At 38.6% G+C, this 230,686-nt stretch carries 233 protein-coding genes, 2 tRNA genes, 1 other RNA gene and 3 pseudogenes (1 of these 239 only partly in view); 199 read left to right on the forward strand and 40 right to left on the reverse strand.

From position 1 onward, the window contains the following. Positions 1 to 154: the 3' portion of a recombination regulator RecX gene (gene recX / locus OZX58_RS02330; RefSeq protein ID WP_277141307.1), read on the forward strand. 662 nt of this gene lie to the left of the window's left edge; only the last 154 of its 816 coding nucleotides appear in the window; the start codon falls outside the window, past its left edge; it ends in the stop codon at positions 152 to 154. Positions 155 to 164: 10 nt separating this feature from the next. Next, positions 165 to 644: a hypothetical protein gene (locus tag OZX58_RS02335; RefSeq protein ID WP_277131170.1), complete on the forward strand. Its 480-nt coding sequence runs from the start codon at positions 165 to 167 to the stop codon at positions 642 to 644. Here the strand turns inward: OZX58_RS02335 and OZX58_RS02340 are convergent, their stop codons facing one another. Next, positions 645 to 1,106 (reverse strand): hypothetical protein, encoded by a 462-nt coding sequence (locus OZX58_RS02340; RefSeq protein WP_277141308.1) that lies wholly within the window; start codon positions 1,104 to 1,106, stop codon positions 645 to 647. Positions 1,107 to 1,207: 101 nt separating this feature from the next. Between OZX58_RS02340 and OZX58_RS02345 the strand changes: the two genes are divergently transcribed. Beyond that, the gene (locus OZX58_RS02345; RefSeq protein ID WP_277141309.1) at positions 1,208 to 2,077 is read left to right on the forward strand and encodes a hemolysin family protein; all 870 of its coding nucleotides are present in this window, start codon (positions 1,208 to 1,210) and stop codon (positions 2,075 to 2,077) included. Next, positions 2,077 to 3,648, forward strand: a complete 1,572-nt coding sequence (locus tag OZX58_RS02350) for a peptide chain release factor 3 (protein ID WP_277141310.1) — start codon at positions 2,077 to 2,079, stop codon at positions 3,646 to 3,648. The genes OZX58_RS02345 and OZX58_RS02350 overlap by 1 nt, the downstream gene beginning before the upstream one ends. Positions 3,649 to 3,714: 66 nt before the next feature. Here the strand turns inward: OZX58_RS02350 and OZX58_RS02355 are convergent, their stop codons facing one another. The 4 genes from OZX58_RS02355 to OZX58_RS02370 all read right to left on the reverse strand — a co-directional run bounded on the left by OZX58_RS02355 (position 3,715) and on the right by OZX58_RS02370 (position 7,766). Further along, positions 3,715 to 4,542, reverse strand: a complete 828-nt coding sequence (locus OZX58_RS02355) for a helix-turn-helix transcriptional regulator (RefSeq protein WP_277141311.1) — start codon at positions 4,540 to 4,542, stop codon at positions 3,715 to 3,717. 206 nt (positions 4,543 to 4,748) lie between these two features. Beyond that, on the reverse strand, positions 4,749 to 5,012 hold the full coding sequence (locus OZX58_RS02360) for a hypothetical protein (RefSeq protein WP_277141312.1): 264 nt from the start codon (positions 5,010 to 5,012) through the stop codon (positions 4,749 to 4,751). 156 nt (positions 5,013 to 5,168) lie between these two features. Next, positions 5,169 to 5,450 (reverse strand): DUF1827 family protein, encoded by a 282-nt coding sequence (locus tag OZX58_RS02365; protein ID WP_277131179.1) that lies wholly within the window; start codon positions 5,448 to 5,450, stop codon positions 5,169 to 5,171. A 123-nt stretch (positions 5,451 to 5,573) separates the two neighbouring features. Next, entirely contained in the window at positions 5,574 to 7,766 is a 2,193-nt protein-coding gene (locus tag OZX58_RS02370) for an ATP-dependent Clp protease ATP-binding subunit (RefSeq protein WP_277141313.1), read from the reverse strand. Between the two features lie 153 nt (positions 7,767 to 7,919). Between OZX58_RS02370 and OZX58_RS02375 the strand changes: the two genes are divergently transcribed. The 6 genes from OZX58_RS02375 (at position 7,920) to OZX58_RS02400 (ending at position 12,557) form a co-directional block, all read left to right on the forward strand. Beyond that, positions 7,920 to 8,102, forward strand: coding sequence for a hypothetical protein (locus OZX58_RS02375; protein WP_277131184.1), 183 nt, complete (start codon positions 7,920 to 7,922; stop codon positions 8,100 to 8,102). A gap of 113 nt (positions 8,103 to 8,215) precedes the next feature. Beyond that, positions 8,216 to 8,482 carry a phosphocarrier protein HPr gene (locus OZX58_RS02380; protein WP_277131186.1) on the forward strand — a complete coding sequence of 89 codons (267 nt, stop codon included), beginning with the start codon at positions 8,216 to 8,218 and terminating at the stop codon, positions 8,480 to 8,482. Then, the gene (gene ptsP / locus OZX58_RS02385; protein WP_277131188.1) at positions 8,482 to 10,215 is read left to right on the forward strand and encodes a phosphoenolpyruvate--protein phosphotransferase; all 1,734 of its coding nucleotides are present in this window, start codon (positions 8,482 to 8,484) and stop codon (positions 10,213 to 10,215) included. The genes OZX58_RS02380 and ptsP overlap by 1 nt, the downstream gene beginning before the upstream one ends. Before the next feature lie 208 nt (positions 10,216 to 10,423). Beyond that, entirely contained in the window at positions 10,424 to 10,822 is a 399-nt protein-coding gene (gene spxA, locus OZX58_RS02390) for a transcriptional regulator SpxA (RefSeq protein WP_277131190.1), read from the forward strand. 107 nt (positions 10,823 to 10,929) lie between these two features. After that, complete coding sequence (locus OZX58_RS02395) at positions 10,930 to 11,673, forward strand: adaptor protein MecA (protein ID WP_277141314.1); 744 nt, start codon at positions 10,930 to 10,932, stop codon at positions 11,671 to 11,673. Between the two features lie 47 nt (positions 11,674 to 11,720). After that, complete coding sequence (locus OZX58_RS02400; RefSeq protein WP_348635850.1) at positions 11,721 to 12,557, forward strand: competence protein CoiA family protein; 837 nt, start codon at positions 11,721 to 11,723, stop codon at positions 12,555 to 12,557. On the opposite strand, the gene OZX58_RS02405 is transcribed toward OZX58_RS02400, so the two are convergent. Both OZX58_RS02405 and OZX58_RS02410 read right to left on the reverse strand, forming a co-directional pair. Further along, a complete protein-coding gene (locus OZX58_RS02405) occupies positions 12,549 to 13,187 on the reverse strand; it encodes a DsbA family protein (RefSeq protein WP_277131194.1) in 639 nt (212 codons plus the stop codon). The genes OZX58_RS02400 and OZX58_RS02405 overlap by 9 nt on opposite strands. Before the next feature lie 81 nt (positions 13,188 to 13,268). After that, entirely contained in the window at positions 13,269 to 13,892 is a 624-nt protein-coding gene (locus OZX58_RS02410) for a CYTH domain-containing protein (protein ID WP_277141316.1), read from the reverse strand. Between the two features lie 73 nt (positions 13,893 to 13,965). On the opposite strand from OZX58_RS02410, the gene OZX58_RS02415 reads away from it, so the two are divergent. The 8 genes from OZX58_RS02415 to OZX58_RS02450 all read left to right on the forward strand — a co-directional run bounded on the left by OZX58_RS02415 (position 13,966) and on the right by OZX58_RS02450 (position 20,585). Further along, positions 13,966 to 14,598 (forward strand): GTP pyrophosphokinase family protein, encoded by a 633-nt coding sequence (locus OZX58_RS02415; RefSeq protein ID WP_277131197.1) that lies wholly within the window; start codon positions 13,966 to 13,968, stop codon positions 14,596 to 14,598. Further along, on the forward strand, positions 14,595 to 15,401 hold the full coding sequence (locus OZX58_RS02420) for an NAD kinase (protein WP_277141317.1): 807 nt from the start codon (positions 14,595 to 14,597) through the stop codon (positions 15,399 to 15,401). Before OZX58_RS02415 ends, OZX58_RS02420 begins: the two co-directional genes overlap by 4 nt. After that, positions 15,388 to 16,278 carry an RluA family pseudouridine synthase gene (locus tag OZX58_RS02425; protein WP_277141318.1) on the forward strand — a complete coding sequence of 297 codons (891 nt, stop codon included), beginning with the start codon at positions 15,388 to 15,390 and terminating at the stop codon, positions 16,276 to 16,278. The genes OZX58_RS02420 and OZX58_RS02425 overlap by 14 nt, the downstream gene beginning before the upstream one ends. Before the next feature lie 88 nt (positions 16,279 to 16,366). Then, positions 16,367 to 17,080, forward strand: coding sequence for a lantibiotic protection ABC transporter ATP-binding protein (locus OZX58_RS02430; protein ID WP_277141319.1), 714 nt, complete (start codon positions 16,367 to 16,369; stop codon positions 17,078 to 17,080). Continuing rightward, a complete protein-coding gene (locus tag OZX58_RS02435; RefSeq protein ID WP_277141320.1) occupies positions 17,073 to 17,810 on the forward strand; it encodes a lantibiotic immunity ABC transporter MutE/EpiE family permease subunit in 738 nt (245 codons plus the stop codon). Before OZX58_RS02430 ends, OZX58_RS02435 begins: the two co-directional genes overlap by 8 nt. Next, complete coding sequence (locus OZX58_RS02440) at positions 17,807 to 18,553, forward strand: lantibiotic immunity ABC transporter MutG family permease subunit (protein ID WP_277141321.1); 747 nt, start codon at positions 17,807 to 17,809, stop codon at positions 18,551 to 18,553. Before OZX58_RS02435 ends, OZX58_RS02440 begins: the two co-directional genes overlap by 4 nt. A gap of 23 nt (positions 18,554 to 18,576) precedes the next feature. After that, positions 18,577 to 19,260 carry a response regulator transcription factor gene (locus OZX58_RS02445; protein WP_277141322.1) on the forward strand — a complete coding sequence of 228 codons (684 nt, stop codon included), beginning with the start codon at positions 18,577 to 18,579 and terminating at the stop codon, positions 19,258 to 19,260. Beyond that, complete coding sequence (locus tag OZX58_RS02450; protein WP_277141323.1) at positions 19,227 to 20,585, forward strand: HAMP domain-containing sensor histidine kinase; 1,359 nt, start codon at positions 19,227 to 19,229, stop codon at positions 20,583 to 20,585. Before OZX58_RS02445 ends, OZX58_RS02450 begins: the two co-directional genes overlap by 34 nt. A 50-nt stretch (positions 20,586 to 20,635) precedes the next feature. Here OZX58_RS02450 and OZX58_RS02455 read toward each other — a convergent pair whose 3' ends face one another. Next, the gene (locus tag OZX58_RS02455; protein WP_277141324.1) at positions 20,636 to 21,661 is read right to left on the reverse strand and encodes a lactonase family protein; all 1,026 of its coding nucleotides are present in this window, start codon (positions 21,659 to 21,661) and stop codon (positions 20,636 to 20,638) included. Between the two features lie 126 nt (positions 21,662 to 21,787). Between OZX58_RS02455 and OZX58_RS02460 the strand changes: the two genes are divergently transcribed. From OZX58_RS02460 to OZX58_RS02515, 12 genes are all read left to right on the forward strand, one after another. Next, entirely contained in the window at positions 21,788 to 24,553 is a 2,766-nt protein-coding gene (locus OZX58_RS02460; RefSeq protein WP_277141325.1) for a cation-transporting P-type ATPase, read from the forward strand. 75 nt (positions 24,554 to 24,628) lie between these two features. Continuing rightward, complete coding sequence (locus OZX58_RS02465) at positions 24,629 to 25,009, forward strand: PTS glucitol/sorbitol transporter subunit IIA (protein WP_277141326.1); 381 nt, start codon at positions 24,629 to 24,631, stop codon at positions 25,007 to 25,009. Positions 25,010 to 25,022: 13 nt separating this feature from the next. Further along, positions 25,023 to 26,225, forward strand: coding sequence for an AI-2E family transporter (locus OZX58_RS02470; protein ID WP_277141327.1), 1,203 nt, complete (start codon positions 25,023 to 25,025; stop codon positions 26,223 to 26,225). A gap of 45 nt (positions 26,226 to 26,270) precedes the next feature. After that, positions 26,271 to 26,828 (forward strand): tRNA (uridine(34)/cytosine(34)/5-carboxymethylaminomethyluridine(34)-2'-O)-methyltransferase TrmL, encoded by a 558-nt coding sequence (trmL, locus tag OZX58_RS02475; RefSeq protein ID WP_277141328.1) that lies wholly within the window; start codon positions 26,271 to 26,273, stop codon positions 26,826 to 26,828. Further along, entirely contained in the window at positions 26,828 to 27,220 is a 393-nt protein-coding gene (locus OZX58_RS02480; protein WP_277141329.1) for a DUF1149 family protein, read from the forward strand. Before trmL ends, OZX58_RS02480 begins: the two co-directional genes overlap by 1 nt. A gap of 19 nt (positions 27,221 to 27,239) precedes the next feature. After that, positions 27,240 to 29,723 (forward strand): DNA translocase FtsK, encoded by a 2,484-nt coding sequence (locus OZX58_RS02485; protein ID WP_277141330.1) that lies wholly within the window; start codon positions 27,240 to 27,242, stop codon positions 29,721 to 29,723. Between the two features lie 173 nt (positions 29,724 to 29,896). Further along, the gene (locus OZX58_RS02490) at positions 29,897 to 30,625 is read left to right on the forward strand and encodes an SDR family NAD(P)-dependent oxidoreductase (protein WP_277141331.1); all 729 of its coding nucleotides are present in this window, start codon (positions 29,897 to 29,899) and stop codon (positions 30,623 to 30,625) included. Positions 30,626 to 30,692: 67 nt separating this feature from the next. After that, the gene (locus tag OZX58_RS02495; RefSeq protein ID WP_277141332.1) at positions 30,693 to 31,766 is read left to right on the forward strand and encodes a RodZ family helix-turn-helix domain-containing protein; all 1,074 of its coding nucleotides are present in this window, start codon (positions 30,693 to 30,695) and stop codon (positions 31,764 to 31,766) included. A 28-nt stretch (positions 31,767 to 31,794) separates the two neighbouring features. Beyond that, on the forward strand, positions 31,795 to 32,355 hold the full coding sequence (gene pgsA / locus OZX58_RS02500; RefSeq protein ID WP_277141333.1) for a CDP-diacylglycerol--glycerol-3-phosphate 3-phosphatidyltransferase: 561 nt from the start codon (positions 31,795 to 31,797) through the stop codon (positions 32,353 to 32,355). A gap of 274 nt (positions 32,356 to 32,629) precedes the next feature. Then, positions 32,630 to 33,736, forward strand: a complete 1,107-nt coding sequence (gene recA / locus OZX58_RS02505) for a recombinase RecA (RefSeq protein WP_277131213.1) — start codon at positions 32,630 to 32,632, stop codon at positions 33,734 to 33,736. Between the two features lie 131 nt (positions 33,737 to 33,867). Beyond that, positions 33,868 to 35,499: a ribonuclease Y gene (rny, locus tag OZX58_RS02510; protein WP_277141334.1), complete on the forward strand. Its 1,632-nt coding sequence runs from the start codon at positions 33,868 to 33,870 to the stop codon at positions 35,497 to 35,499. 114 nt (positions 35,500 to 35,613) lie between these two features. Beyond that, positions 35,614 to 36,774, forward strand: a complete 1,161-nt coding sequence (locus OZX58_RS02515; RefSeq protein WP_277141335.1) for an MraY family glycosyltransferase — start codon at positions 35,614 to 35,616, stop codon at positions 36,772 to 36,774. An 18-nt stretch (positions 36,775 to 36,792) separates the two neighbouring features. Here OZX58_RS02515 and OZX58_RS02520 read toward each other — a convergent pair whose 3' ends face one another. After that, positions 36,793 to 37,452, reverse strand: coding sequence for a YigZ family protein (locus tag OZX58_RS02520; protein ID WP_277141336.1), 660 nt, complete (start codon positions 37,450 to 37,452; stop codon positions 36,793 to 36,795). Between the two features lie 45 nt (positions 37,453 to 37,497). On the opposite strand from OZX58_RS02520, the gene OZX58_RS02525 reads away from it, so the two are divergent. The 17 genes from OZX58_RS02525 (at position 37,498) to whiA (ending at position 58,320) form a co-directional block, all read left to right on the forward strand. Beyond that, a complete protein-coding gene (locus tag OZX58_RS02525; protein WP_277141337.1) occupies positions 37,498 to 38,781 on the forward strand; it encodes a helicase-related protein in 1,284 nt (427 codons plus the stop codon). Next, positions 38,778 to 39,467 carry a ComF family protein gene (locus OZX58_RS02530; RefSeq protein ID WP_277141338.1) on the forward strand — a complete coding sequence of 230 codons (690 nt, stop codon included), beginning with the start codon at positions 38,778 to 38,780 and terminating at the stop codon, positions 39,465 to 39,467. The genes OZX58_RS02525 and OZX58_RS02530 overlap by 4 nt, the downstream gene beginning before the upstream one ends. Positions 39,468 to 39,551: 84 nt before the next feature. Beyond that, a complete protein-coding gene (gene raiA / locus OZX58_RS02535; protein WP_277141339.1) occupies positions 39,552 to 40,100 on the forward strand; it encodes a ribosome-associated translation inhibitor RaiA in 549 nt (182 codons plus the stop codon). A 131-nt stretch (positions 40,101 to 40,231) separates the two neighbouring features. Next, positions 40,232 to 42,631 (forward strand): preprotein translocase subunit SecA, encoded by a 2,400-nt coding sequence (secA, locus tag OZX58_RS02540; RefSeq protein WP_277141340.1) that lies wholly within the window; start codon positions 40,232 to 40,234, stop codon positions 42,629 to 42,631. 69 nt (positions 42,632 to 42,700) lie between these two features. Continuing rightward, a protein-coding gene (gene prfB / locus OZX58_RS02545; RefSeq protein ID WP_277141341.1) for a peptide chain release factor 2 occupies positions 42,701 to 43,817 on the forward strand; the annotation gives its coding sequence in 2 pieces (ribosomal slippage) (positions 42,701 to 42,772 and positions 42,774 to 43,817; 1,116 coding nt in all). Between the two features lie 8 nt (positions 43,818 to 43,825). Beyond that, a complete protein-coding gene (locus OZX58_RS02550; protein WP_277141342.1) occupies positions 43,826 to 44,095 on the forward strand; it encodes a hypothetical protein in 270 nt (89 codons plus the stop codon). 18 nt (positions 44,096 to 44,113) lie between these two features. After that, positions 44,114 to 45,076: an HPr(Ser) kinase/phosphatase gene (hprK, locus tag OZX58_RS02555; protein ID WP_277141343.1), complete on the forward strand. Its 963-nt coding sequence runs from the start codon at positions 44,114 to 44,116 to the stop codon at positions 45,074 to 45,076. Further along, on the forward strand, positions 45,073 to 45,909 hold the full coding sequence (gene lgt, locus OZX58_RS02560) for a prolipoprotein diacylglyceryl transferase (protein ID WP_277141344.1): 837 nt from the start codon (positions 45,073 to 45,075) through the stop codon (positions 45,907 to 45,909). The genes hprK and lgt overlap by 4 nt, the downstream gene beginning before the upstream one ends. A gap of 31 nt (positions 45,910 to 45,940) precedes the next feature. After that, positions 45,941 to 46,960 (forward strand): NAD(P)H-dependent glycerol-3-phosphate dehydrogenase, encoded by a 1,020-nt coding sequence (locus OZX58_RS02565; RefSeq protein WP_277141345.1) that lies wholly within the window; start codon positions 45,941 to 45,943, stop codon positions 46,958 to 46,960. A gap of 57 nt (positions 46,961 to 47,017) precedes the next feature. Then, on the forward strand, positions 47,018 to 47,944 hold the full coding sequence (gene trxB, locus OZX58_RS02570; RefSeq protein ID WP_277141346.1) for a thioredoxin-disulfide reductase: 927 nt from the start codon (positions 47,018 to 47,020) through the stop codon (positions 47,942 to 47,944). Between the two features lie 112 nt (positions 47,945 to 48,056). Beyond that, positions 48,057 to 49,781: a phospho-sugar mutase gene (locus OZX58_RS02575; protein ID WP_277141725.1), complete on the forward strand. Its 1,725-nt coding sequence runs from the start codon at positions 48,057 to 48,059 to the stop codon at positions 49,779 to 49,781. 96 nt (positions 49,782 to 49,877) lie between these two features. Then, the gene (gene uvrB, locus OZX58_RS02580) at positions 49,878 to 51,920 is read left to right on the forward strand and encodes an excinuclease ABC subunit UvrB (protein WP_277141347.1); all 2,043 of its coding nucleotides are present in this window, start codon (positions 49,878 to 49,880) and stop codon (positions 51,918 to 51,920) included. Then, positions 51,910 to 54,762 (forward strand): excinuclease ABC subunit UvrA, encoded by a 2,853-nt coding sequence (uvrA, locus tag OZX58_RS02585; protein ID WP_277141348.1) that lies wholly within the window; start codon positions 51,910 to 51,912, stop codon positions 54,760 to 54,762. Before uvrB ends, uvrA begins: the two co-directional genes overlap by 11 nt. 51 nt (positions 54,763 to 54,813) lie before the next feature. After that, positions 54,814 to 55,356: a DUF308 domain-containing protein gene (locus OZX58_RS02590; protein WP_277131238.1), complete on the forward strand. Its 543-nt coding sequence runs from the start codon at positions 54,814 to 54,816 to the stop codon at positions 55,354 to 55,356. A gap of 103 nt (positions 55,357 to 55,459) precedes the next feature. After that, entirely contained in the window at positions 55,460 to 56,338 is an 879-nt protein-coding gene (rapZ, locus tag OZX58_RS02595; protein ID WP_277141349.1) for an RNase adapter RapZ, read from the forward strand. 9 nt (positions 56,339 to 56,347) lie between these two features. After that, entirely contained in the window at positions 56,348 to 57,385 is a 1,038-nt protein-coding gene (gene yvcK, locus OZX58_RS02600) for a uridine diphosphate-N-acetylglucosamine-binding protein YvcK (RefSeq protein WP_277141350.1), read from the forward strand. Beyond that, the gene (gene whiA, locus OZX58_RS02605; RefSeq protein ID WP_277141351.1) at positions 57,385 to 58,320 is read left to right on the forward strand and encodes a DNA-binding protein WhiA; all 936 of its coding nucleotides are present in this window, start codon (positions 57,385 to 57,387) and stop codon (positions 58,318 to 58,320) included. Before yvcK ends, whiA begins: the two co-directional genes overlap by 1 nt. A 44-nt stretch (positions 58,321 to 58,364) precedes the next feature. On the opposite strand, the gene clpP is transcribed toward whiA, so the two are convergent. Continuing rightward, positions 58,365 to 58,949, reverse strand: coding sequence for an ATP-dependent Clp endopeptidase proteolytic subunit ClpP (clpP, locus tag OZX58_RS02610; protein ID WP_277131243.1), 585 nt, complete (start codon positions 58,947 to 58,949; stop codon positions 58,365 to 58,367). Between the two features lie 171 nt (positions 58,950 to 59,120). Between clpP and OZX58_RS02615 the strand changes: the two genes are divergently transcribed. Beyond that, positions 59,121 to 60,854, forward strand: coding sequence for an SH3-like domain-containing protein (locus tag OZX58_RS02615; RefSeq protein ID WP_277141352.1), 1,734 nt, complete (start codon positions 59,121 to 59,123; stop codon positions 60,852 to 60,854). Between the two features lie 129 nt (positions 60,855 to 60,983). Here OZX58_RS02615 and OZX58_RS02620 read toward each other — a convergent pair whose 3' ends face one another. Further along, positions 60,984 to 61,184: a hypothetical protein gene (locus OZX58_RS02620; RefSeq protein WP_277141353.1), complete on the reverse strand. Its 201-nt coding sequence runs from the start codon at positions 61,182 to 61,184 to the stop codon at positions 60,984 to 60,986. Positions 61,185 to 62,079: 895 nt separating this feature from the next. Further along, positions 62,080 to 63,519, reverse strand: a complete 1,440-nt coding sequence (locus OZX58_RS02625; RefSeq protein ID WP_277141354.1) for an amino acid permease — start codon at positions 63,517 to 63,519, stop codon at positions 62,080 to 62,082. Positions 63,520 to 63,718: 199 nt separating this feature from the next. On the opposite strand from OZX58_RS02625, the gene OZX58_RS02630 reads away from it, so the two are divergent. The 5 genes from OZX58_RS02630 to tpiA all read left to right on the forward strand — a co-directional run bounded on the left by OZX58_RS02630 (position 63,719) and on the right by tpiA (position 69,839). Continuing rightward, on the forward strand, positions 63,719 to 65,272 hold the full coding sequence (locus OZX58_RS02630) for an SH3-like domain-containing protein (protein WP_277141355.1): 1,554 nt from the start codon (positions 63,719 to 63,721) through the stop codon (positions 65,270 to 65,272). Positions 65,273 to 65,635: 363 nt separating this feature from the next. Then, on the forward strand, positions 65,636 to 66,667 hold the full coding sequence (locus OZX58_RS02635; RefSeq protein ID WP_277141356.1) for a sugar-binding domain-containing protein: 1,032 nt from the start codon (positions 65,636 to 65,638) through the stop codon (positions 66,665 to 66,667). Positions 66,668 to 66,730: 63 nt separating this feature from the next. Continuing rightward, the gene (gap, locus tag OZX58_RS02640; RefSeq protein ID WP_277131251.1) at positions 66,731 to 67,747 is read left to right on the forward strand and encodes a type I glyceraldehyde-3-phosphate dehydrogenase; all 1,017 of its coding nucleotides are present in this window, start codon (positions 66,731 to 66,733) and stop codon (positions 67,745 to 67,747) included. A gap of 104 nt (positions 67,748 to 67,851) precedes the next feature. Next, the gene (locus OZX58_RS02645) at positions 67,852 to 69,063 is read left to right on the forward strand and encodes a phosphoglycerate kinase (RefSeq protein ID WP_277141357.1); all 1,212 of its coding nucleotides are present in this window, start codon (positions 67,852 to 67,854) and stop codon (positions 69,061 to 69,063) included. 20 nt (positions 69,064 to 69,083) lie between these two features. Next, positions 69,084 to 69,839, forward strand: coding sequence for a triose-phosphate isomerase (gene tpiA, locus OZX58_RS02650; protein ID WP_277131253.1), 756 nt, complete (start codon positions 69,084 to 69,086; stop codon positions 69,837 to 69,839). Positions 69,840 to 69,896: 57 nt separating this feature from the next. Here the strand turns inward: tpiA and OZX58_RS02655 are convergent, their stop codons facing one another. Further along, on the reverse strand, positions 69,897 to 70,730 hold the full coding sequence (locus OZX58_RS02655) for an Rgg/GadR/MutR family transcriptional regulator (RefSeq protein ID WP_277141358.1): 834 nt from the start codon (positions 70,728 to 70,730) through the stop codon (positions 69,897 to 69,899). Between the two features lie 236 nt (positions 70,731 to 70,966). On the opposite strand from OZX58_RS02655, the gene OZX58_RS02660 reads away from it, so the two are divergent. From OZX58_RS02660 to OZX58_RS02680, 5 genes are all read left to right on the forward strand, one after another. Then, positions 70,967 to 71,719 (forward strand): hypothetical protein, encoded by a 753-nt coding sequence (locus tag OZX58_RS02660; RefSeq protein ID WP_277131257.1) that lies wholly within the window; start codon positions 70,967 to 70,969, stop codon positions 71,717 to 71,719. Between the two features lie 2 nt (positions 71,720 to 71,721). Then, positions 71,722 to 72,360, forward strand: a complete 639-nt coding sequence (locus tag OZX58_RS02665) for an ABC transporter ATP-binding protein (protein ID WP_277141359.1) — start codon at positions 71,722 to 71,724, stop codon at positions 72,358 to 72,360. Beyond that, positions 72,353 to 73,063, forward strand: coding sequence for a hypothetical protein (locus OZX58_RS02670; protein WP_277141360.1), 711 nt, complete (start codon positions 72,353 to 72,355; stop codon positions 73,061 to 73,063). Before OZX58_RS02665 ends, OZX58_RS02670 begins: the two co-directional genes overlap by 8 nt. Further along, positions 73,056 to 73,520 (forward strand): hypothetical protein, encoded by a 465-nt coding sequence (locus OZX58_RS02675; RefSeq protein WP_277141361.1) that lies wholly within the window; start codon positions 73,056 to 73,058, stop codon positions 73,518 to 73,520. Before OZX58_RS02670 ends, OZX58_RS02675 begins: the two co-directional genes overlap by 8 nt. Before the next feature lie 87 nt (positions 73,521 to 73,607). Next, positions 73,608 to 73,946, forward strand: coding sequence for a YxeA family protein (locus OZX58_RS02680; RefSeq protein ID WP_277141362.1), 339 nt, complete (start codon positions 73,608 to 73,610; stop codon positions 73,944 to 73,946). Between the two features lie 40 nt (positions 73,947 to 73,986). Here the strand turns inward: OZX58_RS02680 and OZX58_RS02685 are convergent, their stop codons facing one another. Both OZX58_RS02685 and OZX58_RS02690 read right to left on the reverse strand, forming a co-directional pair. Beyond that, a complete protein-coding gene (locus OZX58_RS02685) occupies positions 73,987 to 74,508 on the reverse strand; it encodes a hypothetical protein (protein WP_277131262.1) in 522 nt (173 codons plus the stop codon). Between the two features lie 11 nt (positions 74,509 to 74,519). After that, positions 74,520 to 75,395, reverse strand: a complete 876-nt coding sequence (locus OZX58_RS02690) for a Cof-type HAD-IIB family hydrolase (protein ID WP_277141363.1) — start codon at positions 75,393 to 75,395, stop codon at positions 74,520 to 74,522. Between the two features lie 188 nt (positions 75,396 to 75,583). On the opposite strand from OZX58_RS02690, the gene OZX58_RS02695 reads away from it, so the two are divergent. The 7 genes from OZX58_RS02695 (at position 75,584) to OZX58_RS02725 (ending at position 81,077) form a co-directional block, all read left to right on the forward strand. Continuing rightward, a complete protein-coding gene (locus OZX58_RS02695; RefSeq protein WP_277141727.1) occupies positions 75,584 to 76,282 on the forward strand; it encodes a uracil-DNA glycosylase in 699 nt (232 codons plus the stop codon). A gap of 9 nt (positions 76,283 to 76,291) precedes the next feature. Continuing rightward, positions 76,292 to 77,284 (forward strand): phosphate acetyltransferase, encoded by a 993-nt coding sequence (pta, locus tag OZX58_RS02700; protein ID WP_277141364.1) that lies wholly within the window; start codon positions 76,292 to 76,294, stop codon positions 77,282 to 77,284. Then, a complete protein-coding gene (gene tsaE / locus OZX58_RS02705; protein ID WP_277131305.1) occupies positions 77,281 to 77,757 on the forward strand; it encodes a tRNA (adenosine(37)-N6)-threonylcarbamoyltransferase complex ATPase subunit type 1 TsaE in 477 nt (158 codons plus the stop codon). Before pta ends, tsaE begins: the two co-directional genes overlap by 4 nt. 291 nt (positions 77,758 to 78,048) lie before the next feature. Next, positions 78,049 to 78,774, forward strand: a complete 726-nt coding sequence (locus OZX58_RS02710; protein WP_277141365.1) for a hypothetical protein — start codon at positions 78,049 to 78,051, stop codon at positions 78,772 to 78,774. An 11-nt stretch (positions 78,775 to 78,785) separates the two neighbouring features. Next, positions 78,786 to 79,562 carry a hypothetical protein gene (locus tag OZX58_RS02715; RefSeq protein WP_277141366.1) on the forward strand — a complete coding sequence of 259 codons (777 nt, stop codon included), beginning with the start codon at positions 78,786 to 78,788 and terminating at the stop codon, positions 79,560 to 79,562. An 11-nt stretch (positions 79,563 to 79,573) separates the two neighbouring features. Further along, positions 79,574 to 80,299, forward strand: coding sequence for a hypothetical protein (locus OZX58_RS02720; protein WP_277141367.1), 726 nt, complete (start codon positions 79,574 to 79,576; stop codon positions 80,297 to 80,299). Positions 80,300 to 80,315: 16 nt separating this feature from the next. Then, complete coding sequence (locus OZX58_RS02725) at positions 80,316 to 81,077, forward strand: hypothetical protein (protein WP_277141368.1); 762 nt, start codon at positions 80,316 to 80,318, stop codon at positions 81,075 to 81,077. Between the two features lie 39 nt (positions 81,078 to 81,116). Here OZX58_RS02725 and OZX58_RS02730 read toward each other — a convergent pair whose 3' ends face one another. Further along, a complete protein-coding gene (locus OZX58_RS02730; RefSeq protein WP_277141369.1) occupies positions 81,117 to 81,650 on the reverse strand; it encodes a 3'-5' exonuclease in 534 nt (177 codons plus the stop codon). Positions 81,651 to 81,749: 99 nt separating this feature from the next. Between OZX58_RS02730 and murB the strand changes: the two genes are divergently transcribed. From murB to OZX58_RS02875, 29 genes are all read left to right on the forward strand, one after another. After that, positions 81,750 to 82,649 carry a UDP-N-acetylmuramate dehydrogenase gene (murB, locus tag OZX58_RS02735; protein ID WP_277141370.1) on the forward strand — a complete coding sequence of 300 codons (900 nt, stop codon included), beginning with the start codon at positions 81,750 to 81,752 and terminating at the stop codon, positions 82,647 to 82,649. 26 nt (positions 82,650 to 82,675) lie between these two features. Further along, positions 82,676 to 83,521, forward strand: coding sequence for a diadenylate cyclase CdaA (gene cdaA, locus OZX58_RS02740; RefSeq protein WP_277131271.1), 846 nt, complete (start codon positions 82,676 to 82,678; stop codon positions 83,519 to 83,521). Beyond that, entirely contained in the window at positions 83,518 to 84,483 is a 966-nt protein-coding gene (locus tag OZX58_RS02745) for a CdaR family protein (RefSeq protein ID WP_277141371.1), read from the forward strand. Before cdaA ends, OZX58_RS02745 begins: the two co-directional genes overlap by 4 nt. 30 nt (positions 84,484 to 84,513) lie before the next feature. Next, the gene (gene glmM / locus OZX58_RS02750; RefSeq protein WP_277141372.1) at positions 84,514 to 85,866 is read left to right on the forward strand and encodes a phosphoglucosamine mutase; all 1,353 of its coding nucleotides are present in this window, start codon (positions 84,514 to 84,516) and stop codon (positions 85,864 to 85,866) included. A 201-nt stretch (positions 85,867 to 86,067) separates the two neighbouring features. Continuing rightward, a complete protein-coding gene (gene glmS, locus OZX58_RS02755; RefSeq protein ID WP_277141373.1) occupies positions 86,068 to 87,879 on the forward strand; it encodes a glutamine--fructose-6-phosphate transaminase (isomerizing) in 1,812 nt (603 codons plus the stop codon). 75 nt (positions 87,880 to 87,954) lie between these two features. After that, the gene (locus OZX58_RS02760; protein WP_277141374.1) at positions 87,955 to 88,770 is read left to right on the forward strand and encodes a Cof-type HAD-IIB family hydrolase; all 816 of its coding nucleotides are present in this window, start codon (positions 87,955 to 87,957) and stop codon (positions 88,768 to 88,770) included. A gap of 17 nt (positions 88,771 to 88,787) precedes the next feature. Next, a complete protein-coding gene (locus OZX58_RS02765; protein ID WP_277141375.1) occupies positions 88,788 to 89,225 on the forward strand; it encodes a CopY/TcrY family copper transport repressor in 438 nt (145 codons plus the stop codon). A 20-nt stretch (positions 89,226 to 89,245) separates the two neighbouring features. Further along, positions 89,246 to 89,956, forward strand: a complete 711-nt coding sequence (locus tag OZX58_RS02770) for a hypothetical protein (protein ID WP_277141376.1) — start codon at positions 89,246 to 89,248, stop codon at positions 89,954 to 89,956. 254 nt (positions 89,957 to 90,210) lie between these two features. After that, a complete protein-coding gene (locus tag OZX58_RS02775) occupies positions 90,211 to 90,918 on the forward strand; it encodes a hypothetical protein (protein WP_277141377.1) in 708 nt (235 codons plus the stop codon). 10 nt (positions 90,919 to 90,928) lie between these two features. Further along, on the forward strand, positions 90,929 to 91,693 hold the full coding sequence (locus OZX58_RS02780) for a hypothetical protein (RefSeq protein WP_277131279.1): 765 nt from the start codon (positions 90,929 to 90,931) through the stop codon (positions 91,691 to 91,693). After that, positions 91,690 to 92,475 carry an accessory Sec system protein Asp3 gene (locus tag OZX58_RS02785; RefSeq protein WP_277141378.1) on the forward strand — a complete coding sequence of 262 codons (786 nt, stop codon included), beginning with the start codon at positions 91,690 to 91,692 and terminating at the stop codon, positions 92,473 to 92,475. The genes OZX58_RS02780 and OZX58_RS02785 overlap by 4 nt, the downstream gene beginning before the upstream one ends. 11 nt (positions 92,476 to 92,486) lie before the next feature. Next, a complete protein-coding gene (locus tag OZX58_RS02790; RefSeq protein WP_277131283.1) occupies positions 92,487 to 93,941 on the forward strand; it encodes a glycosyltransferase in 1,455 nt (484 codons plus the stop codon). Then, positions 93,922 to 94,773 (forward strand): hypothetical protein, encoded by an 852-nt coding sequence (locus OZX58_RS02795; protein WP_277131284.1) that lies wholly within the window; start codon positions 93,922 to 93,924, stop codon positions 94,771 to 94,773. Before OZX58_RS02790 ends, OZX58_RS02795 begins: the two co-directional genes overlap by 20 nt. Before the next feature lie 20 nt (positions 94,774 to 94,793). Continuing rightward, the gene (locus OZX58_RS02800; RefSeq protein WP_277131285.1) at positions 94,794 to 94,970 is read left to right on the forward strand and encodes a hypothetical protein; all 177 of its coding nucleotides are present in this window, start codon (positions 94,794 to 94,796) and stop codon (positions 94,968 to 94,970) included. Further along, positions 94,970 to 97,339, forward strand: coding sequence for a preprotein translocase subunit SecA (gene secA, locus OZX58_RS02805; RefSeq protein WP_277141379.1), 2,370 nt, complete (start codon positions 94,970 to 94,972; stop codon positions 97,337 to 97,339). The genes OZX58_RS02800 and secA (OZX58_RS02805) overlap by 1 nt, the downstream gene beginning before the upstream one ends. Before the next feature lie 20 nt (positions 97,340 to 97,359). Then, entirely contained in the window at positions 97,360 to 98,574 is a 1,215-nt protein-coding gene (locus OZX58_RS02810) for a hypothetical protein (RefSeq protein ID WP_277131287.1), read from the forward strand. A gap of 4 nt (positions 98,575 to 98,578) precedes the next feature. Then, the gene (asp1, locus tag OZX58_RS02815) at positions 98,579 to 100,087 is read left to right on the forward strand and encodes an accessory Sec system glycosyltransferase Asp1 (RefSeq protein ID WP_277141380.1); all 1,509 of its coding nucleotides are present in this window, start codon (positions 98,579 to 98,581) and stop codon (positions 100,085 to 100,087) included. Further along, positions 100,084 to 101,637 (forward strand): accessory Sec system protein Asp2, encoded by a 1,554-nt coding sequence (gene asp2, locus OZX58_RS02820; RefSeq protein WP_277141381.1) that lies wholly within the window; start codon positions 100,084 to 100,086, stop codon positions 101,635 to 101,637. The genes asp1 and asp2 overlap by 4 nt, the downstream gene beginning before the upstream one ends. 283 nt (positions 101,638 to 101,920) lie before the next feature. Further along, positions 101,921 to 105,616, forward strand: a complete 3,696-nt coding sequence (locus OZX58_RS02825; protein ID WP_277141382.1) for a pectate lyase-like adhesive domain-containing protein — start codon at positions 101,921 to 101,923, stop codon at positions 105,614 to 105,616. A gap of 670 nt (positions 105,617 to 106,286) precedes the next feature. Next, positions 106,287 to 116,915 carry an SLAP domain-containing protein gene (locus tag OZX58_RS02830; RefSeq protein WP_277141383.1) on the forward strand — a complete coding sequence of 3,543 codons (10,629 nt, stop codon included), beginning with the start codon at positions 106,287 to 106,289 and terminating at the stop codon, positions 116,913 to 116,915. A 379-nt stretch (positions 116,916 to 117,294) separates the two neighbouring features. Then, complete coding sequence (locus OZX58_RS02835; protein WP_277141384.1) at positions 117,295 to 119,058, forward strand: oligopeptide ABC transporter substrate-binding protein; 1,764 nt, start codon at positions 117,295 to 117,297, stop codon at positions 119,056 to 119,058. A 50-nt stretch (positions 119,059 to 119,108) separates the two neighbouring features. Next, the gene (locus OZX58_RS02840; protein ID WP_277141385.1) at positions 119,109 to 120,293 is read left to right on the forward strand and encodes an amidohydrolase family protein; all 1,185 of its coding nucleotides are present in this window, start codon (positions 119,109 to 119,111) and stop codon (positions 120,291 to 120,293) included. A 187-nt stretch (positions 120,294 to 120,480) separates the two neighbouring features. Beyond that, on the forward strand, positions 120,481 to 121,890 hold the full coding sequence (locus tag OZX58_RS02845) for a DHA2 family efflux MFS transporter permease subunit (protein ID WP_277141386.1): 1,410 nt from the start codon (positions 120,481 to 120,483) through the stop codon (positions 121,888 to 121,890). A gap of 3 nt (positions 121,891 to 121,893) precedes the next feature. Beyond that, on the forward strand, positions 121,894 to 122,313 hold the full coding sequence (locus OZX58_RS02850) for a MarR family winged helix-turn-helix transcriptional regulator (protein WP_277131530.1): 420 nt from the start codon (positions 121,894 to 121,896) through the stop codon (positions 122,311 to 122,313). A 190-nt stretch (positions 122,314 to 122,503) separates the two neighbouring features. Then, positions 122,504 to 123,730, forward strand: a complete 1,227-nt coding sequence (locus OZX58_RS02855) for an ArgE/DapE family deacylase (RefSeq protein ID WP_277141387.1) — start codon at positions 122,504 to 122,506, stop codon at positions 123,728 to 123,730. 132 nt (positions 123,731 to 123,862) lie between these two features. Further along, positions 123,863 to 124,606 (forward strand): threonine/serine exporter family protein, encoded by a 744-nt coding sequence (locus tag OZX58_RS02860; RefSeq protein WP_277131526.1) that lies wholly within the window; start codon positions 123,863 to 123,865, stop codon positions 124,604 to 124,606. Between the two features lie 18 nt (positions 124,607 to 124,624). Next, entirely contained in the window at positions 124,625 to 125,062 is a 438-nt protein-coding gene (locus OZX58_RS02865; protein ID WP_277131524.1) for a threonine/serine exporter family protein, read from the forward strand. A gap of 331 nt (positions 125,063 to 125,393) precedes the next feature. After that, a complete protein-coding gene (locus OZX58_RS02870; RefSeq protein ID WP_277141388.1) occupies positions 125,394 to 133,028 on the forward strand; it encodes a Rib/alpha-like domain-containing protein in 7,635 nt (2,544 codons plus the stop codon). A 103-nt stretch (positions 133,029 to 133,131) separates the two neighbouring features. Then, positions 133,132 to 133,710, forward strand: coding sequence for a VanZ family protein (locus OZX58_RS02875; protein WP_277129944.1), 579 nt, complete (start codon positions 133,132 to 133,134; stop codon positions 133,708 to 133,710). 137 nt (positions 133,711 to 133,847) lie between these two features. Here the strand turns inward: OZX58_RS02875 and OZX58_RS02880 are convergent, their stop codons facing one another. Next, a complete protein-coding gene (locus tag OZX58_RS02880) occupies positions 133,848 to 134,501 on the reverse strand; it encodes an NAD(P)H-binding protein (protein ID WP_277141389.1) in 654 nt (217 codons plus the stop codon). A gap of 306 nt (positions 134,502 to 134,807) precedes the next feature. On the opposite strand from OZX58_RS02880, the gene OZX58_RS02885 reads away from it, so the two are divergent. From OZX58_RS02885 to OZX58_RS02895, 3 genes are all read left to right on the forward strand, one after another. Beyond that, positions 134,808 to 135,044, forward strand: a complete 237-nt coding sequence (locus OZX58_RS02885) for a hypothetical protein (protein ID WP_277129941.1) — start codon at positions 134,808 to 134,810, stop codon at positions 135,042 to 135,044. Between the two features lie 131 nt (positions 135,045 to 135,175). Then, the gene (locus tag OZX58_RS02890) at positions 135,176 to 135,547 is read left to right on the forward strand and encodes a cupredoxin domain-containing protein (protein ID WP_277141390.1); all 372 of its coding nucleotides are present in this window, start codon (positions 135,176 to 135,178) and stop codon (positions 135,545 to 135,547) included. A 10-nt stretch (positions 135,548 to 135,557) separates the two neighbouring features. Further along, positions 135,558 to 137,459, forward strand: a complete 1,902-nt coding sequence (locus tag OZX58_RS02895) for a copper-translocating P-type ATPase (RefSeq protein ID WP_277141391.1) — start codon at positions 135,558 to 135,560, stop codon at positions 137,457 to 137,459. A 44-nt stretch (positions 137,460 to 137,503) separates the two neighbouring features. On the opposite strand, the gene OZX58_RS02900 is transcribed toward OZX58_RS02895, so the two are convergent. From OZX58_RS02900 to OZX58_RS02925, 6 genes are all read right to left on the reverse strand, one after another. Beyond that, the gene (locus tag OZX58_RS02900) at positions 137,504 to 137,935 is read right to left on the reverse strand and encodes a GNAT family N-acetyltransferase (protein WP_277141392.1); all 432 of its coding nucleotides are present in this window, start codon (positions 137,933 to 137,935) and stop codon (positions 137,504 to 137,506) included. Between the two features lie 2 nt (positions 137,936 to 137,937). After that, positions 137,938 to 138,657, reverse strand: a complete 720-nt coding sequence (locus tag OZX58_RS02905; RefSeq protein WP_277141393.1) for an antibiotic transporter permease — start codon at positions 138,655 to 138,657, stop codon at positions 137,938 to 137,940. Then, a complete protein-coding gene (locus OZX58_RS02910; protein ID WP_277141394.1) occupies positions 138,657 to 139,388 on the reverse strand; it encodes an ABC transporter permease in 732 nt (243 codons plus the stop codon). The genes OZX58_RS02905 and OZX58_RS02910 overlap by 1 nt, the downstream gene beginning before the upstream one ends. Before the next feature lies 1 nt (position 139,389). After that, positions 139,390 to 140,154: an ABC transporter ATP-binding protein gene (locus OZX58_RS02915; RefSeq protein ID WP_277141395.1), complete on the reverse strand. Its 765-nt coding sequence runs from the start codon at positions 140,152 to 140,154 to the stop codon at positions 139,390 to 139,392. 434 nt (positions 140,155 to 140,588) lie between these two features. Beyond that, positions 140,589 to 141,401: a Cof-type HAD-IIB family hydrolase gene (locus tag OZX58_RS02920; RefSeq protein WP_277141396.1), complete on the reverse strand. Its 813-nt coding sequence runs from the start codon at positions 141,399 to 141,401 to the stop codon at positions 140,589 to 140,591. Between the two features lie 129 nt (positions 141,402 to 141,530). Continuing rightward, complete coding sequence (locus OZX58_RS02925) at positions 141,531 to 143,180, reverse strand: amino acid permease (RefSeq protein WP_277141397.1); 1,650 nt, start codon at positions 143,178 to 143,180, stop codon at positions 141,531 to 141,533. A 227-nt stretch (positions 143,181 to 143,407) separates the two neighbouring features. Here OZX58_RS02925 and OZX58_RS02930 point away from each other — a divergent pair, with 227 nt between their 5' ends. The 13 genes and pseudogenes from OZX58_RS02930 (at position 143,408) to OZX58_RS02990 (ending at position 151,190) form a co-directional block, all read left to right on the forward strand. After that, the gene (locus OZX58_RS02930) at positions 143,408 to 144,136 is read left to right on the forward strand and encodes a YebC/PmpR family DNA-binding transcriptional regulator (RefSeq protein WP_277129920.1); all 729 of its coding nucleotides are present in this window, start codon (positions 143,408 to 143,410) and stop codon (positions 144,134 to 144,136) included. 115 nt (positions 144,137 to 144,251) lie between these two features. Further along, positions 144,252 to 145,226, forward strand: coding sequence for a competence type IV pilus ATPase ComGA (comGA, locus tag OZX58_RS02935; protein ID WP_277141398.1), 975 nt, complete (start codon positions 144,252 to 144,254; stop codon positions 145,224 to 145,226). Then, the gene (locus OZX58_RS02940; protein ID WP_277141399.1) at positions 145,204 to 146,196 is read left to right on the forward strand and encodes a type II secretion system F family protein; all 993 of its coding nucleotides are present in this window, start codon (positions 145,204 to 145,206) and stop codon (positions 146,194 to 146,196) included. The genes comGA and OZX58_RS02940 overlap by 23 nt, the downstream gene beginning before the upstream one ends. A gap of 14 nt (positions 146,197 to 146,210) precedes the next feature. Continuing rightward, positions 146,211 to 146,558 (forward strand): competence type IV pilus major pilin ComGC, encoded by a 348-nt coding sequence (gene comGC / locus OZX58_RS02945; RefSeq protein ID WP_277141400.1) that lies wholly within the window; start codon positions 146,211 to 146,213, stop codon positions 146,556 to 146,558. Further along, positions 146,542 to 146,970: a hypothetical protein gene (locus tag OZX58_RS02950; protein WP_277141401.1), complete on the forward strand. Its 429-nt coding sequence runs from the start codon at positions 146,542 to 146,544 to the stop codon at positions 146,968 to 146,970. The genes comGC and OZX58_RS02950 overlap by 17 nt, the downstream gene beginning before the upstream one ends. Further along, positions 146,963 to 147,238: a type II secretion system protein gene (locus tag OZX58_RS02955; protein WP_277141402.1), complete on the forward strand. Its 276-nt coding sequence runs from the start codon at positions 146,963 to 146,965 to the stop codon at positions 147,236 to 147,238. The genes OZX58_RS02950 and OZX58_RS02955 overlap by 8 nt, the downstream gene beginning before the upstream one ends. Further along, entirely contained in the window at positions 147,222 to 147,719 is a 498-nt protein-coding gene (locus OZX58_RS02960) for a ComGF family competence protein (protein WP_277141403.1), read from the forward strand. The genes OZX58_RS02955 and OZX58_RS02960 overlap by 17 nt, the downstream gene beginning before the upstream one ends. Beyond that, the gene (locus OZX58_RS02965) at positions 147,691 to 147,849 is read left to right on the forward strand and encodes a hypothetical protein (protein WP_277141404.1); all 159 of its coding nucleotides are present in this window, start codon (positions 147,691 to 147,693) and stop codon (positions 147,847 to 147,849) included. Before OZX58_RS02960 ends, OZX58_RS02965 begins: the two co-directional genes overlap by 29 nt. A gap of 59 nt (positions 147,850 to 147,908) precedes the next feature. Beyond that, positions 147,909 to 148,913 (forward strand): class I SAM-dependent methyltransferase, encoded by a 1,005-nt coding sequence (locus OZX58_RS02970; protein WP_277141405.1) that lies wholly within the window; start codon positions 147,909 to 147,911, stop codon positions 148,911 to 148,913. A 44-nt stretch (positions 148,914 to 148,957) separates the two neighbouring features. Further along, the gene (locus tag OZX58_RS02975) at positions 148,958 to 150,142 is read left to right on the forward strand and encodes an acetate kinase (protein WP_277141406.1); all 1,185 of its coding nucleotides are present in this window, start codon (positions 148,958 to 148,960) and stop codon (positions 150,140 to 150,142) included. Positions 150,143 to 150,202: 60 nt separating this feature from the next. Next, positions 150,203 to 150,570, forward strand: a transfer-messenger RNA (tmRNA) gene (gene ssrA, locus OZX58_RS02980). 89 nt (positions 150,571 to 150,659) lie between these two features. Beyond that, positions 150,660 to 150,904, forward strand: a pseudogene (locus tag OZX58_RS02985) (type II toxin-antitoxin system RelE/ParE family toxin); the annotation flags it as partial. Between the two features lies 1 nt (position 150,905). Beyond that, the gene (locus OZX58_RS02990; protein ID WP_277141407.1) at positions 150,906 to 151,190 is read left to right on the forward strand and encodes a helix-turn-helix transcriptional regulator; all 285 of its coding nucleotides are present in this window, start codon (positions 150,906 to 150,908) and stop codon (positions 151,188 to 151,190) included. 58 nt (positions 151,191 to 151,248) lie between these two features. Here OZX58_RS02990 and OZX58_RS02995 read toward each other — a convergent pair whose 3' ends face one another. Genes OZX58_RS02995 through OZX58_RS03005 form a run of 3 tightly spaced genes read right to left on the reverse strand, consistent with a single transcriptional unit; the run spans position 151,249 to position 153,074 of the window. Then, positions 151,249 to 151,845 carry an SLAP domain-containing protein gene (locus OZX58_RS02995; RefSeq protein ID WP_277141408.1) on the reverse strand — a complete coding sequence of 199 codons (597 nt, stop codon included), beginning with the start codon at positions 151,843 to 151,845 and terminating at the stop codon, positions 151,249 to 151,251. 58 nt (positions 151,846 to 151,903) lie between these two features. Beyond that, positions 151,904 to 152,689: a hypothetical protein gene (locus tag OZX58_RS03000; RefSeq protein ID WP_277141409.1), complete on the reverse strand. Its 786-nt coding sequence runs from the start codon at positions 152,687 to 152,689 to the stop codon at positions 151,904 to 151,906. A gap of 25 nt (positions 152,690 to 152,714) precedes the next feature. After that, positions 152,715 to 153,074 carry a hypothetical protein gene (locus tag OZX58_RS03005; protein WP_277141410.1) on the reverse strand — a complete coding sequence of 120 codons (360 nt, stop codon included), beginning with the start codon at positions 153,072 to 153,074 and terminating at the stop codon, positions 152,715 to 152,717. Positions 153,075 to 153,346: 272 nt separating this feature from the next. Between OZX58_RS03005 and manA the strand changes: the two genes are divergently transcribed. From manA to OZX58_RS03025, 4 genes are read left to right on the forward strand one after another with little or no spacing between them, the layout of a single operon-like run. Further along, the gene (gene manA, locus OZX58_RS03010) at positions 153,347 to 154,315 is read left to right on the forward strand and encodes a mannose-6-phosphate isomerase, class I (protein ID WP_277141411.1); all 969 of its coding nucleotides are present in this window, start codon (positions 153,347 to 153,349) and stop codon (positions 154,313 to 154,315) included. Positions 154,316 to 154,342: 27 nt separating this feature from the next. Further along, positions 154,343 to 154,738 carry a hypothetical protein gene (locus tag OZX58_RS03015; protein WP_277141412.1) on the forward strand — a complete coding sequence of 132 codons (396 nt, stop codon included), beginning with the start codon at positions 154,343 to 154,345 and terminating at the stop codon, positions 154,736 to 154,738. Next, complete coding sequence (locus OZX58_RS03020) at positions 154,735 to 155,466, forward strand: response regulator transcription factor (protein ID WP_277141413.1); 732 nt, start codon at positions 154,735 to 154,737, stop codon at positions 155,464 to 155,466. The genes OZX58_RS03015 and OZX58_RS03020 overlap by 4 nt, the downstream gene beginning before the upstream one ends. Next, complete coding sequence (locus tag OZX58_RS03025) at positions 155,463 to 156,914, forward strand: HAMP domain-containing sensor histidine kinase (protein ID WP_277141414.1); 1,452 nt, start codon at positions 155,463 to 155,465, stop codon at positions 156,912 to 156,914. The genes OZX58_RS03020 and OZX58_RS03025 overlap by 4 nt, the downstream gene beginning before the upstream one ends. A 51-nt stretch (positions 156,915 to 156,965) precedes the next feature. Here OZX58_RS03025 and OZX58_RS03030 read toward each other — a convergent pair whose 3' ends face one another. Both OZX58_RS03030 and OZX58_RS03035 read right to left on the reverse strand, forming a co-directional pair. Next, positions 156,966 to 157,826, reverse strand: a complete 861-nt coding sequence (locus OZX58_RS03030; protein ID WP_277129804.1) for an SPFH domain-containing protein — start codon at positions 157,824 to 157,826, stop codon at positions 156,966 to 156,968. 34 nt (positions 157,827 to 157,860) lie between these two features. Then, positions 157,861 to 160,056 (reverse strand): LTA synthase family protein, encoded by a 2,196-nt coding sequence (locus tag OZX58_RS03035; RefSeq protein ID WP_277141415.1) that lies wholly within the window; start codon positions 160,054 to 160,056, stop codon positions 157,861 to 157,863. Positions 160,057 to 160,198: 142 nt separating this feature from the next. Here OZX58_RS03035 and OZX58_RS03040 point away from each other — a divergent pair, with 142 nt between their 5' ends. The 5 genes from OZX58_RS03040 to OZX58_RS03060 all read left to right on the forward strand — a co-directional run bounded on the left by OZX58_RS03040 (position 160,199) and on the right by OZX58_RS03060 (position 164,759). Beyond that, entirely contained in the window at positions 160,199 to 160,822 is a 624-nt protein-coding gene (locus OZX58_RS03040) for a VanZ family protein (protein ID WP_277141416.1), read from the forward strand. A gap of 82 nt (positions 160,823 to 160,904) precedes the next feature. Continuing rightward, positions 160,905 to 162,248 (forward strand): glucose-6-phosphate isomerase, encoded by a 1,344-nt coding sequence (locus tag OZX58_RS03045; RefSeq protein WP_277129800.1) that lies wholly within the window; start codon positions 160,905 to 160,907, stop codon positions 162,246 to 162,248. A gap of 112 nt (positions 162,249 to 162,360) precedes the next feature. Next, entirely contained in the window at positions 162,361 to 162,891 is a 531-nt protein-coding gene (locus OZX58_RS03050; RefSeq protein WP_277141417.1) for an ECF transporter S component, read from the forward strand. A 66-nt stretch (positions 162,892 to 162,957) separates the two neighbouring features. Next, a complete protein-coding gene (locus OZX58_RS03055; protein ID WP_277141418.1) occupies positions 162,958 to 164,349 on the forward strand; it encodes an MFS transporter in 1,392 nt (463 codons plus the stop codon). 224 nt (positions 164,350 to 164,573) lie between these two features. Next, positions 164,574 to 164,759: a hypothetical protein gene (locus OZX58_RS03060; protein WP_277129796.1), complete on the forward strand. Its 186-nt coding sequence runs from the start codon at positions 164,574 to 164,576 to the stop codon at positions 164,757 to 164,759. Positions 164,760 to 164,815: 56 nt separating this feature from the next. Here OZX58_RS03060 and OZX58_RS03065 read toward each other — a convergent pair whose 3' ends face one another. Next, positions 164,816 to 165,826 carry a serine hydrolase domain-containing protein gene (locus tag OZX58_RS03065; RefSeq protein ID WP_277141419.1) on the reverse strand — a complete coding sequence of 337 codons (1,011 nt, stop codon included), beginning with the start codon at positions 165,824 to 165,826 and terminating at the stop codon, positions 164,816 to 164,818. A 99-nt stretch (positions 165,827 to 165,925) separates the two neighbouring features. Here OZX58_RS03065 and OZX58_RS03070 point away from each other — a divergent pair. Continuing rightward, positions 165,926 to 165,997 (forward strand) — tRNA-Glu (locus OZX58_RS03070). A 9-nt stretch (positions 165,998 to 166,006) separates the two neighbouring features. Continuing rightward, positions 166,007 to 166,078, forward strand: a tRNA-Gln gene (locus tag OZX58_RS03075). Between the two features lie 88 nt (positions 166,079 to 166,166). On the opposite strand, the gene OZX58_RS03080 is transcribed toward OZX58_RS03075, so the two are convergent. From OZX58_RS03080 to OZX58_RS03090, 3 genes are all read right to left on the reverse strand, one after another. Then, complete coding sequence (locus tag OZX58_RS03080; protein WP_277141420.1) at positions 166,167 to 167,261, reverse strand: site-specific integrase; 1,095 nt, start codon at positions 167,259 to 167,261, stop codon at positions 166,167 to 166,169. Between the two features lie 288 nt (positions 167,262 to 167,549). Further along, a complete protein-coding gene (locus OZX58_RS03085; RefSeq protein WP_277141421.1) occupies positions 167,550 to 168,884 on the reverse strand; it encodes a hypothetical protein in 1,335 nt (444 codons plus the stop codon). Positions 168,885 to 169,289: 405 nt separating this feature from the next. Next, positions 169,290 to 169,487, reverse strand: coding sequence for an LITAF-like zinc ribbon domain-containing protein (locus OZX58_RS03090; RefSeq protein ID WP_277141729.1), 198 nt, complete (start codon positions 169,485 to 169,487; stop codon positions 169,290 to 169,292). Between the two features lie 239 nt (positions 169,488 to 169,726). On the opposite strand from OZX58_RS03090, the gene OZX58_RS03095 reads away from it, so the two are divergent. Further along, the gene (locus OZX58_RS03095; RefSeq protein ID WP_277141422.1) at positions 169,727 to 170,497 is read left to right on the forward strand and encodes an FxLYD domain-containing protein; all 771 of its coding nucleotides are present in this window, start codon (positions 169,727 to 169,729) and stop codon (positions 170,495 to 170,497) included. A 77-nt stretch (positions 170,498 to 170,574) separates the two neighbouring features. Here the strand turns inward: OZX58_RS03095 and OZX58_RS03100 are convergent, their stop codons facing one another. The 4 genes from OZX58_RS03100 to OZX58_RS03115 form a co-directional block, all read right to left on the reverse strand. After that, positions 170,575 to 170,982, reverse strand: a complete 408-nt coding sequence (locus tag OZX58_RS03100; RefSeq protein ID WP_277141423.1) for a M48 family metalloprotease — start codon at positions 170,980 to 170,982, stop codon at positions 170,575 to 170,577. Between the two features lie 138 nt (positions 170,983 to 171,120). Further along, positions 171,121 to 171,984 carry a type II toxin-antitoxin system PemK/MazF family toxin gene (locus tag OZX58_RS03105; RefSeq protein WP_277141424.1) on the reverse strand — a complete coding sequence of 288 codons (864 nt, stop codon included), beginning with the start codon at positions 171,982 to 171,984 and terminating at the stop codon, positions 171,121 to 171,123. A gap of 5 nt (positions 171,985 to 171,989) precedes the next feature. Beyond that, a complete protein-coding gene (locus OZX58_RS03110) occupies positions 171,990 to 172,331 on the reverse strand; it encodes a helix-turn-helix transcriptional regulator (RefSeq protein ID WP_277141425.1) in 342 nt (113 codons plus the stop codon). Positions 172,332 to 172,709: 378 nt separating this feature from the next. Further along, the gene (locus OZX58_RS03115; RefSeq protein WP_277141426.1) at positions 172,710 to 172,997 is read right to left on the reverse strand and encodes a hypothetical protein; all 288 of its coding nucleotides are present in this window, start codon (positions 172,995 to 172,997) and stop codon (positions 172,710 to 172,712) included. Between the two features lie 79 nt (positions 172,998 to 173,076). Here OZX58_RS03115 and OZX58_RS03120 point away from each other — a divergent pair, with 79 nt between their 5' ends. From OZX58_RS03120 to OZX58_RS03400, 57 genes and pseudogenes are all read left to right on the forward strand, one after another. Beyond that, on the forward strand, positions 173,077 to 173,289 hold the full coding sequence (locus tag OZX58_RS03120) for a transcriptional regulator (RefSeq protein ID WP_277141427.1): 213 nt from the start codon (positions 173,077 to 173,079) through the stop codon (positions 173,287 to 173,289). A gap of 1 nt (position 173,290) precedes the next feature. Further along, positions 173,291 to 174,051: pseudogene (locus tag OZX58_RS03125) on the forward strand (antA/AntB antirepressor family protein). A 17-nt stretch (positions 174,052 to 174,068) separates the two neighbouring features. Further along, positions 174,069 to 174,362, forward strand: coding sequence for a hypothetical protein (locus tag OZX58_RS03130; RefSeq protein WP_277141428.1), 294 nt, complete (start codon positions 174,069 to 174,071; stop codon positions 174,360 to 174,362). After that, positions 174,298 to 174,558, forward strand: a complete 261-nt coding sequence (locus OZX58_RS03135; protein WP_277141429.1) for a hypothetical protein — start codon at positions 174,298 to 174,300, stop codon at positions 174,556 to 174,558. Before OZX58_RS03130 ends, OZX58_RS03135 begins: the two co-directional genes overlap by 65 nt. Positions 174,559 to 174,564: 6 nt before the next feature. Next, positions 174,565 to 174,864 carry a hypothetical protein gene (locus tag OZX58_RS03140; protein ID WP_277141430.1) on the forward strand — a complete coding sequence of 100 codons (300 nt, stop codon included), beginning with the start codon at positions 174,565 to 174,567 and terminating at the stop codon, positions 174,862 to 174,864. 16 nt (positions 174,865 to 174,880) lie between these two features. Beyond that, positions 174,881 to 175,108, forward strand: a complete 228-nt coding sequence (locus OZX58_RS03145) for a hypothetical protein (protein WP_277141431.1) — start codon at positions 174,881 to 174,883, stop codon at positions 175,106 to 175,108. A gap of 134 nt (positions 175,109 to 175,242) precedes the next feature. Beyond that, positions 175,243 to 175,596, forward strand: coding sequence for a hypothetical protein (locus tag OZX58_RS03150; RefSeq protein ID WP_277141432.1), 354 nt, complete (start codon positions 175,243 to 175,245; stop codon positions 175,594 to 175,596). 1 nt (position 175,597) lies between these two features. After that, positions 175,598 to 175,828 (forward strand): hypothetical protein, encoded by a 231-nt coding sequence (locus OZX58_RS03155; RefSeq protein ID WP_277141433.1) that lies wholly within the window; start codon positions 175,598 to 175,600, stop codon positions 175,826 to 175,828. Continuing rightward, positions 175,821 to 176,093 (forward strand): hypothetical protein, encoded by a 273-nt coding sequence (locus OZX58_RS03160; protein ID WP_277141434.1) that lies wholly within the window; start codon positions 175,821 to 175,823, stop codon positions 176,091 to 176,093. The genes OZX58_RS03155 and OZX58_RS03160 overlap by 8 nt, the downstream gene beginning before the upstream one ends. Then, positions 176,080 to 176,742: an AAA family ATPase gene (locus tag OZX58_RS03165; RefSeq protein ID WP_277141435.1), complete on the forward strand. Its 663-nt coding sequence runs from the start codon at positions 176,080 to 176,082 to the stop codon at positions 176,740 to 176,742. The genes OZX58_RS03160 and OZX58_RS03165 overlap by 14 nt, the downstream gene beginning before the upstream one ends. After that, positions 176,735 to 178,081, forward strand: a complete 1,347-nt coding sequence (locus OZX58_RS03170) for a DEAD/DEAH box helicase family protein (protein WP_277141436.1) — start codon at positions 176,735 to 176,737, stop codon at positions 178,079 to 178,081. The genes OZX58_RS03165 and OZX58_RS03170 overlap by 8 nt, the downstream gene beginning before the upstream one ends. Further along, the gene (locus OZX58_RS03175; RefSeq protein WP_277141437.1) at positions 178,078 to 178,263 is read left to right on the forward strand and encodes a hypothetical protein; all 186 of its coding nucleotides are present in this window, start codon (positions 178,078 to 178,080) and stop codon (positions 178,261 to 178,263) included. Before OZX58_RS03170 ends, OZX58_RS03175 begins: the two co-directional genes overlap by 4 nt. Further along, positions 178,263 to 178,799 (forward strand): DUF669 domain-containing protein, encoded by a 537-nt coding sequence (locus OZX58_RS03180; RefSeq protein WP_277141438.1) that lies wholly within the window; start codon positions 178,263 to 178,265, stop codon positions 178,797 to 178,799. The genes OZX58_RS03175 and OZX58_RS03180 overlap by 1 nt, the downstream gene beginning before the upstream one ends. A gap of 18 nt (positions 178,800 to 178,817) precedes the next feature. Further along, the gene (locus tag OZX58_RS03185; RefSeq protein WP_277141439.1) at positions 178,818 to 179,009 is read left to right on the forward strand and encodes a hypothetical protein; all 192 of its coding nucleotides are present in this window, start codon (positions 178,818 to 178,820) and stop codon (positions 179,007 to 179,009) included. 13 nt (positions 179,010 to 179,022) lie between these two features. Beyond that, on the forward strand, positions 179,023 to 181,386 hold the full coding sequence (locus OZX58_RS03190) for a phage/plasmid primase, P4 family (RefSeq protein ID WP_277141440.1): 2,364 nt from the start codon (positions 179,023 to 179,025) through the stop codon (positions 181,384 to 181,386). 281 nt (positions 181,387 to 181,667) lie between these two features. Next, entirely contained in the window at positions 181,668 to 181,859 is a 192-nt protein-coding gene (locus OZX58_RS03195) for a hypothetical protein (protein WP_277141441.1), read from the forward strand. A 2-nt stretch (positions 181,860 to 181,861) separates the two neighbouring features. Next, on the forward strand, positions 181,862 to 182,107 hold the full coding sequence (locus tag OZX58_RS03200) for a hypothetical protein (RefSeq protein ID WP_277141442.1): 246 nt from the start codon (positions 181,862 to 181,864) through the stop codon (positions 182,105 to 182,107). A gap of 16 nt (positions 182,108 to 182,123) precedes the next feature. Beyond that, positions 182,124 to 182,345: a hypothetical protein gene (locus OZX58_RS03205; RefSeq protein ID WP_277141443.1), complete on the forward strand. Its 222-nt coding sequence runs from the start codon at positions 182,124 to 182,126 to the stop codon at positions 182,343 to 182,345. Continuing rightward, entirely contained in the window at positions 182,338 to 182,514 is a 177-nt protein-coding gene (locus OZX58_RS03210) for a hypothetical protein (protein WP_277141444.1), read from the forward strand. The genes OZX58_RS03205 and OZX58_RS03210 overlap by 8 nt, the downstream gene beginning before the upstream one ends. Positions 182,515 to 182,516: 2 nt before the next feature. After that, positions 182,517 to 182,684 carry a hypothetical protein gene (locus OZX58_RS03215; protein WP_277141445.1) on the forward strand — a complete coding sequence of 56 codons (168 nt, stop codon included), beginning with the start codon at positions 182,517 to 182,519 and terminating at the stop codon, positions 182,682 to 182,684. 16 nt (positions 182,685 to 182,700) lie between these two features. Next, positions 182,701 to 183,135 carry a hypothetical protein gene (locus OZX58_RS03220; RefSeq protein WP_277141446.1) on the forward strand — a complete coding sequence of 145 codons (435 nt, stop codon included), beginning with the start codon at positions 182,701 to 182,703 and terminating at the stop codon, positions 183,133 to 183,135. Then, positions 183,128 to 183,508, forward strand: coding sequence for a VRR-NUC domain-containing protein (locus tag OZX58_RS03225; RefSeq protein ID WP_277141447.1), 381 nt, complete (start codon positions 183,128 to 183,130; stop codon positions 183,506 to 183,508). Before OZX58_RS03220 ends, OZX58_RS03225 begins: the two co-directional genes overlap by 8 nt. 170 nt (positions 183,509 to 183,678) lie before the next feature. Beyond that, entirely contained in the window at positions 183,679 to 184,173 is a 495-nt protein-coding gene (locus tag OZX58_RS03230; protein WP_277141448.1) for a hypothetical protein, read from the forward strand. Positions 184,174 to 184,189: 16 nt separating this feature from the next. Next, the gene (locus tag OZX58_RS03235; protein WP_277141449.1) at positions 184,190 to 184,687 is read left to right on the forward strand and encodes an ArpU family phage packaging/lysis transcriptional regulator; all 498 of its coding nucleotides are present in this window, start codon (positions 184,190 to 184,192) and stop codon (positions 184,685 to 184,687) included. 236 nt (positions 184,688 to 184,923) lie between these two features. Further along, positions 184,924 to 185,484, forward strand: coding sequence for a DUF4145 domain-containing protein (locus OZX58_RS03240; RefSeq protein ID WP_277141450.1), 561 nt, complete (start codon positions 184,924 to 184,926; stop codon positions 185,482 to 185,484). Between the two features lie 58 nt (positions 185,485 to 185,542). Next, positions 185,543 to 185,851 carry a hypothetical protein gene (locus OZX58_RS03245; protein WP_277141451.1) on the forward strand — a complete coding sequence of 103 codons (309 nt, stop codon included), beginning with the start codon at positions 185,543 to 185,545 and terminating at the stop codon, positions 185,849 to 185,851. 56 nt (positions 185,852 to 185,907) lie between these two features. Next, entirely contained in the window at positions 185,908 to 186,351 is a 444-nt protein-coding gene (locus OZX58_RS03250) for a terminase small subunit (RefSeq protein WP_277141452.1), read from the forward strand. Next, positions 186,341 to 187,591, forward strand: a complete 1,251-nt coding sequence (locus OZX58_RS03255) for a PBSX family phage terminase large subunit (RefSeq protein ID WP_277141453.1) — start codon at positions 186,341 to 186,343, stop codon at positions 187,589 to 187,591. Before OZX58_RS03250 ends, OZX58_RS03255 begins: the two co-directional genes overlap by 11 nt. Beyond that, on the forward strand, positions 187,582 to 189,015 hold the full coding sequence (locus OZX58_RS03260; protein ID WP_277141454.1) for a phage portal protein: 1,434 nt from the start codon (positions 187,582 to 187,584) through the stop codon (positions 189,013 to 189,015). The genes OZX58_RS03255 and OZX58_RS03260 overlap by 10 nt, the downstream gene beginning before the upstream one ends. Beyond that, positions 188,996 to 190,045 carry a minor capsid protein gene (locus OZX58_RS03265; protein ID WP_277141455.1) on the forward strand — a complete coding sequence of 350 codons (1,050 nt, stop codon included), beginning with the start codon at positions 188,996 to 188,998 and terminating at the stop codon, positions 190,043 to 190,045. The genes OZX58_RS03260 and OZX58_RS03265 overlap by 20 nt, the downstream gene beginning before the upstream one ends. Before the next feature lie 15 nt (positions 190,046 to 190,060). Beyond that, positions 190,061 to 190,405 (forward strand): polymorphic toxin type 50 domain-containing protein, encoded by a 345-nt coding sequence (locus OZX58_RS03270; protein WP_277141456.1) that lies wholly within the window; start codon positions 190,061 to 190,063, stop codon positions 190,403 to 190,405. A 12-nt stretch (positions 190,406 to 190,417) separates the two neighbouring features. Continuing rightward, positions 190,418 to 190,630: a hypothetical protein gene (locus tag OZX58_RS03275; RefSeq protein WP_277141457.1), complete on the forward strand. Its 213-nt coding sequence runs from the start codon at positions 190,418 to 190,420 to the stop codon at positions 190,628 to 190,630. 8 nt (positions 190,631 to 190,638) lie between these two features. Beyond that, on the forward strand, positions 190,639 to 190,968 hold the full coding sequence (locus OZX58_RS03280) for a YjcQ family protein (protein WP_277141458.1): 330 nt from the start codon (positions 190,639 to 190,641) through the stop codon (positions 190,966 to 190,968). A 112-nt stretch (positions 190,969 to 191,080) separates the two neighbouring features. Continuing rightward, positions 191,081 to 191,647 (forward strand): phage scaffolding protein, encoded by a 567-nt coding sequence (locus tag OZX58_RS03285; protein WP_277141459.1) that lies wholly within the window; start codon positions 191,081 to 191,083, stop codon positions 191,645 to 191,647. Next, positions 191,634 to 192,638, forward strand: coding sequence for a capsid protein (locus OZX58_RS03290; RefSeq protein WP_277141460.1), 1,005 nt, complete (start codon positions 191,634 to 191,636; stop codon positions 192,636 to 192,638). Before OZX58_RS03285 ends, OZX58_RS03290 begins: the two co-directional genes overlap by 14 nt. Before the next feature lie 3 nt (positions 192,639 to 192,641). Continuing rightward, entirely contained in the window at positions 192,642 to 193,037 is a 396-nt protein-coding gene (locus OZX58_RS03295; protein ID WP_277141461.1) for a hypothetical protein, read from the forward strand. Beyond that, positions 193,034 to 193,396: a hypothetical protein gene (locus tag OZX58_RS03300; RefSeq protein WP_277141463.1), complete on the forward strand. Its 363-nt coding sequence runs from the start codon at positions 193,034 to 193,036 to the stop codon at positions 193,394 to 193,396. Before OZX58_RS03295 ends, OZX58_RS03300 begins: the two co-directional genes overlap by 4 nt. After that, a complete protein-coding gene (locus OZX58_RS03305) occupies positions 193,393 to 193,794 on the forward strand; it encodes an HK97 gp10 family phage protein (RefSeq protein WP_277141465.1) in 402 nt (133 codons plus the stop codon). The genes OZX58_RS03300 and OZX58_RS03305 overlap by 4 nt, the downstream gene beginning before the upstream one ends. Continuing rightward, complete coding sequence (locus tag OZX58_RS03310; protein WP_277141468.1) at positions 193,791 to 194,201, forward strand: DUF6838 family protein; 411 nt, start codon at positions 193,791 to 193,793, stop codon at positions 194,199 to 194,201. Before OZX58_RS03305 ends, OZX58_RS03310 begins: the two co-directional genes overlap by 4 nt. Next, the gene (locus OZX58_RS03315; RefSeq protein ID WP_277141470.1) at positions 194,182 to 194,391 is read left to right on the forward strand and encodes a hypothetical protein; all 210 of its coding nucleotides are present in this window, start codon (positions 194,182 to 194,184) and stop codon (positions 194,389 to 194,391) included. The genes OZX58_RS03310 and OZX58_RS03315 overlap by 20 nt, the downstream gene beginning before the upstream one ends. Then, a complete protein-coding gene (locus tag OZX58_RS03320; protein WP_277141472.1) occupies positions 194,392 to 195,756 on the forward strand; it encodes a phage tail sheath family protein in 1,365 nt (454 codons plus the stop codon). Between the two features lie 10 nt (positions 195,757 to 195,766). Continuing rightward, positions 195,767 to 196,243, forward strand: coding sequence for a phage tail tube protein (locus OZX58_RS03325; RefSeq protein ID WP_277141474.1), 477 nt, complete (start codon positions 195,767 to 195,769; stop codon positions 196,241 to 196,243). Positions 196,244 to 196,255: 12 nt separating this feature from the next. Beyond that, a complete protein-coding gene (locus tag OZX58_RS03330) occupies positions 196,256 to 196,669 on the forward strand; it encodes a hypothetical protein (protein ID WP_277129857.1) in 414 nt (137 codons plus the stop codon). A gap of 224 nt (positions 196,670 to 196,893) precedes the next feature. Beyond that, the gene (locus OZX58_RS03335; protein WP_277141476.1) at positions 196,894 to 200,031 is read left to right on the forward strand and encodes a tape measure protein; all 3,138 of its coding nucleotides are present in this window, start codon (positions 196,894 to 196,896) and stop codon (positions 200,029 to 200,031) included. Beyond that, positions 200,031 to 200,723 (forward strand): hypothetical protein, encoded by a 693-nt coding sequence (locus tag OZX58_RS03340; RefSeq protein ID WP_277129854.1) that lies wholly within the window; start codon positions 200,031 to 200,033, stop codon positions 200,721 to 200,723. Before OZX58_RS03335 ends, OZX58_RS03340 begins: the two co-directional genes overlap by 1 nt. Continuing rightward, positions 200,720 to 201,748 carry a late control protein D gene (locus tag OZX58_RS03345; RefSeq protein WP_277141478.1) on the forward strand — a complete coding sequence of 343 codons (1,029 nt, stop codon included), beginning with the start codon at positions 200,720 to 200,722 and terminating at the stop codon, positions 201,746 to 201,748. The genes OZX58_RS03340 and OZX58_RS03345 overlap by 4 nt, the downstream gene beginning before the upstream one ends. Further along, positions 201,721 to 202,101, forward strand: coding sequence for a DUF2577 domain-containing protein (locus OZX58_RS03350; RefSeq protein ID WP_277141480.1), 381 nt, complete (start codon positions 201,721 to 201,723; stop codon positions 202,099 to 202,101). Before OZX58_RS03345 ends, OZX58_RS03350 begins: the two co-directional genes overlap by 28 nt. Positions 202,102 to 202,595: 494 nt before the next feature. After that, positions 202,596 to 202,945 (forward strand): annotated as a pseudogene (locus OZX58_RS03355) (DUF2634 domain-containing protein). Then, positions 202,932 to 204,080, forward strand: a complete 1,149-nt coding sequence (locus OZX58_RS03360; protein ID WP_277141482.1) for a baseplate J/gp47 family protein — start codon at positions 202,932 to 202,934, stop codon at positions 204,078 to 204,080. Before OZX58_RS03355 ends, OZX58_RS03360 begins: the two are co-directional and overlap by 14 nt. After that, positions 204,073 to 204,627 (forward strand): putative phage tail protein, encoded by a 555-nt coding sequence (locus tag OZX58_RS03365; RefSeq protein WP_277141484.1) that lies wholly within the window; start codon positions 204,073 to 204,075, stop codon positions 204,625 to 204,627. Before OZX58_RS03360 ends, OZX58_RS03365 begins: the two co-directional genes overlap by 8 nt. Positions 204,628 to 204,641: 14 nt before the next feature. Continuing rightward, positions 204,642 to 207,041 carry a hypothetical protein gene (locus OZX58_RS03370; RefSeq protein ID WP_277141486.1) on the forward strand — a complete coding sequence of 800 codons (2,400 nt, stop codon included), beginning with the start codon at positions 204,642 to 204,644 and terminating at the stop codon, positions 207,039 to 207,041. A 14-nt stretch (positions 207,042 to 207,055) separates the two neighbouring features. Next, positions 207,056 to 207,430 carry a hypothetical protein gene (locus tag OZX58_RS03375; protein ID WP_277141488.1) on the forward strand — a complete coding sequence of 125 codons (375 nt, stop codon included), beginning with the start codon at positions 207,056 to 207,058 and terminating at the stop codon, positions 207,428 to 207,430. Further along, positions 207,424 to 207,759, forward strand: coding sequence for a hypothetical protein (locus OZX58_RS03380; RefSeq protein WP_277141490.1), 336 nt, complete (start codon positions 207,424 to 207,426; stop codon positions 207,757 to 207,759). Before OZX58_RS03375 ends, OZX58_RS03380 begins: the two co-directional genes overlap by 7 nt. 44 nt (positions 207,760 to 207,803) lie before the next feature. Then, complete coding sequence (locus tag OZX58_RS03385) at positions 207,804 to 208,367, forward strand: XkdX family protein (protein ID WP_277141492.1); 564 nt, start codon at positions 207,804 to 207,806, stop codon at positions 208,365 to 208,367. Positions 208,368 to 208,378: 11 nt separating this feature from the next. After that, complete coding sequence (locus OZX58_RS03390) at positions 208,379 to 208,756, forward strand: hypothetical protein (RefSeq protein ID WP_277134357.1); 378 nt, start codon at positions 208,379 to 208,381, stop codon at positions 208,754 to 208,756. After that, positions 208,753 to 209,160, forward strand: a complete 408-nt coding sequence (locus OZX58_RS03395) for a phage holin, LLH family (protein WP_277141494.1) — start codon at positions 208,753 to 208,755, stop codon at positions 209,158 to 209,160. The genes OZX58_RS03390 and OZX58_RS03395 overlap by 4 nt, the downstream gene beginning before the upstream one ends. After that, complete coding sequence (locus OZX58_RS03400; RefSeq protein WP_277141496.1) at positions 209,153 to 210,205, forward strand: GH25 family lysozyme; 1,053 nt, start codon at positions 209,153 to 209,155, stop codon at positions 210,203 to 210,205. The genes OZX58_RS03395 and OZX58_RS03400 overlap by 8 nt, the downstream gene beginning before the upstream one ends. 119 nt (positions 210,206 to 210,324) lie before the next feature. Here OZX58_RS03400 and OZX58_RS03405 read toward each other — a convergent pair whose 3' ends face one another. Then, on the reverse strand, positions 210,325 to 210,993 hold the full coding sequence (locus OZX58_RS03405) for a hypothetical protein (RefSeq protein WP_277141498.1): 669 nt from the start codon (positions 210,991 to 210,993) through the stop codon (positions 210,325 to 210,327). 1,189 nt (positions 210,994 to 212,182) lie between these two features. Next, positions 212,183 to 212,617 (reverse strand): MerR family transcriptional regulator, encoded by a 435-nt coding sequence (locus OZX58_RS03410; protein WP_277141501.1) that lies wholly within the window; start codon positions 212,615 to 212,617, stop codon positions 212,183 to 212,185. Positions 212,618 to 212,719: 102 nt separating this feature from the next. On the opposite strand from OZX58_RS03410, the gene OZX58_RS03415 reads away from it, so the two are divergent. Both OZX58_RS03415 and OZX58_RS03420 read left to right on the forward strand, forming a co-directional pair. Next, on the forward strand, positions 212,720 to 213,454 hold the full coding sequence (locus OZX58_RS03415; protein WP_277141503.1) for a carboxymuconolactone decarboxylase family protein: 735 nt from the start codon (positions 212,720 to 212,722) through the stop codon (positions 213,452 to 213,454). An 85-nt stretch (positions 213,455 to 213,539) separates the two neighbouring features. After that, a complete protein-coding gene (locus OZX58_RS03420) occupies positions 213,540 to 214,403 on the forward strand; it encodes an aldo/keto reductase (protein ID WP_277141505.1) in 864 nt (287 codons plus the stop codon). Between the two features lie 55 nt (positions 214,404 to 214,458). Here the strand turns inward: OZX58_RS03420 and OZX58_RS03425 are convergent, their stop codons facing one another. Further along, entirely contained in the window at positions 214,459 to 215,811 is a 1,353-nt protein-coding gene (locus OZX58_RS03425) for a Mur ligase family protein (RefSeq protein ID WP_277141507.1), read from the reverse strand. A 145-nt stretch (positions 215,812 to 215,956) separates the two neighbouring features. Here OZX58_RS03425 and OZX58_RS03430 point away from each other — a divergent pair, with 145 nt between their 5' ends. From OZX58_RS03430 to OZX58_RS03515, 18 genes are all read left to right on the forward strand, one after another. Next, a complete protein-coding gene (locus tag OZX58_RS03430; RefSeq protein WP_277141509.1) occupies positions 215,957 to 216,568 on the forward strand; it encodes a thymidine kinase in 612 nt (203 codons plus the stop codon). 6 nt (positions 216,569 to 216,574) lie between these two features. Continuing rightward, a complete protein-coding gene (gene prfA, locus OZX58_RS03435; RefSeq protein ID WP_277129788.1) occupies positions 216,575 to 217,663 on the forward strand; it encodes a peptide chain release factor 1 in 1,089 nt (362 codons plus the stop codon). Next, positions 217,656 to 218,504, forward strand: coding sequence for a peptide chain release factor N(5)-glutamine methyltransferase (prmC, locus tag OZX58_RS03440; RefSeq protein ID WP_277141511.1), 849 nt, complete (start codon positions 217,656 to 217,658; stop codon positions 218,502 to 218,504). Before prfA ends, prmC begins: the two co-directional genes overlap by 8 nt. Further along, entirely contained in the window at positions 218,505 to 219,509 is a 1,005-nt protein-coding gene (locus tag OZX58_RS03445) for an L-threonylcarbamoyladenylate synthase (RefSeq protein ID WP_277141514.1), read from the forward strand. 84 nt (positions 219,510 to 219,593) lie between these two features. Further along, on the forward strand, positions 219,594 to 220,223 hold the full coding sequence (gene upp, locus OZX58_RS03450) for a uracil phosphoribosyltransferase (protein ID WP_277129785.1): 630 nt from the start codon (positions 219,594 to 219,596) through the stop codon (positions 220,221 to 220,223). 118 nt (positions 220,224 to 220,341) lie between these two features. Continuing rightward, the gene (gene atpB, locus OZX58_RS03455) at positions 220,342 to 221,055 is read left to right on the forward strand and encodes a F0F1 ATP synthase subunit A (RefSeq protein ID WP_277129784.1); all 714 of its coding nucleotides are present in this window, start codon (positions 220,342 to 220,344) and stop codon (positions 221,053 to 221,055) included. A gap of 18 nt (positions 221,056 to 221,073) precedes the next feature. Then, a complete protein-coding gene (atpE, locus tag OZX58_RS03460; protein WP_277129782.1) occupies positions 221,074 to 221,298 on the forward strand; it encodes a F0F1 ATP synthase subunit C in 225 nt (74 codons plus the stop codon). 45 nt (positions 221,299 to 221,343) lie between these two features. Beyond that, positions 221,344 to 221,853, forward strand: a complete 510-nt coding sequence (gene atpF, locus OZX58_RS03465) for a F0F1 ATP synthase subunit B (protein ID WP_277129781.1) — start codon at positions 221,344 to 221,346, stop codon at positions 221,851 to 221,853. Continuing rightward, entirely contained in the window at positions 221,853 to 222,401 is a 549-nt protein-coding gene (locus OZX58_RS03470) for a F0F1 ATP synthase subunit delta (RefSeq protein ID WP_277129780.1), read from the forward strand. Before atpF ends, OZX58_RS03470 begins: the two co-directional genes overlap by 1 nt. A 14-nt stretch (positions 222,402 to 222,415) precedes the next feature. After that, positions 222,416 to 223,927, forward strand: a complete 1,512-nt coding sequence (gene atpA / locus OZX58_RS03475; protein WP_277129779.1) for a F0F1 ATP synthase subunit alpha — start codon at positions 222,416 to 222,418, stop codon at positions 223,925 to 223,927. Between the two features lie 10 nt (positions 223,928 to 223,937). After that, a complete protein-coding gene (locus tag OZX58_RS03480; protein WP_277141516.1) occupies positions 223,938 to 224,900 on the forward strand; it encodes a F0F1 ATP synthase subunit gamma in 963 nt (320 codons plus the stop codon). A 23-nt stretch (positions 224,901 to 224,923) separates the two neighbouring features. Next, entirely contained in the window at positions 224,924 to 226,363 is a 1,440-nt protein-coding gene (gene atpD / locus OZX58_RS03485) for a F0F1 ATP synthase subunit beta (protein ID WP_277129777.1), read from the forward strand. 11 nt (positions 226,364 to 226,374) lie between these two features. Beyond that, positions 226,375 to 226,812, forward strand: coding sequence for a F0F1 ATP synthase subunit epsilon (locus OZX58_RS03490; protein WP_277129776.1), 438 nt, complete (start codon positions 226,375 to 226,377; stop codon positions 226,810 to 226,812). A gap of 70 nt (positions 226,813 to 226,882) precedes the next feature. Beyond that, positions 226,883 to 227,113: a DUF1146 family protein gene (locus tag OZX58_RS03495; RefSeq protein ID WP_277141518.1), complete on the forward strand. Its 231-nt coding sequence runs from the start codon at positions 226,883 to 226,885 to the stop codon at positions 227,111 to 227,113. Between the two features lie 82 nt (positions 227,114 to 227,195). Then, the gene (locus tag OZX58_RS03500; RefSeq protein WP_277129774.1) at positions 227,196 to 228,185 is read left to right on the forward strand and encodes a rod shape-determining protein; all 990 of its coding nucleotides are present in this window, start codon (positions 227,196 to 227,198) and stop codon (positions 228,183 to 228,185) included. Between the two features lie 18 nt (positions 228,186 to 228,203). Beyond that, on the forward strand, positions 228,204 to 228,497 hold the full coding sequence (gene yidD / locus OZX58_RS03505; RefSeq protein WP_277141520.1) for a membrane protein insertion efficiency factor YidD: 294 nt from the start codon (positions 228,204 to 228,206) through the stop codon (positions 228,495 to 228,497). An 8-nt stretch (positions 228,498 to 228,505) separates the two neighbouring features. Next, entirely contained in the window at positions 228,506 to 228,733 is a 228-nt protein-coding gene (locus tag OZX58_RS03510; protein WP_277129772.1) for a DUF2969 domain-containing protein, read from the forward strand. Between the two features lie 12 nt (positions 228,734 to 228,745). Further along, positions 228,746 to 229,939 carry an FtsW/RodA/SpoVE family cell cycle protein gene (locus OZX58_RS03515; protein WP_277141522.1) on the forward strand — a complete coding sequence of 398 codons (1,194 nt, stop codon included), beginning with the start codon at positions 228,746 to 228,748 and terminating at the stop codon, positions 229,937 to 229,939. A gap of 53 nt (positions 229,940 to 229,992) precedes the next feature. Here OZX58_RS03515 and OZX58_RS03520 read toward each other — a convergent pair whose 3' ends face one another. Then, positions 229,993 to 230,454, reverse strand: a complete 462-nt coding sequence (locus tag OZX58_RS03520; RefSeq protein WP_277141524.1) for a universal stress protein — start codon at positions 230,452 to 230,454, stop codon at positions 229,993 to 229,995. Between the last annotated feature and the right edge of the window lie 232 nt (positions 230,455 to 230,686).

The following is a 230,686-nucleotide window of genomic DNA, read 5'->3' on the forward strand; positions in this document are numbered from 1 at the left end:
CGTCAAAGCATATAAACGTTTTCGCAGGCTGCCAGAAAGTGAACGTGACCGCAAAATTCGCAATTATCTGTTTACTCACGGCTTTGCCAGTAATGAAATTGATGCATTTTTAGCTGGTGAAATTATTCCACTGGCTGAATTAGCTGAATATTAGGAGAAGAATAATGAAACAAGCACAAGAAGAATTAACTTTTGTTGGAAGACCATTTCCTGACGCAATGATGGATCAGGAAAAATCGTTCTCTGGCTGTAACTTAAAAATGGAAAATGATCCTGTTTTTCGCAAGTTTTTGAAGGCTAACCATTTAAGCAATAAGCGCAGCAGCTTAGTCGTGTTTGGCCCAGAAAACTTTATGTATTGGTACGGTGTAATTGTTCCTGAGGGAGTTGAAGTCCCAGCCACCTTAATGAAGTTTGTCCTGCCGCAAACTCAGGTTGCCCGAGTTGAATTGCCTAAGCAAAGTCTAGCCTTTTTCAATCAGCCGCTTAACTTTGTCTTGCCGAAATTAATTCAGGAAGTAACAGAAGAAGGGATTCAGGTTTATGAGAATATGGGCGACAGTACCACGCCGTATATTTTGCAAAGCCTGGATTTAGACACAAAAAAACTGTCCCAAGACTTGTATCTTGAGGACAGTATCTAATTAATGCTGCTTGGGGTCGATGGATAAGTTATCGTATTCGACGTATGCGCCAAGACAGGTTGACAAAAGCATAACCAAAAAGACGATGCCGACAGATTTGCCAACAATCTGGTCAAGCGTGAGGCAATTGCGGACTAAAAACGTTGCCGCAAAGCAGAGAATAAAGTCAAGAACCATGTTGGCAAACAGTAGCAAGTAGCGCCGTCTAATACTGAAAAAACGCAGTAATTGTTTGAAGAAGCCGTCATCAACGGCTACTGCTAATAAGTCAACAGGCCGCTGGATTGTTGCCTTGATGGCAAACATGATAATTGCGCCAACTAGTGCGCCGATAGTTGTTCTGAATAAGTCAGCAGAATGCAGAACTAGCGCATCGTAGCCGATACCGATAATTAAAAGACTGCATAGATAGGGAATTAACAGTAAAAACGTAAAAACAAGTAGAACATGACTTTTTTTCATTAAATTAACCTCGTTTCTTACGTGCTATTCTAACATATCACGAGCGTACATGATATAATGTTATTATTTATATTGATGTTTTAAGAAAGAGAGCAAAAATTATGACTAGCGACCCTGCCAAGGGGAATTTATTTAAGCGATTTAAGAATAAATTTTCCCCTGCAAGTGATGAAGAAACCAAAGAACATTTAGCTAAGGAAGTTACGACACTGCTTGAGCATCAGCAAATCAGTGAGACGGAATCTTCCATGTTAAACAATGTTTTGGATTTTCAAGGGCGGATGGTCCGTGAGGTAATGGTCCCGCGGATTGACGCGTATATGGTGGATTGCTGTGATAGCTTTCAGGATAATCTTGATGACATTTTGCGTGAGCCTTATTCGCGCATTCCTGTGTATCAGCAGGACAAGGATAAAATTATCGGTGTAATCCATATTCGGACGGTGTTGCGCAAGGCAAGAGAGAAGGGCTTTGACAATATTGATTATGATGATGTGATGAACCCGCCGCTGTTTGCACCGGAAACAACGGATCTGAGTGAACTACTAGTTGAAATGCAGCAGACGCAGCAGCAACTAGCTATTTTGACGGACGAATACGGTGGTGTGGTTGGGATTGCCACGATTGAAGATTTGATTGAAGAAATTGTCGGTAATATTGATGATGAGGTCGATCACGCCGAAGTCTTGTTTAACCAGCTTGGCCCCAATAAGTACGTCATTTATGGGAAAATGCCGCTGGTTGATTTTAATGAACAATTCGGCACTGACCTTGAGATGGAGGATGTTGATACTGTTGCCGGCTTTATGATTACCAAGTTAGGGATTATCCCGGCTAAGGGTGAAAAGTTATCGGTTAAACTCGATAATGGCATGGTATTAACAACTAGGAGAATGATGCGGTCACGGCTATTGACGGTATTATTGACAATTCCAAATGAAAAACAAAAGGAAGAAGAGCAAAGTAATTAATGAGTGAAGGACTTTTAGATAAAGTAAAAAGAAGAAGAACATTTGCGATTATTTCGCACCCCGATGCCGGGAAGACGACGATTACGGAACAAATGCTTCTTTTTGGTGGGGTAATCCGCAATGCCGGAACGGTTAAGGCACGTAAGACTGGTCATTATGCCACCAGTGACTGGATGGAAATTGAAAAGCAACGTGGGATTTCCGTTACTAGTTCCGTGATGCAGTTTGAATATCAGGGCAAACGAATTAATATTCTCGATACCCCCGGACACCAAGACTTCTCAGAAGATACATACCGGACATTAATGGCTGTCGATTCAGCCGTAATGGTTATCGACTCTGCAAAAGGTATCGAACCGCAGACTAAAAAGCTGTTCAAGGTTGTTAAGCAGCGCGGGATTCCGATCTTTACCTTTATGAACAAGCTTGACCGTGATGGTCGCCCGCCGTTAGACCTAATTGCGGAGTTAGAAGACTTACTTGGTATTGAAGGGGTCGCAATGAACTGGCCGATTGGTTCAGGACAAACTCTGCAAGGACTATACGATATTGCCAATAATCAGGTTGAATTGTACCGTAAAGATGGCGAAGACCGCTTTTTGTCATTAGATAAGGATGGAAAACTGCCAGCAAGTGAACCATTTAGTCAAAATTCACAATTCCAAGATACTTTGGATGAGATTGACTTGATTAAGGAAGCCGGCAACACCTTTGACCTTGATAAAGTTATTAAGGGTGACCAGACACCGGTTTTCTTTGGTTCAGCTCTAACTAATTTTGGTGTGGAAACCTTCCTAAAGAGTTTTGTGCAATTAGCTCCGGCTCCTGAAAGTCATTTGGTTAATGGGGATGAAGAATTAAGTCCTGATGATTCAGAATTTTCTGGTTTTGTCTTTAAAATCCAAGCTAACATGAATCCCCATCACCGTGACCGGATTGCCTTTGTCAGAGTAGGTAGCGGCGAGTTTAAGAAGGGACTTGATGTTACTTTAGCACGGACAGACAAGCCAATTCGGCTGAATAACGCTACGGAATTTATGTCTAGTGAACGTGTTCAAGTTACTGATGCCGTTGCTGGTGATATCGTTGGGTTATACGATACCGGTAATTTTCAAATTGGCGACAGTATCTATGCGGGTAAGCGCAAGGTTGTCTATCCTTCATTGCCGGAATTTACGCCGGAATTGTTTGTGCGGGTAACTGCCAAAAACGTGATGAAGCAGAAGTCGTTCCATAAGGGGATGACGCAATTGGTTCAAGAAGGCGCCATTCAGCTTTACCGCAATTACCAGACCGATGAATATATCTTAGGTGCTGTTGGTCAGCTGCAATTTGAAGTATTTAAGTTCAGAATGAAGAATGAGTACAATTCAGATGTTGAAATGACCAGTATTGGTCATCGGGTAGCTCGCTGGATTGATCCAGACCAGCTTGATCCGGCAATGTCGAACAGCCGTAATCTACTGGTTAAGGATCGCTACGATCAGCCGCTCTTCTTATTTGAAAATCAATTTGCGGAACGCTTCTTTGAGGACAAGTATCCGGATGTTAAATTAACTGAAAAACTTTAAAACAAAATGGTTGGCAATTAATGTCAACCGTTTTTCTTATGCTCTAATTTCTTCTGTTTATGGCGGTTAATTTAAGAAAAGTAGCACTTCTTTCTTTAAACTAGTGCTTAAGTCGGTAGCGCCCAGTTCATGAAGTATGTTTATATAATGTAATGCTAGGTCCTTATCGTTATTGCAAATAGCTATTCTAGTTTGGGCAATTAATAATTTGTCGTATTGTCTGTTTTTTTGACAAATTTGGCAGGTACTTTTTAAAGCTTGAATTGCTTGTGTTATGTTGCCTGAGCGCATTAAGAGAATACCCCGATTTAAAAGAAAACTAGCTTTAAGTGATTTTAAAAAAGGATATTTGGTATTAATTACAGTAATAGCCTGCTTTGAAATTTGATTCATGGTTTCTGTATCGAATATAAAGAATATCATATTGAGGATGTGTAAATCTAAAATAGTCCAGGTATCGTATTTAGAAAATTGGTCATTCCAAAGAGGGATAAGCATTTTTTTGGCTAGAGTAAGCCCTAGCTGGTCTTTATCATTTTTGAAGGCAGTTAATATGATTTTTATATGTGTAATGTCAGGATCATCAGCTAAATAAGAACATTTTTTAAGTAGCTCATTAATGGTGGCAGTTTCAGTATTGTAAGTAATATTTAGAAAAGAATAAATGATATCTTCTTTTGGAGTAAAAGAATAGTTGTTTCTAATATATTCAAATTCCGTTTGAGAAACACCTAATTTTTCTAAAATTACTTTAGCATTTTCATATAATAAATCCTGATTGGAATGTTCAATTTTAGAGATAGCACTTCTAGTATATAGAGTTTTAGCTAGATCCGTTTGCGTGATTTTACGTGCTATGCGAAGATCTTTAATGTTTTCTCCTACCGACTTCATAGTTCACCTCTAGTGTTCTAATTAAGAAACTTTTGTCTAACTATTTTCAATAGATAGTAGAATTAAAAATAATTGAATGCTATTAACTGCTTTTGGACAAAGGAGAAAAATTATGGATGATATGCCTCTTTTAGCTGGTAGAAGATTATAAATTATTGTAGGTTAATCAAGATAACTAAAAGGAATTAGTATTAATACTAATTCCTTTATTTTTTATGTTTTTCTTGTTTACGGCGGTTAATTCTATCTTTAATGTCTAATATGGCGCAGATTGAAAAATAAATACCTAAAACAACAAAAGTAACGGAAATCGCTTTGGCAAAAACGCCGAAGTTAGTCATGACTGTCCAGATTAAGAAGCAGACATAACATGACGAAATAACACCAACAATTCTGCTGATCTTGCGTTCAAGGTTAATCAAGTGGAAAAATCTACCTTCACTTAAATTTTTGATTTCTTTCTTTTTCATTTGTCGTTACCTATAGTTAAATTTATTTATTTAAAAATTAAAACAATATTAGCATTATTTATTGTAATTGTTAATTGAATTTTGCGATAAGTTAGAATAAATAAAAACAGCACTTTAAGAATCATCTTAAAGTGCTGTTTACTAGCAATAACTATCTTATTTATCAACGTGAATTTCGACCACGCGTTGATCTTTATCAAAGGTTAGCAAATATGAAGGATCGTTCTCTTTAATCAAGCGTTTGATAATGAACTCGACCTCATCCTTACGGACGCGGCGGTCATGGTTCTCGATCGCAATCCCGATTGCCTTATCACTCTCAGTATAAATAACAGAAGTATTACCTAAAGAATAAACTTTGACATAGTTCACATCAGTTGAGTTAAGCTGACTGTGAACTAAATCCCGATAGCTATTGGTTACATCTATTAAATGCATGGATTTCACCCGTTTCTTGTAGTAGTTTTATTAACTCTAGTATAACGCTAAATTATCATTTTTTCCCAACATAAAAGCATGATTATCGTAATTTACAGTAATCATGCTTTCTTCATATTTTAATTAAAGTTCAGTGTCTGCATCAGTTGTTTCAATAGTGGCAGGTTGCTCATTAATTACAATCTGGTCGCCAGCAACACTGGCAGTTAAATTCTTGGCATCTGGATGGTCAAGCTTGAAGTCAGCTACCCGATCTTCAATTTCTTCTTGGATAATTCTGCGTAAAGGCCGCGCACCCATTGCTGGATTGTAACCTTCCTCGATTAACTTCTTCTTGGCATCATCAGTTACCGTAATTTGCAAGCCTTGGTTCTTAACCATGTTGTTGGTTTCATCAAGCATCAAGTTAACAATCTTAACTAAGTCTTCCTTTGATAACTCGTTGAATTCAATGACATCATCAAGCCGATTTAAAAATTCAGGCTTGAAGAATTGACTCATTGAGCTTCTTGCAGAATCTTTTTCTTCATCTGTATTTTCAGCCGCAAAGCCAACGCTGGTGTTCTTAATACCTTGACCGGCATTAGAAGTCATGATGATAATCGTATCTTTAAAGGAAACTGTCCGACCTTGTGAGTCAGTCAAGCGACCATCGTCTAATATTTGTAAGAATAAGTTCATTACTGATGGGTCAGCCTTTTCGATTTCATCAAGCAAAATTAGACTGTAAGGGTGACGGCGAACTTGTTCGGTTAATTGACCTGCTTCTTCATAGCCAACATAGCCGGGAGCAGAACCGATTAATTTGGAAACAGAGTAGGATTCCATAAATTCTGACATATCAAAACGAATCATGGCATTTTCTGAACCAAACATTTGCTTAGCTAATTGCTTAGCTAGTTCTGTCTTACCAACCCCAGTTGGACCAACAAAGAGGAAGGAGCCAATTGGACGACCGGACTTGTTAAAGCCAATTCGGTTGCGGCGAATTGCGCGGGCAACCTTATCAACGGCCTGGTCTTGACCAATGACGTGAGCCTTTAAAGTAGGGGCCAAAGTTTGTAATTGATTTTCTTCTTGCTTTTGCAGGTCGCCAACAGGAATACCAGTCTTTTCTTCAACAATCTTGTTCATGATTTTGCTGGTGATAACTGGTGACTTATCGGGATCAATCTTTTGGTCTTTTACCTTGTTGTACTTCTCAATCTGGTCACGGTAATATGCGGCCTTTTCGTAGTCCTCATTTTTTAATGATTCCTGCTTTAATTCTTGAGCAGCAGTGATGCGTTCCTTGAGCTTGTCCTTGTCAACATAAGGAATGGTTAAGTTCATTCTTGAACCAGCCTCGTCAAGCAGGTCAATGGCCTTGTCAGGCAAGAAGCGATCTTGGATATAGCGTTCTGATAATTCGGCTGCCGACTTGATTGCATCATCAGTATAGTGAACGTGGTGGTAATCTTCGTAACGTTTTTGAATTCCTTTTAAGATGCGAATAGTTTCCGCAACTGATGGTTCTTTAACGTCAACAGGTTGGAATCGCCGAGCAAGCGCGGAATCTTTTTCGATTTCACGGTATTCTTTTAAGGTTGTTGCACCGACCAGTTGTAAGTCGCCGCGGGCTAGGGCAGGCTTAATAATATTACCTGCATCCATGCCGCCTTCAGCGTTACCAGCACCGACAATTTCGTGAATTTCATCAATAAATAAGATAATATCGTCGTGCTGTTGCAATTCTTTAATTAATTGCTGCATGCGCTGTTCGAATTGACCACGGATGCCAGTTCCTTGAACAAGTGAAACGACGTTTAGTGAAATAATGCGCTTGTCCTGTAATTTAGCAGGTACTGAACCATCGACAATTTGTTGCGCCAGTCCTTCGACAACCGCTGTTTTACCAACACCGGCTTCACCAATTAATACTGGATTATTTTTAGTTCTTCTATTTAATATCTCAATTACGCGCGCAATTTCCTTATCTCGACCAATAACTGGGTCGATTTTGCCCTTTTTAGCTAGTGCTGTTAAGTCAGTACCATATTGGTCAAGTAGTGAACGGCCACCGCCGGCACCATTATTTGGCCGTTGCGGTTGTTCATGATTAGCATTATTAAATGCAGCATTATTTGCGTTCATACTATTAAATAAGTCATCAAAGTCTCCAAAGAAACCGTTGTTGTCATTATTCATATTAATATTTCCTTGTTGTTTAAGTTGTTGATAACATTGTCCACATAAATTAATTTCGCGACTTTGACCATTGACCTTGGCGTAAAGGTGAATGGAAGCAGGCCGCTTTTGACAGTTTTGACAAAGCAATTATACTTACCGCCTTTCATTTCAAGTTTACTAAATTATATAATTAGCACTCTCAATAATCAAGTGCTAAAACTTATTTTTTGTAAGCTCAATAAATATGTTAAAATAACAGTGGTCATTAAATAAAAAAGATGAAAAAGACGGTGATATTTAGTGGATTATCAAAAAATTCTTGAACAGTTGGCAGAAGGGGAACTTGACCAATATGAAGTTGCTCCCCAGGATGCCTTTGATTTTCAAGCGGCCTTGCGCGCGTTCGGCAAACGGCAAAATATTACCGGCCGCGCTTTACGTGGTGGAAAAATAGTTTATTCACAGTCAAAGTCTGAAAATTAATGATGTAAACTGTTACATTTATGTTGTCTAATTCACAAAAAAATGATAGTCTAATACTCGAGTAGGTATTTACTACCGTTTTGATTTTTCAATTTTAAAAGGAGATAATTATAATGGAAAAATGCGATTTTCATGTTGTTGCAGAAACAGGTATTCATGCTCGTCCAGCTACACTTTTAGTACAAGCTGCTTCGAAGTTTGGTTCAGATATTAATTTGGAGTATAACGGCAAGTCAGTTAACTTGAAGTCAATCATGGGTGTTATGTCACTTGGTGTTGGCAAGGGTGCCGATGTTACAATTACTGCTGACGGTGATGATGAAAAAGACGCTATTGCTGCTATTTCAGAAACAATGAAAAAAGAGGGTTTAGCTGAATAATGACCAAGACTTTAAAAGGAATTGCTGCAAGTGATGGTATCGCTGTAGCACCCGCTTATCTCTTGGTAGAACCAGATCTTTCATTTACGAAGACCACTGTTTCCGATGCTGCTAGTGAATTAGACCGCTTTAAAGATGCGATCGCTGCTTCGACTTCTGAAGTTGAAGCAATTCGTGACAGTGCTAAAGAGAGTTTAGGCGAGGACGAAGCTCAAGTATTTGAAGCCCATTTGATGATTTTAAATGATCCTGAATTTACAGGAGCAATTGAAACTGAAATCAAAGACCAAAAAATTAATAGTGAAGCCGCACTTGATGAAACTGCACAAAAGTTTATTGCAATTTTTGAAGGAATGACCGACAACGCTTATATGCAACAACGTGCTGCTGATGTACGTGATGTTTCTAAGCGGATCATGGCCCACCTTTTAAACAAAGAATTGCCTAATCCAGCTGCAATTGACCATGAAGTTATTGTGGTTGCGCACGACTTGACCCCTAGTGACACTGCCCAATTAAACAAGCAATTTGTTAAGGGCTTTGTGACTGATATTGGTGGTCGGACTGCGCACTCAGCAATTATGGCTCGTTCACTTGAATTGCCAGCTGTTGTTGGTACCGAGTCAATTACTACTGATGTTGAGAATGGTCAACTTTTAGTAGTCGACGGCTTAAATGGCGATGCTGTTATTGAGCCAAGCGACGCTCAAGTAGCTGATTACAAGCAAAAGAGCGAAGCATTCTTGGCACAAAAGGCTGAATGGGAAAAGTTGAAGAACGAACCTTCAGTTACTGCTGATGGTAAGAAATTCACAATCGCAGCTAATATTGGTACACCAAACGACATGCAAGGTGTTAATGACAATGGTGCCGAAGCGATTGGTTTATACCGGACCGAATTCTTGTACATGGATTCTAAGGACTTCCCAACAGAAGACCAACAATTCGAAGCTTATAAAGAAGTTATCGAAGGAATGCATGGCAAGCAAGTAATCATTCGGACAATGGATATCGGTGGCGATAAGCACCTTGATTATTGGGACTTACCAGACGAAATGAACCCATTCTTGGGTATTCGTGCCATCAGACTGTCATTGAAGAATGAAGACATTTTCCGGACACAATTACGGGCATTGCTTAGAGCGTCTGCTTATGGTAAGTTGGGCATTATGTTCCCAATGATTGGTACCTTGAATGAATTACGCAAGGCAAAGGCAATCTTAGCTGAAGAAAAGACTAAGTTAACTAATGATGGTGTCAAAGTTGGCGATAACTTAGAAGTCGGGATGATGATTGAAGTTCCGGCTGCTGCAGTTTTGGCCGACCAATTCGCCAAAGAAGTTGATTTCTTTTCAATTGGAACTAATGACTTGATCCAATATACAATGGCTGCCGACCGTGGCAACGACAATGTTTCTTATCTGTATCAACCCGCTAACCCATCAGTATTGCGGTTAATTAAGCATACAATTGATGCAGCTCATGAAAATGGTATTTGGTGTGGTATGTGTGGTGAAGCCGCTGGTGACAGCACCATGTTCCCAATCTTATTGTCAATGGGTCTTGATGAATACTCAATGAGTGCAACTTCCATTTTGCGGATTAGAAGCTTAATGAAGAAGCTTAACACTGAGGATCTCAAGGAATTGGCAAATAAGGCATGTTATATTTCCGAAACTGCTGAAGAAAATGAACAATTAGTTGCTGACTTGATGAATCAAGTTGACAAGTAATAGAATAAAAAAATAGTGCATTATCATAGGTGATGTACTATTTTTTATTTACCTTTAATCTTTCTTGATAAAAAAGTCATAATTTATTCACTTTTTATTTGTAAGATAAAAATATAGATAATTACAAAATACTACTTACAAAAAAGAAGTAATATGCTATAATAGATTATAGATAGAAGTAGTATTTGTTCAAAGGAGCGTGAAATATATGGTTAATTTATATATATCTCCAAGTTGTACCTCATGTCGTAAAGCTAAGGCTTGGTTAAAGAAACATGACATTGCTTTCAAAGAAAGAAATATTTTTTCTGAACCTCTTACTAAGGACGAGCTTATTCAAATCTTGCGGATGACAGAAAATGGTACCGAAGAAATTATTTCAACGCGTTCAAGAGCTTTTCAACAGTTAAAAGTTAACCTTGATGATTTATCAATCGACCAACTGCTTAATTTGGTTGAGAAGAATCCAAGTTTGTTAAGACGGCCAATCATTATGGATGATCGGCGCCTGCAAGTTGGCTACAATGAAGATGAAATTCGTCGGTTCTTGCCGCGGAAAGTTCGTCGGCTTGAGCTAGAGGAAATGCAAAAGATTGCAGACTTATAATCAGGCTATATTTTTAATAAAAAGCGTTAGTTTTTTAGACTAACGCTTTTATTTTATCTGCAAAGTACGCTACAATGGATAAAAGAATCCAATGGAGGTGAAAACTCGTGCAAGTTGATCATATTAATGAAAATACTATTCGTGTCCGAATAGATAAAAATGAGTTAGCTAGTCGCGGCTTAAAAGTTTTAGATTTATTGGGTGATCGGGATAAAATTCAGCATTTCTTTTATTCGATTTTGGATGAAGTTGATACCGATCATTCCTTTAGTCAGGATGCGCCAGTAACCTTCCAGGTAATGCCGAATAATGGCGGCTTAGATTTGTTGATTAGTAAGGTAACAAACAAGGACCGTGATAATTTGACACAAATGTTTGGCGGCGAAGCTGAAGACGAGGAAGAAACGGAGGATTCGCGCAAAACGTTTATTGATTTGGATTCTGATGAGGAACTGGATGAATCAGATGACCCTGAAGCTGAAGAAGAGACCGTCAGCAGTTCTCAAGATGATTCACAGCCGCAGGTTAAGAAGCCATTTTGGAAGTTTCAAAAGAAGCAGGCATACAGCTTTAAGGATCTTGATCCGTTAACTGAATTAGCCGATAATTTACGAGCTAGTGATCTGTCTTCAAGTCTTTACTTTGAACGGGGAGAATTCTTCTTAGAGTTAACATTCAATAATGAAAATTATGCAGAAATTAAACCCGCAGATGCTTGGGCAATTGCCAATGAATATGGTATTAAAGTTAAAATCAGTGAAATGGCGCGGGTGCGTACAACGGGTAAATGTCTAATTGCCTGTGATGCACTAGGACAACTGCGTAAGTATTTTGATAAAAATAATCGTTAATTAAAAAGGCAAGTAGGTTACTTGCCTTTTTGCGTATGTAAATTTAGGTGATAAATTTGTACGCAGCATTATTGAATAATCGGTTAGTATTGGCAACAGTTGAAGTAGCGCGAAAAAGTAAATTAGCAAAAAGATATTTGTGTCCGCGATGTCATGAGAGTGTGCAGCTCATTAGTAAGGCAGATGGCGCGTATTTTAAGCATATAGCTAAATCATCCAATATGATGGGAGAAAGGGCAGAACATGCACAGAGCAAGTTACTGCTTAAAGAAGCATTGAGGTCGGTCGGTTTTGATGCACAGGTTGAAATTCCACTGGCGCAAGGGCAGTTGCGAGCAGATGTTCTGGCAAGTCCGCGATTATCTTTTGAGGTACAGTGCGCACCATTAAGTTTGGCAGAACTTAACCACCGGCATCACTTATATTCTGAAATTGGGATTGTTGATGTCTGGGTCGTGGGGCAGAGACATTATTTACGCCGGCAAATAAAAAAGTCACAGCTGCTATTTTTCCGTAAAAATAAACTGTGGCGTGATTATTATTTAGAAATTGATCCTGCAAAGCAGCAATTAATTCTCAAGTATAATGTCTTACTTGAGCCGGTTACTACGCGGGTTCATTATCAAAAGATGACGTTTGCGATAAACGCCCAAGGATTGAGGCAGTTGTGGCACTTTCAGCCGCAAATTCAAAAATATCAGATTAATCCGATAGGCCAACGTGAATATTTGGCCCGGCAGTTAATGCAACAAACAAAAACAGGCCAGTCAATTGCGACTGCCCTGTATAATAGGCAAATTACTGTTAATGATCTGCCTGATGAGATTTTTAGTAAAATGCGCCATGTAGGTCAACCAAATAATGTTTTGACCTATTTAAATTAAGCGCAAATGATTAGTCTTGCGTAAGTTGCAATTCTTGGTTTCCTCTTCAAAGTTTTCGATAAAGCAGGAATCATGCTTTAAAACATTGATTAATTTGTCGTGAGCAACAGTACCTTCTAGTAAAATACCGTTGTAATTGCCGCTTTCGTTATAAATGATTGTTGTTGGTGTGTTGCGAACATTCATCTTATCAGCAAGGTCCATGTCTTGCTTAATAGATTTATCAATATACTTATCGGCTTTAGGATTATTGATTTTTTTGAAATCTAAATTCAATTTTTTGGCAATTTTTTGTTGTAAATTTTCAGAGTAGAGATTAAAGTTAACGTTCAATGCCTGTTGCAGCTCAACTATATAAGCACGGGCTTTTTTGTTGCCATATTCGAGCTTAATTGCGTGATAGATCCGCAATGTCTGGAAAGAAGCCATTGAATATTTTGAAATATCAGTTAGCTTTTGACCATCTTTGCGGCGGCGGACAATGTCCGCTGAAATTACTTTTGTGTTAGTAATTGGAATGTAATTAAAACAAGTATCAATATTAAGTTCGTTAGTGGCTTGTTTGATTAAAAGTTCTGTATCATAACAGTAGATGCCAATCGGATTGACAAAGAGGAAAATCTCAAACATCTTTAATCCTTCCTTCAAATTACCAATTAAATACTACTGTACCAAATAACTGATATATAGGCAAAGAATACGCTCACATAATTATCTTCTAACACGATGAGCGTATGCACGAGCGATTTTAGGCTGGTTAGTATTAGTTTTAGTTTGCTTAAAATTGTAGCTGTTTTCAAGGGAAAAAAGGACCTTTTTGATTAAAGCAGGATTAGAATTTTCGATTTCTAATTCGTAATCGACATAAGAATCTGGATAGGTGGTTGCGTCAAATGTCAATTCGCAATTTTCGGGGCCAACAGCTAAAATGCGGCGCGTTTTGCTAAAAGTTTGGAGGTACAGCTCAAGTTGTGTACCAAAGTTAGTCTTCAAGTATTGTTCAACATTACCATTAAATATGGCAACTGTACCCTTTTCTGCCTGCTGGACAAACTTTTGCGCGGCAGCTAGTTCTAAATCGTCGTTAATTTCAACTGCTTCATGAAAGTTATGCTGGATAAGTTGTGAATGGGGGACTTTGAGCGTTTGCTCGGCGTGATCTTTGAATATCCGCACGCGGCAGCTGATTTGGTGCTGCTTTAATAAGCCATCATGCGTATCAAAATAATAATTAGCCTGCAAAAAGTCACTTTTAACAGGGAAGGCAGCACATAATTGTTGATAAGTTGCCTCAGTTAACAATGTTTTAGCTTCAATTTCAGTATTTTTAGTCATTATCATTACTCCAATCTGTTTACTCTTATTATATGGTAAAATGAAGTTGCTGTTTGAGAAAGGAATTATTTCAATGGAAATAGATTGGGACAACTTTTTATGGCCGTATACAGAGGCCGTTAATGAATTAAAAGTAAAATTTCGGGCCCTTAGACAGAGTTTTTTAACTAAGGGAGAACACTCGCCAATTGAATTTGTCGTTGGCCGAGTAAAAACAGTTGATTCGATTAAAGAAAAAATGACCCGGCGGGTAATCAGTCCCGACGTGATTGAGACCGACATGCAGGATATTGCTGGCATTCGAATCGTGTGTCAGTTTGTTGACGACATTTATAAGGTAGTGGACTTGATCCATGAGCGGCAAGATATGGAGGTCTTGGAAGAGCGCGATTATGTGCAAAACGCCAAGCCATCAGGTTACCGTTCTTACCACATGGTGATTTCCTATACTGTTTATTTGCCAGAAGGTGCTAAAAAATTGCTGGCCGAAATTCAGGTGCGGACGTTAGCAATGAACTTTTGGGCAACAGTTGAGCATACTCTAAATTATAAGTATCAAGGTTCTTATCCAGATGATATTTCCAAGCGTCTAAAGTCAACAGCGGAAACAGCATACAAGTTAGACGAGGAAATGTCTTTAATTAAGGATGAAGTTCAGGAAGCGCAGAAGATTTTTACCAAGAATAAGGGCAAGGAAAAATCATGAAAATAACGATTGCTCATAATACTAATGAGGAAACGTTGCGGGTTGTCGCGCATTTAAAAAAATTATTGCAGCAAAAAGATGATGTTGTCTTTGATGCCAAGTATCCGGATGTAGTAATTACAGTGGGCGGCGATGGTACATTAATTAATGCTTTTCATCGTTATGAAACCCAGATTAGCTCAATCAGGTTTATTGGAATTCATACGGGACATTTGGGCTTTTATACTGATTGGCGCAGTGACGATGTTGATAAGATGGTGGATGCACTCTTTTTGCGGCAGCCGGAGTCGACCAACTATCCGTTATTGGAAGTTGAACTTGAGACTGAAGCAGGAGAAAAGCGACATTTTTTGGCTCTGAATGAATCGGCAGTCAAACGGGTTTCACATACCTTGGAAGCTAATGTTTATATTGAAGGACAATTATTTGAAAACTTTCGCGGCGATGGCCTGTGTGTCTCAACGCCAACTGGCTCAACTGCCTACAACAAGTCACTTGGCGGTGCGGTAATTCATCCGCGGTTAAAGGCGTTGCAAATGGCTGAGATTGCTTCGATTAATAATCGCGTGTTTCGCACTCTCTCTTCGCCAATTGTTATTGCCCCTGACCAGTGGATTACAATTGTGCCAGACGCTAATCATTTGGTAATGACAGTTGATGGTCAGCACATTGACGTCTACAATGCCAAAAAGATTACTTACCGGATTTCGCAAAAGGTAATTCAGTTTGACCGCTTTGGCCACACGCGATTTTGGTCGCGAGTTCAGAGTGCCTTCATTGGTGATAAAAATGACACTATTTAAGTTGAAGTTTACAAGTAACAGCCCCCAGAAGTTAGGGGCTTTTTTAATGAAGCATGGTTTTTCAAAGCAAGCGGTCAATAACGCTAAAAATCATGATGGCTTAATTCTGGTTAATCATAAGCGCCGCTACACTAGCTACCAACTGCATAAAGGTGATGAAATTATTTTTGTACCGGGTCAAGAAAAGGCCAATCCGTGGCTGCGACCTTCTGATAAGCCGCTAGTGCGGGTCAAGGAAACAGCTAACTATTTGGTGGTGAACAAGCCAGCTGGCGTCTTGTCAATTCCCTCACGTTATGAAGATGATGATGCGCTTGTTAATCGCGCTTTAGGATACTTTACTAAGAGCAAGCAGGAGGAGGTTAAGCCGCACGTAATTACCCGCCTTGACCGTGATACTTCAGGGTTAGTGTTAATTGGTAAGAATCCGATTGCCCACGCCCGCTTTGCTAAGTTAAGTAAGGATGACTTTGTAAAAAAATATCATGCTGTGGTTCACGGTAATTTTGCGTCAGATGAGCTAACTGGAATGATTAAGGCGCCAATTGCGCAAAAAGAAGGAACCGTCGTCCGCCAAATTGATCCTGCTGGTCAATCAGCAGCAACAGAATATCGTGTTTTGAACCAAGTCGCAGGTGCAAGTTTAGTCGAATTACGCTTGTTTACTGGCCGTACGCACCAAATTCGCGTTCATCTACAGTCGATTGGACACCCATTATTTGGCGATCCGTTGTATGGCGTAGCGGATAATTTTACAAGACAAGCCTTGAATTGCTATTATTTGGCTTTTCCGGATCCCTTCTTGGATCAGCAAGTAGAAATTAAAATTCCGGAGCCGCTTGATATGCAAGAATTATGGCAGAATTTACAAGGATAAAAGTATGGAGAATCCATACTTTTATTTTTTTACTTTATAATTTCCTGATAACTGGTTGCTAAACTTATTAAAAAAGGGAGGTTAAACAGTGGATGATAATGAATTATTGGTAACAACAAAAAATTTGACTAAAAAATATGGTCAAACTGAAGTAATCAAGAATTTATCGTTAACAATTCCTAAAAATACAGTTTACGGCCTATTAGGAGCAAATGGTGCGGGAAAATCGACAACGCTTAAAATGATTACCGGAATTGTCCACCCAACTCAGGGGTGTATTTATTATAAAGGTAAACCATGGCAAAGACAGGACTTGAATGAAATTGGTGCGCTAATTGAAACGCCGCCGTTATATAACAACTTAACTGCGTTTGAAAATTTGCTGGTTAGGACAACTTCTTTAGGTTTACCAAAAGAGAGAATTAGTGAGGTATTGGCAATAGTTGACCTAACGAATACAGGTAAGAAAAAGGTTAAGCAGTTTTCTTTGGGGATGAAGCAACGTTTAGGAATTGCTTTGGCATTGATTAATAAACCAAGCTTACTTATTTTGGATGAGCCAACTAATGGCCTTGATCCTTTGGGAATTGAATCTTTACGTAAGTTAATTCGTTCTCTGCCCAAAAAGGGAGTCACGGTTATTTTTTCGAGTCATATTTTAGCTGAAGTTGAGAATGTAGCTGATGAAATTGGAATTATTGCTGCTGGCAAGTTGGGCTATCAAGGGAAAATACCAGATAATACTGAGGAACTAGAAAAATTGTTTATGACGGTAGTAAGAAAAGGAGCAGTAGATGAGTAGAATACAAAATTTAATTAACGCTGAAACGATTAAAAATCGCCACTCTTTTATTGTTCTTAGTTTATGGCTATTGCCCTTAGTAACGACAGTTTTAGCAAGCTTTTTACTAGCTGGAAAACAAGTACAGCAAGCAATCTTTAATTGGTGGTATATGGTTATGTTGCCGATAGAAGTTGCCCTAATTAGTAGTTGTCTGCTTGAAAACGATAAGAAACAAAATTATTTTAATCTTAAATTGACACCGGTTCCAGCCCTTAAAATTTGTCTTGCCAAAATTATAACGGGCTGTTGCTATCTTTTATTTACTAATATAATTATGATGCTTTTGGTTTTGGGAGTAGGAAGTTTGTTTGGCAAGCAGTTATTCCCAGAACAAGTATTGCAGGCAACTATCTTGCTGACGGTATGCTTTGCTTGGCAAATTCCACTTGGGCTGCTATTAGAACTCAAATTACCAGCAATCCTTACACTAATTATGATGTTTATTGCAAATGTATTTTTTGCTAGTCAAACTTTTGCTGGCAGCAAGACATTGTGGCTGATTCCTTTTGCAATTCCGGCCAGACTAATGGCAGCCATTTTGGGTATTAATCCCAATGGTGTTTTGTTAGCCAAAAATAGTTTTCTACATGCAAGGAATGTTATTTTACCAGGTGTTTTACTTACCATTGCACTATTTGGAATTTTGCTGGTTATACTTGGCCATTACTTTAAAGAAGATAAACTATGAATTTAATAAATTTGTTTCAAGCTGAGTTTTTAAAATTGCGCCACACAAATTATTTTGTGATTCATGTTGGACTGACTTTACTAGGAGGAATATTAGGTGCCAGCTATTTCTTGATGACTAAGTATCGTTTCACTACTTTTCTAATCAATTATTTCCTAGTAATTGCGCTTAGTTATCCATTTGCCTGTAGTTATGCTTGCTACAGTATTTTTGAACCTGAAATAAAGAATGGCTGCTTTAATCTCTTGAGTGTAACTAAGCGTTGGCAAATTCTGCTAGTTAAATTGTGTTATCTGTTAATTAGTAGCTTAATTTCTTGCTTTTTAGCGATTTTTACATTTACTTGTATGGTCAAAATAATGCGCGCTAAAATAATAATTAATGTAAGTTATTTGTTAGGAATGTGTTTATTGCTTTGGGGCAGTAACTGCTTAGCATATCTTGCCCATAGCTTTTTGGAATTAAAGTTTGGTCATAATGTTAGTTTGATTTGTGCTGCTTTAGAATTTTTGTTAGCAGCATTGTTATTAACGAATTTAGGTAATCTGATTTGGCCATTTTTTCCTAGTAGTTGGGGTGGACATCTCGTGCGAATTTATACAATGGCATTCTTTAATTTTAGAGTAGTCTCACTTATTCCAGTAGATTTGGCCGTGTCAATAATTATTTGTCTGACGTCAGCAATGTTAATTTTTATTTTTTGTTGGTTTAATCAGTGGGAAGGACGCAGAAATGAAGGTTGATGATTTATCAAGAGGAGAAGATTATGGCTAAAATTCTTGCCGTTGATGACGATCAAGACCTGCTAGTATTAGTTAAAAGAGCGTTAACTCGTGAAGGCTATACTGTTGATACTAGGTGCTCAACTAAAGAATTAACTGCTGAAAGTTGTCGCTTTTATCAGTTGATATTAGTTGATGTCATGATGCCTGATGAAGATGGTTTTGATTTTTGTCAACGAATAAGACCAGTATATGATGGACCGATTATTTTTCTGACAGCTAAGACTGATGATGCGGCTCTAGTGCGGGGATTAGGACTTGGCGGTGATGATTATATTAAAAAGCCGTTTAGCTTGGCTGAGCTACGGGCCCGCGTCAATGCTCATTTGCGTCGCGAAAAGCGGCAGCCACTTCATGCGTATGAACGCTCGGGTGTACTTTTTAATTTGTCAGAAAGAAAAGCGTATGTTCATGGCGAGAGTGTTCCTTTTACTAAAGGAGAATTTCAATTGGCAGCTCAGTTAGCAGAACATCCGGGTCAGGTATATACCAAAGAGCAGTTATATGAAACAGTTTTTGGTTTTAATACCGTTAGTGACAATGCGGCAATTGCTGAACATATCAAAAATATTCGTGCTAAATTAAAAATGTTTTCGTTAGCGCCGATTGTAACTGTCTGGGGAGTGGGCTATAAATGGCAAGAAGAAGGAGTATCTCCTACTTATTAATTGAATTTTTATTAGTTAATGGGCTAATGATTATTTTCTTAACTTGTATCTGGTTTTTTAGCGCTCAGTATTTTGGGAATAATGGTGTTATCTACCCAGCTAATTATGATGAGCAGAAGGTTCAGCAATTTGTTAAAAACCAGCGTCATGAGCGAGTGTTTAATGCTGACGAAGTACCTGACAATGTAAGTTATGCTTTATTCAATCAGCAACATCATATCTTGAAGACTAACGCAACGCAAACTGACCAGCAAAAAATGCGGCAGTACTTACATTATCCTGAACAGTCCAATTATGGTTACCAACTAGTACGTTATCCAGATAAATCAGTTGTAGTACTCCATTATAATTATCTAACTCGGTATGTTAATCCAGTTTTGCAAAAGATTTTGCCGCCGTATGAATATTTTTCTTTGGGAATATTATTGTTCTTAATTTTGTTTTGCTTGGTTGCGACGACTATTTTATTAAGAAATAAGATAGTTAAGTCAGTTAATCTATTTCATCAAGTTGGCGAAGAGATTGCGCAGCGCAATTTGGATTTTGAAATACCACAATCTAATATTAAAGAATTTGAACATGCTTTGAATGCAATGGCCAAAATGCAATCAGCTTTAAAAGAGTCATTGACAAGCAAATGGGCACAGGAACAAAGTCAGCAGCAGGAAATTTCGGCTCTTAGTCATGATTTAAAAACCCCACTCACCATTATTCATGGTAATAGTGAATTGTTGCTCGAAGATGACAACTTGACTCAGCAGCAGCGAGAAGATTTGCAAAGTATCATGCGTAATACTATTCAGGCTGACGAATATTTGGATTCACTCAGAGCAGCAACTAATGGCGATGTTGAGCAGGCAAAAAATATTAATCTTAATATTTTGCAGAGTGTGATTATTCAGCGTGCGCAAGAATTAGTCCATCCTAAAAAAATCAAGTTGATAATGACTGGTACAATGACAGGGAACGCTTATTTACAAAAAAATCATGTTATTAGAGCAATAATTAATGTCATTGAAAATGCAGTTACCTTTACGCCCGCAAAAGGAAAAATTAAGTTAACTTTTAAAAACCAGCCAAAGCAGGTACAAATTGGTATTTATGACCAAGGCCCAGGTTTTTCTAAAAGTGCTTTGATGAATGCAACTAAGCGTTTTTGGAAGGAAGATCAAGCACGTAAAATGAATGGTCACAGTGGCTTGGGACTGTGGTTTGCCAATGATGTTGTTAGTAGAAATACGGGACAATTAATTATCAAAAATGGTCCTAGTGGTGGCATTGTTTTACTAAATTTAGCAAAAATTACCAATAAAGATGAAAATTAAAAGGAGTTCATGTCAGTCTGATATGAACTCCTTTTGCTTATTAAGATTAATTATTCAAATAAGACACAAGTACCTTCTGGTACGGCAATGTCTTTTTGAATTGGGGTTAGACAACCGTTCTCAGCGTCACGAGTATAGAGTGTCGCATTATCCGTATTTTGGTTGGCGACCACCACGTATTGTTCATTTTCGTCCCAGTTAAAGTCACGTGGGAACTCACCGAACGTGGAAACTCGTTGGGTCAATTGCAAAGTATGGTCAGGCTTAATACCAAAGACAGTAATTGAATTATGACCACGGTTAGAAACATAAAGATACTTGCCATCATTGCTCATTCGAATTGCTGCTGCACCGTTATGTTCAGTGTAGTCTTCAGGAATGGTCGAATAAGTTGCAATATTTTCAAACGTCCAGTTATCTTCGTCGAACTTCACAACATTAACTTTGCTGGATAATTCACCGGCAACGTAGAAGTACTTGCCATCGGGACTGAAAACAATGTGGCGACTGCCAAATCCCGGTTCATTTTGGTAACTTGCTAGGTGTGCTAATTTTTGGTTGTTAAAACTGTAAAAGTCAATACAATCATTACCTAAGTCACAACTAACTAAATTGCCATTAGGCGTTTCGTCAAAGAAGTGGGGGTGCGGGCCGTCGACTTGTTCAGGTTGTGGTCCCAATGTGTCAGCCGTATGGGTGACTGAATCCAGCAAGGTTAATTTGCCGTCTGCAGTATAAGAAAAGACTGCCAATTGAGTTGTGTGATAATTGGCTGTATAGAGCAGTTTTTGCTCTTTATTGATGCCAATATAGGCAGGAGATGAGCCAGCTATTAAATAAGAATCAGTTTCTTGGTATGCACCATTAATTAATTTGTAGGCACTAATTCCGCCTTTGTCACCTGCATTGTTAATCGTAAAAATCAGGTCATGATCTTGGACAAAATAAGTTGGTCCACCAACTTTAATGATTTCCTTTGCCTGACCTATTTTAGCTGTAGAATCCGTGATTTCAAGCGGTAATTCGTAAATTCCGGTGGCTGTGTTTTTAGTGTAGCCGCCAATTAATAGCCTCATTTTTTAACCTCCAGTTAAATTTTGTAATATAATTACTCTTAATAAGTATAGCACGAAGTGTTATATTTAAATTTGAGTAGTTAGCTTTATTAAAAGCAGAAAATTTTAGTTAAGAAGGTACCGTTAATGGACGAAAATAAAATTCGTGAACTTTATGCAAAAAATGACGTTGCAGAAGTTTTTACCAATTTAAATTCTTCATCTGATGGTCTAAGTTCACAAGAAGCTGCCAAAAGACTGCAAAAATATGGTCCTAATGAGATTAAAAAATCCCAAGAAGAATCACAATGGAAAGTATTTTTTAAAAACTTTATCAGTATGATGGCAATTTTGTTGTGGATTTCAGGTGCAATTGCAATGTTCAGCGGCACACTTGAGCTGGGAATTGCAATTTGGATGGTGAATATTATCAACGGCTTGTTTAGTTACTGGCAAGAACGTGCGGCTAAACGGGCAACAGATGCGTTAAATAATATGCTGCCGACTTATGTGCAGGTCATTCGTGATGGCAAAAAGGTGCAGATCGATTCTAAGGAATTAGTTCCAGGTGATGTGTTTGTTCTGCAGGCTGGAAATGCCATTCCTGCTGATGCGCGGCTAATCTCGGCTAGTTCAATGCAGGTCGATCAGAGTGCCTTAAATGGTGAGTCAGTGCCAGAATCAAAGACAACGAAGTATGATCCTGGTGAAGGCAGTTATGCCGAAACTAACTTGGTTTATTCTGGGACGACAGTCGGTGCCGGAACAGCACGGGCAATTGCCTTTGCGACGGGGATGAATACCGAGTTCGGTCGGATTGCGCAATTGACGCAAAAGCAGGATGAGGTTGATAGTCCGTTAACGCAGGAACTTAACCGCTTGACTAAGCAATTATCAATTATTGCGGTTTCAATTGGGGTCTTGTTCTTAATTGCCGCGATTTTCTTTGTTAAGTATCCGTTTGCCAAGGCCTTTATCTTTGCGCTAGGGATGATTGTTGCCTTTATCCCAGAAGGGTTATTGCCAACAGTTACCTTGAGTTTGGCGCAAGGTGTTCGCCGAATGGCGAAAAAGCACGCCTTGGTCAAAGAACTAAACTCAGTTGAAACCTTGGGTGAGACGACCGTTATTTGTTCGGATAAGACGGGAACGTTAACGCAGAACCAAATGACAATTCACTACATTTGGACTTTGAAAAATGAATACAAAGTTACGGGTAATGGGTATGTTAACAATGGTCAAGTTGAATTAAACGGTAAGCAATTGTGGTATGAAGAAAATCCGGACTTACACAAGTTAATCCAGATTGCTTCTCTTGATAACGATACCGCGGTGCAGCCAAGCAAGGTTAAGGGCGGCAAGCCGAAGATTTTAGGTACGCCAACTGAAGCTTCATTAATCATTATGGCGCAGAAAGCGGGCTTTGACCGGCAAAAAGTGCTGGTGAAATACCCAAGAATGCGGGAATTACCGTTTGATTCTGATAGAAAACGGATGTCGACTATTCACCGCTGGAACGATCAGCAATATATAATTTTCACTAAAGGTTCCTTTAGTGATGTGATTAAGCAGTGTGACCAAGTTCAAGTTGATGGTCAAGTAAGGTCAATAACCCAAGATGATATTGATCGGGCTAATAAGAATAATGCCCAATATGCCGCTCAAGGATTACGAAGCATGGCGATGGCTTACCGGATTGTTGACCGTGATGATACCGATATTTCTAAGTTGACTATCGCTGACGCTGAAACGCATTTGGTCTTTGTTGGACTGACAACAATGAGTGATCCGCCACGGCCAGAGATTTATAATGCTGTTAAACGGTGCCACGAAGCTAAGATTAAGATTATCATGGTTACTGGTGACTCCAAGTTAACGGCTAAGTCGGTGGCAGTTCAGATTGGACTAACTTCTGATAAGGCGCGCGTTATTTCTGGAACAGAACTTGAAGAAATGAGCGATAACGACTTACGTGAAGCTTTGAAGGGTGAAGTTATTTTTGCCCGGGTTGCTCCTGAACAAAAGTACAAGGTTGTTAAGACTTTGCAAGAAAATGGCGAAATTGTCGCCTCAACTGGTGACGGTGTTAATGATGCGCCAGCTTTGAAGCAAGCTGATATCGGGATTGCAATGGGGATGACCGGTACGGACGTTGCTAAAGACGCCGCTAATATCATCTTGACCGATGACAACTTCGCTTCAATTGTTGCTGCAATTGAAGAAGGGCGTGCCGTTTACAGTAATATTCGGAAGTTCTTAACATATATTTTGACTTCTAATGTTCCTGAAGCCTTTCCGTCAATTTTGTTCCTGTTCTCTGGTGGTCTGATACCATTGCCAATGACAGTTATGCAGATTTTAACGGTTGACTTAGGTACGGATATGCTGCCGGCATTAGGGCTTGGCGGCGAAGCTGTTGACCCAGACGTGATGAAGCAGGCACCAAGAAAGCGTAGTGAACACTTGCTTAACCGCAGCGTTATCCTTCATGCGTTCTTATGGTATGGTCTGATTTCAAGTATTATTTCGATTGGTGCCTACTTCTTTGTCAATGCGCAAAATGGCTGGCCGCAGGCTGCCTTAGCTTCCAGTGGTTCTGTTTATATGCGGGCAACGACAATGGTATTAGGTGCTATTGTCTTTACTCAGGTTGCTAATGTTTTGAACTGTCGGACCAACAAGGTTTCGATTTTCAAGAAAGGCCTGTTCAGCAACCACAACATTTGGTATGGGATTATCTTTGAAATCCTGCTCTTCCTTGTGTTGACAGTAACTCCAGGACTACAACAATTATTCAACACAACGAGATTATTGCCAACAGATTGGTTATTCCTCTTCTGTCTGCCAATTCCGCTGGTATTGATTGATGAATTACGAAAATGGCTCTTTTTCCACAAAAAAGTCAAAGAGTAAAAACAAAAAACCGCTTATATATTAGGTAAGCGGCTTTTTATTATGCTAAAATTAGTCATTAGGGAGCATTAAAAAATGAAATGGATATCTACAATAACGCAAATTGGTCAGCAGGCAATTAAGCCTGAAGATATGATGGTTATTTTATTTGGTGAAAATGTTACTAAAGGCTTAGTAGATGTATCGGTTCTGCAAAAGTTTAGTTCACAGACACCTGCTAGCACGTTTGTTTTTAAAAAAGGTGATACAATCACAATTGATGGTCAAACCTATGTTGCCGCTTTTGTCGGGAGTATGGTTGAAAGTAATATGCGGGTTTTGGGACATGCAACTTTATTTTTTGACCAGAAGAAACTTCAAAATCCGCTAGCCAATGGTATTTATCTTGAATTGGGCACTAAGCAAACGCTGCCGGAATTCAGGGTAGATGATGACATTGTTTATGAACACAGATAATTAGGATGGTTTAATGGAAAATCAACGAAAACATTCGAGGCGCAGTATTTTTGAAAAATGGTTTTTGAATAATCGTTTTAGTATTGTACTGCTTAATATCTTATTGTTCTTCCTTGTGATTTGGTTGTTCAATAAGATTTCTTTTGTTTTAAATCCAGCGCGGTTATTTTTTAGTGCTATTTTGCCGCCGCTTTTGTTGGCAGTGATCCAATTTTACATTATGAATCCGCTGGTAGACACGCTTGAGCGTAAGTTTAAAGTGCCGCGGGTTGTTACAATTGCTGGGCTGTTTATTATAGTAGCCTTACTACTTGTCTGGATTATCAATACGCTTTTGCCGATTGTTCAAACCCAGATTAATTCACTAATTAAGCATTGGCCGCGCATTTGGCGTGAAGCAAGCGTTGCGGTGCAGGATAAGTTAAGCGACCCACAATTTCATAGTGTTAAAAATAATATTAATGATGCGATTAATCGTGCACAAAGCATGTTATTTAAGTCTAGTCAAACGGCAATTAACGCGGCTCTAGACAACATCTCATCAGCAATTAGTATCATTACGATTATTTTTATGACGGTCGTTACTGCGCCGTTCATCTTGTTCTTCATGCTTAAAGACGGACACCAATTGCGGCCATATATTACAGAATTCGCGCCTAAACGCTGGCAAAAAAGTTTTAGTAAATTATTATATGAAATTAATGCTGCCTTAGCTTCATATATTCGTGGTCAGATTACCGTTGCTTTTTGGGTGGGCATTATGTTTGCAATTGGCTACACTATTATTGGGCAGCCGTATGCCATTGCTCTGGCGGTTTTAAGTGGTGTGTTAAACTTGATTCCGTATTTTGGAACGTTTATCGCCTTTATACCTGCTGTAGTGATTGCGGTGATGACTTCGGTACCAATGCTAGTCAAGGTGCTCATTGTGTTTGCGGTTGAGCAGACAATTGAATCACGGGTAATTAGCCCACTTGTATTGGGCAACAAGATGGCAATGCATCCAGTTACCACGATTTTGCTCTTAATCGGTGCCAGTTCTGTTTGGGGCCTTTGGGGCGTGATTTTTGGGATTCCAATCTATGCAATCTTGAAAATTATTATCATGCGCGTGTACAATTATTACCGTAAGGTTTCGCAGGTTTTTGCGGAGGATAAGAATGCTGCTTTAACCACAGAAGCTGCACCTAAGAAAGAAAAAATAACAAAAGAATAGAAGAAGTGTGGTTATAGGCCGCACTTTTTTGTTAAGGAGAAAATAATGACAAACCATGTTGTATTGTATGAACCACTGATGCCAGCTAATACTGGTAATATTGCTCGGACTTGTGCCGGAACGAATACAGTGCTAGATTTGATTGAACCGCTAGGCTTTCAAATTGATGACAAGAAGATGAAGCGTGCCGGACTTGATTATTGGGATAAAGTAGACGTTCGTCGTCATGACGACCTTGAGGCATTTTTGAAAACACTGGGTCCACAGGATGAAATGTACTTAATTTCGAAGTTTTCAGCGAAAAATTATGCCGAAGTTGATTACACCGATGAGGATAAAGATTACTATTTTGTTTTCGGAAAAGAAACAACAGGTTTGCCGGAAACTTTTATGCGTGAATACTATGACCGTAATTTGCGGATTCCAATGTCTGACAACATTCGCTGCTACAATCTCTCAAACTCTGTAGCGATGGTTTTGCTTGAGGCATTGCGCCAACAAGGCTTTCCAAATATGGAAACGGCGCATCATTATGAAAATGACAAGTTAAAGGATGATTATAATCGCCCTGAACGTTATGAAAGAAATTTAGGAGAAGAATAATGGATTTTGTTAAAGAAACACCAGTCATGGTTAAAAATTTTCACTATGACATTAATGAAGAACCAGAAACAAAAGATCAAGTTAATTTTGGCTTGAAAAAAGTTGAAAAACAAAACGATGATGGTACAACTGATGCCGGTCAAGATGGCAGCTACTTTGATGTCACGGTAATTTTTGATGTTGCGCCGGCTCCTGGGGAATTTTCTGTTAGCGGGATGATTAGCCAAATTGTGCAAATCAAGGATTACTTTGGTGACGGCAGCGATCTTGATAAGACTGACTATAAATTACTCAGCCGGCCATTAGTTGAATATATTGAGACCTTAACTTATGAAGTTACGCAAATTACCTTGGATCAACCAGTTAATTTGAACTTCCAAGCTAATTTTTAGCTCCTAATTAGGTGCAATTATGCCTAAGAAAAAGAGAAAGACAACTAAAAAACGTAAGAAGGCGCAGAATACTGGGATAACTTGGGCGGTTATTGGTCTGATTCAACTTATTATTGCTGTTTGGGCATTTGTGAAATTTGGTATCTTGGGCAGACAGATTGCCAACTGTTTTCGTTTGTTTTTTGGCGATTCTTATTTACTGGCAGCGGGGTTGTTCGGCCTGTTTGGTCTGGTAATGCTAATTTATAACAAGCCGATGCACTTTAAGTTTAAGCGCAGTTGCGGCTTGTTTTTGGCAATTTTAGGGGTATTAGTAATTCAGAGCAGTATTTATTTTGAGCATGAGCTGGTTAATAATGCTTTTATGAATGCCTTTTGGCATGAAATGGCTGCTGAATTTGCTCGTGCGGCAGTAACTCTGCCGGTTGGCGGCGGGATTATTGGTGCTATCTGCTATCAATTGTTTTACCAACTGCTTGGCCATATTGGTTTGCGCGTGATCGCAGTTTTGTTGATACCAATTGGCCTGTTAATGTTTTTTGATGTTAAATTTAGAACAATTATTGAAAAGTTTCAGTCCTTTAGTCAGCTGTTTATTGTCAAAAATCAGGCAGCAGGAACCAAAATCAAAGATAAATATGAAGTTCTGCGCGAGAAACAATTACAGAAAATAGCGGAGCAGCAGGCACGTGATCTGAATGATCCGTTAAATTCGACATCGCCGATTTTTCCTAATGTTAATGATTTTGCGGTTAAAAAAGATGCTGCTGAAGAAGAGACAACTTCACAAGAAAATCTTCCTGAAACAGAAGCAGAGTTTGAAGCGCCAGTTGAGGATGAGCAGAATGACGAGCCGCAAATTCAAATTGCTAGTCAAGAAGAGCCTAAATCAAGTGAGCCGGAAGCAGAGTTTGACCAACAGGCAGAACCAGAAGATGACGAAAAAGAAGAAGAAACGGCGTTGCCAAAGTCACATTCTTTTGCCGATCAGGATAAGAAAATGCTGCAGGAATTGGCAGATGTGGATCACGGCGAACTAGAAACCAAGCAGAAACAAGAACCTAATCCTAAATATCGGAAGCCGCCGCTTTCGCTGCTTGATACAGTTAAGAATGCGGATCAGAGTTCGGATAAAACATTAATCCGGCAGAATACTCAAACCTTGCAGACAACTTTTAAGAGTTTTGGCGTTAATGTCATTATTAAGAAGGCAATTTTGGGGCCAACGATTACTCGGTATGAAGTTCAGCCTGCAGTTGGGGTTAAAGTCAGCCGCATTGTCAATTTGGCTGATGACTTGGCCTTAGCGCTAGCTGCTAAAGATATTAGAATTGAAGCGCCAATTCCCGGTAAGCCATTTATTGGGATTGAGGTGCCTAACCGAACAACGTCTGTTGTTGCGTTTAAGGATGTAATGCAGAACCAAGATGCCAAGGCGCAACAGGAACCAATGGTCGTGCCTCTTGGTAAAGATGTTACGGGTCAGACAATTTCGGCTAATTTGGCTAAGATGCCGCACTTGTTGATTGCTGGTTCGACTGGTTCTGGGAAGTCCGTGGCAATTAACACGATCCTAACCAGTATTTTGATGAAGGCAATGCCGGACCAAGTTAAATTGATTTTAATTGACCCGAAGATGGTTGAATTATCCGTTTATAATGGGGTTCCGCATTTGCTGATTCCAGTTGTAACGGATGCTAAACTAGCCGCTAACGCGTTAAGCAAGGCCGTTAAAGAAATGGAGCGGCGTTATAAATTATTTGCGGCTAGTGGTGCGCGCAACATGGCAGAATTTAACGAAAAGGTTCGGCTGAACAATCAAGATAAAACTAAGCCGGCAATGAAGCCGCTACCTTATATTTTGGTTGTCGTTGATGAATTGAGTGACCTAATGATGGTTGGCGGCCATGATGTCGAAGGTGCAATTGTCCGCTTAGGGCAAATGGCGCGTGCTGCCGGAATCCACATGATTTTGGCAACGCAAAGACCGAGTGTTGACGTAATTACCGGTCTGATTAAGGCGAATGTGCCGTCGCGGATTTCTTTTGCCGTATCTAGTGGTGTCGATTCGCGCACAATTCTGGACCAAACGGGAGCGGAAAAATTATTGGGTCGCGGCGACATGCTGTATATGCCAGTTGGTGCTTCAAAGCCGGAACGAATTCAAGGAGCTTATGTTGCTTCTAGTGAAGTGGAACGAGTTATCTCCTGGGTTAAGGACCAGCAGAAGCCAGTATATGATGAAGAAATGATTCCGCAAAAGAGTAGTGATAATGCGACAGATGACGATGAACCGGAAGATGAATTTTATTCTCAGGCAGTTGATCTGGTTAGACGTCAGCAGACAGCCAGTGTGTCAATGTTGCAACGCCGTTTTAGAATTGGTTATAATCGAGCTGCTAGAATTGTGGATGACATGGAAGCTAAAGGTGTTGTTGGGCCTTCTGAAGGTTCCAAGCCGCGGCAGGTTTTGTTGCCGCCAGAAGATACATCTGAGAAGTAATTTTTAAGAAAGTTTAGCATGTGGCAATTTTAGCTAATTTTACGGTTGAATAATGTTAAAATTAACTCGAACATTGTGATTGTAAAAGTGTAGAATTGGACAAGTAATTGTTATATAATTTGTAATGCTGTACAAATTAATGGCTCAGAATTGGGCAGAAAAGGAATGTTAGAATGCAGCGAGCAATTGTGTTTGGCGCTACTGGTGGAATTGGACAAGCTATTTGTGCGGATTTGGCACAAGATGGCTGGTCGCTTTATATTCATTGCAGTCAAAATTGGCAAGCGGCTTGCGAGTTAAGCGAAAACTTGACTAAGCAGTATCCCCAGCAAGATTTTATTCCAATTAAACTTAGTTTTTTGGTTGATGACCGGGAGTTACAAACTTTTGTAAAAGGATTACTGCCAATTAATGCGGTTGTTTTTGCCCAAGGCATTACCGATTATAACTTTGTCAGTGGGCAAGACTTACATAAGATTGACCAAATTATGCGTGTAAATCTAACAGTGCCAATTAAGTTGACTAGCTTGCTTGAGCCGCTTTTGATTAAAAATGATTTTAGCCGTATTGTCTATATCGGCTCGGTTTATGGCGGTCAAGGCAGTGCAATGGAGTCTGTTTACAGCAGTTCAAAGGCTGGCTTAACACGCTTTGCTCAAAGCTACGCGCGTGAAGTGGCATCAGCTAATTTGACAGTTAATGTAATTGCTCCCGGCGCGGTTAATACACCGATGAATGCAATGTTTGCACCGGAAACAATGGAGGAAGTCAAAGGTGAAATTCCTGCTGGCAGACTAGCTGAAGGCAGTGATATTTCATTTTGGGTCAAGACTTTACTCAGTCTTCGTTCTGGCTATTTAACAGGTCAGACGATTTATGTCAGCGGTGGCTGGCTGTTATAAGTGTGAAAAAAAGTAGTAGTATATGTTATACTCTAGTTGTTAGTGGAGAATTTTTAAAGAGGTAACTATGGCAGATATCGGAGATAAATTACGCAGTGCCAGAGAGGCAAAGGGACTTTCAATTGCAGATATTGAAAAAGCAACCAAAATTCAAGGTAGATATCTGACGGCAATTGAACAGAATGATTTTGATAAACTCCCTGGTGATTTTTATGTGCGGGCCTTTATTAGACAATATGCACAGATTGTCGGCTTGGATGGTAAACAGTTATTAAGCGAATACCATCAAGAAGTTCCTGCAGCCCAACCAGACGAATACGTTGAAGATTCGATTGATAATAAGAGCGAAGAAGTTCGTAAGACAACCAGCAACAAAAAGAAATTGTGGAAGAATTATTTGCCACGGATTATTGTTGGTCTGGGAGTAATTGTTGTGATTTTGGTTTGTTATGTGGTGTACGCCCATTTTTCAGCAAGTCATAATCAAACTACTAACCCAGATAATGGGGTTTCGATTTCTTCAGAAAATACCAATAAAGCTAAGAAAAAGAAGCCAGTTGCAGTTAATCCAGTCAAGATTAAGGAATTAGCTGCCAACCAATTCCAAGTTACTGGCTTGAAGAATAATCGTAATTTAGTTGTGCGTGCTGGTGACCAAAGTATTACAGTCACGATTTCTGTTAATGGTGTTAGACAAGCATCTCAAACTTTAGCAGCTGGACAAAAGCAAACAATTGCCATTCCTACTGATGCCCAAAATGTTGGCGTTACGCTGAGCAATGCGTCAGGAACTAAGGTAACTGTTGGCGGTAAGAAAGTACCATATGATGCCCAAAATGGCAGTTTGAGTTTGACCTTATTGATTGGCGAACAACGTAGTCAAACTACAAGTCAATCAAATTCAACTCAAAGTAACCGGACAAGTACCAATAGCGGTACAACTGGTTCAAGTTCTAATTCTAGTCAATCTACTAATAGTTCAAACAATCAGACTACACATAGTACGACTACTAATAATACTGCAGAGCATAATCAAACTACCCAAAATAATGGTCAGAGCAATAACCAGACTAATACCACTAATAATGGCAGTCAGTCTGATAGTTCAACTCACTCTTCAACCACTAACAATGGCAGATAATTATCGAATATAGGAGAAGTAGTAGAGAATGAATTTACCCAATAAATTAACTGTTTTTAGAATATTTTTAATCCCAGTCTTCGTGTTAATCGTCATGTTTGGCGGTGATGCAAGTGTCCAAGTTGCTGGCAGTACAGTCTATTGGCGGTTAGTAATCGCCGCAGTTGTGTTTGCTGTAGCTTCTGCAACTGATTGGTTTGATGGTCACATTGCCCGTTCGCGTAATATGGTAACCAACTTTGGTAAGTTTGCCGATCCGTTAGCCGACAAAATGTTAACAATGACCGCCTTTATTATGCTGGTTGAATTAAAATTAGCACCAGCTTGGGTGGTAGTTATTATTGTTTGTCGTGAGCTTGCAGTTACTGGTTTACGGTTGATTTTGGCAGAAAACAAGGGTCAGGTAATGGCTGCGGCAATGCCTGGTAAGATCAAAACAACTTGCCAAATGCTGTCAGTTATTTTCTTACTGATTGGTGATTTTTACCACATTGGAACGATTCTGCTCTACTTGGCATTAATCTTTACAATCTATTCAGGTTGGGATTACTTCCATAGTTCATGGGGCGTTTTTAAGGGCTCAATGTAATTATAAATAAATTTAAAAGACGCTGACTTGGTTAGCGTCTTTTTGTATACTTTTAAAATCGCCTAAGGATGCAACATTTTTGCTTAATTAATTCTTACTTGTTAGCATTAAATTAATAGAATTGGTAAAAATGGCAACTTTTTTCGCAAAAAAAGATAATTTTGGCGTATTTAATAATGCGGGATAAAAGAATAAACATTTGTTCGGTTTTCCTTGCAAATAAACAAGAAATCAAAGTATAATTAATGGGTATTAATTAGAGGAGGAAAATCGCTTGGCCAAAGACGAAAAACAAAAAGCACTGGAAAGTGCATTGAAAAAAATTGAAAAGAATTTTGGTAAAGGCGCCGTAATGCGGATGGGCGACAAGGCTGATACTGAAATTTCGACGGTTCCGTCCGGTTCGCTGGCACTTGATGCGGCTTTAGGTGTTGGCGGTTACCCACGAGGAAGAATTATTGAAATTTATGGACCTGAATCTTCTGGTAAGACGACGGTTGCTTTGCATGCTGTTGCCGAAGTGCAAAAACGCGGCGGCACGGCTGCTTATATTGATGCTGAAAACGCAATGGACCCAGCTTACGCCCAAGCTTTAGGTGTTGACGTTGACGCGCTTATTTTGTCACAGCCAAATACTGGTGAAGAAGGCTTGCAGATTGCGGATACTTTAATTGCTAGTGGGGCAATTGATATTTTAATTGTCGATTCTGTTGCTGCATTGGTACCACAAGCTGAAATTGATGGTGACATTGGGGACAGTCACGTGGGCTTGCAGGCACGATTAATGAGTCAGGCATTGCGAAAGCTTTCCGGTAATATTAATAAGACCAAGACCATTGCGATTTTTATTAATCAAATTCGGGAAAAAGTTGGTATTATGTTCGGTAATCCTGAAACTACACCTGGTGGTCGCGCCTTGAAGTTTTATTCAACCATTCGTTTGGAAATTAGACGAGCTGAAAAGATTAAACAGACTGGCGGCGATATTACTGGTAACCGGGTAAAAATTAAGGTGGTTAAGAATAAGGTTGCGCCGCCATTTAAAGTTGCTGAAGTCGACATGATGTATGGTCAAGGGATTTCTCAAAGTGGGGAATTACTTGATATGGCAGCTGATAAGGATATTATCGCTAAGGCGGGTTCGTGGTATTCATACAATAATGAGCGGATCGGCCAAGGTCGCGAAAATGCCAAAAAATATCTTGAAGAACACCAAGATATTTATGATGATATTCAACATCAGGTTCGAGAAGCTTATGGTATTGATGAAAAATCAATCGCTGATCGTGAGGATCCAGAAAAAGTTAAGGCTAACAAGCCGAAAGATGAAACTGCAACTAAGGATTCTTCCCAAAAAGAAGCCGATAACAAAAGCGAATAGAGTTGAAGAAATTGACCTTGACCTCGGAATTTGAGGCAAGGTTTTTTTCTTGTTCATTGACATGTGTGCCGTGGTTCTTTATCATTAATATTGTGTGAATAATCTAAAAAATAAAAAAGGCGATAGTAATCATGACAAATATAATTTTGATTCCCGTCGCGGTTGCTATTATTTCAATTATAATTGGGTTAGGAATTGGTTACGCAATTCGTAAGAACATTTGGGAGAAAAATGCCCAAAATGCGCAAAATGATGCCGACCATATTTTAACCGATGCAAAAGCACAGGTTGCTGCTGCAAGGACTGAAGTTAATGCCCAAAAGCAAGCAACAGAAGCCTTAAAGCAGAGTGCTGAAAACTCTAAAAAAGAGAAAATTCTCGAAGCTCAAGAAAAAATTCAGGATTATCGGCAAAAAGTAGAAGACGAATTAAATGTTAAGCGTGATGAGATTGCGCGTGACAATAATCGTTTGAAACAACGAGAAGATACCCTCGATCACCGAAATTCTTTACTTAAAGAGCAAGAGGATGGACTCAATCAAAAAAAGGATCAATTACAGAAGCAGCAGGAAGAACTTGATATTAAAGTTAAGGCTGCTGCTGAATTAGTCGATCAAAGACAACAGAAATTGTATGAAGTCGCGCACCTAGACAAGCAGCAGGCTAAGAAGTTGGTTTTGGACCAATTAGCCGATCAGCTAGTCAAGGAGCGGGCAACAATGATTAAGACCAGTAATGAAGAGGTGGCTGCTAAAGCTGACCATTATGCTCGTCAAATAATCATTGATGCGATTCAGAGTAGTTCGGCGGATACAGTTGCCGAGACTACTGTATCTGTGGTTGATTTGCCTAATGAGGAGATGAAGGGACGAATTATCGGACGTGAAGGTCGGAATATTCGTTCATTTGAAGCGCTAACAGGAATTGATTTAATTATTGATGATACACCAAAGGTTGTTACTCTTAGTGGGTTTGACGCGATTAGACGTGAGATTGCTAAACGGGCAATGGAACGGCTGGTTAAAGACGGTCGGATTCACCCTGCTCGCATTGAGGAAACAGTCGACAAGGCGCGTAAAGAAGTCAATGATGATATTTATGAGGCTGGTGAAAGCGCATTAATGGAACTTGGGATTCACAGAATGAATCCTGAATTGGTTAAGACGCTCGGACGCTTGAAGTATCGTACTTCATACGGACAAAATGTACTGGGTCACTCAATTGAGGTAGCTAAGCTTGCCGGCACAATGGCAGCAGAATTGGGATTAAATGAAAAATTAGCGGTACGCGCGGGATTATTACACGATATTGGAAAAGCCATCGATCATGATATTGAAGGTTCACACGTTGAAATTGGTGTGGAATTAGCACGGAAGTATCATGAATCAGATGTTGTTGTTAACGCAATTGCAGCCCACCACGGGGATGTGCCGAAGTTGTCGTTTATTGCTGAACTAGTTGTTGCAGCAGATACGCTTTCTTCGGCAAGACCAGGTGCTAGAAGCGAAAGTTTGGAGAACTATATTAGACGGTTGACCGAACTTGAGCAGATTGCTAAGCGGTACGATGGAGTCAAGCAGGCTTATGCCATTCAGGCTGGACGTGAAGTTCGGGTTATGGTAGAGCCAGAGAAGATTTCAGATGATCGAATTACCGTTTTGGCACGTGATATTCGGAATCAAGTTGAAAAAGAACTTGATTACCCTGGTAATATTAAAATTACTGTGATCCGTGAAAAACGGGTTGTAGCAGTTGCAAAATAAAGTTAAAAGCTAGGTTTGTAAGAACCTAGCTTTTTTCGTTGAATAGCCTAATTTGTGCATTTTTGCCCAAGCCTGTATAATTAAAAGCAACTAAATTATGAAAGTAGCCAAATTATGTTTAAAATTATTGTTGAATTATTCTTTTTGGTAATCATTCAGGCAGCCATTACGCCGTTCATCAGAAGATTGGCCTTTGTGCTTGGTGCGGTTGATAATCCTAATGCCAGACGCGTAAATAAGACTCCAATGCCAACTTTAGGCGGGCTCGGGATTTTTGTAACCTTTAATATTGGGGTTTTCGTGCTATTGCGGGAACAATTTCCCACTCATGAGTCATTCAGCATTTTGCTGGCATCAAGTGTGGTTGTATTGACTGGGATGATTGATGATATTTTAGAATTAAAACCCCGGCAAAAAATGTTTGGTATTTTTGTTGGCGCACTAGTAATTTACTTTTTGGGCGGCATTAAGATGAATGTCCTTAACGTTCCGTTTATCAATAAGCAAATTAATTTGGGCTGGTGGAGCCTGCCGATTACTATTTTTTGGATTTTGGCTTTGACTAATGCCGTCAATTTGATTGATGGCTTAGATGGTCTAGCTGATGGGGTTTCAATGATCTCCTTGTTCACAATGGGAATTGTTGGCTATTTTTTCTTGCATACACGACAATTGTATATTCCAATTGCGTGCTTTATGCTTGCGGCGTGTTTATTAGGCTTTTTACCGTATAATTTTTATCCGGCAAAAATGTTCTTGGGTGATACAGGCGCGCTGTACATTGGCTTCATGATTGCAGTTTTGTCACTTAAAGGATTAAAAAATGTCACCTTTATTTCTTTGCTGGTGCCAATTATTATTTTAGGAGTGCCAATTACTGACACAATTTATGCAATGATCCGGCGCAAATTAAATAAGCGGCCAGTTTCTCAGGCTGATAAGCACCATTTGCACCACCAGTTAATGCGGATGGGGCTGACGCACAGGCAAACAGTGTTAACAATTTATGCTTTGTCGCTGATTTTTTCCTTTATTTCGCTGCTGTTTCTTCTGTCACCGAGTTGGGGAACGTGGCTGCTAATTATTGGCCTACTGCTTGCCCTAGAATTGTTTGTGGAATCAATTGGGCTATTGGGTGAGAAGTATAAACCGTTCTTGCATTTGACGCAAAAGATAATTAGTGCACGCAGTACTAAGGATCCAACAGTCGAGGTTTGGCATCTGGGACAGGATAAGCCGGAACAATTAAAACATCAAAACGACAAAAAAGACTAGAATTGAATCTAGTCTTTTTTATTTTTCATGATAATTATGTGCATTAATTAGTAGTTCGTTGTAACGTTTTTCGCCATTACTAAAGGTTACTTTGCCAGCAAGCAAATTAGTTAATGCTTTTTCTAAGTCAGCTTGGTCGTGTTCATCGATAAAAAGATGAATGGCAATGTCAACACCATAGTCGATTTTAGCAACATAAACCTCTTTTTGTTTCAAAAAATGGTCTACTTCATCAAAACGGTTGTAGGTAACATGAAAAATCACTTCTTGCTGGCGAACGCGTTTCACAACCCCGATTGCTTGGGCACCTTCACTGACACTGTTGGAATAAGCTCTGATTAAGCCGCCGGCGCCAAGCTTGATACCACCAAAATAACGGGTGACAACAACGGTGACGTTTTTTAAGTTCATTAGCTGCAGCGCCTTTAATTCAGGCACTCCGGCAGTTCCAGACGGCTCGCCATTGTCGCTGGCTTTGACGTGGTCATCATTTAGACCGATTGTGTAAGCAAAGGTATTGTGGGTGGCATCATGGTATTTTTTGCTGGTTGCTGCAATGAATTCTTCGGCTTCATCAATAGACGTAGTTCTTGCCAAACTGGCAATAAAACGGCTTTTTTTGATAATAATTTCATGGTCGCCGTTTTCTTTAATTGTTAAATAATTTTCGTTAGTCAAAAAATTTTACCTTCTTTTTGCGTAATTATTAATGGAGGCAGCGAAATGGAAGATTTAACGAACCTCGCGGGTCGCCAATGGGTTGGCGGTCAAGAGGATTTTAGCACAAATACAGCATTGACGAAAATTGCGGCAATCACAGCTGGTCGGTGTAATCGCTGCGGGGCAAAGGTCAAGGCGCGATTGCCCAACGGTAAAAAATACTGCCGTGCGTGCTTAAATATTGGGCGAATTGTTGAAGGCGATTATTTGTGGCGTAACCAGATGAAAGTGGATTTTCCTGTTTCCCAAGACGGCGGCTTAACTTGGACTGGCGAGTTGACTAGTCTGCAGGCACAAATTTCACAGCAGTTAGTTAGTAATTTTAATAGGCGTCAAAGCACCTTAGTTCACGCTGTAACAGGTGCGGGCAAGACGGAAATGTTATTTGCACTGCTGGCTGAATGTTTGAAGTTGGGTCAGCGGGCGTGTATTGCTACGCCGCGGATTGATGTTGTAACTGAGTTGTATCCCAGATTGCAGGCGGCATTTGCCCAAGTCGAAATCGGTGTGTACCATGGCCGCAAGTATCAAGAACCGGGACTAGAGCAGTTGACGATTTGTACGACGCACCAATTGCTAAAATTTTATCAAGCCTTCGATTTGTTAGTGATTGATGAAGTTGATTCCTTTCCTTATGCTGGTAATGACCAGCTTCATTTTGGTGCGCAAAAGGCGGTAAAAGAAAGTGGCGTGCGGGTTTATTTGACCGCAACGCCAACTGCAGATTTATTAACACAAGTAAAGTTAGGACAGCTGCAAATTTTAAAATTAAACCAGCGTTTTCACGGTGGAAAACTTCCAGTCCCAAAAGAAAAATTGTTTTTGCGGTCATTTTTAAATCGGGGTAAGCTGCATCCTAAATTGTTGGCAGCGATTTTGGCAGCAATTGAAGAAGGACATCCTTTGCTATTATTTGTTCCCAGAATTGAGCAAATTTCCTTGTATCTAGCGGCAATTAGGCGGGAAACAGAGTTAGCTGATGTTGCAGTGGCGGGGGTTTATGCTGCCGATAAAAAACGGCTAGAAAAGGTAGAGCAATTTCGCCAGCAGCAACTGCAGATTTTGGTAACTACAACGATTTTGGAGCGCGGGGTAACATTTAAACATGTTTGGGTAATTATTCTTGCCGCAGATGACCAAATTTACACTCCAGCTAGTCTTGTGCAAATAGATGGTCGTGTTGGGCGAGCGCAAGATGATACTGATGGCTTAGTGCTATTTTGTTATCACAAATATACGGCAAGTTTGCGCAGTGCAATGAAACAGATTAAGGAAATGAATCGATGAACAGCTGCTTATTATGCGGACAACAATTTGCCCCAGCTGTATCTTTACGGCAGTTTTTTTCATGGCGAAAAGTGCACGTGCAGCGCATCTGCATACAGTGCCGCGCTAAATTTCAAGCTTTAACAGATCACAGGTGCCAGGTTTGTACTGGTGAATTAGCGCAAAATGACGTATGCCTAAATTGCCGTACTTGGCGAAAAATTTATGGCTCCAGCTTGCTGCACCACCATGCTGCTTTACGCTATAACGGTGCTGCTCATGACCTGATGGTTAATTATAAGCGCTATGGCGATTATGTTTTAAGAGCTGTACTTCAGGAATTGTGCTATCAAGAACTAAGGCAAATTAAAGCAGATTATTATGTTCCGATTCCGACTTCTGCCGCACATCTTGCAAAGCGCCAGTTTGATACAATTAGCGCTATTTATGATGATATAGTTCCATTAACGCCAGCTTTACTTAAAGTTAGTGATTGTGGTGCTCAAGGGTCCAAAAATCGAACAGAGCGTTTAAGAAGCGAGCAAACTTTTGGAGTTAACCATGATTTGGCATTTGATTTTAAGCAGCGCAAAATTTTACTTTTGGATGATATTTATACTACCGGGAGAACCTTGTATCATGCGCGGGATGCACTGTCGGCTGTTTTTCCGGCAGCTAGGATTGAAAGTTTTTCAATTTACCGGTAGGTTATTTCTTGTTTAGCGCTTTCAAGTTTTGTTATAATATAAATAACGAAAGGCTGCTAAGCAGCTCGAAAGGAGAATCTCATTATGTTAAAGTATAATGTTCGTGGTGAAAATATCGAGGTAACTGACGCTTTAAGAAGTTACGTGGAAAAGCGGCTAAAGAAATTAGAAAAATATTTTGAATTAAATCAAGACATGGTCGCTCATGTTAATCTAAAAGTTTATCGCGACCATACGGCTAAAGTTGAAGTTACTATTCCACTGCCATACTTAGTATTGAGAGCTGAAGATACAACCGATGATATGTATCGCAGTATCGACTTTGTTTCCGAAAAATTGGAGCGGCAAATTAGAAAATACAAGACACGGGTAAACCGTAAAGGCCGTGAAAAGGGAATTAATGATTTCTTTGTCGAAACTCCAGAGGAAGAGCAGAAAGAAAAGCCTGTCAGCGAGTTTGATATTGTCCGTAATAAGCAAATTGGCTTAAAACCAATGAGTCCTGAAGAAGCAATTTTGCAAATGAACATGTTGGAACATGACTTCTTTGTCTTTCAGGATGCCGAAACTAACGGTACAAGTGTTGTTTACCGCAGAAATGATGGCCGATATGGCTTAATTGAAACTAAATAAAAATAATAATTTGTTGGCGAGGGCCCCACATTTAATGTGAGGTCTTTGTTTTGTTTATTTTTCATTTTGCGTTAATCATGGTAAAATTATCATGTGTTTTTATACTTAAGTACAATTTAAGGATCGATTTAATGGTAAACATTTTAAAGAAACTATATAACAATGATAAACGAGAACTAAAAAAGTTCGAAAAGATAGCAAGCCAAGTTGAAAGTCACGCCGATGAATACGACAAACTTTCTGATGAGCAATTAAAGGCTAAGACGCCAGAATTTCAAGAACGGCTGAAGAAGGGCGAAGACCTAGATGCAATTTTGCCAGAAGCCTTTGCAGTTGCCAGAGAAGGTGCTAAGAGAGTTTTGGGCTTATATCCATTCCACGTTCAAATTTTGGGTGGGATTGCCTTACATTTTGGTAATATTTCCGAGATGATGACTGGTGAAGGTAAGACTTTAACTGCCACCATGCCAGTTTACTTGAATGCCTTGACTGGTAAGGGAGTTCACGTAGTTACGGTTAACGAATACTTGTCAAGCCGTGACGAAGAAGAAATGGGTCAATTATACAAGTGGTTGGGTTTGACAGTAGGCTTGAATCTGAACTCAATGGCGCCAGATGAAAAGCGGGCTGCTTATAATTGTGATGTTACTTATTCAACTAACTCTGAATTAGGCTTTGATTACTTGCGTGACAACATGGTTGTTTACAAGGAACAGATGGTTCAAAGACCGCTTAATTACGCAATTATTGATGAGGTCGACTCAATTTTAATTGATGAAGCCAGAACACCGCTGATTATTTCCGGCGAAGCTGAACAAGCTAATGGTGATTACATTCGTGCCGACAGGTTTGTTAAGACGCTTCAAGAAGATAAAAGTGATGACGACGCTGATGATGACAAAGATTACGGCGATTACAAGATTGATTGGCCAACCAAGACAATTTCACTGACACGGACAGGAATTGAAAAGGCTTGTGAGCATTTCGGCTTGAAGAACTTGTATGATGTCGAAAACCAAAAATTGGTTCACCATCTTGACCAAGCATTACGGGCTAACTACATCATGCTCAAGGATATTGACTATGTTGTTCAAGAAGGCGAAGTTTTGATCGTTGACTCATTTACTGGTCGGGTAATGCAAGGTCGGCGTTATTCTGATGGTCTGCACCAAGCAATCGAAGCCAAGGAAGGTGTTAAGATTCAAGAAGAATCAAAGACACAGGCAACGATTACTTACCAGAACTTTTTCAGAATGTACAAAAAACTGTCAGGAATGACTGGTACTGCTAAGACCGAAGAAGAAGAATTCCGTGAAATTTACAACATGCAGGTAATCACGATTCCAACCAACCGGCCAATTGCCAGAATTGATAAGTCAGATATTTTGTATCCAACTTTAGATTCAAAATTCAGCGCCGTTGTTACTGATATTCAACAGCGTCATGAAAAGGGTCAGCCTGTTTTGGTTGGTACGGTAGCTGTTGAAAGTTCGGAACGGTTGAGTAATCTTCTGAATCGCGCTGGTATTCCGCATGCAGTGTTGAATGCGAAAAACCACGCTAAAGAAGCTCAAATTATCATGAATGCTGGTCAACGTGGTGCCGTAACCATTGCGACGAACATGGCCGGTCGTGGTACTGATATTAAATTAGGGCCTGGCGTTAAAGAATTAGGTGGTCTGGCTGTTATCGGAACTGAACGGCATGAATCACGAAGAATTGATAACCAGCTTCGTGGTCGTTCAGGCCGTCAAGGTGATCCTGGTGTAACGAGATTTTACCTATCACTTGAAGATGACTTAATGAAGCGCTTTGGTGGCGACCGAGTTAAGGACTTTTTGGACCGCTTGTCAGATAATGATGACGAGAAGGTAATTGAAAGCCGTCTGATTACACGGCAAGTTGAGTCTGCGCAAAAGCGGGTTGAAGGTAACAACTACGATACGCGTAAGCAAACTCTGCAATATGATGACGTCATGCGGATTCAGCGTGAAATTATTTACGGTGAACGGATGCAGGTAATTGGTGAAGAAAAATCCCTGAAGGATGTTTTGGTGCCAATGATTAAGCGGACAATTAACAGTCAAGTTGATATGTTCACGCAGGGTGACCGTAAGAAGTGGCGTCTGGATTCATTACGTGACTTTATCGTTTCTAGCATCACCAGTGAAGAAGCGGCTGATAAGTTTAACTTTAAGACTGTGACAGTGCCGGAATTGAAGCAAAAACTCTATGATATTGTTGAAGCCAACTTTGAAGAAAAGGAACAGGCTTTAGCTGATCCATCAGAAATGCTTGAATTTGAAAAGGTTGTTATTCTGCGAGTGGTTGATGACCGCTGGACTGACCACATTGATGCCATGGATCAATTACGGCAATCAATTAGTTTGCGTGGTTATGGTCAACTTAATCCGTTAGTTGAATATCAAGATTCAGGTTACAACATGTTTGAAGAAATGATTTCAAATATTGAATTTGACGTAACTCGGTTGTTCCTGAAAGCTGAAATTAGACAAAATCTTAGCCGGTAATAACGGGTTTAAGGGAAAGCAAGAGTGCTTTCTCTTTTTTGCTGGTAAACAAAAGAAAAGGACTAGACAATGGAAATTAGCGAAATTCAAAGTGCGCTAGACGAATTAAAAAAGCGGCTAGATCACTTTAGGGGGTCTCTTTGACCTTGAATCAATTGATGAAAGTATTGCCGTAAATGAAAGCAAGATGCAGGAGCCGGGTTTTTGGGATAATCAAGAAAAGGCCCAGCAATTAATTGCTGAGAATAATCTGCTCAAGGAAAAACGTGACTCCTTTATTCATTTGCAAGAAAATTACCAAAATGAAGTAACTGCTCTGGAATTATTGCGGCTTGAGCCCGATCAGGATTTGCAAGAAGAAGTTGAAACTGACTTAGTTAAACTGCAGGATGAGTTTCATGATTATGAAATGGATCTGCTCTTATCGGGTAAATATGACAATCACAATGCTTTACTGGAAATTCATCCGGGTGCGGGTGGTACGGAAGCAATGGATTGGGCGGCAATGCTGCTTAGAATGTATCAGCGGTATGCTGATACACGTGATTTTAAATTTGAAATCAATAATTATGAACCAGGTGAAGAAGCTGGTGTCAAAAGCGTCAGTGTTCGAATAACAGGGAAGAATGCCTACGGGCTATTGAAGTCTGAAAATGGTGTTCATCGCTTAGTGCGGATTTCCCCGTTTGACTCTGCTAAGCGCCGGCATACGTCGTTTGCTTCAGTTGAAGTTATTCCTGAAATTGATGACAGTATCAAAATCGACATTAATCCTAAAGATTTGCGAATTGATGTTTACCGTTCAAGTGGTGCTGGTGGTCAGCACATCAATAAGACTTCTAGTGCGGTCCGGATTACCCACCTGCCTACGGGCTTTGTGACAACTTCACAGGCACAGCGTTCACAGCTGCAAAACCGCGAAACGGCAATGAACGAATTACGTGCCAAGCTTTTTCACCTAGAAGAAGAAAAGAAGCGTCAGCACAAGCAGGAGCTTAAGGGCGACCAAAAAGAAATTGGTTGGGGCTCACAAATTCGTTCTTACGTTTTTCATCCTTATAATTTAGTTAAGGATTTGCGTACTGGCTATGAAACTGCCGATACTAGTGGTGTAATGGATGGAAAGCTGCAGCCATTTGTCTATGCATATTTGCAGTGGCTGCTTAGTCAAGACAATCCAGAATAGGTGAAAAAATGAGTTTTTGGGGAATAGTTGGTTTAGTATTAGGTGCAGCAATCATCCTGATTCTGCTATTTGCATTCTTTCATATTTTATTTATGCTCCTGCCAGCAATTATTGTAATTGCTTTGATTATTTGGCTGATTAATCATTTTACTAAAAACGATGATAATGAAAATAAGCCAAGTGGCACTAGCAGTAATTGGACAGGCTGGCGTGATAATCAGAACCAGACTAAACGAAAAAAAGCGCGCAATGTCAAGACCAAGGATGTTGATAAATAAACTATCGAGGCAGTTAAAATGGTAAATGCTGTTAAATTAGAAAAGTTAATTCGAGATAACAAGATTATTCATGTTGCTCATGGTAAGCAGTATGTTGCGAATACAGAAATTACTGTGTCGGATATTTACCGGCCAGGGTTAGAGTTAACAGGTTATTTTGACTTTTATCCTAAGCAGCGAATTCAGCTGTTAGGGCGAACAGAGATTTCTTATTCAGCAAGGCTGGATCATGAGAGCCTTGTGCGAGTTTTTAATAAAATGTGTACACCGCAAACGCCCTGCTTTTTCATTTCGCGGTCGCTGCGAATTCCGCGAGAACTTGTTGAAGCTGCTGATAAGGCACAAATTCCCATCTTAACGTCGCCGGAATCAACGACATACGTTTCGAGTATTTTGACTGAATATCTGCGTGAGCGGTTAGCTGTGCGTGATACAATTCATGGCGTTTTGGTTGAAGTTAAGGGCTTAGGTGTATTATTGACCGGCGATTCTGGCGTTGGTAAGTCAGAAACTGCCTTAGGTTTAATTCATCGCGGGCACCGGCTAATTGCTGATGACCGGGTTGATGTTTACCAAAAAGACGTTGAAACCGTAGTGGGCGAGGCACCAAAGATTTTGAAGCATTTAATGGAAATCCGCGGTATCGGTATTATTGACGTTATGGATCTGTTCGGTGTCGGCGCGGTAAAACGGCGTGCCAGCATTAGCTTGGTAATTAAGCTGGTTAATTGGGACAATAACGAGAATTATGATCGTCTTGGCTTTGAGGAGAGCAAGCGCGAGATTTGTAATGTCGAAATCCCCCAAATTACCATTCCAGTTAAAGTTGGCCGGAACATGGAAGATATTATTGAAATTGCAACCATGAATTTCCGTGCTAAAAAGTGGGGTTATGATGCCACGCAAACTTTTGATAATAATTTAACAGCCCTAATTGCCGAGAATTCCCAAAAAAATATGTCAGGAGATAAAGATAAATGACATTAGCAATTAATCCAGTTGCCCTTCAATTGGGTGGGATTAGTATTAAGTGGTATGGCGTTATCATGGCAGTTGCAATTGTGCTTGCAGCTTCAATGGCGATAATTGAAGGCAAGCGTCGGCAAATTGCAAGTGATGACTTTATTGACCTGCTGCTATGGGGCGTACCGCTGGGGTATGTTGGTGCCCGCATTTACTATGTGATTTTTGAATGGGGCTATTATTCGCAGCATCCGGATCAGATTATTGCCATTTGGAACGGCGGGATTGCCATCTATGGTGGCTTAATTGCTGGGGCAGTTGTTCTGTTGATTTTTTGCCATAAGCGAAATTTGCCACCATTTTTGATGCTTGACGTAATTACTCCGGGAGTTCTTGCAGCTCAAATATTGGGTCGGTGGGGAAACTTCATGAACCAAGAAGCTCATGGCGGACCAACAACCTTGTCCTTTTTACAAAGTCTTCATTTGCCGCAATTTATCATTACGCAAATGAAAATTAATGGGGTGTATTACCAGCCAACCTTTTTGTATGAATCATTTTTCAACTTAGTTGGTCTGGTAATCCTTTTAAGTTTGCGTCATCGCAAGCACCTCTTTAAACAGGGCGAAGTTTTCATGTTTTATCTTGGCTGGTATGCAATTGTCCGCTTTTTTGTTGAGGGACTGCGCACTGATAGTCTGTATTTAGCAGGCGGTATTCGCGTTTCGCAACTATTAAGTTTGGTGCTATTTTTAGTGGTGGTGGCATTATTTATTTATCGCCGAGTAAAAGTTAAGCCCAAATGGTACCTTGACGGCAGCGGCCTTAAGTATCCATATTCACGAGATTAAAAGTTATTATTAAAGAAAGTTAGGAATAAAAATGACAAAAGTTGCAGTTTTAGGAGCAGGTTCATGGGGAACCGTTTTGGGTTCAATGCTTGCTGATAATGGAAATGAAGTTGTCCTATTCGGCAATAACGAACAGGTCATTCACGAAATTAATGAGCAGCACACTAACTTGCATTACATGAAGAATTGGCAAGTTAATGAAACAGCTACGGCAACTGGTGATCTTGAAGCGGCTTTGGCTGGCGCTGAAGTTGTTTTGTTTGTTTTGCCAACTAGTGCAATCCGCAGTGTTGCCAAGAACGTCCACCAAGTTTTGACGGCAACTGGCAATAAACCATTATTAGTTACTGCAACTAAGGGAATTGAACCAGGAACCAAAAAATTGATTTCGGAGATTTTGACTGAAGAAGTTTATCCAGATGATACCGATAAAATTGTTGCGATTTCTGGTCCTAGTCATGCCGAAAGTGTTGCGCAGAAGGACCTAACGGCAATTTCTTGTGCTTCAACCAGCATGGAAAATGCCCAAAAAGTGCAAAAGATGATGTCTAATGATTACGTCCGCTTTTACACCAATGATGATTTAGTTGGTGTTGAAGTTGCCGGTGCCGTTAAGAACGTTATTGCGATTGCTGCCGGAATTTTGGTCGGTAAGCATTATGGTGATGATGCTAAGGCAGCCCTAATGACAAGAGGTTTAGCAGAAATTACACGGCTTGGCGTTAATTATTTTGGCGCTAAGCCGCTAACCTTTAGCGGCCTGGCTGGTATTGGCGACCTGATTGTTACTTGTACTTCTGTCAATTCTCGTAACTGGCGCTGTGGTAAGCAAATTGGTGAGGGTAAGAGCTTAGACTACGTTCTTGAAAATATGGGACAAGTGGTTGAAGGTGCTACAACAGTTAAAGCAGTCCACGAATTATGTGCAGAAAAGCAAATTGACATGCCAATTAGTGAGGCAATCTACCGGGTTTTATATGAAAATACCAACGTGGATGATGAAATTACCAAGATGATGGGTCGAAGTCCAAAGCAGGAAATTAGACTTTAAGCGGTTTCCGTTGTATAATTTACTTACTAAAAATAAGAAACTACTTGAGGTGAAATCATGGCAAAGAATTATGATGTAATTATTATTGGTGCTGGCCCCGGCGGGATGACTGCCGCTCTTTATGCTTCACGTGCCAACTTGTCAGTGTTGTTACTTGACCGCGGACTTTATGGCGGTCAAATGAACAATACTGATGCGATTGATAACTATCCTGGCTTCAGTGACGTTAAGGGTCCTGAACTAGGCGAAAAGATGTACAATTCAATCATGCGTTTTGGTACTGAATTTGAATATGGTGATGTGCAGTCAGTTGAACTTGATGGCAATACCAAGATTGTTAAAACTGATGCTGGCGAATATACTACTCAGGCCTTAATTATTGCAACTGGTGCGGATCACCGTCACTTAGGTGTCCCGGGTGAAGAAGAATATTCGGGTAAGGGTGTTTCTTATTGTGCCGTTTGTGATGCCGCATTCTTCAAAGATGAAGATATTGCAGTCATTGGTGGGGGTGACTCCGCAATCGAAGAGGGTATTTACCTTGCGCAGTCTGCAAAGTCAGTGACAGTTATTCACCGCCGCGACCAATTGCGGGCACAAGCGACTTTACAAAAACGTGCTTTTGCTAACGATAAGATGCATTTTATTTGGAATGCTGATACTGAGTCAATTGTTGGTGACGGACAAAAGGTCACTGGTGTAACTTATAAGGACAAGGAAACTGGTGAACAAAAGGAGCTAGCTACCCGCGGCGTATTTATTTATGTCGGGATGCTGCCGCAAACTGCCGCATTTAAAGACTTAGGTGTTTTAGACGATAAGGGTTGGATCCCAACCGATGAACACATGCAGACTAAGGTTCCTGGGGTATTTGCTTTAGGTGATGTTCGGGCAAAGGACCTGCGCCAGATTGCTAATGCAGTTGGTGAAGGCAGTGTAGCTGGACAAGAAGCATACAACTACTTACAAAATTTAAATGATTAATCTTAAGAATTCATCGGAAGATGAATTCTTTTTATTTACCAATGGTAATAAATGCTAAAATAGATTAGATGAAAACGAATTTATTGTGTGGAAATTGAGGTACATGACAGTAATGAATGCAGAGCAGACTTTTAAGGATTGGCAACAAGTTCAGAATATGCCGGATTATTTAAAACAGCAGCTGGCGACCTTGGGTCAGGATCCGAAATGGGTTGAAGATGCTTTTGGTCAAGAGATTAATTTTGGTACCGCGGGGATGCGGGGGAGACTGGAGCCAGGGACAAACCGGATAAATCTGTTCACAATTGAGCGGGTTACTGAGGGCTTGGCGCGATTAATTGATGAAAATGGTCTTGATGCGCAAAAACGCGGCGTAGTTATTTCATTTGATTCCCGGTACCATTCGCGGGAGTTTGCGGAAATTGCTGCACGTGTTCTAGGTGCACACGGTATTCAGGTTTACTTGTTTGATGACTTGCGGCCGACACCAGAACTCTCATTTGCGGTACGCTATCTGCACACTTTTGCTGGGATTAATATCACGGCTTCCCACAATGCCAAGCAGTATAACGGCTACAAGGTCTATGGTGCTGATGGTGCCCAAATGGGTCCAGAGAATGCGGCGCGAGTATTTGCCCATGCACAGCAGGTTAACGATATGTTCACGATTAAGGCAGCACCAGTAGCGCAATTGCGTGAACAAGGATTATTAAAGTTAATTGGTGAAGACCTTGATGAAGCCTACTTGGCTGAATTAAAAAACGTTAATGTTAATCCGCAGATGATTAAGGAAAATGCCGCTAAGTTAACCATTATCTACTCACCGCTTCATGGTACCGGAAAAATGATTTACGACCGGGCATTTCGTCAGGGCGGGTTTACCAATATTATTCCCGTTCCCAGTCAGTCGATTATTGATCCGGAGTTCCCAACTACTAAGAAGCCTAATCCAGAATATCGTGATGTGTTTGATCCCGGTGTGGCTTTGGCTAACCAGAAACAGGCCGATTTGATTATTGCAACCGATCCTGATGCTGACCGAATGGGAGCATGTGTGCGTGATGAAAATGGCAATTTTCAAGTTTTGACAGGTAACCAAATTGCGACGTTAATGGCGTATTATTTGCTGGTTAATTTGAAAAACAGCGGCAAGTTGACTAGTGATTATGAATTGATTACCTCAATTGTTTCCAGTCAAATGCCGTTGAAGATTGCCCGAGATTTTGGCATTAAAACCAAATCAGTTTTGACTGGTTTTAAGTTTATTGGTGAAGAAGTTGACCGGATGAACAAAGAGCATGACGGACAGTTCCTGATGGGCTTTGAAGAGAGCTATGGTTACCTGTTTAAGCCGTTTGCTCGTGATAAGGATGCCATGCAGGGCGCGTTAATGTTTGCGGAAGTTGCATCATATTATGCTTCACGCGGGATGACGGTTTTAGACGGCTTAAAAGAAATTTGGCAAAAGTACGGTACGTCTTATGAAATTACGCGTGCAATTGAAATGCCGGGAATTGGCGGCCAAAAGAAGATGGCATCGTTAATGAGTAAGCTGCGTGACGAGCACTTGACTGCAATTAATGGGATGTCAGTAATTAAAACGCAGGACTTTTTATTGCAGGAAGAAACGGTCAATGGGCAAACGCAGTCGATGACGGACTTGCCGAAATCCAACGTCTTAAAATACTTCTTGGCTGACGAGACTTGGCTTGCTTTGAGACCATCTGGTACTGAACCGGTTATTAAAGCCTATGTTGGTGTGAACAAGCCTGATATTAAGACTGCTGAAAGTGCCGCAGAAGATTATCAAACGGCTTTAGCAGAACTGTTAAAATAAGTTAAATAGCGTGCGAAAATATGTTCGCTGTAGTAAAATGGAATACATTAATAAAAGTTGGGCTTTTTGTCCAACTTTTTTACGAGGAGTCTTTTTATGATTAAGCGACAAGAAAAGCGTAAATTTGAACTTGTATCTAAATTTCAGCCTGCTGGTGACCAAGAACAGGCGATCCAGGAGCTAACTAAAGGCTTTAAAGCTGGCAATAAGGAACAAATTCTTGAAGGGGCAACTGGTACGGGGAAGACCTTTACCATGGCCAACATTATTGCTAATTTAAATAAACCCACCTTAGTTATTTCTCACAATAAAACATTGGTGGGTCAGCTTTATGGCGAATTTAAAGAATTTTTCCCGCATAATGCCGTTGACTACTTCGTGTCCTACTATGATTACTACCAGCCTGAAGCCTACGTGCCGCAGTCTGATACTTATATTGAAAAGGATTCAGCGATTAATGATGAGATTGATCAGTTGCGTCACCAAGCAACCAGCGACTTGATGGAACGCAATGATGTGATTGTCGTGGCCTCGGTTTCCTGTATCTATGGGTTAGGTGACCCGCATGAGTACGCGGCCAGTGTGATTACCGTGCATGAAGGTGAAGAATACGACCGCAATACTTTACTGCGTGACCTAGTTAATATTCAGTATGACCGCAATGATATTGACTTTCAGCGTGGGCGTTTTCGTGTGCGCGGCGATAGTGTAGAAGTTTTTCCAGCGGGGAACTCCAACCACGCTTATCGAATTGAATTTTTTGGTGATGAAATTGATCGGATTGTGGAAGTTGATTCGCTGACTGGCGAGGTAATTGGTGAGCGTGAGAGTATTTCACTGTTTCCTGCCACCCACTTTATGACCAATGATGAGCAGATGCGGCGAGCACTGAAATTAATTTCTCAAGAAATGAAATTACAGGTCAAGGAATTTGAAGGTGAAGGCAAATTACTGGAGGCTGAACGGATTAAGCAGCGGACGACCTATGACATGGAAATGATGGGTGAGGTTGGCTACACTAACGGAATTGAAAACTATTCGCGTCACATGGAAGGGCGCAAGGAAGGTGAACCACCTTATACGCTGCTTGATTTCTTCCCCGATGATTTTTTAATTCTGATTGATGAGTCACATGCCACAATGCCGGAAATCCGAGCAATGTACAATGGTGACCGTAATCGGAAGAAGACGCTGATTGACTATGGTTTTCGTCTGCCATCAGCCTTAGATAACCGACCGTTAAAATTGCAGGAATTTGAAAAACACGTTAACCAAATTTTATATGTGTCAGCTACTCCTGGTGATTATGAGTTGGAACGAACAGATCATAAGGTTGAGCAAATTATCAGGCCGACCGGTCTGCTGGACCCCAAGATTGACGTTCGACCAATTGAAGGTCAGATTGATGATTTGGTCGCAGAAATTAACAAGCGCATTGACCAGAATGAACGAGTTTTTGTGACCACGCTAACCAAAAAGATGGCGGAAGACTTAACGGATTACCTCAAGGATCTGGGAATTAAAGTCCAATACTTGCATTCAGATGTTAAAACGCTGGAACGAATGCAAATTTTACGGGATTTACGCTTAGGCAAGTATGATGTATTGATTGGTATTAACCTCTTGCGTGAAGGAATTGATGTGCCTGAAGTTTCTTTGGTGGCAATTCTGGATGCGGACAAGGAAGGCTTTTTGCGAGCATACCGACCGCTAGTGCAGACGATGGGTCGGGCTTCACGTAATCAAAATGGTGAGGTTATTATGTATGCGGATTCGATTACCGATTCAATGCGGGAAGCAATCGAAGCAACGCAGCGTAGACGTAAATTGCAGATTGCCTTTAATGAGGAACACGGGATAACGCCAACAACAATTGTCAAACCGATTCGGGATACAATTTCGGCAACAAAAACAGCAGACGATGAACCTGACAGTGATAGTTTTGCCGACCTTAACTTTGATGAGCTGACTGCTAAGCAGAAGAAGACCATGATTTCTGATTTGCGTGAGCAGATGCAGGATGCTGCTAAGAAGCTGGACTTCGAGGGGGCAGCTACCTTACGGGATGCAATTATGGAATTAGAAAATTCAACGAGAAAACCGATTAAGAAAAAGGGAAAAACATTAAATGGCAAATGATAAAATCGTTATTCGGGGGGCGCGTGAGCACAACCTCAAGGATATTAATTTAACAATTCCAAAAGATAAAATGGTGGTCATTACTGGCCTATCAGGTTCTGGCAAGAGTTCACTAGCCTTTGATACCCTCTATGCCGAGGGACGCAGACGTTATGTGCAGTCATTGTCTAGTTATGCCCGGCAATTTTTGGGACAAATGGATAAACCTGATGTTGATTCGATTGATGGTCTAAATCCAGCAATTTCGATTGACCAAAAGACGACGTCGCATAATCCGCGCTCAACTGTCGGAACAGTTACGGAAATTAATGATTATTTGCGTTTGTTGTGGGCGCGTGTTGGTCACCCAATCTGTCCTAATGATGGAACGTTGATTGAGCGCCAATCAGCACAGCAGATGGTTGACCGTATTTTGGCATTACCTGAGCGGACCAAAATTCAATTATTGGCGCCGGTTATCAGGGCAAAGCGTGGTGAACACAAAGAAGTGTTCAAGCGTGTCCAACGAGCTGGCTATGTGCGGGTGATTGTTGACGGTGAGATGCACGAAATTAGTGAGAACTTCAAGTTAGCTAAGAATAAGCGCCACACGATTGATATTGTGGTCGACCGGTTAATTGTCAAAGAGGGCATTCGCTCACGACTGTTTGATTCTGTTGAGGCAGCTCTCAGATTATCAGACGGCTATATGAACGTTGATGTTATTGGGGACAAGATGTTAAACTTTTCAGAATATTACGCTTGTCCTAAGTGTGGTTTTACGGTTGGCGAAATGGAACCGCGACTCTTTTCTTTTAACGCGCCGTTTGGTGCCTGTCCTGATTGTGATGGTTTAGGAATGAAGCTGTCAGTTGATGAGGATTTGGTTATTCCCGATAAGAGCAAAACCTTGGCCGAAGGTGCAGTTGCACCGTGGAAAAATTCTAAATATTACGGTGAGATGCTGGCGCAAGCCTGTGCAGTATTAAAAATTCCGTTAGACAAGCCATTTGCTAAATTAACTAAAAAGCAGCAAGAAACGATTTTACATGGTTCAACGAAAGAAATTAAATTTCACGTTACCGGTGATTTTGGCGTTAATGATACTACTGCTCCATTTGAAGGTGCAATGGAAAACGTTGAACGGCGCTATCAGCACCCAATGTCAAAATTTATGCGCGATGTGATGGGTAAGTACATGACCGAACTGACCTGCTCAACTTGTCATGGTAAACGGCTTAACGAAAAGGCACTGGCTGTTAAGGTAATGGGCAAGGACATTGCTGAGGCCTCGGAACTGGCAATCAATAAGGCCTTAGACTTCTTTAATGGGGTTAAGCTGGATGAACAAGAAACAATAATTGCCAAACCTATCTTAAAAGAAGTCCGTGATCGCTTGAATTTCTTGAATAGTGTTGGTTTAGATTATTTAACTTTATCGCGATCGGCTAATACTTTATCCGGTGGGGAAGCGCAGCGAATTAGGCTGGCTACCCAAATTGGCTCAAACTTGTCGGGTGTTATGTATGTCTTAGATGAACCGTCGATTGGCTTGCACCAGCGTGACAATGACCGCTTAATTGCCGCCTTAAAACGGATGCGCGATTTAGGCAATTCATTAATTGTGGTTGAGCACGATGATGAAACGATGCGGCAGGCAGATTATCTGATTGACATGGGGCCTGGAGCTGGTACTTATGGCGGCGAGGTAATGGCTGCTGGTACGCCAAAAGAGGTTGAGGCTAATCCCAAATCGCTGACGGGTCAATATTTAACTGGTAAAAAGTTTGTTCCGGTTCCGCTAGAGCGGCGCAAGGGCAATGGTAAAAAAATTACGATTACGGGAGCTAGTGAAAATAACCTTAAAAATATTAAGGTTGATTTTCCTTTGGGCAAGTTTATCGTGGTTAGCGGCGTATCAGGCTCTGGTAAATCTACTCTAATCAATATGATTTTGAAACGGGTACTGGCACAAAAACTAAATCGCAATCAAACGAAACCGGGCAAGTATAAGAGTATTAGCGGTTATCAAAATATTGAAAAAGTGATTGATATTGACCAAAGCCCAATTGGACGCACACCGCGCAGTAATCCGGCAACTTATACCAGTGTCTTTGATGATATTCGGACGCTTTTTGCCCAAACAAATGAAGCAAAATTGCGCGGCTATACTAAAGCGCGCTTCTCGTTTAATGTTAAAGGCGGCCGCTGTGAAGCCTGTCATGGTGACGGAATTATTAAGATTGAAATGAACTTTTTGCCGGATGTTTATGTTCCGTGTGAAGTTTGTCATGGCAGTCGTTATAATTCGGAAACTTTGGAAGTTACTTACCGCAAGAAGAATATCGCCCAAGTATTAGATATGACGATTAGCGAAGCCTGTGACTTTTTCAAGAATATCCCTAAGATTGCCCGCAAATTACAGACAATTGTTGATGTGGGCTTAGGCTATGTTAAATTAGGGCAATCAGCAACAACCTTGTCAGGTGGTGAAGCCCAAAGAATGAAGCTGGCAGCTGAATTACAGAAATTGTCGACAGGCAAGAACTTCTATATTCTTGATGAGCCGACAACGGGCCTGCATACGGATGACATTAAGCGGCTGCTTGAAGTGTTACAGCGGTTAGTTGATGAAGGCAACACTGTTCTGATTATTGAGCACAACCTTGATGTAATTAAAAATGCCGACTGGCTGATTGATCTTGGCCCTGAAGGCGGCGAAGGCGGCGGCAATATTGTTGCCACGGGTACTCCTGAACAGGTTGCTGAAGTTGCAGCTAGCTATACTGGGCAATATCTCAAGCCAGTCTTGGTTCGCGATACAGAATTGACAAAATTAGCGGTTAAAAAGAAAGCTAAATAACATTTAATTATTTGTTCAGAAGTGTACAATAAAGCACAAGGAGGACTGAAAATGGATAATTTTTCTAGTTACAGAGAACATCGCGGCTTTGATTGGGCTGCATTTCTTGCAGGCGTTTTAATGATTATAGCGGGGTTATTCCTGCTGCGTCATCCGGGTAGGGCTTTGCATGCCTTTGTTTTATTGTTTGCCATTTTGTCGATTGTCCAAGGATTTGTGTGGCTGGCTTTTTATAGTCATTTTCATTATTATATTTCCATTAGTTGGATGTCGATTGTTTCTGGGGTGCTAGATATCTTAGTCGGTATTTTATTCCTGTATTCATACGATGCTGGTGGACTGACGCTTGCTTATCTATTTGCGATTTGGTTTTTATTTGATTCCATTTCGGGAATTATTGTTTCGTGGCATATGCGCCGTCTATCGAGCTTCTATTTCTGGTTTACTATAATTTTAAATATTTTTGGCTTACTGATTGCGGTGAGTCTAATGTTTAACCCAGCTTTATCAGCGCTGACTTTAATTTGGCTGATTTCATTGTGGCTGCTTATTTTTGGAATTAACGAAATTGTGGCGGCATTTGCACGCAGATAATTAATAATGATTAAAGAAGGTCCGTTAAGGGCTTTTTTTATTACTAAAAAGGGTTATGAAACACCCGGTATGTTATAATTTAGATGATAGGAGGCTGGCAAAAATGGCTGACAAGAAAAAGCAATTGTTAATTGTCACGGGGATGAGTGGCGCTGGTAAAACAGTGACGGCACATGCCCTAGAGGATATGGGCTATTTTGTGGTCGATAATTTGCCGCCAACACTTCTGGGGAGTTTTTGGGATTTGATTGTGAGTTCCGATGATTTTACAAAAGTCGCGGTTGTGATTGATTTGCGGGTGAAAAATTTTTACCGGGACCTACTTGATGAGGTTAATTCGCTGGAAGATAACGGTACGGTGCAGACAACGATTGTCTTTTTGGATGCATCAAACGATACCTTGGTGGCTCGGTATAAAGAAACACGTAGATTGCCGCCACTTGCCAGCAGCGGCCGGTTGCTTGACGGAATTGAGGAAGAGCGCCAGATCTTGACAGGCATCCGCAATCGGGCAAACTATATTATTGATACTTCTGAATTAACGACCAAACAGTTGAAACAAAAGCTGCTTGAAGAATTTAGCGACCGGCAAAAGCAGCCGTTTTCGATTGAAGTGATGTCATTCGGCTTTAAGTATGGGATGCCGATTGATGCCGATATTGTGATGGATGTGCGGTTTTTACCGAATCCATTTTATCTGCCGGAATTGCGGCCGTTTACGGGTTTGGACAAGCGGGTGTTTGATTACGTGATGGATAAGAAAGAAACGCAGACTTTTTATGCCAAATTACTTGATCTATTAAAGATTGCCTTGCCTGGTTATATCAAAGAGGGTAAAGAAAAACTGACAATTGCGATTGGCTGCACGGGTGGACAACATCGTAGTGTGGCAATTGCCCAGCAGTTAGCTCGTGATTTAGCTAAAAATGATTATCGAGTAGATATTACACATCGTGAAATCAGCCGCTACACTAGAAAATAGGTGAATTGAATGGCGTATGGAGAAGGAAAGATTATTCGGGTAATTAAAAATAGACGTCCCAAGGTCGTCGTTATCGGCGGTGGGACTGGCTTACCCGTTATTTTAAACGCATTAAAAGACCAAAATGCGGAAATTACTGCAATTGTGACCGTTTCAGATGATGGTGGGTCATCCGGCTCAATTCGTAACTTTATTAATGTTGTGCCGCCTGGTGATATTCGCAATGTATTGGTGGCCTTAAGTGACATTCCGCAAGAGGAGAAGAATATTTTTCAATATCGGTTTGATTCGTCAGACTCATTCTTTTCCGGACACGCAATTGGCAATTTGATTATTGCGGCTTTAAACGAAATGCACGGCAATATCTTTGATGCCGTGCAGTCTTTATCCAAAATGATGCACGTTGACGGGCATGTTTTTCCTGCATCTAACGAACCGCTAACTTTAAATGCGGAGTTTATTGATGGGACAACGCAAGCTGGCGAAAAGGAAATTACCGATAAGGACAAGCAGATTAAGCGCATTTGGGTGACAGATACCAATTCAGATGATGAACCAGAAGCCGTGCTGCCGGTTTTGGCTGCTGTGATGCAGGCTGATGCGGTAGTGCTGGGCCCTGGCAGCTTGTTTACTTCGATTTTGCCTAATTTAATGATTCCAAATCTTGGTCAAGCAGTGCGCGAAACTAGCGCGGAAGTAATTTATATTTGTAATATCATGACCCAATTGGGAGAGACTGACCACTTCTCTGATAGTGAGCACGTTGAAGTGATTAATAATCATTTGGGCGGCCACTATATTGATACGACGCTAGTTAATGGTGCCAAGATTGATATGAGCAAGTTTAATCCAGCGGATTATGATGCTTATTTGGAGCCTGTTAGAAATGACTTTGCTGGACTACGGGCTCAAGGCAGTCGCGTAATTACCGACGATTTTATCGATCAGCGCAGCGGCTTAGTCTTTCATGATGGTAAAAAGGTGGCGCGCGAGATTATCAGTTTAGCGTATGAAGCGATGTCCCGCAGAAAGAGGACTAATAAGTAATGGCGAGTTATGCTAGTAATGTTAAAAAAGAACTGACGGCATTACCAATTCATCCGGAACATGCTAAGGCGGAACTGGCGGCATTCTTGCGGATGAATGGTGTGCTGAACTTTCACGATCACCAATTTAGTTTGGATATTACAACGGAAAATCCGGCGATTGCGCGACGGATTTTTTCCTTGATTAAGACTGCTTATCGAGTTGAGCCGCTGCTTATTGTGTCGCGTAAGATGAAATTGAAGAAGAACAACCAATACCTTGTTCGCCTGCAAAACCATGTGCGTGAAATTTTGACTAACTTAGAGATTTTATCATCAGAATCCGGCTTAATCACGCGCATTCCCAAGCGAATTATTACCTCTAAAGAAGGGGCAATGTCTTATTTACGTGGTGCCTTTTTGGCTAGCGGCAGTGTCAATAATCCCGAGACCAGCCGTTATCATTTGGAGATTTATTCAGCCTATGAGGATCATAATGATGATTTATTGGAACTAATGAACCATTATTTTTTCCTAAATGCCAAAACAACTAAACGGCGGCGCGGATTTATTGTTTATCTAAAAGAAGCAGAAAAAATCGGCGATTTTCTTCATATTGTTGGCGCCTTGAACGCGATGCTCGCCTTTGAAGACTTACGGATTATGCGGGACATGCGCAATTCGGTTAACCGGTTAGTCAATTGTGATACAGCCAATTTGAAAAAAACAGCGACGGCAGCTGCTAAGCAGGTTGACGATATCGAATTAATTAAGCAAAAAAAGGGCTTGGATTCTTTACCGGAAAAGTTGCGGGACTTAGCGCAACTGCGGTTGACTAATCCGGAGTTATCGCTAAAAGAGTTAGCGGAGCAAGTACCCGACGGTCCGATTTCTAAATCCGGTGTTAATCATCGACTTAAAAAATTACATGAATTAGCAGAAAAATTAAGACAATAAAAAAGAGTTCATTTTGAAATGAACTCTTTTTTAGTAGTAACTAACTACTTCTTCTTGTTGACCATGATTTCGTCAATCAAGCCGTAATCCTTAGCTTCTTGCGCGGTCATGTAGTTATCGCGTTCGGTATCCTTAAGGATCTTGTCTAATGGTTGACCAGTAGTCTCGTGAATAATGTTGTTAATCTTTTCGCGGCTCTTCAAAATTTCAGTAGCAGCGATTTGAATATCGGTTTGCTGACCTTGAGCACCACCTAAAGGTTGGTGGATCAAGACTGTTGAGTTTGGCAATGCAAAACGTTTACCCTTGGCACCACTAGTAAGCAAAATAGAAGCCATTGATGCAGCCATTCCGATAGCGATTGTGGAAACATCGGACTTGATAAAGTTCATTGTGTCCATAATTGCCAAGCCAGAAGTGATTACACCACCAGGTGAGTTGATGTAAAGCGAAATATCTTTGGTGTTGTCTTGAGCATCAAGGAAAAGTAATTGCGCAATAATAGTATTTGCCATATCGTCGTTAATTTCGCCGCTTAACATGATAATTCGGTCTTTTAATAAACGAGAATAAATGTCGTATGCACGTTCACCACGAGCAGTTTGTTCAATAACTGTAGGTACAAGCATGTTTCTGCCTCCTAAATTTAAGTTCTAATTATTAGCACTCTAATAAGTACAGTGCTAATTAAATCACTTACATGGGATGCTGTCAATGAAAGTGTATCAATTTTGTATTTTTTGTAATGCCCAACTTATATTACAATATAAGGAGTATATTAAATTTTGGAGGAAAGATTTTTGAAGCATTTTACTAAAATAGCAACAATTATGACGACATTAATGCTGGGCGTTTCAGTCGTAACCAGCTCGTCCGCGGCAGTAGTTGCGGCCGCTACTACCGATTCTGATGCACCTGCTTCAGATACTACCAATTCAGCGACTAAGCCTGACGATACGCAAAATACAAATACCGCTACAACTGATGATAATCAGACAGATAATCCTGCTAAGCCTGATAATACACAGGATACGGCCAATGCTGATAAGGACAAGAAGCCGAAGGCTAAGCCAAAGCAAAAGGTTACCGGTTATTCAATGATGACCAAGGTTGCCGGCAATAAGAATTACAAGGTTTGGAAGACAGTAACTAATGGCAAGGTTCATACTAAGGTTGCTGATGGTAAAATCTATCAATACAACCACATTCAGTCAGATCAATTAATTGAAACTAAAAAGGCTCGTTACTGGAGAATTTATGTTGACGGCCGTGAAGTTGGCTATGTTAACGAAAATTATTTTGCTAAGAATCAAATTTCAGTACCCAAGACAATTTCTTTAGTACGTAATGATAATTATGATTTCTTCTCATCTGATGCAATTTCCTATGTAACTAACGATATGGGAACAGTAATTGACAATGACAGTGTCAAAATTTCTAAGCCAGACATTTCTTGCAGCAAGGCCAAGACTTATAACGTAAAGTACAGTTATGGTTCGGCCAAGGCGACAGTTAAGATAACGGTGAGAAAGAGTACCAGTGAAGGGGTCGTTGATCCAAATGACTTTTCTGCTGTAACTGGCGAGCCTGGTACTAATGATTATCAGACTTGGAAAAAGCATTACGGTTCATCAGTTAACTATATTAGTCCAACTGAATACACGCCTGAAACTGAATCCCATACGTTAACTAGTGGTGATTTGACATTGAAGACCAAGTTTTATCAACCTGTACTCTTGAGTGTTAAAGATCCGTCAGATGATAATATTAACCGTGTCGGCCATATTCCAGAAGGGATGACGGTTTCTAATGGCTGGGCTTACACAAGTTTGTTGAGCCATACTAACTTAATGTCTGGTCATATTGTTGGTTATGATTTAAACAAGTTAAAGGATCCGTATAACGCACAGCACTTGCTTGATATGTCGCAAATAGATTTTAATAATTACGTAAAGCATATTAAGGTTAGTCAATACATCCCAATTGGTCATGGCCAAGCAATGGGTGCAAGCAAGAAGTATATTTACGTGATTAATAACGATCATACGCAAAAGAAGAGTACCGATTCAGTTGAATTGATGCAAATCCGTAAGAGCGATATGCAAATTAACAAGATTTGGACTTTTAAGACTTGGATTGGTGATGATACCCAAACACGTTATTTCCAAAATGGTGTTGTAATGTCAGATTATGATATGTACACGGTTTATCACGATACCAAGAATAATTGTTATGAATACTGGGAATTACAGCGTAAGGGCGACAATTGGTACCCAACGCTTGTAGGTAAGACCAATGGCAACTTTGTTAATAATGGTGCCCCTGTTCAGGGCTTTGCCTATGATCCTACTAATCAGAAGTTTTACTTGGGCTTTAACGATTTGATTTTTAAGATGAGCCGCAACGGTGCAATTGAAGAGGCTTATAAGTTTGATACTGGTCGCGAGATTGAAGGGATGTCAGTCAGCGATAATCAATTATACGTTAACTTGGCCCAACGCGCGGAATTGTTGGTCAGTCTGAAGATTAATTAAAAGAAAAAATAAGAGCTAACAGCTCTTATTTTTTTGTTTTTACATGTTATAATACTTGTATAAATAAAAAGTCCTGTTGGTATCAGGACTTCTTACATGAGTTTCCGCATAAAAGCGGTGACTTAACTATTAGTTAATAATAACCGTTAGTGTGTCAAGACTAGAGCGGTTATTTTTTACTTTAAAATTCTTTAAAGCAGCTCTTAGTTCATTAAGTGCGCTAATTAATTTGGTGGCATTATCAGTTAATTTAATTAAACTACTGATAATTTCTGCTAGTACCCAAATAGTTGCGGCAAATGATAAACCGAAAGCAATAACAATATCCAAGGTGGATACCTGACTAATCCTTTCTGCAAAATTCTAAGCGTTACAGTTGTTACACCATAAATACCACTTTATCAGTTTAGAAATTAGCTTTTTGTCTAATTATCTTGAAATATAGTGAATTCGAATTATATTGGGTTAGTATTATAGAATATTTTATATAGGAGATAATAATTTTATGCAAACTTAAATTATAAATATAATATAAATCAGCCTGTAAAATGGGATATGGATAAGGCGTCAGGATTTAGTATTGGATTTAATATAATTTTACCTATTTTCATTATGATGATAGCTCTTTATGTTTTCATTGATAATAGTAAGAATATTATTAACCAAGCTTTTATATTAATTGTGTTACCGATTTCACTTTTGTGGCTAGTTGCTTCGCTAACATATTTTAGCAGAACTATTTTTTATGTATTGAAGTATGAAATTAAAAGTACTTGGAGAAAATGGGTGTTTAGCTTAGTTGCAATACTTATAATAATAAGCTTTTGCGCAGCTGAATTAAGCAAATATGAAATGTTATTAATAATACCATTGATTCTAGGAACGGTAGATATTATTATTTTTTATTGGGATGATCTCAAACTATACTTTAGCAAAAAATGATATTATTGTTTTTTATAATCAATGTGACTAGAAAATTTGCTTTCAAATAGTATATTAATGTAATTTATTATTTAAAAAATTATAGCAAAGTATATGTGATTATTTCTAAATGATTAACACTTAGAATCTTTATACTTATGGTTCAAATCAAAATAAAAAACGGCAGTAATCATGGACTAAAGAAACGTGATGCTGTCGCTTTTTTATTTTATAGTATCATTTCAGCTTATAAGTAGCTTGAGTACAAAAAATCGCCCTTTTAAGGGGCGATTAAATAATTTGATTAATTCATTTTAGCTTCTTGATGATGCTTAATAGCCGGTAAGATTAAACCGAGAAGGAATAAAACAATTGGCGTTGCAACATTAAGTGCTAATGTAAATGGATCAGGTGAGTACATTCCCATGACACAGCAAGCAGCAGTGACGACAAAGCACCAGATACCAGCTGTAAAGGCTAGACCTTGATGAGTTGTCATTTGATAAGTGTTGTCGGTAACGAATTTCTTATATTGCTTACGCAATGCAATGTAAGCAGCGAAAACCCAGAAGTAACGGATTGGCATAACAATTGAGTTTAATTTAACCAGTTGAGCCATAACAGCTTGAGCGTTTGGCATAACTGCTTGAAGAAGAATTAAACCACCGGATAAGGCAACAATCAGCCAAATACCGTTGATGTACGCACCGTGCTTATTTAATTTGAGCAATTTCTTAGGGATGAAGTCTTTGGCTTCCTTGCTGCCCAAGAGCATTCTTAGTGGCGCATCAATACTGATAACTAAAGTTGAGAACTGACCGATAACGTTGCACCAAGAATAAATATACATGAACAAACCACCAACGTGGTAGTATTGACCTAATTTATTGAAGGCCATGTAAGGGCCGTTTGAAATATATTCATTCAGGTTGCTGCTGACAACTTTAGGATCAAACATCATTGCCATTGCAATGGTACCTAAAATTGCTGAAACCATAACCATTACGGCTAGACCAATCATTGCTTTCGGGAAGTTCTTGGTTGGGTCCTTTAACTTGTTAACGTACGGTGAAATCTTTTCAGCCCCGCCGACAGCGAAGACTAGAATTGACAATGAAGTGAAATACTTCATATTAAATGTCGGCATGAAGTTCTTCCAGTTCCAGCTAATATTGAAGTAGCTGGCATGTGGGTTAATCAAAGGTGCTGCAAACATCATGATGATGAATAAAATTGACATCACAAACATTGAAGTACCAGCGATTGTTGATAAGGTCTTGATAACCTGAACACCGCGGCTGGCAACCCAGCAGAAGAAGAGGAAGACTACAAGCGTGGCAAGCTGTGTCCAAGCAGTTGGCACGCTGTCGTACCAGTTGGTATTACCAAAGATACCCCAGGCCATACCTCTTAGACCACCTGTTCCTTTACTAGAAATATAAACGATATGGACAGCCCAGAAGGTCCAACCAGCGTAATAGGCCCATTTTGGTCCCATTGTTGCGTTGACCCAAGAGGCAACCCCACCTTCGGAATCTTTGAAGACGGAACCGAGCTCACCAACCATTAAGGCGTAAGGGATAAAGAATAGCAGGAAGATCATAATCCAGCTAAAGATAACGTGAGTTCCATCAAAATAAACAAACCCGTTAACAACGTTACCAAAGCTCCAAACGATGGAGAAGGCCATTGTTGCTAGGGTTGTCCACAACATTTTCTTAGAATTGTCGTGTGTTTCAATCATGAAATAATATTCTCCTTTCAAATAATAATTAATATTGTACACTAGGATGAATTAAAAATCTCTTGTTTTTCGCAAGTTGTTAGCCGTATAGGAATTCTTTCTGAGAAAATTATGAATTATATAACACTGGTTACCATTGAATGCAGCTTATAATTGTGCAAAACTGTAATTATGCTGTTAATTAGAGAGTAGGAGAATTATGAAGAAGATCCAGATTGGGAAACGTCTACTAGTTGGTGCAATCGCTGCAACTAGCTTATTTGTGTATGGTAATTATCGCGTGGTTAATGCCAAGAGTTACAGTAAGGCTGTGACAAAAGTGGCAGGAGACGGCAATTATACGATATATCATCATGCTTCAACTAAGGGACCAACTGGTGCATTTACGTCATCCAAGTATTTTAAGCATGCTAATCTGCAGTCGAAGCAGTCTGTGACAACTAAAAAGGGGAAGTTTTGGCAAATTATTGTTGATGGGCGAACTGTTGGTTGGGTCAACCAGAACTTTTTTGCTAAGAACAAAATTGTAGTGGCCAAAAAGGTTAGTCTAGTTGAAAATAGCAGTTATGATTTTCCAACGCGGGATGCCATTAGCGTTGCTGCAGATAGTCAAGGAACGGCAATTAATCCGAGCGATATTAAGGCTTCGCCAGCTAAAATTAACACAAGTAAGCCGGGAACGACTACTGTTAATTTTCAATACGGCAGTGCCAAGGCAAGCGTTGAAGTGACTGTGCGTGACAATCAAAATGAAGGAATTGCCCGAGCTGACCAAATGCCAAAGAGTGGTCCGACGCCGGTTTCTACTTGGAAGGGTAGTTCCAAATCGTCGTCACGCAATTGGAATGCCAAACATCATTATGGTTTTGAAACTAAGTCTAATACATTTAAAGCTGGTGATTTAACACTGAAAACCAAGCTTTATCAACCGCGATTTGTTAGCTTGGACTACAATAAAGCCGCTGATAAGATGGGCCAAGTTGGTGTAATCCCAGAAGGAATTACGGTAAACGGCAATAATTTTACAGTTGCGGTTTTCAATAATAGTAGTGATGACAAAGGGCACCTGGTATCTTATGACTTAGCCCATATTAATAAGTATCGCGCCCAAAATTTACCGGGATTAAGTTGGTCAACATTTAAAAAATATGCTTCTCATATTAAGGTGAGTCCTTACATTAAATTAGGCCATGGCCAGTCGCTCGGTTCTTCCAGTAAATATCTTTATGTGATGGCTAATAACAATAAGCTTCATAATTCCAGTGCTTCTGAAGAAATCTTACAAATTCGCAAGTCTGACATGCAGATTAATCAGATTTGGTCGTTTAGAATTGCAAACGGCAATTCAGCGCGCTACATCCATAATGCAACATTTAGTGGTGACAACACGATGTACTGCTTATTCCATAATGGCAGCAATGGTCGCTATGAATATTGGAAGGTGACTAGAGATGGTGATATGTGGACGCCAATTGAAGTTGGTGCTACGCAAAGCAACTTTATTGGCAATGGTTCGCCAGTCCAAGGTTTTACCTATGATGCAAGTCACAATCAATTTTATATTGGCTTTAACGATTATCTGTTCCGCGTTGGTCAAGACGGCACTTATAAAGGAAAAAATAAGTTGCACGTCAAAAGAGAAATTGAAGGTTTGGCAGTTTCTGGGAGTAAACTTTACGTTGAATTTGCCCAACGTGGTGAGTTAACGGCAGGAAAAACAAAAAAGCAGCTTCATAAGAAGCTGCTTTTTTAATATGGGTCCCCTGAGAGTCGAACTCAGATTTTAAGAACCGGAATCTTACGTGCGATCCATTACACTAAGGACCCAATTAAGCACATCAACAAGTATACCAGAAAGGAGGCAAAAATAAAAACTTTTTTGCAAAAATTCGCTAAAAAGTTCTCTTGTCACTAAAAATGCTTATATTTTATGCCATTTTAATAATTAATATTTCACTTGAATTATTTGCAAAGCATTGTTATACTGTAAGTGTCGATGGAGGAATAGAAGATTTTAGTATAACAAGTCTATATTTCTCTTATATTTTTAGACAATCTGGGACATTAAGTGACACGCTGCGGGTCATAATTGTCCCAGCAGGGAGGAGAAAAGATTATGTACTCGGAATTCCCCGTGCTAGAAGCTCTCGTTCCTGATATCTTAAAAGTGTTTCGACAGAGGTATCTTGTTCTTGAGCAGATTTCACTTAATGCGCCAATTGGTCGCAGAAGTGTAGCGCAGGCTTTGGGACTTTCTGAAAGAAATGTGCGAACGGAGACGGAATATCTTCGTGATCTCGGCTTGATTGAGATTAAGAGTTTTGGCATGTTTATGACAGAAAAGGGTAAGAAAACCTTGCAGGACGTGGCTCCTTTGATTGACCGGCACTACAATGCTCGGCAAACAGAGGTTGAATTGGCTCAGAAGCTAGGGATTGACCGGACAATTATTGTTCCGGGTGATAGCGACTTGCAAGAACGAGTTTATGAGCGAATGGGTGAAGAACTAAGTTCGGCTTTGAATTTGTTTTTGCCGCTTGGTAAGTCAATTATTACCGTTTTAGGTGGTGTTGCCCTTGCTAAATCTGCAAAGTATTTGTCCAAGAACTTGAGTGATAACCGGCAGTTAGAATTTGTACCGGGACGCGGTGCACTGGGCGAGAATGTTGCAATTCAAAGTAACACTATTGTTCAAGAAATGGCCGCAAAAACCGGCGGAAAATATAAGACTTTATATTTACCTGAACAAATTTCAACGCAAACGTATAAGTCTCTCATTAGAGAATCGACTTTTGCGGATGTTTTGGAAGATATCGCCAAAAGTGATGTTGTTATCCATGGCATTGGTTTAGCTCATGATATGGCTCGGCGCAGAGGGTATGATTCAATTCGCTTATCCGAATTGCGCGAAAAGAAAGTGGTCACCGAATGTTTCGGGTGTTTCTTCGATGACCGAGGAAAGATTGTCGACCGCGTGCAACAGGTTGGCTTGCAGTTCGAAAATCTAAACAAAATCCCGCACATATTTGCCTTTGCTTGCGGCAGCCGTAAGGCTCAAGCAATTAAAGCTTATATGCCTAATGCTCCTCATCAAACCTGGTTAATTACTGATGAAGGAGCCTCAAATAAGATTTTAAAGGGGATATAAGTCTCATTTAAAATAAATTGGTGTTTACAATTCTTACATAGTTCTTAAGGAGGACTTTAGAATATGACAGTTAAAATTGGTATTAACGGCTTTGGCCGTATTGGTCGTTTAGCATTCCGTCGGATCATGGATTTGGGCGAAAAGTCAAAGGATATTGAAGTTGTTGCTATTAACGACTTGACCACCCCTGCACTTTTGGCACACTTATTGAAGTATGACTCAACTCATGGTACTTTCAACCATGAAGTTTCAGCAACTGAAGACTCAATCGTTGTTGACGGTAAGAAATATCGCGTATACGCTGAACCACAAGCACAAAACATTCCTTGGGTTAAGAACGACGGTGTTGACTTCGTTCTTGAATGTACTGGTTTCTACACTAGCAAGGCTAAGTCACAAGCTCACCTTGACGCTGGTGCTAAGAGAGTCTTGATTTCAGCTCCTGCTGGCAACGACTTGAAGACTATTGTTTACTCAGTAAACGATGACACTTTAGATGCAAACGACAAGATCGTTTCAGCTGGTTCATGTACTACTAACTCATTGGCTCCAATGGTTGATGCTTTGCAAAAAGAATTTGGCATCAAGGTAGCTACTATGACTACTATCCACGCTTACACTTCAACCCAAATGATTTTGGATGGACCTGTTCGTGGTGGTAACATGCGTGCTGCTCGTGCTGCCGCAGCTAACATTATTCCTCACTCAACTGGTGCTGCTAAGGCTATTGGTCTTGTTGTTCCAGAATTGAACGGTAAAGTTAACGGTCACGCACAACGTGTTCCAGTTGTTGATGGTTCATTGACTGAATTAGTTTCAATCCTTGACAAGAAAGTTACTGCTGACGAAGTTAACGCTGCAGTTAAGAAGTACGAAAGTCCTTCATTTGCTTACAACGATGACGAAATCGTTTCAAGCGACGTTATCGGTATGACTGCTGGTGCCATTTATGACCCAACTCAAACTATGGTAACTACTGCTGGTGACAACCAATTAGTTAAGACTGTTTCATGGTATGACAATGAATACTCATTCACTTGCCAAATGATTCGTACTTTGTTGAAATTTGCTACTCTTTAATCATTAATTTTTGATTACTGCTGATAGTAAAAGAGAAGGCGGAGGGAAATTCTTCCTTCCGCCTTTTTTTGAAAGAAAAATAATTGAGTTATCGGAGGATATAGATGGCTAAATTAATTGTTTCAGATTTAGATGTCAAAGATAAGAAAGTTTTAGTTCGGGTTGACTTTAATGTCCCGATTAAAGATGGCGTAATTGGCGATGATAATAGAATTGTTGCCGCATTGCCAACAATTAAATACATTATTGAAAACGGCGGCAAGGCAATTTTGCTTAGTCACTTGGGTCGGGTTAAGTCAGACGACGATAAAAAAGAATTGTCACTTAAGCCAGTTGCTGAACGTTTAAGTGAACTCTTGAAGAAGCCTGTAACTTTTGTACCTGCAAACGAAGGTCAAGAAGTTGAAGATGCTATCAACAAGATGCAAGATGGCGATGTTATTGTTCTTGAAAATACTCGTTTCCAAGATATCGACAACAACTTTGGTAAGCGTGAATCTAAGAACGATCCTAAGCTTGGTGAATACTGGGCAAGTCTAGGCGACATGTACGTTAATGATGCCTTTGGTACCGCGCACAGAAGCCATGCTTCTAATGTGGGAATTGCTGAAGCAATGAAGAAGGCTGATAAGCCTGCAGCAGCTGGCTACTTGATGGAAAAGGAAATCAAGTTCTTGGGTGACGCTGTTGCTAACCCAGTTCACCCATTTGTTACCATTTTGGGTGGTGCTAAAGTTTCTGACAAGATTGATGTTATTACCAACTTGATTCCTAAGTCAGACCACATTTTAATTGGTGGTGGAATGGCTTATACATTCTTAGCTGCTCAAGGACACAACATTGGTAAGTCATTGTTTGAACCTGACAAGGTTGACCTTGCTAAGCAATTGCTCAAAGAAGCTGATGGTAAGATTGTTTTGCCAGTAGATAACTTAGCAGCAACTGAATTTTCAAATGATGCTTCTCGTGAAGTTGTTGGTGACGATATTCCTGACAACATGATGGGCTTAGATATTGGTCCTAAGACTGTTGAGAAGTTTAAGAAAATCTTGAAAGATGCTAAGACAGTTGTTTGGAATGGCCCAATGGGTGCCTTTGAAATGTCCAACTTTGCTAACGGTACTTTAGAAGTTGGTAAAGCTTTGGCAGAACTTAAAGATGCCACAACTATTATTGGTGGTGGTGACTCAACTGCCGCTGCTAAGCAATTAGGAATTGCACCTAAGATTACTCACATCTCAACTGGTGGTGGTGCTAGTTTGCAATACCTTGAAGGTAAGGAATTACCAGGAATTGCCTGCATTTCAGACAAGTAAATTAAGGAGGGAACGTTATTATGCGTACACCAATTATTGCTGGTAACTGGAAATTGCACATGAATCCAGAACAAACAACTGAATTTGTTGATGCAGTTAAGGGTAAGTTGCCAGAATCTACTAAAGTTGAAGCCTTAATCTGTGCTCCAGCTGTTGACCTTGATGCTTTAAGAAAAGCTGCTAAGGGTTCAGAATTAAAAGTCGGTGCAGAAAATGCCTACTTTGAAGATGAAGGTGCCTTTACTGGTGAAACTTCACCTAAAGTTTTAAAAGAAATGGGTATGGATTACTGCATTATCGGTCACTCAGAACGGCGTGGTTACTTCCACGAAACTGACGAAGACATTAACAAGAAGGCTAAGGCTTTGCTGGCTAATGGTATTACACCAATCATCTGCTGTGGTGAATCACTACAAAGACGTGAAGCTAACCAGCAAGAAGAATGGGTAGTTGGTCAAATTGAGGAAGCTTTAAAAGGCTTATCAGCTGAACAAGTTGCTAGTTTAGTAATTGCTTATGAACCAATCTGGGCAATTGGTACTGGTAAGACTGCTAGTTCAGACCAAGCCGAAGAAATGTGTAAGACAATTCGCGACACAGTTAAGAACCTTTATAATGAAGAAACTGCCGCAAATGTTCGCATTCAATATGGTGGTTCCGTTAACCCTGACAATGTTAAGGAATTAATGGCTAAACCTGATATTGATGGTGGTTTAGTCGGTGGTGCTAGCCTCAAGCCAGATTCATTCTTGGCTTTGGTTAATTACCAAGACTAATAATATTTAAAAACCAGCTACTGCAATAAGCAGTGGCTGGTTTTTAGTTTGGAATATTTAATTGTGTAATTTTTGTTTATTGTTAATCTCGTCTTTAAGTGGCTGAGCAACAGTGGTGGCACCAATTTTATCAAGTAAGTCGGCATAATATAAAGCTTGTTCATAGTCTTGACCGCAGAGAGCAATTTCAGAATGACAAAGAAGTGACTTATCATATTGACCAACTTCTTGTGCTAATTTATCAGCCTGAGTTAAAGTATCTTTTGCTTTTTGATAATTTTCTTTATCAATGTGTAAATTACTTAGATTAATTAAAACATTTAGTTTGAGTATTTTAAGAAAAGGATAATAGTTATCGATTGTGTATAAAATCTTACTAATGATTTGCTTGTTAGTTTCATAGTCAAAAGCATAGGCAATCATGTTTAACAAGCAAATATCAGTAATTGTTAGAATTTTAATCTTGCTTAAATAGTCGTTCCAGATAGGTTGAACTAATTTTTTAGCTGGTTCCAAACCATCTTTTTCATTTAGTAATAGAAATGCTTTTAATACTAAAGAGATTCGCTTGAGATCGCTATCATTAGAAGCAGAACAATCTGCAATGATTTTTTTAATTTTGTCAATTTCAGTACTAAATTCTAAATTAAGTAGTTTGTACAGAATTTTATTCTTTTTTGTAGGTAAATAATCTCGTTGAACATATTCAAATTCGTTTAGGCCTAAGCTAAGTCGAGAAATCATTTCGTTAGCATTCTCCCGTGAAGGGTATACTTTGTCTGATTCAATCTTAGATAAGGTACTGCGATCAAATAATCCTTCAGCTAACTCCTCCTGACTGATTGAGCGTGATAAACGTAATTGTCGGATAGTTTCACCAAATGTATTCATAAATATATATCATCCTTTTTGTTATTAATATATAATAATTATACTAAACTGTTTTATGATTTTAAATGTGTGCAAATTTTGCACACATTTTTAAAAAAGGTTGGGATATGATGAATAAGTGATATAGAAAAACGTTTTAGAAATTACTACAGGTCATTTAGAATGGCGTCCTTGATGCAGGTTTAACGGTTCTCATCAGAGAATCGTTGTTTTTTTAAGAATGAAGGAGCTCAGTTATGAGCAAAATTAATCAATATCGTGGTGTAAATAAGATTAGTTGGCTGATTTTTACAACTGCCATCATTATTTATGCCGCACTTGTTTTGATTGTGAATAATAAGATTGCGGTTGGTTATCCATTATATTATCGGGCAATAGAAGGGAATTTTTCTCCAATCTACTTTGAATATAACTTTATTCCCGTGATAATTATCTTTCTTGGTTATCAAATAGCAACGCCATATTGGTTTACTAGTTTTAGAGAATGGTCATTGTTGCGCAGCAAACATAATATTATTTTTGAGCAAATAAAAAATAGCTTTGTAATTACTGTTAGCTTTGTATTTGTGAGTTGGTTAGTATCATATATTTTGCTTCTAATTTTCAATGGCAGTAATCCAATTCTACCTATTAAAACCGGATTAATTGGTTTCAGCGGAAGTTTTTTGGGGACCGTTGGTCTGCTACTGGTAACAGTGGTAGTAGATTTTGGCATAATTCTTTTACCACTAATTTGCAATTTGTTTTTGAAGAAAAAGTGGCAGGTATTTGCGTTAGCAATATTACTTAATTTCTTTTTGCCGATTTTTTTATTTATGCTAAAAATTCTGCCTGAAGCTGATATGCCAATTAATCTGTTAAATATATTTACTACTGCTACAAAGCCAAATCAATTGTTACAACCGATTATTTTAATAATTGTGACGGTTATTTGTGAAATTGTAATTATTTATGGATTGAATAAATTTCATGAAAGGACAGAGTATTAATAATGAATGTAGTTACTCTTGAAAATGTTGAAGTACAATTTCGCAAAAATGTTCTTTTAACTAATGTCAATTTGACCGTTAATGCTGGTGATTTGATTTTATTAAACGGTGATAATGGTACAGGTAAGTCTACTTTGTTAAAAGTGATTTGTGGGTTACTGCGACCTAATAATGGGAAAGTAAGTGTTTTTAATCAGGAACTATCAAAGGGCAAGTTTGCTTCTGATACTGCAGTAATGATTAATGCACCACAATTCATCGGAAATTATAGTGGCTTAGAGAATTTGTGTGCATTAGCTAGAATAAAGCATAAGATTGACGCGTCGACTGTTAAACAATATATGAAGTTAGTCGGCTTAGACCCAGAAAATAAAACAAAAGTTAAAAAATATTCTTTAGGAATGAATCAAAAATTAGGTCTTGCTCAAGCATTGATGGAAGATGAAAAGCTTATTTTGCTTGATGAACCACTTAACGGTCTTGATAAGACTTCGAAAATAAAACTTATTAACTTAATAACTAAAATTCATCATGAAAAGCCTGATAAAACATGGATTATTGTTTCTCATGATGATAGTTTTAATGAAATTTGTAATCGAAAATGGCAAATCAAAGATAAAGAGTTGAGTGTGAGTGAATAAATTTATTATTCAAACAAGTTACAGAAATTTGTTAAAGCTGGCATTAGCAACGATTTTGCTGGCAGCGTTTGTTTACTCGTTTTTAAATAATTGTAGCCTCCATGCAAAAATGAACATGATAATGATTTTTTGTAATACAGCGGTTAGTCCTGAGTTATCTTTATTTGTCCTTCCAGTGACGACATTATTTGTTGGCTTTGATATTACTAGAGTTATTGGTACGGGATTTGGTGATGTATTACAAATAAGACTAGGCAACAAAAAATCTTTGCTTGTTGGTTATCTTTTTGGTGAATTTATTTTTGCTTTAATTTTGGAGTTGGATTTTTTCTTAGCATCGGTTTTTGCAGCAATTTTTTTAGGAATCAAGCTAACTTTTGTAATTACAATCAAGGATTTAATGCTTATATGGCTGCAAGTCTTAGATATTTATTCTTGGCTAGTACTATTCACATTACTTCAATTATATTTCAAGAAATTGATGATTACATTTATAGGTGGATTGATTTTTTGTTGTTGCCTATTTGCAATTCTGAAGGTAAACTTACCATTTCTTCAGCATTTTGCTTTTTTACCAGGAACAGAATTATTCTTAAATTCTAATTCTTTAATTTCATTACTTAATAACTATATTAGTGTGATATGGCTTCTTGTTGAATTTTTAATTGTCCATGTACTACTGTTGCGAGGGGATTATGATTAAGAAAATTTGCAAGAATCTATTATTAATTTTAGTTGTAACGGTTATTTGGGGCTTCACTGTACGAGAAGTAGGTAATACTGGTCAACCGCTAGTATCAGCAACTAAGACAATTGGTGTATTTGCGACTAATTTATTTTATTGGTTTTCAATTTTGCTCGTGTATGACCAAATATCTGATAATTTTTTAGAGCAAAGTTTTGTTCGGATCAGATTCAAAAGTCTGGGACAATTATGTTGTGCCATTGGAATCAAAATAGTCATTTTTACTGTTGTAGCTGTTAGCTTTTTATCTGTGACAACACTTGTTTTGCTAGGAAAATATTGTTCGGTAAGTACATTGTTGTTCATTGCTTTATTTATAATGGTGATGCTGGTGATGAATGAACTATGGCACTTTTACCAATTAAATCAAAAATCATTATTAATTGTAATTTTTGTTTTGCTTGTATTATTTTAATAAATATTGACAGTATATTATAGAGATGTTATTGTATATTCAACACTGTATTATTTATCCATAACACCAAAAATAACGGAGACGAAAATGAAGCATATTGAAAAGTTTTTCTTAAATAGTGCGATTGTCATCGTAGCTCTAGTTGCATTTATCATGATAAGTCATATACCAATTGTGGATGAAGTCATCGATTACTTTAATCCGTTTATCTCAATGAGAATTGATTACGCTGAAGTGCCTAAGGGTACGCAAGATTACCGTAATATTCAGGCAGTTGATAAAGACGGCCATAAGTTACGGTATAAGCTTGAAAGCTTTGGTGGTTATGATGCCACTCAAAAATATGTTGTCATTAAGCATAAGGGGCAATTTGTAAAGCATATTGACTATATCCCAAAAAGTAAAATGCCAGTTACCGAAGACTAAAAAATAAGCTAGAACTTAATAGTTCTAGCTTATTTTTTGGTTAATTCAAATTAACGTTTACCTTGCGCCCAATTGGCGGGAAGGTTGGCAATTTTAACGGTGTTGTGTGCCACTGAGTAAAGAGTGTCGCACTTAATAAAATAAAGGGGACATCTTCTGGACGTGTAATATCACAAGTTAGGATGACGCCAGGTTTACCGACTTTAGTTTTGACGGTTGCTACTTTTTTGATGCCGAATAGAAATTTGTAGCTGCCGTTTTTAATGCTACCAGTGACAAGGTAATTGAGCCGCGTCAGGTAAAACAAGTTGGTCATGCGGCTGTTGAGGCGCTTAACTTTAACTAGCGAATGGTTGACGACATCAATAGTAAATGAAGAAATAAGGCCATTGCCGTCAGCGTATAATCGACCGATTTCTTCATGATTGCGCGTCTTTAAATATAAGGTGTGATTAGGATTATCTAAATTTCCCTGAATAATATACTGAATTTGTCCGTTTTCGTCAGCAACAGGGATCTGTCCGTATTCGGATTCTTGACTTAACTCTAATAAGTAGCGCATCTATAATACCTCTATTCTTTAGCATTATCTTTGATAAACTTCCTTAAAATATAGCCGACACCGTCTTCGTTATTAGTTTTGGTTTCGATTTGTGCAAGTTCTTTGATTTGGGGAACAGCATTCCCCATTGCCACGCCGATACCGGCATCACGAATCATGCTTTCATCATTTAAATTATCGCCGATTGCAGCAACTTCGTCACGTTTAAAGCCCTTTTTCTTGGCATATTCAAGTAAGGCAGTTCCTTTTTGAGCATGAATGTCATTGATTTCAATGTTGATGTCAGAACTAGAGGTAATTGCAAGATCGTCAATAAGTGCCAGTTCCTGCTTAATTTTGGTTAATAAAGCGGGTCCGCGACTGTCGAAGCCAATTATTTTCATAACTTCAATCTTCGGATCAAGCAAAAGCTCCTCAAAATTATCAACTAAAGTCATACTTAACATTGCATTACTGCCACCGGAAATTGCAACTGCATTTTTAAAAGATAATCCGGGATTAAGGGCAATTAATGAGTGAGCCAAATTGAAGACACGTTTGCTAATATCCTCGGAATAAATATGGTCGGCAGTTACGATTTCAAAATAAATATCGTTTTTACGCAGAATGTTAGCAGCAGCAATTACTTTTTGCTTGGGTAGAACATGCTTAACTTGCAGAGTATTATTTGTATCGTAAACTAAGGCACCGTTAATGTTGATGAAGCCAGTTTGCAGCCCGTAATTGCGAATAACTGCCTGTGATTGCTTGGGTGCCCGACCTGTTGCAACTAAAAACTCAATGCCATTGTCTTGAGCAGCACGAATGGCGGCAACATTTTCGTCAGAAATGGTTACTTTGCTGTTAAATAGCGTGCCATCAAGGTCGCAGGCTACTAATTTAATCAAAGTGAAATTCAATCCTCCCTTAATTAATAACTAATTACTTCTTTAAATCAATATTAACATATCGTAAAAACATTAACCGTACTTTTTAAGTAGAATGGGATGAAGATTATTGCCAATTTAACGAATTTTGTTGCCATCAGCGCGTAGTTTCATGATAACATTGAAGTTAATGGAAGAGAGGCTACATAATAATGAAACGGTTTATTGGTAATGATTGGGATGAGGTTTTAGCACCGGTATTTGCCAGTGATGGCTATCATCAACTGCATGAATTTTTAAAGAAGGAATACGCGACTAAGCAAATCTTTCCCGATATGTATCATATTTTTACGGCGTTTAAGTTAACCTCGTATAAGCAGACTAAGGTAGTTATTTTGGGGCAAGACCCATATCATAATCCCAGTCAGGCAACGGGGATGAGCTTTGCGGTGATGCCGGGAATTAATCTGCCGCCGTCATTACAAAATATCTATCGTGAATTATACGACGATGTGGGCTGTCAACCGGTTAATCATGGTTACTTAAAAAAGTGGGCAGACCAAGGTGTATTGTTACTAAATGCTGTTTTGACAGTTCCTTATGGTCATGCTAATGGTCATCAAGGCAAGGGCTGGGAGCAAGTAACAGATGCAGCGATTAAGGCTTTGAGTGATCGGGGTCAGGTTGTTTTTATTCTTTGGGGTAGATTTGCACAAAATAAAATCCCATTAATTGACCAAGAGAAGAATTTTGTGATTAAATCAGCTCATCCAAGTCCATTTTCAGCTGATCGTGGCTTTTTCGGGTCACGGCCATTTTCACGGTGTAATACCGCATTGAAAAAGTTTGGTGAAACGCCGATAGATTGGCAATTGCCGCAGACAGTTGCTCAAGCAGATTTAGCATAGGTGAAGATAATGAGTGTTTTTGAATTATTAAAAAATAAGGTACAGGCAAGTCAGAAAAGTTACCGGATTGTTTTTCCAGAAGGAACCGATAAGCGGGTGATTGCAGCGGCTAGCAGGTTAGCGCAGGAAAAAATAATTGAACCGATTTTGTTGGGTAATCAGCAAGAAATTGCCCAAATTGCTCAAGATGCCGAAATCGACCTTGGCGCAGTAACTGTAGTCGATATTACGGCTTACACACACCAAGATGAGATGGCAGCAGCATTCCTTGCTGCTCGCGGTAAAACCTTTACAAAGCAAGAAGTTGCCCAGCAGCTGCAAGACCCTAATTATTTTGGCACGATGCTTGTAAAAATGGGTGCGGCTGACGGAATGGTATCAGGTGCGGCACATTCAACAGCCGATACTGTTCGTCCAGCTCTGCAATTAATTCATGCAGCTGACGGAATGCACCGAGTTTCTGGAAGTTTCATTATGGAGCGCGGCAGCGAAAAGTACGTTTTTGCCGATTGTGCAATTAATATTGAGCCTGACAGCAGCACTTTGGCCGAAATTGCTTACCAATCTGTGCAAACAGCGCGGTTAATTGATATTGATCCTAAGGTAGCATTCTTGAGCTTTTCAACTAAAGGTTCTGCCAAGGGCGAAATGGTTGATAAGATGCAAGAAGCTAACGCGTTGTTCCATCAGCAGCACCCTGAGATTATTTCCGATGGTGAATTGCAGTTTGACGCGGCTTATGTACCAGAAGTTGCAGCAACAAAAGCCCCAGACTCGGCACTCAAGGGGCAAGCAAATATTTTTATCTTTCCAGAATTGCAGTCAGGGAATTTAGCTTACAAAATTACCCAGCGCCTAGGTAACTTTACGGCAATTGGTCCAATTTTGCAGGGACTTGCCGCGCCGGTCAATGACTTATCGCGTGGTGCCAGCAGCCAAGACATTTATAATATGGCAATTTTGACTGCTGCCCAGGCGCTTTTGGGGGATGAGCAAAAATAATGAAATTAGAAGTTAATTCCGCTGCTGAAATGCAGCAAATCGGAACAGCAATTGCCCAAACGGCGCAGCCACACGACTTACTGCTATTGAATGGTGACCTAGGAGCGGGGAAAACGACGTTAACGCAGGGTATTGGCCGTGCATTAGGCGTTAAGCGGCCGGTGAAGAGCCCAACTTTTACCATTGTGCGTGAGTATCGCGAAGCAAAATTACCGTTGTTTCATATGGATTTTTATCGTTTAGAAAATGATGACTTGTCCTCGATTGATTTAAATAGTTATTTGGCAGAACCTGGATTAGTCGTGATTGAGTGGCCACAGGTAATTAAGTCTGATCTGCCTAGTGAATATCTGCAGCTAGTAATTAGTCGCGTGGATGATAGTTGGAATTCAACTAAGCGGCTAATTGAATTTAAACCGCAAGGTGAGCGCAATCAAACTTGGGTTAATGAAATATTAGCCAAAATTAAATAATATACCAAAGGCAGAGCTGATTAATTTTAGCTCTGCTTTTAAGTTGCTCTCATAGATATTACTAAATAAAGAAATTTGTATTGCAAGTCGTTATTTTGGTGGTTTATAATATACACTATCATGCATAAGTAATTATAAATTTTCTATAATAATATAGTAAACATATCGTGATTAAGATAATTAAAGAAATATTTATAATTTAATATTAATCTTTGAAGGCTGTCTTAATCGGCAAGTTGAAATTATAGATATTAAGAGTATTAGGATGACTAATTACAATAGGAGTCACAAATGGGGAAAAATGTTGTTATTACACAATTTCTAACCAAGATACCAGATGAAAAAACAGATCAAGATCTTGAAGAAGTTGATATCATTGAAAAGACTCATGATTTGTATGAGTCGACAGCAAAGTTTGGCATAGAATTACATACATTAGTTAATTCTTCAAATAAGATAACGCCACCGTCCCTAGAAAAAATAATTCAGGTAGAGCCGTTTGCTAATTATATAAGTAATAAAGGGCGTTTTTTGCGTTGGGAAGTTACCTTTGAATATTTATTACAGCATCCTGAAATTGAAAAAGCTGCCATAGTTGATGCTAGTGATGTAGAAATGCTGAATTACCCCTTTGAGCAAGTAAAAAGTGGCATGTTGTATGTCGGTGATGAGGATAATGATCTTACAGGCACAACTATTACTAACGACGCTAAGCCGGGATATTTATCAGAATTTATTAGCAAAAATCGGCATTTACAATTACTGAATACAGGTGTTCTTGTCGGTACAAGGGAAATGCTGCTTGAGTTCTTGGCCGTGATGGTTAAATTGACTGCTGAAGATGCTGTGAATGAAAAATTCTTCCCGGAACAAGCTCATCTAGGAGATTTTGAGATGGGCATTGCCTGCTATATTCTTTATAAATTTTTCCCAGAACATGTGTGTCACGGCCGCTTGGTTACTACACACTATAAATATTATGAGCGCAATAGTAAGGCATGGTTTAAGTATAAGTAGGGGTAATTAAAATGAACGAACAAGAATTTTTGCAGCGCTTTGAACATAAGACATTTAATTACCAAGTAAAACTGGATAATGGTAATTGGGTCATGGTACGAATGTATCCAGGTGGGTATTTGGCAGTTACTTTTGCGTGCGATCATACAATAAAGTTTTCAGCACCAGTTGGTTTTTATCCTGAGGAACGCTATTGGGAATTTGACGAACAAGAGCAAGCAATCATTTTAAAAAATTTGGAGCAAACACGCGTTGTTGCTAAATACTTGTTGCCCAATAAACAGGATGATTATTGCTTTGTCTTAGAGAATGCGGCTGATCCGACCAAAGAATACGTTACCCACTTAAACTATGATTTTGATGAGCAGGATAGTTCACCCAGTGTTTTAAATAGTCAACGAGTTATTTTTTTGAAGGATGACTTAGAAGATGATGAAACTAGGACTAATATTGAGCAATATTCAGTTGATGAGTGTTGTGAGATTAAATATCTTTATGCTAAAGATGAGTGGGACTTCGTTAATGAGGTTTGGACAGCAATAACAGATGATTTTGCACTCAAAAATATTTGCGTATATTTTAGTGGCTATCCAGATACTAAACAGGTTTTGACGGATAAGTTAACTCTTAGCTATCGAGAAGATAATGCTAAATTTGTTTCGGGTACAAAGGGTGATGTTACTGTGGTTTTGTCGCAATTGTTAATTAAACATTATCATGAACAATTAACGGGCGCTCAAGAGTTGCACACCCCAGTTGAATTGTTAGATCAAGTAATTATTAGCTAGGAGTATTTGTCGTGGGGAAAAATGTGGTAATCGCACAGTTTTTTACTAAAATGTACAATGCTCAAAGTAATGAAATTATAGATAACATTGACATCATTAAGAAGACACAAAAATTGTATGCATCAGTTAGCCGTTTTGGCCTAGAATTACATACATTAATTAATTTTGAAAATGAGAATGCTGTACCGTCATTGCAAAAAATCATTAATGTGGAGCCCTTTTCCCATTATCCCAGTGATAAGTTTTATTTTTTGCGGTGGGAAGTTACGTTTGAATATTTACTAAGGCATCCAGAAATTGAGAAAGCTGCCTTAGTTGATGCCGGCGATGTTCAGATGATGAATTATCCGTTTGCTGATGTTCAAGAGGACACCTTATATATTGGCGATGAAGGCGTCGATTTACAGACAGAAATTATTAAAAATGATTCAAAGCCGCGCTATTTAGCACAATTTATCCAGCAAAATTGTCACTTACAATTATTAAATGCCGGAGTATTAGTGGGAACGCGGCAGGTTTTACTGGAATTTTTAGGAATTTTAACTGAATTATATGTTCAGGATGCATACGAGCAGACAGTTCATCCAGATGAGGCGCATTTGGGTAATTATGAGATGTCATTAGTAAATTATGTTGCTTACCAGTGTTTTACAGATCGTTTACGTCATGGCCGGCAAGTGGTGACACGTTTTCAATATTTTGAACGAGCTTCATCTGCTTGGTTTAAGCACAAATGATAAGTGAGGTACTAGTGTGAATGAACATGAATTTTTGCAGTTGGTTAGTGATCGGGTTTTTAGCTTTCAGTCCAAACTAGATAATGGCAACTGGTCAGTTGTATTGATGTCAGAAGAGGCAGCGTATTTAACAGTAATTTTTGCTCAAGATCATAGGCTGCTGTTTCCTTCCAAAATAGGTTTTTATCCAGAAGAACGCTATTGGGAGTTTGATGAACGAGAGCAACTAATTATTTTGAAAAACTGGGATCAAACCCGGATTGTTGCTAAATATTTATTGCCCACCGAACCTAATGACCACTATTTTATTTTAGAAAACGCGGCCGATCCTAATAAACGTTATATTTTATATCAAAATTTTACTTTTACTAATCAAATTGAACAAAAGCCTGTTTTAGCAAATCAACGGGTTATTTTTATGGTCAATAATTCGAATAAAGCGGCAGTTGAGGATTATGCCCTGAATAATAATTGCATTGTGCATTGGTTAGATGACGTGCCGGATAATTCTTGGGCTTTAATTAAGCGGGCTTGGCAAGAAATTTATGCTGATGAGCGGATAAAGCAAGTGGGCATTGTTTTAATGGGAATGACGATGCTTGGTCAAGAGCTATTAACTAAAAAATTAGCCGTCAATTCACAGTTAATCTCAGGAACTAGGCAGGAAGTTGTAATTGTCTTGGCTCAGCTGTTAATTAAGCATTATCATCAATTACTGGCAAAAAGGCCCGCGCTGTTACCCGCGCAATTATTAACTAATGTTGCTAGAATTTGTTAAATCAAAAAAACTTGATAGTGAAAACTATCAAGGTTTTTTTTATATTTGATAAACCAAATTTTTAATTGCTTCGTCACCAAACTGTTGATCTTGAGCGATTAGGATTCCGGCGCAAGCTTCGCTGTCGCTGAGGGCGTTATGGTGGTGCCACAATTCGACATCTAGCGCATTGGCGACCGTATCTAGTTTGTGGTCCTTGAGCTCAGGTTCAAATAATTTACTGGTCTGCAGGGTATCAATGACAAAATAATGCGGTTCTTGAATATCATAACGGGCTAGGCTTTGGCGCATAACGTTGGTATCAAAGCGGGCGTTATGAGCGGCAACCAGCATACCAGGTTGATATAAAGCCTTAATTTGCGGCCAGACCTCAGCCATTGTTGGCGCATCTTCAACATCAGCCGCCGTAATATCATGTATCTGAATATTGCGCGCATCAAACGGCATCTGCGGATTAATTACAGTATAAAACCGGTCGACAATTTGATTATCCCGCACCATCACCAATGCTAGTGAACAGGCGCTTTCGGGATGACGATTGGCAGTTTCAAAGTCCATTGCGATAAAGTTCATTTTTTCTCCTTAAAAATTTAATTTTAGTATAACATAGGATGAAGCTGGCAGATTAATGCGGTAGAATATAACAAGATGTAATTGAAGGGACGTTTAGCTTTGGAATTATTGAATTTAAAAAAGTACGGAATTGACATTAAAGAGCAAGTTCCACTTAGTAAATATACATTTACTAAAACCGGTGGTCCCGCGCAATATCTTGCTTTTCCCAAGAATGAAACAGAATTAACGCAGCTGGTAACGGCCGCGCAGCAAACAAAGCTTCCCTTAACTGTAATTGGCAACGCCTCAAACCTGATTATTCGTGATGGTGGAATTGCTGGCTTAGTGCTTATTTTAACGCAGATGAAGCAGATTACAGTGACAGCAGAACAAGTAACAGCACAAGCTGGTGCACGAATTGTTGATACTGCATTTACCGCCGCTAATGCCGGCTTAAGTGGGTTAGAGTTTGCGGCTGGGATCCCTGGAAGTGTTGGTGGTGCTGCCTTCATGAATGCCGGTGCTTATGGCGGTGAAACCTGTGAGGCTGTGAAGTCGGTTCGAGTTTTAACACGTGCTGGCGAATTAAGAACTTACAATAAGGATGAAATGCAGTTTTCTTACCGGCACTCGCTAATACAAGAAACTGGCGACATTGTAATAGCAGCTACTTTTGAATTGACACCAGCTCCCAAGGCACCAATCTTGGCGAACATGCATTATTTAAATGCCTTACGGCGTTACAAACAACCATTGGAATATCCGTCTTGCGGCAGTGTCTTTAAGAGACCCGAGGGTCATTATGTTGGGCCAATGATTATTCAGGCTGGCTTGCAAGGGCGCCAAATTGGTGGTGCTCAGGATTCAACCAAACACGCTGGCTTTATTGTTAATAAGGGCGGCGCAACAGCAACAGATTACCTAGATTTGATTCATCTGATTCAGAAAGTTATCAAAGAAAAGTTCGCCATCGATTTACAAACTGAGGTTAGAATTATTGGTCAGAAAGCTGATTAAGAATATCCTATCAGAAAGGAGTATTTATGCATTTTAATCTAACAAATATCTTTACGTGGAGTAACTTTTCTTTGGTGCTTGACGTTTTGATTATTTGGTTTTTGGTTTATCACCTAATTATTTTAATTAGGGGAACCAAGGCAGTGCAACTGGCTAAAGGAATTGTGCTGATTTTTATTGTTCGGATTATTGCCGGTGTCCTGCAGCTGCACACAACCACGTGGCTGATCGACCAGATTGTGTCGTGGTCGGTTGTTGGAATTATCGTGATTTTTCAGCCAGAAATTCGGCGTGGCCTTGAACATTTAGGTAGGCTGCCGATATTTGGCGGTCGTGAAGAAAGTGCGCGGGATGAGTCGATTAAGTTCATTAAGGAATTGGACAAGGCCATTCAATATATGTCAAAACGGCGAATTGGTGCTTTAATTACAATTCAACAGGAAACCGGACTTGATGATTATATTGAAACTGGTATTAAGCTGAATGCTGACGTTACCGGTGAATTATTAATTAACATTTTTATTCCGAATACACCGCTGCATGATGGGGCGGTAATCATTAATCAAGACCACCAAATTGCCGTGGCAGCCGCATATTTACCACTATCAGATAGTACGATGATCCCGAAACGGTTAGGGACTAGGCACCGTGCAGCTGTCGGAATTTCCGAAGTAACGGATGCCATTACCATTGTAGTATCAGAAGAAACCGGCGGTGTAACGATCACCCGCAATGGTCGCTTCTTACTTGATTTGAGCCGCGATGAATACTTGAAATACCTTAAAGCAGAGCTTGTACCCAAAAAAGAAAAAAATACCAAGTGGTACCAAAAAATATTGGGTAAAATCTGGAAGTGGGGTGCTGATCGATGAAGAATTTTTGGCATAAGTCATGGGTTATTCGTCTTGTCTCGTTACTAATTGCGGTCTTGTTAGTCATTTATGTTAATTATACCCAAGAGGGTTTCATGACTCAGGGGCAGTCAGATCGTACCAAACAGACAGCTACTCAAACTCGAACCGTCAAGGTGCCGCTGCAGGTTTCAGTTGATACTGATAATTACTATGTTGTGGGTTATCCGGCTAAGGTTAGTGTTACATTAGAGGGATCTAACGCTTTGGTTACTTCAACGATTAATACCCAAAACTTCCGTGCCTACATTGATTTAACGAATAAAAGTATTGGTGAACACGATGTTCGCGTGCATGTTAGTGGGTTAAACAAACAATTGGCATATACAATCAGTCCAAAAACCGTGCATGTAAATATTCAACGACGAAAATCGACGACAATGCCTGTTCAAATAGAGTATAATAAGACTGCTGTGGCACACGGTTATAAGTTGGGCAAGGCAACTGTTACCCCGCAACAAGTTGAAGTAACAGGGGCGCGCAGTGAGGTTGATCAGATTGACCAAATTGTTGCTAAAGCCGTTTTGCCGAATGGCATTAATCATCCGTTTGAACGTCAGGTTAATCTGATTGCCGAAGACCGTAAGGGACAGCAACTCAATGTGATTATTGAACCGGCAACGGCCAGGGTAGTGTTACCAATTTCAATTGCCAAAAAAGAGGTCAAGTTAGAATTGGTACCTAAGCATGAAAATACTAATAAGGTCTACTCATTAACAGCTAAAAATTATTACGTGACCATTTATGGCAATCAATCAACATTGAGTAAGATTAAAGAATTAACAGTTCCTGTTGATTTGAGTGGTGTTAATGCCTCAACTACCAAGATGGTAACATTAAAGTTGCCAAAAGATGTCATTAAGGCAAGTAGCTCGCAGGTGAGCGTACAAATTAAAGTTGCAAATACAAATGATTCTAAATAATCGAAAGCTAGAAAAGGAAGGTTGTTTTTAATGTTAAAATATTTTGGTACCGATGGTGTACGTGGAGTCGCAAATCAAGATTTATCTCCAGAATTAGCGTTTAAGTTGGGTCGTGATGGCGGCTATGTTTTGACAAAAAATAAGGCTAAGGACCAACAAGCTAAGGTTTTGGTTTCTCGCGATACTCGAATGTCAGGACAGATGCTTGAATATGCACTGATTTCAGGCTTATTATCAGTTGGTATTGAAGTTTTGGAAGTTGGTGTTATTACTACACCGGGCTTGTCCTACTTAGTACGCGCTCAAGGTGCCGATGCTGGTGTGCAGATTTCGGCATCACACAATCCAGTTCAAGATAATGGTATTAAGTTCTTTGGTAGTGATGGTTTGAAGTTGTCTGACGAAATGGAAGGCGAAATCGAAAAATTAATCGATGCTAAGGAAGATACTTTGCCGCGGCCATCAGCTGAAGGCTTAGGTACAGTAACCGACTTTCATGAGGGCAGTTCTAAGTACCTGCAATTTATTGAAAACACAATTCCAGAAGACCTTGACGGAATTAAAGTCGTGATTGATGGTGCTAATGGTGCCGCAAGTAGATTAATTTCGCGGTTGTTTGCGGATTGCGGTGTTGATTTTACCACGATTGCTACCCATCCAAACGGAATGAACATTAACGACGGCGTTGGTGCAACTCATACTGAAAAATTACAAGAAGAAGTTGTTAAACAAGGCGCTCAATTGGGCTTAGCCTTTGACGGGGATGCTGATCGCTGTATTGCTGTTGATGAAAACGGTAATGAAGTTGATGGCGACCATATTATGTATGTTTTGGGTACTTATATGGCTGATGGCGGCCGCCTCAAGAACGACACAATCGTGACTACTGTGATGAGTAATCTTGGCTTTACCAAGGCACTTGAAAGAAAGGGCATTAAAAATGTCCGCACTCAAGTTGGTGACCGCTATGTTTCTGAAGAAATGCGCGCTAACGGTTATAACCTTGGTGGTGAACAATCAGGTCATGTTATCATGAGTGATTATCACAACACTGGTGATGGAATGCTGACAGGTTTGCACTTGATGCTAGTTATGAAGAGAACTGGTAAGTCATTGACCGAGCTATTAGCTGACTTTAAGGAATACCCACAATGCTTGGTTAATGTTCCTGTTGATGACAAGAAGAGCTGGCGTGAGCACCAACCAATCCTTGATGTAATCAAGGAAGTTGAAGCTGATATGGATGGTGAAGGTCGCGTTCTGGTTCGGCCATCTGGTACGCAATCACTCTTGCGGGTGATGGCTGAAGGCCCAACTCAAGAAGAAACTGATGCTTATGTTAAACGCATTACCGATGTTGTTGAACAAGAAATGGGTATCTAAAATTTGAAATTAAAAAGAAGCAGAGAAAAATATTTTTCTCTGCTTCTTTTTTGCTATGATAGACTATCTCTGACTTAGTCTATACCAATTATCAAATTTCATACTTGACCAATCTCTATAAATAGACTAATATTCCTTCTGTAGCTATAAATTTGAATTTAATCAATCTTAAAAAATCGAACTAGACCAAAGGAGAAAAACATGTGTGGAATTGTTGGAATTGTTGGTAAATCAGCCAGAGAAATTGTTCTTAGCGGCCTAACTAACTTAGAATACCGTGGCTATGATTCAGCTGGAATTTATCTTAATGACCTTCAAGGCAACGAATATCTGACTAAGACAGTTGGCCGGATTCAGAATTTGAAGGATGAAATGACTCCAGATGAACAGGGACAAGTTGGTATTGGTCATACTCGGTGGGCAACACACGGTAAGCCAACTACAGCTAATGCTCACCCACAATTTGATGAAATTAACCGCTTTTACATGGTTCACAATGGTGTCATTGAAAACTATCAGGAACTTAAAGATAACTACTTACAAGGAGTAGACCTCAAGTCAGACACAGATACTGAGGTTGTAGTTCAATTAATTAGTAAAATTGCCCGCGATGAGCAACTTGATGCCTTTACTGCTTTGAAAAAGGCACTGCAACTTATTAGGGGTTCTTACGCAATCTTGCTGGTTGACAATACTAACCCTAGTCACATTTATGTTGCTAAAAACAAGTCACCAATGATGTTGGGATTAGGTGATGGCTTTAACGTTATTGCCTCAGATGCTTTGTCAGTTTTGGATCAAACCAAGACTTTTGTTGACTTGCATGATGGCGAAGTTGCTGACATTACCAAAGATGGCTATGAATTAGAAACCATTGCTGGTGAAAAGGTAACGCGGACCCCGCATCACTTAGATATTGATCCTGATGCTGCTTCAAAAGGTACTTATGAGTTTTACATGTTAAAAGAAATTTCTGAGCAGCCAAGTGTGTTGCGCCACTTAGTGCAATATTATCTTGATGAAAATGGTGAGCCTAAAGTTGACTCACAAATCGTTGATGCCTTGTCTCAAGCCGAGAAGTTTTATATTTTTGCGGCAGGAACAAGTTACCATGCCGGTTTAGTCGGTAAGGCTTTATTAGAAAAGTACACGGGAATTCCAACCGAAGTTGGCTTTGCTTCTGAAGCTGGTTACCACTTCCCAATGATGCCTAAGAATTCATTCTTGATTTTCTTGTCACAATCTGGCGAGACCGCTGATTCACGTGTTGTTTTGCAGGCCGCAATTAAGCGTAACTTACCAAGTTTGACACTGACAAATGTGCCTGGTTCAACTTTGGCACGGGAAGCAACATATTCAATGTCACTAGAAGCCGGTCCAGAAATTGCTGTTGCTTCAACTAAGGCTTATATTGCTCAAGTTGCTACCCAAGCAGTTTTAGCTAAGGCAATTGGTGAAAAGCGCCAAATTGCTGCTGCCCGAAACTTAGATTTAACTCATGATTTGAGTCTTGCTGCTGAGGGAATTGAGCAAATTCTAACTGACCAAAAGCATATTAAGCAATTGACGGATAAATATATCGTCCCTTCACGCAATGCGTTTTACATTGGACGGGGAATTGATTATCCGGTAGCTCTTGAAGCAGCTCTGAAGCTGAAGGAAGTTTCTTATATTCAAACAGAAGGCTTTGCAGCTGCAGAATTAAAGCACGGAACGATTTCATTAATTGAAAAGGACACACCGGTTGTTGCCTTAATTAATGATCCAGTAACTGCAGACCTAATGCGCGGCAATATCCAAGAAGTAATTGCCAGAGGAGCCAGCGTAATTACTGTTGCCACTAAGGAATTGGCAAAACCAGATGATGATGTTGTCTTACCTAAACTAAATTATTACCTTTCACCACTAATTACAGTGGTAGTCGCACAACTGATTGCCTATTATGCCTCTAAGGATAAGGGCCTTGACGTTGATAAACCTCGCAATCTTGCTAAGAGCGTTACAGTAGAATAATTATTGAAAAAAGTCGTAAGTAATTACGACTTTTTGTATAATAAAGGGAATGAATTAAACTGTGGGAGGTAAATTATGGCGATTAAATTAGTGGCAGTTGATCTTGATGGCACGCTGCTGACGACTAGTAAGCAAATCCTGCCGGAAACCGAAAGGGTCTTGAAGCAAATAAGCGGTCAAGGAATTAAGGTCGTATTAGCAACGGGTCGACCATTGTCTGGAGTTATGCCGTACAATCGGCAGCTCGGACTATCTGGTAGCGACCAATATAATATTGTATTTAACGGTGCGGTTATTCAAAACTTAGCAGGTAAGGTAATGATGGACATGAAGATGGACTATCGTGACTTTGCTAATATGTTGCGTTTGCAGCGGCTGGCACATATCAACTTACACTTTGAAACGCCAGATTGCTTCTGGACATGTGATCGCGACCTCGCACACCACTTAACAATGAATGCGTCTGTCAATTTGACTACGATTAAGGTGCGTAAGGCTGAAGAAATTCCCCAAGACTTTACTTTTAACAAGGTTGGTTTTAGTATGACTGAGAGTGAAGCTGAAGTTGATAAATTATGGAACAACATTCCTGATTGGGTCTTTGCCAAATACGATGTTGTGCGCAGCTTTCCAAGTATGGTAGAGCTTAATGTGGTCGGTGCGTCTAAGGGCAATGCTTTAATGGAGCTCGCTGATCGGCTTAAGATTGACCAAAGGCAGGTAATGGTTTTTGGCGATCAAGGTAATGACATTTCAATGTTTAGTAATCCTAATTTCTGTAAGGTAGCAATGGGTAATGCCACTGGTCAGATAAAGGACGCCGCTGATTACGTTACTGATGATAATGACCATGACGGAATTGCTAAAGCACTTAAAAAGCTAGTGCTGTAGTAGAATGAGTTAACAAGATGACAGAAAAAATTAAAGAACATAATATTTCTGAAGCTGAATGGGAAGTTATGCGGATTGTATGGACGCTGGGAGCAAGTCATACTGGCGATATCATTAAGCAGCTGCAGGCTAAAAAGAATTGGTCCGAATCGACGATTAAGACGTTGATGGGGCGTTTGGTGAAAAAGGGCTTGCTAAAGACGCGCAAGGATGGTCGCCGCTTTGTCTATAATGCGACAGTAACTGAAAACCAGATGATGGTTCAAGTAACAACTGAGATGATGAGTCACATGTGCGACATGCACAAGGGCCAAATGTTAATCGAAATCTTGAAGGGGATGCCCTTGTCCAAGGCAGATATCGCAACTATTGAGCAAGAATTGAATGAAAAGGCTGCTACGGCGCCAGACATGGTTGATTGTAATTGTTTGGCTGCAGGTGCCCATGATTGTTAAGAGAGTGAGAGAATACTTTGATGAAAAAAGTTGTGCGAATGCTGCTGCGAGCAGTATTTATTGTCGTTATCTTTGTTTGTGGCTACTTGACGCTTAAAAGTCCAGTTACGGTTAACGTAACTAATGTTCATGAATTAGCCCGTACTGTGATTAATCAAAATGCGACAGCGTCAGGCAGCACAACTCTCAAAGATGCATTGAAATTAGCCCAAAGTGCGGGGCTGGAAGATAAGGTTTTAGATCAATTACCTAAGCAGTATCATCATGATTTGTCCTATATGGGCTTGTATAATCTTAGTGTGACTTACGAAGCTAATGGCGAAGTGACAGCTCGGAATTTGTCGCTGCCACAGAATAATCAGACAGAAAAGGCAGTTAATCATATCATCTTGCAGAATATTAATCACGAATTAGCTGCCAACAATAAGCAGGTAGAGCAAGTTATTAATATTTTTCACTATGTAATCCTAGTAATTATCCTAGGCTTTGTATTAGCAATCTTGTTGGTGCTCTTTGGTAAATATGGTGCCTCAATAGCTCTATTATTAACAACGCTTGGTTCATTTGGTATTCTGCAATACTCAACGGGCCAATTGGTCATGAGTTTACGCGATGCTGTTTATCGTGGAATTGATTTTACTACCTCGACAATGCTATGGACAGGGTTAGGGCTTGGAGTGATTGCTGCAATCTTGTGGCCGATCTGTTTAAAAGTAACAAAGAAAAATTAATTTAAAATAAAGCGAATTTCTTCGCTTTATTTTTTTGCGCAAAATATTTTTAGACTAGTAATTCTTTAGTTAAGTAAGCTAAATTATAGTAATGAAGATGTCTAACATTATGGTAAGTATATGTATTGTGTGAAGATAATTATAACTATTAATCTGTTTTGGCATAAAATTTAATAAAAAATAAGTTAATTTAGTGATAAAATAAGTCTATAATATTATCTTAACTAGATTAAGAGATTGGAAAAAATAATTTTATGAAAAATGTAGTTATTGGTGAATATCTAACCAATGAACCTGAAAAAGCAGTTGATCTTGCTGAAATTTCGCGGCAATTAACAACCTCAGTAAGTAAATTTGGTGTTGAAACAGACATTCTAATCAACTTTAAAAATGACCAAGAACTACCGCAATTAGTGAAGGCAGTTGAATGTCAGCCGTTTGCTCATTATCCTTATCAAGGAGTAAAATTTTATTTTTCACGTTGGGAATTTGCTTATAAATATTTACTAAAGCATATTGAAATAGATCAGGCAGCTTTGGTGGACGTCGCTGATGTTGAAATGATGAACTACCCTTTCAATGATATTGAAGATAATGTATTATATATTGGTGATGAATATAATGACCTAAACACGTATATTATTGAGGACGATGGGAAGCCAGATTATTTAGCTGATTTTACTCATAAAAATAAGTATCTGCAGTTATTAAATGCAGGTATTCTTGTAGGTACCCGGAAAACTTTACTTGAATTTTTGGGTATTTTCATGAAGCTTTATACTGATGATACTGTTCAAGAATATTTAGGTCAGGGCAATACTCATTTTGGTATTTTTGAAATGGCAATTGTAAATTATATTGCCTATACTTTTTTTGAAGGACGTATTTGTCACGGTCGTAAAGTAGCATCACGTTTTATGTATGCTGATCGGAATGGTGAATCCTGGTTTAAACATAAGTAGGGGGTGAATAATGACTGAAGATGAAGTAATCGCGCTTTGTTCGGGACATGATTTTGTTTTCAAAACAGGCAAGCCCGAGATAACTATTTACATGGGCAGAAATAATGCCATTTTAATGATTAGGTTGAATCCAGATCATACTGTAGGCCTGCCGACGCACGTTAGCTTTGGCCCCGATGAGCACTATTGGCATTGGGATCAAGAAAAGCAATGTGTAATTTTCACAGATGAAAATGATAAATTCATTGTATCTAAGTATTCAGCACCAGTTGTTGAAGAAGGCAGATATATTGAAATGACTTGCTTAACTGAACCTGATACGCGTTATGTAGCGTATTTAACACTTGATATGGAATCAAAAGTAATAACGGATACTGTTTGGAGTAAACAATTTTTACTTTTGGCTAGTCAGAATTATTCCCAAGATGAGCAAGCACGGATTAATGACTGTGTAACTGCTAAACAAGCTGAAGTTAAATGGTTAGCTAACCAAAATGATTGGCAGCTAGTTAATTCAGCTTGGGAGACAGTGGTCAGTGACAGTCGTTTACGCTATGTCTGCTTATTATTTTCAGGGGAATTATCTGCAAGTGATGACTTTTTCCCGAGTAAATTGCAACTGCCGCAAGATGATAGTAAACAGTTTCTTGCTGGACCACGCAGAGATGTTCTGCAAGTCCTGTCTCAGCTATTAATTTGGCATAATGAACAAATTATGGCTGACTCTGAGCAAGTTTCTCCAATTGTGATGATGAAGGAAGTTGTTACACAATGACTGAAAAAAAGCTGCTGACGGCACATTTCTTTTTTAGACCGCAGAATATGGCGTATATCTATCTATATGGTGCAAAAGTTAGTTTTAGAGATGAAGACCTTTTTTATCAAAATGCGATTGTTTCTCCTGGCAAAGCGATTGTTACCTGGGAGGAGCGGCATATTGAGACGGCCGACTTTGTCCCTAATATAACGATGCCGAGATTGGCAATCGGTACTAAGTACCAATATCAAATTGAAAGTGAAGAACAACCGGTTGATTCGATTGCATTGGCTTTAACTACCTATGACAGTAGCCTAGAGCAAAGAGATTATCGAATTTTTACTTCTAAAGAGGGCGAGTTCAGTTTAGAACCCGAAGAAGAAAAATATCGCTTTGATTTGGCCAGTATGGGCAACCAAAAGTTGTATTTTCAGCATTTGTTACTTGCTGAGGTGCCGGTTCTTGATGAATATACTTTTACAGTAAAAGATGTTGGCAATATACGCACAATTTGGACGCATTATAATAGAAGATCAGATTTTATGCCGGTATTAAATGTATGTGTACGAACGCATACGTCAACGGTTCAAACGATTAGTTTTAAACCGCAGCAAGATAATTTGTTTATCTTTATTCCTGTGCAAATTAATGGTCAGGGACAATTTAGTGATGAGCAAATAGATGCGATTGTGGAGTATATTGATGAAATTAGGGCTCAAGGCTATGTATTGCAAATTGAGAATAACCAATCAACTACTTCACTAGTTAAAGCAATACAGCAAAATATTAATAATGATTGATAGGAGATAATATGGATTTTTTCGTTAACCAAGCAATGGGGATGGGTAATTCAGGAATTGAACATTCCGAGTTTTATCGTGCCAAACGATTTGAAGAAGCAGGAATTCCTTACCGCTTTTTATTTTTAGCAGAAGTACCAGAATTGCATAAGGCAATGGATAAGTGGCGTTTGAAGAATGAAAACGTCATTAACATGTGGGAATACTTCGTTTTAGGTGATGATTATTTGAAGAATGGTCTGACTGAGACTTTTCCTGCTAAAAAGGCACGTGTCTTGTCAGATGCAACTAATACAATGCGGATGAATGAATTTTATACTGATTCCGGATTACACATTGTGCATCACTTTGTTAAGGAACAGAATAAACAAAAGCCTGAAAGTAAGATCTTGATGGTACGCGTTTATCAAACACAAATTTTTAGTACCAAAACCGGTGAGCTAAAGGTTTCTTACGAAACGCTTAATAATGCTCATGAAGAAGGACGTTTGCAGAATATTCACCTATATACAGAACATGGTGAGCATCTGTATTTTGCTAATATTGTTCGCTTATATCGGTATTTCTTTGAACAATTAGACCGCTTCTTCGGTGGTAAGAGCAACTTTTACATTGACCGTGGAGATTGGGCTGATGAAGCATTAATGCATGATCCAATTCCAGAAGCCAAGATTATTTATCTAATTCATGCCGATCACTTGGCTGACCGTGTTGATCCAGCAAAACCATTCTGGAATAATTATTACGAATATCTACTGGACCACATTAAAAAGGTTGATCGTGTTGTCGTATCAACTGAGCAGCAACGGCAAGATTTGCTTGTTAACTTCCCTGATGAAGCAGATAAGATTTGGGCAATTCCAGTTGGTGGGATTAGTGATAAGCCAAAGAAGATTAAGGATCGGACACCTAACGGTTTGAAACTGATTACAGCTTCACGTTTAGCTAAAGAAAAGCATGTTGATATTGCTGAAAAAGCGGTTATTGAACTGCATAATGAAGGTAAGAATATCAGCTTTGACATTTATGGTGCCGGCGAAGAAAAGAAGCATCTTGAAGAAATCGTCAAGGAAAACCATGCTGAAAAATACGTTCATGTTCGTGGTTTGTCACAACATTTAGAGTTGGTCTACCCGAAGCACGATGCATTTGTTTCAACTTCATTTTCAGAAGGTTTTGGTTTAACTTATATCGAAGCCCTCAACGCTGCATTACCTGTTGTTACGTTTAATGCCCGTTTTGGTGCTACCCAGTTAATTCGGGATGGTGAAAATGGCTTTATTGAAGACTTTAAACGTGATGATGAAGCCTATGATGTTGCTCAAATTAAGAAGGGTATCACACGTTTGTTAGATGCAGATTACTTAAAACTGCGTCGTAATACTCAAGTTGGAATTGATGAATACCGTAATAGTGCAATTAGTAAAAAATGGAGGAAGTTAGTCGATGGATTACGAGCTAATTAATGAAGTTAACAGTTTAAGTGGCAATGTTTTAAATGAAATTAAAACAAGACTGAAAAAGAGTAATGGTCAACTTTTATGTCTAACTTCAATGCCCAACATGCGTAATTTTTTGCAAGCTAATGGGATTCAAGGAACAACTCTGATTGATTCTATTACTGGTCGGACGTATGATCCTACGTCTTATCGTTACTTTAATGAAGTTAATATTCCAAGTATGGATTATGTTCAAATGCAAAAAGACAGCAGCATCTTTGTCGATGACCAAGGGATTTTTATTGCGCGGGAATACTTATTCCCTAATACGCGCCGTGCAACGCAGGACATTCGTTATTTAAATCCTGATGGCAGTTATGACTATATTGAAGAATATGCTTCTGATGGTAAAGTCTATAGTCACCTTTATTATGCAAATGGCAAGTTAGAAGAAATTGAATTTGTTGACATGCAAGGTCAACCAGTAATTCGGTACTTTTACTATGAGGGTAACCTTAACTTTATTACAGTTGAAGATCCAAAAGAACATGAAGTAATTGCACGTTACAATAATTTACTTGACTTTTATATCGATCAATTAAGCAAATTAATGACTAAGGATGATACAGTCAACATTAATTTCTTGGGAATTGAATTAACAGCATTGCAAAATACGAAGTCACATAATCAATTCTATTTATCAGAAGATCCAGTTGATAATAATGGTGAAGTCCGTGGCAATTTGGCAAGTATTTTAAAAGATACAATTCCATACATTAATACGGTAAAAATGAATAAAACAGCATATAAGAAGTTACGTCATGCAACAGTTCCGTTAAAGAAAGCTGAAATTGTCTAATAGTTTTTTGAGGTGTACTAATGAAGAACTCATTGTCCAAAAAAATTGAGGAAGACTTTGCGTACGAAAAGAAGGAATTGCCTTCAATGAAAGATCGACGCAAAACTAAATCAGAATTGGTGCTAGCTTTGTTAAATATTTTAATTGGAGCTGGTATTTTGGCGGGGATGTTATTACCCCTACTTAGTTTGAAATAATGATGCATATTAGAAATCACCAATACTGGCGAAAAACAAACCAGATTATTACATTAAAAACAGAATATGAGCAATTAAGTGATGAAGCCTTGCAGGCTAAAACTGTTGAGTTTCGTAATCGTCTTAAAGCTGGTGAGTCGCTCAATTCTTTACTTGTTGAGGCCTATGCAGTAGTTTGTGAAGCTGATAAACGTGTTTTAGGATTGTCACCTTATAAAGTTCAGATTTTTGGCGCAGTTGCCATGCAGTTTCATAATGTTATTGAAATGAAAACTGGAGAAGGAAAGACCTTGACTGCCACAATGCCGATGTATTTGCATGGCTTAGCAGGCAATGGCAATTTCCTAATCACTGCCAACAGTTATTTGGCTAAACGTGATGCCCTTAATATGGGACGCGTTTATCGGTGGCTTGGTCTAAGTGTCGGCTACAATGCTGATCTTCATGAAGAAGAAAATAAAGATGAAGATAAAGATGTAGACCAAATAAAGTATAAAAAAGAAGTTTATGCTAACGATATTGTCTACACTGACGGCGGGACATTTGGCTTCGATTATTTAACTAATAATTTGGTTAGTTCGGCTGACCAGCAGTATATGCCAGCATTTGAATTTGCGTTAATTGATGAAATTGACGCAGTTTTGCTTGATTTAGCAACTACGCCGTTAGTAATTTCTGGTCGACCGAAAGGAAAGTCGAATTATCCAGGTTTAGCTGATAAATTTATCAAAATCTGTGAAAAAGACATTGACTATGCCTTAAGTCCAGACCAGAAAAATGTTTGGTTCTTGGCTTCAGGTATTAGAAAAGCCGAAAAATTCTTTAAAATAGAAAATATTTTAACAGAAGAATATTCAAATTTATACTGCCACTTAATCTTTGCTCTGCAGGCAAATAAAATTCATCTTCGCAATCGCGATTATATTGTTGAAGATGACAAAGTAATTTTACTGGATAAAAACAGTGGTCGGAAGATGGTCGGTATGCAAATGCAGGCCGGAATACAACAAGCTATTGAAACTAAAGAAGGACTAGAGAACAGTCCGCAAGAGCAAGTTATTGCCACCATTACTTATCAAAATTTATTTCGTTTGTTCCCGCAGTTAGCAGGAATGACAGGAACAGCTAAGGGCGATAAACAGGAGTTAATGCAAGTTTATCGCTTAAATGTTGTTGAAGTACCAACTAATAAGCCAAGTATTCGTAAAGACGAACCTGATAAGGTCTTTTATACTGCTAAAGCCAAGTTGATGGCGTCACTTGACTTGGTTAAGAAGAATTATAACTTAGGGCGTCCAGTCTTGATTGAGACAGGGTCATTGACATTATCAAATTTATATTCGGAAATGCTGTTACAAGCACATATTCCGCATAGTTTGCTCAATGCATGGTCAGTTTCGCAAGAAGCAACAATGATTGAAATTGCTGGACAAGCAGGCATGATTACAGTGTCAACTTCTCTTGCCGGACGTGGGACAGATATTGTTCTTTCTCCTGAAGCTAAAAAAGCTGGCGGCTTGCTCGTGATTGGTACAGAAAAGATGCCCCTTAAGCGAATTGACGATCAATTACGTGGACGTTCTGGTCGTCAAGGACAAGCGGGAACGACGGTCTTTTACACTTCGCTGCAAGATCAATTGGTTGGTCGTTATCCTTCTAAAAAAATTGCTCGCAAAGTTACCCGTCACGAAAATGACAAGCAACAAGAGATACCGCACAGTAATCGTTATCGGCATTTCTTTAGTCGCTTACAAAAAAGTGTTAAGTATGAGGAGCAATCTTCACGCTTCATGGTTTTGGAGTATGGTGAAATTGCGCGTTTGCAGCGTGAAGCTGTTTATCAGGCTCGCGGGCAAATCATCAAGATGAATCAGGAACTAGATCAAGTTGTGATTCATAGTATGCAAAAGGCCATCAAAAATTTCCTGAATAATGAAGATTTGACTTTGGCTGAAATTAACGATTTTGTTTGTGATAATATGACCTCTGAATTTAAAAATGAATCAGAATTGGCGTCAGCTTCTTATAATGAGCGTGAGCGCTTTTTGAATAAGACAGCGTTGCAAGCATTAAAGGCTAAAAAGCATACATTAGCTAATGAAGATGCTTGGCAATATTATTTGCAGCTAGCGATTGTAAAGGCAATAGATGATGCTTGGGTTGATGAAGTAGATAATCTTGAAGCCTTGCGTTCAGTAACAGCCCAAAGAACGACAGGTCAATCTAATCCATTATTTGAATATCAAAAAGAGGCATTGGCAAGTTTTAATCGAATGAAAGAAGATATTATGCGTAATATCATGCGTAATGTACTTTGTTCTGAGGTTAATGGCAGTAACATTAAAGGAATGCGAATTTATTTTGCTTAGAATTAAGAAAGGAATTGGCGATGTTAAATAAAAAAGTTTTACATAAGCGAATTCTTTGGACATTATCGTTAGTAACAGTTTATATCTTAGGTCAGTTCATCATTATTCCGTTCGTTAAGCAAAGTGCCGCAGCTGGTTATCTAAAAGCTAATACGTTAATTGGTATTTTGGGAATGTATACTGGATCTCAAACTTCTAGGCCGTCATTGTTGATGCTCGGTATCGGGCCATACATGACGACTAATATTATGGTTCAGGCGGTTACTTCACTTGACCTAAAAAGATTAAGGCAAATTTCTCAGCACACATGGGGAATTATTACAAACTTTATCAGTTTGATAGTGGCAATTTTGCAGGCATTTCTTTATGTAAATAATTTTAAGAAGGCTTTATTGCCTGTTTATGTCAATCATCATAATATCAGTTTTTACCTGGCAATTATTATTTTGGTAACTGGTGGGATGATTTCAGTTTACCTAGCCAATGTTATTTCTGAACGAGGAATTGGTAACTCTGCAATTTTAATGGTGCCGCAGTTAGTATTGTCATTGCCGTCATTGTTGATTCGTGGTTGGGGAACCAGTCACTTTAACTTTTCAGTTATTAATACCATTATTGTTATTTTGACGACTTTAGTAGTTGTATTCTATGGCTTGGCATTAATTCGTGCCGAGGAACGGGTACCATATCGTGAACCGCAATTAATGAGTGAATTTGCTAAGTCATATTTTCCAATTAAGTTATTGACTGCGGGTGCGATGCCATTTATGTTCTCGACATCGCTGTTCATGTTGTTGCCAATGCTTGTTAAAAATTCGCCGTTAAAGGTTAGAGAATTTGTTTTTAGTATTGTTTCGATTAATAAACCAATTGGGATAGTTTTTTATGCAATTGTTATTATTTTACTGAATTTTGTTTTTGGCTTGATTACGCTGCAGCCTAGTGTTAAAGCACGTAATTTCAAAGAAAATGGTAGTTATTTTTATAAAATTGTGCCGGGAATTCAGACGGAAAAATTTATTATGCATAAGTTTACAAGATTAACTTGGGCAAGCAGCTTTATTTTGATTTGCTTAAGTATTTGGCCATTATTACTTGGTCTTTGGCTGCCGCAAATGGCCAATTTAACGCCATTTATTGGTAACTTGTTTATTTTGATTATGATTTTGGATATGATCGAGCAAGAATTTCAGACTTTAAACAGTGAAAAAGAATACGTAATTGATTTGAAATAGGTTGATGATAGAAATGTTGACACTGATTCCTGATTTACATACTAAAAACAAATTTTATCAAGAAAATACTTTGATAAGCTTATCTGCACGTTTACAAGAAGAAAATGTCGATAATCAATTGTTGCTTCTTGATGATGAAACGGATCAATTTTTGGCGAATTTTATGGGCACTAAGCCTAAGGTAATTTATTTGTTTGATGAAATTCGTGGAATTGAAACTGATGGCTCACCATTAACATTAAAGGACCTTAATATTCCAGATAACTATAAGTTAGAGACGCTGATTTATTTATCAGGAACGCAGGTAGAAGTGTTTGATGAACAAACAAGGGTCATGGAAGTTGTTATGGGTGGCAGTGGCGAACTGAAGCTGGTGACTTATTATGAAGAAGCTGGTCAAATAGTTGATCGTTATGATTTGCGCGGCTTTCGCAGTAGTCGGAGCTATTTTAATGAACAAGGTCAGTTGATTAGTAAAGAATGGTTTAATGCGACAAGTGATCTGGTAATGACGCAGAATGAGGATTTAACGATAACAATTCCAACTCGTCAGCAATCACGTTTTCAAAAATCACAATATACCAATTTAGCAGAAATTGAATGTGAATTTGCATTACCATATTTGACAGGTAAACAAAAATTATTAATTGAGCCAAGCCAAGAAAGCTTGGCGTTTCGTCATTTTTTGTTGCAAGCTCAAGTTTATTATTATTTTACTGAGTACAATCAGGTTGCTAATCTGGATTATCACATTGTCGTGCAGCAGGACCAATATTTATTTGAAAATGAAACTTTAGCTCATCTTTTTTTCGATAAACTTAAGCAGAATGACATTGATTTTGTTCCCATATGGCACATTATTCCGCCATACTTTAATGACTTTTCTCTAGGTACTAGTATGGAACAGGAGGAGCAGGTCATTTATTGGCATGTTGGTCAGATTGGTAATGATGAATTATTGAAATGCTTTTGTGAATTAATTGATTTGCTAAAAGAGAATGAAAATTTAAGAATCATGGCTGATGCTGATTTACAGTATGCGTCATTCTTTAAAGCTGTTTCAGCTGATTGGGTTGCTAGATTTAAGGATAAACTTAGCGAGATAGATGATGTTGACTCACTTGATGAAGTTGATACAACTAATTTAGATGTTGACCAAATTGAAGCTCTTGACCGTTTTGCTTGTCCAGAAAATGCAACTTATGAGCAAAAATTACCAATTTTAAGACAGGCGCATATTTTTATTGATACTGATCCAGTGACTAATTATGAATTACAACTTGAAGCAGTAAAAACAGGGATCCCTCAAATTGTTTATCAAAGTAATAATTTAATCAAAGAAGGTAAGAATGGCTTTTTGATTAAGCAAAAAGGTGAAATCAAAAAACCGGTTGAAGTCTTTTTGACTAATCTTGATAAATGGAATGTAGCTGTAGTTGAAAATGTGCGATTAATTCAACGAATGTCGCTTAGAATGGTTATTAATCAATGGAAGCGGGTGCTGCAAGGATGAGTAAAAAAAAGACATATTTGTTTCATAGTGGGGCTCAACCATTAGAAAATTTTGAAGATGCCTTAACAGACTGCTCATATATGTGGGCTGATCCGGTTAATCTTAACAAGCACAAGCTGTCACCAGTTTTTAAAAATAATGTGTTTAATCATGATTATTTATTTGCGTATTTCTTTCTTGATAAAACTTCACCATGGCTTAAAGATGTAAAGCTGCTAATGCAATTGCCAGCACATAGAATTCTTTATAGTGATGATGCGGAAATACCAGTAAATATTTCACAGGCCTTACAATTACGGGGCGCATATAAAATTAATCTGGCAAATTTGGCAGATGATGTTAATCATTATTTTTTTAATGTTGATGTTGGTTATCGGGTAAGCATCGATCAGCTTGAGCTCAATTCAGATTTGCAAAATAGGATTACTTATTATGGCGATAGCTATTTTGATGTTGAAGCAAATTTTGGCAGTCAATGGCAATATTTAGGTCAATTGTCATATAGTGTATCTGTTGTTGAACGTTATGCGACAACTCTTAAAGTTGAAATGCAGACAACAGGTTCTGCAGAATTAATGGTTGAAGTTAAGTGCTTTAATTCAGATAGGCAGTTAATTAAGACGATTTCTAAAAGTGGTGAGCAACTGCTAGACGACAATGGTGAAATTGAAATTACTGGGATTGAAACCAAATTTTTCTATAGTATTTATTATTATGTGCGTGGAAAAGGAAATGTGAGAATCGGTACATTGCATCAACGCAGATCTCGGGGTAAATATGGCTTCTTGGATCTTGGCGGTAACAAGATTATTGATCGAAATGCACTTAATGGTGAAATTGCCTATTTGTTTAATCCGGGAAATATGCAGCCGCCGCTGACAGTTTATTTTGCTGGGTATCACTCTGCTGAAACCTTTGAAGCTCGGGGAATGTTGCATTCTAAAGGGATTCCTTATTTATTAATTTCTGATTTACGGGTTGAAGGTGGTACTTTTTATCTGGGAGATGAAGAAGTTGAAAATAAACTTCTTACAGTAATTAAGGACTGTCTAGCCAAGCTGCACTTTGAGACTAAAGATCTTGTGTTATCTGGGATTTCAATGGGCACTTATGCATCGATGTATTATGGAGCTTTGCTTAGTCCGGGAGATATTGTAATTGCTAAGCCATTAATGGATTTAGGGACAATCGCTGAAAATTTGCGAATTAATCGGCCGGATGAATTTCACTGTTCAACTGATATGGTTTTGATGCTTGAAGGTAATAATGACCATGAAGCTTGTCAAAAAGTAGATGATATTATGTGGCAGCGAATTAAAGAGGGAGACTTTAGCAAGACGGATTTTGTTTTAGGTTATATGCGCAATGATGATTATGATCGTTTTGCATATAATAAATTACAGGATTTTTTGCAACAGTATTATCCTGATCGTCATGTTATTTCTAAGGGCTATTATGGTCGGCATAATGATGATAGTGCTTCAATTGCTGCTTGGTTTGAGCAACAGTTGTATCACATTCTTAGAAGTAAATATGGTCAAAAATTTTAATTTCAACTATAAAGCGTATGCTATACGCTTTATTTTTTTATAAAAATATCAAATTACTATGAATACGCTATTAATAAATATTTTGTTATCCGTTATTTCCCATAATATTAGGATTCTTAACAAATATTATAACATTTGTTACACTAAAAATATCAAATTTGTTATTTTTATAAAGCGATTTAATATATAAAAATATATTTACATATTAAACAGAATGATTTAGAATATATCAATACAAAAGTGTGAAGTATTTTGCTATGTGCATTATACGGAAAGGAAAAATATGGTAGGGAAAAATAATTTTGATGCGAAAAGTAGAAAAGCTGAATCGCAATCAAAACATGAGCGTTTTTCAATTAGAAAATTAAGCATGGGTGCAACATCTGTTTTATTGGGTGTAACATTTATGGGTCTTGGTAGTCAGACTACTAAAGCTGATACAATTGTGACACCTGCACAAACAGATGAGGCTACTACTAATCAAAATACGGTCGATTCAGCTGATAAAGCAGTTAAAAAGGCCGATCTTACTAGTTATAAAGGCTTAACGTCTTATTTGAATAACAAGTCAGATAATAAAAAAGCTGCTAAAACTGCTACTGCAAGTCAAGAACAAGTAACAGTAAAAGAACAGGCAGCTGATGTTAAGCAAGACGAATCAACTGCTACTACTGCAACTAAATCAACTGCTGTTTCAGCACAAGATGATTCTAAGGCTGCTAAGACAACAAAAGCTTCAACAGATTCTGATTCTAATGTAGACATTGCTGCACCAGCAGCCACAGATTCTGCAGCTACTGCAGCAGTTGCTAAGCCAGCTGAAGCAACAGATACAGCTGCATCAAAAACTGATGTTACTGATCAAGCTAACGTTCCTGTAACTAAGGCAGCTGATCCAACTGTTGGTCCCCAAGCGATTGGTTCTGTAAGACAAGTAACTACGTGGCAAGAATTTGTAACTGCACTTCAAGATGCAACGGTTGGCGAAATCGATCTTGAAAATGATATTGCTTCTAACAATTCTAGTGGTAAAGCAGATGTCAACTTCCCAGAGCGTAAGATTTTGATTCAATCAGATCCAGCTAAGAATAAACGCTTTATTCTTGATTTGCACTATTCAGGTCCTAGACCTAATGATGGCTCAACAGATGCTGCTAATCGGGGTACAACTGATTTAACTTATCGTAACTTGAGTATTTATACTCAAAGTTACTACGGACTTGATAATACCGTTGATGGTACTATAACACCATGTAAGTTAACGCTTGATAATATTGACTTCGTTGGTTCACAGGTTACTTATAGTGGCCGGAATTGTGATATTTATATTAAGAATACGGTTACTGCTGATGCCGTACAATCATATGTTGGACCACTTGATGGTAAGACATATACTTGTGATGGCGGTGGACAACAGTTATTTGAACTTTACCAACCAGGGCAAAACTTGATTTTCACTAAGGATTGTAAGTTTGTTGGTTCTTCAAGTGATGGTAACGTGCTTGAACTGGATCAGGGTAGTGCTACTACTGATGCTAATGGTAGATCACAGACAAATAATATCTTAATTGATAGTGGTGCAGATGTAACTCTGAATCCTCGTAAAGATCCTGGTACTAACGCTGATATTGCTCAAAATACTGTTAAAGCCAGTGGAATTTTCGTTAATAATGGTGAAGGTTCTGTTACTGTTAATAAGCGGGCAAAATTAACTATTAATGTTGGTACGCCTGATTATACTGGTGGTTTAGATATGCACCGGTCAGCTGCGATTATGTTAACCAGTAAAACTGGTAATAATGCGAAGTTGATCGATAATGGTACGATTGACATTAATACTAATGGTGATATTTCAAACAGTACTGGTGGGGCTACTAGAGCAGGAAGTTTGATTTTCGATCAAGGTAGTTTATTAGTTGGTCCTGGTGCATCTCTTAATATATATGGTAAGAACATGCAAGACTATACCGGTACATTGGTTTACATTACTGGTAAAGCAGACCTGAATAACGGATCATTGCATATTGAATTGCAAGATGATCCTAAGCATCCGGGAGATAATGCATATGGTGCCGGTACCAAGCCGATTACTTTACTTGATGTTTCCAGCTCAGCTGCCTTAACTGTTAACAACCCAAATGAACTAGTCTTAAATGCTTCTAAGAATACGGCTGCAGGTACAAGTATCATTGGTGATAGTGCGATTAACATTAAAAATGTTCGTCAGGTATTTGACTTTAGTTCACTTTATCCAGGAATGAAGCCAGTTACTTTACCACCATTCCACGTTTTGAATGTTCAAAAGAAGACTGTTGGCGGTAAACAAACAATTGGTGTTAATAAGATTTCAGTTTTAAATGGCAAGCAAACAATTTCTACTCAGACGCTGCAAACTCTTCAAACTGATCTTGCTAAGCCAGAAAATGCATCTTTAGTAGCATTATTCCAAAAAGTATTTGGTCAAAATTATATGGCTGTATTGCAAAATTATGCTACTAGCAAAACACCATATGACCAAATCTTTAGTGATATAATTTCTTCAGCGTTCTCTGATCCAACTAACCCAGGCTATAACAATATTAGAATGGTATCACCTAATGAGGGTGGATTCTTGGATATTGAAGATGATAATGGCGTACCAGGTCAAGCCTCATATCATCAAAATCCTAATGGCTCAATTACAATTTCTGGGAAAGTAGATAACTTTAACTATGCTACAGATGGTCCAGTACAATCTGATAATTTGTTTAGTAAGTTAATGAACTGTGGTACAGATGCTTATGTTAAAGCGCAAATTAGAGGACAATCAGGAATTATTTCTGATCCTGCTAATCCAGTAGCTGACCCATATGCTAATACTAATGATGTCTTGTCAGATTTAAATCATGTTTATAGTGCTAAGACTAGTCCAGATGGTACGTTTAGTATCACAATTCCAGCAGGGACAACTGGATTATTCAGTGGTGCAGCAATTGACTTAACTCCAGAAGCTAACTTCATTGGTTATGACCCTGAAATCCCAGACAAGATGGCAACTGTTTACCTTGGTAATATCATGGACTTGAAGCAGATGAAGGCTGCTACTGAAAAAGACCTTGATGCTGGTTTGGATAGTGCAACAGCTCGTGTAAAGGGTTCTGGATTAAGTGTAGCTGATCAAACACCGCACTTAGACAAGATTCAAAAGGCTCATGATGATGCTATTTACTACATTGATAATGCAACTGACTTTGAGACGATTAACTATCAATATACAAAAGCATTAGATGTTTATAACCATGAAGCTGCTAAGTCTGAACTTGAAGCTTATGCTAATAATTGCATTACAGTATTGAATATTACGGATACAAGTGTTCGTCAACAGATTGCTGATGAAGTTAAAGCTGGTGATGGCTATATTGACAGCCAACATGGTAGTACAAGAACAGAAGCTAAGACAGATTACTCAGCAATTAATCAAGCTCGTGATACATATACCAATCAAGTACTTAATATATGTAAGTCATGGTTAAATGGCTTACTTAAAGAGCAAGGTACTAATGCTAAAGCAGAATTGGATAAGCATCCGGAAATAACCAATGCTAGTGATTTAAAAGGCTTGATTGATGATACTATTAGTATAGCTAGTCAAAGCATTACTATGGCTACTAGTGCTGATAAACTTAATACAATATATCAAGATAGTAAGAGTAAAATTGCAAGTTTTTCTTCGGCTAAGTTAAATGCTCAGCTTAAGCGAGAAGCAACGACTAATATTAAGAATAAATGGGTTACTGCCAGAACTAGTTTAATGAAACTCACTAAATTAACAGTTTCCCATAAAGCTACGTATCAGTCACAGTTAACTAGTGCCTTAACAGCAGGTATTTCAGCGGTTAATGCGGCAACAACGGATACGGAGATAACTACTGCTTATAATGATTTTTCGGCTAAAGTAGACGCAATTATTGCTGCTGCCACTGCAGAAAATAATCAATAGTAATATTTCGTTCTAGAAAATGTAAAAAGCATTCTAAAACTATGATTTAGAATGCTTTTTTGCTTGAATTTAAATTTAAACAGAGTATGTATAATAAATTATAGGTAATTTTAGATAAGCGGTTTCTTTTTAATGTAATACATATATATTTTACGAATATATTTAATTTTGCATTATATTAACTTTAATTAGGTAAGCGGTTTTTCTATTTAAAATTTAATATTTAGTAAAAGTATATAAAAATAAATTATTTTTTTTATTAATTATTTCAAGCCATAATTATTATAATTTATAAATGTGTTATTTAATTTATGCAGTAAAAATAAAGACTTTTATTAAATATTATAAAAAATTATAGCATTTATATACGATTATTATTTAATAAACATGTTATTGTTATAAAAAGTAATTGTGTACAAATAGGCATTGAATTTATTGAATTAATTATTATAATAGTTACAGTTAGGTCATTAATATGTGGCTTATAAAAAGTGTGTAATAAAAGTGATTGTTATCAAAAAGATAACAGATAATGTGGTTTTATGATTATTGTTAGAGATAATAGTAAAACCACCTCTTCAGGTCTAACTAGGATTAATGTAAGTTAGTGCTAAAGAACGGGTAACCGTCATGAAATCCAAGTTAACTATTATTAAGTTAGGTGTGTAAGATGGTAGATTCAGATCAAAAGAAAAAGTTAGAGAAGGAAATAGTAGAGAAAGAGAAAATTGATAAAGCAAGAGCACTCAGACGTAATTTATTAGCTGCGAGTACTGCCGGAATTGGTGGTATTTTAGGTGGAATATTGAGTTCACCGCAAGTTGCCCATGCGGCAACTACAGTGCCTAAGGTCAAGACAAGTAGTTTTGAACATTTATTGGTTAATGCCAACTCGGCAGAAATTCCGGCTTCGCAAAGTGCAACCCAATTAAGCACAACGAAGACTAAGGAAACAATTAATTCCAATAGTAATGCGGAAGCAGTCAGCCAAAAACAAACTAGGGCTGCTCAAAGTCAGGTAGTAAAGACAACTGCCGAAACAAAAGCGCAGAGTTCAGCTGCTAAAACTAAGACAACAGGTGCTAGTTCACAGGCAGTCAAGACAGAATCAGCTTCAACGAGTGCAACTAGTCAAGCAAGCCGGGCGCAAGAAATTGTGCAGTCGCAAGCAGCTAAAGAAACTAAGGAAACTGTAAGTTCACAGGTTAATGTGCAGGATGAGTATGACATTAATTCAGAGGCTAATTCAATTGCCAATGATTTTACTAATACTAGTGCCAACCATTCATCACTGACGGATTATGTATCTAATTCACAGTCGAAGAGTTTTGCCAATAATACCAGTGATACTTCCGCATCCAGGAGCTTAACGGATAAGAGTTCATTAGCAGCTTCTTTGGCTAATTCATTAGCCAGCAGTATGGATGCCAGTCAAACATCACAAATTAATGCCGATGGTAATGATATTGTTGATAGTATAACAATTGCGGGAAACTCAGAAGATGCTTCTAATAACTCGCAAGCTGATTCAGGCTTTATTTCAGGAGCGGATTTTGGTAGCAGTTCATTCCAAAACTGGGTAAGCGATAGTTACTCACATTCGGCAAGTTTAGCTAGTGATGCCGCGCAAAGTTTTGCCAACAGTTTGTCTAGATCAAACACGATTAGTAAGCTGAATAGTCAAAGCATTAGTTTGTCAGTTTATAAGAATAAGAGTTTTGCCGATTCAGATTCGCAAAGTGCTGGAATTAGTCAAGCTGAAAGTCTTAGTGCCTCAGATGCTAGTGCGAGCAGCGTTACTGATTCAAAGCTTGTTTCAAACAGTAAATCATTGAGTGCATGGTATTTGTCTACTAGTCAAAAAGTAACGGAAGAAAGTATGAATGCTTCCTCATTGAGTCTAGAGGATAGTCAGAATGTTTCGACGGTTGCTTCACAGTCATATTCATTCTCAATCCATACATCACTGAGAAAATCGACTGACATGAGCTTCTCAAACTCAGCCGCAACCTCAGCAATTACTAGTATGAAGGCCGAAGTCTTCAAACTGAGTCAGTCAATTAGTATTAGTAATTCGCTTAAGGATTCGCAATTGACTAGTTTGAGTAATGTTTCGCTGGCAGCTTCAGAGAGTATTTCTAATAGTATTAATGCCAGTTTAAGTGCTTCCGAAGTAACAAGTAAGAACTATGCTTCAACAGTTTCACGTTATCTGGAGTTGAGCAACAGTAACTCTTCAATGCACGCTGTTGTTTCGAACAAGAATTCGAAATACGCCGCAAGTGCTTCAGCTGCAAGTGCCGCTTCAATTAGTGCCAGCTTGGCTGAATCGCAGAGTAAGATCGCGGTAATTTCTAAGTCAAATTCCGCAAGCTTAGTAGCTAGCTCCCAAGCATCAAACGCAGCTTCACTTGCCTTAAGTAAGAACATAGCTGATTATAATTCAGCTTCAGCTTCAGCTGGCAGCTATATTAATTCGGCTAGTCTGTCGGCAAGCAAGAACAGCACGAGCATGAATGAGAGCATGACTTCAGAGACTAGTCGGCTGCATGCGTCATTGACTTCACGAGGACAACAATTGTCTGCCAGCATGCAAAACTCCTTGTCAGAAGCTGGTAGTTTATCAGATGCCGCAACGCACTCCGAAATTGAAAGCTTGTTAATCGACAACTCTCAAATGAGTCAGAGCGAAAGCCAATCGATGGTTAACAGTGCCAATAATAGTGGTTCAATCAGTGACAGCAACAGTAAGGTCATTGCCGACAGCCAAAGTCAAAGCTATAGTAAATCGCTTAGTGACAGTAACTCAGTTGCAAGTAGTGCTAGCGAAAGTTATAGTGCTTCATTGAGTAAGAGTAACTCGACAGCCGTCAGCCAAAGCAACAGTATCTCCAAGAGTTTGCAGGATTCATTTGCCTCAGCCATTAACGCCTCAGGCAATTCGAATGCCGAGGAAAGCTTGAGCAATAGTAAATCATTGAGTCAAAGCAATTCCAAAGTTGCAAGTGCCAGCGAAAGCTTTAGTACTTCCATTAGTGATAGTAACAGTTTAGCTAGTCAAAGTACTTCGAAGAGTCAAAAGGACAGCAAGTCATTGGCTGATAGTCAAAGTCAAAGTTACAGCACTTCATTAAGTCAAAGTAATTCAGCAGCGGTTAGCCAAAGCAATAGTATTTCGAAGAGTCTGCAGGATTCATTTACCTCAGCCATCAATGCTTCAGGTAACTCGAATGCTTCAGAGAGTCAAAGTACTAGTTACTCATTGAGCCAAAGTAATTCGAAGGTTGTAAGTGCTAGCGAAAGCTTTAGTACTTCAATTAGTGACAGTAACAGTGTTGCCAGTCAGAGTACTTCGAAGAGTCAAAGTACCAGCAAGTCAACAGCTGATAGTGCTAGTGAAAGCTATAGTACCTCAATCAGCGACAGTAACAGTGTTGCCAGTCGCAGTACTTCCATCAGCCAAAGCAATAGTAAATCATTGGCTGATAGCCAAAGTCAAAGCTACAGCACTTCACTGAGTCAGAGTAATTCAACGGCAATTAGTCAAAGTAATAGTATTTCAAAGAGTTTGCAAGATTCATTTACTTCAGCAATCAATGCTTCAGGTAACTCAAATGCTTCAGAAAGTCAAAGTACTAGTTACTCACTGAGTCAAAGCAATTCGAAGGTTGTAAGTGCTAGCGAAAGCTTCAGTACTTCAATCAGCGATAGTAACAGTGTTGCCAGTCGCAGTACTTCCATCAGCCAAAGTAACAGTAAGTCATTGGCTGATAGCCAAAGCCAAAGTTACAGTGCTTCATTAAGTAATAGCGATCAACTTGCAAGTACAAGTCGTTCAGCAAGTGAAAGCCAAAGTAAATCTAAGGTAGATAGTGCTAGTGAAAGCTATAGTGATTCTGTCAATAACAGTTCATATTCAGCAAGTAGAAGTACTTCACTTAGCCAGAGAGATAGTAAGTTTATTGTCGATAGTCAAAGTGATAGCTTCAGTACTTCAATTAGTGATAGTAACTATTCAGCTAGTCAAAGTACTTCAATTAGTCAAAGAGACAGTAAGTCATTAGCTGATAGTCAAAGTCAAAGCTACAGCACTTCATTAAGTCAAAGTAATTCAACAGCAGTCAGCCAAAGCAACAGTATTTCGAAGAGTCTGCAGGATTCATTTACCTCAGCCATCAATGCTTCAGGTAACTCGAATGCTTCAGAAAGCCAAAGTGCTAGTCATTCACTGAGTCAAAGCAATTCGAAAGTTGCTAGTGCTAGCGAAAGCTTCAGTACTTCAATCAGCGACAGTAACAGTGCTGCAAGTCAAAGCACTTCCAAGAGTCAAAAGGACAGCAAATCAGCAGCTGACAGTGCAAGTCAAAGTTACAGTACATCATTAAGTGATAGTAATTCCGTAGCAAACAGCAAGAGCCAAAGCTATAGTAATTCAGTTAATGACAGTAATACTTCAGCTAGTCAAAGTACTTCCAAGAGTCAAAAGGATAGCAAGTCAACAGCTGATAGCCAAAGTGAAAGTTATAGTACTTCAATTAGTGATAGTAATTCGAAGATTGCTAGTGAGAGTAAGAGCTACAGTACATCATTAAGTAACAGTAATTCAACTGCAGTTAGCCAAAGTAATAGTATTTCTAAGAGTTTGCAGGATTCATTTAATTCAGCAATGAACGCTTCAGGTAATTCAAATGCTTCAGCTAGTGAAAGTAACAGCACTTCATTAAGTGACAGCAATTCAAAAGTTAATAGTACTAGTCAAAGCTATAGTACCTCAATTAGTGACAGTAACTCGACTGCAATTAGCCAGAGTAACAGCACTTCAAAGAGTACTCAAGATTCACTTACATCTGCAAGCTTAAGCAATAGTACCAGCAACTCTAAAGCAGCTAGTCAAAGTGAAAGCTTCAGTACATCAGTAAGTAACAGTGATTACCTTGCAAGTACAAGTCGCTCAGCTAGTGAAAGTCAAAGTAGATCTAAGGCTGACAGTGCTAGCCAAAGCTACAGTGATTCTGTCAACAACAGTTCATACTCAGCAAGCAAGAGTACTTCAATTAGTCAAAGAGACAGTCAATCATTAGTAGATAGTCAAAGCCAAAGCTATAGCCTTTCATTGAGTAACAGTAACTCAACAGCAATTAGCCAAAGCAACAGTATTTCTAAGAGTTTACAAGATTCATTTGCATCTGCAATGAACGCTTCAGGGAATGCTAATGCTTCAACTAGTGAGAGCACCAGTCAATCACTAAGTGATAGCAATTCTAAGGTTGCTAGTGCAAGCCAAAGTTACAGCACATCAATTAGTGACAGTAACTCAGTTGCTGCAAGTCAAAGCAACAGCACTTCAAAGAGTATGCAAGATTCACTTACCTCAGCAAGTTTGAGTAATAGCGTAAGCAACTCTAAAGCAGTTAGTCAAAGTGAGAGTTTTAGTACTTCAATTAGTAATAGTGATTACCTTGCAAGTACAAGTCGCTCAGCTAGTGAAAGCAACAGTAAGTCAAAGGCAGATAGTGCTAGTGAGAGCTACAGTGATTCTGTCAACAACAGTTCATACTCAGCAAGCAAGAGTACTTCAATTAGTCAAAGAGACAGTCAATCATTGACAGATAGCCAAAGTGATAGTACTAGCATCTCATTGAATAATAGTAATGTTTCTGCAAGTCAGAGTTACAGTACTTCAATTAATGACAGCAACGCTTCAGCAAGTCTAAGTACTTCAAAGAGTCAAAAGGATAGTAAGTCATTAGCAGATAGTCAAAGCCAAAGTTACAGTACCTCAATTAGCGATAGTAATTCGTTAGTTGACAGCAGAAGTCAAAGTTACAGTGCTTCATTGAGCAACAGTAATTCAACTGCAATTAGTGACAGTAACAGTATCTCGAAGAGCTTACAAGATTCATTCACATCAGCAATGAATGCTTCAGGCAATGCCAACGCTTCAACTAGTGAGAGTACCAGTCAATCAATGAGTGACAGTAATTCGAAGGTTGCTAGTGCAAGTCAAAGTTACAGTACCTCAATTAGTGATAGTAACTCAACTGCAGTAAGTCAAAGTAACAGCACTTCAAAGAGTATGCAAGATTCACTTACCTCAGCAAGTTTGAGCAATAGCGTAAGTAATTCTAAAGTTGTTAGTCAAAGCGAAAGTTTCAGTACTTCAGTAAGTAATAGTGACTATGCTGCAAGTACAAGTCGTTCAGCTAGTGAAAGTAACAGTAAGTCTAAAGCTGACAGTGCTAGCCAAAGCTACAGTGATTCTGTCAACAATAGTTCATATTCAGCAAGCAGAAGTACTTCGATTAGTCAAAAAGACAGTCAATCATTGGCAGATAGCCAAAGTGATAGTACTAGCATCTCATTGAATAACAGTAATGTTTCTGCCAGCCAAAGCTACAGTACTTCAATTAGTAATAGTAATTCATTAGTTGATAGTAGAAGTCAAAGTTACAGCCTTTCATTAAGTAACAGTAACTCAACTGCAGTAAGTGAAAGCAACAGTATCTCGAAGAGCTTACAAGATTCATTTGCATCAGCAATGAATGCTTCAGGCAATGCCAACGCTTCAGCTAGTGAGAGCACCAGTAAGTCACTGAGTGATAGTAATTCGAAGGTTGCTAGCGCAAGTCAAAGTTACAGCACTTCAATTAGTGACAGTAATTCGGCTGCGGCAAGTCAAAGCAATAGTACTTCAAAGAGTATGCAAGATTCACTTATCTCAGCAAGTTTGAGTAATAGCGTAAGCAACTCTAAGACAGTCAGCCAAAGCGAAAGCTTCAGTACTTCAGTAAGTAATAGCGATTATGCTGCAAGTACAAGTCGTTCAGCTAGTGAAAGTAACAGTAAGTCTAAAGCTGACAGTGCAAGTCAAAGCTACAGTGATTCTGTCAACAACAGTTCATACTCAGCAAGCAAGAGCACTTCAATTAGCCAAAGGGATAGTCAATCGTTAGCTAATAGCCAAAGTGATAGCACCAGCATCTCATTGAGTAACAGTAATGCTTCTGCAAGTCAGAGTTACAGTACTTCAATTAGTAATAGCAATTCATTAGTTGATAGCAGAAGCCAAAGCTACAGCCTTTCATTAAGCAATAGTAACTCAACAGCAATTAGTGACAGCAATAGTATTTCTAAGAGCTTACAAGATTCGTTCACTTCAGCAATGAACGCTTCAGGTAACGCTAATACAGAAATGAGTAAGAGCTACAGCAATTCACTCAGTCTTAGTGAATCAAAGGCAATGGTTGCAAGTTTGAGTGCAAGCAAGTCACTTAGTGAAAGTAATTCAGTAGTTGTTAGCCAAAGTGAAAGCTTCAGTACTTCAATTAGTAATAGTAACTACCTTGCAAGTACAAGTCGTTCAGCTAGCGAAAGTCAAAGTAAGTCATTAGCTGACAGTACAAGTGAAAGCTACAGTGCATCTGTCAACAACAGTTCGTACTCAGCAAGTTTGAGTATCTCTGCAAGTCAAAGAGACAGTCAATCGTTAGCTAATAGTCAAAGTGAAAGCAATAGTATATCATTGAATAATAGTAATATTTCAGCAAGCAAGAGTACTGCAACTAGCGAAAGTCAAAGTCAATCAGCTGCAAATAGTACTAGTCAAAGTTACAGCACATCAGTTAATGACAGTAGTACTTCAGCAAGTCTAAGTACTTCAAAGAGTCAAAAAGACAGTAAGTCATTAGCAGATAGCCAAAGCCAAAGCTATAGCACATCGATTAGTGATAGTAATTCATTAATGGTCAGTGCAAGTCAAAGTTACAGTATTTCATTGAGCAACAGTAACTCAACAGCAATTAGTGACAGCAACAGTATCTCTAAGAGTTTACAAGATTCATTCGCATCAGCAATGGATGCTTCAGGTAGTGCCAACACAGAAGCAAGCAAGAGTTACAGCAATTCACTTAGTCTTAGTGAATCAAAGGCAATGGTTGCAAGCTTGAGTGCAAGCAAGTCATTGAGTCAAAGCAACTCAGTAGTCGTTAGCCAAAGTGAAAGCTTCAGTACTTCAATTAGTAATAGTAACTACCTTGCAAGTACAAGTCGTTCAGCTAGCGAAAGTCAAAGTAAATCATTAGCTGACAGTACAAGTGAAAGTTACAGTGCATCTGTCAACAACAGTTCATACTCAGCTAGCTTGAGTATCTCTGCAAGTCAAAGAGACAGTCAATCGTTAGCTAATAGCAATAGCGAAAGCTACAGTAACTCAATTAACAACAGCAATTCATTAGCAAGTCAAAGTACTTCAACTAGTCAAAAAGACAGTAAGTCATTGGCAGCTAGTGAAAGCATGAGTTACAGTGCTTCATTAAGTGACAGTAATGCTTCTGCAAGTCAAAGCATGTCAACTAGTCAAAGCAACAGTAAGTCAACTGCAACAAGTCTTAGCGATAGTTACAGTAAGTCATTGAGTGATAGTAACTTGTCAGCAGCTGGTAATAGTGAAAGCTATAGCAAGTCACTGAGTGATAGTGCTTCAGTAGCAGTTACAGCTAGTCTGAGTGCAAGCAAGTCATTGAGCGAAAGTAACTCAGTAGTTGTTAGCCAAAGTGAAAGCTACAGCACTTCGATTAGTAACAGTAATTACTTAGCAAGTATCAGTCGTTCAACTAGCGAAAGCCAAAGCAAGTCATTAGCTGATAGTATTAGCACCAGTTACAGTACTTCAATTAGTGCTAGTGATTACCTTGCAAGTACAAGTCGTTCAACTAGTGAAAGCAATAGTAAGTCATTAGCTGACAGTACAAGTGAAAGCTACAGCATTTCTGTCAACAACAGTTCATACTCAGCAAGTTTGAGTATCTCTGCAAGTCAAAGAGACAGTCAATCGTTAGCTAACAGCAATAGCGAAAGCTACAGCAACTCAATTAATGACAGTAACTCATTAGCAAGTCAAACCACTTCAACTAGTCAAAGCAACAGTAAGTCAACTGCAACAAGTCTTAGCGATAGTTACAGTAAATCACTGAGTGATAGTACTTCAGTAGCAGTTGCTGCAAGCTTGAGTGCAAGCAAGTCATTGAGCGAAAGCAACTCAGTAGTTGTCAGTCAAAGTGAAAGCTTCAGTACTTCAATTAGTAACAGTAACTACCTTGCAAGTAACAGCCGCTCAGCTAGCGAAAGCCAAAGCAAGTCATTAGCTGACAGCACAAGTGAAAGCTACAGCATTTCTGTCAACAACAGTTCATACTCAGCAAGCTTGAGTATCTCTGCAAGTCAAAGAGATAGTCAATCAATTGCTAATAGTCAAAGCGAAAGCTACAGCAACTCATTAAGTGCAAGTAACTCAGCAGTCGCTAGTGCAAGCTTGAGTGCTAGTCAATCAGAAAGTGAAAGTACTTCAACTATTCTTAGTCAAATCGCAAGCTTCAGTACTTCGATTAGTACAAGCAACTATGTTGCAAGTAACAGCCGTTCAACTAGCGAAAGCCAAAGCAAGTCATTAGCTGACAGCACAAGTGAAAGCTACAGCATTTCTGTCAACAACAGTTCATACTCAGCAAGCTTGAGTGTTTCAGCAAGTCAAAGAGATAGTTTGTCACTTGCTAACAGCAATAGTGAAAGCTACAGCAACTCAATTAATGATAGTAATTCATCAGCAAGTCTAAGTCGTTCAACTAGTCAAAGTGACAGCAAGTCATTGGCAGATAGTGAAAGCATCAGCTACAGTACTTCAATTAGTAACAGTGATTCAACAACAGTTAGTGCAAACTACAGTAACAGTAAATCACTGAGCGAAAGCAATTCAATAGCTATCAGTCAGAGCGAAAGCTTCAGTACTTCAATTAGTGAAAGTAACCAATCTGCTTCTATGAGTACTTCAGATAGTCAATCAAATAGTAAGTCAGATGCTGATAGCAATAGTCACAGTTACAGTACTTCAATCAGCGACAGCAACTCAGTAGGTGCTAGCGAAAGCAACAGCTTCAGTGATTCAATTAGTACTAGTGATTACTTCGCAAGCATGAGTCGCTCAACTAGCGAAAGTCAAAGTAAGTCATTAGCTGATAGTACTAGTGAAAGCTACAGTGCATCTGTCAACAATAGTTCATACTCAGCAAGCTTGAGTCTCTCTACTAGTGAAAGAGACAGTAAGTTTACAGCAGATAGAGCTAGTGAGAGTTACAGTACATCACTTAGCCTCAGCAACTCAATCGTTGTTAGTCAAAGTGAAAGCTTCAGCGTATCAATTAGTACTAGTGATTACCTCGCAAGCATGAGTCGTTCAACTAGTGAGAGTCAAAGTAAGTCAATTGCTGATAGTACAAGCGATAGCTTCAGTGTATCAATTAGTACTAGTGACTACCTTGCAAGCATGAGCCGTTCAACTAGTGACAGCCAAAGCAAGTCAATTGCTGACAGCACAAGTGAAAGCTACAGTACTTCAATTAGTGATAGCAACAGTTCAGCTAGCGCAAGTATGAGTCGCAGCAATTCAATTGTAAGTAGTGCCAGCGAAAGCTTAAGTACTTCGATCAGTGACAGTAATAGTTCTGCCAGTGCAAGTACTTCAGTAAGTGATAGTAACAGTACCTCAATCGTAGAAAGCACCAGTGTCAGTCAAAGTACTTCAACTAGTGTAAGTATGAGTGATAGTATTTCAACATCAACTGTTGTCAGTCAAAGTACAAGTACTTCAATTAGTAACAGTAATTCTGTAGCTAGTGACTGGAACGGTGGTGGCAACTATGTACCATCTTCAACTACACCTACATCAACTTCTGCATCTACTTCAACTTCATTGGCTGCAGACAATGTGGTAATTAAGAAGTTGCGTCACAATGCCTATGTTTACGATAAGAATGGTAACCGGGTTAGTGATCTAGTTATGTCAATTGGCACAGCGGTTAAGACATATGGTGATAAGAAGTTAATTAACGGACGTTACTACTACTACATTGGTGACGATCATTACGTTGTTGCAAAGAACTTCGATGGTTTTGAAGAAGATTTGCACCACAATGCTTATATATATAACTCTAAAGGTCAACGTGTTGGCAAGACTGTTCTGAAGAAGGGCAAGAAGGTCAAGGCCTTTGAAACGATCAATGCTAAGGGACGTAAGTTCTACAGTATCTTACACGGTAAATATGTTGCAGCAGGTAACTTCAAGGGTAAGGAATTACGCTTAAAGCATAATGCCTATGTTTACAACGAAAAAGGTCACCGTGTAAGTGACAAGATATTAGCCAAAGGTAAAAAGATGAAGATCTATGGTGTTAAAGTAATTAATGGTAAGAAGTATTACCATTGTCGCTATGGTCAATACATCTTGGCTGGTAATTTTAAGAAATAATGTAACGCATCATTGTAAATAAACTAAGAAAGCATCCTCATTATGAGGGTGCTTTTTTTGGTGTAAATATTGAAATATAGGTTGACTACACGTTAAAATGTTGTTAATATATTAAATATAAATTAGATAAAAAGGAGATGGCTCTAATGGAAAACGCAAATATTATTAAGCAAATTGCTATTAGAGCTATTTCTGCACTAAAATCATTAGCCTTGTTGTTGAACGTAAAGGACTTGACCTAGATAATTACTAAAAATTAGTAATTGATTGTAGTTAAGCCCTTATTCGCGTTCTAATGAATGGGGCTGAACTACAAAGATGAAAACCTCATTCATTAAGTTGAATGAGGCTTTTTTTATTGGTAATGAGAGGTACAAGAATGAATTTTCAATTCAAGAAGTTAATGCAGTCAGCCGCAGTGATTGGTACAGCAGCGGTTGGGTTAACTGCTTGCGGCGGTAATAACAATAGCACGAAGGTTAGCGAAAAGTTTCCAATTAAGACACCGGTTAAAAAAGTAAAGCAAGGTGGAACGCTTAAAATTGCGGAGGAAACAGATACACCATTTACCGGGATTTTTTCTAACGAAATTAAAAATACCGCCGTTGACAATGATATTGCCAGTCCTGGTAATGAAAGCTTGTTTGATACTGACAATCATTACAAGTTTAATGATAAAGGGCCAGCCACGATTCGCTTAGATAGAAAAAATAATACGGCAATAATTAATATTAAGAAGGGCGTTAAGTGGTCTGATGGCAAGCAGGTGGTAGCTAAGGATATTGAGTACGCATACGAAATTCTAGCTAACAAGGGTACGCAATCGCAGAATTATTCCAATTCCTTTGAAAATATTAAAGGAATGAAAGCCTATCATGAAGGTCGGGCTAAGACCATTACGGGCATTGAAATGCCTAACGGTGATAATGGCCGTCAGGTAATAATTCATTTTGACGAATTGAAGCCGGGAATGGAATATTCAGGCAACAACTTTTTCTGGGAAACAGCTGAACCATACCATTATTTAAAGGATGTGCCGTTTGATAAATTACAGTCATCTGACAAGATTAGAAAATCCCCATTGTATTTTGGACCGTTTAAGTTAAAGAAAATTGTTCGTGGTCAGTCAGTTACTTGGGTGCCGAATAAATATTATTGGCGGGGTAGACCAAAACTGGACAAAATTGAAATTTCAGTTTTAGCTACTAATTCTGCTTCTCAAGCTATTAAGAGCAAGGTTTATGATGTTGCGCAGGTAATTAATTCACAATGGGAACAGGTTAAAAACACTAAGGGTGTCAATTTCGTTGCTAAAGTTCCCCTAGGCTACAATTTTATCGGATTTAAGGTTGGTAAATGGGATGCACAAAAGAATAAAAACATTATGGATCCCCATGCCAAAATGAATAATAAGGCTTTAAGACAGGCAATTGGCTACGCAATGAATACTGATGAAGTCTACCAGCATTATACTCATGGCTTAAGCTTTAGAGTTCCGACATTAATTCCCGCACAGTTTGGCGATGTGTTTGATAAAAACGCGCGCGGTTATTCCTATAATTTGAAAAAAGCTAACGAACTGCTGGATAAGGCTGGCTATAAAAAGAAGGGTAAGTGGCGGGTCCAACCTAATGGCAAGTCGCTAACAATTCGCTATATGGCAAGGCAAACTGACCCAACTCAGGAGCCAATCCAGCAGAATTATCTGCAGCAGTGGCATAAGATTGGCTTAAACGTTAAATTAATCGGGAATCGCCTGACAGAATTTAATTCCTATGTAACTAAGCTTGAGGGCGACAGCCATGACTTTGATATGTGTGAGATTGGCTGGCATCTGGACAGTGAGGCATCACCAAGCAGTCTTTATTCTGATAATTCTCCTAAGAATTACACCCGTTTTGTTACCAAAAAGAATAATGAGCTGCTGGCAGCAATTGATTCACAGAAGGCATTTAACCATAAATATCGGGTACAAAAGTTCCATGAATGGCAAGAATATATGAATGATGAGGCTTATGCAATCCCAGAGTTTAATTCGTATTCCGTTTTCGCCGTTAATGATAAGGTGACCGGATATTCGCTTAAGCCGTCGGAGAATAACAATGACCACCAATTATGGTACAAGGTCGGCTTCGTAAAATAAGGACATGATGATTTTTAACAATCAGAAAAGTAAAAAGGAGAAAATTTAAAATGACACAAACTGGATATCAAAACATGAACCTTTATGATGGTGAAGAAGAAAAAGTTACAAGCAATAGTTACTTCGTTGTCGATGACGAAACAGGTAAGATTACGGCAATGGGAACTGGCGCTGCACCTGCTAGTGACAGGGTAGTGGACTTAGAAGGCAAGTTCGTGATGCCAGGGTTAATTAATTGTCATACGCACATTAACAATAGTTCAACTGCATATGATGGTGATCCAACTGCCAATGTTGTCGAAACAACTGTCCGTGCAGTGCAGCACCTACATGATTTTCTTAAGTCTGGCGTAACTTATATTCGTGAATGTGGGTCTACTTATGATATTGATATTACATTGGCGCGAATGATTGAGGAAGGTAAGATTACTAAGACACCAGAGATTATGCCGTCAGGGATGGCTTATTCGATGACAGGTGGTCACGGCGACTCACCGCATTTTGCTCATCTGGTAGACTCTCCTGATGAAATGCGCAAGGCTGTACGTCAAGGCTTGAAGAAAGGTGCTAAGAATATTAAAGTAATGGCCACGGGCGGTGTAATGACCAAGAACGACTTTATGGATGATCCACAATTAAGTGTTGCCGAAATGCGTGCGGCAGTTGAGGAAGCTCACCATAAGGGCTTGATTGTTGCGGCTCATGCAGAGGGCAATGCTGGGATTGGCAATGCAATTAAGTCTGGGGTAGATTCCATTGAACACGGCTTTTATGTTGATGATGACCAAATTGACATGATGCTCAAGCAAGGGACATATTTGACAGCCACTGTGGTTGCCGATTGGGCCTTTCCTACTTATGCGGTAGGAATAATGCCGGATTGGGAAGTAAAGAAGGCTAGTGATGCCCTAGACGACTTGCGTAAGAATATTACGCACGCTAAAAATCGCGGCGTTAAGATTACTTTGGGTACTGACGCGGGAACACCATTTAATGATTACTTCCAAACGCCAACCGAATTGCAATTATTGGCAGAACAAGGCTTCACTAATTATGAAGCCTTACAAACCAGTGTTCATTCTGCTCAATTGATGAAAATTGATGATGAGTATGGCACTTTGGCAATCGGCAAGTACGCTGACTTTCTGGTTTTGGATGAAAATCCGTTGGCTGATGTTAAGGCTGTGGCGCAAAGGGATAAGGCAGTCTACAAGAAGGGTCAGCGAGCATATTAATTATTAAAATTTTAGGCAGCAACAAGTTTAGAAGCTTGTTGCTGCTTTTGATTTACTTGCCAAAGTTTGCTTATAAAAATTGGAAACGATTACTTACATATAACCCTTTGCAATTTGTGGCAAAATGTTATAACATAGCTATTTGTAATAGTTAGCAAGCTAACTATTTTTGGTTAGGAGGAATTAGATGCAAAGGAAATTAGACGCAAAATTAATTTTATCAATTCTTGCGGCAGGTCTGATGTCATTCTCAGGCGTGTTAATTGAAACAGCAGGTAACATTACGTTCCCTGTTTTAATGAAGGAATTTAACGTAAATATGGCAACGGTGCAGTGGATGACGACCGGCTATCTTTTGATTGCTGCAATCATCATGCCCTTGTCTGCATACTTAAAGAAGAATTTTAGTTCTAAAAAATTGTTTGTGACAGCCGCAATTTTATTTATTGTTGGTTTGTTGATTGACTCATTTACAACAAGGTCAATGGGCTTTGTCTTTTTAGTTATTGGTCGAATTGTTCAAGGTGCCGGTGCTGGGATTGCTCTGCCATTAATGTTTAATATTATTTTGGAAAGAACACCACTTGATAAAGTCGGCTTGTTAATGGGTATCGGGACAATGATTACCGCGGTAGCTCCAGCTTTGGGGCCAACGTTTGGTGGTTTAGTTGTCAATACTCTTAGCTGGCGCTATATTTTCATCTTGATTATTCCGGTAATGGTTATTTCCTTTATCATGGGTGTAACGTGCATCACTGAGGATCCATACCCATTGAGCCATACCAAGCTTGATTGGACTGGATTTATTGAAATTGCCTTGACTTTTGTTGGCCTAATTCTGGCTTTCAGTAACTTGTCAGGAATTTTAATTAGACCGTTGGAATTTGTAGTGCCATTGGTAATCGGCTTGGTTGCCTTAGCCTTGTTTATCAAGCATTCACTTAATGTAAAAGAACCACTGTTAAACATTCGCTTGCTCAAGAACAGCAAGTTTACTGCTGGTATTATTGCTTACTTCATTTTCCAAGTTAATACGGTTGGCTTGTCATTCATCTTGCCCAACTACCTGCAAATCGTAAATGGTGCAACTGCCATGGTAGCAGGATTACTGCTTCTGCCGGGTGGTGCCATTGGTGCCATTGCTTCACCAGTTAGTGGCCGGATGCTCGATAATTACGGTCCAAGAAAACCAATTATGACTGGTGCCTGCTTTGAACTTGTTGGTATTATCATGTTCTGCTTGTTTGCCCAACATTTTACGGGTGTTAACGTATTGATCTCTTACCTGATTATTATGACTGGTACTGGCTTAATCATGGGTGACACAATGACTTCATCTTTGAACCTGCTTACTAAGGAAGAAAATGCGGACGGTAACGGCTTGTTCAACATGGTACAGCAATTTTCAGGAGCTGTCGGAACGTCGATTGTTTCTGCAATTATGCAATTTGTGCAACAGGTTAGTTCTAAGCCGACAACGGCTGGCAAGCTAGTTGATGGTTCTCAAGTTGGGTTAATTTTCTTATTAATTTTGGTTGTGATTGGCGTATACTTATTACATAAAGCAACTAAAAAGGATAGTTTAAGCGAGAATTAAATCATGAAAAAAAATTTTGGTTTAGCTTTGCAGCGAGCACAAAATACCTTTAATCGTAATGTTGATCGTTATGCACGGACAATTGGGTTAACTGGTACGCAAATGGTGATTATTCAATTTTTGAGTGCTGTACCCAAAGAAAAGAAGATTTATCAAAAGGATATTGAGCATGAATTCAATATTCGAAAATCAACGGCAACTAATATTTTGAAATTGCTGGAACATAAGGATCTCATTACTAAAAAGGTTGATGAGCGCGACAGTCGTTTGAAGGAAATTACTTTAACGCCCAAGGCAGAGGTTATTGAGCGGGATGCGGCTGCTTATGTTAAGCGTTCAGAAGCAAGTGTTGAACGGATTTTGGGTAAAGAACTGCGTGATGAGGTAACACAGGCTCTGCTTAAGCTAGATCAAGAATTATAGTTATGTAAAAAGTCGTACATTTTGGTGTGCGGCTTTTTAATATTTAGTTTATTAATAAGTTGAAGAATAAATATAGTTAAAACAATATTACTTTTTTAACAGACACGTACATGCTTGTAAAATCAATAAAAGGTGTTTTAATAGAAAAGTAGACTATAATTAAACGATAAACTTACAGGAGGAACCTTTCATGGAACAAGAACAAAAATTACAAATTTTAGAAGATTTGATTGCCTTGCATTCAGTTAATGGCGATGAATTGCCAGTAGCTGAGTATTTGAAGAAATTGCTTGACGGTGCAGGCATTGAGAACAAGATTTTACCACTTGAAGGTGAAGCTAATCGTGCTAACTTAGTTGCCGAACTTGGTTCAGGTAAGCCGGTGTTAGTAATTTCTGGACACATGGACACAGTTGACATTAACAAGGACAATTGGAAGACTGATCCATTTAAGATTACTAAAGAAGGCGACAAGTTATACGGCCGCGGCACGACTGATATGAAGGCGGGGCTAGCTGCAATCGTGATTGCCATGATTGAGTTAAAAGAAAGTGGCGCTGAAATTCCAGGCACAATTCGTTTATTGGCAACTGCTGGTGAAGAAGTTGGTCAACCAGGAGCTGAAGCTTTGCAAGCACAAGGTTACATTGATGATGCCGATGCTCTATTAATTGGTGAACCATCAGGCTTCTTTAGAACAGTGTTTGCTAATAAGGGTGAGCTCGACCTAACAATTTCTTCAGAAGGAAAGACCGCGCACAGTTCGATGCCATTTTTGGGTAATAATGCAGTTGAACATCTACTTAACGTTTTGGATAACATTAAGAAGTGTATTAAGGAATTAACTAATGGCGTTAAGAATGATGTCTTAGGTGAAACTGTCTTTAACATTGATACAATTAAGGGTGGTAACCAAGTTAATGCAATTCCTAATTATGCGCAAGCTGAATTGAACCTGCGGACAATTCCAGAATTGGCTAATCCTAAGATTCTGCAAGCATTCCAAGAAGTAATTGACGAGTATAACAATTCAACGAATGGTCATATTAAAATGTCAGTTGACATGGATATTATCCCAATTATTGGTGACCGTGATTCCAAACTACTTAAAGTTGTTCAAGGTGCCGCTCAGCCATATGTTGCTAAGCAAAAGGTACCAGCTGACCAACTTGCCTTGATGCAAAAAGAGGCACAAATGGCTAATACTGAATACCACGAAGGTGGCTTCTTAGTCGAAGGTGTTTCTGGCGGTACTGATGGTTCGAAATTCCTGATTAATCATCCTAACGGCTTTGCTTATCTGGTCTATGGCCCAGGTAGTAACACCCCGCACCAAGATAATGAATACGTTTCTGAACAAATGTATTTAGACTTTATTGATATTTATAAAGGTATCTTTACTAATTTTGGTAAATAATTAATTAAATTAAGGCAGCACGTAATCGTTAGTGCTGCCTTTTTTGTGGTCAAGTAGTAAAATTTGCTTATTTGATTAATCTTGGGCTGTAAAAGGATACAAGGTCTGTTAAACTTGGTAAAGGTGATGAAAATGGAAAACAAGGCAATTGATGTTGGCGTATTAGCCGCTAAAATTTTAATCGAGTCTGGTTCGGAAATGTGGCGTGTTGAGGACACAACTAAGCGGATTATTGACCATGCTGCTAGCAGTAAGGCAGAAGCCTTTACCAGTTTGACAGGGGTGATGGTTAGCTTAAAAAATGCGTCTTACACACGTTTTATTCAAATTGAAAAACGGGGAATTAATATGGCGCGGATTAATGGTGTTAATCGGTTATCGCGTCAGTATACTGCCGATAAGATTACTCTTGACGAGTTTGAAGATGGTCTGAATAAGGTTCAAACTGCCAAACCGCAATTTCCAATCTGGGTACAAACAATTGCGGCCGGCTTTGAAGGTGCTTTTTTTATGTTTATCTTCACGCAAACTTATGACTGGCGCGATTTTCCGCTAGCGTTTGTTGCAGGAGCATTAGGCTACTATGTGACATCGTTCTTGTCATCACGTGTGCGCATTCGTTTTATCAGTGAATTTTTTGGTGCGCTGGCAATTGGTCTATGTACTGTTATTGGGGTTCATTTTCATTTAGGATTTAATGTTCAAAATATTATTATCGGGGCAATTATGCCGCCAGTACCCGGAATACCAATGATTATTTCCGTGCGTGATATTTTCGAAGGTAATCTGCTGTCGGGACTAGAACGCATGATGGAATGCTTGATTACGCTCAGTGCCTTGGCCTTTGGGATTGGCGTTGTGCTGCACTACATGTAGCGGAAAGGAAGAAATGGGATGACTTTTTATCATTTTATAATTCAGGTTCTTTTCAGTTACTTGGGAACAATAATGTTTGACCTTTTTATCAATTTGCCAAAGAATGCCCTCAATACATCGGGCAGTATTGCTTGTGTTGGCTGGCTGGTTTACTGGTTTATGTTTGAGTTTGGCTTGGGTGCAATTTTAGCTAACTTTGTGGCGGCATTTGTCGTTGGCAGCCTCGGGATAATTTTCGCTGTTAAAAAGAAAATGCCGAGTACAATGTTTGTCAGCGGTTTGGTGCCACTAGTGCCAGGAGCCAGCGGCTACCAGGCTTTGTCAGCGATGATTAACCACTCGCCGATGATTGCCGTACAAAAGACAATTCACGTGGCCATGGTGGCTGGGGCGATTGCTTTGGGTTACGTTTTTTCACAGGTAGTTGTTGAATTAATGCACCAGAAAAAGCGTTAAATTATATAAGATTTACAAATTAACTTGCTGTATATTATTATAATATTAACTGTAAATAAATTAATTTTTAAAAGCAATATTTATCTATCAGAAAGAAGCACTACTCTATTTTAAGTAGTGCTTCTTTTATTTATATCTTAAAATTTAAATGATTTTTCTAATGTTATTTAATTATTTATGTAAATATATACTTGCTAGTAACCATAGTAAATTTGAATATAGTCTATTTTGTTATATATAAGCATAGTGTTTGTGCAAAGCAGTTTTAGGGTCTACCATATATTATGTAAGCACTATCAAAAAATATTTTTTAATATAAGAAGGTAGAAATATGCTAGGAAGAAATAATTTTAAGGAAAGATTAAGAAAGACAGAGATGCAGTCCAAAAAGGATCGCTTCTCAATTAGAAAATTATCTGTAGGTGCAGCCTCTGTTTTGCTGGGCTTTAGCTTTATGGCAATGAACGGGCAAACTGCTAAGGCAGATACCATTTCTTCATCTAAACCTGATATAGAAGTTCAGACAAGCAAAAATAATACTACCGTTAGCGAAGATAAGCAGGAGCCTACAAGTGACAAGACTAAAGCGAATTTGACAACTTATTCGGGCTTGAGCACGTTTTTAAAGAGTGCTGATACTGACGCTAAGGACAGTTCAACTGATAATGAGCAGGGGAAGCCAGAGGAACCTGCTAGTGATACTAATAGTAGTGAAACTGCTAAACCAGCTGAAGAACCGGGTACAACAGATGCTAATGAAGTTGTTGCAGGTACTGCTACAGAGCCAAATAATATAACAAATGCTAGTAAACAATTACCAACTGCGCAAGCAAGTGAAATAGATGTTAGCACTTGGGACGAATTTAAAGACGCGTTAAATAGTGAAACTGTTGAAACGATTAATGTCACTGATGACATTGCGGCAACTGACAGTAATCAGACTTACACAATCCCGATTAGCAAGACAATTAATGGTAATAATCATACTTTGAACATTGGTTCTAATATTATTCAAGATGATATCTATGAATACGGGATTACGTTCAATGATATTAAATTAATGGGGATGAAGCCAAATGACGATCCAACCCTGTTTAATTTCTATGGTTACGATAACGATAAGGCTGTTACGTTGAACCATGTTGAAAGCGATAATGTTAGTTATGATGCGCTAATTAAATTCGAAAATGATGTTCAGCTTAACTACAACACTGATGGCAATATCTTCAGCGACTATGCCGAGCCAACAGCAACGACAGGCTCTACTGTGACAATCGATTTTGCGCCAACTGTCGGCACTTCAACTAGTTTTATCTGTGATATTTTCTTGATTGAAGATGATGCTCATGTAACAGCCCATATTGCAAACACGATGAGTGCTCTGCGTGGTACGGGAACAATTGATAACGCCAGAATTGAAGTAGGAGAGAATTCAACCTTTGATCTGACGATTGATCCTACAGTTAACTTTTTATACCGCGTTGATCCTGGAATTGATCCATTAAAACTGGAATTATTTGAAGGTTCCTCAACTCATATTCAAAATAATGCTTCCGACACAGGAGTTAATCCGGGTGAGGACAACCAACTTATCTTAGTTGCTGACACGCCGAAAATTTTTGAATTAAAGAGTGGTACAGGGGATGTTAACAACTTTAACTTCCCAGAAACCGATATTTCGGGTGCTAAGATGGGGTTGATTGTTGACCAATACAAGTGGATTATTCAAGATTCTGACAATGCCAATATTATTAATCCGAATTTGACTGATGCACAAATGCAAATTTTGGCTAATCCAACTTTGCCGGCAAGTATCTTAACTGATGGTAAGGCTAACAAGAACTTCCAAGATTTGAATACCAAGGAAGATTTTCAAACAGTTATCCAAAGTGCTGGTGGCTTTAATGGTTCTGCCGGCTTTGCTTTAGGAACTGACTTGTATGATGGCTGGAAGAAGACCGATGCTGGTCGATATAATATTTCTTCAACTGGTTTGACGATTAATGCTGGCCAAATTAGTGGTATCGGAGCTGCTCAAAATCGACTGAATGCAGTTGATAGTCATGATGATTCTGCACAAACAATTGCTCATTTATTGCAGCTTGATGATAGTATCGATCCAAGCAATAAGACCATTACTGGTATTGCTTGGCTGCCAAATCAAGCAATGGCTGCTGATGGTGAATTGATTGCTGGTGGTTTAGTCAAAGATGAAGACGGTAATTTAATTAATGATGTTGGCTCGCAAGTTGGAACAGAAAGCACTAACTTAGGGAATGCCGTCATTCGGGTAACTTATGGTGATGGTACGACTGATGATATTCCGGTAACATTAACGCTAGTTAAGGCCAAATCATCTGGGGATGTTCAAACAGTCGATCATGGACAAATGCCAACATTGGCTCAAGCCCAAGATGCTGTTGCCTTTGATGGTGATGCCAGCAGCTTTAATCCAACCTATGAATGGTACAAAGCCGATGGCTCAGGCCCATTGACCGCGGCAGATTTGCAATCCGGTCAGACTAATGATATTAAAGTTTTAGTAACTTATTATCGTGATGGTCAACCGGACGGGACACAGCTGGTTCCAGCCCAAGTCTTTATGGGTGAAGATCAGGCAACAACTTCCGGAATTACAGCTGGTGCAGGTCCAGTGGCTGTTCATGCGGTTACTATTCCAAGCAAGAATGACCCATTGGTACCAGAATTTAGTGATTCTAGTAAATGGGGAATTTACTTAGATGGTGATTTGACCAACGTAACAAGTGTCGATTGGGATGATGATACTAATGTTAACGATATTATTAATGGTACAACTGGTGAAAAGACAGCTAAATTACGGGTAACTTTTAGCGACGGTTCGACTAAAGAAATTGATGATGTTAAGGTCAACGTCCTTGGCGGTGAAAAAGCAGACAATCAGTCAACTACAACACCTAATGGGGTATTGCCAACAGTCGATCAGGCTAAAGAAGCGCTTAAAGATGAGCCGGCACTAACTAGTGATCTAAGTGATGCGGGCTATGATGTTGATTATTCATGGGCTAAGGATAACCAAGGAACGGCGATGGATAATAGCTACGTCACTTATAGTGAACAACAGCCAACTAAGACAGTTCCGGGCTATGTTGTTTTAACCTACTATAAGAAAGGTGCTGCTCATACACCGGATAACATTGATGGTCAGCAGATTGTACCAGTTGATGTGACGATTAACAAACAAGAAAATGGTTTGTATCATGGTCAATTAGCTGGTTCTGGTCAAAATTCTAGAGGAGTATCTGTTGCCAAAGGAACACCAATGGATGATGCAGCTGCTAAGGATGCACTTTATAAGCCAGCTGCATTCCCAGCAGATGCAACCTTTGCATGGGAAAGCCCAGTTGATACTTCAACAACTGGTGACAAACCATCATGGGTTGATGTGACTTATGCCGACGGTTCAACTGATCGTATTCCAGTTTTAATTAATGTTTACGATACGGCTTCAAAAGAAATGCCAGAAGGTATCACTCAGACAGCTGCTCTAAATGGGACAATACCTGATGCTCAGACTTCAATTGCTAATAATACTAATTTGCCAAATGGTACTACTTATGCGTGGCTTAATGCTCCTGACTTGTCGCATGAAGGTTCGGCGGTTGGAACAGTTCAAGTAACTTATCCAGACGGTTCAGCTGATTATGTTGCTGTGCCAGTGATTGTAGGCAATGCTAACCCGACACAAGCTAATGACCCATTGGGGCAAAGAACGGATATTCATTATGCAGCTGGATCAGCAGCAACTAATGACCAAGCCAAGGCTGCAATTTCTAACGCTGACAGTCTACCAGAAGGTACAACTTTTGCATGGCAGACAGCACCAGTTGTTAATGATTTAAACAGATTGGGCGTCCAAGCCGCTGTTGTTCAAGTAACTTATCCAGACGGCACAACTAATAATGTCCCAGTAGTTGTTGATGTTATTAGTGATGCTCATTCAGCTTCACGTTCAAGAGCTAGAAATGTTTGCGTCAACGTTGGCGATCCAATTCCGGATGCAAAAGATGCCGTGATTAACAGTGCTGACTTAACTAACGCAACTAGTTTTGAATATGAAACTGTACCGTCTAGTAGTACCGCTGGTGTAACTTTAAACAAGATTAAGATTACCTATGCAGATGGCTCAACCGATGAAGTACCAACACAAGTTATTGTTAATCAGGTGCCAACAGCCACATCAACTCAAGCGCAGAAGAATAATCCGCATGTGAAGACGGTTAGAGTTAATATCAACAGTAAGGTTAATGCGCCTAGTGTAATTGATAACTTTACTGAACTTACTGGCAATCCAACTGCTGAATGGGTCGATCCTAATGTTGCTCTGCAAATAACTAAGACAGTAGGCTTAAAGCAGTCGCAAGTTAAGTTAACCTTTAATGACGGCTCAGTTAAGATTGTGACCGGTTATGTCAGAGTAATTTCTGATGGTGAAAAGCATGCTGATTCAGTTACTGGTAAGACGATTACTAAGCAGCCAGGAGCAACAGTTACCGCTGCCGAGATGGTGAATGACCTGCCAAGTGATGCAGTAGCTGCATTTGTCACACCAGTTAACATTACAAATGGTAAGGTAGATAATCCGGGAACTTATATTGAAACTATTCATATTAAGTTCCGCGATGGTACTGAAAAAGATGTTGCATCAGTTTTAACAGTGCCAAGACAAAGTTCACAATTAGATTATAGCCAGAGTAAAGATGTTGTCTTACACGTAGTTAACGTGGGCAATAATCCGGCACAAACGCCAGCTGATTTTAGCGATCCAAGCTCATTTTTGAATAATACGGAAGATGCTAATATTGCTAGTGTTGGTTGGGCAACAGATGGTCAACCAAGTGTTGCTAGTGCAATTGACCAAATTACAGGTAAAATTAAGATTACCTTTAATGATGGTACATCAGTTACTAGAGACATTAATGTTAAGGTAATTGGCAATAAGAAGTCAGATACACCAACTACAATTACTGTAAGCAATGATAGTAGTAAGTTGAATGAGGCACGGGCAAAGGCAGCTTTGGATCGTGACGATTTGCTGGCTACTGATGCTAAATATCCAAATGCGACATATTCGTGGGCCGCAAATAGTGATGGTACCGGTACAGTTGATATTAGTCATAGTGGTTCGCAGCAACCATATGTCATTATTGATTACAGTGATGGTACCAAGGAAGCTGTTCAAGTGGACCTAACAGTTAATGAAGAACCAACTTCTGGAGCTACTTATCATCCAGAAACAAATGGTGGGTCGGTTACAACACATATGTCAACTAACGGTGTTGTGATGCCGCCGGAATTCACTGATCCATCAAAAATGGGTGCTTTCATGCAAATTCCAGGTGTTGCTGACCTTAGTAGCGTAGTTGATAATTTGACTTGGTCTAATGATGCCCCAACAACTGTCGGTGATAACCAGCAATTTGATGTAATTGCTCATTATAAAGATAATTCAGTCAGTGATGCTTTCTCAATTAACGTTAATGTGCTGAGTGCTAAGAAGACAGACACACCAACAGTTATTGCAGCAGGTGACAACCTGTCAGCTAATGATGCTGAGGCAGCTCTTGATCCAACTGAGAATGCCAAGATTATAGCTAAGTATCCAAACGCTAAGTTTAGTTGGGCAGCTAATGCTGACGGTACAGGAACAATTAATACAAATACTGTTGGCGACTCACAGCCTTACGTTGTTGTTGATTATGGTGACGGTACGACTCAGATTGTTCAAGTTGACTTGAGTATTAAGTCACAGGCTGATACCAATGAAGGTAACCTTGATGTAACACAGGCAGTGCCAATCACGACGCATATTGCTGATGGTTTGCATAATGAAGTTAATGTTCCTGAATTTACTAATCCAGCTTGGATTAAAGAGAACATCAAGATCACAGGTGATAACGATTCAACTGTCAAGATCGATCATTTAAGCTGGGCTGGAGCACAGCCAGATACGATTGGTGATGGTCAACAAATTGAAGTAGTTGCTCATTATAAGGATGGATCAACCAGTGCACCATTTAAGTTAACGGTTAATGTACTTGGCGCTGAAAAGTCAGCCGGTCTAACAACTGTTGAAGTAGATAGTACACCAACGGAAGCTGAGGCTAGAAAAGCCTTAGAGATAGCCGGTGTAGTTAAGCTAGATGGTCAGTATCCAAACATTAAGTATTCATGGGCTAAGAATAGTGATGGTACTGGTACAATTGATACAAGTATTAAAGGTACTCAAACTGCTTATGTTGTAGTGGATTATGGTGATGGTACTAAGCAGATTGTTGAAGTTAGCCTGAATGTTGATGAGACAAATGCCAAGGAGAACCATCCGGTTGCTGCAGCTGTAAACGCAACGAACCCAATATTGACACACCTTGTTCATGATTCTGCAACGGGTAACCCGGTGGCCAAGACACCAGCATACTTTAAGAATGACAAGGAAAAGATGAAACAGGTCATTACTGGTGTTAACTGGGATCAAGTAGATTTCTTAACTTGGGCTGCTGCGGGATCAAGTGTGCCTGGTGAGCAAAATGTACAAGTTATTGTTCATTATATGGACGGTTCAATTAGTGATCCAGTAACCGTGAAAGCAAATATTATTGGTGTTCAACATCTTGATGTTGCCGGTGTGACAACTAATACAGAAGTGACACCTGGCACGCAACCGACGTCAGAGCAAGCTAAAGCTGCATTAGGGCAAGAATTGAATGTTGCAGACTTACTGCGAGAATATCCGAATGCAACCTTTACTTGGGCAAGCAGATCAGATGGCACAGGTACAATTGATACAAGTAACTTAGGTTCTAAAGATGCTTACGTTGTAGTTAACTACGGTGATGGTACAAAGCAAGTAGTTAAAGTACCGTTGAACGTTACTAACGACGCTGGTAATCCTGGTGGTTCAGGCAATTCCCAAACGCCAAGTGATAATTCACAGCCAATTGGTGGTAGTGTCACAATTCCGCAAGGAACAGACTTAGGTCAAGATAATAAATATGCTGAACAAGCAATTGGGAATTCGGCAAGCTTACCAACTGGTACTACTTATAAGTGGCATCAAGCTCCAGATACATCAGTTGCTGGTAAGACTGTTTCAGCTTCAGTACTAGTAACTTTACCTAATGGCACTAGTGTTGTAGTTCCAGTTTCGGTAATAATTGGTGCTAAGCAAGGTGAAAGTGTAACTTTGCACCACAATGCCTACCTTTATGATGAAACAGGTCAACGAATTAATGAAGTGGTCTTTAAGACGGGTTCTGTAGTTCCTGTATATGGCATCAAGACAATTGCCGGTAGAGACTTCTATATCTTGGATGATAATTATTACTTGGCAACTGGAAATGTTCTAAGTAATAAGCAAAAGTTGATCCACAATGCCTATCTGTATAACAAATATGGCAAGCGGATTACGAAGAAGGTCTTTAAGCGTGGTAAGACCGTTAAGACTTATGGTGAGCCAATTAATATTCGAGGTAAGAAGTTCTATAAGACCGATAAGGGTTACTTCTTAAGAGCTACTAACTTTAAGAAGCCAAGTCGCGATCTGACACCTGTCCAAGAAATTGCAGTTGATATAACTAAGGATCGAGTAATGCACAATTCTTATCTGTATGATGAAAACGGCAAGCGGGCTAATGGCATTATCCTGAATGCTGGCACGCGGGTTAAGATTGACCAGACGGTACACAGTATTGCTGGTAGAAACTTCTATAAGACGAATAGAGGCTACATTGCGGTTGAAAATATTACTGGTACTAAGATTAATCTGAAGCATAATGCATATGTTTATAACAGATATGGTACTCGTGCTAACCAAAAGACTTTGAAGCAAGGCAAGGCAGTTACCGTTTATGGTGATCCCGTCACACTTCATGGTACGTCATACTATATTGTTGGCGATAAGACTTATGTTAAAACGGCTAATTTTTAGATAAATTAGGGTAAGCAAAAACTGTTTGATGAAAATCAAGCAGTTTTTTGCTGTATATTGGGTTATAATTTGTATCATTATCTGAAAGCGAAGAAGGAGAATAATGGTTTATATTTCAGGAAAATGGTACGCAGCTCCAATAGAAATAAATGGAACGATATTATTGCCGATATTTTTGATTATTTTTATCATAATTGCAATTCGACAATTTAAAAGTCAAAAACGTAATTGGAAAAGAATATTACTAAGTGGATTGTTTTTAATTTATTTATGGGTATTACTAGATGTTACAATTTTCCCAATACCTTTGTTTTTGGATAACTCGTTACCAGCTAAGTTAAAGTTTGGTAAACAGCTATTTATCAATTTAAGGTTCAACTTATTAGAAAATTATTTGCCATTACAGTTAATAGGTAATATTGTACTGCTTGCGCCATTGTCGTTTTTTGCAGCTGTATTTAAAGATAAATATTCTAGATTATGGCATAATCTTTGGCTAATGCTTTTAAGCTCATTACTAATTGAAAGTGTGCAATTAATTCTAAGCTTTTTCTATCTTGGAAATAGAATTTTTGATGTTAATGACTTATTACTTAATACTTTGGGAGCTCTAATAGGGTTTGTCTTTTTCAAATTAATAAATTTATTTTTCAAGCAGCAAGTTGAAGATGTACGTTTATAAAAATTAATTAATGCACGATTTCAATATTTTATTAGAGTCGTGTATTTTTTAGTGCCTTTAAATCAAATATTAAATTATACAAAAAATGCTCCTGACTGTTAGTTTGATCTCTAACAATATGGAGCATTTTTTATATTTTAGCCATTAGCAACAGTAAATCGTTCTTGATGGTGCTTAGGTGTTAAAAGCTCTTGAACTAAAGCAGTGGCCATAGTTCCGGCAGTAGTAACTGATTCACCTTGCTCGTTATATAGCAATTCGTCCTTGCCATAAAGAATGTTAGCAGCCTTTTCACCCGGAACGAGTAAGTTAGCTGGCGAAACACCGAACCAATCAACATTATCGACATTTTGCAAGAATTGGTACTCAAAGTATTGGTTCTTTGGGGTGTTGCGCCATGGTTTAGTTGATTCATCTTGCTCAATATCCTGTAAGACGCGGTGGTGGTCAGCTCCAGTAATTAAGCTGCCAGCACCAAGAATGAATGCCAATCGCGGACTAGTAGTTTCTCTGAACAAATAGATCAAGTGAGCTGCTAGGTCAGTGTGACGGTATGCTTGAGCCGGATCCGTTGAAAAGGCATCAACAATTGCATCACAGTCAGCGAAATCGTCTTTAGTTAAAGTAAAGGCATCTTGCGCTAAAGTCTGAATACTTGGAACTTCAGATTTTAACTTAGCTAACTTGTCTTCTGAACGACCATTAGCAATAACTTCAAGACCATTTTTAGCTGCTTCTTTGACAAAAGCAGAACCAGCCATACCGGTTGCGCCGATTACAAATATTTTCATATTAATTCTCCTTGAATAATTTTAATTAACTATTACTAGTTTAGTCTAGATAGGATGGCGCTTCAATTTTGAAGTTTGGCAAAATATACATCATCCTCCTTAAAAAATTAAGAAAGATGGACAACCAAGGAGGCAGGTTACTGATGACCGCGTACGGTCACGTCCGGACTACCAGCCGAACTGTGTTTTTACTTTCTAATATTAATATAGCATAAACTGTTCTGTAAAACGCAAAAACCTTGCAATAACAACATGTTTTGCTTAAAATGTTTTTTTGCAGTCGAAACTTGGAGGGAAAAGATTAGCATGGAAGAAATCAAAATGAATGAGCAATTAATTTCAGTAAATATGGATAATAGCGCACTCACTAATGCCCAATTGAAAATTGATAAACTGGGCTTGTCGCTTGCTGAATATTTGAACTTGGTGTTGACCAATGTACCCAACAGTCGTACCCAGCTCAAGCACATCTTGGCTGAAATTGGCAGTCAACCAGCTGACAAGTCACTTGCAATGTGGCTTAACCGCGTTGATGCAGACTAAGGGTGTAACTCGCTAATTAAGTTTAGCGAGTATTTTTTTGGCAAAAAAGCATTAATGTTTACAAATGTAAATTTAAAATATATACTAGCCATAGTTTACAAATGTAGACAATGATTAATGAGGTAAAAAATATGACTAAAATTATTATTTTTCTAGTAGGTATTGTACTAATCGGTTTTATTGCATGGTGGTTCTTTGGTAAGCATCAGGTTCAGGCAGAACAAGCTGCAGTTAATCATGACCACCAGAGTGTGGACATTGAAGTTAAGGGTGGTTATTCGCCTGAACGAGTTGTCCTTAAAAAAGGCGTGCCAGCAACGTTGAAGTTTAAGCGTACAGATGCATCAACTTGTCTTGACCATGTTGTTTTTTCTGATTTAGGAATCGATCAAAAACTACCTCAAGGTCAAGTTGAAGAAGTCAAGATTGACACGTCTAAGTCTGGTGTTTATGACTGGGCGTGCAGTATGAATATGTTCCACGGTCAAGTGATTGTTAAGTAGGGGCTATTAAATGAAAATTACGACGCGCTTTTGGACGGCGTTAGTTCTGTCTTTGCCAATGCTAGTCGAGATGGTACTTCAACCGTTAACTGGTTGGATGCTTCCTGGTGACAAATGGACCATGTTAGTTTTGACAACATTAATCATGTTGATTTCTGCAGGGCCATTCATTAGCAGTGCCTGGGCATCATTTAAAAAGCATCACGCTAATATGGACACTCTGGTTGCGTTAGGAACATTGACCGCATATCTTTATAGCATCTATGCCATGTTTAAGCAGCAGCCAGTTTTCTTTGAAAGTGCGGCCTTTGTGATTACCTTTGTGCTGCTCGGGCAAGTATTGGAAGCAAAAATGCGCAGTAACGCTTCGGACGCGATTGGCAAGTTGGCTAATTTGCAAGCAAAGGACGCGCTTGTTAAACGGGATGGTCAATTTGTGCAAGTGCCAATCGCTGAAGTCATTGCGGGTGATGTAATCCAAGTTAAACCGGGGCAAAAGATACCAGTTGATGGTGTCGTTGTATCCGGCATGTCCAATGTTGATGAGTCAATGGTCACGGGTGAAAGCATGCCAACCAGCAAAAAACCAGGCGATCAAGTGGTTGGTGCGACAATCAACCAGAATGGTACCTTTGAATTTAAGGCACAAAAGGTTGGTCGTGATACAATGCTCGCGCAAATTGTGGCAATTGTGAAAAAGGCGCAGAATAGTCACGCACCCATTCAAAATTTAACTGACCGTGTTGCCGATATTTTTGTGCCCGCAGTTTTAATAATTGCCATTGCCACCTTTTTAATCTGGTATCTGTTACTTGGCAAAAGCGTCGGCACAGCCTTAGTTTTTGCCGTTTCAGTCCTAGTTATTGCCTGTCCATGTGCTCTTGGTTTGGCTACACCAACAGCATTAATGGTGGGCACGGGTTTAGGTGCCAAAAAGGGCATTTTAATTAAAAATGGTGAGGTACTGGAAGCTGCCAATAATCTAACGACAATTGTATTTGACAAAACTGGCACAATTACCGCCGGTCAACCGCAAGTAACTGATATTATTGGCGATAAGCAGGTTTTGGAAGTTGCCGCTAGTTTGGAAAAATTGTCGGAACACCCGCTAGCTGCGTCCGTTTTACAAGCTGCTAAAAAGGCCAAGGTTCAATTACAGTTAGTAGATAACTTTCGTGCAATCGAGGGTAAAGGTGTGACTGGCACAATTGCTGGTAAAGAGGCTATGGTTGGCAGTCAGGCAATGATGTCCGCTATAATGTCGCCTAATATTGCGGCACAAATTATGACTTTTGAACAAGAAGCGAAGACGGTCATTGTAGTTGCCTTAGCTGATAAAATTATTGGTCTGATTGCTATTCAAGATGTACCTAAGAAAAACAGTAGTCAGGCAATTACCCAGCTTAAAGCAGCAGGGCTAAAAACCATCATGTTGACTGGCGATAATTCTCAAGTAGCGCATGCAATTGCCCAGCAGGTAGGGATTGATGAAGTTATTGCCGGTGTTTTACCAACTGAAAAGGCAGCAGCGATTCAAAAACTGCAGGAAACAGACAGAGTTGCCTTTGTTGGTGACGGCATTAATGATGCCCCTGCATTAACACAGGCCGATGTTGGGATTGCAATGGGCTCTGGCACTGATGTCGCGATTGATGCTGGTGGTATTGTCTTAGTGAAAAATGACCTAATGGATGTTGTACGAGCATTAAAGTTGAGCCGCAAAACTTTTAACCGCATTAAACTCAATCTGTTTTGGGCATTTATCTATAATGTATTGGGAATACCAATTGCGGCTGGGTTATTTGCCGGCGTTGGCCTAATACTCAGTCCGGAATTAGCTGGACTGGCAATGGCTTTTAGTTCATTATCGGTAGTTATTAGTTCAGTCTTGTTAGGAAAAGCAAAAATTTAGTCATGTAAAAGACACTTAGCATAATTGCCAAGTGTCTTTTTTGCTTATAACTTTTTTGAAAAGCGTTTTTGGGTTTTGTCAAATGAATAGCCGATTTTAGCATAAAACTGATGTGCTTCGGTTCGGCTAGTACTGGAATTTAAACGGATAGCTGTTATCTTGTGCTGTTGGGCATATTTTTCAACTGCGGTCATTAATTCAGTACCAATGCCGCGATTTTGGGCATCTTTGGCTACAGCTAAAGCCATGATATTGAGCATGGGATCAAAGTAAGTTTCTTGATAAAGCTCCGCGTGAATGTAACCTGTGATTTTACCTGTGTGAGCGTCTTCTGCCACTAAAATTAAGTGGTGGTGGTCAGCGAGTAATCGCTTGATGTTGGCTTGGGTCTTAATCAAGGGATAATCATATCCCAACTGCGCGCAATTTATTTTCTGAATGGCAGCACTGTCTGTTATTTTTGCATGTCTAATCATTTTTAGTACCAATGTCCTTTGGTTTGACGAATCTGTTTAAGCTGAATTATATAGCTGATTAGGCCAATTAGCAACCAAATGATAATTATTAAATAACCAGCTGCGAGATTACCATGTCCAGTTTTAATTAAGTTAACTGGGCCATAAAATGGAAATAGTAAGGCGATTTTGGCTAACCAAGTTGGATAGGCTGTGATGATTACCAAAATACCAGAAACAAGTTCAATCAATGAGCTGAACAGGTTTTGTGCAAAGTAAGGATCATTCATCTGCCATGAAATAGTCCAAGCAGTAAAGCCTAAGATAATGCCATCAATGCACAGTATCGGTAACATTACTAAGGCGCGAATAATAATTGCCATTGGCGCTCCTAAGCAAAAGGCTAGAAAAAAGTTGATTATTGCAAGTAGACTGCCAACAAGTAGCGCAACTAATGCTTTACTGAGCCAATAACGTGGACTGAATGGTCTTTTAGTAACCATTTCAACATCAATGCGCAAATTTGCATCCTTGACTAGTAATTCGTTCATGGTTTGCAATGATAATCGTGCGGCGTCAATCGCAATTGAGGCAATACCAACAGTCCAATTAAATTTACCAGTGTATTGCGTGGTAATTAGGACTAACAATAGCATATCGATTAGAGGCGTCAGGAAAAAATAAACTAGTTTCGTGCGCCAATTATGTAAGAAAGATAGTGAAGAAAATTGGGTAGCAATCATTAGATAATCTTCAGAGCTCCTTTCTTTCTAGCCAAGAAGTTGACTCTTCGGACAATAATACCGATTAACAACAGCCATAGACCGAGGCTAAAGCAGTATGCCAACCAATTAAAATCAGCTTGTCTAGTTAACGTTGCAATTGGTGCAGTAATTGGGATTAGCCACTGTGAAAAATTAGTTATTGGTTTCAGAATTTTGGCGCTGCCAAATAAGCCAGCTAACAGGATAATGGGTGTTCCGATTAAAGTTTCGTAGACCATTGCGTCTGTTGTTAAGGTTAAAAATGAGGCAATCAAGATGCCCATTGTAGCCGCGCCGAGCCATAATAGAACAATGGTAAGGATTAATTGCAAACTAACGCTGCCGGTAGCAATGCCAAGGATTTTTGCTAATAAAAAGCTGAGTGGGAAGGCGAACAAGCCGTAGGCAGAAGCTGGTAATAGCAGTGTGATTAGGGATGCACGTTCATCATACTGGTTGTTTAATAAATAAGGTAATGTTCCCTTATATTTTTCAAAGCTGATACAGCCAGCGACGGTTGTACAAGATGACCACATTCCAAAAATGCCGCTTTGGAGCCACAACATGGGATTATTTAGGTTGTGATGAGCATAGGCAATTGTGTATTGCATTAGAAATATCGCAGTTGTGCTGGTAATTGTCAACCAAATAAAATATTGGTCAGACAGATAGTCCTTAACGTGAAAGAGGAATAAACGAAGAAAACGCATGTTAGTTCCTCCTTAACTGTGGTGCTAAGGCAAGATATGATTCTTCTAGCGTTGCCGGCCGATCAATGTGGTCGACCTTTGACAAGTTAACAATGTCGTCAACACTACCTGTAGCAAAGACTTTGCCACTACCAAGTAGAACGATGCGGTCAGCTAAGGCCTCAACTTCAGTCATTGTGTGGCTGGTTAGTAAGATGCTAATGCCATTACTTGCTAGATATTTAATTGTGTCCCGAATGCTTTTGGCAATTTCAACATCAAGACCACTTGTTGGTTCATCAAGCAGTAATAAATCAGGCTGCCCTAAGAGTGCGCGAGCAATGTGCAGTCTTTGGGTCATACCTTTTGAAAATGTACCAATTTTTTTGTTAGCGACATTTTTTAAAGCGACAATTTCTAAAACGCGTTCAATTTCAGCTTTTTGCTGACGATAGGGAATTTTGGCTAAGTCGGCAAAGAATGCTAAGTTTTGTTTAGCAGTAGCATTACGATAAAAGCCTAATTCACCACCAAAGGAAACGCCCATTCGGGGTCGTCTTTTTGCAGTAGTGACTTCTTGACCGTTGACAAAGACTTGTCCAGAAGTAGGGATCAAGTAGCCGCCAATAATTGATACGGTAGTGGTTTTGCCAGCACCGTTTGGTCCTAAGAGCGAGACAATTTCACCCTTAGCAATTGTAAAAGAAACGTCAACAAGAGCATTAAATGTTTGTTGGCCGTTTTCATAAGTCTTTTTTAAGTGTTTAACTGATAATATATTTTCCAAAAAAATTATTCTCCATTAATTAAGTTGTAATACGATCAATCACTAAAAAGGAAGGTGTGATTACCGATCAGAAGATTACAGGTTAATTTGAAGAACCAGTTGATATAACATTAAGTCTATGAAAAAATTATAGCATAGTTTTAATTTTATACTAGATATTTTTTGGTAAATATTGACCAAATAGCAAAGAAGCGCATAATTTACTTGCTTTTCGCGATTGGCTGCGTAACAATCTAGTTGATCGATTAAAGTATCAGCGAACCAAACAAGAACTGGCGCAAAAATCTTGGGCAACTGTTCAAGAATATGCCGATGTTAAGGGTCCTGTAATAGTAGAAATTAAACGTCATATTGACCAAGCTCAATAAAAAAGAAGGATCTCTTAAATTAAGAAATCCTTCTTTTTGAATAAGTGGAGTGCAGTCAAATAAAATTTATTTTAAATATTCCTCTAGAACCTGCAACACACCCATGTCGTTATTGCTTGGAGCCTCATACTTGGCAATTTCTTTTAGCTTAGGGTTGCCGTTCTTCATGGCGTAGCTAAAGCCGGCGAGTTCAATCATTTCCTTGTCGTTCATGCCGTCGCCAAAGGCAATTAGCTCTTCTGGCTTGACGTTGAAATAGCGCAAGAAATATTTAATCCCTTGACCCTTATTAACGCGATTGGGCATTACGTCAATATTATCAAATCCGCTTGTCGTGCAGTGGATGCGTTCACTGCTATTTTGATTAAACTTTAGTTCGAGTTCGCTGGCTAACTGGGCATCACAATTAAGGGTAAGTTTAGTTAAATTGTCACTAGTCGGCAGCTTGGTTAAGTCGTTAATCTCAATAACATTGGGATAGAAAAAATGCATGGCATTTTTAAATTTTACGCTAGCACGTTTATTAATGTAAGAACGGTCAAGACCACTGGCGGCAATTTCAGTTGCTGGATAATTATCTTGGATAAAGCTGATTAGTTTAATTCCTGTCTGATAAGTGAAAACATGCCGCAAAATAATATGATTGTCCTGCGTTAAGATTGAGCCATTATCGGCAACAATATCAATTCGGTCCAAAAAGCCGTGAAAATCTTTTTGCAGGCGTGATAATGGGCGACCGCTAGACGCAATGAAGTGGATATGATGCTTGCGTAATTCAGTTAGAATCTTGTCAAAACGTTGCCGATCAAACGTCTTTTCGTCATTTTCAAAGGTACCATCCATATCGACGGCAACTGCTTTAAATGGAATTTTTGTCATGTTCTGCTCCTTAATTGTATCCTAAAGTCATTATATAGTACTTGGGATAATATTTTAATTAATATCGACAATTATTTTGCAAATAAAAACAGCTCCACATTGCTGTGAGGCTGCTCTAAAAATATTTAATTAATTTCTTGCGTTACTTGGCTTTCTTCTGCCAACTAACCAACAAATTAAAATTGCTAAGATGGCTTCAATAACAATCACGACGATGTTTAATCCTAATTTGAATTGACCAAAGTCTATCTTGCTGAGGTTCTGACCACCAAGATAGAGGTCAAGGACAATTGAACCAATAATTAGAACGAACATGGTAATCCATTGGTCGCGGCTGAAGGCAATTCCATACTCTTCCTCGCGACGTCTAATACTTGGCAAAATCACGCCTAGTCCAATGAGGACAACAATTGCGACGATATTAATAATTAATTCGTACCACCAATAACTACTGAATTCTTTAACATCCAATGGGGCGATTCCCAAAATGGTTGCGACAGCAGTAACTACTAGTAAGAATAGTCCTGCTAGATAGGCCAACTTATCGTTTTTGATAAAGACATAGTCAGACGAGAATTTCTTGGAATTCTTTCTAATTCGCATGAAGGAATAGAAGATCCAGCAGGTAACACCTGGTGAAATAATCCCGTTTAAGTTTAATAACCAATTGAAAATATCATTCATGTTAGGTAAGAAAATGCCAAGAAGCATAATGAATGCTGATAAGGCAACAGTTAGAATGTAACCATTGATTGGCAGACCATTCTTATTCTTTTTGCGTAAGAACTTCGGCATGTACTTGTCGCCGGTATCAGAAATCAACATTCTTGTCATGGCGTCTAATAAAACAGCTAACAGAGCAGCGTTGTAAAAGACAGAAGTCCAAGACCATAAGTAAAGCAGACTCTTGCCTAAACCATATTGTCTACCAACCATGTCAAAGACGTAGTACTCACCGTTCATCTTCAAGTCATTTGGAATATGGTTGGCATTGAAGTAAATGCCAAGTGCAAATGAACCGAAGACAGTTAAGAAGATGGTCATAATTGCCAAAGCAATCATGGCTTTTGGAAAGTCAGACTTAGGCTTCTTCATCTTGGTAACGTATGGTGCCACTAATTCACAACCATTAAGAGCATAGATTAACATGGCGATTGTAGTCCAGTAATGCATGTCAAATTTAGGAATAAGTGAGTGCCAAGTGAAGTTGGTAGTTGCCATGTGACCGCCGGATTTACTTAGACCAACGAATGCCAAGAAGACAAACATGAAGGTCATAATCAGCATCATGCCGCCGCCGATTGTTGACAAAACTTCCATTGAACGTGAGAAGTAATGCTCAATAATAATGAAGATAATAAACATGGCAAAGGTCATGAGCGCAAAGTTTTTGTTAGAAATTTGGTCCTGAAATTTGCCAGAGCCGGTAACAGCCCAGCCAATATCGACAATAATTGTGTTAGCTGAATCAACTGCATAAGGAATTGAGGCTGCCCAGTATGTCCAGGCAGTAAAGTAGCCTAAAAATTCACCATCTGTCCCGCGGACCCATGATGACAGACCACCACCTTCCTTATTGAAGACTGATCCTAATTGACCAACCATTAAAGAATATGGAATCACGTAAAAAATACACATGATAATCCATGAAGTGACAACGGGCATTCCCTGATTTTGAAAATTGTACATAATATCGTCCAAGCCGATAACAGTACAAAAGGCCATCAGAGTTAACACCGGCCACGAAATATATTTCTTGTTTGAACCTATTTCATCCACTGAGATTATCTCCTTTAAAAATAATTAACGTTTTCTATTTTACTCATTATTGCATTATCTGACTAGACCCAAATCAAGATATTTGGCTAGAATAATGTTAAAATAATCTATTTTGAAGATAATTTTAGTAAAAAATCAGCTGAAATTGCTGCTAGTATTGAATTTTGTGCTGCTGTGAGTTAAGATTATTATCGTTAATAACTACAAATAAAGAAAGAAGGATTCTTATGTCAGGACATTCAAAATGGCACAATATTCAAGGCCGCAAGAATGCGCAAGACGCTAAGAGAGGTAAAATTTTCCAAAAACTATCTCGTGAGATATATATGGCTGCAAAGAATGGTGGTCCTGACCCCTCAGGGAATCCTAACTTGCGGATGGTAATGGATAAAGCTCATGCTAACAACATGCCTAAGGCTAACATTGACCGCGCAATCAAGAAGGCTGACGGTAATTCAGATGAGCATTACGATGAGATTACTTATGAAGGTTACGCACCAGGTGGTGTTGCTGTCTTTGTTGAAGCTTTGACTGATAACAAGAACCGGACTGCTTCTTCAGTTCGTGTTGCTTTTACGCGTAATGGCGGTTCACTTGGTGCTACTGGTTCAGTTGCTTACATGTTCAACCGTAAAGGTTATATTGCAATTGACCGGACAACTACCGATGCTGATGAAGATCAAATGTTACTTGATGTCATGGATGCTGGTGGCGATGATTTGCAAACAAGCGATGAAGCTTACGAGATTTATACTGATCCTAAGCAATTGGCACAAGTTCGTGATGCCTTGGAAAAGGCAGGCTACAAGCTTGCTAACGCTGAGTTAACGATGATTCCTGAGAATACTACACCAGTCCCAGAAGACAAAAAAGAACAATTTGCTAACCTTGTTGACGCCTTAGAAGACGATGACGATGTACAAAATGTTTATACTGCCGCTGCTGATGAAGACTAGTACAGCTATAGAATAATAATTAATCACTCAATTTTTTGAGTGATTTTTTGTTTACAAAAAAATTTCAAACTCTTTTGCGTATGTAGATTTAGAGCACACGCAAAGGAGGTTTTTTATGCGGATTAAAGAAACAGTTACCTGTTTGATTGAAGAAGCAATTGCTAATCATGCCAGTGACATGTTCTTTTTGGTACGTGGTCAAGAAATGCTGGTTAATTCGCGGACAATAACAGGCATTAATGAGCAGGCAAAATTTACTCTGAATGAAGGCAAGGAGATTATTAACTACCTCAAATACGGTGCGCAAATGGATATTGCGGAACACCGTCGACCACAAGTTGGCGCATTAACGTATGATTATCAGGACGAAAAATATTATTTGCGTTTATCGAGTGTTGGCGACTTTGCTGGTTGTGAATCTTTGGTATTGCGAATTATTTATCAGGTACAGGCAGGACAGTATTTTTTGCCTGAGCAAATCGAACAATTAAAAAGCTTAACAAAAAGGCGCGGATTGGTTGTTACTAGTGGACCAACTGGTTCTGGTAAGACGACTACGATGTATAAATTGGCGCAAGCTGTTGGTCAAAAGCAAATGGTGATGACAATTGAAGATCCTGTTGAAATTCACCAACCAGCCTTTTTGCAGACGCAGGTTAATGATGAAGCGGAGATTAGTTATGCTCGTTTATTGGAGGCAGCCTTACGCCACCGGCCCGATATTCTAATTATTGGGGAAATTCGTAATGCCCAAACAGCACGACTAGCAGTTGATGCTGCATTGAGTGGGCACCTAGTTTTTGCAACTGTTCATGCTAAGAGTACATTGCAGACAATTTCCCGATTAGAAAGCCTGCAGATTAATCAAAATGAGTTGAGTAACTGCCTAACTGCCGTTTCTTATCAGCGGTTGCTCCCGACCAAAACCGGTTTTTCATGCTTACTTGATATTGCCAGCGGACAAGTTCTGCAAGACAGTATCCGTCAAAGGCAGCGTGGTAATTTTGTAAGTTGGGCAGATAATTTAATGAAATTAAAGCAGCGAGGTGAAATTAGTACGCCGATATATGAACAATTTCAAGAAGGATAAGCTGACGGGACAAGAACAACTGGCGTTTCTTGATTATTTACAAAATAGTCTTGCTAATGGTTTTGCTCTTAATACAAGTTTGGAATTAATGCCAATTTTATGGCCCAAACGCCGGAAAGTATTAGCTAGCTTGAACCAAAGAATGACTTTAGGCGCTGATTTGGGTCAGGAAATGTGGCATTTAGGTTTTAGCAAAACAATTGCGGCGCAAGTTGACCTGGCAATGGAGCAAGGAAATTTGCCTGATTGCTTATCACAGCTGGCTACCTTAAATCGTTTAAAAAATGAACAAATTAAAAAGTTAAAAACAGAAATGTCCTACCCAATCGTGCTAGCTGTAATGATGATAAGTCTGCTTGTCTTTATGCAGACTTTTGTCTCAAACCAGTTTGCGTCTTCTAATGAGCATACGGGAGATGTGATGCTGGTTGGTTTATTAGGCCTAGGTCTATTGTTTTTATATTATTTTACGCAGGTTTTAACACTTTTGCGCAAACAAGATTATCATTCGCTAAAAAGATTAGTACATTACCCCATTATTGGCTCGGCGGTCAAATTATACGTCAATTATTTACTGGTTTATGATATTGGCTTGCTGGTTGCCAGTGGCTTTTCACTGCAAAAGATGTGTCAGTATGCGGCTAATCAGGAACCAGGGTCACTGCAACAATTTATTGGGGTTAAGGTAAACCGGCAATTGGCTAAGGGCAAGAACTTATCGCAAATTATTAAGCAGGAGATATTTTTACCGAACGAATTAGTAATCTTACTTGAGACAGGATCAACTAAGGGCGATTTGGGCAAGAGTTGCCTGCTGCTTGGGCAAACCTTGTTTACTGACTTAACTAGTAAAATCGAAAAGTTAATTGTTAATGTTCAGCCAGTCTGCTTTATTTTGATTGGATTGTGCATTATCGGGATGTATCTAAAATTGCTGCTGCCTATGTATGCGATGATGCAGCAGATTTAAGGAGGTTATTAATAATGAAGAAAAAGTTTAAACAATATTTATTGAATATTCTAGCCAAATCACGTAAGATGCAGGGCTTCACGTTAATTGAAATGGTCGTGGTTATTGCCATTATTGTGCTGCTGCTTTTAATTATCGCGCCTAATTTGACTAGGCAAAAACAGAGTGCCGCTGAGCGAACCGAAGATGCTTTTAAAACAACACTGCAAACGCAAGCTGACCTTTATGAAGAAGATAAGGACAGGAAGGGCAAAGATATTACTTTCCAGAATATGTTTGAAGATGGTTATTTGACCAAAAATCAGCTGGACAAGTCTAAAAATTATACGGTAACTGATGGTGTGGTTGAAAAGGGCAATTAAAGTAAAATTAGGTAGCTTTACCTTAGTTGAAATGATTGTGTGCTTAGCAATTGCGTTAAGCTTGGTGATGCTTGGAACTGTTGAAATTACTTCATATCGTGAACAACTAATTCTGAATAACACTGCCAAGGAAGTTAAGAGTTCTATCGAGCAAGCAGCACGGTTTAGTATAATTAAGCATGAGGCAGTTACAATGATGTATGAACCGCAAACAAAGAAAATTGTCTTTATTGGTGGTGGCTTTTCACAACAGATACAAATTGCACCAACAATTACCGTCTTTGGTTTACATGGCAGAACTGTGATTACGGCTAATGGGACGCTGGCCCCACAAACGATTACTATTAATGATGGCCATCATTCACAAAAAATAAAGATACAAATGCAGTGGGGACGGGCAATTGATGAATAAATTTCGCTTAAAAGGCTTTTTACTGGCAGAAAGTATGGTGGCACTTGTTTTGGCGATAATGGGTGTGTCAATGATTGCACTAATTGTGGGTGCCAGCCGAGTAACTGAACGTCAAATCGAGTTAAAGACTGATCGTGCTTATGCTTGGCACGCATTGAAAGAAAATGATTTAAGTAAAATCATGGTCCACAATCGAATTTATCAACCAGCAGGAGCAACAAGCGTCTATGATACAACGGATAAAAAGACTTATGAAGTTAAAAAATAGGGGCTTTATGCTAGCTGAAGCGATGTTTGCCGTTTTGATAACATTATTAGTTGTCTTGATGCTGCAAAATTTGTTAAAAAACATGACTTTGGCCAATAAGGCGGAGCACCGTACTGATGATGTAGTCTTTTCTTATGTCCAATTTAATCGCTTTTTACATGATCGCCATACTAAATTGGCCTATGTTGATGTGGCAAATTCCACTTCAAAAAAGGCACAAATTGTAAAAGTAGACCAAGATAATAACGAAACGATTTATTTGTTAACTTTTTATAAGAATATGATTCGGGCAACAACTCCAGAAGGTGGACATATGCCGCTGTTATTGAATGTTAGTCAGTCTAACTTTGTTACCCGTTCAGGACAGCTTAGGATCAACGTGACAGAAGATGATGGTCGCAAATCGGAATTATATTTTAAATTGGCCAAGCAGCCGGAAAAGAAAGCAAAAAATGAACAAACTAAAAAAGCAAAAAGTTAAGGCTAGTGCATTACTTAGCAGTGTCTTGGTATTGACTACTTGTCTATTATTTTTGCAATTTTATCAAGAAGTTTATCGAGTAAGTATGAAAAATGACTTGTTATTAATTGAATATCTAGTCAACAATTGATTTGCTTGCACGAATAACCTTGTTTCTATTAAAATGGAAGTAGATAAGGGGAATTAAGCATGGATAAAATTGAAGAACTTTTTAATAAATTTTTGGACTGTGTTAACTGTTTACAGGATGCCTTAAATGTTTCTTTTGGTGAGGCCTTAACTGAAACCTTCGATAATCTTGAAACAGGTAAGATTAAGGTGGAGATGGGAGCTCCTGACAAGGAGACTGTTGCCAAGTTAAGCCAAAAATATGCGGCATTGGATTACGAGCATTTGTCCCAAAAAGATAAGGTACAAATCTTTACCTATTTGGTATTGAAAGCAATTAATGAGGATGAGCTGGATGTTAATCAGATGCCTACACCTCCAGCAATTGCGACAATTATTGCAATGCTAATGAAAAAATTACTGCCGACAGATAAGGAATTGACGGTTGTTGATCCAGCTGTTGGTACTGGTAGTTTACTTTATGAAGTCATTAATCAGTTAAGAATGGCTAACCATTCTAAGCTAAATTATGAATTAGTTGGCATTGATAATGATGAAGAAGTGCTAAACTTCGCGGATGTTGGCGCCCATTTGAATGGCATTAAGATTGACTTGTATTGCCAAGATGCTCTTAGTCCGTGGCTAATTGAGAATCCAGAAGCAGTAGTCAGCGATTTGCCAATTGGTTATTATCCAATTGATGATAATGCCGCTAATTTTGCGACAAAGGCTGAAAAGGGTCACTCTTTTGCGCATCTTTTGTTTATTGAGCAAATTATTAAAAATCTGCAGCCTGGTGGTTATGCCTTTTTAGTTGTGCCGAAATCAATTCTTTCTGGCAAGGTAGGGGCTGATTTTATGCCGTGGCTTGCCGAAAAGGTTTTTTTGCGGGCAATTGTAGAGCTGCCTGACAAGATGTTTCAGAATAAGTTTAACCAAAAGTCAATCTTGGTATTTCAAAATCATGGTACAGGAATTAGCAGCAGCGAGGTCTTGCTCACAAAGTTAGACTCAATTAAGGAGCAAGAAGAGCTAATTAAGCTTAATGTCAAGCTAAATGAGTGGTATACTAATAACATTCATTAATTTGTGAAAAATTACAAAGTTACATGTATGGAGGAATTTTATTTATGAAAAAAGTTTTAGCAATTAACTCAGGTAGTTCTTCTTTTAAGTATAAGTTGTTTGCTTTACCAGAAGAAAACGTATTAGCAGAAGGTCTTGCTGATCGTGTAGGGATTGATGGTTCATCATTTGAAATCAAATTAGCTAATGGTGAAAAGCATAAGGAAGAAGTAGCTATTCCAGATCAAGAAACTGCTGTCAACTTACTGCTTAAAGCATTGGAAGAATACAAAGTAATTGACGACTTAAGCGAAATTGTTGGTGTTGGTCACCGTGTTGTTGCTGGTGGGGAAGCATTCTCTGACTCAGTTATTGTTGACAAGGATAAATTACAAACTATTTATGACTTGAAAGAATATGCACCATTACACAACCCAGCTGAAGGTAAGGGAATTGAAGCATTCATGAAATTGCTCCCAGAAGTACCAGAAGTTGCTGTTTTTGATACCTCATTCCACCAAACTTTGGATCCAGTACACTACATGTACTCAATTCCTTATAAATATTACCAAGAATATGGCGTTCGTAAGTACGGTGCTCACGGTACTTCAGTTCGTTACATTGTTGGTCGTGCCGCTGAAATGCTTGGTAAAGACGCCAAAGATTTGAAGATGGTTGTTTGTCACTTAGGTTCAGGTGCTTCAGTTACTGCAGTTAAGAACGGTAAGTCTTATGATACTTCAATGGGCTTCACACCAATCGCAGGTATCACAATGGGTACACGTTCAGGTGATGTTGATCCTTCAGTTTTGCAATACATTATGAACAAAGACAACATTGATATTAACCAAATGATTAGCATTTTGAATGACAAGTCAGGTTTACTTGGTATTTCTGAAATCTCTTCAGATATGCGTGATTTGGAAAATAATGCTGATAAGAAGGCTGGCCTAGCTCGTGAAATCTTTATTGATCGTGTAGTTCAATATGTTGGTTCTTACGTTGCTGAAATGGGCGGCGTTGATGCAATTGTCTTCACTGCCGGTGTTGGTGAACATGATAGCAGTGTTCGTGAAAATGTAATGAAGGCCTTTGAATTTATCGGTTTGGACCCTGACTTTGAAGCTAACAAGTCTAATGGTGAGAAGTTCATCTCTAAAGACGGCTCAAAGGTTAAGGCAATGATTATCCCGACTGACGAAGAATTGATGATTGAACGTGATGTTGTTCGTTTAGCTCACTTGAACTAATTAATTGAACTTTTTTAATCGTATATCGATGTGAATTATGCTATAATTAGAGAGTCTCAGGGGGATGTTTTGGGATTCGACAGGCGTAGATTCGCATTGACTGCGGTTTGTAGGTCACGTCTACATTAAAACGTCACAGAACTTTAACTGCAAATAAAGAAAATTCTTACGCATTAGCTGCTTAATTTAGCGCTTATGCCTTGCCTAGTACTGGATTACTCACGTCTAGTAATAGGTATCAAATTAGTGAGTTACGTTTAACTACCTCATCTGAATAGTTAAAAAGAGTCCTAAGCAGGTTAGCTAGTTCATCCTAGCCCTGTTATATGGCGTTTTGGACTAGCGAAGTTCAAGTAATATAACTATGATCGTAGAGGTCAGTGACGGAATGCGTTTGGACAGGGGTTCAATTCCCCTCATCTCCATTAGTGAAGCTATAAAGCCTATTAAATCAATATTTGATAGGCTTTTTGCTTGCCCTTGATACAATAAACAGGAAAAAACACAAATTGATAAAATTCAAAGTCATGGCTTAGAAATTGCTATTCGGTTAGAATGGGTTAAAAAGTTAGACCAGAATTTGTATGAAATTCGTTCTAAAGTTAGTTCTAATATTCAGAGAGCAGTGTATTTTCATGTTGAGGATAATCAATATATGATACTCATGGGTTTACTAAGAAAACTCAGAAGACACCTAAACGTGAAATTGAACATGCCAAGGTAATCAGAGCTGAGTATTGGCATGAAAAGGAGGGTAAGTAATATGAGAAAAGACGCTGTTACAGATGTAGATGACATTTTTGCTAAGTATGAAAAAAATCCTGAATTTAAAAAGGCTTATGAAGCTGAATCCAATAAATTAGAAAGTGCGATTGTTGTTCGTCAAGAACGTGATAAGTTTGGTTGGACACAGCAAGAACTGGCTGACAAAGCAGGAGTACCGCAATCAACTATTGCTAGAATCGAAAATGGCGCTAACACCAGTATTGATACCATGTCAAAGATTGGTAGCGCCTTTGGCAAAATGGTTAAAATTAGTTTTGCTTAGTTAATAAAATATTGAATATAAAAAGCGATCTTAATAAGGTCGCTTTTTGTTTAGTGAATTAATTAAATTGTATTGGGGCACCACCGTGCTCAATATTATCTTGCATTTGCTGACGTTCTTTAATTTGTGCAACTATAGCATTATGAAATTGGTTCATCATTGCTTGCATATTATGGCTATTATTGTTAGCTCTTAGTTGTTTAACGTAACTCATGTTGAGTTCAGCTGCGATTTCATTTTCAGCTTCTTGTCTTTGATCGCCTGTCATTTCTTCAGCTTTATACATCTGTTCAGTTAATGACCAGCCTTTATCATCAACTAAATGCTGAGACGTCCACGGAATAAAATTAGGGTCGTCATCTATAGACTTGGGGATAGCAGCACATTTAGTCTTAATATATTTGTTTTTGCCGATTCTATAGTATTCCTTTCCTTTAATGTATTTGGTGCTTGTTACTTCGATAGGTGCTCCTTTTTCAAGAGCATTGTTTTTAGTCTTTTTACCATGTTTGTTATAAATATATGCCTTCTTGGTAACGCTTATATATAATGCGGCTTGCACGCTTGTAGCGGCTTCACTGGCAGCGATTGGTGCTGCTACACTTAAAAGTGAAACAGCAGCAATTCCTGTAAATAAAATTTTCCTAGTTTTCATAAACTTTTCTCCTAAAATCGCCTTAGGTTTGTAGTCACTGGCTTGGTGGACATAAAGCCTATTTTAATTTAAAGCTCAAGACTTTATTATCGATCTGCAAACCTAGATTTGAGCTCTCAGAAATAATTATATTTGTATCATATATATTATCTTCACTTTGAGTGCCAGTTAATCTAATTTCGATATTTTTGCCAGGTTTTATCTGATTATCAGGATATGAATTAAAGGATATTGCTTGTTTTGTATAAGAAAGCTCAGCTTGAAGATATTTGTTAACTATATCAGAAGCTTTAACAGGCATATTAGATTTATTAGTAAAGGAACTATAAATATCAATCATATTAGTTCGTCTTGCAACTGATTCAATATTAAGTGTAGCGACATTCTTTATATAAAATTTCTTGTTTACTAAAGCAACATCAAATTTCTTTAATTTTGTTTGTGCGGTTTGTTCTTGCTTCTTTTTACGTTGACTTCTTTGATAGTCAATAAGTGGGACAAACCAATTAGCTTTTTTGTGAGGGTAAACCCAATTTCCATATTTACCAAAGAATGCCCAGTAATAATTCCATTGAGGATCAGCTAATATTTTTATATGAGTTCCTTTTTTTAAAACTTTGCTCTTACTTAAATAATGATTAATGCTATTTGGATACCAGGCTACTTTACGAATTGTAATTGGCTTGGTTGAAACAACCTTCATAGGCTTACCATCCCAATTATTCATGTTGAACCAAAATGAGTAGGAATAGTATTTTGATGCATTGACTTTTTGAATAGGAATAGTTATGAACGAAACTCCTAAAAGTGTAATAACAGTTAGTGACAACCATCTTTTTTTCATTTTTATACCTTCCTAATATGAAAATCTATTTAACTAATTTATACCAATACTTAGGATAATTGCCTGCTACCCAGAAATATTTGTGACCATCAGTTTTAAAATAGCCGTTAGCCAATCCTTTTTTCTGAACAATCCATATGTAACTGGCTGCATGTTGAATTTTAAGTTGTGTGCCTTTCTTAAGCACTTTGTGTCCCACACAGTGTGATTTATATAATGGCACGCCTTTTTTTATTTCGCTAATTTGTACGGGCTTAACCACTTCAACTTTACGTGGTCTGCTCCACCATGCAAAACTGTGTGCTGATACATCAGTATTTGTTATACCAACTCCTATGGCAATTGCTAAAAATCCAGCCAATACTATTAGTTTTTCTCTTTTCATTTTATTCTCCTTATTCAACCAGTCTTAACTTAATAGTTATCTAAATTTCTATTTTAAAACTAATATATCTATAAGCCTATATACTGATTAGGCTAGAAAACTATAATAGAGCCTACAAATTCTAGTCATTAATTAATATCGGACAGTAAAAAATCATAAATTAATTCTGATTTATGCTAAAAAGTCTTTATAATAAGGCATAAGATAAAGATTCACTAAAAATATTCCTTTTTTATCAGATAAAAGTTTAAACTAAACATGAGGTGATTAGAGTGGAACCAATATTTTTAACGCCGTATTTCAGACCTAAAATTTGGGGTGGGCGTAAGTTACAAACAATTTTTAATTACGATATTCCTGCTGGCAAAGTTGGTGAGGCGTGGATTATTTCTGGTTATAAAGATGATGCATCACTGGTTAGTCAAGGTCAATTAAAGGGTCAGACTTTGCAGCAGGCATATCACGAACATCCGGAACTTTTTGGTAATCCCAAAGAAAAAGAATTTCCACTATTAGTCAAGTTTTTAGACGCCAATGATAACTTGTCGGTGCAGGTACACCCAGATGATGAATACGCCAAAAGAGTCGAGCATGATAGCGGAAAAACCGAGAGCTGGTACGTCTTGCAAGCCGATCCTGGTTCATATTTAATCTATGGTCACACTGCTAAGACACGTCAAGAACTAGCGGATATGATACATCAAGGTCAGTGGGATAAGCTGCTGCGTAAAGTACCAGTTAAAACTGGCGACTTTTTCTATGTTCCAGCAGGGACAATTCATGCTTTAACTAAGGGAATTATGGTAATTGAAACTCAGCAGTCAAGTGATGTTACCTATCGCTTATATGATTATGACCGTGTTGATGAAAAGACGGGAAAGACGCGGCAATTGCATACCCAAAAGTCGATTGATGTTACTACCGTGCCACATGTTGATCCGCAAGTTTCAGTTCAAATAACTAACGAGCAGGATGCTGTGATTAAGACTTTAATCGAGCCGCCGCTTTCACCGCATTTTTATCTGTGGCAGATTGACTTAGATGGGCAGTGGCAAACTAGCTTAAATAACCACCCATACTTGTTAGTTTCGATAATTGCAGGGTCTGGCCATTTGCAGGTTGGCGAGCAAAGTTACGCACTCAAAGTTGGCACTAATTTCATCATTCCTAATCAGATGAAAGAATTTTCATTCATTGGTAAAATGAAAATAGTAATGTCTGCTCCGAACGAGCAGCATTAAAATACAATAAAAAGGAAAATAAGTAGAATGATATATATTGCTTGTGGTGCAATTTTGCTTGCCCTCGGACTCATCTGGTTAATTAAGCCGGCTAAGAAAGCCAATCCACTCTATGGTTATTCGTCATACTTAGCGCAAGTTAACCAGGGGAGTTTTGCTTTTGCTCAGAAAAAGGCAAGTCTATATTTTGCCTTGTTTGGCTTACTGCAACTGCTACTGGGAATTGGCATTCACCTATTAAAGTGGGATCGTTATTTTTTGATTTGGTTATTGACGTTTTACTTCTTTATCCTGTTTCCAATTGTTGCCACTGAAAAAAGTTTGAAACAGTTTTTAATTAAGCGTCATGAATTGCCGGCAGATTATGTTGACCCAGATAAGGTGAAGCATGAAAAAACTAAAGGATTTAGGGATCGAAAATGAAACTGAAAATTTTGATGGTTGAGGATGATAACTCTGTTGCCGAAATGATGGGGATGTTTTTTGCTAAAGAGGGCTGGACACAAGAAGTTGCTGTTGATGGTGTTCAAGCCGTGGAAATGTTTAAAAGACACCCTGATGAGTATGATCTAATTACTTTGGACCTTAATTTACCTAAAAAAGATGGCATTCAGGTGACTAAGGAAATCCGTGCACTATCGCCAAGTGTGCCAATAATTATGTTGACGGCGCGTGATAGTGAAGCCGACCAGATTTTGGGATTAGGCGTTGGCGCTGATGATTACGTTTCTAAACCATTTAGTCCGCTAGCTCTAATTGCACGGATTAAGGCCTTGCATCGGCGAATTATGATTGAAGACAACCAAAACAAACCTGAGATGTCACAATCTACCGATAACTTTGATGTTCATACTAACCATGTCAAAATTTCTAAGGCGCGGCGTGAAGTATTGTTTGATGACAAAAAGGTGGCTAATATTACGCCAAAGGAATTCGACTTGCTCTATACAATGGCACAAAAGCCCAAGCAGGTTTTTTCTCGTAGTCAGTTACTTGAAGCAGTCTGGGGTTACGATTATTTTGGTGAAGAACGTACAGTTGATGCTCACATTAAAAAGCTGCGGCAAAAATTAGAAAAAGTTGGTGCTGATGTAATTCAAACTGTTTGGGGAGTTGGCTATAAGTTTGATGATGAGCAGGTCAATAAATGAAGTCGATTTACCAGCATTTACTTAGCTTTTTGCTAATCATTATTACGACAGTGTCAATTATTGGTTATGCCGAGATTAAGTCGGTAACAACGCAGTCTTATGAGCAAAATTATCGGCGCATGGAAGATTATGCATCATCATTAGGTGACTTAGCTGCCAGCGACCAAAAGAATGGCACAGTTATGCTTAACTCTGAATTTTTGGATCAATTGCAGTTTGTTTTGCGTGGTGATGACCTGCACCTGCATATTTTTAACAATCAGGGAGTACAAATCTACCCTAAAAGTCGGCGCTTGTTACGCTTAAAGAGGAATGTGTTTGCGGTTTTAAGCAGCGGCAAAGAAATCCATGTTAGAAATAATAATGAAGAGCGGTCATACTTGTGTCATACAAGAAATCCGTACACGGGAGTAATTGTTCCCTGGATGAGTGGCCATAAGATTATTGGGGCAATTTGGCTGGGTTCACTTGTAAAGGATGTTGAGCGTCCAATTGAAACGGCCAAGCATAATTTGATTAATGCTTTAATTATTGCCTTACTTGTTGGCTTAGTTATGAGTATCATCTTAAGCTATTATTCGACTAACAAGATCAACCGGCTGTCGAGAGCAACTAAAAAAGTACAGTCTGGTAATTTTGACGTTCAGATTGAGTACAAGGGCAATGATGAAATCGACCAGTTGGCTGCTAGTTTTAATAAAATGGTGCAGGCGCTAAAAAAATATGACCAAGAAGTTAAAACGCAGGAAAAACGGCGCGACCAATTTATGGCTGATGCGGCTCATGAGATGCGAACACCATTAACGACGATCAATGGCATTCTTGAGGGCCTGCAGTATGATGCCATTCCAGAAGAATCTAAACCAAAATCAATTGACTTAATGCGCCGAGAGACTAAACGCTTAATTCGCCTAGTTAATGAAAATTTGGATTACGAAAAGATCCGCAATAATCAAATCAATTTGACTAAGACAAAATTTAATGCCAAGAAGATTCTAGAAGATGTTGTAATCCAATTAAGGCAAAATGCCGATAAGGCTAACGACCAACTTGAATTAAGGGCGCCGAATGAATTGCCGATTTATGCGGATCGTGATCGATTGACGCAAATTATTGTTAATCTGGTTCAGAATGCAATTCAATTTACTACTAATGGTCATATCGTGCTTAGTGGCCGCAGAATAACTCATGGCACGCAAATCATTGTCAAGGACGATGGCATTGGGATGAGTAAGAAGCAAATGAAGTATATTTTTGAACGCTTCTTTAAAGCTGATCCATCAAGGGCACGGCTAGGTACAGGTGAATCTGGGTTAGGATTAGCGATTGTATCATCGCTTGTTAAGCAGCATGGCGGCAAGGTAGAGGTAACTTCTGAAATGGGGCAAGGTGCAGAATTTACAATTACCATTTATGACCAGGGTTACGAGCAATATTTAGGTAAATAGATACAAAAAGAGCACTTCATTTTGAAGTGCTCTTTGTTTTTGGCAATAAAATTATTTTCCTTCAGCTTGGTGCCATACTTTAGCGGAAGCCGGCAATTCACTTAAGTTAGTCATTTCGTCTTTACTTACGACAATCAAATTGTCTGGGCCAGCAGCTAACTGATTAAAGCTATCTAGACTTTGGTTTCTAAAGTAGCCCTCACTAGCATTGGCAAGACTAGTCTGCAGTTGATTAATGCGGTATGCTTCGGCATCAGCTTTAGTCTTAATTGCTTCGGCGTTAGCTTTGGCAGTGGCAATTAAAGCATCGTTTTTGGCCTTAGTTGTTAATTCAATGTTTTTTGCTTCACCTTCAGCTTTTTCAATGGCTGCGATTTTCTCCCGGTCAGCAGTTAATTGCTTGTCCATTGCCTTTTGAATTTCAGGACTCGGCAGCAGTTCATCAATGTTAACCCGAACAACGCGAATGCCGTAGATGTCTGTTAAATCGCCAATGGCTTCGGATAATTGGGTGTTAATTTTACTTGTTGAACCCAATGCCTCGTTCAGGTCCATTCGGCCGATAATGTCGCGTAAGTGACCGCGAATTAATTCAACCATGGATTTAACTGAGTCTGTGTTGTTATAAAAATACTTGTAAGAATCAGTTACCAGATAGTTTAAGGTTAGGCTAGTTGTGATTTCGGCATTGTCTTTAGTAATAATTGAATATTTGGAAATTTCTGCAGGAAACATCGCCAAAGAAACGCGTCGTATTTTTTGGATGAAGGGGATAATAAAAACAAAACCAGCTTTAACGGTTTTAGAATACTTACCTAAAGTCTCGATTAAGCCTTCATTATTCTGCGGCACAACCCGACAGCCCGCGATAAAAAATGCAATTAGAAGAATAAAAATAATTAGTAAAAACATTTTGGTTTTTCCTTTCTATAGTAGATATAAATGATTATTTATTATATGCCTTTTTCTTGTTTTTACTAGATTTATTTTTCTTTTCTGTCAGGTGGTTGCCGCGAACAGATTCGGGAATTTCGGTGATTTCTTCATCGCGACCCTTTAATTCAGGTGCGTCAGTTTTGTAAAGTTTTGTCGTTGAGCCATGATGGACATTAATCAGTGCCGTTGATTTTTTCTTCAATTTATTTTGAATTTTTTCCATTTGTTGAAAATTGGTTAGATAATCAAACTGGTTGGGATTAACAGGCTTAAAGCCTTTTGGCGTGTAAAAACGCAACAAATTATGGTTATTAAGCAAGTCGGAATATTTTAAGGATTGCTTCGCCTTTTTGGCAAGGTCTGCTATTTCTTCTTTTTCCTGCTTGGTAAAGTTGATAATTTGCTTGCCAGTCTTACGGTCATAGACAAGACCTTTTTTACCTTTGGCGCCAATAATCACGTATTTTTGGCTGACAATTGTACCGTTACGAAAGACGATCCACGGGCGATACTGCCGTGATAATAGGTCACTGCCGAATTGCACGTAATGCTTATTGCTGATGCCCAACAGGTGCATCAAGGTCGGCAAGACGTCAATTTCACCGGCGACTTCGTGGTTGATTTTGCCTTTTAGATTAGGCGCGTGAATCATGAAAGGCACCCGCTGCATTTGCGTATCATTATAACTACTCCAAGTGTCAGAACTTTCGCCGACAATTGGCGCCAAAGTTTGATTTTCAGAGTTTGTTAAACCGTAATGGTCGCCATAGATGACAACCATTGTGTTCTTGGCCAAACCAGATTTTTTCAAGTAAGCAAAAAATTCGCGGATGGATTCATCTAGATAATGGGCAGTTTCAAAATAATTATTGATGGTTTTGTCGCTGGTATCAGTGGTTTGAAAATGCGGGTCAAGATCCTGGTTATCCATTGAGAACGGCGTGTGGTTGGTTACCGTAATAAACTTGGTGTAGAAGGGCTGCTGCATGCGTTCTAAATACTTGATACTTTCGGCAAAAAGCAGCTTATCTTTGACGCCGTATTCCTTTTTATCATCCTTATCAGTGCTGAAATAATTTTGGTCAAAAAAGTAATTGTAGCCTAAATTCTTATAGACTTCGTCACGATTCCAGAAGGTACCGACATTACCGTGGAAGACAGCAGAAGTGTAATTGCCATGTTCATGTAAAATTTGCGGTGCAGCTTGGAAGGTATTTGAACCGCCAAGAGCGGTAAAAAGTGACCCATCAGCGATACCATAAGTGCCAGTCTCCAGCATGTTTTCGGCATCACTAGTACGGCCGATACCGACCTGATGGTAAAAGTTGTCAAAACTGATCGTGTGCTTGTCGTGATAGATTGAATTTAGAAATGGTGTTACTTCTTTGCCGTTGACCTTTAATCCAATTAAAAATTGCTGGAAACTTTCAAGGTGAATAACGATGACGTTTTTGCCTTTTTCTTTACCAAAATAATTGGCATTAGCAGGTATCTTGTTTTTCTTGGTAAAATTAAGAATTTTGTTCAAATCAGCTGCATTGGCATTACGGTTGACCTGCTCGGTTTGTTCATTTTTAATACCGTCATAAACGGTATATGTATCAAGACCAAGGTACTTAACAACATAAGCGCGGTCAAAGGTATTTCTTAAAAGCCGCGGTCTGGACGATTCAGCCAGGAAAATATTTAATGCCAAAACAAAAAAGCCGAATGAAGTAATGGTAAACGGCGTTAAGAGCCCGTAAGACTTCTGATCGATTTTTAATTTATGTGTCACTAATAGGGCAATGACCAAAATTAGGTCGAGCCAGAGCAGAATATCTGACGGCTGCAAGAGTGAAACTGCACTTTTGCCTAAGCCTGGGGCAACTTTACCCGCATTAGTAATTGTCTTAACTGTAATAAAATCTGAAAATTCACGATAATAGAGGATATTAGCAAATAATAGGCAGGTATTGGCAAAGTCCATCAACAGCATGACCCAATAGGAAACAATCGGTTTAGGAAAATAAAAGCCGATGCTCAAGAGCAAAATTGCTGTTCCCAGCGGACTAAGCCACATAATGATGTGCTGATAAGGATCAGAAATACCTAAATTGAAATCATGGTATGCCGCAAAGATGTACTTTAGGACAAATAGCAAGACGAGCAGGATAAAAAAGCCTGTTCTTGTCTGCATGAAGTTTGCTAGATTCTTTTTTTTCAAAACGAACGCTCCTTTAATAATGATTTTAAAGGTTTAGCAGGCGTGAGACAATCTTTTCGCGATTATTAGTCGTTTTTTAAGATTTGTATACGTGAAATTGAGTATAATTTAAATGAACTTTATTTTTAGGAATTGATTAAGCATGATTTTTTTAGGACCGCTGTATAATATCATTGCGCAAAACTTAGCCACTAAAATCAACCACTTTGCGTTGATTAAGCTGCTGATGTTGGCAATTGATAAAACTATTCTGTATTTTTTATTGTTTGCCGTTGTACGCTTACTCTGGTTAATGGCAATCAGGCGCCGGCGCTCAATCAAGTCCGAAGCCAGCGTGTGGCTGTTTGCATTTTATCTTATTTTAGTGTTAATGCTGACGACTTTTCGAAATACATATTTTCCGTGGCAGCTGACTTTTTATTTTAGCAGGCCATTAAGTGAAATCAACTTGGTATTTTTAAAAGAAACATGGAAATTAGTGTATGCTCAAAGCCGGCTCGACTTTTTCTATAATTCGTTTGGTAATGTGTTGTGTTTTGTACCGTTTGGCTTTTTGGCACCATTTGTTTTTTCAAAAAAGCAAACTTTTGCTAGAGTATTACTAGCAGGAATGATTTTTTCAATTTTTATTGAAGGGATGCAATTTTTGCTTGAAACTGGTGTTAGTGATATTGATGATGTCTTTTTTAATAGTTGTGGTGCAGCTATTGGATATTTACTTTATTGGGTGTTTAAGTCTGTGCGTAATAAGTTTGCAAAACATTAAAGAAATAACTGGAATTTGCAAAATAAGATTGTTAGAATATTCTTGTGAAATAAATATTTTGTTTAGTTAAGGAAGCGTACTTATGAGTTTGATTAAATTTGACAGCACTAAATTGACGCCATTTGTTCATGAAAATGAACTCAGTGAGATGCAAGCATTGGTTAATGCTGCCGCTCAAGAATTAAAAGAGGGCACTGGTGCGGGCAATGATTTCTTAGGCTGGGTTGATTTGCCAGTTGATTATGATAAGGAAGAATTTAGCCGGATTAAAAAGGCCGCTAAGAAAATCCAAGGCGATTCTGAAGTTTTAATTTGTATCGGGATTGGCGGTTCATACCTTGGCGCTCAAGCTGCGATTGAGTTTTTGAACAGCTCATTTTATGGCAAGGGCCAAGATAAGTACCCAACGATTGTTTTCTGTGGTAATTCACTTTCAGGATCATATCTGCATGATTTAATAGCTTGGCTGGGTGATAAGGACTTTAGTATTAATGTTATTTCTAAATCGGGAACAACAACTGAAGCCGCTGTAGCTTTTAGAATTTTTAAAGACAAATTAATTAAAAAATACGGCAAAGAAGAAGCACAGAAACGGATTTATGCAACAACCGATCGTGCTAAGGGCGCTCTGAAGACCGAAGCCGATGCAGAAGGTTACGAAGAATTTGTTGTTCCTGATGATATTGGCGGTCGTTACAGTGTACTATCAGCTGTCGGCTTATTGCCAATTGCGGCATCTGGCGCCGATATTGACCAATTGATGCAAGGTGCAGCTGATGCCCGCAGCGATTATGATGATACTGATTTGACTAAGGCTACGCCTTACCAATATGCTGCATTGCGGAATATTTTGTACCGGAAGGGCTACACAACAGAAATTGTTGAAAATTATGAACCAACTTTAAGAATGTTTGGTGAATGGTGCAAGCAATTAATGGGTGAATCAGAAGGTAAGGACAATAAGGGAATTTGGCCATCAAGTGCTAACTTCTCAACTGATTTGCACTCTTTGGGACAATACATTCAAGAAGGTTTGCGTAACTTGTTTGAAACAGTTATTCGCGTTGAAAATCCGGCTAATGATGTAGAAATTCCTGCTGATGACCGTAACTTGGACCAACTTAACTTCTTAGCTGGTAAGAGTTTAAATTATGTTAATGAACGTGCTTATCAAGGTGTAGTACTGGCTCATACTGATGGCGGCGTACCTGTAATGACGGTTAACATTCCTGATCAAACTGAACACACTCTTGGCTATTTGATTTACTTCTTTGAATTAGCAATTGCGATTTCTGGTTATTTAAACGGAATCAATCCATTCAACCAACCAGGTGTTGAAGCATACAAGCGTAATATGTTTGGTCTGCTTAACAAGCCAGGTTATGAAGATCTGCACGATGATTTAACTGCACGTTTCAATAAATAACTGAATTAACCGAGCTTTACTTTTAACTATAATTGGTTTTTAATTAAATTAATATTAAAAATATAATTTTATCATTTGAATAATAAATTATATTATTTGGGAGTATTTAATTATGGCAGATGATAGTAAAAGTAAGTTAACACTTGGTCAATTAGTCTTTTTAGCATTGCTGACGGCGCTGAACGTTGTACTTAGTCGGATATTAATTATTCCGATTCCAGCAACTCACGGCAATATCAATTTTTGTGATACCGGAATTTTTTTGGCGGCAATCACATTAGGACCAGTTGCTGGACTATTAGTTGGCGGGTTATCCGGATTTTTACTTGATTTACTTTCTGGGTACGCACAATTCATGCTCTTTTCACTGGTTATTCATGGACTAGAAGGACTACTTGTGGGCTTGTTGGTGAAAAAGGCAGTACAAGATGGTCGCAAATGGTTGCGCTACATCTTGGCACTTGCTGTTGGTATTATTGTGATGGTTGGCGGATATTATTTGGCTAATTGGCTGTTATATTCCACGGCAGCTGGTGTTTTAGGACTTTTGACCGATACTATTCAAGGAATAGCTGGTGCGATTGTTGCCGTGATCTTGCTGCCAGCTTTGCAAAAAGTGTTGCTCAAATATCGGCAGCTTTAATTAAATAGAGAAGGGGGCAAAAGCATTCCATGCTTTTGCCCTTTTTTATGATAAGGAGATGTTTTAATGGAGAAAAAAGTAGTAACACCAAAGCACGTTGGGGCAATTATTAGCTGCGCCTTAATGGCTTTTGTTTCAATTTTGACCGAAACGAGTTTAAATGTTACTTTTCCAACGATGATGAAGCAATTTCATATTGGCTTAGGATTGGTGCAGTGGACCACTACCGGTTATTTACTGGCAATTGCCATAATTATGGTCGCAAGCTCATATTTAAATGATCGCTTTTCGGCTAAACAATTATTTTTAACGGCAGCAATTACCTTTATTGTCGGCTCATTTGTTGCAGGGACAGCCACTAATTTTTGGCTTCTTCTAACTGGACGACTGATTTCGGCATTTGGCGCTGGCTTGTCAATTCCGTTAATGTTTAATCTGGTGGTTGAGCTGATACCGCAAGACAAATGGGGCTTTTATATGGGAATTACGGGGCTTGTAGTCATTTTAGCTCCATCCTTAGGACCAACTTTTGGTGGGACCGTTGTTTACTTCTATGGCTGGCCGTTAATTTTTGGTATTGCGGCAATAATTGGTCTGATAATCCTTGTTTTGGGCCTGTTTATGGTCGAACAATACCATGAGAAAAAGCATCCGCAATTTGATTGGCGCAGTTATATTATTATTGCAGCAGCGATGGTGATTTTTAGCTTAACCTTCAATCAAATCGGTCAGGGGCTGACCAATATTTGGTTTTGGCTAGGGATGATAGTCGTTGCGGTTTTAGGTTGGTTGTTTATTAAATCAGTCAAAAATAGTGACAAGCAGCTGCTCAACCTAGCAGTTTTTAAAAACAAGGCATTTATTTGTGCACTGATTTCGTATTTATTGTTGCAATTTATTAATATCGGCACTAGCTTTGCACTACCAAATTATGTTCAGATTGTTAATCATTCAAGTTCGCTGGTTGGTGGGCTGATTTTACTGCCGGGTTGTATCTTAAGCGGCGTGCTTAATCCGTGGTTTGGTCATATTTATGACCAAAAGGGTGCCAAACTGCCACTTTTGACAGGGACAATCTTTTGCATGATTGCTTGTATTTTATTTGCAATTTTCAGTTTGAAGATTTCGACAATAATGATTGTTGTTTTTTATGGCATTATGATTATTGGCCGGCAGTTAGCCTTTAATAATACAATGGCAGAAGCTTCTAAATTGCAGCCAGATGAATTACACACCGATGCAACGGCAGTCTTTCAGACAGGACAACAGTATGCTGGCTCTCTAGGTACGACAGTTATGGCAACAATTATTTCTGCTTGGCAAAAGAAACCGGGTAATTATGCGGCAATGACGGCTAAAGGTAGTCAAATTGCATTTATTGTGTTAATTTTTGCTAGCGCTATTATCTTATGTAGTTATCTTAGAATGTTTAAACTTGAACGACAAAATAGTAATTAAATAACGCTTTCATAAAGTATTTGATTTTATAAGTGTAATTATACTTAATAAAAAAATAATTTTGCTTATGCTTACGGCTGTAAACATTTGATAACGATAATGATTATAAGTGCTAAATTAAATATTGTTATTGAATCATAATTAAAAAACGCAAAAATCGCTTACAATTATGCTGAAAATAGGTATAATTTAACTAGTTGTTTAAGCAAAAGGAGTTTTTTAAGATGATGTGTGATAACTTAATTATCAAAATTATTAACGTGATTGTATTTGGGATTGCAGCGTATTATACTTTTACTGCAGATGGCATGATGATGGCAATGTATTGGATGGCAGGTGGCATGTTATTTGATGCAGTAGCTGATTTAATTTGGCACTTTATTCCTAACAAAAAAGATTGTGCAAAATAATGTATAATAATGAACCCCTGAATTAGGATGACTAATTTCAGGGGTTTTCTGATAATTTATTTATCATTTTCAGTTAAAAAGCTGCGGATAATTTTTTCACGCATTGTTAAGAAAATCTGGTTATGACCCGTTGGGTGTATGCGATTGGTCAGTAAAATCAGTCCGGATTTTTTAACGCGATCAAGCAAAATCAAGGTTCCGGTATATCCGGTGTGAAGGATTAGGGGATAATGACTCTCAGGATCAAAGCGGATATCCCAGCCCCAAGAGCGCGGTTTTATGCCTGCTGGATTTTTATTTTCAAAAAGTTGGCTAACAACATCTTGGTCATAAGGCAAGATGTTAGGATTAAGCCCCAGGTAGCCCTTGCTGATTTTGATTAAATCCTCCATTGAGGAAAATAACCCAGCAGAGCCGCAGTCACTGCCTAATTGTCGCGCCTTAGGGTCATGAGGGACACCCTGAAGGACTTGACCATTAAATAAGGCAGTTGGCACGCAATCGCTAATTACAGGCTTAAAGGTGGTCTCAGTCAGTCCTGCGGGCACAAAAATTTCGGAAGCAGCCACTTCTTGAACGGATCTACCGTAAATTTTTTTAATTACCAAGCCCAACAAAATAAAATTGGTGTCGGCATAGCGCATTTTATGTTCAAACTCGTCGGTTACCGGCAAGTGGATGATTGCATTAATTAAATCATCATGATTCAATTCGTCGCGATGGTCGATCCAGCCACGGATACCGCTAGTGTGGGTAAGAAGATGAAATAGGCGCACACGGCGGTCCGTAAATTCGGGAATGAAGTCGTGCAGGGGCTCAGAGAAGTTAAGTTTGCCTTTGCCGTATAATTTTAGTAAAATATTTTCAGTTGCAAGGACTTTGGTTAAACTAGCTAGGTCATATTCGGCGAACGGGCTGAGCTGGCTAACTTGCGGATAGATCGTGGCAAAGCCCACTGTTGAAGTGAAAGTTTGTTTATTTTTAATAAAGGCGTAATTAACGCCCGGTACGATCCGTTCGGAAACCATTGATTCAATAAGGTTTTGGGTGGTTGAGTAATCAATCATTTATCTCTATCCTTTGCAAAAATTTATCTTATTAATTATTATAACTAAAAATCTCTTGACAAGAACAACTTTTACAAGCATAATAATTACTGTTGATTTTGCCCGTTGGTCAAATGGTTAAGACGCCACCCTCTCAAGGTGGAGTTACGAGTTCAATTCTCGTACGGGTGATTTTATCAATGGGATATAGCCAAATGGTAAGGCACAGGTTTCTGGTTCCTGCATGTTTCGGTTCGAGCCCGGATATCCCAATAAGAATGGCTTAACAGCAAGGCTTTTAGAGGTCGAAAAGCTGATTTGCCCATCATTTGCCCATCAGGCAATTGAAAAAATAAAAAGGTTAGATGAATAAATCATCTAGCTTTTTTTCTATTTCTTTGTCACTTTTTCTTTTGTCTTCATCAATGTAATAGGCATAAACATTTAAAGTCATTGATAAATTTTTGTGACCTAATCTTTTTGAGATAGCCATCCAGTCAACATTTTTATGATGCAGAATGGCAACATGGACATGGCGCAGACTATGAATTGTAAAATCTGGTTTGATTAAGTCAGCATGCTTCATAATTACTTGCAATTTGCTATTGATCGTTCGATTGGCAGGAGGTAAGCCAGTATCTTTTTCTTTAAAAATATAGTCGTCCTGATTATCTTTTTTGATTTCCTGCAATAATTCAATCAATTTAGAATTAATTCTGACTGTGCGGTACGAAGAAGTATTTTTAGTAGGTCCCAATTCTTTGATGTCACTATTGTAAGAATGATGAATTGCGATAGTGTGTTTTTTGGTGTCTAAATTATGCCATTTAAGACCGCTGATCTCGCCAACACGTGCACCAGTTAGAATAATCGTAATGATAATGTAAGTGGAAGGAACAGCAGGGTCTCTATCGTCCAGAGCAGTTTTTAATAATTTTTGCGCTTCGGCATAGGACAAGAAGACAGGCTTGCGCGTATTCGTGTCATTTCCGTTGATATTAACGCCTTGAGTAAAGTCTAGTGTAATTATGCCATCAGCAATTGCATTCTTCACACAGGCTCTAAATTGGCGATTGAGCAGCCTGACTGTTGTGGTTGAATGTGTCTTACAAACATCATTGATAAATTGTTGCCAGTGAATTCGCTTGATCTGTTTAATTTTGGTGTCTTTAAAGTATTCATGAATAATTTTGTCATTAGTGATATAGCGTTTCTGCGTTTCATGTCTAATATGCGGCTTTTTAAAAGTAGTCCACCACTCATGAAAGTAATCAGCAAAAGCAGGGTCATTTTCAATATCCACACCACTAGTGTGTAGGTATTGCTGCTTAATGGAATATTGTTCAGCTTCAACTTTAGTTTTGAAACCGCCTTTTTCCATTTGATGAAGTTTGCCGTTGGCGTCACGCCAGTTTATTCTAGCTGACCATGATTTGCCGCGTTTTCTGACTGTCATTTTAAAAGCACCTCCAATTGTGCTAGAATATTTTTGAGCGCACAAATAGCGCAGTATTTCGATTAATCCTTAAAGAATAAAGTTTGGCGATGGAATTCTTTAGGGATTTTTAAATTGGACAATTATTATTGACAACTAATATTTTTTCATCAATAATTCTCTTAGAATTAATTAGAAAGGAGAAAAATATGAAAACTTTTCAAAAAGTTTGGGGTTATATAGTATTAGCCTCTTTCGTTAAATTAGTTTCTGCATTATTCGAACTGATTTTTAATGCTAAAACTAATGTTATTTTTCTGATCCTTTTTCTTCTTTCTTTACTTCTTTTTCGGATACATCCTCTGAAGGGATCAAATTATCCTTTTGGCTTTCAAATTGAATTGAAACTCCCGGATTTTCATTTGAAAGTTTAAAATCTTTTTGTAATTTGTTTTTATCAACATTCTGAGCATCTTCAGAAATGTTGATATTTTTCTTTTCGACCTTATTTGTAAATCTCTTATTTATTTTTTTAGTTTTTTCATCTTTATCCATTGAATTACTAATTGACTTAATAATTTTATCTTTAAGCTTAATGGATTCTTCACTGTTTGAATTAAGCTTGTTTACCGAATCAGCATTCATATTGTTGATTCTTGCCTGTTTTTCTTCAAGATCAAGCTTTCTTTCTCGTTTTCCGTCTTTAGAAAAATATTTAAATACTCCTTGGAATCTTCCTTCAAATCCCATGTTAGAATACTTAACATCACCAAACAAGCAACTCCAAATTATGGGAATTAACCACCAATGTTGTTCAACGAATAATATTATTTGTCCTGGTGATTGAACATATTGTTTTTGAAAGACTTTATCTAAATCGTCTCCCAAAATTTCTTTAAGGGTTAATTGATATTCTAGCCATGAACTTGAACTAATCTTATCTTTTGTGTTTACTCCAATTCTTGCATAAGTTTTTTCTTTATAGCGATATATAGGTGCTATATATGGATTTAATTCATTTCCGTACTTAGTAATGTTGAAAATACTTTGATGAGCACTTTCTATCCATGATAATTTATCAGGAAATTTATTTTTAGGTAATTCTTTTATCCATAAAACTCTGCGTTTTAATTTAAAAGGTGATATAGCATAGTTTGATTCACCATTTTCATCTAAATCTTCAATATGATCTATTTCGTTTTCAAAACAATTAGATACTATAGTACCTATTAAAAATTTTTTAGCTCGATTATAGGGAATAACTATAAAATCTCCAATATTCATGTCTTCTACAAAGTGGTAAACTATACCAGATCTGTATGCACTCCGTTTTAATTCGGAAGCTTGCTCTTTTTTTCGAGTTTTATCTGACATTTTTTCAGATTGAATGCGTTTGTTAAATCGTTCTAAAGCATTTTCTTGAAAAAGCTGTTTGTATCGCTCTCTTAAAGCATCATTCGAACTACGTAATGTTTGTGGAATATCTAATAAAGTACTTAGCAATATTGAATTTGCATCAACTGCAATATAATTGTTTAATTTAAAATCATCATAATACTCAGCTCTACTATTAGCTCTAACAAACCAATACTTAGTATCACTAGGTATATCTAATATGTCATACTCATAATTAATTTTTTCCATTTTTATCCTTTGAAAATATTTATGTTTTCTCTTCCATGTAAATCACAAAATCTTCTAATCCCCTGATACATAAGGGATTTTTCTCTTCCATGTAAATCACGGCTATTTATATTGATAAAATATACTTGTTTTTAAAAATTATAATTTATTAACATTACTTCCCAGTCGATTAATAGTTAAGTTTTCCAGACAGGCTATTAATCGATTTTTTGTTTACAGATTTAATAATTGCTTCTTCTTAACCTCAAATTCTTCCTGGGTAAAGGGGGTATAATATTATTACTGTATTCCTCATGTACGTGAGGGTGATCCTGTTGTAATTAAAACAAATGATGCGGAAAATATAGTATTCCCCATACGTATGGGGTGAGAGGTCGAATAATAGTTTATCTATTGCTCGATTTTTTATTTTTTATATCGAAACTGGTGACCACAATCCATACAAATCATGTCTACCTTTTTAGTTTTTTTACCAGCAAAGCCAGCTAATACACCAATTCCTCCAGTAAGAGCAGTACCGGCTGCTGCTTTACCAACAGAAAAGCTTTTTTTATGTTGACCTAAAACTGATACATTTGTAGATCTACATTTAGGACAACGAATTTTTTTCTGAAATACTGAATTAAGTTAATCTATAGCTTCACTTGCCGTTGCTAAATTTTCTAAAAAACTAGGTTTTCCATCTTTACTTGGTTTTATCAGTCCCATAGTATTGCTCCTTATGAAATATCTTGCCATAGGTTTATTGTCGCTGGCATTATGGACAAATTAGTCTTTTATTTTTGTTCTTAATTTAATACAATTATTAATGAAAGCGCAATATTTATATTAAGGAGATAGAAATGAAAAAAATCAAGTACTTTGCTATTATGCTGCTTATACCAATGATACTTGCTGTTGCAGGCTGCAGTGGCAAGAAAAAAGCTGTTAAATATTATGATTCAGATTTTATTTCTGCATTAGAACAAGGCTTACAAAATAGATGGAATTATACAGATACAATCAAAGATACTTCCAATATAAAACGATCTGAATATACTAAAATGGTTAATGAAGAGCTGAATTCAGTCGAAGACTATAAAAACAAGAAGTTTAAAAATGATAATTTGCATGAAGAAGCTTTGGAGTATATAAATGCTTTACATCAGCAAAAAGCTGCAATTAGTAGTTATAGTGATTCAAGCTTTCCTGTAAAATGGAGTAATAGTTACAATAAGCGTACAGATGTTTTAATTAAAATCAATAAAATTCATAAATTATCTTTTGATTCTAAATATGATAGTTATTGGACTGAAATCACACGGAATGGATCCAGTGTTGAAAATAAAAGTAAAAGAGAACAGCAAATTTCCACATTAATTAAGCATATTAAGTTTAAATTGTCTAAAAACGAAGATGGCTTCAAAACTTATGATGCAAATGTAAAGAATACCACTGATTATAGTTTCAAGACTTTTTTAATTAATGTTAAATTGTTAAACAATAAAGGAGTTGTAGTTGATACTCAACCAGTTAGTGTTGAAAACTGGAGTAAGAAACAAACTAATCAATTAGAATTTGAAACCGATAAAGATTTTAGTAGATATAAAATTGTTAAAGACTTTATAGAATAATAAATTCTAATGCAGATCATCACGATCTGCATTTTTTGTATGAAAATTAATTATTAATAATACCGCTTACTTTAAAATCAAAATAAAAGATCATCGTTATTCCTAAATAAATTCACTACATCATTATACATTCTGTTTGGAATACCATAAGCTTGCATAAATTGGCTGGGTTCTTCATAGCAATCGTACTGCTTAGTGGCATAATCAAAGATTAAATTAAGTGAATAAAGGTCGGCGTGACGTTCCTTAGATGTAAGAGCGGTGCCGCAATAACGTGAAATCCCCTGATCGCCATCAATTAAATGACCGATTTCATGACCAATAATGAAAGGTAACTCAGCTTTATTTTTCCAATTAGTGTTGATAATGATAAGCTTTTTAGTTTTATTAGCAAAAGAACTGTAATCCTCATCAGCTGGAACTAGTAAGTAACCAATATCCTGACTAAAAGCGAAATCGAATAAATATTGTATTAAGTCGTTCATTAAAAATCCTTAAAAACAAAAAAGAGAGAAGAAATTGATTTCTTCTCTCGAGCATAAGCTCATCTAAATATAAGATCACTACGTGATCGACACTCATTCGTGCCTATGCATAAAGAATATCACATGTGATAGGTGAAATCAAATTAGATTATTTAGACTAATCTTTATTTTATGAAGAGCATTATCTGAAATAAGAATTCTATTAACGACACTTCTGTCATAAAAATCAATTAATCTTAATTTACTTATTGTTTTAATGTTATTTACTGCAGCAAAAGTATTTTTATTATGCTTTTTTACTTCGTTACTAAATTTTTTTATTTTATTTGTGGATAAATTTAACTTGATTAATTTTTCATTAAGTTTATCAGTGGCTTCAAAGAGATCAGATACTTTACTTAATGTAGGATAATGATCACTATTTGCATATTTTGCTAGCAGTCCTTTTAAAAAAATCCAGTCTTTTTCATCAACAGCATTAGTCTGCTTGTATTTTTTACTCATTTTTTGCAAAGCAGTAGATTGAGTAATAATATTTATTTCTTCCTTTGTTGCTTTTGGGCCGCCTTTTAAAATATTTGGCAATTCACTTAATTCTTTTGAAACTGATTTTAATTCGTTAGAGGTAGATTTTCTAGAAGCAAATACAGCTTCTTGCATTCTATTTGTAAGTTCCTTACCAAGACTTACATAAGAACTGTGCAGTTTAGAAGACAAAGGTACAACTGTTAAAACAGTTTTATATTTATCATCTTTTTTATTTAAAACTACAGCAAAATGTGGACCACAAAGTTCTTGACCAATAGAGGTACCAAAGTTAACTAAAACTATTTCTCCAGGAATGTACTTTCTATAATACCTGGGTGTAGTTTTATTTACTTCATTTTGAAGTTGATAAGCATAGAAAGAAACCCATGATGGTAGATGTTTAATTTTAAAATTATCAATATCACTGTAATACAGTTTTAAAAAATGCTGAATCTTTTTTTCTTTATCTATCATTTTATCTATCTCTTTCTACCATGTTGAATATCAGAATCCATTAAATGCTTTATGATGTCTAGATAATCATCTGGTATAGGACGACCACGGTAAGACAGCAATTCATCGTTTTCGATGTCTACAGCATGATGGTTCTTCGAAACAGGCGAGGGGTCATCAGTATTACCTAGCAGGTAATCTGTAGATGTATGAAGAACTTTAGCCACCTTTTGCAGGTTATCGCTAGTTGGCGTTTGCGTTTTCCAACGATAAATTGAGTTTGTGCCTATTCCAGCTTGTTCGTTCACTTTCGCTAAAGTTAAATGTTGCTGTTTAGTTAATTTTTTTATTCGCTCGAATGTATTCATATCAAGGTTTCTCCAATCCTTGACAAAAAATATTTAGCGCAATCACTAAAAACATGTTGACTATTTAGCGAAAACGCGTTTTAATATATTTGTCAACGAAATTACTAACGTTTTTAAGTAAACAAAAAAGTGTTAAGAATTGCATGGGGATGCGTCTTAGTTGCTTTCTTTGTTACGTTTTTATATTAGTGTTTTCGCTAATAATTGTCAATACGTTTTAGTGATTTATTGACATAATTATTATCAGAATTATTGAAAGGAAGGAGATGGGATTAATGGAAGTAACGTTTAAAGGTACGCCTGATGAAATAAAAAATATGCTCCACATTGAAGATGAGGAGCATATAAGTATACTATCCAAGCCTAAAAATAAAAATATTAAGAATCCGTATTGAAAATATTCTCACGAATAAACTTCCAATTTTCTTTGGAAGCTAGTCCTGAATAATTATTAACTAGTTCACAAATAAAAAGCTCATCATTTCCATCAAAAACTTGGTGAAGATTATCAGTCATTTCATCTGGTGTGTATTCAGAACGTATTAACCATACAGATTCTTGTAATTTTATATAAGCTTTTGAAAATCCTTCAATCAATTTCTTGACGTCAGAATATTTCTGTCCCGGATTATTCAAATCATAAGTAATTATATAAGGCTTATCCATAATTAATCGCCTCCTTTCTAACATGATTATCTCATATATTTAGGAGGCGGTTTCATAAATTAGAAAGGAAGTGAAAAATATGCCAACTGAACAAGTACTAGCTAATGCGAAATTTCAGATTGAACGTGATATCAAGACTGCAATGATTAACAAAGGCTTTACCGTTTCTAGTTTGGCTGAGTTGATCAACAAAAATCGATCAATAGTTAGTCAAGCTATTCATGGCGGAACAACACCACGTGATGTTAAAACGAGGAAGAAAATTTATAAGGTTCTAGGAATGGAGAATTAGAATGCAAGAACTAATTAAAACAACAGTTGATGAAAATGGAAAGATTGCCGTAAGCGGTCGAGAATTGCACAAGTTCTTAGGAATAGAAGCAAGATATAACGATTGGTTTAAACGCATGTGTGGATATGGTTTTGCCGAAAATACTGACTTTATAGCTGTTACTCAAAAAAAGTAACAGCTCAAGGTAACGAAACAACGTATACAGATCACATTATGACTTTGGACATGGCTAAAGAAATTTCAATGATCCAACGTAATGATAAGGGTAAGCAAGCACGTCAGTATTTTGTCCAAGTCGAAAAGAAATACAAGCAAGATCAGATTAATGTACAAGAGCTAAGTCCAAATTTGCAAATGTTTAAAAAGATTTTTGATAGTGCTGCCGAACAACAATTAGCAATCAAAAAGGTTGACCATAAGCTAGACAACATTACCGAAATTGTTAGCTTGAATACGACTGATTGGCGTAAAACAGCACAAAGCCTCATTCATAAAATGGCTAAAACAGAAGGTGGATTTGGAGCTTATCAACAAATTCAATCAGATATTTATAAAGAAACTGATGAACGAGCCGGTTCAAGTTTAAAGACAAGACTTACCAATAAACGCAAAACTATGGCATTAAATGGGGCAAGTAAATCAGCAATTAATCGAACCAACAAATTAGATGTGATTGGTGAAGACAAACGATTACTACAAATTTATATGGCAGTAGTTAAAGACTTCGCAATTAAATATAAAGTTTGGGAAAAAGAATATTAATTAGGAGGAATTTAAAAATGAACTATACAAAAGAAGAATTTGCTAAACGTGATGATGAAATGATGAATGAAATTGATTATTTGCGAAAATTAATCGATTCTGCTGAAAATCAAGACAACAGAACGATAGATGGAACGTGGTATCCCGTATCACATACATGGCGTGAAGTTGCAAAGATAGCACTAAATTTAGCTGATGAAGAAGAATGGATGACACGCTGTGAAAATAAATTGGAAGTAAAAAAAGATGAAAGCACGCAAAAAAATAATCAAACAAATTATTCTTGCACTCAATGCAATAGGAACAAATAGTTTTAGTGATTATCAAAAGGCTGTTCAAGAGTTAGCCAGAATATATGAAACAAGCTGGCAACAAGAAAACTTTAGAATTTTAACTGTAGTTTTTGGAATAGCAGTTCCGCAAACTGAAGACTCGATTTGTAAAATTCCTAAAAAGCAAGTTGATAAATTAGCAATCTTTATTATTAAAAATTTAGACAGGAAGTGAACTAACATGCAAATCCCAGTAACTAAAGAAGAACGCAAGGCAGAATTTATCGAATTTGCCAAAGAATTACATCTGGTTCCTGAAGATGATCTGATGGGTAAAACAATTGGTATTGATGAATTTGCCAAGAAATACTGTAAGCCGCATGGTAAGGATTGGGTTAAAGCTAATATTTTGTACAAATTCGAGCCTGATTGGTGCCAAGACATTCATCCGGGAGTAGGACGTGGATTTACCATTTTTGAAAAGCCAGCGGCGAAATGGATGGAAGAACATAGAAAGGAAATTGACTGGAATGCCAATTAGAAAAGAGGTATCAATTATGAAGTTTAATCAAAATCCTAAAATTAAACAGGATAAAGAGGCTGCAGTTAAAGCATTGTTTGCATTGCTAGTAATGAGCATTGTTGAGTTTGCTTTCTATGACGCAAATAGACTTTGGCTGACAAATTTTACACGTTTCTTAGAAGATGTGGGTGCAATTTTATTAGTTGTGGCAATCGGTTTATTTATCAGTGCGGTTTACTTTTTAAAGCGTGACGAAAAATGATGAAGAAACTAAAAGAAAGGCTAGCAAAAAAGCAGTACTACGAGAATCTGGTAATCGCTAGTAACTGCTTTGACGGATATAAATCTGCATTCAGTACCAGTGATTGCAGACACTATTCAGGAGAATTATAACACATGGAAGTAAAAGACGCACTAGGGCAGCGATTAGCTGCTCGCTTAGTAATGGAAGATGAGGTCTTCGAAGATAGTCGCGGTGAGGATTGCTGGATTGCAGAAGACTGGTCAGGCAGGCAATGCAAGATTGGGGAAGAATGTGATTACGAAACCTTTCAAGAATTTGTAATTGCACAGCTTTATACGGCTATGAATACCAATACGATCAAGGAATTCATGGCTCAAGCAGGTTATGAAAATGACCCTAAGGAAATGCTATCAGACCTGCTTTGCGAAGATGACAACGATGAATGGTATCAGGATAAAGCAGAAGAAATATCAGATTCAAGTTTGACGTATATGGGAGATTTATAAAATGAAAGAAAAGCGAATTTTAAGGGCGTCTGATGGTAAGTCAATTAATTTTATTGAAAATGAAATTTATTTTGACTCTGATGAAGCAACACCATTTACAAAAACAAAATTATTTCAAGGCAAGCTTACTTATGATGATTTTTATACTGTTAATTATTTTTTCAGTGAAACTGAAATAAAGCGAAAGATTTGGGATATGGCAATTCCTGTGGAGGACACCGACAATGAATGATTTTAAAGATTGGCTAGACACGACTGAAACAGCAATCAGCGTTTGGCCAGATGAGTTAGTGGCTGCTGCTTTAAAAGAAAATAGAACCTACGCTTCGGCTAAGAGATGGCTGGAAAAACAGAAGCCTAGTCTTGACGGTAACTTTATGGCGTCACCAAGTGAAGCATTCAGGCAGAATGTTGTGAAAGCAATGTTTGAGCAGGCAATTAAAAGCATTACTCAGTTGGCAATGGGACAGGAGGTGCCAGATAATGCCGGCGATTAATTGGAACAAGCAGAAGACGAAGAAGTATCGGTATCTGGTGTATGGCATACCAGGAGTTGGTAAAACGACACTTAGTAGTTTCATGAAGGGCAAAACTTACATGTTGTCACTGGATCAGTCATTTTATCGGATCAAATTCTGGCAAGGCAAAAAGGATATTTGGGTCATTGACCCAGACAAACCGATTGAGGACTTGCAAGATTTTGTTAGCGAGTTCGATCCAAGCAAATATGACAACCTGATTATTGATAATATGAGCAATTTTCAAAAATTATGGTTTGCCGAAAAAGCTAGAGAAACCAAGAATGGGCTAGACAATAAAATGTCGGACTACGGCGAAATTAATAACTACACTATCAGATTTATTTCTAAGGTATTTACTTGGGACTTAAATATCCTAGTTACTGCTTGGGAAAAGCGTGACAAGGTAACCGATACTAATGGGCAAGAATTTGAGCAATACGCGCCTGATTTCAGACCTGATCCGAGAGATTTCTTAATGGGTAACTGTGACGTGGTTGCCCGAATGACGCAGAAACCGAAAACAGGTGAGCGAGGTTTGATTATGCAGTCAGACCCAGGCACCTATGCCAAGAACCGCTTGGATAATCGACCCGGTTGTAGGGCAGAAGAGTTCTTCAATGCTTAAGCTATTTGATTATCAACAGAATTTAGTTAATCAGGCTCGTAACTCGCTGGCAAAGGGCAATCAAAGCGTGCTGATTGTTTCGCCGCCTGGTTCTGGTAAATCTATCGTGATTGCCGAAATCGCTAGATTAACCGCTAAAAAAGGCGGAAGGATTTTATTCTTTGTTCACCGAAAAGAGTTAGTCCAGCAGATTAAGCAAACTTTCATCAGGCAGAGTGTGGACTTATCGCACTGCACAATTGATACGGTAATGCGAGTAAAGAACCGTTTAAAAATACTGCCGAGACCGACGCTGATTATCGTTGACGAGGGACATCATAGTCGAGCTAAGAGTTATCAAGCAATCTTTGATTACTTCTCTAAGGTACCAAGATTGGGCTTCACGGCAACACCGTGGCGATTATCTGGACAAGGCTTCAATGATATTTATTCGGATATGGTTGAAGGGCCTTCAGTTGACTGGTTGATTAAGCATCAGCACCTAGCACCGTATGTCATGTATGGCAAGTCACTAGGTAATCTGGATAAATTAAAAATCGGCTCAACTGGCGACTATACTAGTAAATCGGTTGAGGAATTTGAGAAGTCAGTCATTCATGGCGATATTATTAAATCCTGGCAAAAATTTGCCCAGGATAGAAAAACGATTGTTTACAGTTTTAGCATTAATTTTTCAAAACAGGTGGCTAAAGAATTCAACAAAGCTGGAATAAGTGCAATTCACGTTGATTCTAAGACACCCACAGCTCAGAGAGAGCAGATCATGGCTGATTTTAAAACTGGAAAAATCAAGGTGCTATGTAACGTCGATTTAGTCAGTGAAGGTTTTGACGTTCCAGATTGTAGTTGTGTAGTGATGCTCAGACCGACAAAGTCATTGGTGCTGTATCTGCAGCAATCAATGCGAGCGATGCGGTATCAGCCAGGAAAGAAGGCTGTGATTATTGACCAAGTTAGTAATTTCGCTGAGTTTGGTTTACCCGATGATGACCGAGAGTGGAGTTTGCAAGGGCATAGCAAACGGCAGACGCAAGAAAATACAGTCATGATTAAGGAATGTCCGCAGTGCTATGCAGTAATTAAAGCTGGTTCAGTTAGCTGTCCGTACTGCGATTATGATTTTTCTGAAGAAATCGAACGTGCTAGAAAAATTGAAATCGAAAAACAAGAAAAGCTGCAGCGGATTAAACGAGAGGAAGCCTTCAAGGTTAATTACATTCTGACTAAGAAAGTCAGCGAGCTTAATACGATGGAAGAATTGAAAGGCTACCAAAAAGCTAAAGGATATAAGCCTGGTTGGGTATATCACATGGCTAAATTAAAAGGATTATTAAAATGATGGATTTGAAACAATTTAACTCAAAAGAACTATTAACCGAATTAACCAAACGGGGCTATTTAAAAGAAATAAATGTTATGTCATATTCCGATTATGAACTTAATTTGCGGGCCAAATATGGTGCAAAGCCAATTAATACCGACGATGTAACATCAATTTTTATCATGGAGGAACACAACTAATGTCATTTTTAAACGTAGATCATAAGAAAGCAGAAGATACTAATAACTTATTCCCTAAAGGGGTATATGAAATGATGACGTATGAGGTGAAGATGGACGCGTCAAAAGGCGGGCATCAGTGCATGAGGTTCAATTTTATTGTTAGAAAGGACCTTGATAAAGCACTGCCTGATACCAATGCGAAGGGGCATGGACGTCATTATTGGGCTAATGTTTGGACTGCTAAAGATGAAAATGGTGACGATTCAGGTCAATTTAAGCAAAGCGACTTACAGAATATTGCTAAGGCTTACGGCATTCCAGACGGTACTGAAATTAAGTCGGAAGATGACTTTATGAAAATGCTGGTTGGTAAAACTATTCGGATTTATATCAATCTTGGCGACCATGAGTACCAAGGTACAAAGAGCAAGCAGAATAGTACGTTCACCAATAGCTGGCAGCCGACTAAGTTCCCGTTAAAAGGCGCACCTCAAGACCCGTTTGCAGGTTCAGGTGACACAGTTGATATTGACGACAATAATTTACCGTTTTAACGAAAGGAGCGGACAGTTATGGCAGCATTTACGAATATATATCTTAAAACAGAATATCAAGGTCGATTAACTGTTCAAGGTTCTGTTGATTCTATTTTAAAAGAAATTGAACGCAGTAAAACAGGATTTATAAAAGTTACGCATAATGGTACCAACTATGAATGGATAGCAATTGATACTATTGGAAAAATGGAAAATTTACACAATTAACAGGTAATCTATCATGCAGTTTAATTACGCAAATATCCCGAAAGAACTTCGGGACTTAAAACAGTGGGGCGATTTCGAACTAAAATTCGTGCCCGCAAGACATAAAAATACTAAGATACCGATTAATCCTTTTGACGGCACTAACGGCAAATCAAATGATCCAGCTACCTGGTCAGACTTCGCTACGGCTTATCAATCGTTATCAAATATTCCCAGAGCCAAAGGTTTAGCCTTTTACTTTACTGGTGGTTATGTGGGGCTAGACATTGACGATATCGAGGACGATTTAGAAACCTGGGAGCAAGGCAACCGTGATGAAAATAATCTGATTGTTAAGTTTCAGAAACTAACTCACGATACTTACATGGAAGTGAGCCAGTCTGGTAAGGGCATTCATGCGATTTTTAAAGGCAAAATCCCAGGCAGGCATCGGCGCAAGGGCCATTTCGAAATGTACCAATCAGGCAGGTTCTTCGCCTTAACTGGTAATACGATTGGCAAGCCCAATCCAGTTATTCAGACCCTATCTGATAAAGATATGCAGGTACTTTACGAAGCAATCTTTGGTCCCGACAAAGTAAGTCCACAGCTTACGCAAGCGACTGGCAGTGTTGATTTATCAGTCAGTGAGATTATTTCTAAGGCTGAATCAAATAGCCGTTCTGGCGAACGGTTCAAGTTATTCATGAATGGCGGCTGGGATAAATTCTATCTGTCACATTCCGAAGCTGACATGGCATTTGCCAATGATTTAGCCTTCTGGACTGGTAGAGATTTCAAGAAAATGGATACCATTTTCCGAAACAGTTCACTAATTCGTGATAAGTGGGACCGCAAGACTGGTGCTAGTACCTATGGTGCGATTACGCTGCAAAAGGCGATTGACGATTGCACAAATGTTTACGGTAGTTCAGAAACCGTTGATAGCAACGATTCACGTTTTGCTTGGAATAAAAAATCAACCAAGCCTAAAGAACAGCGCAGTTTTGATGATATGGGTATGGCTGACCGTTTTATCGATATGTATGGTCACGACCGTTTTCGCTACTTAACTGGCGATAAAAAATGGTTCTATTACGACAACAATGTTTGGCGGCCAGACGGTTCAGGTATGTTAGGCAAAGCAATTGATGTGGTGGTCGATTCACTAAAAAAGGAACGACCGCAAATTCTTGCTGGTACTGATGATAAGGTTCAAAAATCAATCTTGCGTGAGTGGCAAAAGTTCAAACATCATGAACGGTTAAGCAAAGGTCATAGTGATTTAACGACTATGCTTAAGCACCGTTTAACTGTCACTCATGAAGACTGGGACCATGATGATTATTATCTAAATACTCCCAGTGGTTATGTAAATTTACGGGACGGTCAATTGCACGACCATCAGCCAGAATTAATGTTTAGTCATATTACCAGTGTTGAATTTACGGATAACATTGACTGTCCTGAATGGCTTGATTTTTTAGACCAAATATTCCAAGGTGACAAAGCTTTGATGTATTTCGTACAAAAAGCTCTCGGTTATTCCCTAATCGGAACTACCAGAGAGCAGATTATGTTTATTCTATTTGGTAATGGTCGTAATGGTAAATCAGTGTTTCTGAATACAATCCAATATATCTTAGGCAGTTATGTTAAGACAATGGACGTATCAGCGATTATGAGTAAGCAAGTTAATTCAGGACCAACGCCAGAGTTAGCAAGATTACAGACGGCCAGAATGGTTATTACATCTGAAGCTAACGAAGGCAATCGGCTAAATGAAGGTTTGGTTAAGCAAATGACTGGTGGCGATACGATAACAGCAAGATTTAACTTTGGTGATGTGTTCGAATTCAAACCCAAGTTTACAATTTGGATGGCCACGAACCATAAGCCAATCATCCGTGGCACTGATATGGGTATCTGGCGCAGGTTAGCGTTAATACCGTTTGATTACACGGTACCGAAAAATCAGGTTGACCCGAACCTTGAAAGCAAGCTGAGAGCAGAGAGCCGCGGGATTTTAAACTGGATGGTTGAAGGCGCAATTCTCTATTTAGTTGAAGGCTTGAAACAGCCCCAAGCTGTGATTGACGCTTCAGCGGAGTATCGCAGTGAGATGGATGTCTTAGCAGCATTTATTGAAGAGCAATGCGAAACTAGCGACGATTATCATGAGAAATCAACAACGCTATTTGAAGCTTATGTTGAGTGGGCTAAAGGGACAAATAATTACTCAAGGATGTCGAACAATAAATTTGGTCGGGAAATGAGTAATAGATTTACTAAAAAACATACGATGAACGGAGCAGAGTATTTTGGTGTTCATCTAAAAGGTGATTCAAGATTTTCTTGGAATGAAAAAGAAATGCAAGGAACTTTATATCCGAAATGATGGATTTTGACAGAATTATGATGGATTGGAATTAAATCCGTCATGCAAATAATGCCTTAACTATGCGGTTTCAAGAAATATTATGACGGATTGACGGATTTTTATTCTAAAGAATAAAAATAAAAAAAGAATAAAAAATATATATAAAGAATAGGATTTTGGCTAAATCCGTCATGTAAAATTGCTCTAATCGTTGTGGGAGTAAGTTGAATTAGCTATGACGGATCCGTCATATTCCATCATAATCCGTCATGCAGGTATATACCAATTAAGGAGAGATTATGATTAAAAATGAAAAAGTAATTGTATGTGATCAATGCAAAAGAATTTTAACAAAAGATTGGACTTTGAAAATAATTGCATATCAAAATAAACACTTCTGCAATGATGATTGTCTTTTAGATTATTTGGAAGATACAAAGAAAATTAAGAGCTTATTAACGTTAGAAATAATTAATCAAAGAGGCAAATAATAATGAACGGTAAAACTTTGGAATTTAATGGCGATATCAAGGATTTCAAAACTAAGGACGGAACAGTAACGATTTCGCTTACTGCTTCGGCTGAAAATATTTCATTAGATGAGCTAAATGAAATAGCACAAGGTATGGGACTGAAAGTCAACCTTGAAGCTAGACAACAGGAATTAATCAATGACTCCGAAGAAGCTGATGGACAGACCAAGTTAGAAATAGTTAGTGATGAGGATGAACAGGATTAGAAGCAAGGAATTAAACATGCAAGAAGCAACTGAAAAAAATATTTATCGCAATATTAATGGCGAGTATCTTGAAATTGTGCCGCTTTATGTCGACACGGAATTATTTTATGGGATTTTAAACTTAAATAAGCAGGAAGTTATTGCAACTTTTGCTAATTTGAAATCCGTACAAAGTGTCTGTGAGCGGTATGAGCCTGTAAAACTGGGTATCTATTTGATGGAGAAGAATAATGGATAAAAAAATAATTACTAAACTTAACGAATTACAGAACAAAGCGATTGTGGTTGGTACTAATATGGAACTTAGTGAGAATGCTAATGCACATCAATTGTTAAGCGACTTGGTGTCTGATGTTGTTGATGATACGAATGAAATTTTAGGCTTATTAAATAAGGATAAGGCATAGCGATGAGTGAAGGCGAACATTGCAGTGTATGCGGAAGGTTAATTGATTTAAGTGCTATTAGAAAAGGCACAATGATATTTTGCAGCCAGAATTGCTTGGATAGATACAATAGAGCTTTTGATAAAGCTGCGGAAGAGTTGGAAAATTATATTTTAAACAGCGTGAAATAGTTAAGGAGACAAAACTATGAGTGAAGAAAAAAGAATTATTGAACATAACGGATATTTTCTTTACCAGCAGAAGACAAACCAAAAATGGTACTTCGGTACTAGTGAGGATAGTAACGGAACTTTTGAAGATAATGAGCCAACTCCAATTTCTAAATCTGATTTAAAAGATATAATGTTTTTGGATTTTGATGGAAATACTAATAACTTAATTTCACTTATTGGAATAAATAGGCTATGGAACAAGTACGGTAAACCTGTTCCAGAAAAGAAATGGTATGTAAAAGTGCCACATACTTATCCAAGCTCGTGGTATCAAATAGGTCAATGCAATGATTCTACAATGATTATTACAAATATCGAATGTGTACCTAATGACTCATTTAAGTTCACCGATTCTGAAATCAAAAAATACCATCTTGAAGATTGCGAGAAGGTGCCAGCTGATGACTGATGTTATTAAGCAAGCATACGACCAAGGCATTATTACTAAAGCAACAACAGAGCATGACATACAGAACAATATTCGCAAGCTGTTTTCATTCTGTGGGTTCCTTACTTTCCGTGCAAATGTTGGCAAGGTTTTAATGCAAAACGGGCGTTGGTTTGATACAGGACTGCCAAAGGGATTTCCTGATTTATTCGGGTATGACAACCTAAATAAGCCATTCTTTATTGAAGTAAAATCTAAGACTGGCAAACCTAGACTGGAACAAATTCAGTTTCATAAGATGCTTACTGAACGTGGCATTTGTCACGGTATTGCTCGCAGTCCTGAAGAAGCAATTGCAATCGTGAAAGGAGATTTAATCGGGTATGGATACTAATTTAATAGTCCGTTTAAATGATGGGAGGACATCTTATCAAGTTAAGGAAACAATGGATGAATTCCGTAAAGCAGTTTATGAATGCGATGAGAATACTTTTATCCTGTTAACTGATGTTTCCTTAGGTAAGGTTTTAATCAATATTTCCAACATCGTTTCGGTGACAAATTATGACAATTCCTTATGACTTGATTCATGAAATTGAAGCAAAATATGGCACGCTGAATATTCCCGATAGTAATCCGTTAATGATTGAATTGCATCATGAGACAGGTGCTAAAGTTCGTAAACAACGCAATCCTAGAAAAGTCTGCCCGTATAAATATAAATCGCATTATTACGACGATCAGATTGTCCAGTTGATTAAAGATGGTTATTCAATTGGCGAAACAACAAGTATAGCTGGGCATGCACGGCAGACAGTTAATTTAATTATTGACCACTATCATTTAAGGCTGCGGTTGCCATTCATTTATCAATATCAGGACGTTTACTTGTCTAGTCTGTCTAATCTTGCATATTGGGGAATTAAGGCACGGTCAACTGAATCTGCTAAACGTAGAACACATGGCGAAATTATGGTTAAGAAATTCCATTGGTGTGATATTTCAATCGGTGGTAAATACATGATAAACGGCAATGATACAGAAATTTTTGTAAAGTGACGAAAGGATCGAGCGTGTGGAGAATTTAGATTTAGGCTTAAATATTAATCAAAAAGAAACAGCCAATCGAGTACGTATCTTTTTTAAGTATACTTTCCCTAATTATTTAATTAAGGCTGGGTTACATCGTACTGACTTGAAAAGTCCACAGCTTGATCCGACAGGTGTAGCAGTTCATGGTCGAAATAGTGCGGAAATAAGAATGACCCAAATTTTTGATATGCAGGATAAATGTAGAGCTGTTTATCAAGCAATAGATCATTGCTCAGATAGTCAAAATCAGCCTTTTAGAACGATTTTAAAAGCATTATATATAGATGAACTAAAAGATTGGCAAGTCGCTGACAAGGTTAAATATAGTGATTCTCGCTATGGAGATTTAAAGCGATATGCCTGTTGTCAATTTGCCGATACTATTGAAACTTGGAAGGTTGTTTATGATGTAGATATACCTGACCTAAAAATTGTAAATCGGTGCAATATCGGTGCAGAATCGGGGTCAAGTCGGGGTTAACAGGTGCTATATTAGTATTGTCGAAAGATTAGGCAGCGGAAAATATCTGAGTTTTTGACACCAGTTTTAACGGAGCATTTCCTCCTGTATATTGGTTAGCGGTGACGGTCTCTTATATAGGTTCGATTCCTATGGCCGCTGTAGTCCGTGATGACGGTAAACTAATTTTATTCATCTCATAAAAAATCTAGCTTTATTAGCTAGATTTTTGTATTATTGCAGTGAGGTGAATAAGGATGGACGATATAACTGGATGGCAAAATTGTAGTAGAATTAATTCGTATTCATATAAGTGCGGATATTGTGGAAATAAAGTTGGAAGTGATAAAGGATATTGTAATGCATTCTCAAATGATGTGTGTATTTATATTTGCCCTTTATGCAGTAAACCTACATACGTTGAGTTTGGAGATATGGTGCCTGGTCCAACATATGGAAGACAAATTAATAACTTACCTAAAGATGTTGAAGATATATACGGTGAAGCACGTAATTCTTATAAAGTAGGCGCGTATACTGGTGTAGTTCTACTTTGCAGAAAATTGTTGGCTAATGTAGCAATTGGTTTTGGCGCAAAAGAGAATAAACCTTTCGGCTTCTACGTTGATTATTTAGTTGACAATAATTATGTAGCTAAAAATAATAAGCAATGGGTTGATAAAATAAGAACAGAAGGCAATTCTGCTACCCATGATAAGATTTCTAAAACTAAAGAAGAGGCAAAAACAATATTAAATTTTACTCAAATGTTATTAATAACTAACTATGAATTTTTAGAAGAAGTAGATAATAAATAAAAATAATTATGTATTTAAGGACGACTTGAAAGTCGTCTTTTTGTTTGGAGAAAAATAGATGAACATTATAAGAACAGATAAAGGTGAAAGCAAAAATAACATCAATATTATTATGTTAAAGCCGGGAGACATTGTTAGCTCAAGTTATGCTAATGGCTTAAATATTAGTTTTTTTATTATTTCGGTTAGTTATCCAATTGGTAAAAGTTGCGAAGACGGCGAAGAATATTATAGTGCCGTCAATTTAAGTACAGGCGAAGCAATTATCAAGGAAAAAGGTCTTATTAAGTTTTGCAATAAAATCAATAAAGCACTATTAAATTTGAAAAAGGTTACGTCTGAAATTCAGATTGTAAGTGATAAATAGTTTAAAGGGCGGACATAATATCCGTCTTTTTTTATGCAGAAAGAAGGTGATAGGGCATGAGATTGACGGTAAAACAGCAGAAGTTTGTGGATGAATACATTAAGTCGGGAAACGCTACGGACGCAGCAATTAAAGCGGGTTATTCGAAACGGACAGCTTACTCAATTGGACAAGAAAACCTGAAGAAAGTTGAAATTGCTAATTATTTAGAAAAACGAATGAAAGAAATATCTGATAGTAAAGTTGCCGATCAGCAGGAAATACTTGAGTATTTGTCATCGGTCATGCGAGGCGAACAAACAGAAGATGTGGCTACTGCAAAAGGTATTTTCAAAGATGTTAAAGTTGGTGCTAGAGATAGGATTAAAGCAGCTGAATTGCTCGGCAAGCGGTCAGCGATGTGGACAGAGAAGCGTGAGGTTAACGCAAAGATAGCAAGCCCAGTACAGATTATTGATGATGTGCCAGACAAAGAACCGAGTGAAGACGATGACAGTTAGGTTAACCAACTTAATTGCACCGTCTTTTTATTCTGTTTACCAAGACGTAAAGCAACATAAATATGCTAATTATTGGCTAAAAGGAGGGCGTGGTTCAACCAAGTCCTCTTTTGTTTCGCTCGTAATTATTCTAGGCATGATGCAAGATCCAGAAGCTAACGCGGTAGTTATCCGTAAGGTTGCTGCAACGCTGCGTGATTCCGTTTTTGACCAATACCTTTGGGCAATTGACAAGCTAGGCGTTGCTGATTACTGGGCAAGTTCAACCAGTCCAATGCAACTGACATACTTGCCAACCGGCCAGCAGATACGCTTCAAGGGTGCTGATAAGCCACAGAAGATTAAGTCACAGAAGTTTAGACATGGCTACACAAAGTTTAAGCATTTCGAAGAAATATCTGACTTTAAAGGTATGGAAGAAATACGTAACATCAACCAATCACTCAATCGCGGTGGTTCTGGCATTGTTACGTTCAGCTCTTACAATCCACCAGCTTCACAGCGCAATTGGGTTAACGAAGCTACTGAACAACAGAGCTTACGTTCTGATACGCTAGTGCATTCGTCAGATTACCGTTCAGTCCCTAAAGAATGGCTGGGTAAAGAGTTTATCGCGGATGCTGAACAGTTAAAGCATGACAACGAAAAAGCCTATCAGCACGAGTATTTAGGTGAAGTCACAGGTACGGGTGCCGAAGTCTTTGACAATCTTACTATCCGAGTTATTACTCAACAAGAACGCAATAACTTTGAAAGTATTTATCATGGTATGGACTTTGGTTTTACCAATGATCCGACTGCTTACGTTGATATTGCTTATGAGCCGAATAGGCGACGTATATTATTAATTAATGAAATTTATCAGCGCCGGTTAATGAACAATGAAGCAACTGAAAGGATTAAACAAACCGGTATAGGTCATGGGCTAATTTCAGCTGATGCAGCCGAGCCTAATACGATTGCTGAATTGCGCAGGTTAGGACTTAACGTTGTTGGTGCACCAAAAGGCAAAGGCAGTCGTGAATTTACTTATAAATGGCTGCAAGGACTTAGCGAAATTGTCATTGATCCTGTGACTTGTCCGAATGCTGCCAGAGAATTTAAGGGCTATGAATACGAGCGTGATGGCATGGATAACTTGATTGAAAATTACCCTGATGGCGATGACCATACAATTGATGCGGTTAGATATGGAATGCGTAGACAAATGGTGAAGGGAGGTTTCGTACCATGGAAATAAAAGCGATGCAGGAATTGCTAAAAGCTAAATCAAAAGAAATAGCGAGTTTTACTAACAATTATGAGAAATCGTTACGCTATTACAAGACTCAGAATGACATTACTAATAAGAATAATGGCAAATCTAAGACGAATAAAGACGGTAAGGACGAGCCGCTAAGACATGCGGATAATCGTGTCAGTTCCAATTTCCACCAGCTACTTGTTAATCAAGAAGCTGGTTATGTAGCTACAGTGGCACCACAGATTGATGTAGGCAGTCAGCAGGATAGTAATAGAGTAAGTGATGTGTTAGGCGATAACTTCAATTTGACGCTCAATCAGTTAGTAATTGATGCAGCAAATGCCGGTATTGCATGGCTGCATTATTGGATTGATGAAGATGGTAATTTCAGGTATGGCGTGATTGAACCTAGTCAAATAACACCAATTTGGTCAACTGAACTTAATCGTAAGTTGCTGGCAGTATTGCGTAGCTATCGTCAGTTTGACGAAGAAAAAGGTGAATACTTTAATGTTCATGAATATTGGACAGATAAAGAGTGCCAAGCTTTTAAACAAACGAATGGTACTGATAAGTATGAACTGGAACCGTATAACTGTTTTACTAGCTATGACATGACAGCTGGCTATGAAACTGGTCAAAGTAATGTGTATAAGCATGACTTGGGTCGTGTTCCGTTTATTGCGTTTCCTAAAAATAAGTTTGAGCAGCCAGACCTTTTAAAGTATAAAGGTTTGATTGATGCCTATGACGATATTTACAACGGCTTTATTAATGATTTAGACGATGTACAGGAAGTTATTCTCGTGCTGACTAACTATGGTGGTGAAGACGTTGACAAGTTTGAAAATGATTTAAAAATACATAAAGCTATTAAGTTAGACAATATAGGGACTGGTGACAAATCAGGCGTTGATAAGTTAACGATTGACATTCCAACTGAAGCTCGAGATGATGCGCTGAAGATTACACGTGAAGACATTTTTCTATATGGTCAGGGTGTTGACCCTAGCAAGTTTGAATCAACTAATGCCAGCGGCGTGGCTATCAAAATGCTGTATTCACACTTGGAGATGAAGGCAGCGAATACTGAAACGCATTTCAGAGATGCAATTAATGAGCTGGTTCGAGCAATCATGAACTATCTGCATTTATTTAATCCAGAAGGGCGTAAAATCACGCAGACATGGACGAGAACACAGGTAGAAGATGACTTAACCCAAGCGCAAACAATCGCTCAGTTGGCTAATTACACGTCAAAGGAAACAATTGCGAAGAATAATCCGTTAGTCGAAGACTGGCAGCAAGAGTTGAAAGATCAGAAGCAAGATATTTCAGCAGGTGATCCGTATACTACCGATGATGAGCATGATAAGCCTGGTAAATTAAACGGTGGTCCAGATGACGACAAGGAAAACTAGAAATTACTGGAAGAACCGGCAACTTGAGTTAAAGCAGCGTCAACTAGATAACGCAACAAGCTATGAAGCAGCGTTGCGTAGTCGAATGAAGATGCTGTTTAATGAAATTAAAAAAGAAACTGACAAATTCCTGGCACGTTATGCAGCAAATAATGACATTGATGTGCCTAGTGCAAGAAAGTTACTAGCTCACATCAATACGACTAACTGGCAAATGACACTCAAGGAGTTTGAGGAAAAAGCTAAGGCAGGCGGCTTTGATAAAGAGCTGGATAATGAGTATTTCAAGAGCAGGATTGCTCGTTTACAGGACATTAACCAACAGTTGCAAGAATTAGGCGGTAAGTTTGCCGATAAAGAGTCTGACAATATGGAAACTGCGTTGGAAAATCAGTTTCAAGACACGTATCTGCATCAAAATTATAATTGGCAGGATTCGCACAATAGACTCGGCATTGATTTTACACATTTTAACGAGACGCAATTGAAGCAGATTGCAAATCAGCCCTGGCAAGGCAGCAATTTTTCTAAAAGAATTTGGAAGAATTACCATGATGTTTTGCCTGACCAACTGACAGATGCTCTATTAAGAGGGACACTGCTTGGCTATTCTGCTGATCGAGTTACAAGAATGCTCAAGGATCGATTTGCGGATGTCACTAGAAATCAGGTCCATCGGTTAGTTGTTACAGAAATGGGACACGCTGCTGAGAACGCCACGGCAGAGTTCTATGAAGATTCTAAAATTGAACAGTACGAATACATGGCCACACTTGAATCACATACCTGTGATGTGTGTGGTTATTTAGATGGCAAGATTTTTAACGTCAAAGATAGAATTGACGGTGAAAATTACCCATTAATTCATCCGTATTGTCGTTGCACAACCGTACCATATGATAATACCCTACCAGACATTGAAACACGTTGGATGCGTGATCCAGAAACGGGCAAAGGCAAGCTCGTAAATAATATGAGCTTCAGTGAGTGGAAGAAGCTGTATGTTGATAACATTGATACTAAAATTTAAAGTCATGCGGTCAGAATGGAACCAAAGAAAAATGGTAAATATGAATGGAAAGAACTTAATGCGGAGGCGTATAATAAGCATGTAATGGATACACCAGAATTTAATAATTATGTTAAAGGACGAAAAAATCCAGTAAGCGAATTAACGATATCAGCTGAACAAGCGCAAAAATTAATTGATAAGTACGGACATGAGCCTAATTCTAAAAATAGAGGCGCATTTAAGTTTAAGTCTGATAATTATATTGGGTATTGGGCTGATGTTGACGGTAATAAGCATCCTACGAAGAATGGTCGTGTTTCATGCAGTAAAAAGCATGGTGCTCACATTACTCCACAAAGGCCAGATTATTTAAAATAAGGGAGGCTAGTTATGAAGATTGATGGTATGAGTTTTATTGATATTCTTAATAATTTCAGAGCTAGAAACGTTGACTTCAAATTTAAAGACGGTACTGAAAGAACGATATTTGTTAATGAAATTGAAAATGAAGAAGACGATCAACCTGGAACAATTTTTATGGCAGATGATCCTAAAGATGATGTACGGCTATCTGATGTAGTTAGTGCAAAAGTACTTGATTGAGGGAAGATATGGCTAAAGATGATTATTTTGTAATTATGTACATGCTGCTTAAGCGGCTATATGATTACCTCAAACAGGGAAAGTTTATTTCGAATCAAGAATTAGAAGAAATTGGCAGTCAATACAATCAACAGTATTGGGCTTATATTTTGTTTAACATGTCAGACCAAGGTTATATCACTGGCATTATACCAATTAAAGCGTTAGGCGGAACAGGTATTAAATATGATAATGTGCAGATTACTCCTGCAGGTATTGAATACTTATTCAGCAATTCAATGATGGAGCGTGTTAAAAGAACGTTGAAAGATATTAAAGGAATTATTCCTGGAATGTAGCATTCAGAATTATCTGAGTGCTTTTTGTTTGCCCTGAGCATGGCGTAAAAAGGCTTATTTTTTATACCCTTGCGAGAAGTCAACTCGTAAAAAGATGTTAAAGGAGCAGAAAATGAAAAGAGAAGATTTAGAAAAGTTAGGTTTGAGTGGAGATGTAATTGACAAAGTCATAATAATGCATGGTGAAGATGTTAATGCTATCAAGGCTAAGTCTACTGAACTTGAGGAAACCAATAAATCATTAACTGAACAGATTGCCAATCGTGACAAGGACTTGAAAAAGCTGCAGAAACAAGTCAAAGACAACGATGACGTTTCTGACCAGTTAAAGGATTTGCAAGCACAATACAAACAGGACACAGCCAAGCTTAATGAGCAATTAAGTCAGACTAAGTTAAACAATGCAATTGACCAGTCTTTGACGCAAAGTAAAGTACGCAATACTAAGGCTGCCAAAGCATTACTTAACATGGATAACATCAAGCTTGATGAGCAGGGCAATTTGATTGGCTTAGATGAACAGGTAAAAGGGCTTAAGCAGTCTGATGCTTATTTGTTTGATGAGGGCAGTAAGCAGCCATACACACCTGCAAATGGCCAGCCAACTGGTAATGATGAAACTCAAACTATGACAAATATATTTACGAAAGGATTGGTAAATAACGATGACAACAATTAATTTTGCTGAACAATATCAGCAAGCAATTCAAGACTCGTTCTACAATATGGACGGTGTTTTATATTCAAGAGATCTGTGGAACTCACCATCAAATTCAATGATTAAATTCGATGGCGCAAAGCACATTAAACTGCCTAAGCTCACTATTCTCTCTGGTCGTAAGGATCGGCAACGGCGCACAATTACTGGTTTTAGCACCAACTATTCAAATGATTGGGAAAGCTATGAATTAACTAATGAACGTTATTGGCAAACGCTTGTAGATCCGCTTGATGTTGATGAAACTAACTATGTTGTTTCGATTGCTAACATTACTAAGCAATTCAATTTGACGCAAAAGATGCCGGAACAAGACAGATTTATGTTTAGTCGGCTATATAGTCAAAAGAATGACTTAGATAGTGGCAAAGGCATCACTACTGATACGCTTGATGAGAATAATATCCTAGAAGCATTTGACAATATGATGCTGGACTTTGATGAAGCACGTGTACCGGCTCAAAATAGAGTGCTTTACATTACACCTAAAATGAATGCAGTTTTGAAACGTGCAGTAGCTAAGAATCGAACAATGGCAGTTGATGCTAATAATCCACAAAGAACGGTTTATAGCATTGACGCAGTAAAGATTGTGGTTGTTCCGGCTGATTTAATGCAAACCGAATTTGATTTTAGTGATGGTTCAAAGACAATTGATGATTCTAAACAAATTGATATGTTCTTAATTTACAATGGTATCCAAATTGCACCTGAGAAATATTCATTTGCTGGTTTTGATGCACCAAGTGCAGCTAATTCAGGTAATTACTTGTACTATGAAGAGTCATACAATGATGTTCTTCTATTACAAACTAAGACAGCTGGAATTGAGTTCGTTGTTTCTGATAAGCCTGCAGCTTCTGCTCCGTCAGCTCCGCAAACTGAAGATGTTGGACCAGAGCAAGATACACCAGTAAGTAAGGCAACCAAATCTACGAAGTCTAGTAAATAGCTAATGGACTATAAAAACTATTCCAAATACGATGATGTGTTGACCAAGGTTAAACTGCTGCTACCCAATAGTGACAACAATCCTAGCTATGACAGCATCGTTGACTTTACGATTGAGAAAGCAATCGATGATGTTGCTAACTATTGCAATACGACAATTGACGAACTGCCAGCAGAGTTATGCAGCACAATTGTTAGTTTAGCCGTACAATTACTTGATACTCATGGCTGGCTTAATGGTCAACAAGACGACAGCAATGTAGGTTCAATTACTGAAGGCGATGTATCAGTAACGTTTAAGCAACCTAGTGAAGCTTACAAAGACTTACAAACTGTCAATTCGATTAGCGATGATTTTCGCTTGATATTGAATAGATATAGGAGGTTGCCACCACAATGAGCATGTTTGGCGGACTGACCAGAGCAGCACCACTGCTTTGGCATGATAAGGCAACAATTACTGGCAAGCGATCAGTTAAGCATGGCGCTATCACTGATAGTGAAACCGTGACGATTGTTTCTGATGAGCCATGTAAAGTTCTCCTAAAAGGGCAAAAAGCCAGCACACAGTCATTTTTCGGTACTGATGAATATGATGCAGAGCTGCTAATTAGGACTGGAATATCAATTCCAGCAGGAAGTCGTATCAATGTAACTGATGTGAATGGCAAAACGGTTCAGTATAAGCGAGCCAGCAAAGGCTATACCGGTTATGCTAGTCATCAAGAACTAGCAATGGTGAGGGATGAGAAAGCGTGAGTTTGGGAACGGTTGACGACAGCGAGTTTAAGGCATTTACTGACAAGATTACGAATGCCGTAAATAGTGGTCAGTTAAAGCAAGCGATTGGTGAGAGTGCTGGTAGAATTGGTCAACAATCACTTAAGCAGTTTAAAGCTAATACGCCAGTTGATACTGGTACTTTAAGGCGTTCTTGGACTGTGTCTGGTCCGCATTATGGCGGCATGAGCTGGGACATTAAACTTAGCAACAATGCTGAATACTCGTCTTTTGTTGAGAATGGTCACCGAACTCGTGGTGGTGGCAGTTGGGTACCAGGACAATTTTTTATGGAGAAGTCAAAAACGCAAATCGAAAGTCAATTGCCATTCTTGATTACACCAGTATTAGTTAAGTTTAGGAACCTATTATCATGACAATTACAGAGCGCATAGCAAATGAAATAGCAGTGATCTTTCCAGATGCAGTAATTTATACAGAAAACCAAGACAGCAACTTTCAGGAGCCGTCTTTTTTTATCCAGAAAATTCTAACTGCAACTACACCACTGCTGTTTGAGAATCAGGATCGAAAATATCACTACCAGTTAGTGTATTTTCCTAATTCTGACCATCCAAATGCAGATATGGAGCGTGTGGAAGACAAGCTGTTAGATAAATTTACGCAGCTATCAGGTTTTGCCGATATTCATAATCGTGAATTTGACATTGATACAGCTAACACTGTGTTAGAAGTTAAATTCGAGGTTTGGACTTGGGCAATTAAGCAAGATAGAACTATTAAACAAAGAAAGGTAGATGTAAATGGCGGAGTCAAAGAATGAGACAGTGCAGGAAAAACCGTTTAGCACTGTTATTAAGCAAGAAAACAGGTTTACGAAGAAAGCTATTCTTAATAGTAACCTGTTTGAAACCGTTGATAAAGATATCTTACGAACTGTTTTAAACGATAGTAAGACATACACGGTTGAAGAATTACAAGCAGCAATTAAGAAATTTAAAGGAGGAATTTAAATGGCAGGCGGAACATGGAAAACGCAGAATAAGCGGCGTTCAGGAGCATATGTCAATGTTAAGGGCATTGCCCAACCGACTTCTGATTCTAGTTTAGGTAGAACATTAATATTAAGTAATGCGCAATTAGGCTGGGGCAAGAAAGGCGTTATTGAAGTACATAATGATAGTAACTTCAAAGAGTTACTAGGGACAACAATTGATGATCCAAAACTGATGGCATTGAAACAGGTACTAAAGGGGGCTGAAACAGTCCTCTTTTTAAATACCAACGATGGCGTACGGGCAAGTTTGTCTGATCCAGCATTACCTTGGAAGTTCGAAGCAACTTACCCCGGAACTAAGGGTAATGACATCAGTATTTCAGTTGAAAAGGATCCAAATAATACGACTAATATCACAGTTACAACACTGTTTGGTACTGAAATTGTTGATGAGCAGACAATTACTACGACAACAGGCAATAACTTACTTGCTAATGATTATGTTATTCCGACAATGACTGAACAGGATAATGGTCAAGCTAAACTAGAAGCAATTAGTGCAGCAGCCAGCTACAAGTTAACTGGTGGGACAACAACGCCAGCTAATACCGAGGACCTGATGAGCGATGCAATGGAGACAGAAAACTATTCGGTTGTCACAACAGCTGGTTATCCAGAAGACAGTAATATTCATGCGTTACTGGTTACAACGGTTAAGCGTCTAAGAGATACCGAGGGAATGAAGATTCGCGGTGTGATTCCGGCAAGTTCAAGTATCAACAACGTCAATTACGAAGGCATTTCAGTTGTTGCCAATGGCTTAACGCTAAGCGATGGCACTGCTTTATCTGTGACTGATGCCACTGGCTATTTTGCTGGTCTGTCTAGTTCAGTTGATGGTTCAGCCTCACTGACTTATACAGAAATTGAAGATGCAATTAGTGCTAATCCACGGTTGAACAATGAGAAAACTATCGCGGCATTGAATGCTGGTCAGATTGTCTTTTCAACACGACCAGGTCAACGAGTTGTAATTGAGCAGGACATCAATTCACTGACTAAGTTTACTAAGGATAAGCCTAAGAGCTTCAGTAAGAATAAAGTTCTACGGGTATTGGACGAGATTGCGACAGATACTGAACAAGCATTTGAGAAATCTTACTTAGGCAAAGTTGGCAATAACGCCGCTGGCCGTGACCTGTTTAAAGCTAACCGAGTAAGCTATTTGCAAGGCTTAAACGACAGTAACGTAATTCAAGACTTTAGTGCAACTGATATTACAGTTAATCCGGGCGAAGACAGTGATTCCGTTGTTGTTGACTTGGCAGTAAAGCCTGTGGATGCAATGGAGAAACTCTACGTCACGATTAATGTAGGATAGGAGGAAGAACATGCCCTTAGAAGCAAGTGATTTTTTAAATGGTAGAAACGCGATTTCTACAAAAGAAGCAACTGTAACCTTAACGATTGCTGGACAAGTCTATAAGATGATTGAATGTAACGAGTTTACAGCCAAATTGGAAAAGAAGAAGGAAGATATTCAAACTCTCGGAACGCACTGGAAGCGGAAGAAGACTACTTCTATTGAAGGAACTGGAACGCTGAGCGGCTACCTGATTAACTCTAATTGGATTAAGCAAGCAATGCCGTACGTTCAAAATGGACGTGACTTGTACTTTGATATTACGTTAACGATTGAAGACCAAACGACTGATTGGGGTAAGCAGGTTGTTCAACTCAATAACGTCAATCTTGACACCATTCCGATTGCTGATTTCAAGGCTGATGATGGTGTAATGGAAGTCAAGTCTGACTTTTCGTTCGAAGGCTTTAGCTTAATCAATGAATTTAATGGCAGTTTACAATAAGGAGAATAAATTATGACTGAAAATATCAATGACTTTTTAATGAAGAACGTAGAAAATCCCGTTAAAACGGAAAACGTTAAATTTAAACGTTTTAAATCGCCGTTTAAAATTAAGTCATTATTGGCTGAAGATGTTACTAGATTGCGGAATCAAGCAACTAAGCAGACGTTAAACAGTAAGACACACCAATACGAAGCGCAAACTGACCAGAATAAATTTACTGATTTAATTGTTGAAGCAAGTGTGGTATCGCCAGACCTCCACAATGCAGAACTGATGAAAAGTTATAGTGTAGTTGATGGCGACGCAGCAAAACTACTGCAAAGAATGTTAACGATTGGCGAATACAGTGAACTTGCTGACCGGATTATGAAGATTTCGGGTATTGAAGACGCCGAAGCAGTGAAGAATACGGCAAAAAACTAATTGAAAACTCAGTTGGCGACTTTGGTGCTTATCACTACGTGCTTAATGAATATCATTGGACACCGAAACAATGGATAGAATTGAGTTCACGAGAACAAGCGCTGATTATTGCATCAATTGAAGTTCGTCAGCAGCATGAAAAAGAAGAAGTTGAGAAAATGAAACGGGAGAGCAAGGCGTAAGGTCTTGCCTCTTTTTGTTATTGCAAGAAAGGAGGTAAATATATGGGAGTAATTGAAACTACAATCCGCTTGAATGACGCTTTTAGTGGGACGCTAAGAAAGCTTGAATCAGGTTCGAGCGGCTTCGACAAGCTAAAGGGTGCCTTAAATGGTGGCAACATGTTTGGTAATGCGACAAAGCAATCTAACGGATTTTTCAAGTCAATGGTTGGCGCGCAAGTTGTCGGCAGTACGATTAGCAAAGGTATGGCGTTAGCTGGTAATGGTATAAGAGGTATGCTGCAAGAATTAAATCAATCAAGTATTGCTTGGCAAACGTTTGAAGGCAATATGCATCAGATTGGTAAAACCCCCGCACAAATTGCTAAAGCTAAGGCGTCTATGGCTGATTATGCAGCTAAGACAATCTATGATGCGACTGATATGTCATCTACTTATAGCCAATTAGCTTCTGTAGGTGTTAAAAATACTGGTAAGCTAGTAACTGGTTTTGCTGGTTTAGCTGCATCAGCCCAAGATCCAGTTCAAGCAATGAAAACTTTGAGTCAACAGGGTACACAAATGGCTGCTAAGCCAATGGTCCAATGGCAAGACTTTAGATTAATGTTAGAGCAAGCACCAGGTGGTATTTCAGCTGTTGCTAAAGCAATGGGCATGAGCGAACGACAGATGGTTGCCCAAGTTCAAAAAGGCACAATTAAGACTGATGAATTTTTTAAAGCGGTTGAACGAGCTGGTAACAATGCTAACTTTACTAAAATGGCCACAAAATTTAAAACTGTAGGGCAAGCAATTCAAGGAATTAAAGAAAATCTAGCTTATCAATTAATTAAGCAGTTTCAACGATTTAGTAAAGTAGGAATTGATGCACTTGATAAAGTCAACGATAAAATTAATCGATTTGATTTTAATAAATTAGGTGATAAGGCTATGGCGGTCTTTAACAAGATTAGAAGTGCAGCTAGTAATATATTTAAAGGCTTTAATTCAACTGGAGCATTGTCAGCAATACAAGGCATGTTTCAAGACATTGGTAAAACAATAGGTTCACTAAGTAAAAAAGCTTCATCTGGTGGTAAAGGAAATTTATTTACGCAAATTGGGAAAATAGGTGGTGGTGCAATTAGAGGAGCGGCTAATGCAATAGATGGCATAGCTAGAGCAATTAGCAAAATGGATCCTGGGACATTAAAAGCTTTGGGTGCTGCATTAGTAATTTTAAAGACAGGTATGAAAGGACTAGTATTTGGTGCATTAATAGCAGGATTAAATAAATTAGGTAAACTTAAACCCGACCAGATAAAGCAAGTTGCGACTGCTATTAAGGTTTTGGCAGGTGCATTTCTGGCTTTTAAAATTGGAAAGGGCATTATAAATACTATTTCTTCGGTTGGTAATGCGTTTGATAAACTTAAAGGTTTGAAAAACATTTTTGGCAAGAGTAAAGAAATTAAAACACCTAAAATTGAAGCGCCAGATATTAATGCTATAACTAAACCATTTGAAGGTTTATCTAATCTTGCAAGTGGAATTTTAAAATTTTCTGTTGCTTTGCTTGCAGTTGCTGCTGCAGTTTGGGTATTTGCTCAAGCTGCTGCTACATTGAATAGTAGCGGCGGATTAACAATGTTTTTAGGAATGATTATTGGTATTAGCGGGTTAATGATTGTGGCTTCAGGCCTTGGCTCGGCTTTAGAGATAGCTTTACCAGGTATTTTAGGCTTTTCAGCTGCAATTTTATTAATTGGCGCGGCAATAGCTATTGCAACTCCCGGTATTAGTGCTTTGTCGGGATTAGTAAGGTCAATTGGTAGTGCAGTAACAAGCGTTATTAATGCAATAGCTGGCGCTTTGCCAGGAGTAGTTGCTGTAATTAATTCGGTAGCTTCTGGAATAAAAAATATTATTTCTCAGTTAGGACAATCAATTTCTCAGGCAGTCAATTCGATAGGGCAAAATGTCGGTCGAATAGCGAATACCATTGGTAAGTCAATTTCTGGAGTAATAAATAGCGTTGGACGATCAATTTCGAATGTAATTAAGTCCATTACAGGTGGAATTAAGGGAATTCTTGAGGGAATAGCTGACACCATTAAATCTGTTGGACAATCCGCAAAATATGCTGGTCAAGGTGTGAGTTTAATGGCTAGTGGTATGAAAGAACTATCTGGAATTGGTATAGGTAGAGTAGGTGCTATATTTGCAGAAATTGTGACAGGAGCTAAGAAATTAGGTGATACAGGTTCAAATGTTTCGAAAGCAGGTAACGGTGTGTCTAGGTTTGTTTCTGGATTAAAATTAGCTGCTTCTGCTTTAAAATCATTAAAAGCTAATAGTAAAATTTCAATTAGTATAAAAAAGCCTAAAACTTTTAAATTACAATTACCTAAAACTAAATCCTTACATATTACAATTGCCAAACCAAAAATCCCAACACCTAAAGCGCCAAAGATTAAAACTTTGCACGTTAAAGTCGCAAGACCGGTTATTCCCCAGCCTAGAATGCCTAAATTGAGAAACATTCCAGCCCCTCATGTAGGCAGACCGTCAATGGTAGGTGTTGTTTCTGCAGTTAGATCAGGTATGAATCAAGCAGTATCAGCCGTAAGGAGTGGTGGTAATCGGATGGTTGCCGCTGTTCAATCGGCTGTTTCAAGAGCTGCTGCTGTTGCTAGAAGTGGCGCAGGTGCAATGCAATCAGCCGGAGCTATGATTGGCGCTGGACTTGCTGCCGGAATACGTTCAGAAATTGGTGCAGTAGCTGCGGCAGCCGATGCATTAGTTGCACAAGCTGATCGGGCGGCACGTGCAAAAGCAAAAATTCATTCACCATCAAGGCTATTTGCTGAAGTTGGTAGTTTTATCGGTCAAGGTATGGCTTTGGGAATGAATAAAACTACCGGTTTAGTTAGTGCTGCAGGAGCAGGATTAATTGATGCCGCCAACACTGGTAGCAGTGTGGGTGTTAATTATACTGGTTCTGGCTCAATTACACCGGCCAGCTTGACACGCAGTCAGGTATTTTCTACTCGTAATAACAGTAGTAATAGTAGCCACGCTGTTACGATTGCCAAAGGTGCCATTGTAATTAATGGCTCAAGCAAACCACAACAAACGGCTGATGAAATTATGACAGCTATTGAAAAGCGCATGGTTGAAATTGATAATAGGAGGCTTTAATGGACAATAACGATAAGTTCGCCGTGTATCTAACCAACTATGCTAATAATGAGACTATTGAATTACCGCTTAATCCAAGTGACCTAAAAATCAAGTATGAGTCTGATGATAAGACGCAAACGGTAATTAATCTGGGTGAAATCAATCAACTTGGCCCACTGAAACTTAGTACTATCGAAATAGAAAGTACGTTTCCTAAAGACGACCATTTTGTTTCAACTGCTGATTTTCAAGAGCCAACCTATTACATTGATTGGCTGAAAGAAATTCAGAAGAGTAAAGGTCGAGTACAGCTGGTAGTTGCTTCGACTGAATTAAGTAGGACAATGACAATTGCTAGTTTTGAACCGGGCTTTAAAGATGGCTATGATGGCGAATATACTTATACTTTGGAACTTAAGGATTACCGCAAGGCGAGCTATAAGAAAGTTAAGAAAAAGAAGAAAAAGCGTAAGTCAGGTCATAGCAAGCACCGCAATAGCCCTGCTAAGAAGATTGGCAGAGGCTCAACAGTAATTGTGAATGGTAGATTGCACTTAGATAGTGACGGACGTGGAGCGGGTGCTTACGAGAAAAATGCAAAGCGTAAGATTACCAACATTGCAACGGGCCACAAGTACCCAATTCATGTTTCAACGCTATCAGGTGGCGCTCGTGGTTGGGTCAAGAAAGGTGATGTGAAAAGAGCATGATAACCTTTTTTCAAATTTGGTCACGAGATAAAAAGAAAGGTTACGATGTTAAAAACATTGTCGCTAATCCGAAATGGACAACAGATCTGAACTTTTCTGCTGGGCAATTAGATTTTGATTTGGTTTATCAAGATAAGACTTACTTGCCAGCACTTGGCAGCATTGTTAAATTTTATTGGGATCATAAAAAGGTCTTTTATGGCTATGTTTTTAAGGCAGAACTTAAAAGCGATAAGACGGTTAATATTACAGCTTACGACAAGACGCGATATTTAAAGAACCAAGATTCTATCGTGTGGAAGACAGGAACAATTGCTGACCGTTTTACTAATGTCTGCAAGCGAGCTGGCATCAGTCACAAAGTAGTTGACCGACCGAAGCATAAGGTAGCTGCGGAAGTTTGTGACGGTAAGTCATACTTCGATATGCTTAAAAGCGCAATCAAGAAAACATTGCGTGCAACAGGACACATGTATTTCATTTATGCTAATTACTCACGGATTGAATTGTGCCGAGCGCCGCGTAAAAAGCTTAAGCTGATTTTGGATGGTGACTCAGGGATGACAGATTTCACATATTCTAAGGACATTGATAACACGGCAAACGTAGTCAAAATCGTTCAAAAGAATGAAAAGAAATCCAAGTCTAAGACAGCCACAGCTAAGAGTGATGATCCTAAAAGAACGAGTTTTAAAACGGTAACTAAAAAGATGCCGAGCGTTAAGCGTTGGGGCAAATTGCAGATTACAGAAAACAAGAAAAATAAAGCTAATCATGCACAGATGGTTAAGCAAGCGAAGAATGTTTTGAAGCAAAAAGACTTAGCCAATAAAACTTTGACGATAGATTGCATTGGCAACCTTGATTTAGTGGCAGGTAATTCGGTTGAAGTAAAAATCAAAGGCTACAAGACGATCAAGAATTGCGGTATTTTAAAGGCAACGCATAATTTTGGTACAGATTATAATTGTGAATTAGAAATGAAGGTGATGTCGTCATGGCTGGCGAGCGACTCTGGCGAATGATGCATGAGCGTGGCGGTTCAGATAATGAATACTGTGACATTGTTTATGGCACGGTTGATTCAGTTGACCCACTGAAAGTGCAGTTAGCTAACGACATGATTTTGACCGATGATTTTATCGTTCTGGGCAAAAACATCGGCAAGATTGTACTAGATTCTAAGGCTAAGATTTATGCGCATAGTGACCAGGTGGGTAGTGTTTCGGGTAATCGTCCAGAAATTATTGAGAAGGTTAGATATGAATTGGACAATAGTTTAAAGGCTGGTGATAAGGTGACCATGATCCGTATGGATGGTGGTCAGCAATTTTATCTATTTGAACGTGAACCGAAAGTCAAATTGAAATTGACATAGTAAAATAATTCTCTTTTATATATAATGAAAATGTTGGCTGAAAAACCAACTAGCCTATAAGTAGGAAGTGAGTTAGATGACTCGCAGAGATTACCGTAAGGCAAGCAAAAAAGCCAACCGCAAGGTAAACTTTAATCGGTTTACTAATGTGGTTAGCTTTCTAGCGAGTCTTGCAACAATCTTGAGCTTGTTACTCCAATTGTTCCAACTTTTTAGGTAACAAGCAAAGGGGAAGCGGGAACGTTTCCCTTTTGCTGTAATTATAGCAAAAACTAAGGATTATTCAAATGAAAAAACATGAGACTCGATGGCAAATAATAAAATTAATCTTGGATATAATTATTATAATTTTGGCAGGGATTCTTATTTACGAAAGAATAAGGAGGTGGTAAGTAGTGGACGATGATGATGTGATTATTGATGAAGACGACGACTTAGATACAGTTGACGAAGACCAAGATAATGATGAAGAAGTAGAAGAAGATCAACCGACTTTGACTTTTTTATTAAAAATGGACGAATTCGTAATAAAGTTGACGAATTATCAGCAATGGTTCAGGCAGTCGATAAAATCTTAAAAACTGAACGCTTTGTCTATCCAATTTATAGTGACCAGTACGGCAACGACTTACCAGATTTATTCGGTAAGTCGTTTTCTTATGCTCGTGTTGAAATCAAGCGAATGCTGAAAGAAGCACTACTTGATGATGACCGAGTAACTAAAGTGACGATTGACAGCATTAAGCAGTCGGACAGCACTACACTCGCAGTGACTGGAATTTGCACCACAATTTATGGGGATGTGCCAATAGAAAGTGAAGTGAAGATAAGTGACACCAGATGAGTTAGCAGCGGAATTTGAAGAACACGATGTAGATTATTATATGGAAGAAATGCTGGATGCAGTACCAGACAACATTGATAAGCGTGAGGGTTCGGTAATTTATGACGCAATTGCACCTGCTGCTTTGGTTATGGCACAAGAGAATCAACGTATGGCAATGATTATCAAGGAGACATACGTGAGAACCGCTGAGGGTGAATTCTTGGATTATCGGGCGCAAGAGCGAGGTACTAATAGATACCCAGCGACGCAAACAGAGGTCAAAGCGAAGATAACTGATAGCGACGGCAATGCAATTAATAATGTAGAAATAGGCGACCAATTCGCAAGTGTTGGTGAAACGCCTATTTTTTATACCGTCACACAGATTTATGATGACTTAACGGTTGCAATGACTGCTGATGATCCGGGAACAACTCCTAATGGCTATCTAGGACAAATTCTACCAGTTACGCCAAATGATGAATTGTCCTGGGCAGAGATCACAGAAATTATTGCACCAGCACGCGATGAAGAAACTGACGACCACTTACGAGCAAGACTGTTGGGCTCAGATGATTGGATTGCCTACGGTGGCAATGTGGCGGATTATCTAGCAATGACTAGCAAGATTACCGAAGTAGGTGCAACGCAAGTTTATCCCGTTTGGAATGGTGCAGGAACAGTTAAGCTGGTCATTCTGAATAACGATTTAATGCCAGCTAATCAAGATTTAATTACAAAGGTTAAAAGCCTGATTGACCCTACCGACGGTGAAGTTCAAGGCTATGGCTTGGCCCCAATTGACCATCAGGTTACCATAACTGCACCCACAGCCTTTACCGTTGATATTGCGACAAACATTCAGATTGACAGTCAGCATAGTGTAGACGTAGTTAAACAGCAAATTAATGACCAATTATCCGAGTACTTTAAGAATTTGCGAGCAAGCTGGAATTTAATTGATCCTAAGACAGGACGCGGTTATGCTATGATGATTTACCGATCGAAAATATTGTCGCAAATTATGCAAATTGAAGGCGTGATGAACGCCACAATTCCTAGCTTGAATTGTGCGGATAGCGATATTAAGTTAGTGTTTGATAATGATACTTCGCAATTACCTATCTTGGGGACGGTGACACTGAATGAGTAATAACTTGATGAATTATTTACCAGATTACTATCAAGACGTTTACGAGATGCAGGCAATTATGCATGCACACGGGCAGGTCTTAGATGAGTTTGAAAGTAAACAAATTCGGACGCTGCTCAATCAATTTGTGACACAGACTGATAGTAAAGGTATTGCGGTATTTGAAAATCAGGTTGGTGTGCAACCAAGTCCAGGTGATGATTTAGCTACTAGGCAGAATCGGGTGCTGATGCACTTGCTGCCACCTAGACCGATAACGATTAGATATTTGCGAGAATTGTTTAATACTTTGAAAATACCAGTCAATATCACAATTGATTATGGTAAGCGTGATGCAATTATTGAAGGTAATAGTAGCAGTATTACAGATGCTCAGATTGACAATATCAGATATATTCTAAATGTTTATTTGCCAGCTAACATGCTTTACGAAATCAAGATTGCTTTGAAGCAGGCATTGATTGGCACTGATTTATTTATTGGCATTGGTATGAAGTCAAAAGTAACAACGGTAGTAGATGCAAATGTGTCGCAGTTTTTTAATTAAGGAAGTGATGAAAATTGTCAAAATATAATAAGACCGTGCTGACGAATGCGGGGATTGATTTAGCTAGAAAAGTTAACGCTGGGCAGGCCAAATTCAGCATTACTAAAGCAGCTACTAGTTCAGAGAACTTGTCTGATAAAAGCATTGCTGATTTGCAGAACATGACTGAATTGCCCAGTGTCATGCAATACGGTGTGATTACTGATGTTGAAGATTCAGCGTTAGATAAAGATACCGTAATTGGCATGGACTTGAAGTTTAATAACAAGGACCTGGCACATGGCTACAGTGTCAATGCTATTGGCCTATATGCCAAAGAAGATGGTTCGGATAACGAATTTCTGTATGCTATCACGACAGCTGTTGATCCAGAACATATGCCTGACTTTAACAACAAGGCGATGTTCCAGTTCAACGTAACCATATATGTGGTAGTTGGACGGTCTAGCAATGTAACAATTAATGTTACTGAAGAAGGTGTTGCTGCTAAGAAATATGTTGATGACGAGCTTGAGAAAAAGGTCGATAAGACTACTTATGATAAGGATAAGAAGCAACTTGAAGACGGCATTAAAGATGCTGGAAAAGTAGACAGTGTAAACTTAATTAAGCCGGATCCTATTTCTAAAAACGTTTCGCTTACTTCTGAAAATATACCGCACTACAATAGTTCGGTTAAACAAACACTAGATAGTTTAAACAACGGTAAAGCTGAAACAGTAAATGGCATTGCAGTAGACGGTAATAAAAATATTAGTGTTCCTGTATTTGCTAATAATTTGCTTGAAGGTACAAGTGACCAATTACAATCTATTGGTGGCAATGGACTTTTAAGCCAAACGAAAGTTCCAGTAACAGTTGGTGACATTATTACAGCTACAGTTTGGATTGATAATTCCAACGGAACTGATGATGAAAAAATCTCTGTTTGGGCGTTGAACAGTACGAGCACATCACTTTTTATGGTATCGGGTAATGTGATATCTAAAGGAGCACAAGGCTGGTCAACAGTGAAAACTACTGTAAGCAATTCTAGTGCTGCTTTTTATACAGTACATATCAGTGGACCAGCTACTAGTTACAAAGAGACAAAGCTTGCTAAGTGGCAAGATGCTAATACGTCACCAGATATGACATGGTTGCCGAATCCTGATGATAAAGCAAGTAAGCAGGATGTGACAGATGCGGAAAGTAATGTGAAGCAATATGCAGATAGTGCTGCAAAAACTGCTCAGTCTAATGCCGAGCAGTATGCTAATGAAAAATTTAGTCAGGTGCCTAAAACTGACTTATCAAATTACTACAATAAGCAAGAAACCGATAAGCAGATTACAAATGCAGTAAAGGTTACCAGTATTAACGGTGGCACTGGTGACGTAAAAATTGGTGGGACTAACTTATTCATTAAATCAACACTTCAGCATGGTTGGCTAGACCATAACCAGACGGATAATGGTGGCATTTCAAACAGCGAAGCAGACTATCATACGGACTATATTTATGTGGCAGGTAAAGAAAATTTTACGCTGACTTTCTACCAGCCAAGTGATTATTTAAAAAGCCATTACTTTAATGCTCAGATTGACCTATGTGATGGTAATAAAGCTTGGCTTGCTAGCGTAAATACTGGTTCTGGTAACTGGTCAGTAAATGATGACAAGATTTACTTACAGTTTAGCGCAGTACCAAGCACGGTCTATATCAGAGTGTCTGTCAACTACGGTAATGATAATGAAATGCTTCAGTCTCATACTAAGCTAGAGTATGGAACAATCTTGACAGATTGGTCACCGGCTCCAGAAGATATGGTTACTGACAAAGATTTTAAGCAGTTTAAGCAAGACAATCAGAATGCTTTAAACGGCAAAGCTAACAGTAATGACGTTTACCAAAAAGTTGAAGCAAATAATTTGCTGGCACAAAAAGCTCCGTCAACCGTTGATGGTCATGACGTGGCACACTTACTGCACAACTTCATAAGTCTATGGGGCGGCGATGCTGAACGTGAGCCACAAATCAACGGCAATTCTACTCATTTTTTCGATCAAGTTGAGTTGGTTGGTAGGGTACTCACCTCCAGTGGATTTTTTGCAACAGACAGTAATAGCTTTGCTTTCCCAATCCGTAAAGCTGATGGGAGTTACTCAAATGAACAATTGGCTACGGCTTTAAAAATAATTAGCGAATGTGCATACGCTGATAAAGCTTATGCAGATAGTGCTGCAAATAAGGCAAAAAGTGATGCAATTAGCTATACCAATGTTGCTTTGAATGTACCTAAGCAAGATATTAGTAATCTTAAAACACGAGTAACTACTCTAGAAAATCGTGAATACACACATGATGCAGGTAACGATGCAGCAGCGTTAACATATTCGAAAAATCATCCTAGTGTGATTGTCTTCGGTGATTAGAAAGGAGTAACAACATGATTTTTAATGGTAAAAGATATAGTCATTTTTACTTGAATGGTTATAAGTTTGAATACAGTCTTAAAGATATAATAGGTCAAGTTATCACTGTTAAGACAGATACCCAAGTTTATGATGAATTTGGACACAAAACAGCAATTGCCAATAATAATCAAATTGTTAGGGTAGTGAATTATTTAGAAAATAAAGATGTGCGATTAATTTATGCTTGGGTTTTTACAACGAATCAAAAGTCTGAATATTGTTATTTGAAACCAGAAGATATTTTGTTTGGTAATCAGCTTGATGCTTTAAGTAAAAATGGGGGGGTAAAGCCCCTAGCTATCAACCTTCTTAGACATTTATTTAGCATGGAGGTGGTTCCATGCTGATATATAATGGAAAAGCTAGAAGTCATTTATATTTAGGCGGTAGAAAATTAGTTGAAGAAAACTTCTTACCAAGATATTACAAGTTAGGAAACAGTGGCAACTCTGATTCTAAAATTTATTCCTTAGATGTATCAACCGGTAATTTTATACTCAATCAACTTCAACTTCATTTTACAAGTATATACGGAGGATATAAGAGTGCACTTGTATATCAGATAATTAACTACAATGGTGATGACTATGCTTTATTGGATGTGGTAATTAATGGTTATGATGAATATCCAGCTTGGATAAGACTAAAAGATTTTGGCGGTGCGACACCGCTATAATGCACTCATTAAGAGTGCTTTTTTAATAGAAAGGATTTTTTAAAATGACAGAAGAAACAAAAACATATATTTATTATCGGAGCGACAATCAAGTGCCTTATGCAATTGACAAAGAGGAACAGCCATTCGGCGACTATATTCCATATCCTTTTGTGGCCGAGGCACCAGACCCGTCTATTCAGTCGCCTAAGTACGACTGGAATAAACGGGAGTGGTATGAATACAAGCCTGATGCTCAAGGACAATTAATTAATCAATTATCAGCAGATGTTACAAAAAATAATGAGGCTGTAAGTGACTACACTGAAAGTAAACCAATCATTGATGGGCAAATTAAAAGCTTGCTAACTGGGCAAGGACAGATGATTGACATGCTGTCTAAGATGGCAGCGGCAAACGTAGCACAAACTGGCGGTGTTGGCACTGAAAGCCTATTTGATTTATCATCAATGGCACCAATTTTTGAGAGTATGTATAAATCAATGTACTTACTCGGCGTTTATGACAAGGCTAAGATTGCTTCGTTTGTAGTGCTGGGCACGATTGACGCAGCTGCATATAAGCGAATCACTGGCGAAGAATATGAAGCATCTACTGAAGAAAAGTAGGTGCTATTTTATTGGACTGGAACAGCTTGATACAAGTAATTATAGAATCAGGTATTATTCAATTTTTTGTTGGTCTTTGGACCGGTCATCGTAAAAAAGTAAAAACAAATCAGCAATTAACTTCAGAAATACCAGACATTGAGAAGACCTTAAAAAATCTGAACAACAAGCTAAATGATATTGGTGACGGTGTTAAAGAGGTATTGCATTCAGAATTAGATGGCTTGTGTTTTAAAATCAAACGCCAAGATGGTGGGACAGAAGAACAGAACAACCGCTTGGATAATATCTATAAAAGTTATAAGGCACTACATGGTAATGGTGCTGGAACCAAACTATATGAAGAAACTAAGAAATTACCGATTATTGATAAGGAGACTGAAAGATGAGCATTAAAGATTATTTAGACTTAGGCTATGCAGGATTAGTAGTTGTGGCCATTGTAGCTTATGTTGGTGTTAAGGTTTATGGCGAGCATCACACGATTAAGAATAAATGGATTGCACAAATTCCTGATCTGGCAGCTGCATTTGTTCATGAAGCGGAAACTACTGGCGGTGATGGCACAAAAAAGATGGATATTGTAATCACTAGTGTGGTTAATATCTTAACTAGTCACGGTGTACAAATTGATCCAACCATTGAAGCTGCGATTAAGGCATATGCAGAAAAAGAAGTAGCTAAGATGAATGCCAATAAACCTACTACAAAACCAGCCGATAAAGCAGAATCAGTAGATAATTTTGACGAAACTAAGGTTAAAGATGAAGTAGGAACTGATAGCAATGCTTAATGTTATTGACGTTTCGAACAATAATGCAGGTCTTGACCTAACTAAAATCAAAGCTGATGGCGTGATTGCGAAAGTAGCCGAAGGTACCAATTTTACTGATTGGACCATGCCTACTTTTATGAGGCAAGCTGATAAAGCACATATGCTTAAAGGCTTGTATTTTTTCGCAAGACCTGGAGATTGGAAAACACAGGCTGATTTCTTTCTTAGAATTGCCAAGCCATACCTTAAAGACACTATCTTACTGCTTGATTATGAGAGCACTGTGGTAAATTATGGCGGTGTGCAATGGGCTAAAAACTGGCTTGACTATGTTTATCAAAAGACGGGCACTAAGCCACTGATTTACATGGGCCTAGCTGACGAAAACTATTATGATTGGACATCGGTTGCTAAGAAATACTCTTTGTGGGTGGCACAATACAACGACATGAATATTCATTATGGCTTCAAGGTTCGTACGCTTTACGGTAAGGTAAATCACTGGCATAAGATGACCATATTTCAGTACACACCTAACGGCAGACTAACAGGTTATCCAGGACCTTTAGATCTGGATGCTTATTATGGTAAGAGAAGCGATTGGGATAAGCACAAGCATAACGATACAGGAAGTGATGAAGAAATGACTTGGAAAGTTAAGGTACCGATTGCAGCATACGGTGGCTTTTTAGTAACCAAAAAAGCTGGAGCTACCTTATGGGACAAACCTAATAACGATAAAAAAATCGGAATGCTAAAATATAGCAAACCGATTATTGTTACTGGGTATGAAAAAGGATTTTACAAAACTAGCAAAGGTTACATTGACCCACGAACTGGTGTCTTTAAGAAAAATCCATTGCTGGATAATCCTGACATCCACAGTGTGATCGAAGTGACCGGCAATGCTAAGGGTCATGCAGAAGCAGATGGACCAGTGACTGGACGCAAATTTAAGAAAGGCGATAGGTACAAGGCTTATAAGTTACGCAAAGGTTATCTACTGATTGGTGCAGGAAATGATAAATGGATTAATGGAATAAAAGTAAATATTATTTTATAATTGTACAGCGAGCGTTGGTATCTCTACGGGGACCAATACGAAAAGACCGCTCTGGAGGACAAAACCTCTGGAGCGGTCTTTTTTGTGTTTATTTTGGTAAAAATTAATACTAACCAGTTCTAAGATATCTTTTTATTAATATATTTAGTTATGCCTTGCTTAGTCATTCTACAATATGATATTAATGCATAATTTGTTATAGTTGCAACTAGAATCGTAATTGTGACCACATAAAATGAAGTGACAGTATTAAAACTTAGAAAAACAATAAATATTAAAATAATTGACCATAAAATTATATTTATGATACCCAATATATGATTTGAAACTTTTTTGTCAAAGCTTATCACAGTATAAGATTCCCTAGAAAATCTCCATATAGCTCCTATTGCCCAACCTCCTAATACTGACAAGCATATTACAGCTGGTTGACGATGATTCCCGCTTTTAGGAATTATTGAAGCCAATACTGCAATAAGTACGGATAAGCAATTAATTCTTTGAAGATGGGCATTGCACCAACCATTATAATACTTCAAAACTTTTTTATAAGCTTTTTTATTAAGATCCTTTTTTATAGATTTTTTAACATTATCATTTTTAATTAAATATAATAGTACTGAAAAAAAGTAAAGGTTTATAAAAAGAAAGCTCATATTGTTGCTCAAATATAAATATTTTTTACAATGATTTATAAGTGATAATATTAAAATCAATAGTGTTATACATGTAATATATAATAATCCTTTGTTCCATACAGTTTTTGATTTATAATTTTGTTTAACCATTATTCTAACTTAATTTCTGTCTGAATTAATAAGTTATATTATATACTAATAATATGAATAAAGGCAATAATGATTATTAAACTAAAAAAATCATAGATTAAATAATTAAGATTATTTAGTAAATGGGTTTTCTCTATTTTTACTGGTACATAGGGAATTACAGCTTATATTTTTGCCCATCAATTTGCCCATCAGAGACAAAATTTTCATAGTTTCTTAAAAACACATTTCCCGTTAAATCAACGTTTTACGTTCTTAAAATGCCTTTAAAATGCCTAGTTTTCTTCGGTTCGAGCCCGGATATCCCAATATTCATGATTTGTCTTAGTTTCAACTAGCTTAAAGCGTTGATACTAAGGCATTTTTATTTTTTACGATTTTTTACGATTTTTTGAAATTAACTGAAATCAACCGAAAAAGCATAAATCGGTGCAATGATGGATTAATCAAAATATCTTAAAATTGGTATAGTTGAACGCTGAAAAGTGCTATAATATCAAGTGTTCAGCAATTTAATTATCTATTAGCTTAGATACCTAAAGGGCTTCTTTTTTGTTTGGAAGGCTGCAATATTGGTTACAGGGGTCTTTGATTTACCGCCCCTTTTAAGAGTTAAATAGCGGTAAGCCTTGCTGGATAACGAAACGTTATTGAGTTATTCAGTCGTGTTTTACGACGGTATTAAAAAATCCTCTGCATTAGCAGAGGATCATTTTAATGATTGCCTAAAATGACTGGTTTTAGGACTTTTAAGGTTTAAAGCCTTGCTACATTTTATGGCTTCATTTTACGTGGAATTATTAGCATTGTCAATGTATAAAATTCTGGTAAAATGACAAATGGAATTACCTGAAATCCGACTAATTTCAATAATGATAATTCTAGGAGGCGAGAAGCCTTGCGAAATTTTATAATTGGCGTTGTGTCTGGTATACTCGCCAATGTTATTGCTGAATTGATTTTAGATTACCTCAAAAATCATAGTAAGAAATAATCTTTAAAGGAGAGCGTGTGGGTAATACCACTGCTCTCTTTTTGTTATAGCAGGTTTAATTAGCTGAGATACTGAAATAGTATTTGAAGGATGGAATTAAAAACTGTAGTAATTGTCAGAAATATTTTTGAGTCATCCTAATTTATAAGGCTTCCGCCAAAATGGCAGGAGCTTTTTTACAACAATCTAATGAAATTATTCATGGTGTCCCATCTTAGCTAAATATGCCGCGAAACTTTCATCTTCAGTAATCACACCAGCTTGTTTTCCCTCATACCAGTTAATTTTATCATTCAAAATTTGTAGGTGATGCTGGACCTCGTCCAATTGCTTCAAAAAATTCTGTTTAGTTGCGCGAAGTAATTCGAGCCGTTCGGGGATTGTTTGATCGCCTTGACTGCGCCAAGCAACGTATTTTTTCAAATCAATAATACTCATTCCTGTACCTTTAAGGTGTTCCAGGAATTTCATCCATTGCACGTCAGCGTCGACATAAAAGCGGTGGCAATTGGCTGAACGTTGCGGTTTAATTAATTCTTCTTTTTCGTAAAAGCGCAACGTTGACGGCTTTAGGTCAAACAGTGCACTAAATTCCGCAATACTATATTTGTGTTCCATAGTCTCTGTCATTATTTTTCCTCTTTATTTAATAAAGTAATTCTAACATCGCCTTGACTTAAAGTTAACTTTAAGTTTTATACTGGTGGCAATTAATTTAAGGAGGCTTTTAAAATGGCTAAAAAACAAACAGCAGGTCGGGAAAATTTAGGTAAGTTTGCACCGCAATTTGCGGCTCTAAACGATGATGTTTTATTTGGACAGGTTTGGTCTAAAGAAAATGAACTGTCAGCTCATGATCGTTCTCTGGTAACAATTGCTGCACTGATGGCAATGGGCAACACAGAACAAATTACCACTCATTTGAAAATTGGCAAGCAACATGGCATCACTAAAGAAGAAATTGTTGCCGAAATTACACAGCTTGCATTTTATGTTGGCTGGCCCAAAGCCTGGTCGACCTTTAATCGTGCTAAGGAAATTTGGTCAGATGATGTTGATACAACTGAAGTTAAACAGCCGGGAGTGTTTGCGACAGGACCAAGTAATGATCGTTATGTGCAGTATTTCGTAGGTAAAAGCTATAATAAGGCTTTGGTTTCACCGAATGGTAAGGATGTAACTGTGCCGGTTAGCAATGTTACCTTTGAGCCAGGGTGCCATAATAATTGGCATATTCACCATGACGGCAGTCAGATTTTGCTCGCAGTTGGTGGTCGTGGTTGGTATCAAGAATGGGGTAAGCAGCCGCAAGAATTAAATCCAGGTGATGTAGTAGTTGTTCACGATGGGGTTAAGCACTGGCATGGAGCTGCTAAAGATTCATGGTTTAGCCACTTAGCGATTACGACTGGTTCAACGCAGTGGTTAGAGCCAGTTGTTAATGATGAATATAACAAGCTGCCATAAAATAATTGGAAGAAGTTAATTATGCTAGTTTTGGACGACTAGTTGCAAATAAATGGCTGCTCTCAATGCATTAGGAGGCAATAGAATGTCGATCTTGGAAGAAAAGTATGCTTTAAATAATGGAATTAAAATTCCCAAATTGGGTTTTGGTACATGGTTGATTAATAATACTAAAGTTGTAAGTGCGGTTCAGCACGCAGCTCAACTGGGATACCGCCTATTTGATACAGCACAGGCTTATGATAACGAAGTTGGCATTGGTGAAGGTCTAAAAGCCACTGGTCTACCACGTGAGCAATTTTTTGTTACAACTAAGGTGGAAGCTAATTATAAGGATTATCAAACGGTTAAAAAGTCGATTGATATATCGCTGACAAAATTAGATTTGGATTATCTTGACCTATTGCTAATTCATGCTCCTGAACCATGGGCTGAATTTCATGGCAGTAATCATTATTTTGCGGAAAATTTAGCAGTTTGGCAGGCAATGGAAGAAGCTGTGCAAGCTGGTAAAGTTCGCTCAATTGGAGTTTCTAATTTTGAACAGGTTGATTTAGATAATATTCTACAAAATTGTACGATTAAGCCAGTGGTTAATCAGTTGTTAACCCATATTGGCAATACCAACTTCAAATTAATTGATTACAGTCAGAAAAACGGTCTCTTGGTAGAAGCCTATTCGCCGATTGCTCATGGGGAAATGATGAAAAATGAGCAGCTAATTAAGTTGGCCAAGAAATATCAGGTATCAATTCCTCAACTAGCTATCAGATATTGTTTAGAGTTAGGAACTGTGCCGCTGCCTAAGAGCAGAACTCTTAAACATATTGCCGCCAATAGGGATGTAAATTTTACTATCGCGCCGGAAGATATGCAGTTACTCAAAGCAATTCCCCATATTAAGGACTATGGTTCTTCAAGCAAGTTCCCAGTTTTTAGCGGCAAATAAATTTACTATAAATAAAAAGACAATTCTCATAATTGAGAACTGTCTTTTTTGATTGTTACATACCAGCTTTAATAATTTTCTTCTCAGCCATCGTTTTACGCAAGGCGAGAAGGGCAGTATAAGTTGATAAAATGTAAACTTTTTTAGTTGGCAGTTTAGCGATTTGCGCGATTAAATCATCGTTATCTTTAGCCACTGTCATATTATCAGGATTAAAACCTGCAACTTCTAACCTAAAGTTCATGTCTTTACGCCGCAAGCCGCCAACAATAACGTGTTTAATCTGCTCACGATTTAAGTCTTCGAACTGACCGTCCCAAATCCATGAGGTGTCAATTCCATCTGCGTGATTGGCGTTAAGCAGTGCAACCAGTGAGTAGTCATCTGGTTCGGTGTTTAACATATGCAGCACTTCGTCAAGCCCCACTGGATTTTTAACTAAAATCAAGTCAATATCTTTACCAGCGTAGTTAATTAATTCTTGCCGGCCAAAGACCCGCTTATTGTTAGCAAATGATTGTGCAATTTCATCATCATTTAAACTAAACTCACGGGCAACAGAATAAGCAGCCAGAGCGTTATAAATATTGTAAGTACCACCAATGTTGATTGAATAGTCTTTGGCCCCCATTTGAAATGCCAATTGATTAGGTGTTTGCTCGGTAATCTTGTTGATACTGTATTTCAATTCTGGACGCTTGTAGCCGCAATGAGGACAGAAAAAGTCGCCCAAGTTGGCATAAATCCGGTCATGAAAGTGAATAACATGGTCACATTGTGGGCACAAGACACCGTCAGTGTTAACGGGAGCTTTTGCATCGTTATCTTTTTGCGCGGAATCTAAGTCAAACCCGTAGAATACTTTTTTATTAGGCAATGCAACTGATGAAAAGATGCTGGCATCACCATTGGCAATAATTGTTGCTTCAGGAGCCAGCTTAATGCCATCTACGATTTTGGCATAGGTGGTATAAATTTCTCCATACCTGTCCATTTGGTCACGAAAAATATTGGTCAACACATAGTAACTTGGGTGAATTAATTCAGTAACCATCTTGACGTTGGCTTCATCAACCTCTAAGACAGCAATCTTACGCTTGACCTTCTTTTGCTTATGAGCTAAGAAGGCAGTAACAATTCCTTGCTGCATGTTCGAACCTGACGGATTAGTTAGAATGTCGCCGTACTTTTGCTTTAATGCGGCAACAATTAATGATGTCGTCATCGTCTTACCATTAGTTCCAGTTACAATGACAGTTTCATAATCATGTGCCAGTGCGTTTAACACCTGCGGGTCAATTTTCATCGCTAACTTGCCAGGAAAACTGGTACCGCCTTTTAATACATTATGAAGAAACCAATAGCTTGATTTACCAGCAGCCTTGGCAATTCCTGATTTTAGATTCATCTTTATCCCTCACTTTAAAATCATTATAACTATAGCATAGCGCCGAGGTGAAAACGAGTTTTCATGACGATTTAACTGCACATAATTTGATTTTCATCTATACTAGTTAAGTTAGGTGAATTTAATTTAAACAAAGGAGCAAAAAATGGCACAATTATTTTTTCACTATGGTGCTATGAGTAGTGGTAAAACGATTGAAATTCTTAAGGATACACATAATTATGAAGCCCAAGGCCGTAAGATTGCGCTCATGACTAGCGGCATTGATAATCGCAGCGGTGTTGGCACGGTTGCTTCAAGAATTGGTCTGCACCGGGATGCAGTTCCGATTGAATCGCAGACAAATATTTTTGATTATGTCCAAAAATTAAACGCTGAAGATGAAAAACGCGGTGACGGTTCAATTGCCTGCGTCTTTATTGATGAGGCACAATTTTTGGAGCGGCATCATGTCTTAGAATGTGCCAGAATAGTTGATGAACTTAAGATACCGGTAATGACATTTGGTCTTAAAAATGATTTTCAAAACAAATTATTCGAAGGTAGTAAAAACCTTCTGATTTTTGCGGATAAAATTAAGGAAATCAAAACAATTTGCCACTATTGTGGACGTAAGGCTACAATGAACTTGCGGATTCACGACGGTCAACCTGTTTATGAAGGTGAGCAAGTTCAAATTGGCGGCGATGAAAGTTATTATCCTGTTTGCCGTTTTCATTATTTTCACCCAGGAAAGCCAAGAACAAGAGAGGAATAGATAAGTATGGATAAAGTTATGGCACAGCTCGAGGGTCTAGTAGCCCATTATGAAGAGCTTCAAGAAATGATGGCTGATCCAGAAGTCATCAATGATACTAAGCGCTACATGGAAATCTCAAAAGAAGAGGCAGATTTGCGTGATGTAGTAGAAAAGTATCAAAAATATAAGGCAGATAAGCAAGAAATTGCCGATAATAAGGAAATTATTTCAAGCGAAAGTGACAGCGACTTAGTCGAAATGGCTAAGGAAGAAAACCATGATCTTGAGCAAGAAATCGGTGAATTGGAAGACCAAATTAAGATCTTAATGCTGCCAAAAGACCCCAATGATGATAAGGATATTATCATGGAAATTCGTGGTGCCGCTGGTGGGGATGAAGCCTCCTTATTTGCTGGTGATTTGCTTAGAATGTATGAAAAATACGCTGAACGGCAAAATTGGCAGGTATCAGTCGTTGATAGTGAACCGACAGAAGTTGGTGGCTATAAGCGAATTGCCATTATGATTACTGGTGACAAGGTTTATTCTAAGCTCAAGTACGAAAACGGAGCCCACCGGGTACAACGAGTACCGGTAACCGAATCACAAGGTCGGGTGCACACCTCAACTGCAACTGTTGCTGTTATGCCTGAATATGAACAGGTTGATTTGGATCTTGATCCTAAAGATATTAGGGTTGACGTTTACCGTTCAAGTGGTGCCGGTGGCCAGCACATTAACAAGACCTCCAGTGCCGTGCGGATGACGCACTTGCCAACTGGAATTGTGGTTGCGATGCAGGATCAGCGTAGTCAGCAGCAGAACCGGGAAAAGGCAATGCAAATTTTGAAGTCACGAGTTTACGACTATTATGAAAGTCAAAACCGTGACCAATATGATGCTAAAAGAAAGAATGCCGTTGGTACTGGTGACCGTTCAGAACGGATTCGGACTTATAATTATCCGCAAAACCGGGTAACCGATCACCGAATTGGCTTTACACTAAACAAGCTTGACCGGGTAATGAACGGTGAAATGGATGAAATTATTGATGCGTTAATTTTGTATAACCAAACTAAGCAGTTAGAGGAGTTGGCCGATCAAAATGCCTAAACTACCAACACTGAAAGATTTACAAATTTGGGCGACTGAAACTGCACCAGAGGCGCGTCCGGAAGATGTGGAATACCTATTGGCTGAACGACTAAATTTAACGCCCAGTGAATTCGCCTTAAAGCAAGATTTAGAATTAACGCCGGAGCAATTAAAGCAGGCGCAAAAGGATGTTAATAAATTGGCTAAGGGAGTGTCACCGCAATATATTTTGGGCTATTCCTGGTTTTACGGCTATAAAATCATGGTTCAGCGCGGTGTTTTAATTCCCCGGTTTGAAACTGAAGAACTGGTTAATTGGGCGCTAACGCATCTAAAGTCAGGTGACAAGGTTTTGGATTTGGGTACAGGTTCCGGCTGCATTACTGTGGCCTTAGCTAAAGAAGCAGCTAAACAGGGAATTACTGATCTAGATTTATATGCTTCTGATGTCACTGATGCGGCATTGCGGACAAGCGAAGAGAACTTTGTAACCTATGACCTTGATGTGACGGTTCGGAAGGCTAACGTGTTAATTGGCCTAGAAAAATTTGACAAGATTATTTCTAATCCGCCTTATATTAAGGAAACAGAAAAAAATGTCATGGACCAAAATGTCTTGGAAAATGAACCGAAAGAGGCTTTATTTGGTGGTAAAAATGGCTTAGACTTTTACCAGAAATTTGCCAAACAAGTTCGTGAGCATTTGAATAGTCATGGCGAGTTCTTCTTGGAGTATGGCTTTAGTGAACAAGAGCAGTTAAGTGACCTATTTGCCAAGGAACTGCCGGACTTTACGGTTGAATTTAAAAACGACATGGCAGGCAAGCCACGCATGGTTTATGGAAAGTGGAATAAGTAGATGGAAACGAAAATTTTTTCAGAAGGACAAATTGATGATGCCGTCAAATTGCTGGCTGCGGGTGAATTAGTCGCTTTTCCAACAGAAACGGTTTATGGTCTTGGAGCAATCGCCACTAACGAAAAGTCGGTTAAGGGCGTTTATGCTGCTAAGGGCCGGCCAAGTGATAATCCATTAATTGTGACGGTTTCAGATGCTGAAATGATGGCAAAGTATGCTAAGGAAGTACCAGAACGTGCCCAAAAGTTGATTAAGCACTTCTGGCCAGGTCCACTAACTATTTTGTTGTTTGTTAAGCCAGGGAGTTTACCTAGTGCTGTTACTGGCGGTCTTGATACGGTCGCCTTTCGCTGCCCTGATGACCCGTTAACGCATGATTTAATTGCCAAGTTGGGTTATCCAATTGTTGGCCCATCAGCCAATACCTCAACTAAGCCTAGCCCGACAACGGCGCAACATGTGTATCATGACCTTAAGGGTAAAATCGCCGGTATCATTGACGGCGGTGCGACCAGAGTGGGTCTAGAATCAACAATTATTGACTTGTCGGTTGCAACTCCAGTTGTTTTACGTCCGGGTGAAATTACTCCAGAAGAATTAAGCACAGTTCTAGGTGAAGAAGTATTAATTAACACTGGCAAGGTAAGCGACAAGGATGTACCAAAGGCTCCAGGAATGAAGTACCGCCATTATGCACCAGCCGCATCTGTGACAGTCGTTGATGATGCAAAGAATTTTGCGCAGATTAATTTTGATGAAACAACCGGCGTCATGGCACTTGATTCTGAATTAGCCAAAATTACAATGCCAGATGAAAACAAATTTAGTTTGGGACAGAATCTAACCGATGCTGACCATCAATTATTTGGCGGTTTGCGCTATTTTGACGATAAAAAGAATATTAAGCAGATTTTTGTTCAAGGTTTCAGCGGCAGCGAAGCCACTTTGGCTTACATGAACCGGCTAAATAAGGCTGCTGCGGGGCACCATTATCAAGCAAAATAAAAAATACCTGCAAATGACTTTAAACCCGTTACTTTTTTGATTAAAATACTTGTTAAGTATAATTTATATTTTTAGGAGGAAATTATGGGCAAATTTACAGTTTTGGATCACCCATTGATTCAACACAAATTAACCATTATCAGACGTAAGGAAACGAGTTCCAATGAATTTCGCCGCATTGTTGGTGAAATTGGTGGTCTCATGACTTATGAAATCACCAGAGATTTGCCACTCAAGGATGTTGAGATTGAGACACCAATTGGTAAAACCACTCAAAAAGAAATTGCCGGTAAAAAGTTGACCATTGTGCCAATCTTACGTGCTGGTATGGGAATGCTAAATGGTGTGATGGAAATGATTCCGTCAGCTAAAGTCGGTGTCATTGGGATGTACCGTGATGAAGAAACTTTGAAGCCGCACGAATACTTCTGCAAGATGCCAAAGGATATTGCAGAACGTGAATGTTTGATTGTTGACCCAATGCTTGCAACTGGTGGCTCAGCTAACATGGCAATTGGCGCCTTGAAGAAGCGCGGCGTTAAAGATATTCGCCTAGCTGTTTTGGTTGCTGCACCAGAAGGTGTTAAGGCAATTCAAGAAGAAAACCCAGACGTTGATATTTATGCTGCAGCTGAAGATGAAGAATTATTGTCAAATGGCTACATTTTCCCAGGTCTTGGTGATGCTGGTGATCGGCTGTTTGGGACCAAATAATCCGCATTCGGTAAATTAATTATAGAATTCGCTTACAATTTTTCACAAAATTATTGTTTGGTGTTAATATTGTATGAGTGTTCGATAATTGAGCACAGGAAGGGAGGTCCGCGAAGTAATGGAGAAATCATTTGTTTTTAAATTTTTGGGCTTAAACTTTGATCTTACTGGGATCATTGGCTCAACTTTAATGGCAGCCGTGATTTTATTTGTCTGTATTTGGCTTTCACGTAAAGTTGAAATGAAACCAAACAAAAAGCAAAATGCGATAGAATATCTACTTGATTTTACAGATAACATTGTTAAAGATAATGTCGAAGATCAAGATGCGCAGAAGCATTTATCACTTTATGCTTTCGTTTTGTTTCTCTTTATCTGGTTTATGAACATGCTTGGTCTGTTCTTGGAAGTCAAAGCTGGCGACTATATGTTTGTCAAGTCGCCAACAGCTGACCCAGTGACGACAATGTCGTTTGCAATGATGACCTTGCTTCTATCATTTACGTTTGGAATACAAAAGTTCGGCGTTGGTGGATATTGGCGCAATTACGCAGCACCAGTTGGTTTTTTGTTCCCAATCAATATGATTGAGGAAATTACTAACTTTTTGACGTTGTCTTTGCGTTTATACGGTAATATCTATGCTGGTGAAGTTCTGTTAACGTTAATTGGAAATAGTTTAGCTCCAAGCTTTGGTATTTCTACGTTAGTCTTAGCTGCGCCGCTTGCAATGATTTGGCAAGGTTTCTCTGTCTTCATTGGCTCTATCCAAGCATATGTTTTCGTAACTTTGTCGATGGTTTACATTGGAAAAAAGGTTACAAAGGAATAATTTTTTGGAGGTTAAAATATGTCACAAGGTTTTAAATATATTGCTGCAGCAATTGCAGCCGGAATCGCTGCTTTAGCTGCTTCTTGGGGTAACGGAAAAGTTATTTCAAAGACTATTGAAAGCATGGCTCGCCAACCAGAAAGTGCCGGCAACTTGAGATCAACTATGTTTATCGGTGTTGGTTTGATCGAAGCCGTTCCTATCTTGGCAGTCGTTGTTGCATTCCTGATTCTCTTCCTTTAATTTTTACTAAAAAGATTTAGGTTGAAAAAGAGAGAAGGGCAGTAAATGACATTTCAAACTTTATTTGCAGCCTCAGGTCATATTTATCTTGGCAATACCCTTTGGTATTTAATTGTTTTTGCAATTTTGCTAGTGCTGGTTAAGCATTATGCTTGGGGACCAGTCTCCGACATGATGGAAAAACGGCGCCAAAAGGTAATTAATGATTTGGATTCGGCTGCAAGCGATCGTAAAAAAGCTGAAGTTTTAGCTAATGAACGTGAAGCTGCCTTGAAGAATTCAAGACAAGAGGCAACTCAGATTCTCTCTGATGCCAAGGCTAACGCGCAAAAGACAAGCAGCAAGATTGTGGCTGATGCCAATACTGATGCTGCTTCAATTCACGATAAGGCAAAAGCTGATGCTGCTCAAGCAAAGGCAGATGCTTTGAATGAAGCGCGTGGGCAAGTTGCAGATATTTCGGTAGCAATTGCTGAAAAGGTAATTGCTAAAAACTTATCTGCTGCTGACCAAAAAGATTTAGTCGATCAATTCATTAAGGGGCTGAATGAATAATGGCCTTAAGTAGAGAAGAAATAGCTGCACGTTATGGAACAGCACTGTTCGGCTACGCGCAGGATATGAATTCTTTGGATGCTGTTCATGCGGATTTACAGGAGTTGGCGCAAGCTGTTTCTGTTAATCCGCAGATCTTGAATGTTTTTAGTGATCCAATTTTTAATAGTGATGAAAAAAAGGCCTCACTTTCAGTTATTGAACAAGGTTTGAATGCTGAAGTGCAAAACTTTTTGAACTTTCTATTAGAATATGATCGTTTTGCGGACTTGCCTGATATTATTGATGAGTTTAATGATTTGTACGATCAGGCAAAAAAGATTACGTCAGGAACTGCAATTACTGCAGTTAAGCTTGATGATGCGCAACTAGCTGCTTTGAGTAATAGTTATGCGCAAAAATACGGCTTAAAAGATGTTCGTCTTAAAAATGAAGTAGACGAAAGCATCTTGGGCGGTGTAATCTTACGCATTGGTGACCGCTTAATTGACGGCTCCATTAAAAACAAGCTGAAAAAAATTCGCGTTCAGTTAATAAATAAAGATTAAAAGAGGTGAAACCATTGAGCATTAAAGCAGAAGAAATTAGCTCTTTAATCAAGCAGCAACTTGAGCACTATGATGACAAACTCGATATTGATGAAGTCGGGGTTGTAACTTACATAGGTGATGGTATCGCCCGGGCTCACGGACTAAACAATGTTTTGGCTAATGAGCTGTTGGAATTTGACAATGGTTCTTACGGAATTGCGCAAAATCTTGAATCCAACGATGTTGGTATCATTATTTTGGGTAATTTTGATGACATTCGTGAAGGCGATCAGGTCAAGAGAACTGGTCAAATCATGCGTGTTCCAGTTGGTGACGCATTAATCGGCCGGGTTGTTAACCCATTGGGTCAACCAGTCGATGGTTTAGGCGACATCAAGACTGATAAGACACGTCCAATCGAATCAAATGCTCCAGGTGTTATGGAGCGTCAGTCAGTTAACCAACCATTGCAAACTGGTATTAAGGCGATTGATGCATTGGTACCAATTGGTCGTGGTCAGCGTGAGTTAATCATTGGTGACCGTAAGACTGGTAAAACTAGTTTGGCAATTGACACCATTTTGAACCAAAAAGGGCAAGATGTTATTTGTATTTATGTCTTCATTGGTCAAAAAGAGTCAACTGTTAGAACTGAAGTAGAAACTTTAAAACGCTTTGGCGCAATGGATTATACTATTGTTGTTGAAGCTGGACCTAGTGAACCAGCACCGATGCTGTACATCGCGCCTTATGCTGGTACTGCGATGGGTGAGGAATTTATGTATAACGGCAAGGATGTATTGATTGTGTTCGACGATCTATCCAAACAAGCCGTTGCTTACCGTGAACTCTCCTTGCTTCTCCGTCGTCCGCCTGGTCGTGAAGCATATCCTGGTGATGTTTTCTACTTGCACTCACGTTTACTAGAACGTAGTGCTAAGTTAAGTGATAAATTAGGCGGCGGTTCAATGACTGCATTGCCATTTATCCAAACTGAAGCCGGTGATATTTCTGCATATATCCCAACTAACGTAATTTCAATTACTGATGGTCAGATTTTCTTGCAAAGTGATTTGTTCTTTGCCGGAACTAGACCAGCGATTGATGCCGGAAACTCAGTTTCTCGTGTTGGTGGTAGTGCGCAGATTAAAGCAATGAAGAAGGTAGCTGGTACTTTGCGTACTGACTTAGCTGCCTTCCACGAATTAGAAAGTTTTGCTCAATTTGGTAGTGACTTGGATCAAGCGACCCAAGCTAAATTAAATCGTGGTCGTCGGGTTGTTGAAGTTTTGAAACAACCTTTGCATGATCCGATTCCAGTTGAAAAGCAAGTTTTAATTCTTTATGCCTTAACGCATGGTTATTTGGATTCAGTTCCAGTTGAAGATATTGCGCGGTTTGAAAAGGAAATGTACGATAACTTTGATAGTTCTCATGCTGATCTGTTAAAACAAATTCGCGAAACTGGTGAATTACCAGATGAAAAAGAATTACAAGCTGCAATTAGCAAATTCGCTGATAGTTTTTCACCAAGTAATAAATAGGAGGTAGCTTATGCCTGCATCTTTACTTGAGTTGAAGAAAAAAATTGCTTCAGTTAAGCAAACTGGTAAAATTACGGAAGCTATGAGAATGGTTTCCGCATCAAAGTTGAATCAAACTGAAAAACGCGATCAAGGTTATACTATTTATAACGATCACGTGCGGCAGACTTTGTCGCGGTTGATGAGTACCCAAGTCGTTAATCATTTGCACAAAGAAATGGCAAACGCTGACGAGGATACCATCAGCAAGGTTGATTATGAAAATGTCTTTGGTCTTGGAATTGTCTCCGACATGGTACAAGAGCGCAAGGAAATTAAGTCAACTGGTTATTTGGTAATAACTGGTGACCGTGGACTTGTTGGCTCATACAATAGTGCTGTCATTAAGAATATGATGGGCTTAGTCGAAGACGCCAAAGCTGAAAACAAAGATATCAAAATCTTAGCTGTTGGTTCAGTAGGTGCTGACTTTTTCAAGAAAAACAACCTTAACGTTGTTTATGAAAATGATGCAATCTCTGATGTGCCAACTTTTGATGAGGTTTTACCAATTGTTTCAACCGCAATCAAGATGTACTTAAATGGGGTTTATGATGAGCTGTATGTTTGCTACACCCACCATATTAACTCACTGTCATCTGCATTTCGGGTTGAAAAAATGCTGCCAATCGTTGATATTGATATCGGCGTTGAGGAAGCTGAAGTACATAAAGATTTAGAATATGATATTAAGCCAGACATTAATACTGTCTTGACAACTTTAGTGCCGCAATATGCGCGTTCAACAATTTATGGTGCCATTTTGGATGCCAAGACTGCTGAACATGCCAGTTCAATGACGGCAATGCAGAGTGCGACAGACAATGTTAACGACTTGGTATCTAATTTAACTACTAAATTAAACCGTGCAAGACAAGCTGAAATCACTACTGAAATTACTGAAATTGTCAGTGGTGCGGAAGCTTTGAAATAAATAGAGAAAAGGAGGTAGATGTTTTGAGCGAAGGTGAAGTTGTTCAAGTAATCGGCCCAGTAGTCGATGTTAAATTTCCACTTGATAAAAACCTACCTGATATTAACAACGCTTTGCGCGTAGTCATATCAGAAGATACTTCTGTTGTCCTTGAAGTTACACTTGAGCTTGGTGATGGTGTCTTAAGAACAATTGCCATGGAATCTACTAATGGTCTCAGACGCGGGATGAAGGTTGAAGACACAGGCGGTCCAATTTCAGTACCAGTTGGTAATGATACTTTGGGTCGTGTGTTCAACGTTTTGGGCAATCCGATTGATAATGGTCCTGAATTTAGTAAGGATCATCCGCGCAACAGCATCCACAGGGAAGCTCCTAAGTATGCTGAACTGACAACTAGTCAGGAAATTCTTGAAACAGGAATTAAAGTTATTGATTTGCTCGAACCTTACGTTCGAGGAGGTAAAGTTGGTCTATTTGGTGGTGCCGGTGTTGGTAAAACCACCATTATTCAAGAGCTAATTCACAACATTGCACAAGAGCACGGTGGTATTTCTGTGTTTACTGGTGTTGGTGAAAGAACTCGTGAAGGTAATGACCTTTACTTTGAAATGAAGGCTTCAGGTGTTTTAAGTAAAACTGCCATGGTCTTTGGTCAGATGAATGAGCCGCCTGGTGCCAGAATGCGGGTTGCTCTGACTGGTTTGACTTTAGCTGAGTACTTCAGAGATGTTGAAGGACAAGATGTTTTGCTCTTTATTGATAACATTTTCCGGTTTACTCAGGCTGGTTCAGAAGTTTCCGCTTTGCTTGGTCGGATGCCAAGTGCCGTTGGTTACCAGCCAACTTTGGCTACAGAAATGGGTCAATTGCAGGAACGAATTACTTCAACAACGAAGGGTTCAATTACTTCAATTCAAGCCGTTTATGTGCCAGCCGATGACTATACCGACCCAGCTCCAGCTACGACTTTTGCTCACTTGGATGCTACAACCAACTTGGAACGTAGCTTAGTTGAGCAGGGTATTTATCCAGCCGTTGACCCACTTGAATCAACTTCTAGTGCTTTGGATCCAGAAATTGTTGGTAAAGAACACTACGAAGTTGCTACTGGGGTACAGCATATTTTGCAACGTTACCACGAATTGCAAGATATTATTTCCGTTTTGGGAATGGACGAATTATCCGATGAAGAAAAAGTAATCGTTAGCCGGGCACGGAAGATCCAATTCTTCTTGTCACAAAACTTCTTTGTTGCCGAACAATTTACGGGTGTTCCCGGTTCTTATGTACCAATTAAGGATACAATCAAGGGCTTTAAGATGATTTTAGACGGTCACCTTGATGACTTACCTGAAGATGCTTTCCGTAGTGTTGGTCCAATCGAGGATGTCCTTAAAAAGGCACAAGAGATGGGTGTTACAGCTAGCGACCCAGCTGCAAAAGCATTATTAGAAAAGTAGGGTGATGTCAAATGGCAGATCCAGAGAAACTTTTTTTGGTAAATGTTGTCACTCCTGATGGCGTGATCTATTCGCATCATTCCAGTATTGTGGAAATGCGGGCAATTGATGGTCAACGTTCAATCATGTACAATCACTTGCCGATATTAACTCCGCTGACAATTGGCGAAGTTAAGGTTAAGCGTAGTCAAGAAATGAACGAGGCTGTTAATCATATTGCTGTAAGTGGCGGTTATTTTGAATTTTCAGATAACGTTGCTACAATTATTGCTGACAGTGCTGAACGTGCCCAAAACATTGATGTTTCACGGGCACAAGCTGCTCGTGATCGAGCACAAAAGCGCATGGAAGAAGCAAAGGCACAGCATGATCAACGTTCATTACAGAGAGCTCAGGTTGCGTTAAAACGGGCTGTAAACCGGATTAGTGTTTACAATTCTGATAATTAGTAATATGAGTTTTAAACGGATGCACGAGAGTGTATCCGTTTTTTGTTAATAAAGAAAAGCGAGAAGTAGAATGTTTCAACTTGGAGTTCATGCCTTAATCAGCATTGTAATCTACCTGATTACCATTGGTTTATCCTTTCAAATCATGAAAAGTGTCCGTATTGAAAAGATTATCCGCAAGGGCAGAACCTTTGAGGCGCAACTATTGCTGATTTTTGCGGCAATTGGACTTGGCTTTTTAGTCGGCAATTTTTTTGTGACCCTGATTGATACGTCATTGCAATTAAGCAATTTCTTTTAAGACTTGGTAAAAAGGTAAAAGTCAAAGGAAAAGCTGTTTTCTTTATGGTAAAATGAACAATGAATATTTATGGAGGATTATCGTGGCACGAGATATAGGAATCGATTTAGGGACAGCCAATGTGCTTATCAACGTCTCCGGCAAGGGGATTGTGTTAAATGAGCCATCAGTAGTTGCTGTCAACACAAGTACAAACAAAGTGGTAGCAGTGGGAACCGAAGCATATAAGATGGTTGGCCGGACTCCGGGCAACATTCGGGTTATTCGTCCACTTAAAAATGGGGTAATTGCCGATTTTGACATTACCGAAGCGATGCTATCGTACTTTATTGAAAAATTAAATGTAAAAGGCTTCATGTCCAAGCCAAATATTTTGATTTGTGCGCCAACTGGTGTAACTTCAATTGAGCAGAAAGCAATCATTCAGGCAGCTGAAAAATCTGGTGGCGGTAAAGTCTACCTTGATTTTGAGCCGAAGGTTGCTGCTGTCGGTGCTGGTTTAGATATTTTTAAGCCGCAAGGTAATATTGTGATTGATATTGGTGGGGGAACAACTGATATTGCTGTTCTGTCAATGGGCGAAATTGTCACCAGTCAATCTTTGCGTTATGCCGGCGACCACATGAACCAAGCAGTTGTGTCTTACATTAAGAACAAGCATAATTTATTGATTGGTTCGCGAACAGCCGAACAGATTAAGATTGAAATTGGCAGTGCATTTGAGCCAGATAAAGATGAAACTATTACGGTTCGTGGCCGAGACATGGTTGATGGCTTGCCTAAGCAGGTAACTGTTTCCGCACCTGAAATTCAGGAAGCACTGCAAGACGGTCTGATGACGATTATTGCCTCAACCAAAGAAGTTTTGGAGAAGACCCCGCCGGAGTTATCCGCTGACATTATTGACCGCGGAATTATGCTTACTGGTGGTGGGGCACTGCTCAAGAACATTGATAAGCTGATTTCATACTATTTGAAAGTTCCTGTTTTGACAGCTGACCACCCATTAGAAGCTGTTGCCTTGGGGACAGGTACCTTGCTTAAAAATATTGAAAAGCACCAACGTCATTAATTCGCGGGGGAAGTTAACTTGCGTAAGATTTTGATTTTTTTAGTTAAAATTTATCAGAACTTGATTTCACCGATTTTGCCGCCGACATGTCGGTACTATCCAACGTGTTCAACATATATGATTGATGCTCTGACAAAGCATGGTTCCTTGTTGGGGCTGATTATGGGCATTAGCCGCATTTTGCGGTGTAATCCGTTTGTTCGCGGCGGTGTTGATCCTGTTCCTGATAATTTTACTATTTTTCGTAATCCTCATCCTGAAAAGTATGAGGATGAGATCATTGCAAGAAAATTTCACCCAGATGTGAAGTAGGAGATAAAATGTCAAAAAAACCAGAGAATATTAATATTGAAATCAATGAAGTCAAGGGCAAAGAAGTCCCGACTTGGGAAGTGGTTATCCCGAACAAAAAGTCAATTGGCTTAATTGAAAAGATCACCGGTCGTTATCGGGCTACAACTGTTAAAACTAACAATGTTTTATACGCAAAGACACTCGAAAGTAGTGTAAATGATTTATTGTCATACTTTGCGCTACATGAAAAATAGATGTGATAACTAATGGTAAAAGTAGAAAATAAAACGGATTTATTTGACCGGATTGCGTGGAATATTGTTATTCCTGTTGTCTTGCTTGCCTTAGTGGGTCTGTATTCGATTTATTTTGCGGCAATTGATGATCCTAGTCACATGGGCAGTCCGATAAAATCGGTCGTTATGCAGGGACTGTGGTATATCATTTCTCTTGCAATTGTTGTCTTCGTCATGCAATTTGACGCGGATCAATTATTGCGCATCGCTCCGTATATTTATGGCTTCGGCATTATCTTGCTGATTGCCGTCCTGTTTTTCTATAATCGCGGCGTTGCGGGAGATACAGGTGCTAAGAGCTGGTTTAAGTTAGGGCCAATTTCATTTCAGCCATCAGAAGTCATGAAGCCGGCATTCATCTTGATGCTGGCGCGTGTTGTCCATGAGCATAACCAGAAGTTTGCGCATACGATTAAAAATGATTGGCTGTTGATTGGTAAAATGGCTGGCTGGCTTTTGCCGATTGCGATTTTGTTAAAATTGCAAAACGACTTCGGTACCATGCTGGTGTTTATCGCCATTGTTGGTGGAGTTGCCTTAGTTTCGGGTATTTCCTGGAAGATTATTGCTCCGATGTTTGCTGCCGTATTTGTTTTGGCAGCGGTTGTGATTTTCATGGTAACGACACCTGGCGGGCAGGCTTTTCTTAGCCATTTCTTTCAGGCATACCAGTTTAAGCGAATTATGTCCTGGCTCAATCCGGCAACTGACACCTCAAAGGGTGCTTATCAGTTGTGGCAAAGTATGCAGGCTATTGGCTCCGGACAGTTGTTTGGTAATGGCTTCGGTAAGTTGAGCGTCTATGTGCCAGTGCGCGGCTCAGACATGGTGTATTCGGTTATCGGCGAGTCATTTGGCTTTGTCGGCAGTGTCGCTGTTATCTTGCTTTACTTGTACCTAATCATCCAAATGGTTAAGATTACCTTTGATACGCGGAATGCTTTTTATTCTTACGTATCCACAGGGGTTATCATGATGATTTTGTTCCACGTTTTTGAAAATGTGGGCATGAGCATTGATTTACTGCCACTTACAGGGATTCCATTACCGTTTATTTCACAAGGTGGTTCAGCCTTGATTGGGAACATGATCGGGATTGGCATGATTTTATCCATGAAATTCCATAATCGGGATTACATGTTCAGTCAAGCTGGCGACTTTTAAATATAAAAAAAGCATTCAACTCAAGTTGAATGCTTTTTTGTGTTATCTAATAATTATTTAGTTAAAGCTGAATTTTCTTTTGAACGGCAAACTAAAATGTCACAATTTGCGGTTCTAGTAACGTATTCAGTTACGCTGCCAATTAATAGACGCTCAACAGCGTTAAGACCAGTGGCACCAATGACAATCAAGTCAATTTGATGCTTCTTAGGAAAATCATGCGCAATAATTGCTTTTGGTGAGCCGAATTCAATTGAAAAATGAACTTCCTGCACACCTGCTTGTTTGGCGTCCTTGTAGTATTGTTCCATTTTTTCTTTTGCATCACTAGAAACTTGTTCAATCATTTCTGAGTCAAAGCTCGACACATTTTGGAATGACCGCGTATCAATAACGTGCAGAATTTCTAATGTTGCGTCGTTGCGCATGGCAACAGAAATTGCTTTTTTGAAGGCTAAGTCAGCCTCTTTAGAACCATCAACAGCGACTTGGATGTGGTGATATTGTTTCATCATTTAAAAACACCTCTTTCACCATCTATTTTACCAAATTTTTGGTTAATTATTCATTCTTTTGATTAATTAATAGGCTAAAAATCAAAATAGTTAGCGAGCTAATAATCAAAGTAAGCAAGTTGAGATAGCGATTTCGCTGTAGTAGTAGGAAAATACCCAAAATTATTTCAATCATAAGCAGTATCGAGGTCCAACGCATAATTGTCTTAAAATTAGCGGTACTTTTGCTGCT

The sequence above is a fragment of the Lactobacillus sp. ESL0680 genome (genome assembly GCF_029392855.1).
Taxonomy (GTDB): Bacteria; Bacillota; Bacilli; order Lactobacillales; family Lactobacillaceae; genus Lactobacillus.

Bases quoted from the DNA above. Each gene is read 5' to 3' on its own strand.
- OZX58_RS02335 (WP_277131170.1), top strand. From the start codon at position 165: ATGAAACAAGCACAAGAAGAATTAACTTTTGTTGGAAGACCATTTCCT.
- OZX58_RS02340 (WP_277141308.1), bottom strand. From the start codon at position 1,106: ATGAAAAAAAGTCATGTTCTACTTGTTTTTACGTTTTTACTGTTAATT.
- OZX58_RS02345 (WP_277141309.1), top strand. From the start codon at position 1,208: ATGACTAGCGACCCTGCCAAGGGGAATTTATTTAAGCGATTTAAGAAT.
- OZX58_RS02350 (WP_277141310.1), top strand. From the start codon at position 2,077: ATGAGTGAAGGACTTTTAGATAAAGTAAAAAGAAGAAGAACATTTGCG.
- OZX58_RS02355 (WP_277141311.1), bottom strand. From the start codon at position 4,542: ATGAAGTCGGTAGGAGAAAACATTAAAGATCTTCGCATAGCACGTAAA.
- OZX58_RS02360 (WP_277141312.1), bottom strand. From the start codon at position 5,012: ATGAAAAAGAAAGAAATCAAAAATTTAAGTGAAGGTAGATTTTTCCAC.
- OZX58_RS02365 (WP_277131179.1), bottom strand. From the start codon at position 5,450: ATGCATTTAATAGATGTAACCAATAGCTATCGGGATTTAGTTCACAGT.
- OZX58_RS02380 (WP_277131186.1), top strand. From the start codon at position 8,216: ATGGAAAAATGCGATTTTCATGTTGTTGCAGAAACAGGTATTCATGCT.
- ptsP (WP_277131188.1), top strand. From the start codon at position 8,482: ATGACCAAGACTTTAAAAGGAATTGCTGCAAGTGATGGTATCGCTGTA.
- spxA (WP_277131190.1), top strand. From the start codon at position 10,424: ATGGTTAATTTATATATATCTCCAAGTTGTACCTCATGTCGTAAAGCT.
- OZX58_RS02405 (WP_277131194.1), bottom strand. From the start codon at position 13,187: ATGTTTGAGATTTTCCTCTTTGTCAATCCGATTGGCATCTACTGTTAT.
- OZX58_RS02410 (WP_277141316.1), bottom strand. From the start codon at position 13,892: ATGACTAAAAATACTGAAATTGAAGCTAAAACATTGTTAACTGAGGCA.
- OZX58_RS02415 (WP_277131197.1), top strand. From the start codon at position 13,966: ATGGAAATAGATTGGGACAACTTTTTATGGCCGTATACAGAGGCCGTT.
- OZX58_RS02420 (WP_277141317.1), top strand. From the start codon at position 14,595: ATGAAAATAACGATTGCTCATAATACTAATGAGGAAACGTTGCGGGTT.
- OZX58_RS02425 (WP_277141318.1), top strand. From the start codon at position 15,388: ATGACACTATTTAAGTTGAAGTTTACAAGTAACAGCCCCCAGAAGTTA.
- OZX58_RS02435 (WP_277141320.1), top strand. From the start codon at position 17,073: ATGAGTAGAATACAAAATTTAATTAACGCTGAAACGATTAAAAATCGC.
- OZX58_RS02440 (WP_277141321.1), top strand. From the start codon at position 17,807: ATGAATTTAATAAATTTGTTTCAAGCTGAGTTTTTAAAATTGCGCCAC.
- OZX58_RS02445 (WP_277141322.1), top strand. From the start codon at position 18,577: ATGGCTAAAATTCTTGCCGTTGATGACGATCAAGACCTGCTAGTATTA.
- OZX58_RS02450 (WP_277141323.1), top strand. From the start codon at position 19,227: ATGGCAAGAAGAAGGAGTATCTCCTACTTATTAATTGAATTTTTATTA.
- OZX58_RS02455 (WP_277141324.1), bottom strand. From the start codon at position 21,661: ATGAGGCTATTAATTGGCGGCTACACTAAAAACACAGCCACCGGAATT.
- OZX58_RS02460 (WP_277141325.1), top strand. From the start codon at position 21,788: ATGGACGAAAATAAAATTCGTGAACTTTATGCAAAAAATGACGTTGCA.
- OZX58_RS02465 (WP_277141326.1), top strand. From the start codon at position 24,629: ATGAAATGGATATCTACAATAACGCAAATTGGTCAGCAGGCAATTAAG.
- OZX58_RS02470 (WP_277141327.1), top strand. From the start codon at position 25,023: ATGGAAAATCAACGAAAACATTCGAGGCGCAGTATTTTTGAAAAATGG.
- trmL (WP_277141328.1), top strand. From the start codon at position 26,271: ATGACAAACCATGTTGTATTGTATGAACCACTGATGCCAGCTAATACT.
- OZX58_RS02480 (WP_277141329.1), top strand. From the start codon at position 26,828: ATGGATTTTGTTAAAGAAACACCAGTCATGGTTAAAAATTTTCACTAT.
- OZX58_RS02485 (WP_277141330.1), top strand. From the start codon at position 27,240: ATGCCTAAGAAAAAGAGAAAGACAACTAAAAAACGTAAGAAGGCGCAG.
- OZX58_RS02490 (WP_277141331.1), top strand. From the start codon at position 29,897: ATGCAGCGAGCAATTGTGTTTGGCGCTACTGGTGGAATTGGACAAGCT.
- OZX58_RS02495 (WP_277141332.1), top strand. From the start codon at position 30,693: ATGGCAGATATCGGAGATAAATTACGCAGTGCCAGAGAGGCAAAGGGA.
- pgsA (WP_277141333.1), top strand. From the start codon at position 31,795: ATGAATTTACCCAATAAATTAACTGTTTTTAGAATATTTTTAATCCCA.
- rny (WP_277141334.1), top strand. From the start codon at position 33,868: ATGACAAATATAATTTTGATTCCCGTCGCGGTTGCTATTATTTCAATT.
- OZX58_RS02515 (WP_277141335.1), top strand. From the start codon at position 35,614: ATGTTTAAAATTATTGTTGAATTATTCTTTTTGGTAATCATTCAGGCA.
- OZX58_RS02525 (WP_277141337.1), top strand. From the start codon at position 37,498: ATGGAAGATTTAACGAACCTCGCGGGTCGCCAATGGGTTGGCGGTCAA.
- OZX58_RS02530 (WP_277141338.1), top strand. From the start codon at position 38,778: ATGAACAGCTGCTTATTATGCGGACAACAATTTGCCCCAGCTGTATCT.
- raiA (WP_277141339.1), top strand. From the start codon at position 39,552: ATGTTAAAGTATAATGTTCGTGGTGAAAATATCGAGGTAACTGACGCT.
- secA (WP_277141340.1), top strand. From the start codon at position 40,232: ATGGTAAACATTTTAAAGAAACTATATAACAATGATAAACGAGAACTA.
- OZX58_RS02550 (WP_277141342.1), top strand. From the start codon at position 43,826: ATGAGTTTTTGGGGAATAGTTGGTTTAGTATTAGGTGCAGCAATCATC.
- hprK (WP_277141343.1), top strand. From the start codon at position 44,114: ATGGTAAATGCTGTTAAATTAGAAAAGTTAATTCGAGATAACAAGATT.
- lgt (WP_277141344.1), top strand. From the start codon at position 45,073: ATGACATTAGCAATTAATCCAGTTGCCCTTCAATTGGGTGGGATTAGT.
- OZX58_RS02565 (WP_277141345.1), top strand. From the start codon at position 45,941: ATGACAAAAGTTGCAGTTTTAGGAGCAGGTTCATGGGGAACCGTTTTG.
- trxB (WP_277141346.1), top strand. From the start codon at position 47,018: ATGGCAAAGAATTATGATGTAATTATTATTGGTGCTGGCCCCGGCGGG.
- OZX58_RS02575 (WP_277141725.1), top strand. From the start codon at position 48,057: ATGAATGCAGAGCAGACTTTTAAGGATTGGCAACAAGTTCAGAATATG.
- uvrB (WP_277141347.1), top strand. From the start codon at position 49,878: ATGATTAAGCGACAAGAAAAGCGTAAATTTGAACTTGTATCTAAATTT.
- uvrA (WP_277141348.1), top strand. From the start codon at position 51,910: ATGGCAAATGATAAAATCGTTATTCGGGGGGCGCGTGAGCACAACCTC.
- OZX58_RS02590 (WP_277131238.1), top strand. From the start codon at position 54,814: ATGGATAATTTTTCTAGTTACAGAGAACATCGCGGCTTTGATTGGGCT.
- rapZ (WP_277141349.1), top strand. From the start codon at position 55,460: ATGGCTGACAAGAAAAAGCAATTGTTAATTGTCACGGGGATGAGTGGC.
- yvcK (WP_277141350.1), top strand. From the start codon at position 56,348: ATGGCGTATGGAGAAGGAAAGATTATTCGGGTAATTAAAAATAGACGT.
- whiA (WP_277141351.1), top strand. From the start codon at position 57,385: ATGGCGAGTTATGCTAGTAATGTTAAAAAAGAACTGACGGCATTACCA.
- clpP (WP_277131243.1), bottom strand. From the start codon at position 58,949: ATGCTTGTACCTACAGTTATTGAACAAACTGCTCGTGGTGAACGTGCA.
- OZX58_RS02625 (WP_277141354.1), bottom strand. From the start codon at position 63,519: ATGATTGAAACACACGACAATTCTAAGAAAATGTTGTGGACAACCCTA.
- OZX58_RS02630 (WP_277141355.1), top strand. From the start codon at position 63,719: ATGAAGAAGATCCAGATTGGGAAACGTCTACTAGTTGGTGCAATCGCT.
- OZX58_RS02635 (WP_277141356.1), top strand. From the start codon at position 65,636: ATGTACTCGGAATTCCCCGTGCTAGAAGCTCTCGTTCCTGATATCTTA.
- gap (WP_277131251.1), top strand. From the start codon at position 66,731: ATGACAGTTAAAATTGGTATTAACGGCTTTGGCCGTATTGGTCGTTTA.
- OZX58_RS02645 (WP_277141357.1), top strand. From the start codon at position 67,852: ATGGCTAAATTAATTGTTTCAGATTTAGATGTCAAAGATAAGAAAGTT.
- tpiA (WP_277131253.1), top strand. From the start codon at position 69,084: ATGCGTACACCAATTATTGCTGGTAACTGGAAATTGCACATGAATCCA.
- OZX58_RS02655 (WP_277141358.1), bottom strand. From the start codon at position 70,730: ATGAATACATTTGGTGAAACTATCCGACAATTACGTTTATCACGCTCA.
- OZX58_RS02660 (WP_277131257.1), top strand. From the start codon at position 70,967: ATGAGCAAAATTAATCAATATCGTGGTGTAAATAAGATTAGTTGGCTG.
- OZX58_RS02665 (WP_277141359.1), top strand. From the start codon at position 71,722: ATGAATGTAGTTACTCTTGAAAATGTTGAAGTACAATTTCGCAAAAAT.
- OZX58_RS02675 (WP_277141361.1), top strand. From the start codon at position 73,056: ATGATTAAGAAAATTTGCAAGAATCTATTATTAATTTTAGTTGTAACG.
- OZX58_RS02680 (WP_277141362.1), top strand. From the start codon at position 73,608: ATGAAGCATATTGAAAAGTTTTTCTTAAATAGTGCGATTGTCATCGTA.
- OZX58_RS02685 (WP_277131262.1), bottom strand. From the start codon at position 74,508: ATGCGCTACTTATTAGAGTTAAGTCAAGAATCCGAATACGGACAGATC.
- pta (WP_277141364.1), top strand. From the start codon at position 76,292: ATGAGTGTTTTTGAATTATTAAAAAATAAGGTACAGGCAAGTCAGAAA.
- OZX58_RS02710 (WP_277141365.1), top strand. From the start codon at position 78,049: ATGGGGAAAAATGTTGTTATTACACAATTTCTAACCAAGATACCAGAT.
- OZX58_RS02715 (WP_277141366.1), top strand. From the start codon at position 78,786: ATGAACGAACAAGAATTTTTGCAGCGCTTTGAACATAAGACATTTAAT.
- OZX58_RS02730 (WP_277141369.1), bottom strand. From the start codon at position 81,650: ATGAACTTTATCGCAATGGACTTTGAAACTGCCAATCGTCATCCCGAA.
- cdaA (WP_277131271.1), top strand. From the start codon at position 82,676: ATGCATTTTAATCTAACAAATATCTTTACGTGGAGTAACTTTTCTTTG.
- OZX58_RS02745 (WP_277141371.1), top strand. From the start codon at position 83,518: ATGAAGAATTTTTGGCATAAGTCATGGGTTATTCGTCTTGTCTCGTTA.
- glmM (WP_277141372.1), top strand. From the start codon at position 84,514: ATGTTAAAATATTTTGGTACCGATGGTGTACGTGGAGTCGCAAATCAA.
- glmS (WP_277141373.1), top strand. From the start codon at position 86,068: ATGTGTGGAATTGTTGGAATTGTTGGTAAATCAGCCAGAGAAATTGTT.
- OZX58_RS02760 (WP_277141374.1), top strand. From the start codon at position 87,955: ATGGCGATTAAATTAGTGGCAGTTGATCTTGATGGCACGCTGCTGACG.
- OZX58_RS02765 (WP_277141375.1), top strand. From the start codon at position 88,788: ATGACAGAAAAAATTAAAGAACATAATATTTCTGAAGCTGAATGGGAA.
- OZX58_RS02770 (WP_277141376.1), top strand. From the start codon at position 89,246: ATGAAAAAAGTTGTGCGAATGCTGCTGCGAGCAGTATTTATTGTCGTT.
- OZX58_RS02775 (WP_277141377.1), top strand. From the start codon at position 90,211: ATGAAAAATGTAGTTATTGGTGAATATCTAACCAATGAACCTGAAAAA.
- OZX58_RS02780 (WP_277131279.1), top strand. From the start codon at position 90,929: ATGACTGAAGATGAAGTAATCGCGCTTTGTTCGGGACATGATTTTGTT.
- OZX58_RS02785 (WP_277141378.1), top strand. From the start codon at position 91,690: ATGACTGAAAAAAAGCTGCTGACGGCACATTTCTTTTTTAGACCGCAG.
- OZX58_RS02790 (WP_277131283.1), top strand. From the start codon at position 92,487: ATGGATTTTTTCGTTAACCAAGCAATGGGGATGGGTAATTCAGGAATT.
- OZX58_RS02795 (WP_277131284.1), top strand. From the start codon at position 93,922: ATGGATTACGAGCTAATTAATGAAGTTAACAGTTTAAGTGGCAATGTT.
- OZX58_RS02800 (WP_277131285.1), top strand. From the start codon at position 94,794: ATGAAGAACTCATTGTCCAAAAAAATTGAGGAAGACTTTGCGTACGAA.
- secA (WP_277141379.1), top strand. From the start codon at position 94,970: ATGATGCATATTAGAAATCACCAATACTGGCGAAAAACAAACCAGATT.
- OZX58_RS02810 (WP_277131287.1), top strand. From the start codon at position 97,360: ATGTTAAATAAAAAAGTTTTACATAAGCGAATTCTTTGGACATTATCG.
- asp1 (WP_277141380.1), top strand. From the start codon at position 98,579: ATGATAGAAATGTTGACACTGATTCCTGATTTACATACTAAAAACAAA.
- asp2 (WP_277141381.1), top strand. From the start codon at position 100,084: ATGAGTAAAAAAAAGACATATTTGTTTCATAGTGGGGCTCAACCATTA.
- OZX58_RS02825 (WP_277141382.1), top strand. From the start codon at position 101,921: ATGGTAGGGAAAAATAATTTTGATGCGAAAAGTAGAAAAGCTGAATCG.
- OZX58_RS02830 (WP_277141383.1), top strand. From the start codon at position 106,287: ATGGTAGATTCAGATCAAAAGAAAAAGTTAGAGAAGGAAATAGTAGAG.
- OZX58_RS02835 (WP_277141384.1), top strand. From the start codon at position 117,295: ATGAATTTTCAATTCAAGAAGTTAATGCAGTCAGCCGCAGTGATTGGT.
- OZX58_RS02840 (WP_277141385.1), top strand. From the start codon at position 119,109: ATGACACAAACTGGATATCAAAACATGAACCTTTATGATGGTGAAGAA.
- OZX58_RS02845 (WP_277141386.1), top strand. From the start codon at position 120,481: ATGCAAAGGAAATTAGACGCAAAATTAATTTTATCAATTCTTGCGGCA.
- OZX58_RS02850 (WP_277131530.1), top strand. From the start codon at position 121,894: ATGAAAAAAAATTTTGGTTTAGCTTTGCAGCGAGCACAAAATACCTTT.
- OZX58_RS02855 (WP_277141387.1), top strand. From the start codon at position 122,504: ATGGAACAAGAACAAAAATTACAAATTTTAGAAGATTTGATTGCCTTG.
- OZX58_RS02860 (WP_277131526.1), top strand. From the start codon at position 123,863: ATGGAAAACAAGGCAATTGATGTTGGCGTATTAGCCGCTAAAATTTTA.
- OZX58_RS02865 (WP_277131524.1), top strand. From the start codon at position 124,625: ATGACTTTTTATCATTTTATAATTCAGGTTCTTTTCAGTTACTTGGGA.
- OZX58_RS02870 (WP_277141388.1), top strand. From the start codon at position 125,394: ATGCTAGGAAGAAATAATTTTAAGGAAAGATTAAGAAAGACAGAGATG.
- OZX58_RS02875 (WP_277129944.1), top strand. From the start codon at position 133,132: ATGGTTTATATTTCAGGAAAATGGTACGCAGCTCCAATAGAAATAAAT.
- OZX58_RS02880 (WP_277141389.1), bottom strand. From the start codon at position 134,501: ATGAAAATATTTGTAATCGGCGCAACCGGTATGGCTGGTTCTGCTTTT.
- OZX58_RS02885 (WP_277129941.1), top strand. From the start codon at position 134,808: ATGGAAGAAATCAAAATGAATGAGCAATTAATTTCAGTAAATATGGAT.
- OZX58_RS02890 (WP_277141390.1), top strand. From the start codon at position 135,176: ATGACTAAAATTATTATTTTTCTAGTAGGTATTGTACTAATCGGTTTT.
- OZX58_RS02895 (WP_277141391.1), top strand. From the start codon at position 135,558: ATGAAAATTACGACGCGCTTTTGGACGGCGTTAGTTCTGTCTTTGCCA.
- OZX58_RS02900 (WP_277141392.1), bottom strand. From the start codon at position 137,935: ATGATTAGACATGCAAAAATAACAGACAGTGCTGCCATTCAGAAAATA.
- OZX58_RS02905 (WP_277141393.1), bottom strand. From the start codon at position 138,657: ATGATTGCTACCCAATTTTCTTCACTATCTTTCTTACATAATTGGCGC.
- OZX58_RS02910 (WP_277141394.1), bottom strand. From the start codon at position 139,388: ATGCGTTTTCTTCGTTTATTCCTCTTTCACGTTAAGGACTATCTGTCT.
- OZX58_RS02920 (WP_277141396.1), bottom strand. From the start codon at position 141,401: ATGACAAAAATTCCATTTAAAGCAGTTGCCGTCGATATGGATGGTACC.
- OZX58_RS02930 (WP_277129920.1), top strand. From the start codon at position 143,408: ATGTCAGGACATTCAAAATGGCACAATATTCAAGGCCGCAAGAATGCG.
- comGA (WP_277141398.1), top strand. From the start codon at position 144,252: ATGCGGATTAAAGAAACAGTTACCTGTTTGATTGAAGAAGCAATTGCT.
- OZX58_RS02940 (WP_277141399.1), top strand. From the start codon at position 145,204: ATGAACAATTTCAAGAAGGATAAGCTGACGGGACAAGAACAACTGGCG.
- comGC (WP_277141400.1), top strand. From the start codon at position 146,211: ATGAAGAAAAAGTTTAAACAATATTTATTGAATATTCTAGCCAAATCA.
- OZX58_RS02955 (WP_277141402.1), top strand. From the start codon at position 146,963: ATGAATAAATTTCGCTTAAAAGGCTTTTTACTGGCAGAAAGTATGGTG.
- OZX58_RS02960 (WP_277141403.1), top strand. From the start codon at position 147,222: ATGAAGTTAAAAAATAGGGGCTTTATGCTAGCTGAAGCGATGTTTGCC.
- OZX58_RS02965 (WP_277141404.1), top strand. From the start codon at position 147,691: ATGAACAAACTAAAAAAGCAAAAAGTTAAGGCTAGTGCATTACTTAGC.
- OZX58_RS02970 (WP_277141405.1), top strand. From the start codon at position 147,909: ATGGATAAAATTGAAGAACTTTTTAATAAATTTTTGGACTGTGTTAAC.
- OZX58_RS02975 (WP_277141406.1), top strand. From the start codon at position 148,958: ATGAAAAAAGTTTTAGCAATTAACTCAGGTAGTTCTTCTTTTAAGTAT.
- OZX58_RS02990 (WP_277141407.1), top strand. From the start codon at position 150,906: ATGAGAAAAGACGCTGTTACAGATGTAGATGACATTTTTGCTAAGTAT.
- OZX58_RS02995 (WP_277141408.1), bottom strand. From the start codon at position 151,845: ATGAAAACTAGGAAAATTTTATTTACAGGAATTGCTGCTGTTTCACTT.
- OZX58_RS03000 (WP_277141409.1), bottom strand. From the start codon at position 152,689: ATGAAAAAAAGATGGTTGTCACTAACTGTTATTACACTTTTAGGAGTT.
- OZX58_RS03005 (WP_277141410.1), bottom strand. From the start codon at position 153,074: ATGAAAAGAGAAAAACTAATAGTATTGGCTGGATTTTTAGCAATTGCC.
- OZX58_RS03015 (WP_277141412.1), top strand. From the start codon at position 154,343: ATGATATATATTGCTTGTGGTGCAATTTTGCTTGCCCTCGGACTCATC.
- OZX58_RS03020 (WP_277141413.1), top strand. From the start codon at position 154,735: ATGAAACTGAAAATTTTGATGGTTGAGGATGATAACTCTGTTGCCGAA.
- OZX58_RS03025 (WP_277141414.1), top strand. From the start codon at position 155,463: ATGAAGTCGATTTACCAGCATTTACTTAGCTTTTTGCTAATCATTATT.
- OZX58_RS03030 (WP_277129804.1), bottom strand. From the start codon at position 157,826: ATGTTTTTACTAATTATTTTTATTCTTCTAATTGCATTTTTTATCGCG.
- OZX58_RS03040 (WP_277141416.1), top strand. From the start codon at position 160,199: ATGATTTTTTTAGGACCGCTGTATAATATCATTGCGCAAAACTTAGCC.
- OZX58_RS03045 (WP_277129800.1), top strand. From the start codon at position 160,905: ATGAGTTTGATTAAATTTGACAGCACTAAATTGACGCCATTTGTTCAT.
- OZX58_RS03050 (WP_277141417.1), top strand. From the start codon at position 162,361: ATGGCAGATGATAGTAAAAGTAAGTTAACACTTGGTCAATTAGTCTTT.
- OZX58_RS03055 (WP_277141418.1), top strand. From the start codon at position 162,958: ATGGAGAAAAAAGTAGTAACACCAAAGCACGTTGGGGCAATTATTAGC.
- OZX58_RS03060 (WP_277129796.1), top strand. From the start codon at position 164,574: ATGATGTGTGATAACTTAATTATCAAAATTATTAACGTGATTGTATTT.
- OZX58_RS03065 (WP_277141419.1), bottom strand. From the start codon at position 165,826: ATGATTGATTACTCAACCACCCAAAACCTTATTGAATCAATGGTTTCC.
- OZX58_RS03080 (WP_277141420.1), bottom strand. From the start codon at position 167,261: ATGACAGTCAGAAAACGCGGCAAATCATGGTCAGCTAGAATAAACTGG.
- OZX58_RS03085 (WP_277141421.1), bottom strand. From the start codon at position 168,884: ATGGAAAAAATTAATTATGAGTATGACATATTAGATATACCTAGTGAT.
- OZX58_RS03095 (WP_277141422.1), top strand. From the start codon at position 169,727: ATGAAAAAAATCAAGTACTTTGCTATTATGCTGCTTATACCAATGATA.
- OZX58_RS03100 (WP_277141423.1), bottom strand. From the start codon at position 170,982: ATGAACGACTTAATACAATATTTATTCGATTTCGCTTTTAGTCAGGAT.
- OZX58_RS03105 (WP_277141424.1), bottom strand. From the start codon at position 171,984: ATGATAGATAAAGAAAAAAAGATTCAGCATTTTTTAAAACTGTATTAC.
- OZX58_RS03110 (WP_277141425.1), bottom strand. From the start codon at position 172,331: ATGAATACATTCGAGCGAATAAAAAAATTAACTAAACAGCAACATTTA.
- OZX58_RS03115 (WP_277141426.1), bottom strand. From the start codon at position 172,997: ATGGATAAGCCTTATATAATTACTTATGATTTGAATAATCCGGGACAG.
- OZX58_RS03120 (WP_277141427.1), top strand. From the start codon at position 173,077: ATGCCAACTGAACAAGTACTAGCTAATGCGAAATTTCAGATTGAACGT.
- OZX58_RS03130 (WP_277141428.1), top strand. From the start codon at position 174,069: ATGAACTATACAAAAGAAGAATTTGCTAAACGTGATGATGAAATGATG.
- OZX58_RS03135 (WP_277141429.1), top strand. From the start codon at position 174,298: ATGAAAGCACGCAAAAAAATAATCAAACAAATTATTCTTGCACTCAAT.
- OZX58_RS03140 (WP_277141430.1), top strand. From the start codon at position 174,565: ATGCAAATCCCAGTAACTAAAGAAGAACGCAAGGCAGAATTTATCGAA.
- OZX58_RS03145 (WP_277141431.1), top strand. From the start codon at position 174,881: ATGAAGTTTAATCAAAATCCTAAAATTAAACAGGATAAAGAGGCTGCA.
- OZX58_RS03150 (WP_277141432.1), top strand. From the start codon at position 175,243: ATGGAAGTAAAAGACGCACTAGGGCAGCGATTAGCTGCTCGCTTAGTA.
- OZX58_RS03155 (WP_277141433.1), top strand. From the start codon at position 175,598: ATGAAAGAAAAGCGAATTTTAAGGGCGTCTGATGGTAAGTCAATTAAT.
- OZX58_RS03160 (WP_277141434.1), top strand. From the start codon at position 175,821: ATGAATGATTTTAAAGATTGGCTAGACACGACTGAAACAGCAATCAGC.
- OZX58_RS03165 (WP_277141435.1), top strand. From the start codon at position 176,080: ATGCCGGCGATTAATTGGAACAAGCAGAAGACGAAGAAGTATCGGTAT.
- OZX58_RS03170 (WP_277141436.1), top strand. From the start codon at position 176,735: ATGCTTAAGCTATTTGATTATCAACAGAATTTAGTTAATCAGGCTCGT.
- OZX58_RS03175 (WP_277141437.1), top strand. From the start codon at position 178,078: ATGATGGATTTGAAACAATTTAACTCAAAAGAACTATTAACCGAATTA.
- OZX58_RS03180 (WP_277141438.1), top strand. From the start codon at position 178,263: ATGTCATTTTTAAACGTAGATCATAAGAAAGCAGAAGATACTAATAAC.
- OZX58_RS03185 (WP_277141439.1), top strand. From the start codon at position 178,818: ATGGCAGCATTTACGAATATATATCTTAAAACAGAATATCAAGGTCGA.
- OZX58_RS03190 (WP_277141440.1), top strand. From the start codon at position 179,023: ATGCAGTTTAATTACGCAAATATCCCGAAAGAACTTCGGGACTTAAAA.
- OZX58_RS03195 (WP_277141441.1), top strand. From the start codon at position 181,668: ATGATTAAAAATGAAAAAGTAATTGTATGTGATCAATGCAAAAGAATT.
- OZX58_RS03200 (WP_277141442.1), top strand. From the start codon at position 181,862: ATGAACGGTAAAACTTTGGAATTTAATGGCGATATCAAGGATTTCAAA.
- OZX58_RS03205 (WP_277141443.1), top strand. From the start codon at position 182,124: ATGCAAGAAGCAACTGAAAAAAATATTTATCGCAATATTAATGGCGAG.
- OZX58_RS03210 (WP_277141444.1), top strand. From the start codon at position 182,338: ATGGATAAAAAAATAATTACTAAACTTAACGAATTACAGAACAAAGCG.
- OZX58_RS03215 (WP_277141445.1), top strand. From the start codon at position 182,517: ATGAGTGAAGGCGAACATTGCAGTGTATGCGGAAGGTTAATTGATTTA.
- OZX58_RS03220 (WP_277141446.1), top strand. From the start codon at position 182,701: ATGAGTGAAGAAAAAAGAATTATTGAACATAACGGATATTTTCTTTAC.
- OZX58_RS03225 (WP_277141447.1), top strand. From the start codon at position 183,128: ATGACTGATGTTATTAAGCAAGCATACGACCAAGGCATTATTACTAAA.
- OZX58_RS03230 (WP_277141448.1), top strand. From the start codon at position 183,679: ATGACAATTCCTTATGACTTGATTCATGAAATTGAAGCAAAATATGGC.
- OZX58_RS03240 (WP_277141450.1), top strand. From the start codon at position 184,924: ATGGACGATATAACTGGATGGCAAAATTGTAGTAGAATTAATTCGTAT.
- OZX58_RS03245 (WP_277141451.1), top strand. From the start codon at position 185,543: ATGAACATTATAAGAACAGATAAAGGTGAAAGCAAAAATAACATCAAT.
- OZX58_RS03250 (WP_277141452.1), top strand. From the start codon at position 185,908: ATGAGATTGACGGTAAAACAGCAGAAGTTTGTGGATGAATACATTAAG.
- OZX58_RS03255 (WP_277141453.1), top strand. From the start codon at position 186,341: ATGACAGTTAGGTTAACCAACTTAATTGCACCGTCTTTTTATTCTGTT.
- OZX58_RS03260 (WP_277141454.1), top strand. From the start codon at position 187,582: ATGGAAATAAAAGCGATGCAGGAATTGCTAAAAGCTAAATCAAAAGAA.
- OZX58_RS03265 (WP_277141455.1), top strand. From the start codon at position 188,996: ATGACGACAAGGAAAACTAGAAATTACTGGAAGAACCGGCAACTTGAG.
- OZX58_RS03270 (WP_277141456.1), top strand. From the start codon at position 190,061: ATGGAACCAAAGAAAAATGGTAAATATGAATGGAAAGAACTTAATGCG.
- OZX58_RS03275 (WP_277141457.1), top strand. From the start codon at position 190,418: ATGAAGATTGATGGTATGAGTTTTATTGATATTCTTAATAATTTCAGA.
- OZX58_RS03280 (WP_277141458.1), top strand. From the start codon at position 190,639: ATGGCTAAAGATGATTATTTTGTAATTATGTACATGCTGCTTAAGCGG.
- OZX58_RS03285 (WP_277141459.1), top strand. From the start codon at position 191,081: ATGAAAAGAGAAGATTTAGAAAAGTTAGGTTTGAGTGGAGATGTAATT.
- OZX58_RS03290 (WP_277141460.1), top strand. From the start codon at position 191,634: ATGACAACAATTAATTTTGCTGAACAATATCAGCAAGCAATTCAAGAC.
- OZX58_RS03295 (WP_277141461.1), top strand. From the start codon at position 192,642: ATGGACTATAAAAACTATTCCAAATACGATGATGTGTTGACCAAGGTT.
- OZX58_RS03300 (WP_277141463.1), top strand. From the start codon at position 193,034: ATGAGCATGTTTGGCGGACTGACCAGAGCAGCACCACTGCTTTGGCAT.
- OZX58_RS03310 (WP_277141468.1), top strand. From the start codon at position 193,791: ATGACAATTACAGAGCGCATAGCAAATGAAATAGCAGTGATCTTTCCA.
- OZX58_RS03315 (WP_277141470.1), top strand. From the start codon at position 194,182: ATGGCGGAGTCAAAGAATGAGACAGTGCAGGAAAAACCGTTTAGCACT.
- OZX58_RS03320 (WP_277141472.1), top strand. From the start codon at position 194,392: ATGGCAGGCGGAACATGGAAAACGCAGAATAAGCGGCGTTCAGGAGCA.
- OZX58_RS03325 (WP_277141474.1), top strand. From the start codon at position 195,767: ATGCCCTTAGAAGCAAGTGATTTTTTAAATGGTAGAAACGCGATTTCT.
- OZX58_RS03330 (WP_277129857.1), top strand. From the start codon at position 196,256: ATGACTGAAAATATCAATGACTTTTTAATGAAGAACGTAGAAAATCCC.
- OZX58_RS03335 (WP_277141476.1), top strand. From the start codon at position 196,894: ATGGGAGTAATTGAAACTACAATCCGCTTGAATGACGCTTTTAGTGGG.
- OZX58_RS03340 (WP_277129854.1), top strand. From the start codon at position 200,031: ATGGACAATAACGATAAGTTCGCCGTGTATCTAACCAACTATGCTAAT.
- OZX58_RS03345 (WP_277141478.1), top strand. From the start codon at position 200,720: ATGATAACCTTTTTTCAAATTTGGTCACGAGATAAAAAGAAAGGTTAC.
- OZX58_RS03350 (WP_277141480.1), top strand. From the start codon at position 201,721: ATGGCTGGCGAGCGACTCTGGCGAATGATGCATGAGCGTGGCGGTTCA.
- OZX58_RS03365 (WP_277141484.1), top strand. From the start codon at position 204,073: ATGAGTAATAACTTGATGAATTATTTACCAGATTACTATCAAGACGTT.
- OZX58_RS03375 (WP_277141488.1), top strand. From the start codon at position 207,056: ATGATTTTTAATGGTAAAAGATATAGTCATTTTTACTTGAATGGTTAT.
- OZX58_RS03380 (WP_277141490.1), top strand. From the start codon at position 207,424: ATGCTGATATATAATGGAAAAGCTAGAAGTCATTTATATTTAGGCGGT.
- OZX58_RS03385 (WP_277141492.1), top strand. From the start codon at position 207,804: ATGACAGAAGAAACAAAAACATATATTTATTATCGGAGCGACAATCAA.
- OZX58_RS03395 (WP_277141494.1), top strand. From the start codon at position 208,753: ATGAGCATTAAAGATTATTTAGACTTAGGCTATGCAGGATTAGTAGTT.
- OZX58_RS03400 (WP_277141496.1), top strand. From the start codon at position 209,153: ATGCTTAATGTTATTGACGTTTCGAACAATAATGCAGGTCTTGACCTA.
- OZX58_RS03405 (WP_277141498.1), bottom strand. From the start codon at position 210,993: ATGGTTAAACAAAATTATAAATCAAAAACTGTATGGAACAAAGGATTA.
- OZX58_RS03410 (WP_277141501.1), bottom strand. From the start codon at position 212,617: ATGACAGAGACTATGGAACACAAATATAGTATTGCGGAATTTAGTGCA.
- OZX58_RS03415 (WP_277141503.1), top strand. From the start codon at position 212,720: ATGGCTAAAAAACAAACAGCAGGTCGGGAAAATTTAGGTAAGTTTGCA.
- OZX58_RS03420 (WP_277141505.1), top strand. From the start codon at position 213,540: ATGTCGATCTTGGAAGAAAAGTATGCTTTAAATAATGGAATTAAAATT.
- OZX58_RS03425 (WP_277141507.1), bottom strand. From the start codon at position 215,811: ATGAATCTAAAATCAGGAATTGCCAAGGCTGCTGGTAAATCAAGCTAT.
- OZX58_RS03430 (WP_277141509.1), top strand. From the start codon at position 215,957: ATGGCACAATTATTTTTTCACTATGGTGCTATGAGTAGTGGTAAAACG.
- prfA (WP_277129788.1), top strand. From the start codon at position 216,575: ATGGATAAAGTTATGGCACAGCTCGAGGGTCTAGTAGCCCATTATGAA.
- prmC (WP_277141511.1), top strand. From the start codon at position 217,656: ATGCCTAAACTACCAACACTGAAAGATTTACAAATTTGGGCGACTGAA.
- OZX58_RS03445 (WP_277141514.1), top strand. From the start codon at position 218,505: ATGGAAACGAAAATTTTTTCAGAAGGACAAATTGATGATGCCGTCAAA.
- upp (WP_277129785.1), top strand. From the start codon at position 219,594: ATGGGCAAATTTACAGTTTTGGATCACCCATTGATTCAACACAAATTA.
- atpB (WP_277129784.1), top strand. From the start codon at position 220,342: ATGGAGAAATCATTTGTTTTTAAATTTTTGGGCTTAAACTTTGATCTT.
- atpE (WP_277129782.1), top strand. From the start codon at position 221,074: ATGTCACAAGGTTTTAAATATATTGCTGCAGCAATTGCAGCCGGAATC.
- atpF (WP_277129781.1), top strand. From the start codon at position 221,344: ATGACATTTCAAACTTTATTTGCAGCCTCAGGTCATATTTATCTTGGC.
- OZX58_RS03470 (WP_277129780.1), top strand. From the start codon at position 221,853: ATGGCCTTAAGTAGAGAAGAAATAGCTGCACGTTATGGAACAGCACTG.
- OZX58_RS03480 (WP_277141516.1), top strand. From the start codon at position 223,938: ATGCCTGCATCTTTACTTGAGTTGAAGAAAAAAATTGCTTCAGTTAAG.
- OZX58_RS03490 (WP_277129776.1), top strand. From the start codon at position 226,375: ATGGCAGATCCAGAGAAACTTTTTTTGGTAAATGTTGTCACTCCTGAT.
- OZX58_RS03495 (WP_277141518.1), top strand. From the start codon at position 226,883: ATGTTTCAACTTGGAGTTCATGCCTTAATCAGCATTGTAATCTACCTG.
- OZX58_RS03510 (WP_277129772.1), top strand. From the start codon at position 228,506: ATGTCAAAAAAACCAGAGAATATTAATATTGAAATCAATGAAGTCAAG.
- OZX58_RS03515 (WP_277141522.1), top strand. From the start codon at position 228,746: ATGGTAAAAGTAGAAAATAAAACGGATTTATTTGACCGGATTGCGTGG.
- OZX58_RS03520 (WP_277141524.1), bottom strand. From the start codon at position 230,454: ATGATGAAACAATATCACCACATCCAAGTCGCTGTTGATGGTTCTAAA.